At 67.8% G+C, this 227,427-nt stretch carries 211 protein-coding genes, 1 pseudogene and 1 riboswitch (1 of these 213 cut by a window edge); of the genes and pseudogenes, 92 read left to right on the forward strand and 120 right to left on the reverse strand.

Annotated features, from left to right (window positions below; genetic code table 11):
* Positions 1-497 precede the first annotated feature (497 nt).
* The 3 genes from IEW34_RS26260 to IEW34_RS26270 form a co-directional block, all read right to left on the reverse strand.
* Entirely contained in the window at positions 498-698 is a 201-nt protein-coding gene (locus IEW34_RS26260) for a hypothetical protein (RefSeq protein ID WP_188612213.1), read from the reverse strand.
* Between the two features lie 328 nt (positions 699-1,026).
* Positions 1,027-1,296, reverse strand: coding sequence for a hypothetical protein (locus tag IEW34_RS26265; protein WP_188612214.1), 270 nt, complete (start codon positions 1,294-1,296; stop codon positions 1,027-1,029).
* 123 nt (positions 1,297-1,419) lie between these two features.
* Positions 1,420-1,776 (reverse strand): response regulator, encoded by a 357-nt coding sequence (locus tag IEW34_RS26270; RefSeq protein WP_188612215.1) that lies wholly within the window; start codon positions 1,774-1,776, stop codon positions 1,420-1,422.
* Positions 1,777-2,152: 376 nt separating this feature from the next.
* On the opposite strand from IEW34_RS26270, the gene IEW34_RS31070 reads away from it, so the two are divergent.
* Positions 2,153-2,278, forward strand: coding sequence for a PepSY domain-containing protein (locus IEW34_RS31070; protein ID WP_308424401.1), 126 nt, complete (start codon positions 2,153-2,155; stop codon positions 2,276-2,278).
* Between the two features lie 796 nt (positions 2,279-3,074).
* Here the strand turns inward: IEW34_RS31070 and IEW34_RS26280 are convergent.
* Positions 3,075-3,389, reverse strand: a complete 315-nt coding sequence (locus IEW34_RS26280) for a DUF4142 domain-containing protein (protein WP_188612216.1) — start codon at positions 3,387-3,389, stop codon at positions 3,075-3,077.
* A gap of 637 nt (positions 3,390-4,026) precedes the next feature.
* Between IEW34_RS26280 and IEW34_RS26285 the strand changes: the two genes are divergently transcribed.
* On the forward strand, positions 4,027-4,521 hold the full coding sequence (locus IEW34_RS26285; RefSeq protein WP_188612217.1) for a YciE/YciF ferroxidase family protein: 495 nt from the start codon (positions 4,027-4,029) through the stop codon (positions 4,519-4,521).
* 1,062 nt (positions 4,522-5,583) lie between these two features.
* Here the strand turns inward: IEW34_RS26285 and IEW34_RS26290 are convergent.
* The 13 genes from IEW34_RS26290 to IEW34_RS26350 form a co-directional block, all read right to left on the reverse strand.
* The gene (locus IEW34_RS26290; RefSeq protein ID WP_244642236.1) at positions 5,584-7,266 is read right to left on the reverse strand and encodes a flavin-containing monooxygenase; all 1,683 of its coding nucleotides are present in this window, start codon (positions 7,264-7,266) and stop codon (positions 5,584-5,586) included.
* Between the two features lie 528 nt (positions 7,267-7,794).
* Positions 7,795-9,546 carry a methyltransferase domain-containing protein gene (locus tag IEW34_RS26295; protein ID WP_188612219.1) on the reverse strand — a complete coding sequence of 584 codons (1,752 nt, stop codon included), beginning with the start codon at positions 9,544-9,546 and terminating at the stop codon, positions 7,795-7,797.
* Positions 9,543-10,343: a glycosyltransferase family protein gene (locus tag IEW34_RS26300; protein ID WP_210324594.1), complete on the reverse strand. Its 801-nt coding sequence runs from the start codon at positions 10,341-10,343 to the stop codon at positions 9,543-9,545. Before IEW34_RS26300 ends, IEW34_RS26295 begins: the two co-directional genes overlap by 4 nt.
* A gap of 1,415 nt (positions 10,344-11,758) precedes the next feature.
* Positions 11,759-12,151 (reverse strand): hypothetical protein, encoded by a 393-nt coding sequence (locus IEW34_RS26305; protein WP_188612220.1) that lies wholly within the window; start codon positions 12,149-12,151, stop codon positions 11,759-11,761.
* A 216-nt stretch (positions 12,152-12,367) separates the two neighbouring features.
* Positions 12,368-13,159, reverse strand: coding sequence for a sulfur oxidation c-type cytochrome SoxA (gene soxA, locus IEW34_RS26310; RefSeq protein WP_373288327.1), 792 nt, complete (start codon positions 13,157-13,159; stop codon positions 12,368-12,370).
* Positions 13,159-13,479, reverse strand: a complete 321-nt coding sequence (gene soxZ, locus IEW34_RS26315; protein ID WP_188612222.1) for a thiosulfate oxidation carrier complex protein SoxZ — start codon at positions 13,477-13,479, stop codon at positions 13,159-13,161. Before soxZ ends, soxA begins: the two co-directional genes overlap by 1 nt.
* A complete protein-coding gene (locus tag IEW34_RS26320; protein ID WP_188612223.1) occupies positions 13,476-13,961 on the reverse strand; it encodes a SoxY-related AACIE arm protein in 486 nt (161 codons plus the stop codon). Before IEW34_RS26320 ends, soxZ begins: the two co-directional genes overlap by 4 nt.
* Before the next feature lie 3 nt (positions 13,962-13,964).
* Complete coding sequence (locus IEW34_RS26325) at positions 13,965-14,411, reverse strand: cytochrome c family protein (RefSeq protein ID WP_244642237.1); 447 nt, start codon at positions 14,409-14,411, stop codon at positions 13,965-13,967.
* Positions 14,408-15,655: an NAD(P)/FAD-dependent oxidoreductase gene (locus IEW34_RS26330; RefSeq protein WP_373288328.1), complete on the reverse strand. Its 1,248-nt coding sequence runs from the start codon at positions 15,653-15,655 to the stop codon at positions 14,408-14,410. The genes IEW34_RS26325 and IEW34_RS26330 overlap by 4 nt, the downstream gene beginning before the upstream one ends.
* A gap of 4 nt (positions 15,656-15,659) precedes the next feature.
* Positions 15,660-16,010 (reverse strand): c-type cytochrome, encoded by a 351-nt coding sequence (locus IEW34_RS26335; protein WP_244642238.1) that lies wholly within the window; start codon positions 16,008-16,010, stop codon positions 15,660-15,662.
* Positions 16,007-18,175 carry a xanthine dehydrogenase family protein molybdopterin-binding subunit gene (locus IEW34_RS26340; RefSeq protein ID WP_188612225.1) on the reverse strand — a complete coding sequence of 723 codons (2,169 nt, stop codon included), beginning with the start codon at positions 18,173-18,175 and terminating at the stop codon, positions 16,007-16,009. The genes IEW34_RS26335 and IEW34_RS26340 overlap by 4 nt, the downstream gene beginning before the upstream one ends.
* A gap of 11 nt (positions 18,176-18,186) precedes the next feature.
* On the reverse strand, positions 18,187-18,654 hold the full coding sequence (locus IEW34_RS26345) for a (2Fe-2S)-binding protein (protein WP_188612226.1): 468 nt from the start codon (positions 18,652-18,654) through the stop codon (positions 18,187-18,189).
* Between the two features lie 130 nt (positions 18,655-18,784).
* Positions 18,785-19,165, reverse strand: a complete 381-nt coding sequence (locus tag IEW34_RS26350) for a c-type cytochrome (RefSeq protein WP_188612227.1) — start codon at positions 19,163-19,165, stop codon at positions 18,785-18,787.
* Positions 19,166-19,464: 299 nt separating this feature from the next.
* Here IEW34_RS26350 and IEW34_RS26355 point away from each other — a divergent pair, with 299 nt between their 5' ends.
* Together IEW34_RS26355 and IEW34_RS26360 are read left to right on the forward strand one after the other, a co-directional pair.
* The gene (locus IEW34_RS26355; protein WP_188612228.1) at positions 19,465-20,184 is read left to right on the forward strand and encodes a response regulator; all 720 of its coding nucleotides are present in this window, start codon (positions 19,465-19,467) and stop codon (positions 20,182-20,184) included.
* Positions 20,181-21,641, forward strand: coding sequence for an ATP-binding protein (locus IEW34_RS26360; RefSeq protein ID WP_188612229.1), 1,461 nt, complete (start codon positions 20,181-20,183; stop codon positions 21,639-21,641). Before IEW34_RS26355 ends, IEW34_RS26360 begins: the two co-directional genes overlap by 4 nt.
* Positions 21,642-21,653: 12 nt before the next feature.
* On the opposite strand, the gene IEW34_RS26365 is transcribed toward IEW34_RS26360, so the two are convergent.
* The 3 genes from IEW34_RS26365 to IEW34_RS26375 form a co-directional block, all read right to left on the reverse strand.
* Positions 21,654-22,688: a cupin domain-containing protein gene (locus IEW34_RS26365; protein ID WP_188612230.1), complete on the reverse strand. Its 1,035-nt coding sequence runs from the start codon at positions 22,686-22,688 to the stop codon at positions 21,654-21,656.
* A 69-nt stretch (positions 22,689-22,757) separates the two neighbouring features.
* Positions 22,758-23,282: a Dps family protein gene (locus IEW34_RS26370; protein ID WP_188612231.1), complete on the reverse strand. Its 525-nt coding sequence runs from the start codon at positions 23,280-23,282 to the stop codon at positions 22,758-22,760.
* Positions 23,283-23,326: 44 nt separating this feature from the next.
* Entirely contained in the window at positions 23,327-24,148 is an 822-nt protein-coding gene (locus tag IEW34_RS26375) for an alpha/beta fold hydrolase (RefSeq protein WP_188612232.1), read from the reverse strand.
* A gap of 332 nt (positions 24,149-24,480) precedes the next feature.
* On the opposite strand from IEW34_RS26375, the gene IEW34_RS26380 reads away from it, so the two are divergent.
* The 3 genes from IEW34_RS26380 to IEW34_RS26390 all read left to right on the forward strand — a co-directional run bounded on the left by IEW34_RS26380 (position 24,481) and on the right by IEW34_RS26390 (position 27,589).
* Positions 24,481-26,403: a PAS domain-containing sensor histidine kinase gene (locus tag IEW34_RS26380; protein ID WP_188612233.1), complete on the forward strand. Its 1,923-nt coding sequence runs from the start codon at positions 24,481-24,483 to the stop codon at positions 26,401-26,403.
* The gene (locus tag IEW34_RS26385; protein WP_188612234.1) at positions 26,400-27,059 is read left to right on the forward strand and encodes a response regulator transcription factor; all 660 of its coding nucleotides are present in this window, start codon (positions 26,400-26,402) and stop codon (positions 27,057-27,059) included. The genes IEW34_RS26380 and IEW34_RS26385 overlap by 4 nt, the downstream gene beginning before the upstream one ends.
* A gap of 164 nt (positions 27,060-27,223) precedes the next feature.
* Positions 27,224-27,589 (forward strand): response regulator transcription factor, encoded by a 366-nt coding sequence (locus tag IEW34_RS26390; protein WP_244642239.1) that lies wholly within the window; start codon positions 27,224-27,226, stop codon positions 27,587-27,589.
* A 593-nt stretch (positions 27,590-28,182) separates the two neighbouring features.
* On the opposite strand, the gene IEW34_RS26395 is transcribed toward IEW34_RS26390, so the two are convergent.
* On the reverse strand, positions 28,183-28,707 hold the full coding sequence (locus IEW34_RS26395; RefSeq protein ID WP_210324595.1) for an SMI1/KNR4 family protein: 525 nt from the start codon (positions 28,705-28,707) through the stop codon (positions 28,183-28,185).
* Positions 28,708-29,079: 372 nt separating this feature from the next.
* On the opposite strand from IEW34_RS26395, the gene IEW34_RS26400 reads away from it, so the two are divergent.
* Positions 29,080-30,894: a DEAD/DEAH box helicase gene (locus tag IEW34_RS26400; RefSeq protein WP_188612491.1), complete on the forward strand. Its 1,815-nt coding sequence runs from the start codon at positions 29,080-29,082 to the stop codon at positions 30,892-30,894.
* Positions 30,895-30,916: 22 nt separating this feature from the next.
* On the opposite strand, the gene IEW34_RS26405 is transcribed toward IEW34_RS26400, so the two are convergent.
* A complete protein-coding gene (locus IEW34_RS26405; RefSeq protein ID WP_188612236.1) occupies positions 30,917-31,732 on the reverse strand; it encodes an enoyl-CoA hydratase in 816 nt (271 codons plus the stop codon).
* A gap of 110 nt (positions 31,733-31,842) precedes the next feature.
* Positions 31,843-32,763, reverse strand: coding sequence for a LysR family transcriptional regulator (locus IEW34_RS26410; RefSeq protein WP_188612237.1), 921 nt, complete (start codon positions 32,761-32,763; stop codon positions 31,843-31,845).
* A 107-nt stretch (positions 32,764-32,870) separates the two neighbouring features.
* Here IEW34_RS26410 and IEW34_RS26415 point away from each other — a divergent pair, with 107 nt between their 5' ends.
* The 3 genes from IEW34_RS26415 (at position 32,871) to IEW34_RS26425 (ending at position 35,827) form a co-directional block, all read left to right on the forward strand.
* A complete protein-coding gene (locus IEW34_RS26415; RefSeq protein ID WP_188612238.1) occupies positions 32,871-33,719 on the forward strand; it encodes an isocitrate lyase/PEP mutase family protein in 849 nt (282 codons plus the stop codon).
* A 237-nt stretch (positions 33,720-33,956) separates the two neighbouring features.
* Positions 33,957-34,919, forward strand: coding sequence for an SIS domain-containing protein (locus tag IEW34_RS26420; protein WP_210324596.1), 963 nt, complete (start codon positions 33,957-33,959; stop codon positions 34,917-34,919).
* Complete coding sequence (locus IEW34_RS26425) at positions 34,916-35,827, forward strand: ROK family protein (protein ID WP_188612240.1); 912 nt, start codon at positions 34,916-34,918, stop codon at positions 35,825-35,827. Before IEW34_RS26420 ends, IEW34_RS26425 begins: the two co-directional genes overlap by 4 nt.
* Here the strand turns inward: IEW34_RS26425 and IEW34_RS26430 are convergent.
* Positions 35,807-36,943, reverse strand: coding sequence for a helix-turn-helix transcriptional regulator (locus IEW34_RS26430; RefSeq protein WP_188612241.1), 1,137 nt, complete (start codon positions 36,941-36,943; stop codon positions 35,807-35,809). The two genes, IEW34_RS26425 and IEW34_RS26430, sit on opposite strands and share 21 nt — an antisense overlap.
* 314 nt (positions 36,944-37,257) lie before the next feature.
* Between IEW34_RS26430 and IEW34_RS26435 the strand changes: the two genes are divergently transcribed.
* Positions 37,258-37,629 carry a hypothetical protein gene (locus IEW34_RS26435; RefSeq protein WP_188612242.1) on the forward strand — a complete coding sequence of 124 codons (372 nt, stop codon included), beginning with the start codon at positions 37,258-37,260 and terminating at the stop codon, positions 37,627-37,629.
* Between the two features lie 23 nt (positions 37,630-37,652).
* Here the strand turns inward: IEW34_RS26435 and IEW34_RS26440 are convergent, their stop codons facing one another.
* Positions 37,653-38,867 carry an MFS transporter gene (locus IEW34_RS26440; protein ID WP_188612243.1) on the reverse strand — a complete coding sequence of 405 codons (1,215 nt, stop codon included), beginning with the start codon at positions 38,865-38,867 and terminating at the stop codon, positions 37,653-37,655.
* A 161-nt stretch (positions 38,868-39,028) separates the two neighbouring features.
* Between IEW34_RS26440 and IEW34_RS26445 the strand changes: the two genes are divergently transcribed.
* The 5 genes from IEW34_RS26445 to IEW34_RS26465 all read left to right on the forward strand — a co-directional run bounded on the left by IEW34_RS26445 (position 39,029) and on the right by IEW34_RS26465 (position 47,070).
* Complete coding sequence (locus tag IEW34_RS26445; protein WP_188612244.1) at positions 39,029-40,852, forward strand: IucA/IucC family protein; 1,824 nt, start codon at positions 39,029-39,031, stop codon at positions 40,850-40,852.
* Positions 40,849-41,937, forward strand: a complete 1,089-nt coding sequence (locus IEW34_RS26450; RefSeq protein ID WP_244642240.1) for a GNAT family N-acetyltransferase — start codon at positions 40,849-40,851, stop codon at positions 41,935-41,937. The genes IEW34_RS26445 and IEW34_RS26450 overlap by 4 nt, the downstream gene beginning before the upstream one ends.
* Positions 41,934-43,763: an IucA/IucC family protein gene (locus IEW34_RS26455; protein WP_188612245.1), complete on the forward strand. Its 1,830-nt coding sequence runs from the start codon at positions 41,934-41,936 to the stop codon at positions 43,761-43,763. The genes IEW34_RS26450 and IEW34_RS26455 overlap by 4 nt, the downstream gene beginning before the upstream one ends.
* The gene (locus tag IEW34_RS26460; RefSeq protein WP_188612246.1) at positions 43,760-45,070 is read left to right on the forward strand and encodes a lysine N(6)-hydroxylase/L-ornithine N(5)-oxygenase family protein; all 1,311 of its coding nucleotides are present in this window, start codon (positions 43,760-43,762) and stop codon (positions 45,068-45,070) included. The genes IEW34_RS26455 and IEW34_RS26460 overlap by 4 nt, the downstream gene beginning before the upstream one ends.
* A gap of 374 nt (positions 45,071-45,444) precedes the next feature.
* Complete coding sequence (locus tag IEW34_RS26465; protein WP_188612247.1) at positions 45,445-47,070, forward strand: Vgb family protein; 1,626 nt, start codon at positions 45,445-45,447, stop codon at positions 47,068-47,070.
* A gap of 178 nt (positions 47,071-47,248) precedes the next feature.
* Here the strand turns inward: IEW34_RS26465 and IEW34_RS26470 are convergent, their stop codons facing one another.
* Both IEW34_RS26470 and IEW34_RS26475 read right to left on the reverse strand, forming a co-directional pair.
* Positions 47,249-48,094: an SDR family NAD(P)-dependent oxidoreductase gene (locus IEW34_RS26470; protein ID WP_188612248.1), complete on the reverse strand. Its 846-nt coding sequence runs from the start codon at positions 48,092-48,094 to the stop codon at positions 47,249-47,251.
* A gap of 78 nt (positions 48,095-48,172) precedes the next feature.
* Positions 48,173-49,273, reverse strand: a complete 1,101-nt coding sequence (locus IEW34_RS26475) for an LLM class flavin-dependent oxidoreductase (RefSeq protein WP_188612249.1) — start codon at positions 49,271-49,273, stop codon at positions 48,173-48,175.
* Between the two features lie 514 nt (positions 49,274-49,787).
* Between IEW34_RS26475 and IEW34_RS26480 the strand changes: the two genes are divergently transcribed.
* The 7 genes from IEW34_RS26480 (at position 49,788) to IEW34_RS26510 (ending at position 59,461) form a co-directional block, all read left to right on the forward strand.
* Positions 49,788-50,306, forward strand: a complete 519-nt coding sequence (locus IEW34_RS26480; protein ID WP_244642241.1) for an RNA polymerase sigma factor — start codon at positions 49,788-49,790, stop codon at positions 50,304-50,306.
* A gap of 112 nt (positions 50,307-50,418) precedes the next feature.
* The gene (locus IEW34_RS26485; protein ID WP_188612250.1) at positions 50,419-51,372 is read left to right on the forward strand and encodes a FecR family protein; all 954 of its coding nucleotides are present in this window, start codon (positions 50,419-50,421) and stop codon (positions 51,370-51,372) included.
* Between the two features lie 204 nt (positions 51,373-51,576).
* On the forward strand, positions 51,577-53,955 hold the full coding sequence (locus IEW34_RS26490) for a TonB-dependent receptor (protein WP_188612251.1): 2,379 nt from the start codon (positions 51,577-51,579) through the stop codon (positions 53,953-53,955).
* A gap of 11 nt (positions 53,956-53,966) precedes the next feature.
* Entirely contained in the window at positions 53,967-54,884 is a 918-nt protein-coding gene (locus IEW34_RS26495) for an ABC transporter substrate-binding protein (protein WP_188612252.1), read from the forward strand.
* A complete protein-coding gene (fhuB, locus tag IEW34_RS26500) occupies positions 54,877-56,877 on the forward strand; it encodes a Fe(3+)-hydroxamate ABC transporter permease FhuB (RefSeq protein WP_188612253.1) in 2,001 nt (666 codons plus the stop codon). The genes IEW34_RS26495 and fhuB overlap by 8 nt, the downstream gene beginning before the upstream one ends.
* Positions 56,874-58,565: a cyclic peptide export ABC transporter gene (locus IEW34_RS26505; RefSeq protein ID WP_188612254.1), complete on the forward strand. Its 1,692-nt coding sequence runs from the start codon at positions 56,874-56,876 to the stop codon at positions 58,563-58,565. Before fhuB ends, IEW34_RS26505 begins: the two co-directional genes overlap by 4 nt.
* Before the next feature lie 65 nt (positions 58,566-58,630).
* Positions 58,631-59,461 (forward strand): ATP-binding cassette domain-containing protein, encoded by an 831-nt coding sequence (locus IEW34_RS26510; protein ID WP_188612494.1) that lies wholly within the window; start codon positions 58,631-58,633, stop codon positions 59,459-59,461.
* 12 nt (positions 59,462-59,473) lie between these two features.
* On the opposite strand, the gene IEW34_RS26515 is transcribed toward IEW34_RS26510, so the two are convergent.
* The 8 genes from IEW34_RS26515 to IEW34_RS26550 form a co-directional block, all read right to left on the reverse strand.
* Positions 59,474-60,103: a hypothetical protein gene (locus tag IEW34_RS26515; RefSeq protein ID WP_188612255.1), complete on the reverse strand. Its 630-nt coding sequence runs from the start codon at positions 60,101-60,103 to the stop codon at positions 59,474-59,476.
* Between the two features lie 79 nt (positions 60,104-60,182).
* Positions 60,183-61,148, reverse strand: coding sequence for a baeRF11 domain-containing protein (locus IEW34_RS26520; protein ID WP_244642242.1), 966 nt, complete (start codon positions 61,146-61,148; stop codon positions 60,183-60,185).
* A gap of 289 nt (positions 61,149-61,437) precedes the next feature.
* A complete protein-coding gene (locus tag IEW34_RS26525) occupies positions 61,438-61,824 on the reverse strand; it encodes a VOC family protein (protein ID WP_188612256.1) in 387 nt (128 codons plus the stop codon).
* Positions 61,769-62,233 (reverse strand): MerR family transcriptional regulator, encoded by a 465-nt coding sequence (locus IEW34_RS26530; protein ID WP_210324597.1) that lies wholly within the window; start codon positions 62,231-62,233, stop codon positions 61,769-61,771. Before IEW34_RS26530 ends, IEW34_RS26525 begins: the two co-directional genes overlap by 56 nt.
* A 101-nt stretch (positions 62,234-62,334) precedes the next feature.
* Entirely contained in the window at positions 62,335-63,282 is a 948-nt protein-coding gene (locus tag IEW34_RS26535) for a homoserine O-succinyltransferase (RefSeq protein WP_188612258.1), read from the reverse strand.
* Between the two features lie 40 nt (positions 63,283-63,322).
* Positions 63,323-63,433, reverse strand: a riboswitch (SAM-I-IV-variant riboswitch).
* A gap of 78 nt (positions 63,434-63,511) precedes the next feature.
* On the reverse strand, positions 63,512-64,732 hold the full coding sequence (locus tag IEW34_RS26540; protein ID WP_188612259.1) for a multidrug effflux MFS transporter: 1,221 nt from the start codon (positions 64,730-64,732) through the stop codon (positions 63,512-63,514).
* Positions 64,729-65,181 carry a MarR family winged helix-turn-helix transcriptional regulator gene (locus IEW34_RS26545; protein WP_188612495.1) on the reverse strand — a complete coding sequence of 151 codons (453 nt, stop codon included), beginning with the start codon at positions 65,179-65,181 and terminating at the stop codon, positions 64,729-64,731. The genes IEW34_RS26540 and IEW34_RS26545 overlap by 4 nt, the downstream gene beginning before the upstream one ends.
* Positions 65,182-65,364: 183 nt before the next feature.
* Positions 65,365-66,042 (reverse strand): TetR/AcrR family transcriptional regulator, encoded by a 678-nt coding sequence (locus tag IEW34_RS26550; RefSeq protein ID WP_188612260.1) that lies wholly within the window; start codon positions 66,040-66,042, stop codon positions 65,365-65,367.
* A gap of 274 nt (positions 66,043-66,316) precedes the next feature.
* On the opposite strand from IEW34_RS26550, the gene IEW34_RS26555 reads away from it, so the two are divergent.
* The 3 genes from IEW34_RS26555 (at position 66,317) to IEW34_RS26565 (ending at position 70,385) form a co-directional block, all read left to right on the forward strand.
* A complete protein-coding gene (locus IEW34_RS26555) occupies positions 66,317-67,618 on the forward strand; it encodes a cytochrome P450 (protein ID WP_244642243.1) in 1,302 nt (433 codons plus the stop codon).
* Positions 67,619-67,788: 170 nt separating this feature from the next.
* Positions 67,789-69,015: an ABC transporter substrate-binding protein gene (locus IEW34_RS26560; protein ID WP_244642244.1), complete on the forward strand. Its 1,227-nt coding sequence runs from the start codon at positions 67,789-67,791 to the stop codon at positions 69,013-69,015.
* A 146-nt stretch (positions 69,016-69,161) separates the two neighbouring features.
* Complete coding sequence (locus IEW34_RS26565; protein ID WP_188612261.1) at positions 69,162-70,385, forward strand: ABC transporter substrate-binding protein; 1,224 nt, start codon at positions 69,162-69,164, stop codon at positions 70,383-70,385.
* 27 nt (positions 70,386-70,412) lie between these two features.
* Here the strand turns inward: IEW34_RS26565 and IEW34_RS26570 are convergent, their stop codons facing one another.
* Positions 70,413-72,089 carry a SulP family inorganic anion transporter gene (locus tag IEW34_RS26570; protein ID WP_188612262.1) on the reverse strand — a complete coding sequence of 559 codons (1,677 nt, stop codon included), beginning with the start codon at positions 72,087-72,089 and terminating at the stop codon, positions 70,413-70,415.
* Positions 72,090-72,321: 232 nt separating this feature from the next.
* Positions 72,322-73,599: an aspartate aminotransferase type Ic gene (locus IEW34_RS26575; protein ID WP_188612263.1), complete on the reverse strand. Its 1,278-nt coding sequence runs from the start codon at positions 73,597-73,599 to the stop codon at positions 72,322-72,324.
* A gap of 340 nt (positions 73,600-73,939) precedes the next feature.
* Here IEW34_RS26575 and IEW34_RS26580 point away from each other — a divergent pair, with 340 nt between their 5' ends.
* On the forward strand, positions 73,940-75,397 hold the full coding sequence (locus IEW34_RS26580; RefSeq protein ID WP_188612264.1) for a flavin-containing monooxygenase: 1,458 nt from the start codon (positions 73,940-73,942) through the stop codon (positions 75,395-75,397).
* Positions 75,398-75,415: 18 nt separating this feature from the next.
* Here the strand turns inward: IEW34_RS26580 and IEW34_RS26585 are convergent, their stop codons facing one another.
* Entirely contained in the window at positions 75,416-76,111 is a 696-nt protein-coding gene (locus IEW34_RS26585; protein ID WP_188612265.1) for a TetR/AcrR family transcriptional regulator, read from the reverse strand.
* 368 nt (positions 76,112-76,479) lie between these two features.
* Between IEW34_RS26585 and IEW34_RS26590 the strand changes: the two genes are divergently transcribed.
* The 4 genes from IEW34_RS26590 to IEW34_RS26605 all read left to right on the forward strand — a co-directional run bounded on the left by IEW34_RS26590 (position 76,480) and on the right by IEW34_RS26605 (position 81,920).
* The gene (locus tag IEW34_RS26590) at positions 76,480-77,682 is read left to right on the forward strand and encodes an ABC transporter substrate-binding protein (RefSeq protein WP_188612266.1); all 1,203 of its coding nucleotides are present in this window, start codon (positions 76,480-76,482) and stop codon (positions 77,680-77,682) included.
* Positions 77,683-77,730: 48 nt separating this feature from the next.
* Complete coding sequence (locus IEW34_RS26595) at positions 77,731-78,474, forward strand: SDR family NAD(P)-dependent oxidoreductase (protein WP_188612267.1); 744 nt, start codon at positions 77,731-77,733, stop codon at positions 78,472-78,474.
* Positions 78,475-78,643: 169 nt separating this feature from the next.
* Positions 78,644-80,260 (forward strand): AMP-binding protein, encoded by a 1,617-nt coding sequence (locus IEW34_RS26600; RefSeq protein WP_188612268.1) that lies wholly within the window; start codon positions 78,644-78,646, stop codon positions 80,258-80,260.
* A gap of 25 nt (positions 80,261-80,285) precedes the next feature.
* Positions 80,286-81,920: a class I adenylate-forming enzyme family protein gene (locus IEW34_RS26605; protein ID WP_188612269.1), complete on the forward strand. Its 1,635-nt coding sequence runs from the start codon at positions 80,286-80,288 to the stop codon at positions 81,918-81,920.
* 296 nt (positions 81,921-82,216) lie between these two features.
* Here IEW34_RS26605 and IEW34_RS26610 read toward each other — a convergent pair whose 3' ends face one another.
* The 4 genes from IEW34_RS26610 to IEW34_RS26625 all read right to left on the reverse strand — a co-directional run bounded on the left by IEW34_RS26610 (position 82,217) and on the right by IEW34_RS26625 (position 87,690).
* Positions 82,217-82,654, reverse strand: a complete 438-nt coding sequence (locus IEW34_RS26610) for a VOC family protein (RefSeq protein ID WP_188612270.1) — start codon at positions 82,652-82,654, stop codon at positions 82,217-82,219.
* Between the two features lie 207 nt (positions 82,655-82,861).
* Positions 82,862-85,192 (reverse strand): molybdopterin-dependent oxidoreductase, encoded by a 2,331-nt coding sequence (locus IEW34_RS26615; protein ID WP_188612271.1) that lies wholly within the window; start codon positions 85,190-85,192, stop codon positions 82,862-82,864.
* A 154-nt stretch (positions 85,193-85,346) separates the two neighbouring features.
* The gene (locus IEW34_RS26620; protein WP_188612272.1) at positions 85,347-86,468 is read right to left on the reverse strand and encodes an acyl-CoA dehydrogenase family protein; all 1,122 of its coding nucleotides are present in this window, start codon (positions 86,466-86,468) and stop codon (positions 85,347-85,349) included.
* A gap of 10 nt (positions 86,469-86,478) precedes the next feature.
* Positions 86,479-87,690, reverse strand: a complete 1,212-nt coding sequence (locus IEW34_RS26625; protein ID WP_188612273.1) for an acyl-CoA dehydrogenase family protein — start codon at positions 87,688-87,690, stop codon at positions 86,479-86,481.
* Positions 87,691-88,167: 477 nt separating this feature from the next.
* Here IEW34_RS26625 and IEW34_RS26630 point away from each other — a divergent pair, with 477 nt between their 5' ends.
* Genes IEW34_RS26630 through IEW34_RS26665 form a run of 8 tightly spaced genes read left to right on the forward strand, consistent with a single transcriptional unit; the run spans position 88,168 to position 95,653 of the window.
* Positions 88,168-89,358 carry a CaiB/BaiF CoA transferase family protein gene (locus IEW34_RS26630; RefSeq protein ID WP_188612274.1) on the forward strand — a complete coding sequence of 397 codons (1,191 nt, stop codon included), beginning with the start codon at positions 88,168-88,170 and terminating at the stop codon, positions 89,356-89,358.
* Positions 89,358-90,179 carry an enoyl-CoA hydratase gene (locus IEW34_RS26635; protein WP_188612275.1) on the forward strand — a complete coding sequence of 274 codons (822 nt, stop codon included), beginning with the start codon at positions 89,358-89,360 and terminating at the stop codon, positions 90,177-90,179. The genes IEW34_RS26630 and IEW34_RS26635 overlap by 1 nt, the downstream gene beginning before the upstream one ends.
* A 45-nt stretch (positions 90,180-90,224) precedes the next feature.
* Entirely contained in the window at positions 90,225-91,097 is an 873-nt protein-coding gene (locus tag IEW34_RS26640) for an isocitrate lyase/PEP mutase family protein (RefSeq protein WP_188612276.1), read from the forward strand.
* A 54-nt stretch (positions 91,098-91,151) separates the two neighbouring features.
* Complete coding sequence (locus IEW34_RS26645; protein ID WP_244642245.1) at positions 91,152-92,279, forward strand: ABC transporter substrate-binding protein; 1,128 nt, start codon at positions 91,152-91,154, stop codon at positions 92,277-92,279.
* 2 nt (positions 92,280-92,281) lie between these two features.
* On the forward strand, positions 92,282-93,058 hold the full coding sequence (locus IEW34_RS26650; protein WP_244642246.1) for an ABC transporter ATP-binding protein: 777 nt from the start codon (positions 92,282-92,284) through the stop codon (positions 93,056-93,058).
* The gene (locus tag IEW34_RS26655) at positions 93,055-93,792 is read left to right on the forward strand and encodes an ABC transporter ATP-binding protein (protein ID WP_188612278.1); all 738 of its coding nucleotides are present in this window, start codon (positions 93,055-93,057) and stop codon (positions 93,790-93,792) included. Before IEW34_RS26650 ends, IEW34_RS26655 begins: the two co-directional genes overlap by 4 nt.
* Positions 93,789-94,643 (forward strand): branched-chain amino acid ABC transporter permease, encoded by an 855-nt coding sequence (locus IEW34_RS26660; protein ID WP_188612279.1) that lies wholly within the window; start codon positions 93,789-93,791, stop codon positions 94,641-94,643. The genes IEW34_RS26655 and IEW34_RS26660 overlap by 4 nt, the downstream gene beginning before the upstream one ends.
* Positions 94,640-95,653 (forward strand): branched-chain amino acid ABC transporter permease, encoded by a 1,014-nt coding sequence (locus tag IEW34_RS26665; RefSeq protein WP_244642247.1) that lies wholly within the window; start codon positions 94,640-94,642, stop codon positions 95,651-95,653. The genes IEW34_RS26660 and IEW34_RS26665 overlap by 4 nt, the downstream gene beginning before the upstream one ends.
* A 65-nt stretch (positions 95,654-95,718) precedes the next feature.
* On the opposite strand, the gene IEW34_RS26670 is transcribed toward IEW34_RS26665, so the two are convergent.
* The 3 genes from IEW34_RS26670 to IEW34_RS26680 form a co-directional block, all read right to left on the reverse strand.
* Entirely contained in the window at positions 95,719-96,435 is a 717-nt protein-coding gene (locus tag IEW34_RS26670; protein WP_188612280.1) for a GntR family transcriptional regulator, read from the reverse strand.
* A 257-nt stretch (positions 96,436-96,692) separates the two neighbouring features.
* Positions 96,693-97,703 (reverse strand): S1C family serine protease, encoded by a 1,011-nt coding sequence (locus tag IEW34_RS26675; protein ID WP_188612281.1) that lies wholly within the window; start codon positions 97,701-97,703, stop codon positions 96,693-96,695.
* Between the two features lie 160 nt (positions 97,704-97,863).
* Positions 97,864-99,069: an ABC transporter substrate-binding protein gene (locus IEW34_RS26680; protein WP_188612282.1), complete on the reverse strand. Its 1,206-nt coding sequence runs from the start codon at positions 99,067-99,069 to the stop codon at positions 97,864-97,866.
* A gap of 265 nt (positions 99,070-99,334) precedes the next feature.
* Between IEW34_RS26680 and IEW34_RS26685 the strand changes: the two genes are divergently transcribed.
* The 4 genes from IEW34_RS26685 (at position 99,335) to IEW34_RS26700 (ending at position 104,734) form a co-directional block, all read left to right on the forward strand.
* The gene (locus IEW34_RS26685) at positions 99,335-100,534 is read left to right on the forward strand and encodes an ABC transporter substrate-binding protein (protein ID WP_188612283.1); all 1,200 of its coding nucleotides are present in this window, start codon (positions 99,335-99,337) and stop codon (positions 100,532-100,534) included.
* Between the two features lie 249 nt (positions 100,535-100,783).
* Complete coding sequence (locus tag IEW34_RS26690; protein ID WP_188612284.1) at positions 100,784-101,974, forward strand: ABC transporter substrate-binding protein; 1,191 nt, start codon at positions 100,784-100,786, stop codon at positions 101,972-101,974.
* Positions 101,975-102,101: 127 nt separating this feature from the next.
* Entirely contained in the window at positions 102,102-103,763 is a 1,662-nt protein-coding gene (locus IEW34_RS26695) for a mucoidy inhibitor MuiA family protein (RefSeq protein WP_188612285.1), read from the forward strand.
* 194 nt (positions 103,764-103,957) lie between these two features.
* Positions 103,958-104,734, forward strand: coding sequence for an enoyl-CoA hydratase-related protein (locus tag IEW34_RS26700; RefSeq protein ID WP_188612286.1), 777 nt, complete (start codon positions 103,958-103,960; stop codon positions 104,732-104,734).
* Between the two features lie 144 nt (positions 104,735-104,878).
* Here IEW34_RS26700 and IEW34_RS26705 read toward each other — a convergent pair whose 3' ends face one another.
* From IEW34_RS26705 to IEW34_RS26735, 7 genes are all read right to left on the reverse strand, one after another.
* The gene (locus tag IEW34_RS26705) at positions 104,879-106,078 is read right to left on the reverse strand and encodes an amidohydrolase family protein (protein ID WP_188612287.1); all 1,200 of its coding nucleotides are present in this window, start codon (positions 106,076-106,078) and stop codon (positions 104,879-104,881) included.
* A gap of 56 nt (positions 106,079-106,134) precedes the next feature.
* Entirely contained in the window at positions 106,135-107,235 is a 1,101-nt protein-coding gene (locus IEW34_RS26710) for a BMP family ABC transporter substrate-binding protein (protein WP_188612288.1), read from the reverse strand.
* A 35-nt stretch (positions 107,236-107,270) separates the two neighbouring features.
* Complete coding sequence (locus IEW34_RS26715) at positions 107,271-108,176, reverse strand: ABC transporter permease (RefSeq protein WP_188612289.1); 906 nt, start codon at positions 108,174-108,176, stop codon at positions 107,271-107,273.
* On the reverse strand, positions 108,173-109,261 hold the full coding sequence (locus IEW34_RS26720) for an ABC transporter permease (protein ID WP_188612290.1): 1,089 nt from the start codon (positions 109,259-109,261) through the stop codon (positions 108,173-108,175). Before IEW34_RS26720 ends, IEW34_RS26715 begins: the two co-directional genes overlap by 4 nt.
* Entirely contained in the window at positions 109,245-110,789 is a 1,545-nt protein-coding gene (locus IEW34_RS26725) for an ABC transporter ATP-binding protein (protein ID WP_210324598.1), read from the reverse strand. The genes IEW34_RS26720 and IEW34_RS26725 overlap by 17 nt, the downstream gene beginning before the upstream one ends.
* Positions 110,790-111,461: 672 nt before the next feature.
* Positions 111,462-112,157 (reverse strand): TetR/AcrR family transcriptional regulator, encoded by a 696-nt coding sequence (locus tag IEW34_RS26730; RefSeq protein ID WP_188612292.1) that lies wholly within the window; start codon positions 112,155-112,157, stop codon positions 111,462-111,464.
* 101 nt (positions 112,158-112,258) lie between these two features.
* Positions 112,259-113,122, reverse strand: coding sequence for a LysR substrate-binding domain-containing protein (locus IEW34_RS26735; protein ID WP_188612500.1), 864 nt, complete (start codon positions 113,120-113,122; stop codon positions 112,259-112,261).
* Positions 113,123-113,217: 95 nt separating this feature from the next.
* On the opposite strand from IEW34_RS26735, the gene IEW34_RS26740 reads away from it, so the two are divergent.
* Entirely contained in the window at positions 113,218-114,147 is a 930-nt protein-coding gene (locus IEW34_RS26740; protein WP_188612293.1) for a DMT family transporter, read from the forward strand.
* Between the two features lie 134 nt (positions 114,148-114,281).
* Here IEW34_RS26740 and IEW34_RS26745 read toward each other — a convergent pair whose 3' ends face one another.
* Positions 114,282-115,010, reverse strand: a complete 729-nt coding sequence (locus tag IEW34_RS26745) for a TetR/AcrR family transcriptional regulator (protein WP_308424399.1) — start codon at positions 115,008-115,010, stop codon at positions 114,282-114,284.
* 139 nt (positions 115,011-115,149) lie between these two features.
* Between IEW34_RS26745 and IEW34_RS26750 the strand changes: the two genes are divergently transcribed.
* The 14 genes from IEW34_RS26750 to IEW34_RS26815 all read left to right on the forward strand — a co-directional run bounded on the left by IEW34_RS26750 (position 115,150) and on the right by IEW34_RS26815 (position 129,920).
* A complete protein-coding gene (locus IEW34_RS26750) occupies positions 115,150-116,163 on the forward strand; it encodes a branched-chain amino acid ABC transporter permease (RefSeq protein ID WP_188612294.1) in 1,014 nt (337 codons plus the stop codon).
* Positions 116,160-116,894, forward strand: coding sequence for an ABC transporter ATP-binding protein (locus IEW34_RS26755; protein ID WP_188612502.1), 735 nt, complete (start codon positions 116,160-116,162; stop codon positions 116,892-116,894). Before IEW34_RS26750 ends, IEW34_RS26755 begins: the two co-directional genes overlap by 4 nt.
* A complete protein-coding gene (locus IEW34_RS26760; RefSeq protein ID WP_188612295.1) occupies positions 116,888-117,622 on the forward strand; it encodes an ABC transporter ATP-binding protein in 735 nt (244 codons plus the stop codon). The genes IEW34_RS26755 and IEW34_RS26760 overlap by 7 nt, the downstream gene beginning before the upstream one ends.
* 3 nt (positions 117,623-117,625) lie before the next feature.
* Complete coding sequence (locus IEW34_RS26765; RefSeq protein ID WP_188612296.1) at positions 117,626-118,840, forward strand: thiolase C-terminal domain-containing protein; 1,215 nt, start codon at positions 117,626-117,628, stop codon at positions 118,838-118,840.
* Positions 118,841-118,842: 2 nt separating this feature from the next.
* A complete protein-coding gene (locus tag IEW34_RS26770) occupies positions 118,843-119,256 on the forward strand; it encodes a Zn-ribbon domain-containing OB-fold protein (protein WP_188612297.1) in 414 nt (137 codons plus the stop codon).
* 2 nt (positions 119,257-119,258) lie between these two features.
* The gene (locus IEW34_RS26775) at positions 119,259-120,842 is read left to right on the forward strand and encodes a class I adenylate-forming enzyme family protein (protein ID WP_188612298.1); all 1,584 of its coding nucleotides are present in this window, start codon (positions 119,259-119,261) and stop codon (positions 120,840-120,842) included.
* Positions 120,843-120,865: 23 nt separating this feature from the next.
* Positions 120,866-122,098 (forward strand): ABC transporter substrate-binding protein, encoded by a 1,233-nt coding sequence (locus tag IEW34_RS26780; protein ID WP_188612299.1) that lies wholly within the window; start codon positions 120,866-120,868, stop codon positions 122,096-122,098.
* Positions 122,099-122,104: 6 nt separating this feature from the next.
* Positions 122,105-122,977 (forward strand): branched-chain amino acid ABC transporter permease, encoded by an 873-nt coding sequence (locus IEW34_RS26785; RefSeq protein ID WP_188612300.1) that lies wholly within the window; start codon positions 122,105-122,107, stop codon positions 122,975-122,977.
* A gap of 23 nt (positions 122,978-123,000) precedes the next feature.
* Positions 123,001-124,608, forward strand: coding sequence for an AMP-binding protein (locus IEW34_RS26790; protein WP_188612301.1), 1,608 nt, complete (start codon positions 123,001-123,003; stop codon positions 124,606-124,608).
* Positions 124,609-124,611: 3 nt separating this feature from the next.
* Complete coding sequence (locus tag IEW34_RS26795) at positions 124,612-125,061, forward strand: MaoC/PaaZ C-terminal domain-containing protein (protein WP_188612302.1); 450 nt, start codon at positions 124,612-124,614, stop codon at positions 125,059-125,061.
* A 71-nt stretch (positions 125,062-125,132) separates the two neighbouring features.
* Positions 125,133-126,335, forward strand: a complete 1,203-nt coding sequence (locus IEW34_RS26800) for an ABC transporter substrate-binding protein (RefSeq protein WP_188612303.1) — start codon at positions 125,133-125,135, stop codon at positions 126,333-126,335.
* A gap of 268 nt (positions 126,336-126,603) precedes the next feature.
* Positions 126,604-127,575: a GAF domain-containing protein gene (locus IEW34_RS26805; RefSeq protein WP_188612304.1), complete on the forward strand. Its 972-nt coding sequence runs from the start codon at positions 126,604-126,606 to the stop codon at positions 127,573-127,575.
* 145 nt (positions 127,576-127,720) lie between these two features.
* Positions 127,721-129,238, forward strand: coding sequence for an aldehyde dehydrogenase (adh, locus tag IEW34_RS26810; protein ID WP_188612305.1), 1,518 nt, complete (start codon positions 127,721-127,723; stop codon positions 129,236-129,238).
* Positions 129,239-129,527: 289 nt separating this feature from the next.
* Positions 129,528-129,920 (forward strand): DUF779 domain-containing protein, encoded by a 393-nt coding sequence (locus IEW34_RS26815; protein WP_188612306.1) that lies wholly within the window; start codon positions 129,528-129,530, stop codon positions 129,918-129,920.
* A gap of 22 nt (positions 129,921-129,942) precedes the next feature.
* On the opposite strand, the gene IEW34_RS26820 is transcribed toward IEW34_RS26815, so the two are convergent.
* The 18 genes from IEW34_RS26820 to IEW34_RS26905 all read right to left on the reverse strand — a co-directional run bounded on the left by IEW34_RS26820 (position 129,943) and on the right by IEW34_RS26905 (position 148,372).
* Positions 129,943-130,734, reverse strand: coding sequence for an enoyl-CoA hydratase/isomerase family protein (locus IEW34_RS26820; protein WP_188612307.1), 792 nt, complete (start codon positions 130,732-130,734; stop codon positions 129,943-129,945).
* Positions 130,731-132,320 (reverse strand): class I adenylate-forming enzyme family protein, encoded by a 1,590-nt coding sequence (locus IEW34_RS26825; protein WP_188612308.1) that lies wholly within the window; start codon positions 132,318-132,320, stop codon positions 130,731-130,733. Before IEW34_RS26825 ends, IEW34_RS26820 begins: the two co-directional genes overlap by 4 nt.
* 233 nt (positions 132,321-132,553) lie before the next feature.
* Positions 132,554-132,847 carry a hypothetical protein gene (locus IEW34_RS26830; protein WP_188612309.1) on the reverse strand — a complete coding sequence of 98 codons (294 nt, stop codon included), beginning with the start codon at positions 132,845-132,847 and terminating at the stop codon, positions 132,554-132,556.
* A gap of 602 nt (positions 132,848-133,449) precedes the next feature.
* Positions 133,450-133,665: a hypothetical protein gene (locus IEW34_RS26835; protein ID WP_188612310.1), complete on the reverse strand. Its 216-nt coding sequence runs from the start codon at positions 133,663-133,665 to the stop codon at positions 133,450-133,452.
* 8 nt (positions 133,666-133,673) lie between these two features.
* Positions 133,674-134,300 carry an acyl-homoserine-lactone synthase gene (locus IEW34_RS26840; protein ID WP_188612311.1) on the reverse strand — a complete coding sequence of 209 codons (627 nt, stop codon included), beginning with the start codon at positions 134,298-134,300 and terminating at the stop codon, positions 133,674-133,676.
* Between the two features lie 617 nt (positions 134,301-134,917).
* Positions 134,918-135,742, reverse strand: a complete 825-nt coding sequence (locus tag IEW34_RS26845; protein ID WP_188612312.1) for a LuxR family transcriptional regulator — start codon at positions 135,740-135,742, stop codon at positions 134,918-134,920.
* A gap of 475 nt (positions 135,743-136,217) precedes the next feature.
* Complete coding sequence (locus tag IEW34_RS26850; RefSeq protein ID WP_188612313.1) at positions 136,218-136,478, reverse strand: hypothetical protein; 261 nt, start codon at positions 136,476-136,478, stop codon at positions 136,218-136,220.
* 354 nt (positions 136,479-136,832) lie between these two features.
* A complete protein-coding gene (locus IEW34_RS26855; RefSeq protein WP_188612503.1) occupies positions 136,833-137,339 on the reverse strand; it encodes an OsmC family protein in 507 nt (168 codons plus the stop codon).
* On the reverse strand, positions 137,336-138,145 hold the full coding sequence (locus tag IEW34_RS26860) for an ABC transporter ATP-binding protein (RefSeq protein ID WP_188612314.1): 810 nt from the start codon (positions 138,143-138,145) through the stop codon (positions 137,336-137,338). The genes IEW34_RS26855 and IEW34_RS26860 overlap by 4 nt, the downstream gene beginning before the upstream one ends.
* The gene (locus tag IEW34_RS26865; protein ID WP_188612315.1) at positions 138,145-138,999 is read right to left on the reverse strand and encodes an ABC transporter permease; all 855 of its coding nucleotides are present in this window, start codon (positions 138,997-138,999) and stop codon (positions 138,145-138,147) included. Before IEW34_RS26865 ends, IEW34_RS26860 begins: the two co-directional genes overlap by 1 nt.
* A gap of 4 nt (positions 139,000-139,003) precedes the next feature.
* A complete protein-coding gene (locus tag IEW34_RS26870; RefSeq protein ID WP_188612316.1) occupies positions 139,004-139,990 on the reverse strand; it encodes an aliphatic sulfonate ABC transporter substrate-binding protein in 987 nt (328 codons plus the stop codon).
* A 219-nt stretch (positions 139,991-140,209) separates the two neighbouring features.
* The gene (locus tag IEW34_RS26875) at positions 140,210-141,889 is read right to left on the reverse strand and encodes a Na/Pi cotransporter family protein (RefSeq protein WP_188612317.1); all 1,680 of its coding nucleotides are present in this window, start codon (positions 141,887-141,889) and stop codon (positions 140,210-140,212) included.
* Positions 141,890-142,134: 245 nt separating this feature from the next.
* Positions 142,135-142,926: a MetQ/NlpA family ABC transporter substrate-binding protein gene (locus IEW34_RS26880; RefSeq protein WP_244642248.1), complete on the reverse strand. Its 792-nt coding sequence runs from the start codon at positions 142,924-142,926 to the stop codon at positions 142,135-142,137.
* Positions 142,927-143,206: 280 nt separating this feature from the next.
* Positions 143,207-144,595 (reverse strand): LLM class flavin-dependent oxidoreductase, encoded by a 1,389-nt coding sequence (locus IEW34_RS26885; RefSeq protein WP_188612318.1) that lies wholly within the window; start codon positions 144,593-144,595, stop codon positions 143,207-143,209.
* A 46-nt stretch (positions 144,596-144,641) separates the two neighbouring features.
* On the reverse strand, positions 144,642-145,448 hold the full coding sequence (locus IEW34_RS26890) for a MetQ/NlpA family ABC transporter substrate-binding protein (protein WP_244642249.1): 807 nt from the start codon (positions 145,446-145,448) through the stop codon (positions 144,642-144,644).
* Positions 145,449-145,481: 33 nt separating this feature from the next.
* Positions 145,482-146,147 (reverse strand): methionine ABC transporter permease, encoded by a 666-nt coding sequence (locus IEW34_RS26895; RefSeq protein WP_188612319.1) that lies wholly within the window; start codon positions 146,145-146,147, stop codon positions 145,482-145,484.
* Entirely contained in the window at positions 146,137-147,177 is a 1,041-nt protein-coding gene (locus IEW34_RS26900; RefSeq protein ID WP_244642259.1) for a methionine ABC transporter ATP-binding protein, read from the reverse strand. Before IEW34_RS26900 ends, IEW34_RS26895 begins: the two co-directional genes overlap by 11 nt.
* Positions 147,178-147,418: 241 nt before the next feature.
* On the reverse strand, positions 147,419-148,372 hold the full coding sequence (locus IEW34_RS26905) for an aliphatic sulfonate ABC transporter substrate-binding protein (protein ID WP_188612321.1): 954 nt from the start codon (positions 148,370-148,372) through the stop codon (positions 147,419-147,421).
* Between the two features lie 142 nt (positions 148,373-148,514).
* On the opposite strand from IEW34_RS26905, the gene IEW34_RS26910 reads away from it, so the two are divergent.
* From IEW34_RS26910 to IEW34_RS26950, 10 genes are all read left to right on the forward strand, one after another.
* Positions 148,515-149,594 carry an LLM class flavin-dependent oxidoreductase gene (locus tag IEW34_RS26910; RefSeq protein WP_188612506.1) on the forward strand — a complete coding sequence of 360 codons (1,080 nt, stop codon included), beginning with the start codon at positions 148,515-148,517 and terminating at the stop codon, positions 149,592-149,594.
* A 54-nt stretch (positions 149,595-149,648) separates the two neighbouring features.
* Positions 149,649-150,830, forward strand: a complete 1,182-nt coding sequence (gene ssuD, locus IEW34_RS26915) for an FMNH2-dependent alkanesulfonate monooxygenase (protein WP_188612322.1) — start codon at positions 149,649-149,651, stop codon at positions 150,828-150,830.
* A 195-nt stretch (positions 150,831-151,025) separates the two neighbouring features.
* A complete protein-coding gene (locus tag IEW34_RS26920) occupies positions 151,026-151,343 on the forward strand; it encodes a YdhR family protein (protein ID WP_188612323.1) in 318 nt (105 codons plus the stop codon).
* A gap of 196 nt (positions 151,344-151,539) precedes the next feature.
* Positions 151,540-152,634, forward strand: a complete 1,095-nt coding sequence (locus IEW34_RS26925; RefSeq protein WP_188612324.1) for a hypothetical protein — start codon at positions 151,540-151,542, stop codon at positions 152,632-152,634.
* The gene (locus IEW34_RS30975; RefSeq protein ID WP_280516337.1) at positions 152,631-152,765 is read left to right on the forward strand and encodes a hypothetical protein; all 135 of its coding nucleotides are present in this window, start codon (positions 152,631-152,633) and stop codon (positions 152,763-152,765) included. Before IEW34_RS26925 ends, IEW34_RS30975 begins: the two co-directional genes overlap by 4 nt.
* 46 nt (positions 152,766-152,811) lie before the next feature.
* Positions 152,812-154,236: an FAD/NAD(P)-binding protein gene (locus IEW34_RS26930; RefSeq protein ID WP_188612325.1), complete on the forward strand. Its 1,425-nt coding sequence runs from the start codon at positions 152,812-152,814 to the stop codon at positions 154,234-154,236.
* Positions 154,237-154,354: 118 nt separating this feature from the next.
* Positions 154,355-154,666, forward strand: coding sequence for a hypothetical protein (locus IEW34_RS26935; protein ID WP_188612326.1), 312 nt, complete (start codon positions 154,355-154,357; stop codon positions 154,664-154,666).
* 373 nt (positions 154,667-155,039) lie between these two features.
* Positions 155,040-156,011 (forward strand): HpcH/HpaI aldolase/citrate lyase family protein, encoded by a 972-nt coding sequence (locus IEW34_RS26940; protein ID WP_244642250.1) that lies wholly within the window; start codon positions 155,040-155,042, stop codon positions 156,009-156,011.
* On the forward strand, positions 156,008-157,207 hold the full coding sequence (locus IEW34_RS26945; protein WP_188612328.1) for a CaiB/BaiF CoA transferase family protein: 1,200 nt from the start codon (positions 156,008-156,010) through the stop codon (positions 157,205-157,207). Before IEW34_RS26940 ends, IEW34_RS26945 begins: the two co-directional genes overlap by 4 nt.
* A 152-nt stretch (positions 157,208-157,359) precedes the next feature.
* On the forward strand, positions 157,360-158,709 hold the full coding sequence (locus IEW34_RS26950) for an LLM class flavin-dependent oxidoreductase (RefSeq protein ID WP_188612329.1): 1,350 nt from the start codon (positions 157,360-157,362) through the stop codon (positions 158,707-158,709).
* Between the two features lie 206 nt (positions 158,710-158,915).
* On the opposite strand, the gene IEW34_RS26955 is transcribed toward IEW34_RS26950, so the two are convergent.
* From IEW34_RS26955 to IEW34_RS26995, 9 genes are all read right to left on the reverse strand, one after another.
* Entirely contained in the window at positions 158,916-159,737 is an 822-nt protein-coding gene (locus IEW34_RS26955; RefSeq protein WP_210324599.1) for a TIGR03619 family F420-dependent LLM class oxidoreductase, read from the reverse strand.
* 453 nt (positions 159,738-160,190) lie between these two features.
* Complete coding sequence (locus IEW34_RS26960; RefSeq protein ID WP_188612331.1) at positions 160,191-161,090, reverse strand: Hint domain-containing protein; 900 nt, start codon at positions 161,088-161,090, stop codon at positions 160,191-160,193.
* A gap of 211 nt (positions 161,091-161,301) precedes the next feature.
* Positions 161,302-162,741, reverse strand: a complete 1,440-nt coding sequence (locus tag IEW34_RS26965; RefSeq protein WP_188612332.1) for an amidase — start codon at positions 162,739-162,741, stop codon at positions 161,302-161,304.
* 34 nt (positions 162,742-162,775) lie between these two features.
* The gene (locus IEW34_RS26970; RefSeq protein WP_188612333.1) at positions 162,776-163,750 is read right to left on the reverse strand and encodes an ABC transporter ATP-binding protein; all 975 of its coding nucleotides are present in this window, start codon (positions 163,748-163,750) and stop codon (positions 162,776-162,778) included.
* A complete protein-coding gene (locus IEW34_RS26975) occupies positions 163,750-164,736 on the reverse strand; it encodes an ABC transporter ATP-binding protein (RefSeq protein WP_188612334.1) in 987 nt (328 codons plus the stop codon). The genes IEW34_RS26970 and IEW34_RS26975 overlap by 1 nt, the downstream gene beginning before the upstream one ends.
* A gap of 2 nt (positions 164,737-164,738) precedes the next feature.
* On the reverse strand, positions 164,739-165,626 hold the full coding sequence (locus tag IEW34_RS26980; RefSeq protein WP_188612335.1) for an ABC transporter permease: 888 nt from the start codon (positions 165,624-165,626) through the stop codon (positions 164,739-164,741).
* A complete protein-coding gene (locus IEW34_RS26985; protein ID WP_188612336.1) occupies positions 165,619-166,563 on the reverse strand; it encodes an ABC transporter permease in 945 nt (314 codons plus the stop codon). Before IEW34_RS26985 ends, IEW34_RS26980 begins: the two co-directional genes overlap by 8 nt.
* Before the next feature lie 4 nt (positions 166,564-166,567).
* Entirely contained in the window at positions 166,568-168,133 is a 1,566-nt protein-coding gene (locus IEW34_RS26990) for an ABC transporter substrate-binding protein (protein WP_188612337.1), read from the reverse strand.
* A gap of 150 nt (positions 168,134-168,283) precedes the next feature.
* Positions 168,284-169,510: an aspartate aminotransferase family protein gene (locus IEW34_RS26995; RefSeq protein ID WP_188612338.1), complete on the reverse strand. Its 1,227-nt coding sequence runs from the start codon at positions 169,508-169,510 to the stop codon at positions 168,284-168,286.
* A gap of 183 nt (positions 169,511-169,693) precedes the next feature.
* On the opposite strand from IEW34_RS26995, the gene IEW34_RS27000 reads away from it, so the two are divergent.
* Positions 169,694-169,876 (forward strand): hypothetical protein, encoded by a 183-nt coding sequence (locus IEW34_RS27000; protein ID WP_188612339.1) that lies wholly within the window; start codon positions 169,694-169,696, stop codon positions 169,874-169,876.
* A gap of 58 nt (positions 169,877-169,934) precedes the next feature.
* Positions 169,935-170,384 (forward strand): hypothetical protein, encoded by a 450-nt coding sequence (locus IEW34_RS27005; RefSeq protein ID WP_188612340.1) that lies wholly within the window; start codon positions 169,935-169,937, stop codon positions 170,382-170,384.
* A 48-nt stretch (positions 170,385-170,432) separates the two neighbouring features.
* Here the strand turns inward: IEW34_RS27005 and IEW34_RS27010 are convergent, their stop codons facing one another.
* The 5 genes from IEW34_RS27010 to IEW34_RS27030 form a co-directional block, all read right to left on the reverse strand.
* Positions 170,433-171,530 (reverse strand): aromatic ring-hydroxylating oxygenase subunit alpha, encoded by a 1,098-nt coding sequence (locus IEW34_RS27010; RefSeq protein ID WP_188612341.1) that lies wholly within the window; start codon positions 171,528-171,530, stop codon positions 170,433-170,435.
* 304 nt (positions 171,531-171,834) lie between these two features.
* Positions 171,835-172,692, reverse strand: a complete 858-nt coding sequence (locus IEW34_RS27015; RefSeq protein WP_188612342.1) for an enoyl-CoA hydratase — start codon at positions 172,690-172,692, stop codon at positions 171,835-171,837.
* Between the two features lie 390 nt (positions 172,693-173,082).
* Positions 173,083-174,678, reverse strand: a complete 1,596-nt coding sequence (locus tag IEW34_RS27020) for a class I adenylate-forming enzyme family protein (RefSeq protein ID WP_188612343.1) — start codon at positions 174,676-174,678, stop codon at positions 173,083-173,085.
* A gap of 244 nt (positions 174,679-174,922) precedes the next feature.
* The gene (locus IEW34_RS27025; RefSeq protein ID WP_188612344.1) at positions 174,923-175,747 is read right to left on the reverse strand and encodes an SDR family oxidoreductase; all 825 of its coding nucleotides are present in this window, start codon (positions 175,745-175,747) and stop codon (positions 174,923-174,925) included.
* 371 nt (positions 175,748-176,118) lie between these two features.
* Complete coding sequence (locus IEW34_RS27030) at positions 176,119-177,048, reverse strand: LysR family transcriptional regulator (RefSeq protein ID WP_210324600.1); 930 nt, start codon at positions 177,046-177,048, stop codon at positions 176,119-176,121.
* 381 nt (positions 177,049-177,429) lie between these two features.
* Between IEW34_RS27030 and IEW34_RS27035 the strand changes: the two genes are divergently transcribed.
* The 8 genes from IEW34_RS27035 to IEW34_RS27070 all read left to right on the forward strand — a co-directional run bounded on the left by IEW34_RS27035 (position 177,430) and on the right by IEW34_RS27070 (position 185,071).
* Complete coding sequence (locus tag IEW34_RS27035; RefSeq protein ID WP_188612345.1) at positions 177,430-178,095, forward strand: glutathione S-transferase family protein; 666 nt, start codon at positions 177,430-177,432, stop codon at positions 178,093-178,095.
* A gap of 36 nt (positions 178,096-178,131) precedes the next feature.
* Positions 178,132-179,091, forward strand: coding sequence for an NAD(P)H-dependent flavin oxidoreductase (locus IEW34_RS27040; RefSeq protein WP_188612346.1), 960 nt, complete (start codon positions 178,132-178,134; stop codon positions 179,089-179,091).
* Positions 179,092-179,262: 171 nt separating this feature from the next.
* Positions 179,263-180,144: a LysR family transcriptional regulator gene (locus IEW34_RS27045; RefSeq protein WP_244642251.1), complete on the forward strand. Its 882-nt coding sequence runs from the start codon at positions 179,263-179,265 to the stop codon at positions 180,142-180,144.
* A 302-nt stretch (positions 180,145-180,446) separates the two neighbouring features.
* Positions 180,447-181,358: an NADPH-dependent F420 reductase gene (locus IEW34_RS27050; protein ID WP_373288333.1), complete on the forward strand. Its 912-nt coding sequence runs from the start codon at positions 180,447-180,449 to the stop codon at positions 181,356-181,358.
* 185 nt (positions 181,359-181,543) lie between these two features.
* Entirely contained in the window at positions 181,544-182,455 is a 912-nt protein-coding gene (locus IEW34_RS27055) for a LysR family transcriptional regulator (protein ID WP_210324601.1), read from the forward strand.
* 270 nt (positions 182,456-182,725) lie between these two features.
* Complete coding sequence (locus IEW34_RS27060) at positions 182,726-183,424, forward strand: NADPH-dependent F420 reductase (RefSeq protein WP_188612347.1); 699 nt, start codon at positions 182,726-182,728, stop codon at positions 183,422-183,424.
* 64 nt (positions 183,425-183,488) lie between these two features.
* On the forward strand, positions 183,489-184,256 hold the full coding sequence (locus IEW34_RS27065; RefSeq protein WP_188612348.1) for an SDR family NAD(P)-dependent oxidoreductase: 768 nt from the start codon (positions 183,489-183,491) through the stop codon (positions 184,254-184,256).
* A gap of 122 nt (positions 184,257-184,378) precedes the next feature.
* Positions 184,379-185,071: an NADPH-dependent F420 reductase gene (locus IEW34_RS27070; RefSeq protein WP_188612349.1), complete on the forward strand. Its 693-nt coding sequence runs from the start codon at positions 184,379-184,381 to the stop codon at positions 185,069-185,071.
* A 290-nt stretch (positions 185,072-185,361) separates the two neighbouring features.
* Here IEW34_RS27070 and IEW34_RS27075 read toward each other — a convergent pair whose 3' ends face one another.
* Complete coding sequence (locus IEW34_RS27075) at positions 185,362-186,123, reverse strand: GntR family transcriptional regulator (RefSeq protein WP_188612350.1); 762 nt, start codon at positions 186,121-186,123, stop codon at positions 185,362-185,364.
* Complete coding sequence (locus tag IEW34_RS27080) at positions 186,124-188,403, reverse strand: penicillin acylase family protein (protein ID WP_188612351.1); 2,280 nt, start codon at positions 188,401-188,403, stop codon at positions 186,124-186,126.
* Positions 188,404-188,693: 290 nt separating this feature from the next.
* On the opposite strand from IEW34_RS27080, the gene IEW34_RS27085 reads away from it, so the two are divergent.
* Entirely contained in the window at positions 188,694-189,890 is a 1,197-nt protein-coding gene (locus IEW34_RS27085) for an ABC transporter substrate-binding protein (protein WP_188612352.1), read from the forward strand.
* Positions 189,891-190,156: 266 nt separating this feature from the next.
* Here IEW34_RS27085 and IEW34_RS27090 read toward each other — a convergent pair whose 3' ends face one another.
* Both IEW34_RS27090 and IEW34_RS27095 read right to left on the reverse strand, forming a co-directional pair.
* Entirely contained in the window at positions 190,157-191,236 is a 1,080-nt protein-coding gene (locus IEW34_RS27090; protein ID WP_188612353.1) for a hypothetical protein, read from the reverse strand.
* 625 nt (positions 191,237-191,861) lie between these two features.
* Entirely contained in the window at positions 191,862-192,854 is a 993-nt protein-coding gene (locus IEW34_RS27095; RefSeq protein WP_188612354.1) for a glutathione S-transferase family protein, read from the reverse strand.
* Between the two features lie 393 nt (positions 192,855-193,247).
* Between IEW34_RS27095 and IEW34_RS27100 the strand changes: the two genes are divergently transcribed.
* Positions 193,248-193,460 carry a hypothetical protein gene (locus IEW34_RS27100; RefSeq protein WP_188612355.1) on the forward strand — a complete coding sequence of 71 codons (213 nt, stop codon included), beginning with the start codon at positions 193,248-193,250 and terminating at the stop codon, positions 193,458-193,460.
* Between the two features lie 21 nt (positions 193,461-193,481).
* Here IEW34_RS27100 and IEW34_RS27105 read toward each other — a convergent pair whose 3' ends face one another.
* Entirely contained in the window at positions 193,482-193,721 is a 240-nt protein-coding gene (locus IEW34_RS27105; protein WP_188612356.1) for a helix-turn-helix domain-containing protein, read from the reverse strand.
* A gap of 178 nt (positions 193,722-193,899) precedes the next feature.
* Between IEW34_RS27105 and IEW34_RS27110 the strand changes: the two genes are divergently transcribed.
* Positions 193,900-196,209 (forward strand): putative bifunctional diguanylate cyclase/phosphodiesterase, encoded by a 2,310-nt coding sequence (locus tag IEW34_RS27110; protein WP_244642262.1) that lies wholly within the window; start codon positions 193,900-193,902, stop codon positions 196,207-196,209.
* Between the two features lie 13 nt (positions 196,210-196,222).
* Entirely contained in the window at positions 196,223-198,691 is a 2,469-nt protein-coding gene (locus IEW34_RS27115; RefSeq protein ID WP_188612357.1) for a sensor histidine kinase, read from the forward strand.
* Positions 198,692-198,742: 51 nt separating this feature from the next.
* Here the strand turns inward: IEW34_RS27115 and IEW34_RS27120 are convergent, their stop codons facing one another.
* Positions 198,743-199,699 (reverse strand): crotonase/enoyl-CoA hydratase family protein, encoded by a 957-nt coding sequence (locus IEW34_RS27120; RefSeq protein ID WP_188612358.1) that lies wholly within the window; start codon positions 199,697-199,699, stop codon positions 198,743-198,745.
* 252 nt (positions 199,700-199,951) lie between these two features.
* On the opposite strand from IEW34_RS27120, the gene IEW34_RS27125 reads away from it, so the two are divergent.
* Entirely contained in the window at positions 199,952-200,158 is a 207-nt protein-coding gene (locus IEW34_RS27125) for a hypothetical protein (protein WP_188612359.1), read from the forward strand.
* Between the two features lie 69 nt (positions 200,159-200,227).
* Here the strand turns inward: IEW34_RS27125 and IEW34_RS27130 are convergent, their stop codons facing one another.
* Positions 200,228-200,629: a GFA family protein gene (locus tag IEW34_RS27130; protein ID WP_188612360.1), complete on the reverse strand. Its 402-nt coding sequence runs from the start codon at positions 200,627-200,629 to the stop codon at positions 200,228-200,230.
* 353 nt (positions 200,630-200,982) lie between these two features.
* On the opposite strand from IEW34_RS27130, the pseudogene IEW34_RS30805 reads away from it, so the two are divergent.
* The 3 genes and pseudogenes from IEW34_RS30805 to IEW34_RS27140 form a co-directional block, all read left to right on the forward strand.
* Positions 200,983-201,057 (forward strand): annotated as a pseudogene (locus IEW34_RS30805) (DNA-binding response regulator); the annotation flags it as partial.
* 421 nt (positions 201,058-201,478) lie between these two features.
* The gene (gene ligD, locus IEW34_RS27135) at positions 201,479-202,513 is read left to right on the forward strand and encodes a non-homologous end-joining DNA ligase (RefSeq protein WP_210324602.1); all 1,035 of its coding nucleotides are present in this window, start codon (positions 201,479-201,481) and stop codon (positions 202,511-202,513) included.
* A gap of 298 nt (positions 202,514-202,811) precedes the next feature.
* Entirely contained in the window at positions 202,812-203,096 is a 285-nt protein-coding gene (locus tag IEW34_RS27140) for a hypothetical protein (RefSeq protein ID WP_188612362.1), read from the forward strand.
* Here the strand turns inward: IEW34_RS27140 and IEW34_RS27145 are convergent.
* From IEW34_RS27145 to IEW34_RS27160, 4 genes are all read right to left on the reverse strand, one after another.
* Positions 203,093-203,695: a hypothetical protein gene (locus IEW34_RS27145; RefSeq protein WP_188612363.1), complete on the reverse strand. Its 603-nt coding sequence runs from the start codon at positions 203,693-203,695 to the stop codon at positions 203,093-203,095. The two genes, IEW34_RS27140 and IEW34_RS27145, sit on opposite strands and share 4 nt — an antisense overlap.
* Complete coding sequence (locus IEW34_RS27150; protein WP_188612364.1) at positions 203,677-204,744, reverse strand: hypothetical protein; 1,068 nt, start codon at positions 204,742-204,744, stop codon at positions 203,677-203,679. Before IEW34_RS27150 ends, IEW34_RS27145 begins: the two co-directional genes overlap by 19 nt.
* Before the next feature lie 158 nt (positions 204,745-204,902).
* The gene (locus IEW34_RS27155; RefSeq protein WP_188612365.1) at positions 204,903-205,331 is read right to left on the reverse strand and encodes a hypothetical protein; all 429 of its coding nucleotides are present in this window, start codon (positions 205,329-205,331) and stop codon (positions 204,903-204,905) included.
* An 82-nt stretch (positions 205,332-205,413) separates the two neighbouring features.
* Complete coding sequence (locus IEW34_RS27160; RefSeq protein ID WP_188612366.1) at positions 205,414-205,890, reverse strand: Hsp20 family protein; 477 nt, start codon at positions 205,888-205,890, stop codon at positions 205,414-205,416.
* A 259-nt stretch (positions 205,891-206,149) separates the two neighbouring features.
* Between IEW34_RS27160 and IEW34_RS27165 the strand changes: the two genes are divergently transcribed.
* Positions 206,150-206,419, forward strand: coding sequence for a hypothetical protein (locus tag IEW34_RS27165; protein ID WP_188612367.1), 270 nt, complete (start codon positions 206,150-206,152; stop codon positions 206,417-206,419).
* Between the two features lie 13 nt (positions 206,420-206,432).
* Here IEW34_RS27165 and IEW34_RS27170 read toward each other — a convergent pair whose 3' ends face one another.
* Entirely contained in the window at positions 206,433-207,488 is a 1,056-nt protein-coding gene (locus tag IEW34_RS27170) for a PAS domain S-box protein (RefSeq protein WP_188612368.1), read from the reverse strand.
* Positions 207,489-207,830: 342 nt separating this feature from the next.
* Between IEW34_RS27170 and IEW34_RS27175 the strand changes: the two genes are divergently transcribed.
* Positions 207,831-208,085 (forward strand): hypothetical protein, encoded by a 255-nt coding sequence (locus tag IEW34_RS27175; protein WP_188612369.1) that lies wholly within the window; start codon positions 207,831-207,833, stop codon positions 208,083-208,085.
* Positions 208,086-208,099: 14 nt separating this feature from the next.
* On the opposite strand, the gene IEW34_RS27180 is transcribed toward IEW34_RS27175, so the two are convergent.
* From IEW34_RS27180 to IEW34_RS27200, 5 genes are all read right to left on the reverse strand, one after another.
* Entirely contained in the window at positions 208,100-208,537 is a 438-nt protein-coding gene (locus tag IEW34_RS27180) for a hypothetical protein (RefSeq protein ID WP_188609919.1), read from the reverse strand.
* Entirely contained in the window at positions 208,521-208,961 is a 441-nt protein-coding gene (locus tag IEW34_RS27185; RefSeq protein ID WP_188612370.1) for a hypothetical protein, read from the reverse strand. Before IEW34_RS27185 ends, IEW34_RS27180 begins: the two co-directional genes overlap by 17 nt.
* A 2-nt stretch (positions 208,962-208,963) precedes the next feature.
* Complete coding sequence (locus tag IEW34_RS27190; RefSeq protein WP_188612371.1) at positions 208,964-209,245, reverse strand: Pam3-gp28 family putative phage holin; 282 nt, start codon at positions 209,243-209,245, stop codon at positions 208,964-208,966.
* Between the two features lie 2 nt (positions 209,246-209,247).
* Positions 209,248-209,571 (reverse strand): hypothetical protein, encoded by a 324-nt coding sequence (locus IEW34_RS27195; RefSeq protein ID WP_188612372.1) that lies wholly within the window; start codon positions 209,569-209,571, stop codon positions 209,248-209,250.
* A gap of 360 nt (positions 209,572-209,931) precedes the next feature.
* Entirely contained in the window at positions 209,932-210,636 is a 705-nt protein-coding gene (locus tag IEW34_RS27200) for a glycoside hydrolase family protein (protein WP_188612373.1), read from the reverse strand.
* Positions 210,637-211,173: 537 nt separating this feature from the next.
* Here IEW34_RS27200 and IEW34_RS27205 point away from each other — a divergent pair.
* Positions 211,174-211,440, forward strand: a complete 267-nt coding sequence (locus IEW34_RS27205) for a hypothetical protein (RefSeq protein ID WP_188612374.1) — start codon at positions 211,174-211,176, stop codon at positions 211,438-211,440.
* On the opposite strand, the gene IEW34_RS27210 is transcribed toward IEW34_RS27205, so the two are convergent.
* The 10 genes from IEW34_RS27210 to IEW34_RS27255 all read right to left on the reverse strand — a co-directional run bounded on the left by IEW34_RS27210 (position 211,437) and on the right by IEW34_RS27255 (position 220,601).
* The gene (locus IEW34_RS27210; RefSeq protein WP_188612375.1) at positions 211,437-212,174 is read right to left on the reverse strand and encodes a hypothetical protein; all 738 of its coding nucleotides are present in this window, start codon (positions 212,172-212,174) and stop codon (positions 211,437-211,439) included. The two genes, IEW34_RS27205 and IEW34_RS27210, sit on opposite strands and share 4 nt — an antisense overlap.
* Positions 212,175-212,183: 9 nt before the next feature.
* Positions 212,184-214,082 carry an SGNH/GDSL hydrolase family protein gene (locus tag IEW34_RS27215; protein WP_188612376.1) on the reverse strand — a complete coding sequence of 633 codons (1,899 nt, stop codon included), beginning with the start codon at positions 214,080-214,082 and terminating at the stop codon, positions 212,184-212,186.
* A 68-nt stretch (positions 214,083-214,150) separates the two neighbouring features.
* Positions 214,151-215,440 (reverse strand): hypothetical protein, encoded by a 1,290-nt coding sequence (locus IEW34_RS27220; protein ID WP_188612377.1) that lies wholly within the window; start codon positions 215,438-215,440, stop codon positions 214,151-214,153.
* A gap of 16 nt (positions 215,441-215,456) precedes the next feature.
* Positions 215,457-216,134: a YmfQ family protein gene (locus IEW34_RS27225; protein ID WP_188612378.1), complete on the reverse strand. Its 678-nt coding sequence runs from the start codon at positions 216,132-216,134 to the stop codon at positions 215,457-215,459.
* Positions 216,135-216,144: 10 nt separating this feature from the next.
* Positions 216,145-217,233, reverse strand: coding sequence for a baseplate J/gp47 family protein (locus IEW34_RS27230; protein ID WP_188612379.1), 1,089 nt, complete (start codon positions 217,231-217,233; stop codon positions 216,145-216,147).
* Positions 217,234-217,236: 3 nt separating this feature from the next.
* Positions 217,237-217,731, reverse strand: a complete 495-nt coding sequence (locus tag IEW34_RS27235) for a phage GP46 family protein (RefSeq protein WP_188612380.1) — start codon at positions 217,729-217,731, stop codon at positions 217,237-217,239.
* Positions 217,728-218,267 carry a phage baseplate assembly protein domain-containing protein gene (locus tag IEW34_RS27240; RefSeq protein ID WP_188612381.1) on the reverse strand — a complete coding sequence of 180 codons (540 nt, stop codon included), beginning with the start codon at positions 218,265-218,267 and terminating at the stop codon, positions 217,728-217,730. Before IEW34_RS27240 ends, IEW34_RS27235 begins: the two co-directional genes overlap by 4 nt.
* Complete coding sequence (locus tag IEW34_RS27245; RefSeq protein ID WP_188612382.1) at positions 218,267-219,448, reverse strand: hypothetical protein; 1,182 nt, start codon at positions 219,446-219,448, stop codon at positions 218,267-218,269. Before IEW34_RS27245 ends, IEW34_RS27240 begins: the two co-directional genes overlap by 1 nt.
* A gap of 2 nt (positions 219,449-219,450) precedes the next feature.
* Positions 219,451-220,122, reverse strand: a complete 672-nt coding sequence (locus IEW34_RS27250; protein WP_188612383.1) for a hypothetical protein — start codon at positions 220,120-220,122, stop codon at positions 219,451-219,453.
* A complete protein-coding gene (locus tag IEW34_RS27255; RefSeq protein ID WP_188612384.1) occupies positions 220,119-220,601 on the reverse strand; it encodes a DNA circularization N-terminal domain-containing protein in 483 nt (160 codons plus the stop codon). The genes IEW34_RS27250 and IEW34_RS27255 overlap by 4 nt, the downstream gene beginning before the upstream one ends.
* A gap of 54 nt (positions 220,602-220,655) precedes the next feature.
* On the opposite strand from IEW34_RS27255, the gene IEW34_RS27260 reads away from it, so the two are divergent.
* Together IEW34_RS27260 and IEW34_RS27265 are read left to right on the forward strand one after the other, a co-directional pair.
* Positions 220,656-220,958, forward strand: coding sequence for a type II toxin-antitoxin system RelE/ParE family toxin (locus IEW34_RS27260; protein WP_188612385.1), 303 nt, complete (start codon positions 220,656-220,658; stop codon positions 220,956-220,958).
* Positions 220,951-221,247 carry an addiction module antidote protein gene (locus IEW34_RS27265; protein ID WP_188612386.1) on the forward strand — a complete coding sequence of 99 codons (297 nt, stop codon included), beginning with the start codon at positions 220,951-220,953 and terminating at the stop codon, positions 221,245-221,247. Before IEW34_RS27260 ends, IEW34_RS27265 begins: the two co-directional genes overlap by 8 nt.
* A gap of 520 nt (positions 221,248-221,767) precedes the next feature.
* Here IEW34_RS27265 and IEW34_RS27270 read toward each other — a convergent pair.
* The 8 genes in view from IEW34_RS27270 to IEW34_RS27305 are tightly spaced (at most 27 nt apart) and all read right to left on the reverse strand, a layout consistent with a single transcriptional unit that may run on beyond the window.
* Complete coding sequence (locus IEW34_RS27270) at positions 221,768-224,080, reverse strand: coiled-coil domain-containing protein (RefSeq protein ID WP_188612387.1); 2,313 nt, start codon at positions 224,078-224,080, stop codon at positions 221,768-221,770.
* Positions 224,073-224,213, reverse strand: a complete 141-nt coding sequence (locus IEW34_RS27275; RefSeq protein WP_188612388.1) for a hypothetical protein — start codon at positions 224,211-224,213, stop codon at positions 224,073-224,075. Before IEW34_RS27275 ends, IEW34_RS27270 begins: the two co-directional genes overlap by 8 nt.
* A gap of 20 nt (positions 224,214-224,233) precedes the next feature.
* On the reverse strand, positions 224,234-224,530 hold the full coding sequence (locus tag IEW34_RS27280) for a phage tail assembly protein (RefSeq protein WP_188612389.1): 297 nt from the start codon (positions 224,528-224,530) through the stop codon (positions 224,234-224,236).
* On the reverse strand, positions 224,517-224,873 hold the full coding sequence (locus IEW34_RS27285; protein WP_188612390.1) for a phage tail tube protein: 357 nt from the start codon (positions 224,871-224,873) through the stop codon (positions 224,517-224,519). The genes IEW34_RS27280 and IEW34_RS27285 overlap by 14 nt, the downstream gene beginning before the upstream one ends.
* A gap of 27 nt (positions 224,874-224,900) precedes the next feature.
* Positions 224,901-226,424: a phage tail sheath C-terminal domain-containing protein gene (locus IEW34_RS27290; RefSeq protein WP_188612391.1), complete on the reverse strand. Its 1,524-nt coding sequence runs from the start codon at positions 226,422-226,424 to the stop codon at positions 224,901-224,903.
* 5 nt (positions 226,425-226,429) lie between these two features.
* Positions 226,430-226,648: a hypothetical protein gene (locus IEW34_RS27295; protein WP_188612392.1), complete on the reverse strand. Its 219-nt coding sequence runs from the start codon at positions 226,646-226,648 to the stop codon at positions 226,430-226,432.
* 10 nt (positions 226,649-226,658) lie between these two features.
* On the reverse strand, positions 226,659-227,204 hold the full coding sequence (locus IEW34_RS27300; RefSeq protein WP_188612393.1) for a hypothetical protein: 546 nt from the start codon (positions 227,202-227,204) through the stop codon (positions 226,659-226,661).
* Positions 227,194-227,427: the 3' portion of a head-tail joining protein gene (locus IEW34_RS27305; protein ID WP_188612394.1), read on the reverse strand. It continues 147 nt past the right edge of the window; 234 of the gene's 381 nt are visible here — the last part of the coding sequence; its start codon lies off the right edge, out of view; the stop codon is at positions 227,194-227,196. The genes IEW34_RS27300 and IEW34_RS27305 overlap by 11 nt, the downstream gene beginning before the upstream one ends.

Consider the following 227,427-nt stretch of genomic DNA (forward strand, 5'->3'; position numbering starts at 1 on the left):
TCACCAATCAGCATCAGGCAAGCCCCGCAGCCCAAGCCGCGGGGCTTTCGCGCGTTCTCCGGCCGCGCAGCTGCAACTGATGACAGCGGCGCCGCCTCGTCGGATGCACAGAGTAGGCGGGCCAGTTGCCCATGGACCTTGATGTCACCGGCTTGTAGGGCTGTCCCGGACGGATGACGATCCGGTCGACAAGCGCCCTCACCGTCCCGAAGACCTCCTGCCGCGTCCGATCGTCGTCGATCGAACGCAGAGCCGCGCCTAGGTCCGCGATCTGGTGCCGATAGGTCTCAACATTCCCCGGCGTAAATTGAACGACGTTCTGCACCTCAGGAGCTGCGCTTATCGCCTGCTCGAGCGCGTCCCGCTCGATCTCGAGCTCGCGCAGGTCATGGCGCGGGTCGCTAAGCGGTCCTCAAGGGCGGAGACGATCACCGCTCCGATCAAGCCGGCGGTGTGATCTGGGGCGATCTCACCCGCGCCGCCAAGCTGCTCACCGCTTAGCGCGCCATACAAGCATCGAACACCTTCTTCGCATGCGCCCGGCAGGTGTCCGGGTTCATCTGGCAGACGCCCTTTCGCATCGGGATAACCGAGCGTTGCGCCTCCTCGCGACACGCCGCCTGCTTCGACGATTGAGCCCACGCCACGCCCATCGGCGATGCCACGGCCACGGCGACCACAACCATAAGCAGCTTCATCTCGTCCTCCCGAACCCCTGCCGGACATCGCCCCGCTCGGTGACGGGTGACGTCAATGTGCCCGCTGGCCTAGCCCCCCCTCCTCAATTCGGAGGATTCGCCGGGCTGAACAGCCGTTCCTGTGCGCCGCGCCCGATCCGGGAGCTCGGCGCCGGGGCCCTGGCGCTTGGCCGAGAAGAACCGGCGCATAGCAGTTGCGGCCGAGCGCTAGCCGAGGCCCTGGCGGCACACACCGGGCCGCCGCCAATACGCCGCACGAAGCGGTCGCCGAGGCGCACGACGAGATGCGCGAGATCGGCGAGTGGTGGATCGAGAAGCAGGAGGAGCGCTACGTCCGCTCGCTCGAGGGCCGGCTCTCGGCCGCACGCAAGTCCTGATCTAACCATGCGCGTCGGATCACTTCCGCCCGCAGCTTGTCGCGCAGGGCGACCTGCTTGGCCTGTATCGCCTTGAGCTCCTTGACGATGCTCTTCGCGAAGGCTGGATTCTGACCGCGCATTTCCAGATCGGCGATCAGCTCGCGCTGTCGCACCAGTTGAACCTCACCGGCCGCGATGTCGGCCTCGAGCTCGTCGAGCATATGCTGGATGTTTGGCACGGCGTCTGCTCCATGGCCATCAGGCGGGAGCACGCTCGGTCTCGCAGCCGCCGGCGCCCGGGAATCCCCATGCCGACGATAAAAGGTATGTAGGGCGATGGCCGCGGTTGGGAAGGCCAGGGCCTACGAGTTACCGGCCCGGGCACACTCGACGGCGGCAACAATCTCACCGGGATGCCAGGGTTTCGGGAGGAAGCGCACGGACATCGGCAGGGGCTCGCCTCCCTCCACCCAGCCGGATGCGACAATGACGTAGATCCACGGCCAGCGCTCGGCGACCGTGCGGGCAAGATACAGCCCGGTGAAAGCTCCGCCGGGCATATGCACGTCGGTTACGAGGAGGCAGACTTCCTGTGCGCGACCGGGCGATCCGAGCTCAGCCATTGCGAGTTCGGCATTGCTGAAGTCTCTCACCTCAAGACCGAGATCCTCGAGGGTTGCGGCGATCTCCGCTCGGACGATCGGCTCGTCCTCAGCCACCAGCGCGATATTCCTTGCCATAGTGCTGTGATGAACGCCGGTCGAGCAATTGCGTTCGAGCGTAGCCGTGCGGCGACTCGTTTGCGTGGAGGGTCGCCGGTGAGCTGGGAACCAGCGCGCCAAGGGCACGTTGATCCGAGCACGGCTGCCCAACTCCGAATGTTGGGCCCGGCCGCTCCCCGCGGTCGGGGCTATTTGTTTCGCGCCCCTGCGCGTCTGAAACCCCGAGAGGGGCGCACCTGATCGGCGTTTCCTCCCATGACTGGCCCCGTTGGCTCGCGCCGGCGGGGTCTTTTGCGTTCCGGCGCTTGGGATCCAAGGGGATCGCACCTCGCTTTCTTCAATTCCAAAAATCTGGGAGTGAAGTGAAGCCATGATGGCTCGGTACGCGACGGCGATTGCGCTTCTCCTCGGAACGGCAGGCGCGGCTTGGGCTGACGTTCCCGGCGCCGATTGGATGCCGGCTGAGCAGGTCAAGCAGAAGCTCGCCGCGGCGGGGTAAACGGAAATCTGCGAGCTGGGTGCGGATGACGGTCGCTGGGAGGGCGAGGGTCTGAAAGGCGGTCAGCGGCTCGATTTCCATGCCGACCCGCGGACTGGCGCGGTCCTCCCGCAGAAGCCCGACCGCGACTAGGCCAGGCCGAAGACTCGTCATGCCTCGCACGGGTTCTCCGAGGCTTCCTCAGTCTGACCGGCTCCGCGAAGTCGCGGATGCCGGTGCCGAGTGCCGGCTCGTCGACCAGCAGCGCAGCGTCGTCGGCGGGCAGCCAGCTTGACATGCGCTGACCCTTCTCCGGCCACTTGCGGCATTGCTTGCTGACGTGCAGCGGATAGCTGTCCACGCGGACGAGATCGAAGTGGTCGGCTCGCCGCTTCCAGTAATGGTAGGACCCGATGGCGGTCTTTCCCGATATGACCGCGCAAGCCCGCCTCTTCGTGGGCTTCTTTGGCGGCGGCGTCGCGATCGGCGAGCGCTCTCATCGGCCAGCCCTTGGGGATCACAGGACGCCGGGTCTCGCGCGAGGTGAGCAAGAGAACGTACACTTGGCCCCCTGCAACCTTGTACGGTAGCGCCGCCACTTGGTGTTTTTCGGCCATCTTTCCTCCATGTGTCACGCCGAAGGGGGAGGATAACGCGATACCCTGGCAATCGGGTCCAGGCGGCTTACTCGGCAGGATTCATGCCAGTGCGGCCTTGGCCCCGGCACCGCGAGGTGACCTGGGCTTGCGTCATTCAGGAGTGGGCGCGTTCAACGCGGAGCCCTCACCGCACCTGCACTATGACCGAGCGAATATGCTTAGGCCTTGGCCTGCTGCTTTATGGTGTTGAGCAGCTCGATATGTTCCTTGATCTGTCCGCGGGCCAGCTTAGCAATTCCCACGTGTGGCGGGTTCTTACCTGATTTGATGTACTCGTCTTGAATGGCGAGTAGCTTGTTGTGCCCGTCGAGCTGAAGCCTGACATAGGCCGCGTCGGACTCAGCCCCGGCGTATTTGGCCAACTCGCCCAGCTCATCAGGTTGGCCGGCAGGCGGAGCCGACGTCGCCGCAGGGTTGGCCACCCGCAGAACGTCAGCCAGCGACTCCTGCTCCGCAACCTTGCCGATCCCCAATAGCTTCCCGCAAGATCAGGAGAACCAGCAGTTTTCCTACGTTTACCTCGGCCACATGGCCGACGGCTCTATTCCGGAGAGGCGTTGGAGTTCGGGCCAGGCCCCGGATGGACGGGGCAATTCACCAATGCGCGTTCGCAGCCGCTGGGCGAAAAGCCGGCGCTCGCTGGGGCCAGACCCGACGGGGGCGCCCAACGCGAGCAATCTTAAGGCCGGGTGCCCGCGGGTGATTAAAGTTGCGATAGAGCAGTCCTTATGTCGCCGAGCGGGCACACTTGGCCCGGCAGATCCGCAGGGACGAGGGCTTGAACGCTCGCGGAGAGATCAAGAGTTGAGGCCTCGGCGGTCGCCGTAGTGAGGTCGAGGCGAAATCGCTGCCGGGGAGACAGCGGACAAGCTCCCCGGCAGCGATCCTGCCGCTGCGTACGAGAGGCAGGTGGCGTCTCGATCACCCCGGCGCAAATCGCCAAAGCGCTGAAGCACGAACTGAACAGAGGCGTCCAAAGGAGCGTATGGCTAGATCATCCTTGGATCGTGCGACGGACCGCCACCGATAGGACCTATCTGGAGACACCTATGCGCGGAACAAAGAAGCGAGGATACGTCTTTCCATTCGATTAATTCACCGGAGGTGAGTATGGCTGAGTCTCAGAAGTCATTGGACGATCTGTTTCACGAAACCCTCAAAGACATCTACTACGCCGAAAAGCAGATACTTCGGGCGTTGCCTCGAATGGCAAAAGCGGCACAAACTGCGGAGCTAAAGCAAGCCTTCCTTACGCACCGCGATGAGACGGAACAGCAGGTGGCACGTTTGGAAGACGTCTTCGAAACGATTGGGAAGGCGGCACGCGGAAAAACCTGCGACGCGATTGTCGGCATTATCGAGGAATCGAAGGAGGTCATCGAGGACTTCAAGGGCAGCCCCGCCCTTGATGCCGGCCTTCTTGCCGCGGCCCAAGCCGTCGAGCATTATGAGATCTCTCGATATGGTACGCTGCGCACGTGGGCGGAGCAGCTAGGGAACCCGGAGGCTGCCAAGCTTCTGGATGCAACGCTGGCTGAGGAGAAGAAGACCGACGATCTCTTGACAGAGTTGGCGAGAGGCAAGGTCAACACCAAATCCGGTTAGGCGCCCGGGTGTGGCCGGTGCTTTCGCCTACGCTATCGGGCCCTTTCGAGGGATGTGCTTGCAGCGATCCCTCCTACCCTCAGCGGGAACAAACGCGGATCCCCAGTGCCGGAAGTCTTTGGTGTTGCGGGCCCCGCAACCAACTCTTTCCGATCACCAATCAACATCGAGCAAAGCCCCGCAGCCCAAGCCGCGGGGCTTTCGCGCGTTCTCGGGCGGGGCCGGCGCACGCAGAGGGGCAATCGACCGACAGAGCGCGCAACCGAAAGCTGGCGCCCCGGAGATCGACCAGTCCTGGGCCGGGTCGGGAGCGATCATGCTTCATAGCTTGGGGGGCATGCGGGCCTGCTGCCGGACGATGCCAATGCCGGGGGGGCGCGATCACGTGGATGCTGGCTGCGCTCACCACGGCAGAACCGCCGATCGTCGACCACGAAATCGCCAGGCTCCTGAAAGGCGGCGAGACTTGATACGAGCAGCGTCTGTTTGTCGTCGGGGAGCGCATCCGTAGAGCCCTCGTTCGCGGGATATTCGGCCGCGCCGCGGGACGCTCATCTCATCTTGTCTTCGCGCGCAACGATCCCGCGGCCGCGGCCGGCAAAAGCGTGGATCTCATGCAGCATGTCCCGATCGGCTAGACCAATGCGATCGGTCGGGAGCCACCAAGCCCTCCGCGCGGCGCCAGCCTATTCGGTCGCGGGAATCCACTCGATCAGCGAGTGCTCTAGCCCCGCTCCATCGCCATTTCGATGGCCAGCTCGTGCGAAAGGCCGATGACGAGGATGAGTGCAATCGCTGCGACCGCAACCAGTAGCGCCAACAGTTTCATACCGTACCTTCCGTTGCCCTCCCCAGCGGAATTTACGCTACCAACTGAGTCGAGGCCAGCCCACCCTCGTGCAACGCAAGTCTGCGCCGGGTGCGGCGATCCGCAGGACGCGCGCCAGAGCGCACGCGGGTACTGACGCCAGCGCCCGAGACTGGCACCGCGCCGGCTCAATCAGAAGGCCGCTCTCGCGTTGGAGCGGCCGCTGCCGTTAAAGTCGAGCCGGCAGTTGATACTCACACGGCATGTGTCGCCGCCTGGGCGCGCGTGTTGGCGTCCCCCTCGGCGGAACGTCGGGCGGAATCGAAGACGACACCCTCGTAGCCTTTCGCCGCCACATCGCTGATCCTGGACACGTATTTGGGCGAGCCGCCATTGTAGACGAGGTAGCGGACCTTGCCGTGCTCATGGCCCGGGACATTCGAATTGTATCCCGTGAACCAGGACTTGGCCTTCCGCATGAGCATCATCGCGTACATGTTGGTCACATGCGTCGTCCAGCGCTCCTGCGCCTCGAGCGTGGGTTCGGCGCGAACGTAGCCATGCTCCCACATGTGCTCAAGCACCGCCGTGCACCAGTTGACGCCGGTCTCGATGCCACGCGGATAGTTCGTCGACGCCGATCCGCTCTGGGGACCGCCGGGCATGAGCAGGTTCGGGAAGCCGTGCACGAGCATACCGAGAAACGTCGACGGCCCGTCGGCCCATGCATCGCGCAGCTTCACTCCACCGATGCCCTCGATATCGATCCGATCGTAGGCGCCGGTAATGGCGTCGAAGCCGGTGGCATAGACGATGATGTCGAAGTCATAGTCGCGCTCGGTCGTGCGCAACCCGGTTTCGGTGACCCGCTCGATCGGCGTCTCGCTGATATCCACCAGATGCACGTTGTCGCGGTTGTAGGCTTCGAAATAGCCCGTCTCCATCGGCACCCGCTGCACGCCGAAGCCGTGATCGCGGGGAATGAGCTTCTCGGCGACCGCCGGATCCTTCACGCAGCGGCGGATGCGGTCGGCGATGTATTCGGAGAGCTCGGCGTTGGCCGCCTCGTCCGTGAAGATCTCGCGGAAATTGCGCAGCCAGATGGCGAACCCCGGCATGTCGTAGAGCTGGTCCCACAGCGCCAGCCGCTCCTCGCGGGAGACGTCGTAGAAGCCGCGCCGGTCCGGCTCGTGCTCGAAGCCGCCGGGCGTGCGTGCGCAGGTGGCGAAGATGTCGTCGTAGCGGGAGCGGATATCGGCCATCTCCGTCTCGGAGATCGGCCCGTTGTTCAGCGGTGCGGACCAATTGGGCCGGCGCTGGAAGACGGTGAGCTCGGCGACCTTGTCGGCAATCTCCCCGATGACCTGGATGCCCGTGGCCCCGGTGCCGATTACGGCGACGCGCTTGCCGGCCATCTCCACCGGCTCCTGCGGCCAGTGGTAGGTATGGAACGAGAGGCCCTTGAAGCTCTCCATGCCCTCCAGACGCGGCAGCGTCGGGGCCGACAGCAGGCCCAGACCCATGACGACGAAGCGGCTCGTCAGCACCCGCCCGTCGCCGAGGGTCAGCTGCCACAGGTTGTCGGCCTCGCGAAAGCGCATGGCCTCGACGGTGCAGTTGAACTGCATATACTTGCGCAGATCGAACTTGTCGGCGACGTAGTTCAGATAGCGCAGATTTTCCGGCTGGCCCGAGAACCGTTCTTTCCAGTGCCATTCGTCGAGCAGATCTCTGGAGAACGAATACCCATAGGTATAGCTCTCCGAATCGAAGCGGGCACCGGGGTAGCGATTCCAATACCAGGTTCCGCCGAGGTCGCCGCCGGCTTCGAGGACGATCGCATCGATACCGAGGTCGGCCAGACGCTTGATCTGGTAGATGCCGGTCACGCCGGCACCAAGGACGATGACTTCGTGGTCGGGCTTGTTGCGGGCCATCATATACCGTCCAGTTCCTGCTCGTTGGCGAAAGGGAAAAGCCAGCGGCAGCAGCGGTCCGGGCGCGTGCTACCCGGAGCGGTCCGGCGACAGTCGATCATCGCAGCTTCCTCCAGCCCAGATCGCGAGCATCGGAGCCCGTCGTGATCGGATAGGCATCCGGTCCGATGAGGTGCTCCAACTCCCAGAGCGCTTGTGCGAGCGGGAGCTAAAGCTGGAGCATTTCTGCAAGATCGGATGATCCCATCCAATCGGGAAATGCTCCAGCCCCCCGTTCACGAAACGCTCCGGACGCGGCCGCTCCGATCCGTGATCACATTATTCGTCTGACGATGATGCGGGCTCGGACACTTTTGTCAAATGCCAGGTCGAGCGCTTGCGGGCGGGGCGAAAGCAGTCTGTGTGTGAGGCGCAGCCCACTCAAGGCACTGGGCCAAGTCCATCCGCCCAAACGCCGGCGCCGCAGCGCATGTACGAGGCGGACCGGCGGCTGGACGCCAGGCCCGGGCAACGCCCAGGTCCACTCGATCAACGCCGTATGACGCGAAAGCGAATCTGGCGTCGGATCCGGGAGACGAGGCGGCGCGGCAGCGCCATGATGCGCCACGAGGTGCTCTGCTCGATGAGACGCAGCCGGTCGAGCTCGCGCTGGACATCCGGCGGCAGGCCGTCGCCGCCGCCGCGCGATTGGGTCTCGCAGAAATCGACGAGGTAGCGAATGCGCGGCACCGCACCGCGCGGCAGCACGATGTGGGCCTGATCGAGCTTGGTCAGGATTCGCTGGTAGTTGCTGTCCCACTCGCTCTGAGGATGGTCGGTCCGGGAGCTCTCGTCTTTCGTCCACCAGCGGTAGATACCAGTCACCTCCCCGGCGGAGGCAACCCCGACGACGGCCGCCGTCCGCATCAGGAAATCCCAGTCCTCGGTGGTGGTCAGGCTCTCGTCGAAGCGGATGCCGAAGGAGTGGAACGGCCCCCGCGGGAACGCCAGGCCGATGGGCGGCGATTGATTGCCGCGCAGATGCGCCAGGAAATCGAAGCTTGCCGGATAGCGCTCGAAGCCCCCCTCCGCGCGCAGGGACCGCTGCCCGCGGATGTCGACGTTGCGGACGTTCTGACGAACGCAGGCGCAGCGCAGCACCTTCCCCGGCGTCTGCCGGGCCAGCTTCTTGAAGGTCTCAACCCAATGGGCCAGAGGCGCATCGTCGTCGTCGAGAATCGCGATGTACTCGCCCCTTGCCTCCTCGAAGCCGACATTCAGGGGATGCGTCCGGTTGCCCGTGTCCACGGCGATATAGCGGATCTGCTGCCGCAGCCGGTCAGCGGTATCGGCGATGACGCGCTCGACATCGAGTTGTCGCTCGCGATCGAGCTTATGGCCCAGCACGAGAAGTTCGAAGTCGGGATCGGTCTGCGCCGAAAGGCAGGTCAGAGCCTCGATGAAGGTGTGAAGGCGCGTACCCTGCGTCCGCATGATGATGCTCAGGAAGGGGCGCGCCGGCGCACCCTCCCCCTCTCGCGCGGGGTCAATCGTGGCCAGTACGGCCGGGCCCGGCACACACAGCCGGACGAAGCGGCTCACATAGGTGAACGGGTCGGCCCCGAGGCGCAGCTGATGCAGCAGCGCATGCAGCTCTGTCCCCGATGCCAGCGCCGGATGGCTCGCCGGAAAATTCTGTTCGCTCTGCCCCGTCTGCACATCGTGCCGGTCGATCTCGTGCAGCCCCGCTGCCGCCAGCGTGGTGCCGAGGCCGCGGTTGTCGAACAGCCTGACATGGCCGCGGTCAAGAATGCCGCCCTCGGTGTAATCCCACAGGCCGAACGCAAGCTTGCGCCCGACATCGCCGTGGGCGACGTTGGCCGAGCTGACCACGACGTAGCAATTGTGCAGTCTCGCCAGTTGCGAGACGGCTCGGAGAAGAGCATCGGCGTTGGTCAGCCGCTCGATCGTGTCGAGCACCGTGATCGAGCCGACGGCTCGCTCACCGACGATATGGCGGAGGCCCTCGTAGATCTGCCCCTCGTCCGAGAAAGCCAGCCCATGGGTCTCGAAGCCGCGCTCCGTCAGGCTCCGCAGAGCCTGGTTATCGCGGTCGATGCCGACATAGTGCAGCCCGAGCAAAGATGTGAGGGGCTCGGCCATGTGCCCATCGCCGCAGCCGACGTCCAGATGCAGCATCCCCGGCTGCCCCGCGACCTTTCGCGCCAGCAACTCCAGGGCATGGCCCGAGACACTGTTCGCGTCGAGGGCATAGTCGGACTTGGGAGCCACTCGATTCATAGTAGCGCGAACCTGTGGTGAGCATACATGTCGCCGACGAACTGCCCGACCTCGTGGCCCGGGTCCAAAGGAGCGGGAAGCTGATCGGCCTCGCGGCGGCTCATGAAGACGGAATACGCTTTCTGGTGGTCCTCGTGGGGACTGAGGGAGAACTGCTCCAGCAGCCGCTGGAGCACGCCGGCTTTCGACCACTTGTGAGCCATGAACAGAGCGGCCTCCGCCGAATAGTAGCGCTCGGCGGCACTCGGCATCCATTTTGCATCAGCCGACAGCCGCTTGTCATGAAAGACGACGGCCGCCGGGTGGTGGATCACCTTGAACCCAGCCAGCTTGGTGCGCCAGGATAGGTCGACGTCATCGCAGTACATGAAAAATGAATCGGCGTCGAACCCGTTGATCGACTTGAACAAGCGCGCCGGAATCAGCAAACAGGCACCCATGGCCCAGGATGTCTCCCCGGTCTTCGGGTCATAATCCTTGGGATGCTCAACCGGGAGCTGCTTGGCCTCGGCTATTCCCACCCCCGCCGTCTTAAGAGGCTCGATCAGGGTCTCCAGCATGCGCGGCGAGGCGATGACGTCCGGGTTCTGGATGAAGAGGAGATCGGCGGCATTGATCGCCGCAAGGTCGTTCTGGCCACCAGCCGACCCGCGATTGGCGCCGAACGAGCGATAGGTGACCTTCAGCACGCGCCCGAACTCCTCCTGGAGGGAGGCGACCTCCGCGTCCGAGAGGCAGGGCAATGACGAACTGTCGCCCAGATGAAAGGCCACGGAGGTCAACGCGCCGCTCGCCATGCCGAGCTCCGCCGAGCGCGCCAGGCTCGCCGCGGAGCGCCTCACCTCGTCATAGCCCGTGTGGTAGAGCACAGTCTGCGCTCCGACCGAAACCGGGCCGGTGACGAACGGAGCCGTTGGCGACACCTGCGGGTGATGAACCGAACCTTTGCCTTCAGCCATTACACGTCCATCGACTGGTATCGAAACAGAGCGCCCTCACCCTACCGTCCTGACATTTGGGGGCACAGGCCGCACTCGACCGACCCGTCGGCTCGTGCGGGCGGCAATAGCTAGCGCCGGCCGACGACGATCCTGAGACAGCACGTCGCATAGCGTGTGCGTGACTCCCAAATCCACCCCAAGGCGAAGCACGTCGCAGCCGTGCTGCCGCCCAACGGCGAGCCGGCAGAAATGACCCGATCGCCTCGCGCCTGCCGGCGTGCCATACGCCGCCCCCAATGAGGCGCGCCAACTGTTGCCCACCTATTGGTTAACCTCGGGTTATAGCTTAACCCAGGATTGAGGCCGACCGGCATCGCCCACGTCAACGGCCCAAACGCCGGCCCTCGCGTGTTTGCCAAGCGACGACAACGCTGCCTGCACAGCCGGCTGGCCGCATGCCGCCGGCGGCCAGCCTCTAACACAACGGAATTCCGGCGGAAACACCCGAGTCGGCGCCGCCATCGAATCGCGAGCCAGCTTTGCTCGTGGAGAACGCAACCGGTCGACGCTCGTCGCGCGCCGCGTCACCTCGTGCCTGTGGGCTATCTGCAGCCCCTGGCAACAAGAGCCCCACGCTTCAGCGCGTGGTCCCATCGCGCCTCCCGCCTCGCGGGGCGGCATGGCCGGCCCAGCCCGCGCCGCCGTTGCTGGCCCGCACACGCGCCGATGAGCCGCCTCGTCCGCAGGAATCGCGCCAAACGCTCGAGCCGCCTAAAGCTTAAATAGGTCAATCAGAAGCAGACATCTTATTCATCGCCCGGACGATATAGATAATACTAGGCACATTACGCGACATATCGATTGATATGTACGTCTATTCCACCTTTTTATATCGTCTATATTCGATCAGGCGGAGAACGGGTCGCGGAGCGTACACTCCCCCTCACCGAGCCCCCGCCGCGTTCAACTGCCCGGCCCGATCGGTGGCGGCGCTTCAAAGGAATGCCGGCCCGCCGGCGCCGGCGCCGGAGGGCCGGCGCGATCGCGGCTTTTCCGACACGCCGGCGCCTGAGCTTCCCGGCGCAAGGCCGTTCCTTGCCGGCGGCCGCGGCGCCTCGGGCGCCGCAGTCCAGCTCCCGAGCGCGCATCGCTCGCCACCGTGCAAGCCGTTGCGAGCCCAGCGGGTGGCGCGCGCCTCGCGCGCGCCGTACCGACCGGCGTGTCCACCGGCGCCAGCGGCCGAGGCGCTCGTCGCGTCGCATCGGGCGGCGTCAGAGCTGGCCGTAGATCCGCGCCGAAACCTGAGCCACGGCCGTCCGCAGTCGCGCGGCGATGCCGCATTGTCCGTCCTGGGGCTGGGCAATCGTCGTGGCACCACGGGCGTGCAACGGCGGCGCCGGCATCTCCGCCGTCGCCTCGAGTTCCGCGAGCGTGTGGCGCACGCTCGCGCCGCCGATCGGCGATGGGCCTGCGATGGCGCCGATCGCGAAAATGATCAGCACGCTGCCGATCACGGCCGCATCGAAGACGCCCCTCGAGCGAGCCAGGGCCAGGCGCTCGGTGGGCTCGCGCCAAGTGGTAAAGACCGTCTCGTCGCGTCGCAGCGGATCCTCCAGATGCAGCGGCACGTCTCGATCGTCGGGTCGCCGGCTCGCGGGGCTCATGGCAATCTCCATCGCGGTTGAGCATCTCGCCCTGGGCTGGGATCATCCAGCAGCGCAGAAGCGCTCATGATCCTGTCAATCTGAAGCGCTTCTTGTGCTCCCGGGTGGTTCCACCGCATGCACAGCGCCACTATCGCCCGACGCTAGCCCGCCTCCGTCGCAGAACTGTGCCGCCGCCACCCCCAGTTTGTCGAAAAGTGTCGCGGCCGGCGGGCCTCACGGCCGTACGCCCGGCGTCTCCAGGGCCATGCCGCCGGCCCGCCCCATCAGGAAGAGCTCCAGGTCCACCAGTTCGGGAGCGCCGAACGCATAGGGCTCCGCCCGCACGCCGACCATGCAGTTGCGCAGCCGTCGCTGCAGGGAGCCCACCGACTGCCATTCCAGCCGGTAGAGGGGGTAGGCGGTGGGATGGGCCTGAGGGATGACGCTGCCGCCCAGCTGCTGTCCCCAGCGGGCGTCGTGGCAGGCGGCGCAGGACAGGTCGAGCTGGCCGATGCGACGCTCGTACAATGCGCCGCCGTTAGCCCGGAACGGGTCGAGCCGCGGGTCCTGTGGCGGGGCGATGGGCATGCCGCGGGACTGGTAGGCAACGTAGGCCGTCAGGGCCAGCAGCTCGCGGCTCTCCGACGCGAATGGCGGCGCCGGCTGATGCGTCCGGCGGCAAAGGTTGATGCGGCCGGAGAGGTCGACGGGGCGGCCCGTGGCCTCGGCGAAGGCGGGATAGCGGGCCGCCACGCCTCGCATGCTCCGGGTCGCATCGCCGTGGCAGGTGGCGCAGGCGCGCCCGGCCGCGCCCTCGGGCCGGTGCCATGACTGTTCGCCGTCGGCGACCCACAGCATGGCTGGATTGCTCATGTCGTCCGCCTGCATGGCCCGGGTCTCGGGCGCCATGAAGTCGGAGCCGGAGCGCCTGTCCGCCGCTGCCGCCTCCCCGGCGCACGGGAGTGCTAGGACGAGCGCCAAGACGAACGCCATATCGATGGCGGGCCTCGGCCACCGTCGCCTCATCACGTCACCGTGATCTCGGCCGTGGCCTGCTGCACGCTGCCGTCGTCGCCGAACCAGGAAAAGGCGATGACGCCGCTCGTCGTCGCGGTGGTCGTGAACGCCAGGAACGGATTGGCCGCGATCGCCGGAAACAGCACGGCCGAGAAGATCTCATCGCCGTCGTAGGTGCAGACGAAGCGGTGAATGATGTTGCGGGGGATCGTCGTTCCCGTCGCGTCGGTGCGGTGCCCCGTCTCCATGAGATGGGCCGCCATGGCGCGGATCTCGATGACCTCGCCGCGGCGCGCCGTCGTCGGGACGCTGACGAGCGCCCGACTCACGACAGGTCCTCGATGCAGGCGGCGAGCGTCACGATCACGCTGGCGTCGCTCGACCAGAAGCTGCCGTCGCTCATCTCGACGACGGCAGCGACCGCCTGCGACGTGGCCAGGCGAATGCGCGTCGACACCTGCGCCCGCCCCGCCCGCGGCCAGAGCCGGAAGACGGCGACCTCGGCCTGCGGGTTCTTCTCGTTGAACAGCCCGATGCGCGTGACGTGGTCGGCGCCGGTCATCGGGCTGTCCACCGCCACCGTGACGCCCACTGTATTGCCGTTCTCCACCAGCGGCGGAATGGCGAGGCGCACGCGCCCCGCCTGGATGGCGGCCCCGCCGGTGAACGAACGAATGGCGTCCTCGAGCGAGGGACGCGCCAGGGCGGCGCGCGGCAGCGCCACACCGAAGATGCAGAGGGCGCCGGCGAACAGCACCTCCCGGCGCCGCAGCGGGCCGATGGAGGGCTGCGCCCGGACCTCGTGAAGCATGGCTCACTCCTTCAGCGTGACGAGGAGCGCGACGATGTCCTCGATCTCTCCGGCGGTCAGCACCGGCTGGCCGCGGTACGGCGCGGCGACCCGTTCGAGGCCATCGATGCGGTGGTTCGAGGGCATGATGGTGGCCGGATCGAGTCGCTTCATGTCGACGATGCGCAGCCGGATCTGGCCCTGGCTCAGGCGGCTGCCGACACCGCCCAGGCCCGGCGCCAGCGTGCCCTGGGCATGGGGCTCGGCGACCGGTCCCGAATGGCAGAGCAGGCACAGGCTCCGGCGCCGGTCCAGCAGCAACCGCTCGCCGCGGCCCGCATCGCCGGCGGCGCCCGTGAGCGGCCGTGCGATCGCATCGCCGACGACCTCGAACGGCGCCAGCGCGTCGTCGGCCTGGGCCTGGCCCATCCCCACGATCAGCGCCAGGGTCGCAAACGGCCGCTTTCTCATCCGAAGATGCCGTCGGTGATCGTGCGGAACCATGCCATGGCATAGGTCGCCTCGACCGCCCGAAAGGACGGCGGGGCCTTGATAGGGCTCACCCCGCCCGCCCCCTCGACCTCGGCGAGCAGGCCGCCGCGGGGCTGGTAGACCCCGGCGATGGAGATCCCGTAATCCGGCGCCACCAGACTGTAGCACGTGTTGATCAGCTTGGGCTCGTCCGGCTCGCGCCCCCGCACCAGGGCCGCGACCGCGCGGGCGCAGGCCTTCGCCTGGGCGTCGGCCGCGAAGGCGGACTTGGGCATGGCGCCGGCAATGGCGGCATCGCCGATGACATGGATGCCCGGCCGCAGGCGCGACTCGAAGGTGACGGGATCGATGGGGCACCAGCCGGTCCGGTCGGCGACGCCGGCGGCGACGGCGACGGCGGCGGCGCGCTGTGGCGGGATCACGTTGGCGACGGCGGCGCGATGGCTGCCGAATTCGGTGGTCAATGTCCGCGTCGCCGCATCCACAGCGGTGAGGCGCCCGCCGCCCGAGAGCGGCACCCATTCGATCAGGCCGCCATAGAGCTCCGTCCATGCCGCCTCGAACAGCCGCTGCTTGGAGAAGGCGTCCTTGGCGTCCAGGATGATCAGCTTCGAGCGCGGCTTGCGCGCCTTGAGATAATAGGCGATCAGGCTCGCCCGCTCGTAGGGCCCCGGCGGACAGCGGAAGGGGTTGGCGGGTGCAGCGATGACGACGAGGCCGCCGTCCGCCATGGCCTCCAACTGACGGCGCAGCAGCAGCGTCTGCTCGCCGGCCTTCCAGGCGTGGGGCAGCACGGCGGCCGCGGCGGCGTCGTAGCCCGGGATGGCGCCGAGATCGAGGTCGATGCCGGGCGCCAGCACCAGCCTCGCGTAGTCCAGGCTCGCACCGTCCTCCAGGCGCACACGTCGCGTCTCCGCATCGACGGCCACGACGCGCGCCGTCACCACGTCGACTCCCGTCCGGCGCAAGGCCTCGTAGCCGAAATTCTGCCCGTCCATCTCGCGCAAGCCGGCGATCACCGCGTTGCTGAACGGACAGGCCGTGTAGCGCGCGTTCGGTTCGACCAGCGTCACCGCGAGGTTGCCGGCCTCGCGCCCCAGCGCGCGGGCGCAGCTGGCGCCGGCGAAGCCGCCGCCGACGACGACGATGCGGGCACCCGCCTGGGCGCGCACATGCGGTGCGGCCAGCACCCCGGCACCGGCCGCGGCCAGCCCCGACAGCACTGTCCTACGGCTGGGTTGGGCGCTCAGCCTCGCCCGGCGGAGCCGTGACCCATGCGGCAATGGCGCGAATTTCTTCATCCGAATAGCCCTTGGCGATACGGTCCATCACGGTGGCCGGCCGCTCGCCGCTGCGGAAGGCCCGCATGGCCGCGACGACCTCGGCCGGCGGCCGCCCGCGCAAGTCCGGAACCTCGCCGGCCGATGCCGGCGCATGGCATCCGCCACAGGCGGCCGCATCCCCCGGATGCGCCGTGCGGGCCAGCGCCGGCACCGCCGCCCACAGCAGGGCAGCCACGGCCAGGCCGCGCCGGGAGGCGCGGGCCGCCACCCCGGTGCGATGCGTCCGCCCGCTCACGCCAGCTTGTGATTCTTGAGCGGCAGGTCGCGGATGCGCTTGCCGGTGGCGGCGAAGACGGCGTTGAGCACGGCCGGCGCGGCGACCGCGATCGTCGGCTCGCCGACGCCGCCCCAGAAGCCGCCACTCGGCATGATGATGGTCTCGACCGCCGGCATCTCCGCCAGGCGGAGCACGTCGTAGCTGTCGAAATTCTCCTGCTCCATGCGGCCGCCCTTCACCGTGCACTCCCCGTGGAGGGCAGCCGAGAGGCCGTAGACGAACGAGCCTTCCACCTGCCGCTCGACCTGGGCGGGGTTGACCACGTGACCGGCGTCGGTGGCGGCGACGATGCGGTGGATCTTCAGCTTTCCGCCTGTCACTGACACCTCGGCCGCGGCCGCGACATAGCTGCCGAAACCCATGATCTGGGCGAGGCCGCGATGCACGCCCTCTGGCGGCTTGGTCTGCCAGCCGATGCGCTCGGCGACCGCCTCGAGCACCGCCAGGTGCCGGGGGTGCCTGGCCATCAGCTTGCGCCGGAAGGCGAGCGGATCCTGGCCGGCGGCATGGGCGAGCTCGTCCATGAAGCTCTCGACGTAGAAGGTGTTCTGGTTGAGGTTGACGCCGCGCCAGAAGCCCGGCGGAACGGGCGGATTGCGCATCGCATGGTCGATCAGCAGGTCGGGCACCGTGTAGGCGAAGGCGCCCTCGGCGCCGCCCCCGTTGAGGCCCTGGAACACCACCGGGTCCTTACCGCCCTGCATGCCTTCGGGGCGCACCGCGGCCAGGATCGACTGGCCGGAGATGCGCATGTGCAGCGCCGTCAGGTTGCCCTGCGCGTCGAGCGCGCCGGTCATCCTGCACTGGGTCGTCGGGTGGTAGGCCCCGTGCAGCATGTCCTCCTCGCGCGACCAGATCAGCTTGACCGGCGTGCCGGGCAGCTCCTTGGCGATGCTCACCGCCTGGCGCACGTAGTCCTGAAAGTTGCCGCGCCGGCCGAAACCGCCGCCCAGGTGGATCTTGTGGACCTCGCACCGGCCGATCGGCAGGCCGGCGGCCTCCGCCGCGGCGGCGAGGCTGGCCTCGCCGTTCTGGGTCGGCACCCACACCTCGCACCGCCGCGGCGTAAAGAGCGCTGTCGCGTTCATCGGCTCCATGGTGGCGTGGTTCTGGTAGGGGTAGGCGTAGTCCGCCGTGACGATCCTTGCGCCGGCCGCTGCGAGCGCCGTCTTGGCATCCCCGGCCGCGGTGCCGACGAAGGCGTCGTCCGCATCGAAGCCCTTGCGCAGGGTGTCGGCGATGGAGGCGCTGGAGACGTCCGTGTTGGGTCCCTCGTCCCAGACGATCGGCAGGGCGTCGAGGGCGGTCTTGGCCCGCCACCAGGTGTCGGCGACGACCGCCACCGCCGTGTCGTCGACCTTCACCACCTTGCGCACGCCCGGCATCTTGGCCACGGCCGCGGCGTCGAAGCTGGCCAGCCGGCCGCCGAAGACCGGGCAGGCCTTGATCGCCGCATTGAGCAGGCCGGGCATGGTCAGATCGGTGCCGTAGACCTGCTTGCCGGTGAGCTTGTCGGCCGTGTCGAGCCGCGGCAGCGGCTGGCCGGCGATGGTCCAATCCTTGGGATCCCTGAGCGGGACATCCGTGGGCACCGGCTGGCGGGCCGCCGCCTCCGCGACCCGGCCGTAGGTGGTGGAGCGGCCGCTCGCGGCGTGGGTGATCACGCTCTTGGCCGCCGTGCATTCGGCCGCCGGCACGCCCCATTGCTCGGCGGCCGCGGCGACGAGCATCTGGCGGGCCGCCGCGCCCCCTTTGCGCACGTAGTCGTGGGACTCCCGGATGCCGCGGCTGCCGCCGGTCGAGAAGCTGCCCCAGACGCGGTCACGGGCGAGGTTCTCGCCGGGGGTCGGGTATTCCGTGGTGACCTTGGACCAGTCGCACTGGAGCTCCTCGGCGACCAGTTGGGCGAGCCCGGTCAAGGCGCCCTGCCCCATCTCCGAGCGGGCGATGCGGATCACTACGGTGTCGTCGGGCTTGACCACCACCCAGGCGTTGACCTCCGGCTGCCGCGCGGCGGCGGCGGCCTCGGCCGTGAGCGGCAGGCGCAGGCCGAGCGACAGGCCGCCGGCGGCGGCGGACCCGACGATGAAACTGCGCCGGGACAGTGCGGTGTGGACCGTCATGGCTTGCCTCCTCAACCGCGCTGCGCCGCGCCGCCGGCGGCGGCCTGCTTGATGGCGGCCCGCACCCGGTTGTAGGTGCCGCATCGGCAGATGTTGGTGATCTCGGCGTCGATGTCGGCGTCCGTGGGGCTGGGGTTCTGCGCCAGCAGGGACGCCGCCGCCATCAGCATGCCGGCCTGGCAGTAGCCGCATTGCGGCACGTCGAGCGCGAGCCACGCCTGCTGGAGCGGATGCGAGCCGTCGGGCGACAGCCCCTCGATGGTCACGATGGCCTGCTCCGGCCCCAGCGCGCTGATCGGCAGGGCGCAGGCGCGCGTCGCCACGCCGTCGATGTGCACCGTGCAGGCGCCGCAGGCGGCGATGCCGCAACCGTACTTGGTGCCCGTGAGCCCCACCTGCTCGCGCAGGACCCACAGGAGCGGCGTGTCGGGGTCGGCGTCGACCTCGCGCACCGCGGCATTGATGGTCAATCGAGCCATGGCGATGTCCTTTCGTCCGGGGCGGGTCCTCGAACATTCCGGCGTTTCCTCGAATCGCCGGAATGCTCTATCTATTTGATTTGCCGCGTTTTCTTCACGCGAACCGGCGTCCACTTCGCTCAAGAACGCTCTAGTGGGCGCTCGGAAGGCCGCGCAGATAGGCGATGACGGCCTGACGCTGGCCGGCGTCGGCGAGACCGACGGTCATGGTGGTGCCGGGAACCGCCTGGCGCGGGTTGGCGAGATAGCTTTCGAGGGTCTGCTCATCCCACGTCAGTTGCGAGCCGCGCATGGCGGCGGAGTAGCGCGCACCCTCGACGACGGCCGCCTTGCGGCCGAAGACGCCGGCAAGTGGCGGCCCGATGCGGCCCGGGCCGGGCTCGAGCGCGTGGCAGGAGCCACAGCGGGAGCGGAAGAGCTGTTCGCCGTCGGGCGCGGCTTGCGCCACGGATTCGGACGAGGCGCCGGCGAGCGCCATGACCACGAGCAGAGCGACCGTCTGCTGAACCATGCAGGACTCCTCGTGTCGATCAGGTCGGCCGCCGCGCCCCTCCCGGCCGCCGGTGCCCCGCCCGTCGTCGGGCAGGGCCGGTGTGCGAACATGATCATGAGCGGGGGCTGTCGCAGAACTGTGCCGGGCTGTGGGCCGCCTGCCGGAGCCCCTCCCGCCCGGCCGATCCCCTTCCGGGTCAAGGGGTTGCGTCCCGCGCGCCGCAGCCGGCGGCGCCTCGCCGGTGCCACAGTTGGTTACACTTTTTCGAGCGGTCCTAAACTGATCCTGCGTTATGCTCGGATGCTGGAGCGCACTGTATGGAATCCGCACCGCATATCGTCGTCGTCGACGATCACCGCGACATTCGCGACCTCGTCGGCAAATACCTGGCCCAGCATGGCTACCGCATCAGCGTCGCCGACAGCGGCGCGACGCTGCGGCGCATTCTCGAGCGCGGCGCGCCGGACCTGATCGTGCTCGACGTGATGATGCCTGGCGAGGACGGCCTCTCCGTGTGCCGGCAGCTGCGCGGCAACACCAATTTGCCGATCATCTTTCTCACGGCCATGGCCGAGGAGACCGACCGCATCGTCGGGCTCGAGCTCGGTGCCGACGATTATCTCACCAAGCCGTTCAATCCGCGCGAGTTGCTGGCGCGCATCAAGGCCGTGCTCCGCCGCGTCCACAGCCTGCCGCCGCAGCGCGACGGGCTGAAGGCCAAGGTGGTGCGCTTCGACCGCTGGGTGCTCAACGTCGGCCGCCGCGAGATCGCCGGGGAGGACGGGGTCGCCATCCCGCTGAGCACCGCGGAGTACCGGCTGCTCAAGGCGTTCCTGGATCACGCCGGGCTGGTGCTGAGCCGCGACCAGTTGCTGGACCTGACGGTGGGGCGCGCGGCCGAAAGCTTCGACAGGAGCATCGACAACCAGGTGAGCCGCCTGCGCAAGAAGATCGAGCTCGATCCCAAGACACCGGCACTGATCAAGACCCACTGGGGGGGCGGCTACAGCTTCACGGCTGACGTCGAGCAGGCATGAAGCGGCTCTGGCATCGCAGCCTCGCGGCGCAGTTCATCTGCTTCATGCTGATCGCGCTGGCATTGTCGCAGGGCATCGGCCTCCTGATGTCGTGGGACGAGCGCGGCCAGGCGCTACGCGCCGCGGCGAAGAGCGAGTTCTTCAGCCGCACCGCCTCCCTGGCCCGCCTGGTGGAGGCGACGCCGGCCGCCATCCACGACGGCATCCTCGGTGCCAGCGGCACCAACTATACCCGCTTCTGGCTGTCTGCTGAGGAGCCGCGCGAGGCGGATGCCTGGCGCCGGGAAGCCTGGACGCAACTGGCCAAGCCGCTGCCCAACCTGATCAGGCCGCACCGCAAGCCGCCGGCCGACGAGCTCGAGCAGGCGGCGGCGCAGCCGCCGCCTGGGCTCACCGCCTCGGCCGTCGCAGCCCCCCTGTCGTGGGTCACGCTGCCGCCCAGCAAATGGCCGCTGACGCGTCCGGCCAAGTTCCTCAATCTCGACGACGCCTACGGCATGGGCCTCGCCGTCAGCCTGGAGAACGGCACCTGGCTGAACGCCGCCTTCGCCAAGTCGGTGCCCAATTCCATCTGGACGTCGCAATCGGCCGTCTCGCTCGCCATCACCGCGGTCGTGCTGTCGTTGATCGCCCTCATCGTCGCGCGCGGCATCGCGCGGCCCATGCGGCGCCTGGCGGTGGCTGCCGAGGCGCTGGGCCGGGGCGAGAGCGTGGCCCCGCTGCCCGAGTCCGGCCCCGACGACATCCGCCAGACGGCGGAGGCATTCAACCGCATGCAGGCGCGTCTGCAGCGCTTCGTCGCCGACCGCACCCGCATGCTGGCGGCAATCGGCCATGACCTCAGAACCCCGCTGACCTCGCTGCGGCTGCGCACCGAATTCGTCACCGACCTGGAGATCCAGGACAAGATGCTGAAGACCATCAGCGAGATCGAGACCATGACCGAGGCTGCGCTGGCCTTCGCGCGGGAAGAAGCGACGGCGGAGACGACGCGGACGGTGGATCTCGGCGCCCTGATCGAGAGCCTCTGCGACGACCTGGCCGAGCTCGGCCGCGACGTGACCTTCGTGGAGGGCCCGGCGGTCACCTATCGCTGCCGGCCGGACGGGCTGAGGCGAGCGGCGCGCAACCTCATCGAGAACGCGGTGCGCTACGGCGAGCGCGCCCGCGTCAGCCTCAAGGGCGACGCCGACAGCATCGACATCGTGGTGGACGACGACGGGCCGGGTATTCCGGAAGCCGCCATGGGCCGCGTCTTCGCCCCGTTCTACCGCCTGGAGCAATCGCGCAACCGCGAGACCGGCGGCATTGGCCTCGGCCTGTCGATCGCCCGCACCATCGCCCGCCATCACGGAGGCGACGTGTCCCTCGTCAACCAGGCGCGCGGGCTGAGGGCGACGATCAACCTGCCCAAGGTCGGCCAGGCCGCGCTGCAGGCGCACTACAGCGCCTCCTGACCGGCGGCCTTGTCAGCGGGAGACGAAGAACTGCGGGCGATGGGACAGGCGCGCCGCGGTCTCGCGCGACACGCGGAGGTTGGCGGCCAGGATGTCGACCGGGTTGGCGGCGAGCCAGGCGGACAGGTCGTTGGCCTGGTAATGCCCGCTGTTGAAGCCCACGAGGACACGCAGCATGCCACTGCCGGTGTTGCGGATGTAGTGGCCCGCGCCCATCGGGGCGTAGCCCGCGTCGCCGGCTTCGAACTGCTCCGTCACCACCTGTCCTTCCGCCAGGAAGACGGCCATCTCGGCCGAACCTTCGATGTAGTACTGCCACTCGTCGGCATTCGGGTGCCAGTGCAGCTCGCGCATGGCGCCCGGCTCGATCTCCAGCAGTGACCCGGCCATGGTGGTCGAGATGGGGAACTCCGCGACGGTCACAGTGCGCTGGGTGCCGCCACCGGGCACCCGCCGCGGCTGCTGGGCGAGCAACGGATAGCGGTGAGCGGTCACGAGTTCCGGTGTCCGCCGAGGCGCCGCATCGAAGGAGCGGCCGTCCGGCACCGAGCCTTGGGCGAAATAGGCCTCGCTGCGCGGCAGCTGCGCCACCTCGGCGGCACTCAGACCAAGGCTCTGGGCGACGACGGCCGCCGGCGTGCGCGACAGCCAGTCGGTCACGCTGAAGGTGTGGTCTTCGGAGAAATCGCCGTTGTCGAAAATGAGGATGAAATGGCATTCGCCCGGCCCGATGCCCTGGATGGCGTGGCCCCACCCGCGCGGAAAATACCAGACGTCGCCGGGCCCGAAGGTGTCGGTGGCCGACCCGCCGTCCGGATGCAGGATGGTGGTGCGGCAGTAGCCGTCGATGACGTAGGCCCATTCGGCCGCGTTGGCGTGCCAATGCATCTCCCGCATCGCGCCGGGCGAGAGCCGCATGGAGACCCCGGCGATCCCGCGGCTGGCGGGGAACTGCCGCACGGATGCGCCGCGTGTGACGCCGCCGGGGCCGAGGCGCGGCTCCTGCTGCTCCAGGCGGTAGCGAAACGAAAGCTGGGTCGGGCTCATGGACAGCTCCTCAGGGCAGGACAGGGCAGCGGCCCGGCCGCCGCGTCGACACATCGGCCGGGCGAGGCATCAGCGCCTCGTCTCGCGGCGACCGCTTTCGAACAGGAACCAGGCGCGGCGCTCGCCTGCGTCGATCCAGTTCTCGATCAGGCTTGCGGTGGCGACGTCGCCGTAGTCGTCGCACAGGGTATGCGTGGCGCGCAGGAACCCCACGAGCCGGAGGTTGTCGTCGCGCAGTTCGGCCAGCATGTCCTCGGGCGTAACATAGTCGGCGTCGTTGTCATCGAGCCGGCTGAGCCGTGCCGCCTGGCCGAGGGACCTCAAGGTCATGCCGCCGATCTTGCGAGCGCGCTCGGCGACGTCGTCGGTCATGGCGAAGATCTGCTCGCTCTGATCGTCGAGCATCAGGTGGTAGTCGCGGAAGTGCGGCCCCGACATGTGCCAGTGAAAGTTCTTGGTCTTCAGGTAAAGGGTGAAGACGTCGGCAAGCAGCGTCGTCAGCGCCGCCGAGATGTCCCTGATCGCGGCGTCCGGGAGGCCGTTGGGCGTGGTGAGGGGCGCGAGTTGCCGCGCCTTGACGGTATCGAGGTTCATGGAATCCTCCTGTTGGCTTGGGGGGAAGAACGTTGCGGCGCCGCCTAGCTGCGCAGGAACGCGAGCAGATCGGCGTTGAGATCGTCCTGGTGGGTGGTCGGCAGCCCGTGCGGCGCTCCCGGATAGACCTTGAGCCGAGCGTGCGGCGCGATGCGCGCGGATTTCTCGCCGGCTGCGCGGATCGGCACGATCTGGTCGTCGTCGCCGTGGATGACGAGCACGGGCACCGTCATGGCCTTGAGGTCCTCGGTATAATCCACCTCGGAGAACTCTCTGATGCAGTCGTACTGGCCCTTGATGCCGCCCATCATGCCCTGCAGCCAGAACGACTGGCGCACCCCGTCGGAGGCCTTGGCGCCCGGACGGCCGTAGCCGTAGAACGGCGTGGTCAGGTCGAGGTAGAACTGGCCGCGGTTGCCCAGCACGCTCTTTCGGATGCCGTCGAAGGCCTCGATCGGCGTCCCCTCCGGATTGGCCGGCGTCTTGAGCATCAGCGGCGGCACGGACGAGACCAGCACCGCCTTGGCGACACGGCCGGTGCCATAGCGGCCGATATAGCGCGCCACCTCGCCGCCGCCGGTGGAATGGCCGACGAGCATGGCGCCCTTGACGTCGAGATGGTCGAGCAGTTGCGCCAGGTCGGCGGCGTAGGTGTCCATGTCGTTGCCGTCCCAGGTCTGGTCGGAGCGGCCGTGGCTGCGCCGGTCGTGGGCGATGGCGCGGTAGCCGTGCGCGGCCAGGAACTGCATCTGGCTGTCCCAGGCGTCGGCGGACAGGGGCCAGCCGTGCGAGAACACCACGGGCGTCCCCTGCCCCCAGTCCTTGTAGAAGATCCTGGTCCCGTCGCTGACTGTAAGGATGCTCATGGCAGTCTCCGGTTGTCGGATGAACGGCAAGGGTGGGCGCCCCGGGCTTGCGGGCGGCGGCCGCCGAAAGTATTCAGCAGCGATTGCCGGCGGCGACTGCTCTCATCAACACCGGATTCGCCTGACACGCGTAGTATACGCAGGTATGGTCCAGGTCGCGGGCGTATAAACCTAGGTATGATTCAACGCAGCCGCCCACGCGCTACGCCTGGGCGCGCCCATCCGGGCCGCGCGGCTCGCCGACTTCGCGGAAGACGCGGGGCGTGTCCGCGTGTAACGGGGGAGGCGAAGTCGTTTCGACGCCGGCAGCCGGCATGGAGGCATCCTCGCGCATGACTGGTGGTTGGCAGGGGTCGAGGTGGCGCATCGCAGGCGCGATCGCGCTCGCCGCCGTCATCTTCTGGATCGACACGGCGACGGAGGTGCCCGGCGCCGTGTCGGTGCTCTACGCCGGAACCATCCTCCTGGTCGCCGACGTGCTGAGCCCGCGCGGCGTGGCGGCCGCGGGCGCGACGGCGGCGGCGCTGGCGATCGCAGGCTATCTCATCCCCCACGCCGAGCATCCGATCGACGCGAGCCTGCTGCGCCTCGCCGCCGGGCTGGTCGCCATCGCCATCACGACAGTGTTGGCCCTGCGCACCTGGTCGGCCCAGTCCGTGCTGGTGAAGCACGCCGAGCTCCTCGACCTCGCCCACGAGACGGTGGTCATCCGCGACATCTCGGGCCGCATCCGCTACTGGAACAGCGGGGCTGAGCGGCTCTACGGCTACTCCCGGGCCGAAGCGCTCGGCGCCGATTGCCGCAAGCTGCTGAAGACGGCCCTGTCGATACCGGAGGCGGAGGTGATGGCGACCCTGCGTGCCGAGGGGCGCTGGGCCGGGGAGTTGGTGCGCACGCGCCGGGACGGCGCGCAGATCCTGCTCGAGAGCCACTGGTCGCTGCGCGAGGACCGCCCGACCCGGGCCCTCGAGATCGTCGAGATCAGCACCGACATCACCGAGAAACGCCGGGCGGGCGCTGCGGCCGCCAGGGCGGAGCAGCGCTACGGCCATATCTTCGAGGCGGCCGGCGTCGCCATCTGGGCGATGGACTGGTCGGGAGTCTACGCCGCACTGCAGCGCCTTGGCCTGCGCACGGGCGGCGCGGTCGACGAACGCGCGCGGGCCGAGCCGGCTCTCGTCGGCGAATTGGGCGCCCAGACTGCCACCACGGACGTCAACAGCGCCGGCCTCGCCCTGCTCGGCACGACGGACAAGGCCGACCTGCTCGGACCCAAGCTGCTGCGCCTGTTCACGCCGCGGAGCGAAGCCTCGTTCATCCGCGCGGTGGCGGCCCTCGTGGACGGGGCTCCCACGGTGGATCAGGAGACCGAGTTCCAGACCCTGGATGGACGGCGCATCGAGGTCATCCTGCGCGCCACCGTGTCGAGCGAGGCGGCCCCGTGGGACCGCGTGCTCGTCTCGGCCGTCGATGTGACCGCGCGCAATCGCGCCCAGCGGCGCCTGGACGAGACGCTGGCGGAGCTCGCCCATGCCACCCGCGTGATGACCCTGGGCGAGCTCACCGCCTCGATTGCCCACGAGGTCAATCAGCCGCTGGCCGCCATCATCACCTTCGGCCAGTCGGGCAAGCGCTGGCTGGCGCGCGAGGCGACCGAGGCACCCGAGACGGCGGCCTGCCTCGACAACATCGTGAGCAACGGCCGGCGCGCGCTCGAGGTGGTGAAGCGGATCCGGGCACAGACCACGAAGGCCGAGGCCGAAATCGAGCGCCTCGCCCTCCCCGAGCTCGCCGACGCGTCCCTCGCGCTGGTGCGCCGGGAGCTCGCCACCGCCGGGGTCAGCGCGGCGCTCGACGCCGACCGGCACCTCGCGGCAGCGCTGGGCGACCGCGTCCAGATCCAGCAGGTCATCGTCAATCTGCTGCTCAACGCCATCCAGGCCATGGAGCGCACCCAGCCGGACCGGCGCCAGCTCGCCGTCGAGGTCCACGCGGCGCAGGATGGAATGCTCGGCGTGTTCGTCAGCGACAACGGCCCGGGCATTCCCGAGGGCGACCCGCAGGCCATCTTCGCGCCCTTCTTCACCACCAAGGCCAACGGCATGGGTATCGGCCTTTCGATCTGCCGGTCTATCATCGAGGCGCACGGCGGCCGCATCTCGGCCGCCAACCGCGACGGCGGCGGCGCCCGCGTCGGCTTCGTGCTGCCGCCGGCCGGCGGCGACGGCGCCGCATCCGGGGATGCAAAACCATGAGCGAGAGCCAGCACGAGACGTGCGTGTGCGTGATCGACGACGACGAGGGCGTGCGGCAGGCGCTCGACAGCCTGCTGCGCTCGGCCGGCTTCACCGTCCACTGCTTCGAGACGCCGGAGGCCTTCCTGGCCGCCGACGAGAGCGACGGCGCCGGCTGCCTGATCCTCGACATCCGCCTCAGGGGTGCCAATGGCCTCGACTTCCAGCAGGAGCTGCTGGCGAGCGACAATGCCGTGCCAGTGATCCTCATGACCGGCTACGGCGATATCCCCATGACGGTGCGGGGCATGAAGGCCGGCGCCGTGAACTTTCTGGCCAAGCCCTTCGCCGACGACGACATGCTGGCGGCGGTGGCCGAGGCGCTGGCGCGCAGCGCCGAGCGCCGGGCGGCAAGCCGCCGGGGCGACGGCCTGCGCAGCTCCTACGCCTCGCTGACGCCGCGCGAGCGCGAGGTGATGGCGCTTGTGACGGCGGGGCTGATGAACAAGCAGATCGCCGGCCGGCTCGGCCTCAGCGAGATCACCGTCAAGATCCACCGCGGCAACCTGATGCGGAAGATGCAGGCGCAGTCCCTCGCCGATCTCGTGCGCATGGCCGAGGCGCTGGGCGCCCGCGAGACCTCGGCGGCGCGGTATGGCGCCACCACCGGGGGTTAGGGCGGCGCGGCTTGCTCAGGGAGGAGCTTGGCCGGGGCCGCTGAGGCGAGCCCGTTCCGCTCCCGTCTAAAACCATCATATGAGTTGCCGCGCCTGCCACCGTCCGCCAGATTCGCAGGGTATTCGGCGCGCGACCCAACGGCGCTCAGCAGAAGGCACCCCGGTTGTCCTATCCCGCCATCGTGTCGATCGTGGACGACGATCTCGACGTCCGCTCGGCGACCGCGAGCCTCGTGCGCTCGGTCGGCGCGGAGGCGCGGACCTTCGCATCGGCCCAGGAGTTTCTGGACTCTGCCGAGCTGCACTCGACTCGCTGCCTGATCACCGACGTGCAGATGCCCGGCATGACCGGCCTGGAGCTGCTCGAGCGCGTGCGCGCCCTGCACTGCACGTTCCCGGTGATCGTGGTGACCGCTTACGAGACCCAGAGCGCCCAACGCCGGGCCATGAGCGGCGGTGCCAGCGCCTTCATGAGCAAGCCGATCGACGCGGACCAGCTGCTGGACTGCCTGGCGAGCTGCGGCGACTAATCTTCCGTGAAGGTGCCGGCAACCTGGTCGGTGAAGGGCTTGAGCAGATAGCTCATGGCAATGCGCTCGCCGATCTGGATGTGCATCCTCGGCCGGTATCAGCTTCGGGCTGGAGTGCACCCTTCAAGTGAGACACTCGATTTTTAAGTGAAACCTCCAACCGAATTCGAGGCCGACCGCGCAAAGCATCAGCCCACTGAGCCCGCAAACACACGCCCATGTCACTCAAATCGAGTGTCTCACTTGAAGGGTGCACTCCACATCGGTCGGCCCTCCATTTAGTAAACTGTCACCGTCATTCCAGGATGGACGGCGGCGATAGGGTCCCCAGCGATCCAATCCGACCCGGCTCAGCGCGCAGCTTGAGGTCGCCACAAGCCTCGGCACAACGGTCCCCGCCAACGGCGGCGCCGATCGAACGGGATATGCGGGACATCGTCGGCCCGGTCACCTCGCGCCATGCCTCGGCACGAACTCGCCGCTAGATCGCTTCGCGATTGGGTGCAATCACCCAATCGCTGAGAAGCGCTCCAGATTCAAAGACGATGAGCATTTCTCTGCCATTGGATGGCCTGATCCAATGGCAAAATACTCTAGCGAGGCGCGAAGGCGACGGCCGAGTGCGGGAACGAATCCGGGAAGATCGGACAGGGTTCCTGGCCCGTGAGCACACCGGCCAGGAACCCTGTCAGATCGCGCCGATGGGCTGCGTATTCAGGGCTGCGCGAGTCGTTGATGACGACCGTCCATTCGTCGGGCGAACCCACGGTCAGCCATAGGATGACATCGCCATTGTCGGTCATTCCGACCGGAAGGAGCCCCGCCGGCGCCGGAAAAAGCGGGAACGGCTGCGGCGCCCCACCGTCGGCCAACTCGCGCAGTACGTTGATCTGGCGCGGTACCTGCGTGAGCAGGTTAATATTCTCGCGCTTGGTGAAGGGATTGAAGATCCAGATGAAGTCCGCGATCCGCCCCGACCCGTAAGCCTCTATGTAGGCCTTGTAGTCGGAGGGGAGAGCTGTCCCAAGCTCTGTCTCCACGCGAAGCCAGTCCGCCGGCGCGGCCTCGATGGCCGCGGTCGGCGGCGGCATCACCGTCTCGATATCCGCAAATGCCATTCTTCGGGATCCCTTTCTTCGGGCCATGTCCTACCCCGCCAGCCCGCTTCCCAAGCCCCACGCTCAGCGCGCGCCGCGAGCCTCTCACGCACGCCCGCGGCAGTTGCCGCGTCGGCTTGACCCGCGGCAAGGCTGCAGCACATCGCATTTGCCGCAGGCCAGCGCTGATATTCGTCGTTGCGGCCGCTGAGGGGGATGCACGCCCTCGACAAGGGCGGCCATTGGCGCCGGGCCGAGAGGGCGCCATTGGATTTCGCGGCGGCAGCGATGGAATCACGGGGCCTTTTCGACTAAGGGTCCCCCTCCCCTTCCGATGGCTCCCGTTCGACGCCTGACGACATTGCGACCCATACGGAGCCGGCCGTGCCCATCATGACGACGAACCCGGCGCTCGCCCGTGCTTTGGCGGAGCGAGGCTACACCGAGCCGACGGCGGTACAGCTCGCGGTGTCGGCCCCCGAGACATCGGGGCGTGACCTGCTGGTGTCCGCCCAGACCGGCTCGGGCAAGACGGTGGCGTATGGCCTCGCCATGGCGGAGACCCTGCTGGGCAACGACGAGGGCTTCGGACCTGCGGCCGCGCCGCAGGCGCTCGTCGTGGCTCCCACCCGCGAACTGGCGCTCCAGGTACAACGCGAGTTCGAGTGGCTCTATGCGGCGACGGGCGCAAACGTGGTCTCCTGCGTCGGCGGCATGGACCCGCGCGCGGAGCAGCGCCAGCTCAGCCGGGGCGCGCACATCGTCGTCGGCACGCCCGGACGCCTGCGCGACCATCTGGAGCGGGGCCGTCTCGACACCTCCGCCGTGCAGGTGGCCGTGCTCGACGAGGCCGACGAGATGCTCGACCTGGGCTTTCGCGAGGATCTCCAGTTCATTCTCGACGCCACGCCGCCGGAGCGGCGCAGCCTCCTGTTCTCCGCGACGCTGCCGCGCGGCATCACCGCCCTCGCCAAGCGCTACCAGCGCGACGCGCTGCGCATCGAGGTGACGGGTGCCGAAGGCGGACACGCCGATATCGAGTACCGCGCCATCCGCGTCGCGCCGAAGGAAATCGAGCACGCCGTCGTCAACGTGCTGCGCTTCTACGATGCCGCGAGCGCCATCGTCTTCTGCAACACGCGCGAGACGGTCCGGCACATGCTCGCGACGCTTCAGGAGCGGCAGTTTTCAGCGGTCGCGCTCTCCGGTGAGCTCAGCCAGAACGAACGGAACGCCGCGCTTCAATCGCTCCGCGACGGCCGGGCGCGGGTGTGCGTCGCGACCGACGTCGCAGCGCGCGGCATCGACCTGCCGAGCCTCGGCCTCGTCATCCACGCCGACCTGCCGAACGATGCCGAAAGCCTTCAACACCGCAGCGGCCGCACCGGACGGGCGGGCCGCAAGGGCGTCAGCGTGCTGCTGGTGCCGCCATTTCGCCGGCGCCGCACGGAAGACATGCTGGGGAGCCTGGGCGTGACGCCGACGTGGTCGGGGCCGCCGACGGCCGACGACATCCGCAAGCTCGACCACGAGCGCATGCTGCGCGACCCGCTTCTGACCGACGAGGCCAGCGAGGACGATATCGCCGTTGCCCGCACGCTGCTCGAACAGCATCCGGCCGAGCACCTGGTCGCGGCGCTCGTACGCCACTATCGCGCCGCCCTTCCCGCACCGGAGGAGGTTGCCGATCCCGGCGAGGCGCGCAGCCCGCGCGAGCGCGCCACCGGCCGCGGCTTCGGCGGACCGTCGGGGGCTGGGGGCGGCACCTGGTTCCGTCTCAATATCGGCCGTCGCCACCGGGCCGACCCGCGCTGGCTGCTGCCCCTCATCTGCCGGCGTGGGAACCTGACGCGCGACGACATCGGCGCCATCCGCATCTTCGACGACGAGAGCGCGTTCGAGGTCGCCGCCGCCGCGCTGGACCGCTTCAGTGAGGCGCTGCGCACGCCGGACGGCTCCAACGTGGCCATAGAACCGCTCCCCGGCGGTCCACGACCGAGCCGCCCAGAGCGTCCGGGTCGTGGGCGGCCACCGCGAGACGGGCAGAAGGACAGACCCGCCTCCGGCAAATCGTTCCGCGACAAGCCGGCGCAGGGCAAGCCCGCTGATGGGGGCCCGCGCGAGCCGCATTCGCCCGGTCGCCCCCCGCGCGCTCACCCGAACAAGTTCGGGGGCAAGCCTGCGGGGAAGGGGCGCAAACGCCCCTGAATGCCCTGTGGCTCAGGGCCGCTCATTCCCCGGTGAATCGCGGTGCGCGCCGCTCGACGAAGTGGCTGATCCCCTCCCGGAAATCGTCGCTGAGGAAGCTCAGGGCCATCTCCGCCTGCGACACCGCCACCGCCGGCCCGAGACCGCGCATCTGGTCGTCCCAGAGCTGGCGCTTGATGACCTTGAGCGAGCGCGGCGACACCTGGGTGGCGAGCAGTTGGGCGTAGGCCCTGGTCTCGCTCATCAGCTCGGCGCTCGGCACGACGCGGTTGACGAGGCCCATGCGTAGCGCCTCGGCGGCGTCGATGCGCCGGGCCGAGTAGAGCAGGTCGAAGGCGTTGGGCAGGCCGACGAGGCGCGGCAGCAGCCAGCTCATGCCGTGCTCGGCGACGGCGCCGCGCTGGGCGAAGGCGGTGAAGAAATAGGCCTCGCTCGCGGCAAAGCGCAGGTCGCAGTACAGCGGGTAGACCAGCCCGATGCCCGCGGCCACCCCGTTGAGCGCGCAGATGATGGGCTTGCTGATCGACGGGAAGTAGCTGTCGGGCCCGTGGAAGTCGACGGGCCCGCGCGGATCGAAGGCCCCGGCCGGCGGCACCGCGTGGCGATCACGGTCGGCGCCGATGTCGCTCAGCAACCCCATGTCGCCGCCAGCGCAGAAGCCGCGCCCGGCGCCGGTGAAGATGATGACGCGGACCGATGGGTCGTCGTCGGCCTGCCGCATGGCCTCGCGCAGGTCCTCCGACATGCGGCGCGTCCAGGCGTTCAGCTTCTCCGGTCGGTCGAGCGTGACGGTGGCCACATGCTGATCGACCTCGTAGCGAACCTGTTCGAGCGCCATTGTCTATCCTCCCCGTTGGCGGCTGCCGCGCGGGAGGCCCCGTCCCGGCAGTTTGCGCGGCGAGCCTACAACCCCTCGCCGCACCGCGCATCCGGCAGCCGCAGCGAACTTCAGTCCGACGGCGGCCGCGGCGGGTCGCCCGATGTCTCGCGGAGCAACGCGATCAGCGCGGTGGCCGCGGGGCTGAGATAACCCTGGCGCCGGGTGACGACATAAACCGGATTGGCGAGCGTCAGGCCCGCGACATCGATCACGGCCAGGCTCCCGGCCGCACGCTCCTCGTCGATTGCGCCCCCCGGCAGCATCGCCAGACCATATCCCGCCTCGGCCAGGCGCTTTTGCGCAGTGAGGCTGTCGACGGCACTCCACCTGAGATCGGCGACACCATGTGCCAGGAACAGGGCGGAGAGGCTGTCGGCCACGGCCTCGCGGGCCCTGCCCGTCGGGGGAAAGGCAAGCCAGTGCTCGTCGGCGAGGCTGGCCAGCGACGGCACGGTCCGCCCGGCGAGAGGATGGTCGGCGGCGCAGGCGATGAGCAAGCGCTCGCCGGCAAGCTCCAGACAGTCGAGATCACCGGAGCGGTCGCGATGATAGCGCAGCCCGATGGTCGCCTCGCCGCTGCGCACGAGCTCGCTGACCTCGCTGCTGGCGGCCGTGCGCAGCGTCAGGGCGACGCCCGCGTGAGCCTGCGAGAAGCGCCTGAGCGCCGGCGTCAGGCCGGCGCCGGCGAGCGTGCCCACTGCGGCGAGCGCCAGCGGACCGGTCTGGCCGGCTCGCAGGGCGACGACGGCGGCGCGACAGTCCTCGATGGCCGCGAGGGCGCGCTGAGCCAGGGGCAGCAAGACGTGGCCGGCCTGGCTGAGGACGACGCCGCCGGCGGCGCGGTCGAACAGCGGCGCCCCGAGTTCCTCCTCGAGCAAGGCGATGCGGCGGCTGATTGCCGGCTGCGAGCGACCGAGCCGCTCCGCTGCGCTGGAGAAGCCGCCGGTCCGATGGATGGCGAGGAAGGTGCGGAGCGAGTCGGTGTCCATGGCATCATGCAAGAAACGGATCGAGATGATCAGCACTATCAATTCGACTGATGCCCAGGCAATACCTAGCCTGCATCCGGATCATCTCTCTGGAACGGAAACCGCTAATGCCCGCCACATCCCGTCCTGCCGCTTTCGCGGCGCTGCACGCCGCCAACCCCGGCTTCGTCATGCCCAACGCCTGGGACGCCGGGAGCGCGCTCATTCTCGCGGCCGCGGGGTTCGCGGCGATCGGCACGACCAGTGCCGGCATCGCCTTTTCACTGGGCCGGCAGGACTATGCCGTCGACAACGCGAGCCTTGCCGTGTCGCGCGAGGCGATGCTCGTCCGCATGCGCGACATCGCGGCGGCGGTCCCCCTGCCCGTGAACGGCGACCTGGAAGCGGGCTTCGGCGATCGCCCGGAAGACGTCGCAGCGACCGTCCGCATGGCCATCGAGGCCGGGCTCGCCGGCGGCAACATAGAGGACAAGAAGCCGCTCGCGCCCGTCCTCTACGACGAGGCGCTGGCCGTCGAGCGCATCGTCGCCGCACGCGAGAGCATCGATGCGATGGGGTCGGCGTTCGTGCTCACTGCCCGCACCGATGCGATCCAATGGTCGAAAGGCGGCGTCGCCGAAGCCATCGATCGCGCCAACCGGCTTCGCGAGGCTGGCGCCGATTGCCTGTTCGCTCCCGGCGTTTCCGACCTGCCGACGATCGACTTGTTGGCCCGCGAGATCGACGGGCCGTTGAACATGGTCATGGGCCTCGGCAACGCCGCGGGCAACGCCCGCGACTGGATCATGGCCGGGGCGCAGCGCATCAGCCTGGGCGGCAGCATCGCGCGCGCCGCGCTCGGCTTCGTGCGCCGCGCCGCCGATGAACTGCGCGATGAGGGCACGATCTCGTTCGCGGAGGGCCAGTTGCCGCACGCGGAGCTCAACGCGCTGTTCGCGCGGCACCGCGCCGCCTGAGCGGCCGGAGTGCCATCCCCGTTGCCCCGTCGGGGTCAACGTAGAGCGTTCTCGAGCGAATTGGACGCCGGTTCGCGTTAAGAAAACGCGATAAATCAAACAGATAGAGTATTTCGGCGATTCGAAGAAACGCGGAAATACTCTAGCGGTTCGCCCATCCCGCGCTACAACCATCGTCGCAGGACGAGAGGGACGCGCATGGAGATCAGCCGCTTCATAAACGAGCAGCCGTCGGCCGTGATCGAGACCGTCCGGGCGATCGGCCCGCTGCTCGAGGCACACGACTTCACCGGCATCGAGCACGTCACACTCGTCGGCTCGGGTTCGTCGCTCAACGCCGCCACGGCGGCCGCCGCCTTCGTCGGCGCCGCGGACAGCTTAACGGCCGAAGCGATGGGAGCGACACCGTTCCTGGCGCGACGGCGCCTGCCGAATGCCAAGGCAGCGCTCGTGGTGGTGCTGACGCAGACCGGGGCGAGCGCCACCAGCATCGCCGCTGCGCGCGCGGCGGCCGACGCGGGCGCGCGCATCCTCGTGATCACGGCCAACGGCGACAGCGACGCGGCGAGGCTCGCGCTGCCGACCCTCCTCCTGCCGATCGGCGCCGAGACCATCGGGCCGAAGACGAAGGGCTACGCGGCATCCTGCGCGGCGCTCTTCGCGCTCGCCGCCCGGCTCGGCGCGCCGGTGCCCGAGCCGCCGGGGCTCCATACAGCCTTGATGGCCGCCCTCGCCGCCGCGGCTCGCCGCGCCGGGGCGCTGGCCGCCGGGCTCGACGCGGCCGACCACGTCATGGTGGCGGGGGACGGCGCGAGCCACGGCATCGCGCTGGAGGGCTCCCTCAAGATCGCCGAGATCGCCGGCCTGCCGACGTCGGCCTACACCATGGAGGAGATGCTGCACGGCCGCCTGCATGGCCTGACCGAGCATAGCCTGTGCATGCCGATCGCCACCGATGCGCCCGCCCAGGCAGAGGCCCAACGGGTGCGGGAGGTGATGGCGCCGCTCGGCGTGCGCGTCGAGCCAGTCGAGGCAGCACCCGCGCGCGACCTGCCGGCGCCGTGGAGCACCCTCGCGGCCGCCTTCGTGTTCCAGCATCTGGCGGTGGCCCTGTGCCTCCGGCGCGGCCGCGACCCCGATCTCATGCGCTATCCGGGCCTGACCCATCGCTTCGACATCAAGACGGACTTGCAGCCGTGACCCGCGCCGCCATCGGCATCGACATCGGCGGCACGGCGGTCAAGCTCGGGCTCGTCGCCGGTGACGGCACACTCCTTGCCCGGCGGCAGCTCGCCTTCGAGCGCGACCTGCCCTTTGCCGGTTTCGTCGAGCATCTGGGCCGTGCCGCCGACGAGCTGCAGGCCCATCCCGGTGGCAATCTCGCCCCAGTCGGTGTCGCCCTGCCGGGCTACGTGGACCCCGCCACGGGTGTCTCGGTCGACGGCACCTACAATGTGCCCGCTCTGGCAGGCCAGTCCCTGCCGCAAGCGCTCAGCCAGCGCTTGGGCGTCCCCGTGGTGGCGCAGAACGACGGCGTCGCCGCGGCTTGGGGGGAGCTCCTGTTCGGCGCCGGCCAGGGGCTAGCCCGCTTTGTGATGTTGACGATCGGCACCGGCATCGGCGGGGCCGTGGTCATCGACGGCCGGCCCGTCACCGGCAGCCGGGGCGAGCCGCCGGAGCTCGGCGCGATGGTGCTCGATGCTGCGGGGCCAGTGAACTACGCCGGCTTGCCGGGCACGCTCGAGGCCTTCGCCGCCGTGCCCGGGCTCAAGGCCGCCTACGGCCGCGACGACCTCGATGCGGCCGCGATCTTCGCCCGCGCCGCCGCGGGCGAGGCGGCAGCCGCCGAGGCCGTCGACCGGGTCTGCCGGCGCATCGCGCAGGCTTGCGGGGCCCTCGTCAACGCGCTCAACCTGGAGGCCTGCATTCTGGGCGGAGGCGTGTCGCACGCCGGCGAGCCGCTTCGCGCGCGGGTGGCCCACCACCTGCCGTGCTTCACCTGGCCGCTCCTGGCGCGCAACTGCGAGGTGCGGCTCGCCCTGCGCGGCAACGATGCCGGCCTGCTCGGGGCGGCCGCCCGGGCAGCGTCAGCCGTCGATCCGCCCTGACTTATCGCCCGGGGCAGCGGCCAAGCCGGCCTGACCCGCGGCGCCGGCTGCGGCGATCGGCAGGTCGCCTGGCAAGGTGGCGACCCGGTCGGCGCGGGACTTGGCCCGCGCCGCGCGCGGCGCCATGCCGAAGCGCCGGCGAAAGGTGCGGTTGAAGTAGGACAGGTCCCCGAAGCCCACATCAAAGGCGATGCTGCTGATCGACCGGCCGTCCTCCTCGGGGAATTGCAGCAGATGCATCGCCCGCTCCAGCCGCCGCGCCAGTACGAATTCCGAGAAGGTCAGCCCTTCACCCTCGAACAGCTTCTGGAGGTAGCGCAGGCTCACGCCATGGACCTCGGCGATGCGGCCCGCGGTCAGGGTGCGCTCCCCCAGCCGGGCCTCGATCTCGGCCTTGATCGCGTTCAGGCGGCTGGCGGGGCGATCCTCGTCGGTCCGCGTGTCCGCCTCGACGGGCGCCTCGCACATCATCGCGACGAGGTCGCTCATGTATTTCACGGCCATGTCGCGCAGCGCCGGCGTGTTCAGCGGCATGAGGCCGCGCATCAGCGCCGCGCCATAGCTGCCCAGCAGTTGGAGGGCATCGTTCTGCCGGTGATGGACGCGCAGCGCCTCGGCGGCGGCGCGCATCTCGGCGGTCAGCCAGCGGCCGGGCAGCACGAAATAGTCGAGCCGCGCCACGTCGATCAGCCGCAGCCGCGTCGCGGCCGCCTCGGTGAGCAGGATCGCCTCGCGCGCCGTGACGACGACGCGGCGCGCCTCGCGCTCCACCCGCAAGGTGCCGTCGGCCGGCCGCAGCAGCAGCGCGCCGCCAGCCGCCAGCAGGCCGCCCTGCGACAGGTCGACTCGCTCCGGCGGGCCGAAGCAGGACGCCAGACCTATGTCCGGATCGAGGCGCAGCAGCGCCTTCGACGGGAACGGCTCGGACTGCGGCGCGCCGAGCCGCAGGCGACGCGCCGCGCGGCCGGCAACGCGCAGATCGAGCTGCGCCCGCTCGGCCGGGGTAAGCTCGCTGGCGATCAGCCAAACCGGCGTCAGCTTGCGCCCCGCGGCGGCTGCGGCACCGCCGACTTCGGGGATGATCCCCGTTGCTGTTCGCTCGAGTCCGTTTGCCAATGCGCCCCGGTCCAAGAAATCACCGCGCGCCCTAGCCTATGAGCGCAACGAATATTCATAGCACGTGCCGGCCCCAAGGGAAGTATATGCACGGACATCCCACATTATAATAATTATAAACTGGACATGGTCGCCGGCGACCGACCGGTCGAATGCTTGAGCGCGGCTTGATCTGCATTGCGACCGGTGGACGAGGACAGATATCTGGAGCGCCACATGAAGTTCTGCCTAGTCTCGAAGGCGATATCTTCGCCCATCTCCTTGCCGGCTACTCGGCCGTGCGTCGCTAGGGCGACCAGCCGGGGGCGCGCCTGATGGTCCGCCTCGACCGCGCGGGACCTCTGGTGACGCTGCAATTCGTGCCGCCCTACGGCCCGGACGACGAGCGCGCCTATCTCGACGCCTTATGTGAGATCGGGCGCAACGACACGCCGTTCGCCCTGCTGACGATCTTCGGGGGTGGCGGCAAGCTATCGCCGGCAGGCGAGCGGGAGCAGGCGCTGTGGTTCAAGGCGACGCGCGGCCGTTTCGACCGGGTGTGCCGGGCGCTCGCCATGGTGCGCCCAGGCGCGAGCGAGCAGATGGCGCACACCTTCCGCCGGCTATGGTCGATGCCGCTCACGGTGGCCGGGGACGAGGCCACCGCGCGGGCGTTCCTGGCGCCTTACCTCGCCGAGGCGTCGTAATGGCGGGCCGCCCCCTGCATCGGTCAGTCCTGGGGCCCGGTATCACCGGCCGGCTCACGTGCGGCGGGCTGCGGCCGGCGCGACAGGGCGAGGACCAGGCACGCGATGCAGCCGGCGGCGACGCAGACGACGAAGGGCAGCGGCGGCCACAGGGTGAAGCTCGCCCCCCCGGCAAGCGCGCCGATGCCCTGCCCCATTACATGGATGCTGGCGAGCCAGCCGGCCGCGCCCGCCTGCTGGGCGGCGGGAACGCGGGCCGCGAGCGAGGCCGTGTAGGCCGGCGTGGCGAGAGCGATGCCGGCACCGGCCAGGACCGCCCCCACGGTCACCAGCCAGAGCGACGGAGCTGCCGCGAGGATGGCGCTGCCCGCGGCGAAGCTGGCCACCCCGAGCTGCATGTTGCGGGTCGGCCGGTAGGCCAGCCGCGGCACGACGAGAATCTGCACGGCGATCATGGCGACCGCCACCAACGCATAGGTCACCCCGGCCAGGGCGGCGGCCTGGTCGGCGCTCTGGCCGAAGCGCTGCTGCAGGAAGAGGCCGAGCACCATCTGAATCTGGCCGAGGCCGAAGGTCAGCAGAAAGGCGATGGCCAGCAGCGGCAGCACGGCGGCGGCGACGCTGGACAGCCGCTTGCGCCCCTCCTCGGCCGCAGGCCGGACGAGATCCGGCGCCCCCAGCAGCAGCAGCGGGCTGACCGCCATCAGCAGGAACGGCGCGCCGGCCCCCGCTGCCCCTGCCACGGCCGCCAGCGAGCCGAGCACGCGGCCGACGCCGAGCCCGGCGCTCAGGCGGGAGAGGGCTGCCGGCCGCCGATCGAGCGCGGTGCCGTGAACGATCGCCGCCTGCGCATGCGGCATGACGCCGGCGGCGCCGACGCTGTAGGCGACGCGCGAGACCGCCAGCAGCGCGAGTGCCGCCAACGTCGGCAGCGGACCGAGGAACACGGCGGCGACCAGCAGGGCGTGACCGGCAATCATCAGGGCGGCGAGTTGCCGGAACAGGCGGCGCAGGCCGGTGCGGGCGCCCAGATGCCCCCAGAGCGGCGCCGCCACGAGGAAGGCCATGGCGCCCAGGAGGGTCACCGCCCCGATGGCCGACGGCCCGAGCCCGGTCCGCTCGACCACGATCGGCACCAGCGCGAGCAGCGCCGACTGGCCAAAGCCCACGCTCGCCGCGATCAGCGACAGCCGCCCGACGGCGCCCTGCGACGCCGGCCTTGTGTCCGCCGCGCTCATGCCTGCTCCTTCATCAAATCGCGCCTGCATACGGAACGCCTAGCGTTTATGCAAATGAACTTTCTTAGATTAGAATAGTTTTCATCTTCGGTTGCGACGAAAATCGATCTATTTATCTATGTGGTGAAGTGATCTATACCGAGCCATCGGAGAGATTACACATGATCGAATCCAGGATATCCTCTGTCGAGGCGGCGCTTCAGATATCGGCACGCGCATTCCTGAACAGCCTGCTGCGCGAATACGCGGGTTGCCGAATCGAGCCGGTGGAAGCGAGCGCGGTTTCGCCGGGCGAGACCGCGGGCGTCGCTGCGCCTGCGGTCGCCGCGCGGGAGGCCGGTTGGCGAGCGCTGATCGCCTTGCCGGGCCGGGACAGCCACATCGCCGTCGGCGTGGCGCATGCCTCGCGCGTCGGCTATCTCAGCTTCCAGCTGCCGCTGCACGAGCTCACCGAGACCAGCGCGCCCCGGCCCATCGGCTTCATGGAGTTCGCGACCCTGGTCGCCGCCGAGCCGGCCATCGGCAACGGCGATGGCGGCCGAGCGCTGACCTTCCTGCGGCGTGTGCTCGACAGTGTCGCCAACATCGATGACGTGCTCTCCCGCCCGGGGCCGGCGCCGGCAGTGTTCGGCCAGCGGGACCCGAGTTTCATCGAGGGCGAGCGGGCGCTGCGCTTCGGCCACGCGGTGCACCCCACGCCGCGCAGCCGCGACCAGTTCACCCGGGAGGACTCCCGGCGCTTCGCAGCCGAGTACGGCCACGGCTTTGCGCTGCGCTGGTGGGCGGCGGCGCCGGAGTTCGTGACGCAGGGCGCCTCGGGCGCGACGCCGGCGACCGGCCTCTCGGCCGCACTCGCGGCGGGAGACGCGGCGCTCGCGCCGCAGGTCAAGGCGGCCGGCGGCGACGGGCGCGTGCTGCTGCCGATGCACCCCTGGCAGGCCTCCCGGCTCGCCCTCGAGCCGGAGATCGACGCGCTGTTCCGCGCCGGCCTGCTGACCGACCTCGGCGCCTCCGGGGCCCCCTGGTACGCCACCTCCTCGCTGCGCAGCATCTACGCGCCGCATGCCGACTGGATGCTCAAGGTCTCGCTCAGCCTGCGCCTCACCAACTCGGAGCGGATCATCGAGCTTCACGAATGCGAGCGCGGAGTCGAGATCGACAAGCTGCTGGCGGGGGGGCTCGGCGAGAGGCTGGCGTCGCGGCTGCCGACCTTCCAGGTGCTGGGCGAGCCGGCCTATCTGGCGCTCAAAAGCCTGGACGGCCGGACGCTGCCGGCGACCACGGTCGTCTTCCGCGCCAACCCGTTCAAGCACGACGGTCCCCCCGCGGCCATGCTGGCGGGCCTGTGCGAGATCTACGCCGACGGCCGCGGCAGCGCGCTGGGCGACATCCTGCTGCGCCTCGCCGAGCAGGAGGGTGCGACCGCGGCCGCCGTGGCGCAGCGATGGTTCGACCGCTTTCTCCAGGTGGTGGTCGCTCCATTGCTGATCGTGCAGGCCGACTACGGCCTGCTGTTCGGCGCACACCAGCAGAACATCGTCGTCGGTCTGGCGGGCGGCTGGCCGGTGAAGCTCTACTTCCGCGACTGCCAGGGCACCGGCTACGTCAGCGAGTTCCTGCCGCAACTGGCGCACGACGCCCCCGGCGTGCGGCTCGACGCAGGCCACCTCTTTGCCAGCGCCCAGGCCGCGCAGCTCGCCGGCTATTATCTCATGGCCAACAGCGTCTTCGCCGTCATCGGTACGTTGGCCACCGGCGGCTTTGCCGATGAGCCGACGCTCGTCGCCCACCTGCGCGAGCTTCTCGAAGAACTGTCGGCGCGGCCGCTCCGCGACAAGACCTGCATCGACTACCTGCTGCACTCGCCGACTTTGATGAGCAAAGGCAACTTCATGATTTGCTTCCGCAACGTCAACGAGAACACCGACGTGATCGATCCGCTCGCCGGCTACGTCGCGCTCCCCAACCCCATCGCGAGGGCATGACGATGACGGCTCCGACCAAGATCAGCACGGCCGCTGCGGACGGCCGGAGCCTGCACATGCTGGGCCGTGCCGGAGAGACCCTCGCCGTCGTGGGCACGGCGCGGGACGACGGCTCCCTCCAGCTCTGTGTCCTGCGCGGATCGGACGTGATCGCCGAGGCCAGCCTGCGGGCGGGGCCCACGGAGGGCGACGCGCTGCTTGAGCTGACGCGCCCCGACGGCGCGCACCCTGCCGACGCCGAGATCGTAGCGGCGTTGGCGGAGGCAGCCTTCCAGCGCGTCACCCATGCCGAGCGGCTCCTGTTGCCCGGCTGGACCGGCCGGCCGGCGCTCGCCGGGCTGTCCGCCGAGACGTGGATCGAGCCCGGGACCGAACGCCCCCACGCCGTCGTGCTTCGCCACGAGTTTTATCAGCTGCCGCTGCTCTGGCGCCATCAGGCGGCGCATGCCGCCTACCCCCTCGTGCGCTCACGCATTGGGCCTGAGGGGCGCCTGCCGCCGCTGCGGCCGGCGCAGCCCAGCGGCCTCATGTACCAGCGCTGGGTGCCGCATCTGGATGGCACCCTGTCCCTGCGCGCCATCGATCGCCGCCGCGATCTCAAGCTGTTCCACGGCTGGATGAACCAGCCGCGGGTCGCCTTCTTCTGGGAGCTGGCGCAAAGCGAAGCGGAGCTCGACCGCTACTTGGCGGACCAGGAAGCCGATCCGCATCTGTTCGGCGTCATCGGCAGTTTCAACGACGAGCCGGTCGGTTATTTCGAGTTCTACTGGGCGCTCGAGGACCGGCTCGGCCCGCATTACGACGCGGAGGACTTCGACCGCGGCTGGCACGGCCTGATCGGCAACGCCCGGCACCTGGGGCGCCCCAAGACGCTCGCCTGGTTCCGCTCGCTCACGCACTACCTGTTCCTCGACGAGCCGCGCACGCGCCGCATCGTCGGCGAGCCGCGCGCCTCGCACCACAAGATGCTGAGCTATTGCGCCGACGTCGCCTACGACAAGGTGAAGGAGTTCGATTTCCCCCATAAGCGGGCGGCCCTGGTGTGCTGCGAGCGTGAGCGCTTCTTCCGCGAGGTGGTGCTGTGAGCCGCGGCCCCCTGCCCGGCGGCGCGCCGGTGGACGCCGAACTCTGGCACGGCCTCAATCGCGCCGTGATCGCCAAGGCGATCAGCGAGCTCGCCTTCGAGGAGGCGTTTGCGCCGCAGCCGGTCGACGGAGCGGGCCGCGCCTGGAGCCTGCAGCTCGACGACACCGTGAGCTACCGCTTCCGGGCCGAGCGCCGGATCTGGGGCAACTTGTCCATCGACCCATCCAGCCTGATGCGCGAAGAGGCCGACGTGGTGGGGCCTGCCATCGATGCGGCGCGCTTCATGGTCGACGCCCAGGCGGTGCTCGCCATCGAGCCGGATACGCTGTGCATCTACGTCAAGGAGATGCTCAGCACGCTGATGGCCGATGCGCGCATCGCGGCGATCAGCGCCGACATGTCCGCCGACGATCTCGTCGCGCTGCCCGACGCCCGCCTCCAGCAATACCTCGACGGCCATCCCAAGGCGCCGGCCAGCAAGGGACGCATCGGCTGGGGCCTCGGTGACTTCGAGGCCTTCGCGCCGGAGTTCCAGGCCGAGATCCGACTGTTCTGGATCGCCGCCGATCGCGAGAGCTGCCGCCTGGCGCTGGACGACGACATCGGCGAGACGGACCTGTTGGGCGCCGCCATGGACGCCGACGAGCGCCGCCGGCTCGACGCGGCCTGCCGCGAAGCCGGCGTGACGGTGGACCGCTACCTCTTGATGCCGGTCCATCCCTGGCAGTGGCAGAACATGGTCGCGGCGCAGTTCGCCGGCGAGATCGCCGCCGGCCGGCTGGTGCCGCTCGGTGAATTTGGCGACCCTTATCTGGCCCAGCAGTCCCTTCGCACACTCGCCAACGGGCGCTCGCCCCGTGCACTCCACGTCAAGGTCGCCCTGACCATCCTGAACACCTCGGCCTGGCGCGGCGTGCCCGGCAAGTATATCGCCGTCGGCCCTGCCTTTTCGAGCTGGCTCGTGGCCCAGGCGGCCCACGACGCGGAACTCGCCGACGTGGTCGTGCTGCGCGAACGGGCCGGCGCCTTCTATCCGCACCCGCTGTTCGAGCGCATCGAGAACGCGCCCTACCAGTTCCGCGAGATGCTCGGCGTCATCTGGCGCGAGCCGCCGGAGGCACGGCTGACTGAAGGCCGGCGGCCGATGATGCTGGGCGCCCTGATCAAGACCGGCGCCGACGGCCGTCCGCTCGTCAGCACCCTGATCGCCCGCTCGGGGCTGACGCCGGCCGCCTGGCTGGAGCGGCTGTTCGAGGCCGTCGTGGTGCCGCTCTACCACTTCATGTGCTGTTACGGCGTCGGCTTCATCGCCCACGGGCAGAACATCACCGTGATCCTCGACGGGACGGTGCCGTGCGGGGTCGCGCTGAAGGACCTGCAGGGCGACGTCGACCTCGTCGACCAAGACTTCCCCGAGGCCGCCAGCTTGCCGGCCGAGGTGCGGCAGGTGCTGCTGCGCCGCCCGGCCCTGCATCTGCTCCAGCATTTGCAGACCGGGCACTTCGCCAGCGTGCTGCGCTTTCTCTCTGACGCGCTGGTGCGCCGCGACGGCCTCCCCGAGATCGTCTTCTACGGGGCCCTCGCCGCCTCGCTGCGCCGCTATCAGGCGCGCCATCCGGAACTCGCGGAGCGCTTCGCGCTGTTCGAGCTGTTCACGCCGAAGGTGCCGCGCATCTGCATCAACCGGGTTCGCCTGGCCGCGGGCTACGGCGAGTCCGCCCGCCGCCCGGTGCCCAGCCTCGGTACCGACCTCGTCAATCCGCTGCACCTCGCCGAGCAATCGGTCGGCCCGACGGGCAGCCTTGCAGGAGTCCAACCATCATGACCAGCGAGCCGCTCGACCTTGCCGGCGTTGGAATCGGCCCATTCAATCTCAGCCTAGCGGCCCAGCTCGACGCCATCGACGGCGTTGACGCGCGCTTCTTCGACCAGCAGCCCGGGTTCGACTGGCACCCGGGCATGATGCTGCCGGACGTCACCTTGCAGACGTCGTTCCTGAAGGATCTGGTGACGGCCACCAACCCGACCAGCCCCTGGAGCTTCCTCGCCTATCTCGTCGCGCACAAGCGCTTCTACGATTTCCTGAACGCCGAGTTCGCGGCGATCCCGCGCCAGGAGTTCGCGCGGTACCTCGGCTGGGTCGCCGCCCGGCTGCCCAGCCTCCAGTTCGCGACGCCCATCGACGACATCACCTTCGACGGGCGCGAGTTCGTCCTCGCCAGCCAGGGCAGCCGCATCCGCGCCCGCAACGTCGCCCTCGGCGTCGGTCTCCAGCCGGCTCTGCCCGCCTTCGCGGCGAAGCTGACCGGCCACGATCATTTCCATTCCTCGCGCACGGCGTTCGAGATCGACCGCACGGCGGGCAAGCGGGTGGCGGTGATCGGTGGCGGGCAGAGCGGCGCCGAGATCGTGCTGCACCTGCTCGGACGGGGCGCCAGCGCCCCCGCGCACATCGACTGGATCAGCATGCGGCCGAACTACCAGCCGCTGGACGAGACGCCGTTCACCAACGAGCTGTTCACGCCGCAGTACATGCAGAGCTTCCACAATCTGCCGGAGGCGCGCCGCGCCTCCGTCGTCGAGCGCGACAAGCTCGCCGGCGACGGCGTCTCCGCGGCGACGCTCAGTGCCATCTATCGCCGGCTCTACACGTTGCAGCATATCGAGAACGCCGCCGTCACCACGGCGCTGCTGCCGCACCGGGAGGTCCTCGACGTCGACCAGAGCGGCCGCGGCGTCCGCCTGATCATGCGCAACGGGCTCGACGGCCGCATGGAATTCGCCCAGGCCGACATGATCGTGCTGGCAACCGGCTACAGCTTCCGCCTGCCGGAGTGCCTGGCGCCGCTCGCCGGTCGGCTCGCCCTCGACAGCTCCGGGCGCCTGCGCCTCGATGCGGATTTCGCCGTCCACTGGGACGGCCCCAAGTCCAATCGCATCTTCGCCCTCAATGCCGGCCTCATCAGCCACGGCATCGCCGAGCCGCAACTGAGCCTGATGGCCTGGCGCAGCGCCGTGATCGCCAATGCGGTCGCTGGCCGGCCGCACTTCGACGTCGACATGCCGCCCGGCTTCGTCGAATGGAGCGCGGGTGCCGGCGAGCACTCGGCGCCGTCGACGATGTCGACCTGACAGCTGCCGGAGCGCCGGACGTCCGCCACATGGATGCCGAGAGCCTTCGAGCAGATCGTCCGACCTCAGGATACTCCAGGGATCGGCGGCGCTGTCGTGCATTCTGACCGTGCTCGGGCTTGTGATTCTGGCGATCGGCCTGCTGCGGCCCCCTCCATGCGCCTTTGGCGCCTTGCTCGCTCGCCAGTGTGCTGTTCGGCGTGGCCCCTGGAGCGAAGCGGTGAATCTTGCCCCGCGTCCGCCACGTCGCCGCGCAGACGGTCTCCTGCAACTCCAGCGGATACCGCTCTGCACGTGGAACTCATATCGTTATTCCCGGGGTCGTGTGTAAGCTGCGCAGGGCGACGAAGAGCGCCCGCTTGGGAGGATCGACCATGGCAGGAGCAAAAAGGGCCGTTGCGGCCATCGGCATCATCTTGAGTTCGAGCGCGATCGCCGGGGCGGCGAACTACAAGGCCGAGGTGCTCGTCCCCGGCTCGGCCTTTCACGGTGTTCATGGTCTTGCCGTCGATCAGGAGGGCCGGCTGCTGGCGGGCAGCGTGGTCGGGCAGGCCGTCTACGAGGTCGACCGCGGCAACGGCACCGCCAAGGTTGTGGTCGGGCCACCCATGGGCATGGCCGACGACATCGCAGTCGCCCCCGACGGCACCATCGCCTGGACGGGCTTCCTTACGGGCGACCTCTACACGCGCAAGGGCGACGGCCCGATCCTGAAGGTCGCCAGCGGCTTGCCGGGCCTTAACTCGCTCGCCTACAGAAAGGATGGTCGCCTCTACGCCACCCAGGTGTTCCTGGGCGACGCCCTCTACGAGATCGACACGAAGGGCGAGAAGCCGCCGCGCAAGATCATGGAGAACATGGGCGGTCTCAACGGCTTCGAGTTCGGGCCGGACGGCCTGCTCTACGGGCCCCTGTGGTTCAAGGGCCAGGTCGCCAAGGTCGACGTCGACAAGCCCGAGCTCACCGTCGTGGCCGATGGCTTCAAGGTGCCCGCGGCGGCCAATTTCGATTCCAAGGGCAACCTCTACGTCATCGACACCAACGTGGGCGAGCTCGTGCGGGTGGATCCTGGGACGGGGCAGAAGACCGCGGTCGCCAAGCTCAAGACCGCGCTCGACAATCTGGCGATCGACAGCTCCGACAAGATCTACGTCTCCAACATGGCGGACAACGGCATCCAGGAGGTCGATCCGGCGACGGGCGCGGTCAAGCAGGTCATCGCCGGCAAGCTCGCCGTCCCCGGCGGCCTGGCGGTCACGGCGGACGGTGGTCGTGAGACGCTGCACGTCGCCGACGTCTTCGCCTACCGCTCGGTCGATGGCGGCAGCGGGGCTGTCAAGGACGTGGCGCGCGTGCACAGCGATGACACGCCGCTCGAGTATCCGGTGAATATCAGCGTCAACAAGGACCACGCGGTGCTGTCGAGCTGGTCGACCGGCACCGTGCAGGTCTTCGACCGCCAGACGGGCAAGCGGCTGGAGATCATCCACAAGCTCCAGTCGCCGGGCAATGCGGTGGAGTTGCCCGGCGGCGGCCTTCTCGTGGCCGAGATCGGCACGGGCTCGCTGCTGAAGATGTCGGGCGAGCACGGCAGCGACCGCAAGGCCGTCGCGACGGGGCTGGCCGAGCCTGTCGGGCTGGTCGTCACCGAACCCGATACCGCGTACGTCACCGAAGCGAGCGGTGGGCAGCTGACCCGGGTCGACCTGGCGACCGGTGCCAAGACCGTGGTGGCCAAGGGCCTGCAGCGGCCCGAAGGGCTCGCGGCGGCGCCCGACGGCACCTTGATCGTGGCGGAAGCCGGCGCCAGGCGACTGGTCGCCGTGGATCCCAGGTCGGGGCAGACCAAGGAGATCGTTGGCGGGCTGCCGGTCGACCTGCCGGCGCCCGCCGGCATACCGTCCTCCTTCGTGCCGGTGGGCGTGGCCGTGGGCCCGTCAGGCACGATCTACGTGACGTCGAACTCCGAGAACGCGATCTACAAGGTCACCAAGAAATAGGGACGACGAAGTATTTGCGATGTTCCGTCATGGCCGTGCGCGTTTCGACCATCTAAATCGCAAAATACATCGGTTCACCACGGCTTATTACTTGTAGAATTTCTAACAAATGCTCTAGATAGTTTGTTTTGTCGCGTTTTCTTCACGCAAACCGGCGACAACTTCGCTCGAAAACGCTCTAGCGCGGGCTCCGCGCCTCCGCCCTGTCCAGCGCCGCTGCGATCGTCGCGAAGCGCTCGTCGACCTCGTCGCGCATCTCGGGATGCGTGAACACGTAGAGTGTCTCCTCCCGGATCGCCGCCAGCACCTGCGCGGCGATGGCGGCCGGATCGAGCCCGGAGCGGACGCGCGCGGCGATGTCCGCCGCGAAGGTGCCCGCGGCGCTGGCCGGGTCGGGCGCCCGCGCCATGCCGTAGCGCTCGGGCCGGTTGCGCCCGCTCTCGCTGATGCGGGTGCGAACGAACCCGGGGCATAGCACGCTCACGCCGATGCCGTGCGGTGCGAGTTGCTGGGCCAGCCCCTCCGACATGGCGACCACGGCGAACTTGCTGGCGACATAGGGGCTGAAGCCGAGGCCGCATTGCAGCCCGGCGAGGGAGGCGGTGTTGACGATGTGGCCGCCTTCGCCGTGGGCGCGGAGGTGCGGCACGAAGGTGCGGATGCCGTGCAGCACTCCCATCAGATTGACGTCGATCACCCAGCGCCAGTCGTCGAGCGAGATGTCGTCGACGCCGCCTCCCCCGGCGACGCCGGCATTGTTGCAGACCACGTGGACACGGCCGAACGCTTCGTAGGCCGCCTCGGCCGCGCGCTCGATGCTGGTCGGGTCGGCGACGTCGCAGATCACGCCGCGCGCGTCCGCTCCCCGGCCCTTCAACTCCTCGACCGCGACGGTCAGCGCCGCCGCCTCGATGTCGGCAAGCATCACCTTCATGCCCGCCCCCGCCAATGCCGTGCCGAGCGCGAGGCCGATGCCGCTCGCCCCGCCGGTCACGAAAGCCGTCTTGCCTGCAAGCTCGCGCATGTGTCCCCCATGAGACTGCTGGTTCCAGTGCCAGGCGCGCCAGCGGAGCGGCGCATGGCCGCCCCGCCGGCCCTTCGCTTACGCGGCGCGGACCAGGCCGGTGTCGAGATGTGTCAGACGCGGCATCACCTCCTGCGCCAGCAGGCTGAGCGAATGGTGCCAGGCCTCGGGCTCGTGCTTGTAGTCGAAGCCGAACACCAGGAGCGTACCGAAGCCACCGACCTCGTCGTAGATGGCCTCGATCTTCTCGGCCACCGTGGACGGTGAGCCGACGATCCAGTTGTGGCGGGCGCAATACTCGACCGTGACGTCGCTGTCCGGCACGTCCGGCGTCGCCTTGAGGTAGTCCTTGAAGCCGAAATGGCCGAGCAGCGGCAGGAAATACTCACCCATCATCCGGCCCATCATGTCGCCGGTCGACAGCCGCCACGCCTCCTCGTCGGTGTCCGCCACGAACACCTCGCGCACCAGCCGCCAATCTCCGCGGTTGGGCGTGCGCCCGGTCCTGGCCGCGCCGATCTCCACCGATTCCCAGTGGCTGCCGACGTAGGCCGGATTGAGATTGAGGCTCATCGGGATGAAGCCGTGCTCCCCCGCGAGCTTCAGCGTGTCCGAACCCTTGCTCAGCCCCGCCACGCCGATCGGCGGATGGGGCGCCTGCACCGGCTTGATGTGCGGCTTGAGGAAGTCGAACATCGTGTCGGGCTTGGTGACGGACCAGTATTTGCCCTCGTAGGTGAACGGGGCGGGCTCGCTCCACAGGCGCAGGATGATGTCCAGCGCCTCACGGGTCATCTCGCGGTTCTGGCCGGACATGCCGTCGACGTGGAACATGGCCCAATCGCTCGGCAGCCCGCTGGCCGCGACGCCGAAGTTCAGCCGGCCACCCGAGAGATGGTCGAGCATCGCCACGCGGTTGGCGAGCTCGGCCGGATGGTGGTAGGGCAGCAGGAAGCCGCCGGGGCCGAGGCGGATGTTCTTCGTCTGCAGGATGGCCTGGGCGAGCAGCAGGTCGGGCGCCGGATTGGGCTCCCACGGCGCGGTGTGATGCTCGCCGATCCACGCCTCGCGATAACCGAGCTCGTCGAGCCAGCGCAGCACCTGAAGATCCCAGTCCTGGCCTTCCTTGAGGCCGCACTCCGGCGGATGCGACGGCATCGCGAAGTATCCGATGTCCATGGCGTTTCCTTTCCCTGTCGTGATCGATACGGCGCGTCTTGGTGCGCGCACGGCGACGGTGAACGGTGAGCCTGCTCAAGCCGGTTGTCGACATGTGCTTTCGCACGACAGAGCGGTCCGCGGCGAGACAGGCCAAACGCCCAACGCCGGGCGGATCCGGCCCTCGTCGCGACCGACGGTCGTCAGAATGAGCGCCGCAACCTGCGGATCAAAGCGGCGGGCACCCAGGGGCGTCCGCGCCGTCGTCCGGTGCGCTCTCTGTAGCCGAAGCGCAACAGGCACTGGCAAAGCCGACTCGAACCGGAGCAGCGACGTTGTCGGGCATTTCGAGCGGAACGGCCGCCCTGGCCCTTCCTCAGGGTGTTCGGCTCCAGTGGATCCCGGATGAACGACCGGCCATTTTAGAACGGATACAAACTATTGGAATTGCAAGGATAATCCCACCGCGGTAAGCGCTTGGCTGACGGCCTCCGGATCTGCGCAGGTGCCGCTCGCGGCTGGCCGCAGATGGTTGATGATGTCCAACTGGCGCAACAGGCTCGGCTCCCTCTTCCTGACCCACCGCCGTCAGCTGGAATCGGTCGTGCGCCAGCGCGTCGGCAGCAGCGAAGCCGCTGCCGATATTGTCCAGGACGTGTTCACGCGTGCGCTCGTGGCCGGGCCGCGCGCCACGGTCGACGACGAGAGGCGCGTGCTGTTTGCCTCGGCCCGCAACGCCGCCGTCGAGCATCACCGCAGCAGGGGGCGCCGCGAGCACCTCCTGTCGATGTTGCATCCCGAGCAGCGTGCCATCCACGAGCCGTCGCCCGAGCGCGGCCTGGAGGCCAAGCAGGCGCTCGGCGCGCTGGATGAGGCCCTCGCCGCCTTGTCGCCACGCTGCCGCGACATCTTCATCCTGCGTCGCGTTCATGGCCTCTCCAACGAGGAGGTCGCCCGCCAGCACGGCATCTCGATCAACAGCGTCGAGAAGCACATCGCCCGCGCGTTGCGCCATTGCCAGGCCCGCCTGTCGGAGCACCTCCCCGAGCGCTGAGCCCGGTGCGCTCCGTTCCGGACACGGCGTTTCCTCTCCCAACCGTTATATCCTACGGATGAGCTCCGCCGCCGATCCGGCTCGCGCCGATCGCGGACAAGGGTCGTGGAGGATGAGGCTGAGCGAGGAACCGACCGAGGAGCAGCGCGACGAGGCGGCGCTCTGGCTGGCGAAGAAGACGGGAGGCTCGCTCACGCGCACGGACGCCGAGGCGCTCGAAGCCTGGCTGAACGCCGACCTCCGTCACCGGCGGGCGTTCGACGAGGCCCGCACGCTCTACGCCCGGCTCGAGGAGCCGGCCCGGCGCGCCGCGGTCGCGCCGCTGCGGCGCAAGCTGACGGCGCTGCTCCAGCCGCGCCGAAGCTGGCTGACGGCCGCCTCGGTGGTGGCCGCCGCCCTGGTCGCGGCCTGGCTCGTCAATCCGTCGATCGTCGAGAATTGGCAAAGCGATATCGTCACCGGTCGGCAGCTCGTCTCGGTCGTGCGCCTGCCGGACGGATCCACCGCTCGGCTGGGTGCCGACACGGCGGTCGCGCTCGACTTCCGGGCGAGCCGCCGGCGCGTCCGCCTGCTCCGCGGCGAAGCGTATTTCGAAGTCGCCCACGGGCGCGCCGGCACCTTCACGGTGGAGGCGAACGGCGACGAGGTGCGCGACATCGGCACCCGGTTCAACGTCGACGTCGCCCCCGAGCGCACCCGCGTCGTGGTGACCGAGGGAGCCGTCGAGGTCGCCGGGCGCGACGACAGCGCGCCGGTCGTCTTGCACCAGGGCCATCAGGTCGTGGTCGCCGCGGGACGCGCCCAACGGGTCGAGCCGGCGGACCCGGCGCTGGCCTTGGCCTGGATGTCGGGGCGTCTCGTGGTCCAGGGCGCCACCGTGGCGGACGTCGCCGCTGCGTTGCAGCGCCACGTGCCGGGTCGCATCGTCGTGCGCGGCGCGCTCGGTGGTCAGGAGGTCTCGGGCACCTTCCCGCTGACGGACGTCGACGCCTCGCTCGTCACCCTGGCGGAAGCGGTGCAGGGCCGGATTCTGCACGCCACGCCTTGGCTGACGGTGATGTACTGAGGCCTCGCGACATGCGCGCCGGCCCGATCAGCGGCAAAAGAAATTCGCAACGCCGAGGCACGGCAGCTGCTCCGCCACCCGTTTCTACCATGAGAGGCCGCGTCGCGGCACCTCGGCGAGGATCGGAGGAACGGGCGAATGGCGGGGTTGTGGGGGCGCAGATACGGACGTTGGGGCATTGCCTGGCTGTCAAGCACGGCAGCCGTGGCCGCCGCGCTCGGAGCCCCTCCGCTTGCCGCCCAGAGCAGCCAAGCCCAGTCCACCTATGACTTCAATATTCCCGCCAGCCCTCTGGCATCGGCCATTGCCGGCGTCGGCGCCGTCAGCGGCTGGCGCATCGCCTATCCCTTCACGCTTCCGCCCGCCGTACGCAGCAATCCGCTGCACGGATCCATGACCCCGCCGCAGGCGGTCGCCCGCCTGCTGGCCGGCTCCGGCCTGCACTACCGGGTCACCGGCCCGCAATCGATCGTGCTCGTCGATCCCGCGCGCACCGCACCCGGCGTCGGCGTCGTCGCTGCCGACGGCGCCATCGTGCTCGACACCATCGACGTTCAGGGCCAGCAGGCGCTCGGCACGCCGCCTCCCCCTTACGCCGGTGGTCAGGTGGCCACGGGCGGGCGCCTCGGCATCCTCGGCAACCGGGACGTGATGAGCACGCCCTTCAACATCACGAGCTTCACCGCCAAGACGATCGCCGACCAGCAGGCCCGCAACGTCGGCGATGTCGTCAAGAACGACCCGTCCGTGCGCACCACCTGGGCCGACGGCAGCTATTCCAACCAGTTCTTCATCCGCGGCTTCGCCGTCGGCAACCCGGACATCGCCATCAACGGCCTCTACGGGCTGGCCCCATACCAGATGGCCGGCACGTCCTGGGTCGACCGCGTGGAGGTGCTCAAGGGCCCGAGCGCGCTGCTCAACGGCATGGCGCCGGGCGGCAGCATCGGCGGCACCATCAATCTGGTGCCCAAGCGCGCGACCGACGATCCGATCACGCGGCTGACCCTCGGCTACGTGTCGGATGGCCAGCCGGGCGGGCGCGTCGACGTCGGCCGGCGCTTCGGCGAAAACAAGGAGTTCGGCGTCCGTTTCAACGGCTCCTATGCCAACGGCCGCACCGCCGTGGACGGCCAATCCACCGAGTTGGGCGATGCCGCCCTCGGCCTCGACTATCGCGGCGAGCGCCTGCGGGTGTCGGCCGACCTGATCTACCAGAAGAACTATGCAGATAATCCGGTCAGGCCGATCTACTACCGCGCCGGCTTCCAGATTCCGCGGCCGCCGCGGGCGGATGCGGACCTCGGTCAGAACTGGTACTTCGCCCGCGGGGAGGACGCGATCGGCATCGTCCGCGCCGAATACGACCTCACCGACAACGTCACCGCCTACGCGACCTTCGGCGCCCACCGCAATTCGCTGCTCGGCCTATACAACTTCGAGTACATCAAGAACGCCCGGGGCGATTTCGACGCCAACAACTTCTATCAGCCGACCTACTACGAGGCCTGGACCGGCGAGACGGGGGTGCGGGCGCGTTTCGCGACCGGTCCGATCCGCCACGAGCTGACCCTCACCGCCACGCGCCTCTACTCCGAGCTCGGCAACCGCTCGCAGACCATCTCGAGTTATTCGTCGAACCTCTACGATCCCGCCCGCATCGGCCTGCCGGACCTGTCGAAGTGGTACAACTGGACGCCGCGGACGAGCGCGGCGACGCTGAGCAGCCTGGCCGTCGCCGACAGCCTGTACATGCTCGACGACCGCATCCAGGTGATCGTCGGCGGGCGCTTTCAAAACGTGCTGCAGAAGGGCTGGAACGTGACCACCCGCGCCCAGACCGCCTTCTATGACGAGAACGCCATCACCCCCGCGGTCGGCCTGGTGCTCAAGCCGTTGGAGCGCGTCTCTCTCTACGCCAACTACATCGAGGGGCTAAGCCAGGGACCGGTGGCGCCGGTCGGCGCCGTCAACGCCAGCGAGACCTTCGCCCCGATCAAATCCAAGCAGTACGAGGTCGGCGCCAAAATCGACTTCGGCCGCATCACCACAACGCTAAGCGCCTTCCAGATCGAGCAACCAAATGGCGTCCTCGACCCCGCCACCAACCGCTACGGCATGAACGGCGAGGTGCGCAATCGCGGCCTCGAGTTCAACGTCTTCGGCGAAGTCGTGCCGGAGCTGCGTCTGCTCGGCGGTGTCGCGCTCATGGACGGCGTGCAGACCAAGACGGCGAACGGAACCAACAACGGCAAGAAGGCGATCGGCATACCCGATACCCAGCTCAACCTGGGGGCCGAATGGGATACGCCCTTCCTGCGCGGCCTAACGATGACCGGACGGGTCATCTACACCTCCTCCCAATATGCCAGCGTGGACAACACCCAGAGCATCCCCGGCTGGACACGCGTCGATCTGGGCGCCCGCTACACATTCGAGCGGCCGGGCGGCAAGCCGGTCACCATCCGCGCCGCGGTCGAGAACCTCCTCGGCGCCGATTATTGGGCCGCCGCCTCGTCCACATTCGGGCTGGCCCGCGGCGCCCCGCGCACCTTCCTCGTCTCCACCACCTTCGATTTTTGAGCGGCGGGGCGATGAGCGGAGCGGTGCGCGCCGGACCGACGCGGCGGCATTGCATCGCAGGCCTGGCGGGGCTGACCGTCTGCGGCGGCCGCGCCTTTGCCGCCGCGTCCATCGCACCGCGGATCGCGGCGCCGGACTGGGCCGCCGCCGAGAGCCTGCTGGCCGTCGGCGTGCCCCCGCTCGCGGTCGCCGACGTGGACGTCTACCGGGAGTGGCTGCCGGAAATCTCCCTGCCCGCCGGGGTCGTCGACCTCGGCTCCCGGGCCGAGCCCAATCTGGAGCTGCTCGCCGCCCTGCGGCCCGACCGCATCCTGATCTCGAACTGGCAGCGCAGCCTGATCGATCGCTTCGAACGCATCGCACCAACGCAGGTGCTCTCGATCGTGGCCCCGCCCGCCTCGCCCCTGGACAACGCTGGCGCCGCGCTGGCCGACGTCGCGGCGCCGCTCGGCAAGGCGGAGGACGCGCAGCGCTACCGGACGGCGTTTGCGGCGGCCCTCGCGGCCGGGGCGGGCGCCCTCGCCGATCGCAAGGGGATGCCGGTCATCGTCGGCGTCCTCCACGAAAACGGTCGGCAGCTCTACGCCTACGGTCCCGGCAGCTGGGTACACGAGATCCTGCTGCGGCTCGGCCTGCGCAATGGGCTCGCAGTGCCGACCTCCCGCTTCGGCAACGCCCTCATCGCGGTGGCGCAGCTGGCGGCCACGCCCGAGGCGACCCTGCTCTACCTGGATCAGGGCAGCCGGACGCGGCGGGCGGAAAGCGCGCTGCGGGACAACACGCTCTGGCGCGGTCTCCCCCTGGTGCGCGCCGGACGGGTGCGGGCGATCCCCGCCTTCTACGCCCTCGGCGGCCTGCCCTCCGCATGGCGCTGCGCGCGCCTCATCCGGGATGCCCTGGCGGAGGCTCCGCGCTCTGCCGATGGCTGAGCGCGCGCTGCCCTCTCGGAGCGTGGCCCCGCTGGCGCTCCTGGCGGGCGCGCTCGCGTGCCTCGCCCTGGCCCTGACCGCGGCGACGCTCGAGGCGGCGCTGCCGGCGCGGCTCTGGTGGGCGGCGCTGACCAGCCACGGCGCCACCGTGCCGGCCCTCATCTTCGCGGACGTAGCGCTCCCGCGCGTCGTCGTGAGCTGGATCGTCGGTGCCGGCCTGGCGCTGGCCGGCGTGCTGCTGCAGCAGGCGCTGCGCAATCCGCTGGCGGATACGACCACGTTGGGGATCTCGGCCGGCGCCTATCTCGCGCTGGCCGCCGCATCCCTGTTCGCCCCGGCGCTCCTCGCCGCAGGGCAGGAGGCGGTGGCGCTGGCGGCGAGCCTCGCGGTCGCGGCGATCGTCCTGGCCGTGGCGCGCCGCGGCGATCTCTCACCGGTCGCGCTCATCCTCGCCGGACTGACGCTCTCCCTATTGTGCGGCTCGGCGGCAGCGGTGCTGACCGTTCTCAACCACGACTACCTGAGCACGCTCTTCGTCTGGCAGAGCGGCTCGCTCGTGCAGAACGGCTGGGGGCCGACGCGCCGCCTGGCGGTCGCCCTGGCGTTCGCCGGAGCAGCCGCCGCCGCGCTGTCGCGGCCGCTCATGCTGCTCGAACTGGCGGAGAGCCAGGGGCGCGCGCTCGGCCTGCGGGTCGGCGCCGCAAGGGCGGCCGCCGTTGCCGTTGCGGCCGCGATCGGCGCCGCCTGCGTCAGCGCCGTGGGCGTCGTCGGCTTCATCGGCATCGTCGCGCCGCAGATCGCCCAGCGGCTGGGCGCGCGAACGCTCCGCCAAAAGCTCACCTGGGCGCCGGCCTTCGGCGCGCTGCTTCTGTGGATCGCCGACCAGGGGGTCCAGCACCTCGCCTTCCTGCGCACCGAGATCCCTGTGGGCAGCGCGACGGCACTCCTCGGCGCGCCCGTGTTGCTCCTCATCGTGCTGCAGCATAAACCTCGGGGGGTGCGGAATGTCCGGCCGGCCACCGCACCAGTCCGTCCGCGCGCCAGGCATCCACGCCGGGCCGTCGTGGCTCTCTGCGCGCTCTTCGCGTTGTCGGCCCTCGTCGCCATGGGGCTCGGCAGGACGATGACGGGTTGGGGCTGGCTCTCGGCGGACACGGCGGGATTGGTGCTGCCATGGCGCGCGCCGCGCGTGATCGCTGCCGGATCGGCCGGGGCGATGCTCGCCGTCGCCGGCCTGCTGCTGCAGCGGATGACCGGCAATCCCATGGCCAGCCCCGAGGTGCTCGGCGTCTCGTCGGGAGCGGCCCTCGGCATTGTCATCCTTCTGTTCATCGTGGCCGACTTCTCCCAGCCGCTGATGATCGCAGCCGCTGCCGGCGGCGCGCTCGCCGCCCTCCTGCTGATTGTCGGACTGAACGGGCGCGCGGGCCTCGCGGTGGACCGTCTGCTGCTCGTCGGCGTTGCCCTCGCCACCGGCTTCAGCGCCTTCGCCGCGGTGCTGCTGACGAGCGGCGACCCGAGGTCCGCGATTCTGCTCGCCTGGCTGTCGGGCTCGACCTACCGGGCCACGCTCGCCGGGGCCGTCGCCGCGGCGCTGTTTGCGGTCGTCGTCATTGCGGCGGCGGGTGCCACGGCCCGTTGGCTGGCGATCCTCCCGCTCGGCCCCGCCACCGCCGCGGCGATCGGCGTCCCGGCCCGCGCCAGCCGCCTGGTCCTGCTGTCGGCCATCGCGGCCCTGACGGCGGCCGCTACCATGGTGGTCGGTCCGCTGAGCTTCATCGGGCTGCTGGGACCGCACCTGGTGCGTCTCGCCGGGATCGAGCGCCCGCTCGATCAGCTCATGGCTGCGGCCGCGGCCGGCGGCGCCCTCCTCGTCGCCGCCGACTGGCTGGGGCGCAACCTGTTCTTCCCCTGGGAGGTGCCTGCCGGGCTCTGCGCCGCCCTCATCGGCGGCCCGGTCTGCCTGGCCCTGCTGCGGGGGCGGCCGGCATGAGCAGCGCCGAGACCGGGGTCGACCGGCGTCACGGGATCCGGGAGGCGCTACGGCTGCTGAAGCCCTTCTGGCCGCTGTCGGCGCTGGGGACCGGCATCGGCATCCTCAGCGGCCTTGCCACGGCAGGGCTGCTGGCGACCGTCAACCGCGGCCTGCATGATGCCGGCGCGACGCCCTGGCAGCTGCTGGCGGGGCTCGCCGGCCTCGGCATCCTCAGCGTCGGCGGCACGGCGATCGCCGGCGCGCTCAACAGCATCGTCGGCCAGCGGCTGATCGCGGCCCTGCGCAAGGACATTTCGGCGCGGATCCTGAGAACGCCGATCGCGACGCTGGAAGCGCACCGCCCCCACCGGCTCATGGCGGTGCTGACCAGCGACGTCGAGATCGTCAGCATCTTCACCTTCAATTTTTCCGGCTATGCGATCGCGCTCGCCATCTCCATCGGCAGCTTCGCCTATCTCGCCGCCCTGTCACCGCCGCTGTTTGCCATCGCGCTCGTCTGGCTCGTCCTCACCATCGGCATCAACATCGTCGCCAAGCGTGGCTGGATCCGCGACTACAAGGGCGTGCGCGTCGCCCAGGACGACCTGCAGAAGCAGTATCGGGCCATCACCGAGGGCGCCAAGGAGCTCAAGATCAGCCGCCCTCGGCGCGGCCGCGTCCACGGCGTCCTGCTGGCCGACGCCGCCGACCGCATCGCGGCGCTCAAGAGCCGAGCGATGCGCCTCTACTGGCTGGCGGACGCGGCCGGCTCGGGCGTCTTCTTCGCGGTGATCGGGGTGCTGCTCGCCGCCCGTCACCAGCTCGGCATCGATGCCGCCGCGGTCAGCGGCGCCGTCATCGTGCTGCTCTACGTCAAGGGGCCTATCTCCCAGCTCGCCGGCGCGCTGCCGATGCTCGATCAGGCGCAGATCTCGTTCGGGCGCATCGCGGCGCTGTCCGCCGAGCTCGATCAGGGCGAGGCCACCATCGGCATCCCCACCGGCGATAAGACGGGGCCGGCGGCCGGCGGAATACGATCCATCGCGCTGCGCGGCGTCACCTATGCCTTTCCCCGCCATGAGGGCGCGGAGCCGTTCGCGCTCGGCCCGATCGACCTGACGATCCGGGCGGGCGAGCTCGTCTTCATCGTCGGCGACAACGGCTCGGGCAAGACGACGCTGGTCAAGCTGCTGCTCGGCCTCTACGCCCCCCAGGGAGGCGCGATCCTGCGCGACGGGGAGCCCGTCACGGCCGCGACCCGGGACGACTACCGGCAGATCTTCACCACCATCTTCTCGGACTATTATCTGTTCGACGACCTCGCCTACGGCGCCCTTCCGCAAGAGGCCCAGCCGCATCTCGACCGGCTCGGCATGAGCGACAAGGTGCGCGTCGAGGACGGCCGCTTTTCCACCACGGACCTGTCGTCGGGGCAACGCAAGCGCCTCGCCCTCGTGCATGCCTATCTGGAGAAACGGCCGGTCATCGTCACCGACGAATGGGCCGCCGACCAGGACCCCGGCTTTCGCCGCACCTTTTATGAGGAGCTGCTGCCGGCATTGCAGGCCCAGGGCAGGACGCTGATCGTCGTCTCGCACGACGATCGCTACTTCCACATCGCCGATCGCATCGTGCGCCTGGCCGGCGGCCGCATCGTCGAGGATCAGCCGATGCAGCGGCCCATGCTCGTGCGAGGCGCGCCATGATTGCCGTTCACCTGGACAGCCCCGCGGTCGATGCCCATCAAGGTCAGCCCATGAAGCCCTCGTTCATGTCGCCATCGTCGCGCGCGCCCGCCCCGCCTTTCGCCGGCGGGCCGGCTGCCGACGCGGCATCCTTCGAACTCAACGGCGTCACTTTCGCGGTCGGGGAGCGCCTGCTGCTGGAGCCGCTGACGCTCGCCCTGCCGGCCCGCCGCATGGTCGGCCTGATCGGCCACAACGGCTCGGGCAAGTCGACGCTGCTGAAGCTGCTCGCCCGCCAGCAGCCGGCCGCATCCGGCGCAATCCGCTTCGAGGGCCGGGCCCTGAAGGATTGGGGTGACCGGCCCTTTGCCCGCAAGGTTGCTTATCTGCCGCAGCAGACGCCGCCCGCCTCCGGGCTGCTGGTCAAGGAGCTGGTGGCGCTGGGGCGCTATCCCTGGCACGGGGCGCTCGGCCGCTTCGGCGCGGCCGACCGCGCCAAGGTGGACGAGGCAATGGAGCTGACCAACGTCGAGCCCTTCGCCGATCGGCTCGTCGATACGCTGTCGGGCGGCGAGCGCCAGCGTGTCTGGCTCGCCATGCTGGTGGCGCAGGACGCCGAATATCTGCTGCTCGACGAGCCGATCTCGGCCCTCGACGTGGCCCACCAGATCGAGGTGCTGTCGCTCGTGCATCGCCTGACCCAGGAGCGAGGGCTCGGCGTCGTCGTGGTGCTCCACGACGTCAACATGGCGGCGCGTTTCTGCGACGAAATCCTGGCGCTCCACTCTGGCCGGCTGGTCGCCCGCGGCACGCCGGAGACGATCATGACGCCGGAGCAGCTGGAGACGGTATACGGCATCGCCATGGGCGTGATGCCGCATCCGGAAACCCGCCAGCCCATAAGCTACGTGCGCTGACGGCGCCGGCCGTCACATGGGCGGGACGACTCCGTTGGTGCCGACTGTGACGCGGCCCGCACTCAGCCCGCCTTGCGTGTCCTTCTGGGCGATCGCGAACATGGCGGCGCCTGGCTTCAAGTCCCCCTTGTCGGCGGCCGCGAAGGTGACGACCGGTACGCCGTTCGGAACGGTGATCGTCTTGCTCTGGCCGTGATAGGAAAGCGTGAGAGCGTGGCCGTTCACCGATTTGACAGCCTCGGCAACCGAACCGTTCGTCATCGACGAATTCGGCTTCAGGTCCCAGGGATAGTTGCCCTCGCCCGCGCCCTTCATCGCCGCCGGAAACACCAGCACCTCCAATGCATCATCACCGCCGCGTCGCCCGGGCACAGACGCGATGCCGACGTAGTCGCCGGGCTTGATGTCCGACAGGGACACGCGAGCCATGCCGGACACGCCGAAGCCAGGCCTCAGCGCAATTGTCGCCTCCGGCCCCTCACGGGTCTTCACCACGAGCGCCGCCGTTCCGTCGAAGCTCGCGATGGTGCCGCGGACGCGGATGATCTCATCTGCACGCGCCAGGGTCGCATGGGCCGCTGCGAAGGCGGCGGCCAGCGCAAGGGCGCTAGCCAGCCGCCGTGTGTGTGTCGATATCAGCATGATCCCTCCTCGGACCGGGCAAGCGCTCGGTCCCACATGGAGCGCCATGCGGACGACGCGCAAATGGCGAATTCGCCCCCTACGCCGCGTAACGCAAGACCGCGGCGAGAGATCCGCCGCCGGGAATATCGGCCTTGCGCACGCCCAGGACGCGGCCGCCGGACAGGATGACGCGATCGGCAATCTCATCGACGACGCCGTAGTTGTCGGCGCTCGCCGCGTCGGCAAAGGAGACGCTGCCGTCGGCGCCGACGGTGCCCGGCAGCACCTCGTCGATATCGACCAATAGAACCTCGACGGCGCCGTGGGTGGCCGCCCGGGCCGCCTGGGCGATGTCGGTGGTGGCCCGGCCGTTGCCGCTGCGCGCCTCGAACAGCCCGGCGAACGCCTGAATGTCCTGCCGGTACAGGCCGTCGAGCACATCACGGGCGCGCTCGGCCAGTTGTGCGTCGGTCAGCGCCACCGGGCTGCCGGGGACCGACTGGTGCGCCAGATGGGCATAGCTGTTCACGGACGTGAAGATCGACGCGAGCGGCTCGGCCGCGGCCAGGACCAGCGGGATCTCGGAGCCGGCGAGCAGACCCCTCAGCGCGCCGTCGACCTTGCGCGCGAATTGGCGCAGCAGCACCTTCTGGCCTTCGGAGCCCTGGAGGCGGCCGCTCGGTGAACGGTCGTTGACGCTCGCGCGGTGCACGGCAGCGGCGGCGCTCTGGGGCATGCCCTCCACCTTGACCGTCGCCGCCGGCAGATCGGCGGTCACCTCGACGAGACGCGTGGCGCCTTCTGCAAGCGCCAGCACGTAGCACGTGTTGGGGAAAGTCACGGCCCGCAGCAGCGGCTTGAGATGGAAGCGGTCCGCCACCTCGATCATGGGCTTGAGCGCGTTGGCGAGACGGAAGGTGCGGAGGTTGTCGGGCGTCGCCAGGATCGCCAGGCTGTGGGCTTGGTAGTCCCAGAATTCGTCGTCGTCGACGAGGTCGTCCAGGTGCTCCGCCAGGGCCAGGACGCGGCGCTTGTCGGTCCCCTTCGCCTCGAGTTGATGCACCGCCTCTTTGGTCAGATTCTTCAGCGCGATGCGGTCCCGCCGTGGCGCGGCTGACCGGCGTCGTGGGTAGATAGATCGATACACACGCGTCGTCCCGATGCGCGATCAGAGCCTTCAGGTCGGCAGCAGTCGGAATGTCGACGTAGAGCATGACATGTTCCCCCGTGGACCGGCGTTCGCGCCCATTGCGCCGGGTGATGCAGTGCAGACAGCGGCAGCTGTGGTCAAGCCACCCACCCACCGATGGAGACCGAGCAGGCGAGCCACCGCAGGCCGGGCGCGCTCGTCCCTAGAACAAGCGGTCGGCGGGGTTGGGATCACGATGCTGCACGTATTCGACCTGCATGCCGTCGGGATGGCGCACCAGCATATTCCAGCCGGTCGGCACCACCTTGGGCGGCTCGATCACCTCGGCACCGATGGCCTGCAGATGGATGACGAAGCCCTCGATGTCGTCGACCATGAACGTGGCATGCGTCGCCACGAACGGCCGCAGGCTCTCCTCGCTGCCCGCAATGAAGAGGATGGACGCGACCTGCGCCAGCTTGAGATCGTAGGCGGGGTAGTCGAAGCGCAGCCGCGCCGTCTGGCCAATCAACCCTTCGTAGAAGGCGACGGCCTCATCGAAGCCGTCGAGCGGCAGATAGCGCCGCACCAGGACGTTGAGCACCTTCATCGGATGAGATCTCCATTTCGTAGGACATCGCGGCCGGCAACCCCAGGGTCCGATCGCCCTCGACCGTCAGCCGCGCCGCGACGGCTTGCCGCCGGCGACGCAGGGCCTCGGCCAGCCGATCGATCTGGGCGAGCTTGCCGCGCAGGGCGGCGAGGCAGACCTTTCCGTCCGCGCCGGCGTCGAGCGCATCAAGCAACGTGCGCAACTCGCGCGTCGAGAAGCCAGCCGCGATCAGGTCACGGACCCAGGCGGCCATCCGCAGGTCGACCTCCGACAGATTGCGGTAGCCGTTCGCCAACCGTGTCGGGCGAATGAGCCCGGCCGTCTCGTAGTGCCGCAACGTGCGTGCGCTGACGCCCAGATGCCGGGCTGCGTCCTGGATGTGCATCGGCTCCGTCCTTGCGGCCATGGTGCTAGCGCCTTCACGCTAGCGGCAAGGTCAAGGCCGTGTCGCACTTTATTGGGGCGCAGCCGACCGAAGGAAGATGCCGTCGGGCCGAGTGCAGCCGTTCAGGCTGCGGCCTCGACGGAAGGCGTCGCATCCGCGCCGATATGCGCAACCTCGAACGGCGTGGTCTGATAGATCTCGTTGATCCAGTTGCCGAACAGCAGATGGGCGTGGCCGCGCCAGGTATTGGAGGGCTGCCGGGCCGGATCGTCTCCCGGGAAATAGTTGAGAGGAAGTCGTGCGCTTCCCGGCCCCTCGATATCCCGGGAATACTCGTCGGCGAGTGACCTCGTATCGTACTCGAGATGATTGAACATGTAGAGCGACCGACATGACGGGTCGTCGAGCAGGCAAAGACCGGTCTCGTCGCTGTCGGCCAGCACGGTCAGACACCCTTCGCGCGGCAGGTCCTTGCGGCGGACCTCGGTCCAGCGCGAGACCGGAACAGCCACATCGTCGGCGAAGCCCCGCAGATAAGGCGACGACGGCGAACGGTTACGGTGCTGGAAGACGCCGAAGGCCTTCTCGGCGAGATCGTGCTTTGGCACGCCGTGGAAGTGCTGGACCGCCGCCTGCGCCGCCCAGCAGATCATGAAGCTCTTGTGGACGTGGGTCTGCGTCCAGTCGAAGACGCGGCGCAACTCGTCCCAATAGGTGACCTCCTCGAAGGGCAGCCGCTCCACCGGCGCGCCGGTCACGATGAAGCCGTCGAAGCGCTCGGCCCGCACCGCCTCCCAGGGCCGGTAGAAGGCCGCCATGTGGTCGGCGGCCGTATTGCGGGGCACATGGCCGGTCATCCTCACCAGCGTCAGTTCGACCTGGAGCGGGGTGGCGCCGATCAGCCGGGCGAGCTGAGTTTCGGTGCTGATCTTGTTGGGCATGAGATTGAGCAGCCCGATCCGCAGAGGTCGGATATCCTGCCGCCCGGCATCGGTCTCCCGCATGACGATGACGCCCTCGCCCTCGAGCGTGCGCCGGGCGGGAAGGTCATCGGAAATCTTGATCGGCATGGTCGCGTCGGCCCTTCAACTCTCGGGCGGACGCGTGCGGCCTGATCCGTTTTGTTGCCGGGTCGGCCGCATCCTCCCTTGGCAGGGAGCGCCACCTTGCTCGGACAGCAGGTTGGCGTCGGGGCGTCGCCCGCAACTCTTGATGCTGGCTAATGGTAATGCTCCGTCGCCGCCTCCGCAAGGCGCGGGCCCCTGGGCCCGGCCGCCGCCACGGCGGCCGCCGTGTCCCTCAGCCGCCAAGGCCGCTCCGCGTCCGCTGATAGCGGGCGGCGCCCCAGAACGAGAGCTGTGCGACGATGCCGGCGCCCGCCAGCACCACGGCTGCGGACAGCGCCGGGTCCGTGCCGAGGCCGACGAGTGCCGTGCACAGCCCCCCCACGGCCATCTGAATGAAGCCGTAGAGGCCCGACGCAGAGCCTATGATCCGTGGATCGACGCTCACCGCCTCCGTCAGCGCCGCCGGCGAGGCCGTGCCACCGCCGAGCGTGAAGACGAACATCGAGGCGATCGTCAGGCCGACCGACAGGTGCCCTGACACCACGGAGGCGAGCAGCACCAGCGCCGCGATCGCACTCAGGGCATTGGCACCGATCATCAGGCGTCGTGGCGGCACACGGCCCACAAGTCGGGTCGCCAGGATGCTGCCGACCCAGACGCCGAGGACGAGGATGGCGACGTAGACCCCCACCCGCTCGATCGGCTGGTGCAGGTCCTGCGTGAAGACGAAGGGCGCCGCCGCGATGAAGGCGTACATGGAGGTGGTGGCACAGCCGCCGCCGATGGCGAAGCCGAGAAACGCCGGTGAGCGCAGCAGGCGTCCATAGCTCCGCAACAGTCCGGCGCCGGCCGCCGCGGACGGGGCCGTCGTCTCCGGCAGCAGCCGCCAGGTCAGGACCAGGCCCGTGACGCCGAGGGCCGTGAGCCCGACGAAGATCGACCGCCATCCGGCCGAGCCGGCGAGCGCGCCGCCGAGCAGCGGCGCCAGGCCGGGCCCGACCGTCACCATCAGGTTGAGCAGCGCGAGCCGCCGCACGGCCTCGGTCGGCGCCGCCAGATCCCGCACGATCGCCCGGGCCAGCACCAGCCCGGCGCAGCCGCCGAGCGCCTGCAGCAGCCGCATCCCGATGAGCACGCGCACGTCGTCGGCCGCCGCCGCTCCCAGGCTGGCCACGATATAGATCGCCAGGCCCGCCATCAGCGTCGGCCGCCGCCCGAAGCGGTCGGAGACCGGGCCATAGATGAGCTGGCCCACCGCCAGCCCCAGGATGTAAAGGCTGATGGTCAGCTGCATCGACGGCGCACCGACGCCGAGGTCGCGCGCCGCCACCGGCAGCGCCGGGACGAAGACGTGCATGGCGAGCGTGCCGGTGAACGTCACCAGCGCCAGGAGCCACAGCGGCGCGCCTGCGCCGGCAACGGCAGCGGTGGGCGCCTTGCCGGGGTCCCTCACGCGGCGGCCTCCTCGGCGGCAAGGGTGCGGCAGATGTGCTGGAGCACGCGCGATGTGGTCGCCAGATCCTCATCGGACACGCCGACGAGCGCATCGTCCCGCACGCGGTGCGAGCTGTCCTCGACATGCTCGACCATGGCCTGCCCGGCCGGCGTCAGCACGATCGCCTTGGTGCGCCGATCGATGCCCTCCCGGCGCTCGACCAGGCCGGCCTCCTGCAACGCATCCAGCAGCCGCACCACGGCGGAGCTGTCGAGCGACAGGGAGTCCGCCAACTCCTTCTGATGCATGGCGCCAGGCGCCCGGGCCAGGCGGATGAGCGGCAGCCAGGTGGCCTCCGTGAGGCCGAACGGCTCAAGGCCGCGGTCGACGGCGCGCCGCCACAAGCGCGCCGTCAGCGCTAGCAGCGGCCCCAGGCCGCGCCGGACGGTCTCGTCGGAGGATGTCATGGGCACGCAGACACACACATTAGATGATACCTCAATAGATGACATATCATCTAAATCTGCGCAACATCTGCCATCCTTACCTCGCCCCTGCCCGGCCACCTGTTCGCGCCGTTCCGCCGTCGCGGCCGGCGCACGCTGTACCGCTCGTGCCATGCGCGCGACCAGGCGCCATGAGCACGGTCGTCACGGCGTCCTTGGCGCCGGCCGACAGCCCCGCAGAAACAGCCTGATCGAGCGCTCCGCCCGCTCGCGCTTGGCCTCGGTGAAATCGGCGGCCTCCAGGCCGTGGACGGCGAGATAGAAGGCGGGCCCGGTGGCCGCCTGCATCAGCTGCTGCGCGGCAAAGGCGATGTCCTCGATCTCGGCCTCGCCCCTGCCCACCGCATCCTTCAGGACGTCCTCGACGAGACGCACGGAGCGGGCCACGGGTCCCTCGAAGACCGTCCGCGCCAGCTCTGGAAAGCGCTCGACCTCCGACGTGGTGATGCGGTCGAGTGCGATGATCTCGGGCGTGAGAATCCACTCGAGCAGGTGGCAAACGAGCTGGCTCAGGCGCTCCTCCAACAGTCCCTCCAGAGCCGGGGCCCCCTCCAGCGGCCCGAGGTTGCGCTCCACCACCCGGTGGATCACCGCATCGAAGACCTGCGCCTTGGTGGCGAAGCGGCTGTAGACGGTGCGCTTCGCCACCCCCGCCGCGGCCGCGATGGCCTCCATGCTCGTGGCGTCGAAGCCCGAGCGCAGGAACAGGGCGGTGGCCGCGTCGAGCACGCGATGGGTCAGGTCGCCCGCCGCCTTGCGCGACGGCCGGCCGCTCCTTCGGGCCGGAAGACTCAAGCTCTTCGCAAGCGCGTTCGTCGTCACGGCGTACCTCTGCTCGGGCGCGGCGCCGGGGTCGCGGCCGTTCCGGGCACTATCCGCGCGCCCACGGCAGTTTTCCATAAGACTGCCGGCATCCGCCGGGTGAGAAAGCGCTCCCGAATGACACGGCCTCGTGCTATTAATCGCTCTATCGCAGGCTACACCTGACCTGCGGACAAACAAGGGACCGGCGCACAATGCCGGCCCGCATTCGAGCGATCGCAGCGCGACGGCCTTCCCCGCGAGCCGCCACGGCGCGACGCGGGAGGAAGCCATCGTGACGACAAGCGACATTCTGATTCACCAGGATCTGCTAATTCCCCAAGACACGGCCGCAGCTCTCGTCGACCCCACGGCCTATGCCACGCCGCGCCTCCACGAGACCTACGCCTGGCTGCGCGCCAACAATCCGCTCGGCGTCGCGGAGCCCGAGGGCTTCGACCGCTTCTGGGTGGTCACCAAGCACGCCGACATCCTGGAGATCAGCCGCCAGAACGCTCTGTTCCGCAGCGGCGAGCGGCCAACGACGATCACGGACCAGGCGTCCGATGCCCGCGTGCGCGCCATGACCGGCGGCAGCCCGCACCTCGTACGCTCGCTCGTGCAGATGGATGCGCCCGATCACTTGAAATACCGCGCCCTGACCCAGGCGTGGTTCATGCCTGCGAACCTGCGCAAACTCGAGGAGCGCATCCGCGACATCGCCCGCACCGCGGTGGATCGCCTGGCGGCATTCGACGGGCGCTGCGACTTCGTGACCGATCTGGCGCTCGGCTATCCCCTGCACGTGATCATGGAGATCCTCGGCGTGCCGGAAGAGGACGAGCCGCGCATGCTGAAGCTGACCCAGGAACTGTTCGGCGTCCGCGATCCGGACAAGGCGCGCAAGGCAGCCGAGCTCAGCCCCTCGCAACTGGCCGAGCTGATCCAGCTGTCGATCGCCGATTTCGGCGCCTATTTCGGTGCCATGAGCGCCGACCGCCGGGCCCATCCCCGTGACGACCTGGCGAGCATCATCGCCAACGCCAGTATCGACGGCAAGCCGATCTCGGACTTCGAGGCGATGAGCTATTACATCATCGTGGCGACGGCCGGCCACGACACCACGTCGGCGACCACCTCCACCATTCTCTGGGCTCTGGCGCAGAACCCGGCAGAGCTCGCCAAGGTCAAGGCCGATCCCTCGCTCATCCCGAGCCTGGTCGAGGAAGGCATCCGCTGGGCGACGCCCGTGAAGACGTTCATGCGCTCGGCGACGGCGGACTACGAGCTCAGGGGCCGCACCATCGCCAAGGACGACTGGCTGATGCTCTGCTACGCCTCCGGCAACCGCGACGAGGAGGTGTTCGACGATCCCTTCGTCTTCCGGGCCGACCGCAAGCCGAACAAGCAGCTCGCCTTCGGCTACGGCGCCCACCTCTGCCTCGGCCAGCACCTGGCCAAGATGGAGATGCGCATCCTGTTCGAGGAACTGCTGCCGCGCCTCAAGTCGGTCGAGCTCGCGGGCGAGCCGAAGCTGACCGAGGCGGTGTTCGTGTCCGGCCTCAAGTCGCTGCCGATCCGCTTCCAGATGGCGTGATGTCGCCGGGCGGCGCAGGGCGTGGCCTCGGCATTGCCGGCACCACCGCGCGCCTTGATGAAAGGGCGGCCGCACGATTGAATGATCCCACGGCGGCGTCGGGGCTGATGCCCGACGACCGACCGACGGGCGAGCGGACAAGGCCGCCTGAACAAAAGTGGGAGGAATGCGTGAAGAGGCTCTATCGTGCGGCTGGCGCCTGCGCCGCCGCAACCATCGTGCTGTCCGCCGTCGCAAGTCCGGCAAGCGCGGAGAAGGCCGCCGGGCCGGGCGTCAGCGACAGCGAAATCAAGATCGGCAACACCATGCCTTACAGCGGGCCGGCCTCGTCGCTCGGCGCCGTCGGCCGGGTCGCCGGCGCCTATTTCAGGATGATCAACGAGCAGGGCGGCATCAACGGGCGCAAGCTCACCCTGCTCAGCCTCGACGACGGGTTCGCCCCGCCCAAGACCGTCGAGCAGACGCGCAAGCTCGTCGAGAGCGACGGCGTCGCCTTCATGTTCGCCACCATGGGAACGGCGCCGAGCTCGGCCATCGCCAAGTATCTCAACGGTGCCAAGGTGCCGCAGATCTTTCTGATCAGCTCCGCCTCGAAGTGGAACGATCCGAAGAACCAGCCCTGGTCGATCGCCTTCCCCTGGCAGCCGCCCTATGCGAATGAGGCAGCGATCTACCTGAGCTATATCCGCAAGCAGAAGCCCGACGCCCGCATCGCCCTGCTCTACCAGAACGACGACGCCGGCAAGGAGTATCTCAAGGGCACGCGGGACGCGCTCGGCGCCGATGCCGACAAAGTCATCGCCGCCGCCTTGCCGTTCGAGGTGGCCGACCCCACGGTCGATTCGCAGATCCTGGCGCTCGCCGCCACCAAAGCCGACGCACTGATGATCTACGGGGTCACGCCGCGCGCCTGCTCCCAGGCGATCCGAAAGACCGCCGAGATCGGCTGGACGGCGGTGCGCTTCCTCGCCGGCGGCTGCGCCAATCCCGAAACGGTGCTCAAGCCCGCGGGACTGGAGAATGCAGCAGGCCTGATCAGCGTCATCGCCTTCAAGCCGATCACGGCCGGGCCGCAGACGGACCCGGCGATCATCGCCTATCTCGATTTTATGAAGAAGTATTCGCCGGAGCTCGATCCCCTGAACTCCAACGGATCCTACGCCTATACGATTGCCGGCGCCCTGACGAAAGTACTCCAGCAGGCGGGCAGCGACCTGACGCGCGAGAATATCATGCGGCAGGCGGCCAACCTGAAGGACGTCGAGCTGCCGCTGCTGCTGCCCGGCATCCGATTGAACACCAGCCCGGACGATTTCCGTCCCTTGCGCGACGGCTATCTCGCCCAGTTCAAGGGTGGGGAGTGGGTCGCCTTCGGCGATCTGATCAAGGGCCAGTGACGGCGGCCGGCTCGTCGATCCGATGCAATCGGACGATGTCTTCCGGTTGGCAGAGCTCGAGCCGGACCGTTGACGAAGCTCGGCACAGGCTCGATGCTGTCGCAATGAACGACAAGCCGTCCGAAGGCGGCAATGGGAGGAACGGCATGGAACAGCCCCGCACGGCGGCGTTGCGACTATTGGCGCTCGCGGCCACGGCGCTCGCCGCGTCGGCGAGTTCGGCCCTGGCGCAGAAAACCTACGATCCCGGCGCGAGCGACACCGAGATCAAGGTCGGCAACACCACCCCCTACAGCGGTCCCGTCTCCCCCTACAGCCTCATCGCTAAGACGGAGGCTGCCTACTTTCGCATGATCAACGAGAAGGGCGGTGTCAACGGGCGCAAGATCAAGTATATTTCCTATGACGACGCCTACAGTCCGCCCAAGACGGTCGAGCAGACGCGCAAGCTGGTGGAGAGCGACGAAGTCCTGCTGATGTTCAGCGCGCTCGGCACCCCCACCAACACGGCCGTTCAGAAATACCTGAACGGCAAGGGCGTGCCGCAATTGTTCATCTCGACCGGTGGCAGCCAGTGGGGTAATCCAAAACAGTTCCCCTGGACCATGGGCTATACGCCGACCTATCGGGGTGAAGGCCGCATCTACGCCCGCTACATCCTTCAGAACCACCCGGGCGCCAAGGTCGCGATCCTCTATCAGAACGACGACTACGGTAAGGACTACCTGGCCGGCTTCAAGGACGTGGTCGGCGAGAAGTACGGCAAGCTGGTCGTGGCCGAGGCGACCTACGAGGGCAACGACCCCACCATCGACAGCCAGATCCTGCGGCTCCAGGCATCGGGTGCCGACGTCTTCTTCAACGTGACGACGGCGAAGTTCGCCGCCCAGTCGATCAAGAAGATGGCCGAGATCAACTGGAAGCCGGTGCACCTCCTCAACAGCGTATCGAGCTCGGTGGGCTCGGTGCTGAAGCCCGCCGGCTTCGAGAATGCCAAGGGCATCATCTCCGTCGCCTACCTCAAGGATGCCACCGATCCGCAGTGGAAGGACGACCCGGGCTACAAGGAATGGTCCGCCTTCATGGACAAGTACTTTCCCGAGGGCGACCGCGCCAACTCCTTCACCGTGCTCGGCTTTTGCACGGCGCGCACGCTGGTGCGCGTGCTCGAGCAGGCCGGCGACACCCTCACGCGTGCCAACGTGATGAAGCAGGCGGCCGATCTGAAGGACGTGGAGGTCGGCATGCTGCTGCCGGGCGTCACGGTCAACACCAGCCCGACAGACTATTTCCCCGTCGAGAAGGAGCAGTTGCAGCGCTTCAACGGCGAGCGGTGGGAGTTGTTCGGGCCCATCGTCACCGGCGAGTGACGTCGACGCGGGCCGCCGGCGCACGTGCTATGCTGCCGGCCCGCGGCGCTCGAAGGCCAGGACGACATCCTCCAGATCGTCGAACAGCATCGCCGGACCGATCTTGTCGAGGACGCCGGCACGGCGCAGGAGCTGCATCGGCTCGTTGTGGAGCTCGGCGACGCCGAGCGTCAGCCCGCGCCGGGCGAACGCGGCGTGCACCTCTTCCAGCATGGCCGCGGCCGTCGAATCGAGCTGAACGACCGCGCTGGCGTCGAGGACGAACCAGCGGGTATCGGCGGGCTGCGCGTCGGCGAGGCTCTCGAGCCGGGCTCGGACATAGTCGACGTTGAAGAACAGGATGCTGCCCTCGATCAGGCAGACAGCCAGGCCGGGAACCGGACGCGCCGCCTGCGAGCGATGCAGCTTGTAGAAGCCGAACTGCCCCGGGATTCGGCCGAGCAGGGCATCGCGCGGCCGCATCTCCTTGAGCAGCACGTAGCAAAGCGTCGCGGCAACGGCGATGACCACCCCGCTCAGCACCCCGAGGCTGACGGCGCCCCACATGCCGATCAGGGCGAAGACGAACTCCATGCGACTGGCGCGCCAGACTGCCCGCAAGCCATCGATGTCGATGAGGCTCAGGGCCGCTGCCGCGAGGACGGCGCCGAGCGCCGGGACGGGCAGCAGCCGCAGGGCGCCGTTCAGGTAGAGCAGCATGATCGTGAGCGCGAGGGCCGCGACCAGGCCCACCATCTGCGAGCGGCCGCCCGCCGACAAGTTGATGGCGGTGCGCGAGTCCGACACGGTGACGGGAAAGCCGCTGAACAGGCCCGACGCGATGTTGGCCGCCCCCAGTCCGGCGAGCTCCCTATCGGTATCGACGCGGAAATTGCCGCGCGCGCCGAAGCTGCGGGCCGCCACGAGGCCCGAGCTGAAGCTCACCAGCCAGACCGCTCCGGCGCCGAGCAGCAGCTCGCTGAGCGGCAGCTTGATGTCGAGGGGGAAGGACAGCGCCGGGAGCGCCTCCGGCAGGCTTCCCACCACCTTGATGCCTTTGCCTTCGAAGTCGAACAGCGCCGATGCGATGCCGGCCACGATGACGACCACCAACGGTCCGGGAACCGGTGAACGCACGCGCGTCAGCAGCATCAGGAGCGCGAACATGGCGGCCCCGAGCGCGACGGATGGCCAGTGAACCAAGTCGGCCTTGCGGAAGAGCTCGAGGAAGGGCGGAAACAGGCCGTCGGACTCGATCTTCAGGCCCGTGAAACGGCCGATCTGGCCCACGAAAATGGAGATCGATATGCCGCTGATGAAGCCGATCAGGATGGGCCGTGACAGAAAGGCCGCGATCGCGCCAAGGCCGATCTTGCTGGCGGCCAGGCAGAGCGCCCCGACCGCCAGCGCCAGCGCCGCAGCGGCGGCGACCCGATCAGCCGGAGTTGCGGCGCTCATGCCGGCGAGAACCGCCGCCAGCACCGTCATGGTCGCCGCGTCCGGCCCGACCATGAGCTGGCGCGAGGGGCCGAACAGCGCATAGCCGACCAACGGCAGAATGCTGGAATAGATGCCCACCTCGACCGGCAGGCCGGCGATGGCCGGATAGGCGATGGCGCTCGGTATGGCGACGGCCGCGACCGCGAGCCCGGCGGTGATATCCGAGCGCAGCCAGTTCGCCTCGTAGCCCGCAAGCCCTCGGATTATCGAAAGTCGGGTCCACATGACTTCGCCCCACCACCACACGGCGCGACGCGCAAGGGCAACGCCCCGCCGGGCTGCCCGGCCGTTCGACCGGCGCGGCCCTACCGGCCGCGCCGACGCCGTCACGGACAATAGCCGAATGCAGGCTCATATCGTGTTCGCGAATCGAGCGGTCCGAAGATCTTGCCGCCCCTACTTTGGGATGACCTGCGGAGGGGCGACGGCCGCGTCGCGCGCGGACGTGCCTCCTCCCCTACGCCGGGAGGTGCTTCTCGCAAGCGGCGAGCAGCGTGCACAGCGCGATGACCTCGGCCGCCTGCTCGACCTCGGCAAGGCTCGGATAAGTCGGAGCGATGCGCAGGGTCCTGTCGTCCGGGTCGTGGCCATAGGGGTGCGTCGAGCCGGCCGGCGTCAGCGCCAGGCCAGCGGCCTTGGCGAGCGCGACGATGCGCGCCGCCGTCCCCGCCGCCCCGTCGAGCACGATGAAGTAGCCGCCGAGCGGCTTGCTCCAGCGCGCGACGCCGTAGGGACCGAGGCGGCGCCCAAGGACTTCGTCAACCGCCGCGAATTTCGGGGCGATCAGCGCCCGGTGCTTCTCCATATGGGCGCCGATGCCGGCCGTATCGCGCAGGAAGCGGACGTGGCGGAGCTGATTGAGCTTGTCCGGGCCGATGCTGCGCTTGCCGGCGCAACCCAGATACCAGCCGACGTTGGCCGGCGAAGCGGCGAGGAAGGCGAGCCCGGCCCCGGCCAGCGTCACCTTCGAGGTGGAGGCGAAGACCACCGGCCGGTCCCCATGGCCGGCCTCGGCACAGGCGTCCAGGACGTTGCGCAGCTGCGGCCTCGCATCGGTGAGGTGATGCAGCACGTAGGCGTTGTCCCACAGGATGCGGAAGTCACTCGCCCCGGTCCACATCTGTGCCAGGCGGGCCACGACCGCGTCGCTGTAGGTCTCGCCGCTCGGGTTGGCGTATTGCGGCACGCACCAGATGCCCTTGACGGACGGGTCGGCGGCCAGCCGCTCGACCTCGTCCATGTCCGGCCCCTCGCCGGTCAGCGCCACCGGAATCAGCTTGATGCCGAGGGACTGACTGAGCGCGAAATGTCGGTCGTAGCCCGGCACCGGACTGATCAGGCTGATGGCCTCCTCCTTCACCCATGGCCGCTCGCCGCCGGGCACTCCATGGAGCAGTGCGTAGACCAGCACGTCGTGCATCAGGGCCAGGCTCGAGTTGTTGCCGGCGACGATCTGCTGCGGCGGAGCGCCGAGCACCGGCGCGAACAGGGCGCGCACCTCGGGCAGTCCCTGGTTGCCGCCGTAGTTGCGGGCGTCCTCGCCCGCCTCGGTGAAGTGGTCGCCGTTGCCCGGCAGGGCCAGCATGCCGGCTGCCAGATCGAGCTGCTCGGGCGACGGCTTGCCGCGCGTCATGTCGAGCGCAAGGCCACGGCTTTTGAGCGCCTCATGCTCGCGCACGAGGTCCGCGTGGAGGGCGCGCAGCGCGTCTGCGCTCATCTCGGCCAGGGCCGTCATCGGGCATGTCCGTTGTTCAGGGGATTGGACCGCTCCTGAATACTGCCGAGGAGCGCGTTGCGCCATATGCGGCTGCGGGCAGATCACCGGTTCTCGACGGGACACAACGACGCCGTTCGTACCCGAGCGGCGCGGTTCGCGCTCCTCCAGGCTGCCACGCCGCCTGGACGAGCGCCGCGCCGTGTCCGGGACCGCTCACACGCATACCTACCGATTGACATAAAAATCTACCACCTAGTATATGAAGTCTCCTTGACGCCGAGGCTCGCGCCCGGAACTCGCAAGAGAGATCCGGGCGCGGCCATGGGGCGCGACGCACCAACACCGGAGATTTGGCACCGTGAAGCACACAAGGCGTTTGCGCGTCGCCGTCATCGGCGCCGGCGCTTCAGGCGTGATGGCCTACGTCAAGCTGAAGCAGCATGGCCACGACGACGTCCAGCTCTTCGACAAGGGCGACGACTTCGGCGGCACCTGGCGGGACAACACCTATCCCGGCCTCGCTTGCGATGTTCCCTCGCACCTCTATCGCTATTCCTTCGAGCCCTATGCCGAGTGGTCGCGCGTCTGCTCGTCGGGGCCTGAGATCCTGAGCTATTTCAAAGCGGTGGCGGGCAAGCATGAGGTCGGCCGGGCGACCGAGTTCGGGGTCGAGGTGCTCGGGGCGGAGTTCCTGGAGGGCTGCTGGTACCTGGAGACGTCCAAGGGACCGCGCGGCCCTTTCGATGCGGTCGTCTCGGCCATGGGCATCCTGCGGTTCCCGCTCTATCCGGACATCGCGGGCCGCGATGCGTTCGCGGGCGCCAGCTTCCACGCCTCGCGCTGGGACCATTCCGTGGCCCTGGCGGGCAAGAGGGTGGGCGTGATCGGCACCGGCTCGACAGCGATCCAGATCGTATCGGCGACCGTCGATACGGTCGGCGAGCTCAAGATGTTCCAGCGCACCGCGCAATGGATCATGCCGCTGCCCAACAAGGCGATTCCGGAGGAGACGAAGCAACGTTACCGCAGCGATCGCGCCGCTCTCGAGATGGAGTATGCCCGCCTCGCCGACGCTTTCAACGGTCGCTTCGCGGCAGCCGTGGTCGGCGATAATCCCGAAGCCTACGACCGCATCGCCCGCCAGTGCCGGGAGCATCTCGCCACCGTTCGCGATCCCGACCTGCGCGCCAGGCTCACCCCTGACTACGAGGTGGGCTGCAAGCGCCTGATCATGTCGGACAGCTTCTACGAGGCGATCCAAAGGCGCAACGCAACGCTGGTGACCGAGCGCATCGAGCGGATCATGCCCGAAGGCGTGCTGACCAGCGAGGGCCGCCTGCACGCGCTCGACGTGATCGTGTTCGCCACCGGCTACGACGCCCACACATTCGTGGCACCGATGGAGGTGCGCGGGCGAGACGGGCTCTCGCTCGCGGAAGCCTGGGCGGACGCGGCCGAGGCGTATCTCGGCGTCACCGTTCCGGGGTTCCCGAACTGGTTCATGATCGGCGGCCCGAACAGCCCGATCGGCAACTTCTCGTTCATCATGACAGCCGAGCGCCAGTTCGGCTACGCGCTCGCGCTGATCGACCGTCTGGCCGACGATCTCAGGGAGGTTTCGCCGACCCCCGAGGCGACGAAGCGCTTCAACGAGGCCATCAAGGCCAAGATGCCGGACACGATCTGGGTCAGCGGCTGCCGCAGCTGGTACATGGACCGCAACGGCAATATCGCGTCCTGGCCGTGGAACTACGAGCGCTTCGAGGCCGAGATGCGCGAACCGGATCTCGACCACTTCGAAATCGTCCGCCAATAGGCTTGCATTGCTTGGTGCCTATTTGGCCGCCGCCCTCCGGCGGCGCGGCGCGGCCCGGCCTGTCGCGGTGCCACCCTTGCCGGGCGCCGCGGAGGCCACCCCGGACTGGCACTTGGCGCCCGCAAGCTTGAGCGCGAGGTCAGCCATCTCGTCACACAGTTGCTCAGGCGAGAGCCGCCCCGCGGGGGAGTACCACCGGTGCGCCCAGCGCACCATGCCGCTGATCGCCAGGGACGCGACCGCCGTATCCCGGACTTCGAACTCGCCACGCCGCACGCCGTCGCGGAGCAGAGCCGCGAGCTTGTTGTCGAATTCTTTCTGCGTCTTGCGGATGGCCTCGATCTTCTCGGGGCTGAGGTTCTTCTCCTCCTCGAGGAGAATCGCCGTGAAGCTTCGCTGCTCGATGTTCTTGAGCAGGTAGACCTTGGTGAATGCGACGAGGCGCTCGGACGGACTGCCCTCTTCGGCCTCGAGGAGGCCGACGACCCCCTGGTAGAGATCGCTATAGACGACATCGAAAAGCTCTTCGAGAAGCGAGTACTTGCTATTGAAATAGGTATACACGAACGGCTTGGTCACACCGAGAGACGAAGCGATGTCATCCAGCGTCGTTTTCTGAAACCCCTTCTCATAAAAGAGCTTGGCTGCGGCCTCGATGATAAGCTTCTTCTTGTATTCGCGAACAGTCTTCTTCGCGTCCAGCGCAGCTTTCATTACGGCTCCATGCAGGCGCAGTCCAAGTGAGGCCCGGCTCCCATACCACGGAAGGCGCGGGCGAGCCAGGCCGGAACTTAATTATACCGTGTTGACGAAAAACATACCATATAGTAGCCATTCCTCCACGACGGTCGCGCAAAATGGCAGTGCGCCCGTGAAGCGACGACGAAGGCTCCGCAAGCCGATCTTCGGCCGGGGGTGTGCAAGAGGCCTGCAAGCATCAGTCCCGGACCGGGATCGGAGAGGGCGGACCCGGCCGCCCTAAAGGGCCCGGACGGGACCGGTGCCGCGCCCACCGAACCGCAGCAATAGGCGTCAGCAAGGCTGGCGAACGAGACCACTCGACAATAACGACGGGGGAAACGATGAAGAGGCAGCTTGTCGCATCTGTTTTCGTAGCGCTTCTCGGCTGGACGCCGACGCAGGCCGCGGAGGCGCCGGTCAAGATCGGACTTCTGGAAGACATGTCCGGCATCTTCGCCGACATATCCGGCAAGGGCTCGGCGCAAGCCGCCCGCATGGCGATCGAGGACTTCGGCGGCACCGTGCTCGGCCGGCCGATCGAGCTCTTGGTGGCCGACCACCAGAACAAGCCCGACATCGCCTCCGCGACAGCGGCGGAGTGGATCAAGGACAAGCGCATCGACATGATCACCGGCGTCGCGCACTCGGCGGCGTCTCTGGCTGTGCGCGAGCTGACGCGCGGGGCCGGGGTCGTCGACATCATGTCGAGCGGCGGATCGACCGATCTGACCAACAAGGCGTGCTCGCCGACCGGCTTCCACTGGTCGTGGGACAGCTACATGCTGGTCAAGTCAACCGGCGAGGCGGTGGTCAAGGACGGCGGCAAATCCTGGTTCTTCCTGTCGACGGACAGCGCTTTCGGCGTCGCCTCCCAGCGCGAGGCGACGGCCGTCATCGACCAGAATGGCGGCACCGTGAAGGGGTCCGTCAAGGTCCGCCACGGCCTCCCCGACATGACGTCGTTCCTGCTGCAGGCGCAGAACTCGGGCTCACAGGTGGTGGGGCTGGCGATCGCCGGCTCGGACTTCATCAACTCGGTCCGCCAGGCGTCCGAATTCGGCATCACCGCGTCCGGCCAGTCGCTGGCAGCGCTGGTGGCCTTCATCACGGACGTGCACAGCATCGGCCTCCAGAACGCCCAGGGGATGTATATCTCCGAGCCGTTCTATTGGGATCTGACCGACGAGACGCGGGCGTTCTCCGAGCGCTTCTCAAAGGCCGTGGGCGCCATGCCCACGACGATCCAGGCGGGCATCTACAGCGCCGTCTTCCATTACCTCAAATCCGTCAAGGCGGCTGGATCGACTGAAGCAAAGGCCGTGGCCGCCAAGATCCGCGAGCTGCCGGTGAACGATTTCTGGACGGTCGACGCGCGGGTGCGCGAGGACGGCCGCGTGCTGCGGCCCGTCCATCTCTTCCGGGTGAAGACGCCGGCCGAGTCGAAGCGGCCGTGGGACTACTACCGCCTCGTCTCGACGCTCGACGGCGCCGCCGCCGCCCGCCCGTTGGCGGACAGCACCTGCGGCTTCATCAAGCAAGACTGAGCCGCGCCCGCGGCCTTCGAAACCCCCGACTTCGCCAGGACATCACCCATGGACAACGTTTGCATCGTCACCGGCTCGTCCCAGGGCGTCGGACAAGGGATCGCCAAAGTGTTCCTGGACCGCGGCCACGCGGTGCTCGGCACCGACATCAAGGCGGCGGCGGACGAGTTGAGCTGCCACGCGCGCTACGTTCACCACCGGGCCGACCTGCGAACGCCCGAGGGGTGCGAGCAGGTGGTAGCGGCTTGCCTCGCCCGCTTCGGGCGGATCGACGCGCTCGTCAACAACGCGGGTCTCGGCAACGCCCGCCCCTTCGACGAGACCACCGAGGCGGACTATGCCCGCTACTACGACATCAACGTCGGATCGGTACTGACGCTGACCCGGCTCGTCCTGCCGCATCTGAAGACGAGCGGCGGCGCGGTGGTGAACATCGCCTCGGCGTTCGGCCTGGTCGGCGCGGCCGGCAGCGCCGCCTACGTGCCGACGAAGTATGCCGTCGTCGGCATCACCCGGATGCTCGCGACAGAATTCGGCCGCGACGGCATCCGCGTCAACGCGGTGGCACCGGGGCTGGTGTGGAGCCCGGGCACCGACGAGCGCATCCGCACCGACGCGTGGTGGCAGCGCATGATGATCGAGGGCTGTCCGCTCGGCCGGGTGGGACAGCCGGAGGAGATCGGCGAGGCCTGCTTCTTCCTGGCCTCTCCCTCGGCCCGTTTCATCACCGGCGTGGTGCTGCCGGTCGACGGCGGCTGGTCGATCGCCAAGTTCCTGCCCAGGCCGCGCTAGAGCGCCTTCGAGCGAAGCGGACGCCGGTTCGCGTGAAGAAAACGCGACAAGTCAAACAGATAGAGTATTTCGGCGATTCGAAGAAACGCGGAAATGCACTAGAATTGTCCACCGGTCGAGGCCGGCCCATCCACTCCCTATTCGCAGGCGACATGTTCAAGGAGCACCCGTGGCCTCCCACGACCCCCGCGTTCCCGAGCGCCGCCGTGCCGTTCTCCGCTACCTGCTCGAGCAGGCTGCGGCCGACTTCGCCGATCGTCCGTTCATCCGCTTCGGCGACGGCAGCGCCGTCAGCTATGGGGCGTTCAAGCGCCAGGTCGAGCAGGCCGCCGCCGGCCTCGCCGCCCTCGGCGTGAAGCAGGGCGACACCGTCACCGTATGGCTCCCCAACGGCACCGAGTTGATCCGCCTCTGGTTCGCGATCAACTGGCTCGGTGCCACCTACGTGCCGATCAACGTGGCCTACAGGGGCGGCTTGCTCGCCCACGTGATCGCCAACGCGGGCTCGCGGGTGATCGTTGTCAGCGTCGACCTGGTGGGGCGCCTGGCCGATATCGACACCGCCGAGCTTGCGACATGCGTGGTGGTCGGCGGCGGGGCGGCGCCGGTGGCCGGCCTGCGCATGCTCGCAGCCGAGACCGCGCTCGCCGGCGACCCCCTCGCCATCCCCCCGCTCGAGCGACCCATCGAGCCGTGGGACCTGCAGAGCATCGTCTACACATCGGGGACGACCGGACGCTCCAAGGGAGTCGCCAGCTCCTACGCGCACCTTGCCCACATGAGCGGTCCGCAGAGCTTCTACATGCTCGACCGCGGCGACTGCGTGCTGCTCTACCTGCCGCTGTTCCATATCGGCGGCACCCTGCCGGTCTACGCCATGCTCATGCGCGGTGGCACGATCGGCCTTGCCGGCGAGTTCACCACCGAAGGCTTCTGGCCGGCGGTCCGGTCCACGGGGGCCACCTTCGTCATCCTGCTCGGGGTGATGACCGGGTTCATCGCCAAGCGACCGCCCTCCCCGGGCGACCGCGACCATCCCCTGAGGAAGGTGATGATGATCCCGCTCGACGACGGCTGGCGCGACTTCGGCGACCGCTTCGGCGTCGACGTCTGGACGCTCTTCAACATGACGGAGCTCAACGTGCCCATCGTCTCGCGGGCGAACCCGCCCAAGGCCGGCACCTGCGGACGGCTGCGGCCCGGCGTCGACGCACGGATCGTCGACGAGCACGACTGCGAGGTGCCGGACGGCACGGTCGGCGAGCTGATCGTGCGGGCCGACGCTCCCTGGGCCCTCAACTCCGGCTACCACAAGGACCCGGAGGCGACCGCGCGGGCCTGGCGCAACGGCTGGTTCCACACGGGCGACGCCTTCAGCCGGGACGCGGAGGGCGACTATTTCTTCGTAGACCGCATCAAGGACGCCATCCGGCGGCGCGGCGAGAACATCTCGTCCTTCGAGGTCGAGGCGGAGATCCTGGCTCACCCCGCCGTCAGGGAATGTGCCGTGGTCGCCGTTCCGAGCGAAAGCTCGGAGGATGAGGTGCTGGCGGTGGTCTCGCCGGTTCCGGGGCAGCCCATCGATCCGGCCGAGCTGCTCACGTTCCTGAGGCCCCGCCTCGCCCATTTCATGCTGCCCCGCTACATTCGGGTGCTGCCGGATCTGCCGAAGACGCCAACCCAGAAGGTCGAGAAATATGTGCTGCGCCGCGCGGGGCTCGCAGGCGACGCCTGGGATCGCGAGCAGGCCGGCGTGAGAATCGCCCGCGAGAAGATCCGCGGCTGATGCGATGGGAGACAAGGAGAGCTGGATGTCGTCACCTCTGTTCGGCGCGCTTCCCGCGCTGGCGGCCGACCAGTGGCCGGAAAGAGTCGCCCTCACGTTCCGTGGCGCGACCCTCACCTTCGGCGAGTTGGAGGAGCGCGTCGACCTGGCGGCGCGCGGCCTCCTCGCCCTCGGCCTTCGCCCGGGCGACAAGGTGGGGCTGCTGATCACCAACCGGCCAGAGTTCGTCATCGCGATCTTCGCCGCGCTGCGCGTCGGCTGCGTCGCCGTGCCCCTGAACACCCGCTACCGGGAAAACGATCTCGCCTACGTCCTGGCGCGGGCCGACTGCCGGGCGCTGATCACGGTCGACCAGTCTGGGCCGGTCGACTACCTCGCCATCGTCGCGGCCATCCTGCCCGAGCTCTCGTCCCAGCCGCCCCTCCTGTCGGGCGGGTTTCCGCATCTCCAGCAGGTGATCGTCATCGGCGCACGCAGCCTTCCGGGAACGCTCGCCTGGCCGCAGCTGATGGCACTCGGCGATGGTGTCGACAGGGCGACCATGCGCCGGCGCCAGGACGCCGTATCGCCCGGCGACCTCGCTCTGGTCATCTTCACCTCCGGGACCACGGGACATCCCAAAGGCGTCATGCACGACCACAGCAATCTCAGGTGCATCGCCGAACGCAACGCGCTCTGGCGGCTGGCGCCGGGCGAGGTCACGGTCAACTACCTGCCCATGTTCCATCTCTACTCGCTCAGCGAGATCGTCGTCTCGAGCCTGCTGGGAGGGGTCACGCAGATCGTGCTGGAGACCTTCGACGCCGAGGCGGTGCTCGATCTCGTCGAGAGCGAGCGCGTGAACATCGTGCACGGCTTCGACACCCACTATGCCGACCTGCTGCGGGCGCAGGCCCGCCGGCCGCGCGACCTCGCCAGCCTTCGCTTCGGCACCTTTCCGTCCGGCATGGACAGCACGATCCCCGTCTGCCTGGAAACCCAGAGCCGGCTCTGTCCGACCGTGACCGGGATCGGGTCATCGGAAACCTGGAGCTGGATCGCCACTTGCCCGATCGAAGCCCCCGAGGATGAGCGCTGCCGCTTGTCCGGGCGCCCGCTGCCGGGCGTCGAGATCAGGATGGTCGACCCGGCGACCGGCACGGACGTGCCGGAGGGGACGCCGGGGGAGATGCTGTTCCGCGGCTACACCGTCATGAAGGGCTACTTCGCCGACCCCGAGGCGACGGCGGCGGCACTCGACGCCGACGGCTGGTACCACAGCGGCGACCAGGGGATCATGTATGCCAACGGCTGCTTCCGCTTCACCGGCCGCTACAAGGAGATGCTCAAGGTCGGCGGCGAGAACGTTTCGGCCCAAGGTGTCGAGTTCGAGCTGAAGCAGCTCGTGCCGGCCATCGAGCAGGTCGCCGTCGTACCCCTGCGTGATGAGCGGCTGTCCGAGGTGCCCGTCGCCTATGTCGTGATGCCCGAGCCGCGAGCGCTGGGCGAGGACGAGATCATCGCTGCCTGCCGCGGCAAGATCGCGAGCTTCAAGATTCCGCGGCACGTTTTCTTCGTCGACGAGCTGCCGCAGACCCCCTCGGGCAAGGTGCAGCGCTACATCCTCAAGGCCAGGGCCGAAGACGACGTCGGACGCAAGCTCAACCGCGGCACCTGTTAGGCTGCTGACGGCGCCGTTCGCGGGCGACCCGGCCCGGGTCGACGACCTATCGTGCTTAGAGCATTTCCCGATCAGATGGAATCATCTGATCGGTTAGAAATGCTCTAGGTCTTTGAATCTGATGTGCTTCTCTCTGATCGGGTGATTCCACCCGATCAAGAAGCGCTCTAGCGAGAGCGCGGCCGAGGGTGGAGGGATGGTACTCGAACAGGCGGGTCGGCCTCGGACGCGTTCGCTGACATTGGTCACTCTTCCCATTTGTCTTCGTATTGCGCTCAGCTGAGTTCTTGTTGTGCTCAGCTGAGTTCTTGGGCAATTCCGATGAGAAGCCCTTCTGGCCCACGGATGTAGCAGAGCCGATACGCGTCCTTGTACTGGACGACTTCGCCCACGAGCTGCGCGCCACGCATGCGGAGCCTCTCAAGCGTCTCGTCGACGTCGTCCACGGCGAACATGACGCGGAGGTAGCCTAGAGCGTTGACCGGGGCGTTCCGGTGATCGGCGACGGCAGGCGGCGCGAGGAAGCGCGAGAGCTCGAGCCGGCTGTGGCCGTCCGGTGTGCGCAGCATGGCAATCTCGACACGCTGATCGCCCAGTCCAGTGACACGTCCGGCCCATTCTCCTTCGATCGTGGCCCGCCCTTCGAGCTCCAGGCCGAGTTCGCGAAAGAAATCAATCGCCCCTGCAAGGTCTTCGACGACGATTCCTACGTTGTCCATCCGCTTGAGCGCCATTCTTCAATCTCTAAGCTGTCGTTTCGATCTACAAGCTGTCGCCTGGCGTGCCGACGGGCGCTTGAGGTGCCCCCATCACCGGCAGCCATCCGGGCCCGATTGGCTGTCCACATCAGAAGCTTGAATCATGGACCGCCTCAAACCTCCGCCCCGCTTTTCAAACGGTCTTTGAGAACGTCGCCGCCCCGTCGGGCTTGCGCCGGCCCGTCAGTCCACCCCCTCGGGCGCCGCGAACACGCGGATCTCCGGCGCGTTGCCGCGGAAGCGCTCCACCTCGACGAGGGTCGTCATCGCCGTCGGCCCCTGGGCGAGGCGCGAAGTGCCCTTGTCCATGGTCAGCATGTTGGGGTTGCCGTGCACGTCCCGCGGCGCGCCCTCGCTCCCCGCCTGTGGGTCGTACCAGGCACCGGTCGCGAGTTGGACGACGCCGGGCCGCAAAGCCTCGCTCACAACCGCGCCGGCGAGGCATTCGCCCCGCCCGTTGAAGACGCGGACGATGTCGCCGGCCTCGATGCAGCGGGCGGCGGCATCCGCCGGATGCAGCGTGATGGGCTCGCGCCCGGCGATCTTGGCCGCCCGGCTCAGTGAGGCATGATCGTGCTGCGAGTGCAGGCGCACCGCGGGCTGGCTCGAGATCAAGTGGAGCGGATATGACCCTGTCGATGGGCCGCCGAGCCGTTCGGCCGGCTCGATCCAGGCGGGATGATGGGGGCAATCGTCGTAGCCGAAGGCCCCGATGGTCGCGGAGCTGATCTCGATTCGCCCGGAGGGCGTGGGCAGCGGATGGGCTTCCGGTTCACCCCGGAACGCCTCGAACAGCAGCGGGCCGGCCGCCCCCTCGGGCAGCTCGACCACGCCCTGTTCCCAGAAGGCGTCGAACGCGGGCAAGGCGATGCCCATGCGCTGGGCCGCCGCCCGCGACTGTTCGTAGAGGTGGCGGACCCACGCCATCTCGTCACGGCCCTCCGCGAAGGCCTCGAGCACGCCCAGCCGCGCCGCAAGGCCGCGGAAGATGTCGAAATCGTTGCGGGCTTCGCCGACCGGCTGCATCGCCTGCCGCATTGCCACCGCCGCCCCCTCCCCGGCCGCCGCCCCGAAGTCGTTGCGCTCCAGCGGGCTCGTCACCGGCAGCACGATGTCGGCATGGCGCGCGCAGGCGTTCCACCAGACCTCGTTGACGATGATCGTCTGCGGCCGCCGCCAGCCGGCGAGTAGCCGGTTGATGTCCTGCTGGTGATGGAACGGGTTGCCGCCGGCCCAATAGACCAGCTTGACGTCGGGATAGCTGAGGCGCTTGCCGTCGTAGTCGAACGACGCGCCGGGCGTCAGCAGCATGTCGGTGAAGCGGGCGACGGGGACGAAGGCGTCCACCGCATTGCGCCCCTGCGGCAGGGCCGCCCAGGGCACCCGCGCCGCCGGATTGCCGATGTAGTTGCAGCAACCGTGGCCGATGCCGAAGCCGCCGCCGGGGAGGCCGATCTGGCCCAGAACGGCGGCCAGCGCGATGCCGGCCCAGATCGGCTGCTCGCCGTGGTCGCCGCGCTGGATCGACCAGCTCAGCGCAATGAAGGTGCGCGCGCGCGCCATGCGCCGGGCGAGATCGCGGAGGGCCGCGGCGGGAACGTCGGCGATGCCGGCGGCCCACTCCGGAGTCTTGGCAACGCCGTCCGTCTCACCGCCGACATAGCGGCGGAAGACGTCGAAGCCGACCGTGCAGCGAGCCAGGAAATCGTGGTCGCAGAGCCCCTCCTCGATCAGCACAAAGGCCAGCGCCAGCATCACCGCCACATCGGTGTTGGGCCGCAGCGGCAACCATTCCGGCGCCACGAGCGCGGGCATGTCGTCCCGGATCGGGCTGACGTTGACGAAGCGCACGCCCCGTTCGGCGCAGCGCGCCAGGGAGCGGCGCACGATGTGGCTGCCGACGCCGCCCGGGCTGACCTGGGCGTTCTTGGCGTTCATGCCGCCGAAGGCGACGACGAGCTCGGCATGCTCCGCCAGCACCGGCCACGGCATCTGCGTGCCGTGGAAGGGCCGCAACCCGTGCCCGATCACATAGGGGAGGATGACCTCGGCCGCGGCGTGGCTGTAGGCGTTGACCGAGCGCGTATAACCGCCGATCAGGTTGAGGAAGCGGTGCAGCTGGCCCTGCGGATGGTGGAAGCGGCCGGCGCTGCCCCAGCCGTAGGAGCCGCCGAAGATCGCCGCGTTGCCGTGGTCGGCGCGCACCCGCGCCAGCTCGGCCGCCACCAGGTCGAGGGCCACCTCCCAGCTCACCGGCACGAACGGCTCGCGGCCGCGCCCGGCTCCGCCGAACGCCCCCGCGGCGTGCCCATCGAGCCAGCCGGCGCGGACGTGCGGGCGCCCGACGCGGCAAGGCGCGGCGAGGCTCGCCGCCAGGTCGAGGCCGATGGGCGACGGCGAGGGATCGCCGTCGAACGGCTCGAGCCCGATCGCACCGTCGGCGTCCAGCCGGGTGCGGTAGGTGCCCCAGTGGAAGGCGGTGTAGCGTGCGCCCGCGGCGCCCTGTCCGTCCATCGCCCGCCTCCCGATGCGGCTGCTCATGGATGACTGTTGTAGGCCATAGGCCGGGGACGTGGCGAGCCCGGCGGCTTCGGCCGCCTCGCGGCGAACGAGGCTGCCCGTTGGCCACCCAGCCCGGGACGAAGCCTCGCTCCCGCGCCGCTCCGTCTCAGGCCGCCTTGCCGACCAGGCGGAAGTGGTAGTCCGGCGCGCCGAACAGGACCTCGAACGCCAGCAGACGCTTCATGTAATGGCCCACCGAGAGCTCGTCGGTCATGCCGACGCCGCCATGGGTCTGCACGGCCGCCTCGGCGATGGTGCGCCCCAGCTTGCCGACCTGTCCCTTCAGCACCGAGACATCGCGCGCCGTGAGGCGGCCGGCCTCGGCGAGCGCCGTCGAATACATCAGCGAGGCGTAAGCCTTGGCGTGGGCGATCTTCATGTCGGCGAGGCGATGGGCCACGGCCTGGAAGGTGCCGATGGCGACGCCGAACTGCTTGCGGGTGGTGGCGTAGGTGCCGGTGATGCGCAGCAGCGCGCCCATGGCGCCCACGGCTTCGGCCGCGAGGACGAGAATGGCATCCGAGATCAGCTTCGCGATCACGCCGTGCGCATCCCTCATCAGCACGTCCGCGCCTGCGACCGCGACGTCATCGAAACGCACATGAGCGGCGCTGCGCCCGTCCTGGGTGCGAAACGGGGTCAGGGCGACGCCCGGTGCGTGCGGATCGACGAGCAGCAGCACGAGACCCTCGACGTCACCGGCCCTGCCGGCAGCCCGGGCCGCCACGACCAGGAAGCCGGCCTCCGCCGCGCCGAACACCAGCCGCTTCTCGCCGTCCAGAACGAAGCCGCCACCGGAGGGCGCCGCCGTCATGGCGATCTGCGCGGGAGCTGCGAGCCCCCTGCCCTCGTCGTAAGCGAAGGCGCCGGTGCTCGCGCCGCTGGCGAGATCGGCCAGGTGGCGGCGGGCGGCGGCGTTGTCGCCTGCCGCGACCAGCGCGCCGCCGGCGAGCGTCAGCGCAAAGGCCCACGGCTCCACTGTCAGATGCTCGCCGAAGGTCTCGGCGACGGGCACGAGATCGGCAGCCGAACCACCCAGACCGCCGACTTCCTCGGGAAGCGGCAGGGCCAGCACGCCCAGATCCGCGAACTGGCGCCACGCCTCCTTCGACCAGGGCGCACCGGAGCGCAGCAGCGCCTGGCGAGCGTCGAAGTCATAGGCCTTGCCGAGGTAGCGCGCCACGCTGTCGCGCAGCATCACCTGCTCTTCGGTGAATGAGAAATCCATGGTCCAGTCCTCACCGATGGGCGGCCAGCACCGTGCGGGCGATCAGATCGCGCTGCACTTCGTTGGTGCCGGCGTAGATCGTCGTGGCGCGGGTGTTGAGGTAATAGGGCATCGCGGTCAGATCGAAGTCGTCGCCGAGCGGCGCGACATTCGCTCCGACCGTCAGCGCCTCGAGCTGCAGCGGCACCGTCTCGATCCCGGAAACGCGGGTCATCATGATCGACACGCGCTGCGACAGCTCCGAGCTCATCGTCTTGTTCATCGACGGATAGGCCGCGTCGCGCACCATGGGATGGCCGCTGATCGCAAGCTGCTCGAAATGGCGATACGAGAGCACGTCCGCTTCCAGTTCCCCGAGATCGCGCTCGAACACCGGATCATCCGCCAGCACGCCGCCGAAGGGCGACGGCGTCGTCTTCGCCGCCTCGCGGAGCCGGGCAATGCTGTGCAGCATCGCAGGGCTCGCGGCCGAGCCGCCGCGCTCGTGCTTCAACAGGTGCTTGGCGACCGACCAGCCGTCGTTCTCCGCGCCGACACGGCCGGACTTGGGCACCCGTACATTGTCGAAGAACACCTCGCATTGCTCGGGGAAGCCGTCGAGACCGACGATTGGGCGGATGTCCATGCCCGGATAATCGGTCCTCTCCAGCAGGAGGAAGGTGATGCCTTCCTGCTTCTTGCCTGTCTTGGCGGTCCGCACCAGCATGAACATGCGGTTGGAATGGTGCGCCAGGGTCGTCCAGATCTTGGAGCCATTGATGATGTAGTCGTCCCCGTCGGAGACCGCCGCGCACTGCAGCGAGGCGAGGTCGGAGCCGGCGTTGGGCTCGGAGTATCCTTGCGTCCAGTAGGCCTCGCCGGAGAGGATCTGGGGCAGGTGCTTGCGCTTCTGCTCGTCCGTGCCCAGCTCGATCAGCATCGGGCCGACCATCACGAGACCGTTCGGCAGGAGCGGCGGCAATTCGCGCTTGCGGCACTCTTCCGCGAAGATGTAGCGCTGCGCCACCGACCAGCCGGTCCCGCCGTATTCCCTCGGCCACGCCGGGGCAGCCCATCCCTTCGCGTGCAGGATCTTCTGCCAGGCCATCGCCTGCTCGAAGGGGGCGAAGACGCTGGTGGTCTTCCCGCCGGCTTCGCGAATGGCCGGGGTCGGCGCGGTGTCGAGAAACGACCCCACCTCCTGCCGGAAGCTCTCGAGCTCCGGTCCAAACTCAATGTTCATGTGCGATCCTTCTGCACCGGAGCTGAATCACGTCTGGGCGGCGACGGCACTGTGGCACGAAACCCGGACCGACCGGAGTTCACCCTTTCCCTCCGCCGCGCGAATGGCGCGCCTCGCAATCGCTGCGCAGGCAACTTCGCCGAGACAGCCCGCGACGGGCGGATTTGTCACTACTGAGCGGTAGAATTCGGCAGCGTTAAGATCGGCGCCCCCGCAGACCTATACGCGGCCCCGCTTCGGCGGCTGATCGACCGACATGGCGCGCCGCGCCGGCGCTCTCTTTGCGGATCGGCCCATCGGCGCGGCGCCGGGCCGCCCTCTGGCGGGGGCAGCCTCCCAGGTGGGTCTCGACCGCGAACGTTATACCAGATGTACTTGCTGGCATAATGTAGCGGTGCTATAGCTCACGCAAGGCGATAAATCGGGAGGAGATCGAATGGGCGTATCCGTCTCGGGTTCCCGCAAGGGCCTGCGGTCTTGAGCTTCGGCGTCGGGCCACGCCCGGGGCCGCTCGGCCGCTTCACCGTGGTCGACCTGACGCGCGTGAGGGCTGGCCCGACCGCAGTGCGCCAACTGGCCGACTGGGGCGCCGACGTCATTCAGATCGAGACGCCCGAGCCCGGCGACGGCTACGGCGGCCCCCGCCACGGCTCCGACTTTCAGAACCTGCATCGCGGCAAGCGCAGCCTCTGCCTGAACCTCAAGACGTCGCGCGGCATCGAGATCCTGAAGCAGCTCGTGGCCCGGGCGGACGTGCTGGTCGAGAACTACCGCCCCGACGTCAAGCAGCGGCTCGGCATCGGCTATGAAGCGCTCAAGGTCGTCAACCCGCGCCTCGTCTATGCCAGCATCTCCGGCTTCGGCCAGACCGGCCCTTACGCCCTGCGCCCCGGCTTCGACCAGGTGGCACAAGGCATGGGCGGCATCATGTCGGTGACAGGGCTTCCGGGCCAGGGCCCGGTGCGCGCCGGCATTCCGGTTGCCGATCTCAGCGCCGGGCTGTTCTGCGCCTACGGCATTCTGCTCGCGCTCATCGAGCGCGAGACCTCGGGCGAGGGACAGTGGGTGTCCGCCTCCCTGCTCGAGGCGCAGATCGCCATGATGGATTTTCAGGCGGCACGCTGGCTGATCGACGGAGTGGTGCCCGGCCAGGCCGGCAACGACCATCCCTCGATCGCGCCCATGGGCACATTTCGCACCGGCGACGGTCACATCAACATCGCCTCGGCCGGCGACGTCATGTGGCGCAAGCTCTGCGCCGCCGTCGGCCTCGACGCGCTCGCCGACGATCCCGAATTTGCCGATGATGCACAGCGCACGCGCAACCGCGGCCGGTTGAACGCACTGTTGAACGAGGCGCTCTCCGCCCACGCCTCGGCCCACTGGATCGAACGGCTGAACGAGGCCGGCGTGCCGTGCGGACCAATCTATCGCATGGACGAGGTCTTCACCGACCCGCAGGTTGAGCACCAGCAGATGGCGCGCAGCCTGTTCCATCCCATCCTCGGCGACATCCAGGTCGTCGGCCAGCCCGTCAGCCTGAGCCGCACCCCGAGCCGCATCGCCGCCGCAGCGCCCGAGAAAGGCCAGCACTCGACCGACATACTCGAGAGTCTGGGTTACGCCCCCGACCAGATCGATGATCTCAAACGAAGCGGAGTTGTCTGATGGACGTTCAACCGTCCGAGGCCGCAGCGCCACCGGTCGTGGGCCGCATCGAGCACCGTCGCGCAGGCCCGGTCGGCCAGGCGCTGGTCAGCAATCCGAGCAAGCTGAATGCGCTGTCACTCGGCATGTGGGAGGACCTCGAACGGGCGCTGAGCGACTTCGAGGGCGATCGTGAGGTTCGCTGCGTCGTCATCGCCGGCCAGGGCGGCAAAGCCTTCGCCTCAGGCGCCGATATCTCGGAATTCGAGAAGCGCCGATCGAGCGCGGCCGACGTGGCGCGCTACGACGAGATCTCCAAGAGTGCGCTGGTGCGCCTCACGGACTTTTCGAAGCCGACGATCGCCCAGATCGAAGGCTATTGCATCGGCGGCGGCATGGCGCTGGCGCTCAGTTGCGATCTCAGGATCGCGGCCGACGACGCCCGCTTCGCCATCCCGGCGGCCAAGCTCGGGCTTGGCTACGACTATCGCGGCATCCAGCGCCTCGTCGATCTAGTCGGCCCCTCCGCCGCCAAGCACATCTTCTTCACCGCCCGGCAGTTCGGCACGGACGAGGCGCTGCGGCTCGGCATCGTCAACGAGGTCGTGCCCAAGGCCGAATTGGCCGAGCGAACGGCGGATCTCGCCGCCGCGATCGCGCGGAACGCGCCGATGACGATCGCCGCCGCCAAGCTCTGCGTCGCCAACGCGGTGGCGCATCCGGAGAAGCGGGACCTTAAGGCCTGTGCGCAGGCGGTCGGCGCCTGCTTTGCCAGCGAGGACTATGCCGAGGGCCGGCGCGCGTTCGCCGAGAAACGCCGCCCGGTCTTCAAGGGCAGGTGACGACGGCGGGCGTCCGACAGAGCCGCCGATGGGGGAGGATATGCCGTGAGCCGCTTGCGTGAGCTTCTTGGGAGCGACAAGCTCCTCGTCGCACCGTTGGTCTTCAATGCGCTGACCGCGCGGCTGGCGGACGAAGCCGGCTTTCAGGCGCTTTACCTGGGCGGTGGCTCGATGGGCTACGTCAAGGCGGTCACCGAGGCCAATCTCACGTTGACGGAGATGGTGGAGGCCGGGCTCGAGATCCGCAGCGTCTGCCGCGTCCCGCTGATCCTCGACGGCGCCTGCGGCTGGGGCGACGCCATGCACCTGCGCCGCACCATTGCGCTCAGCGAAGCGGCCGGATTTGCCGCCATCGAGATCGAAGATCAGCTCGCGCCCAAGCGCGCCCACCATCACGTCGGCATCGAGCACGCCATCCCGGCCGAGATGATGGTGGCCAAGATCCGGGAAGCCGTTGCCGCCCGCTCGGATCCGGATTTCGTCATCATCGCCCGCACCAACACGGCGCGCGAAACGGGTCTCGACGAGGCGCTGCGGCGGGGCGAGGCCTATCGGCGCGCCGGCGCCGACATGCTCTTCGTTCTTCCCAAACGGTCTGAGGACGCCCGGACCATCGGCGAGCGTCTCGGTGGCCCGCTCATGTACATGACCATGGGCGGCGGCCTCGCCAGCGTCGGCATGAGCGTCGAGGAGTTGCACGGGCTTGGCTACCGGCTGCTCGTCGATCCGGCGACGCCGCTCCTGGCCGCCTATGCCGCCATGCGCGCCTCCTATCGCGCCCTGGCGGCCGGCGACGCCGATCCGACGGCGGCCACGCCGCAGGCGGCGGCCGAGATCCAGAAGCTCATTCATCACACAATCGGGCTCGAAACCCTGCTGGACATCGAGCGACGAACGGTCGAAGCCGGACAATCCTAAGTAGAGCCGGACTAAATCAAAGCAAAATGGGAGGTGGACGTGATCCGAGGAGTGTTGACCGCCTTAGGCGTCGCGATCGTCGGCCTGTCGACGGCGGCCGCGCAGGAGCCGCCGATCCGCGTCGGCACGATCTTTCCCATGAGCGGCCCGGCGGGAACGAGCGGCATCGACGCCGCCGCGGGCGCGCGGGTGCAGGTCGAGTTGATCAACAAGCGCGGCGGTCTCCTCGGCCGCAAGCTGGTAATCTCGCAGAAGGACGACGAAAGCACGCCCGCCGTTGGCATCAGCCGTGCCAACGAATTGATCGGCGAAAAGGCCGATGTCATCTTCGAGGGCCGCAACTCGCCGGTCGCACTCGCCATGCAGCCGGTGATCGCGGCCGCGAACATCCTCGACATCACCTGCTCGGCCAAGGCCGAGGCGGTGCTCTCGGGCAAGGGCAATCCCTACGGCATCCGGATCATCAGCTCCAACGAGATCGATGCCGACGCCATCGCCCGCTACGTCATCGAGACCAAGGGCGCCAAACGCATCGTCTTCATGATCCAGAACGATGCCTACGGGAATGACTTTCGCCAGCTCATCGAAACCAAGATGAAGGCGCTGGGCAAGCCGTTCGAGATCGTCCTCACCGAGAAATTCCCATTCAAGCAGGCGGACTTTCGCGTCTCGCTGACGGCGGTGAAATCGGCCAAGGCCGACATCGTCGTCGTCATCAACGCCGCGACCTCGGGCATGTCGGCTCTGGTTCAGCAGTACCGCCAGGCCGGCATCGAGACGCCGTTCCTGGCCGGCATCGCCCTGCTCACGCCGGAAGTCTTCAACGTCGCCAAAGACCAGCTGAACGGCGTCATCAGCGGCTCTGCCTACCTGCCCGAACTGCCGCCGCTCGACGGCATCGCGCGCGCCCAGGAATTCTATGCGGCCTATCGGCAGGCCGTCGGCCGCCCGCCCGGCGAGGAGGCTGGCGTCGCCGCGCAGGCCGTCAGTGTCTGGGCCAGCGCGGTCGCGCAAACCGGAACGCTCGATCGCGTCAAGGTTGCCGAGGCCATTCGCGGCCATACGGTCAAGGACACCGACTTCGGCGACGTCGCCTTTGCCGCCAACGGCCAGATGCTCACCAAGCCGCGAATGTTCGAGGTGGTGGACGGGGCCACCGGCAAGCTCAAGCTGGTCGAATGAGCGTGGCAGAACATCGATCCGCGGCCCTTGCGGTCGACGGGCTCTCGGTACGCTACGGCGCGCTGAAGGCGCTCGACGACGTGAGCTGGTCTGTCGCGACGGGCGAAATCCTCGGCATCATAGGGCCGAACGGCGCCGGCAAGAGCTCGTGCTTCGCCGCCGTGACGAACAGCGTCGTCCACGGCGGCGAGACCTACCTGCTGGGGCAGCCCGTCGCGGGCGTGCCGACGCAGGAGCTCGCAGTGAAGGGGTTGCGCCGGACCTTCCAGCAGAACAGCTTCTTCGGCGAGCTGACGGTGATGGAGAACGCCGTGAGCGTGCTGGCGCGCGATCATTCGACGGCGTTCTCCGCCAGCCTCCTGCTGCCGTGGCGGGAAGCGGCGACGCGGCGGGCCGCGACCGCGGCCGCCCGCCGCCTCCTCGATCGCTTCGGCATTGCGGCGCTGCACTACGACAAGCGCCCGGGCGAGATCCCCTACGGCATCCAGCGGCTGCTCTCGGTTGCGCTGGCCTACGGCAACGGCCCGCGGGTGCTCCTCCTCGACGAGCCGGCCGCCGGCATCGGCGGCAACGACATGCGCCATCTGGCGCGCATCCTGCTCGACCTCAGGACGGCGGGCTTGGCGCTCGTCGTCATCGAACATCACATGGACCTGATCATGACGGTGGCCGACCGGATCGTCGTCATCGAGCAGGGCCGGCATCTGGCCGAAGGTCCTCCGGCGGCCATCCAGGCCGATCCCACGGTGCTCGAGGCGTATCTGGGGCGTACGCAATGAATGTCCTGGATGCAGCCGACCTCACGGTCCGGTATGGCGGCAGCGTCGCCCTGCGCGATGCGACCCTGGCGGTCGGCGCCGGCCGGCTCGTCGCCGTGGCCGGGGCCAATGGCGCCGGCAAGAGCACGCTGGTCAACGCCTGCGCCGGCTGGTCGCGGGGGCATGCCTCGATCGCCGGCGATGTCCGTCTCGACGGCCGCAGCGTCGCCCGGCTGGCGGCCTACCGGCGCGCGCGTCTCGGCATCCAGTGCGTCCCCGAAGGCAAGAACGTCTTCGGGGAGTTGACGGTGGAGGAGAACTTCGCGCTGGTGCCGGCCGTGCCGCGGGAGGCCGGCCGCCACGTGTTCAGCCGCGAGGACGTGCTTGGCCTGTTTCCGCGCCTGCACGAGCGGCGAACGCACAAGGGCTCGGCACTCAGCGGCGGCGAACGGCAGATGCTCGCCATCGGCCGGGCGCTGCTCGCCGGGCCACGGATCCTGCTTCTCGACGAGCCGTCCGTGGGGCTCGCGCCGCGCCTCATCTTCGACGTGCTCACCGTGGTGCGCCGGCTGGTGGACGACGGCCTGGCGGTGCTGCTGGTCGAGCAGAACGTGAGCGCCGCGCTGGACGTGGCCGACGAGCTCTACCTCATCGAGCGTGGCCGCATCGTCGGGCATGGCGATGCTGCCGCCATGCGCCAGGACGAGCGCATCGCGCAAGCCTATCTCGGCGGCCTGGCGGAGGTGGAGCCATGAACGTCGCCCAGCAGTTGGTCAACGGACTGGTCATCGGCTCCGGCTTCGCCTGCGTGGCGCTCGGCTGGACCATCCTGCTCGGTGCCGCGCGCCTGGTGAACTTCGCGCACGGCCAGATGTACATGCTCGCGGCATTCATCTGCTGGTTCGCGCTGACCCGGTGGGGGCTGGATTTCACGGCGGCTGCGGTCGTCGCCGTGCTGGCGATGGGGGTCCTCGGCATCCTCATGCAGTCCGCGATGAGCCAGCTCGTCGTGTCGCAGAACCTGACGAGCCTGATGATCGTCACCCTCGGCTTCGGCTACATGATCCAGGGAGCGGCCGGCCTCGGCTTCGGCGGCTCGCCGCACGCGCTCGCAAGCCCCGCCGACAAGGTTCAATACCAGATCGGCGGCATCTGGTTCACCGGCCAGGACCTCATCATCGTCACCGTCACCCTGGCGCTCTATGCGGGCGTCTGGCTGCTCCTCAACCGCACCCGGCAGGGGGCGATGGTGCGCGCCATCGCCGAAGACCCCAAGCTGGCGCAGATCTTCGGCATCAATACGTGGCTCGTCTACGTGGCGGTGTTCATGCTCGAGGCGGTGCTCGTGGCGATAGCCGCAGTGCTCGTGGCGCCGAAGACGCCGATCCTCACCAGCATGGGCTTCGAGGAGGTCATCATGACCTTCGTCGTCGTGGTGCTGGGCGGCGTGGGCAACGTGGGCGGCGCCCTGGTCGCCGGCCTCGCCCTCGGCATCTTCACCGCGTTCTTCGGAGCGCTGGTCTCGCCCGCCTACACGACGGCCGCCTCGTTCGCCGTGCTGCTCGCATTTCTGACCTTGCGTCCAGAGGGCTTCTCGTTCCGATGACCGAACATTCCATGGCGCTCGACGCGCCGGCGGCCCGGCGCAGCCCCCGTCATCCGGCCATCAGGGCCCTCGCCGTGGCGGCTGCCGTCGCCCTCGCCTATTGGCTGCCGTCGTGGCTGGGCGGCTCGCCGTTGACCTACGGCTTCTTCGTGACGCTGGCGATCTTCTCGGTCATGGCCGTGGGCGTCGACATCGTGCTCTCCTATCTGGGCGAAGTCAGCCTCGGCCACACGATCTTCTGGGCGATCGGCGGCTATTCGGCCGCGATCCTGTCGACCAGCTGGGACGCCAACGGCTGGATCACCGCGGCGACCGCAGTCGGGCTCGCGGTGCTCGCCGCCGCCTTTCTGGGCTGGGCCACGCTCAAGACGCGCGAGTTCGTGTTTTCCCTCGCCACTTACGCCGCCGCGGTGGTGGCCGGCGAGATCGCCTTCAACACCGACGCTCTCGGCGGATCCGACGGCATCGTCGGCATTCCGGCGCTGCGCCTGCCCCTCGGTTTCGCCGAGTTCTCAGGCCGGTCGAACCAGGAGTTGTGGCCGCTCGCCCTGCTGCTGCTGGTGCTGTCGATCTACTTCGTCGACCGGTTCCGCCGCTCGCGTCTGGGCACCGAGGCGCTGATGGTGCAGATGAATCCGCCGCTCGCCATCGCTTCGGGCCTGGATATCCGCAAGGTCCGCTTCCGGGTGTTCGTCGTGTCGGCGCCGATCACCGCGCTCGCCGGATGGCTCTATGGCTATCAGCGGGCCTATGTGGGCCCGGACATGTTCGACATGTACTTTCTCACGCTGATGCTGACGGCGGTCATCGTCGTCGGACGGCGCGTCCTGCTCGGGCCGCTCATCGGCGTCGCGCTCATTCTGCTGCAGCAGAACTACTTCTCGATCGGCGGCGACGGTAACAAGGTCGTGCTGGGCGCGGTCCTGGCCTTCGTCCTGATCGTCTGGCCGCAAGGCCTGGCGGGCTTGGCGCGCCGGATCTGGCGGGCGCGGGCGCAACCGAGATCGTAGTCGGCGGCTTCGTTCGATGGGAAGGCCGGGTCAAGCCCGGCCATCCATCCGCTTGAAGGAGACGATCACTGATCGTCGGCGGGAAACAACGCCTGCGAGACCGCCATCAGGTAGTCCGCGGTTTCCGGCCGCCCGATCTCCAGATGCCAGCGCATCAGGCGATGAGCCTCCTCCGCGTCGGCGCGAAGAATGACCTCCATGACCGCCTCGTGCTCGGCCGCCGACGCCTTGAGGCGGCCTGGCAGCCGGAACGAGTAGCTCCGGTAGTGAGCCATGCGCCGGCGCAGCTCCATGATCGTGCGTTCGAGGAAGCGATTGCGCGCCCCCATGTAGATGGTCTGATGGAAATCCAGGTTGACCTGGACGTAGGCCTCGATGTCGCCGGCCTCCGCCGCCCGCCGGCCCGCTTCCGCCAGTTGGTGCAGGCGGTCGCGCTGGGGGCCGTCCATGCGCCGCGCTGCGAGCTTGGCGCAGAGCGCCTCGAGGTCCGCCATGAACTCGTACTGCTGCAGGAAATCCTGGAACGACAGCGAAGCGACGAAGCAGCCCTGCTTCGGACGCGCCTCGACGAGGCCGGCGGACACGAGGCGATTGAGCGCCTCGCGCACCGGCGTGCGCGACACGTTCAGGCGGGCGCCGATCTCGCGCTCGTCGAGGCGCTGGCCGGCCTTGTAGAAGCCGCTGGCGATATCGTCCTCGATGGCGCGCTGCACCCGCTCGCGCTGGCCCGGAGGCACGGGCGGCCGGTCCTTCCTGACGTTGCTGGCGGGCACTGCATCCACTTTCGATCCGGCCTCCCGGTTGAACGATCTGGATATGAGCAGACGATAGACTATGCAAGCGTTGCGGCATCGCCCGCCAGCAGTTCGTGTGTCGAGCGACCTATTGGGCGCCAGGCGGCCAATGTAGGCATGACGACCGGCGCGCCACAGCGGAGGCGATTTCTTCCGCCGCCTCGCTCACACCAGCAGATGACCCTATCGCCGAATCCGCGGCCTGTCCCGGCCGCGGTCCGCCGTCGCTGCGCGGAGCGCGCCGCCTACGTCCCGCTCCGCTCCTGCGGGGTGATGTCCAGCACCTGCGCCTTCCCCTGCCGCAGCAGGTCGAAGGGCACGGGGCGGCCGATCCTGTCCTCGGTCAGGACACGGATCAGCTCGTCGGCGCCGGTGACGCGAATGCCGTCGACGGCGACGATGAGATCGCCCGCCCGCAGCCCCGCCGCGGCCGCCGGGCTCGCGCTCTCGACGGTATCGACCATCACGCCGGTCGCCTGATCGAGGCCCGCGATCACCTGGATGCGCCGGGCGATCGGCGCCGGGTGGGCGGCGATGCCGATCGACGCGCGCCGCACGCGCCCATGGCGGATCAGCCCGCCCATGACGAAGCTCGCCGTATTGGAGGCGACGGCGAAGCTGATGCCCTGCGCGCCCATGATCATGGCCGTGTTGATGCCGATGACCTCGCCGCGTGCGGACACGAGCGCGCCGCCGGAGTTGCCGGGGTTGAGGGCCGCGTCGGTCTGGATCACGTCGTCGATGAGCCGGCCGTTCTTGGCGCGCAGGGAGCGGCCGAGGGCGGACACCACGCCGGCCGTCACCGTGGCCTCGAAGCCGAGCGGGTTGCCGATGGCGACGGCGATCTGGCCGCGGCGCAGCAGGCCGCTGTTGCCGAGCCGCGCCGCCGGCAGGCTCACCGCCTGCTCCACGTGCACGAGCGCCAGGTCGGTGTCGGGATCGTCGCCGATCAGACGCGCATCGAAATGCCGGCCGTCCGCCATCTGCACGCCGAGGCGCGCGGCACCCTGGGCCACGTGGCTGTTGGTGAGGATGAGGCCGTCCGGCGACAGGATCACGCCCGAGCCGGAGCCGGCCGGGCGGCCGTTCTGGCGGACGTCGAGCTTGACCACCGCCGGACCAACCTGGTCGACGACGTCAGCGACCGCCGTCGAATAGGCGTCCAGCAGCGGGGCGTCGACAGTCTGGCTTTGAGGCGCCGCTCGGTCGGCAGCGTCGCCGTCGTTGAGGAGAAAGCGGGGAGTGAAGTCGAGCATGGCAGCAACCATTATTCGGTGTCTGCCGGAATATGGCGGCGGAAGCTCGGCGCTTAAAGAGGGCCGGCGATGCGCGCTCGCGAGGCGGCCGCCCTGGAGCATCTGCCGGCACGCCGGGCGGATCGACCGCCCGGCGTGCGTGTGCGTGACGCGTCCCCGCTCAGTCGCTGATCGGCTTGTCGCCGAGCTTCCAGTCCTTGCCGTCGTAGGTGGCAAGATAGAGCGTCGTCAACGGCGCGTAGTCGGTCGGCGAGGTGCTGTAGGCGAGCCCCTTGATCAATGCCGGTGCCGTGACGTTCTTCAGGGTGGTCGCCTGCTTCAGCACGTTGGCGCGGGTCAGTTCGTCGCCGCAGGCCTCGAGGATCTTGCCCATCAGCACTGCCTGGGAGTAGCCGGCGAAGGCGAGGTCGTTGTTGGGGTCCACGTTGGGCAGGTACTTGGCCCGGAAGGCCTCGTAAGCCTTCAGATCCGGATCGTCGGCCCACTGCGGATGGCCCACGTTCTTGCGGTACTTGACCGTGGTCAGGCCGATGGCCTTGTCGGCGCCGGCGGCCGTGATCAGCTCGGACGCCGTCGAGCCGCTCATGATCAGGTGCAGCGGCTTCCAGCCCAGCTCGGCCACCTTGCGGATCGACTGCGACGTCGCCTTGCCGGTGGTGATGTTGTAGAAGACGTTGGCGCCTGAGTTGGCGAGCGCGATGATCTGGCTGTCGACCGTGGGATCGGCCAGCTCATAGCTCTGCTCGGCCACGATCATCTTGTCGGCCTTGTCGCCCAGCGCCTCCTTCAGCGCCTTGACGTATTCCTTACCGAGGTCGTCGTGCTGGGCCAGGATGCCGATCTTGGCGTCCGGCACGCTCGCCAGGATGTGCTTGCCGAGGATGTGGGCCTCGGTGGTGTACATGGGCAGGCCCGGCGTGGTCCACGGAAACTTCTCCGGCTCGTTCCAGCGGCCGGCGCCGGTGTTCAGCAGCAGCTGCGGCACCTTCTTGGCGTTGAGGTACTTCTGCACCGCCGACTGCGTGGCGGTACCGAGCGAGCTGAACAGCGCCAGGACCTCATCCTGCTCGACCAGCCGCCGTGTCGCCTCAACGGTCTTGGGCGGGCTGTAGGCATCGTCCATGGACAGCAGCGTCACCTTGCGTCCGTTGATGCCGCCCTTCTCGTTGAGCATTTCGAAATAGGCGACCTGTGCGCGGCCGAGGACCCCGTAGGGCGAGCCGGGTCCGCTGTGCGGCACGGTCTGGCCCAACTTGATGTCGGTGTCGGAAGCGCCCGGATCGTAGGACTTCTGCGCCAACGCCGGTGCGGCGCATGCAGCGGCGAGCAGGCCTGAGAGCACAATTCGAGCGACGAACGGATACACGTTCCCACCTCCTGGATTATTTTGGAATGCGTTTGCGCATATCACAGGAGCCGCGAAACGCCACCTGTGGCGATCCGGCACGCCGTGCCCTGCCCGGCTGCGGCATGGTCACCGCGTCGCAGGAACGCGCCGACGGCTTCTAACCGCCGCTGGCGACGCTATGGTGGCGGCGCGGCCGATCGTGGCCGCGGCTGATAATATACAGCACCGGGCCCCGGCCGACCCGCGCGGTCGACCGGCCACGGATCCTGCTGGGAGGTAACGCATGAAGCCCGTCCTGACGGCGGTTCTCGCTCTGTCCCTGGTGGCGCCAGGAGCGGCCATCGCCGCCGAGAAGAAGTATGACCATGGAGCCTCCGACACCGAGATCCGCATCGGCCAGACCGTGCCCTACAGCGGTCCCGCCTCCTATGGCGGCGTGATCGGCCGGGTGCAGACGGCCTTCTTCGAGCAGCTCAACGCCAACGGCGGCATCAACGGACGCAAGGTCAACCTGATTTCGCTGGACGACGGCTACAGCCCGCCCAAGACCGTGGAGGCGACGCGCCGCCTGGTCGAGAGCGAAGGCGTGCTCGCCACCTACTACTCGATGGGGACGGGGCCCCAGGCGGCCGTGCAGAAGTACCTCAACAGCAAGAAGGTGCCGCAGCTCATGGTCGCCACCGGCTCGGCGAAGTGGGACGAACCGGAGAAGTTCCCCTGGTCCACGTCGGCCCTGGCGCTCTATTCCACCGAGGCCAAGCTCTTCGCCAAATGGGTGCTGCAGAACAGGCCCGGCGCCAAGATCGCCATCCTCTATCAGAACGACGACCTCGGCCGCGACTACGTCAGGGACTTCAAGGCGGGCCTCGGCGACAAGGCGGCGACGCTGGTGGTGGCGGAATCGACGTACGACATCACCGACCCGACCATCGACAGCCAGATGGTGAAGCTCGCCGCCTCCGGCGCCGACCTGTTCTACAACGTCACCGTCGGCAAGTTCGTCTCCCAGTCGATCCGCAAGGCCGCCGAGCTGGGCTGGAAGCCCTTGCAATATCTGGTCGGCTCGTCGGCCAGCAACATGCTGATCAACGCCGGCGGCCCCGAGAACGCCAAGGGCCTTCGCTCGCTGATCTACGCCAAGCAGCCCGACGCCGCGGAATGGGCCAACGACCCGGACATCAAGGCCTACCAGGAGTTCCGTGCCAAATACACGCCGACCATCGATCCCGCCGACGGCGTCGGCCTGCTCGCCTATTCCGGCGCCAAGGTGCTGGCGGAGCTGCTCAAGCGCTGCGGCGACGATCTCACCCACGCCAACCTGCTGAAGGTGGCCACCAACCTCAAGGACTTCGGCGCCATCCACCTGCTGCCGGGCATCGCCTACAACATGTCGCCGACCGACTACGAGCCGATCCGCGCACTCTATCTCGGCGAATACGACGGCAAGGAGTTCAAGCGGCCGGAGGCGCTGATCAGCCGCTGACGCCTGCGCGCCGGACACAGCGCTTTGCAACTGCGGATGGCCGGGGCTCGCCCCGGCCATTTTCTTTGGTCGCGCCTCCTCGTGTCCGCGTTGACAGGCTCCTGGTCGCCGGATATTTTACTGACCGTTAAGTACAAAAATGACCGGAGGGCCGTGCATCATTCGCTCGGTCGATCCGATAAGCGGGCCGCCCCGTTCGCGGGCGAGCCCGCGACAGGCCGAGACAGGCCCCATTGGGGAGGACACACCATGAAGCTTCGCGTTGGAGCCGCCGTCGTCGTGGCGGTGGCATGCGCAGCCGCCGGCGCGTTCGCGGCGGAGAAGAAATACAGCACCGGCGCCTCGGATACGGAGGTCCGGATCGGCCACACGACGGCCTACAGCGGGCCGGTGTCGGCCTTCGGCGCCGCCGGCCGCACGCTGGTCGGCTATTACAACATGATCAATGCCGCCGGCGGCATCAATGGCCGGCAGATCAAGATCATCTCGCTCGACGACGCCTACAGCCCGCCCAAGGCGGTGGAACAGACGCGCAAGCTGGTCGAGCAGGACGAGGTGCTGGCGATCTACGGCGTATCGGGGTCGCCGACCAACGCCGCCACCCAGAAATACCTGAACGGCAAGGGCGTCCCGCAGCTCTTGATCGCCACCGGCGCAGCCAAGTTCAACAACCCCAAGGCGTTCCCCTGGACGATGCCGTTCTGGCCGACCTATGCGGTCGAGCAGAAGACCTATGTCGACTATATCCGCAAAGCCAAGCCGGGCGCCAAGATCGCCGTGCTCTATGCCAATGACGACTATGGCAAGGATCACCTGGCCGGCGTCGTCGCCGCGCTCCAGGGCGTCAAAGACGCGACGCTGGTCGCCCAGGCCAGCTACGAGAGCTCCGACGCGACCATCGACAGCCAGATCCTGGCGCTCAAGTCCTCCGGTGCCGACGTCTTCATCAGCGCGACGACGCCGAAGTTCGCCGCCCAAGCGATCCGCAAGATCAAGGAACTGGGCTGGAACCCGCTCCAGTTCGTCGCCAACGCGTCGAGCTCGGTCAGCGCCGTGTTGGAACCGGCCGGCCTCGACAACTCCAAGGGCGTCATCACCGGCGCCTTCCTCAAGCTGCCGAGCGACCCGCGCTGGTCCACCGACAAGGAGGTCCAGGACTATCTGGCGTTCATGAAGAAGTGGAACCCGCAGGACAACCCCTTCGACTTCTACGCCACGGTCGCCTACGCAAATGCCGGCATGCTTCACCACGTGCTGAAGACCGCCGGCGACGATCTGACCCGCGAGAACCTCATGCGCGTGGTCGGCAACATCGATGACGTGCACGTACCGCTGCACCTGTCGAGCATCGTCCTCAAGACAACGCCGGAGGACTTCAGCGCTTTTAGGACGCTGCAGCTCCAGCGCTTCGACGGCAAGCATTGGGTCGATATCGACTGACCGACGTGAGCCCCGTGGACGGCGACGGCTGTCCACGGGCCTGTGAAGCGGCCGTGCGCGGCCCGCCCCAAAAAAACCGGCGGTTCAGGCTGAAACGACGCGGCACCGATCGCGTGAGGAGATGCCCGTGAAATCGCTGTTCGCCGCCGCCCTTGCCAGTGTACCGACACTTGCTCTCGTCCCTGCGGCCCTGGCTGCCGATCTGCCGCTGACCACGACGATCGATGCCGTCACCGTGTTCCCGGACGGCGCGCTGGTAACGCGCTCGGGGGACATCGCCCTGCCCGCAGGCTCCCACCAAGTCATCGTCGCCGGATTGCCGCCGGGCCTCGATCCGGCGTCGATCCGCGTCGAGGGCAGCGGCGATCAGCCGATCGTGATCGGCTCGGCCGAGATCAGGAACCTCCCGGCGGCGCTGGACCCGGATACGGAGGCGCAGCGGCGGCTGCGCGACCTGAGGGCCGAACTCGCCGGCCTCAACGGCCGCATCGACGCGGCCGAGATGCAGCGGCGCGCGATCGAGCGTTTCGCCACCGCCACGCCGGAGGCCGCCGCCAAGGAGGGCAAGCCGATCGACGTCGCGCAGTGGCGCACCGCCTGGACGGCCATCGGCGAGGGCGCAGCCGACATCAACGCCCGGCTCGTAGGGCTCCGCGCCCGCGGCAGCGACCTCGACCGCGAGATCAAGGCGCTCGAGGCAACCCTCGAGCGTACGCGCCACGGGCTTGCCCCGCGGCGCGACGTCACCGTCGCAGTCGATGCCGCAGCCGACGCCAAGGCCAGGCTGAAGATCGTCTATCGTGTCGGCAACGCCCGCTGGACACCAATCTACGATGCGCGCCTGAGCACCGGCACCGACGGGGTCCCGCCGAAGATCGACTTCGTGCGCCGCGCCAGCATCAGACAAACCTCGGGCGAGGACTGGCGCGAGGCATCGCTCGTGCTGTCGACGACGCGCGTCGCCGGCGGCGTCGCGGCGCCCGACCTCGGCACGCTGGTCGCCACCATCGACGAGCCGGCGATGCTCCGCCGCTCCAGCCGCGATGCGGCGCCGCCGTCGCCCGCTGCCCGGCCGCGGCTGGCGGAGCCGGCGGCGCCGAAGGAGCTCGCGCAGCCGGCGGAGGAGCAGGAGGCCGCAGCGACGGCCGGCGCCTTCTCGGCCGAATACCACATCCCCGGGCGCGTCTCGGTCGGCAAGGACGGCACGGCCAAGAGCGTGCGCCTGGCCTCGCGCGAGATCGAGCCCGACCTCGCCGTGAAGGCAGCGCCCGCCCTCGACCCTACGGCCTACCTGACGGCGCGCATCACCAACGCCGACGAAGCGGCGCTGCTGCCGGGCGAGGTGCTGCTGTTCCGCGACGGCGCTTTCGTCGGCAAGACCCGCATCGGGCTCACCGCGGCCGGCGATCGGCTCGACCTGGGGTTCGGCGCCGACGACCGCGTCAAGATCGAGCGCGCGCCGGTGCGCCGGCGCGAGAACGATCCGAGCTGGTTCACATCCTCGAAATACCAGATCAGCGACGTCAGGACCGTCGTCACCAACCTGCATCCGCAGCCCATGCGCGTCACCCTCGTCGATCGCATTCCCGTCTCGGAAAACACCGCCATCGTCATCGAGCCGCTGCGCGAGACGACGCCGCCGACCGAGAAGCAGGTCGGCGACAAGCGCGGCGTCATGGCCTGGTCCTGGGAGATGCGGCCGAACGAGAAGAAGGAGGTGCGCGTCGCCTACCGCATGAAGTGGCCGGCCGACCGCGACATCCGCCTCACCATGCAGGACGGGCAATGACGGCAGGCCGGTGGGCGAGCGCGCGCCGCGGCATTAGAGCGTTTTCGAGCGAAGTGGATGCCGGTTCGCGTTAAGAAAACGCGATAAGTCAAACAGTAGAGCACTTCGGCGATTCGAAGAAACGCGGAAATGCTCTAGCGCAAGCGGCGTTCGCCGCATGGCCGGCCGATGAGATCACGCACAAGGAGCAAATGATGTCCATGATCCTCTTGGAGCGGCGGGGGCCGATCCTGATTCTGACGCTGAACAATCCGGAGCGCTACAACGCGCTCGGCGGCACCCTCCTCCCCGATCTCGTCGACGCCCTCGAAGCCGCGGCAGCGGACGGCGAGGTGCGCGCCATCGTCCTGACCGGCGCCGGCAAGGGCTTCTGCGCCGGGGCCCAGTTCGGCGGTGACACCTTCGACAGCGGCGGCGGCATCGGCGAGAAGATGCGCCGGTCGATCAATCCGCTCATCGCCAAGCTGCGCAGCTGCCCCAAGCCGATCGTGGTCGCCATGAACGGCGCCGCGGCCGGAGCCGGGGTCGGCGTTGCGCTCGCCGGCGATATTGTCATCGCTGCGCGCTCGGCGCGCTTCATCCTGAGCTTCGTGCGCCTGGGCGCCGCCCTCGACGCCGGCACCTCGCTGCTGCTTCAGCGCGCCATCGGCGCCCCGCGGGCCCGCGCGCTGTCGCTCCTCGGCGAGCCGCTCGACGCGGAGCGGGCGGCGGACTGGGGCCTCATCTGGAAGTGCGTCGACGACAATGTGTTGCTCGACGAAGCGCTGGCCGCCGCTCAGCGCCTCGCCGACGGGCCGCCCGTCAGCCTCGGCCTCATCAAAGGCCAGCTCGAGGCGGCGTGGAGCGCCGATCTCGGGGCGGCGCTGGATGGCGAAGCGGATGCCCAGGCGCGCGCCTTCGTCACCGACGACCTGCGGGAGGGCGCAGCTGCCTTCGTGGAGAAGCGGGCGCCGCGCTTCGTCGGCCGCTGAGCCGACCCAGCGCGCCAACGCCGGACCTCGAGCGCCCCTCGCCGCTTGCGGAGAGGGGTACGCGCGGCGCGATCCGCGTGAGGTCGGCGCGACGCCATGCTGCGAGAAAGACCGCCGGGCAAGCCCGCGGCGGCCCTTAACGGGCTACGACCGGAGCACCCTCCCCTCCTTGGCGACCAGGTTGCCGTCCTTGTAGACTGAGCGTTTCTTCGGAATCGCGACCACCGCTTCGGGCACATGCGCCGCGTCCAGCGTGACGAAATCGGCCTTGCATCCCACCTGCAATCCGTATCCCTCCAGGCGGAGCGCCCTGGCCCCCGCGGCGGTCACCACGTCGAAGGCCAGCAGGAGCTCCTCGTCGGTGTAGAATCCTGACCGGTAACCGATCGTGGTGGCCCGGCTGAGCATGTCGCCGTCGCCGTAGGGCCACCAGGAGTCCCTGATATTGTCGCTGCCGCTGAATACGGTGACGCCCGCCGCTCGGAGCGTGGCGACCGGCGGAAACGGCCTGCTGCCGGGCGCATTCGTCATGATCGACACGCCCGAGCGAGCCAGGTCATCGGCGGTCTTCTTCAGCGCGTCGGCGGCAATGTCGCCGAGGGCATAGGCATGGCTGACGGCCACATGTCCTTCCATGCCGAGCGCCCGGGTGCGCGCGGCGATCTGCTCGATCTCGAAGACGCCGAGGCTGCCTGCATCGTGCAGATGGATGTCGACGTCGACGCCGCGCCTCTGCGCGACACCGAAGACGACGTCGAGGTGCTTTTCGATGTCGCGATCGAACGACGCCGGATCAAGGCCGCCCACGAGGTCGGCGCCCATGCCAATCGCCTCATCGAGCAGGTGCGCCGTGCCCGGGCTGCTCAGGATGCCGCTTTGCGGAAAGGCGACGAGTTGGATGTCGATCATGCCCTTGTAGGCGTCGCGCACCTGCAAGATGGTTTCCAGCGATCCGAGGCCGACCGTGCCGTCGACCATGACGTGGCTGCGCATCTGCGTCGAGCCATTGGCCAGGCAAAGCTCGAGCTGGTTCCGCGCCCTCTCCTCCATCGGCGCGGCTTCAGCCAAGTTCTGCGCCTGGAAGGCGACCCGCTCGTGCACGTTGAACCCATCGGTGCAAGGTTTGTGCGGACGCCACACCTCGCCATAGAAGCTGGTGTCGAGGTGAATGTGCCCCTCCACGAAGCCCGGGACGACGAGAGCGCCGCCCAGATCGGTGATATCGGAAGTCGCCGCGGCCTCATCCGACGCCTGAATGGCGGCGATGCGACCGCCCGTGACGACGATGCTTCCCTGCGTGCCGTCGCCGAAACGCGCGTTGGTGAATGTCTTGCGGTTGCTCACCGTTGCATCTCCCGTTGTGCATGCGTGGGAAGGTGCGGGACACCCGAGCCAACGGCTCAGGTCCTGGGCAGCGTACCCTGCACACCCTCGACCAGCCACGTCATCGTCCGGATCTCCTGGTCCGGCAGCGCCGCTCCGGCCGCCACCTTCGGCGCCCCGGACTGATCCTTGAGCGGTCCGGCAAAAGGCTTCAACGTGCCAGAGACAATGGCCGCCTCCGCCGCCTTCATCTCCGCGGCGACCGAGGCCGGCAGGTCCGGGCTGCTGGTCGTCATCTTGAGGAAGCCCCCCGCGCCCAGGCCGAGCCACCTGCTCTCAGGCTTCCAGTTGCCCTCGATGACCGCCTTGGCCGCGCCGAGATGCGCCGAACTCCAGTCCAGCTCGAATGATGTGAGCTGCTTCTTCCTGACGTAGGCCGAGAAGTCTCCGGTGCTCCCGATCGACCAGACGCCCTTCTCCTCGGCGGCGAGCCCCTGCACCGGCGTGTTCGGGCTGCCGGAGAGCACGTCCGCCCCTTGCGCGACGAGGGCCGCGACCGCGTCCTTCTCCTTGGCCGGATCGACCCACGCGTTGGCCCAGACGACCTTCAAGGTCGCCGCCGGATTGACGCTGCGCGCGCCGAGCAGGAACGCATTGAGGCTGTAGATGACCTGTGGCACCGGGAAGGCGCCGACCCAACCCAGAATATTGCTCTTGGTCATCCGCCCGGCGGCAATGCCGGTGAGGTAGGTGCCCTCGTATTGCCGCGCCTCGAAGACCCCCAGATTGCGGCCTGCTTCGATGCCGGCGCAGCATTCGAAGTGCGAACCGGTGAGCGTCGGGGCCAGTTTCTTGAGCGAAGCGTATTGCGAGAAGGTGGTGCCGAAGATGAGCTTGTTGCCTTGCGTCGACAGCTGCCTGAAGAGGCGCTCGCAGTCCTGGATCTGGGCAATATTCTCCAGCACCGTCACCTTCACCTTGCCCGGATAGGCAGTCTCGAGCGCGCGCCAGGCCTGGGCCTGATAGTGTTCCCAACCTGTGTCGGAAATCGCGCCCATGTGGATGACCCCGACCTTGAGCACCTCTTCGGCAGCCCACGCCGGCCGGTAGCCGGCCCCCGTCGCCAGCGCGGCCGCCGCGGTCGTCTTGAGAAAGTGTCGTCTCGTCGAGCCGGTCATGGTGCCCCTCCTGTCTGTCGCCGCTGGGCGATACCTCAGATGCTGAACGGCTTGCCGAGCGAGGCCGGCACGTTGAGGCGCATCATCGTCTCGTCGCGCGAAATGAGCGCGAGCACGACGATCGTCGCCAGGTAGGGAAGCGCCGACATGAGTTCCGACGGCAGGCCGACGCCGGCGCTCTGCGCGAACAGCTGCGCCATGGTGGCGCCCCCGAACAGGTAGGCGCCCGCCAGGCAGCGGCCGGGCCGCCATGTGGCAAAGACCACGAGCGCGACGGCGATCCACCCGCGGCCGGCGATCAGCCCCTCGGTCCACAGCGCGGTGTAGACGAGCGAGACATATGCGCCGGCGATGCCCGCCAGGGCGCCGCCAAAGAGTGTCGCGAGGTAGCGGATGCGGATGACCGGATAGCCGATGGCGTGCGCGGACGCAGGGGACTCGCCCACCGCTCGCAGGGCCAGCCCGTATTTCGTCCGGTATAGAAAGAACCATGTTGCCGTGAACAATACCCAGGACAACCAGACGAGCGGGTGAAGCTGTCCGAGGATCGGGATGTCCGCCGCAGCGGCCCCGAGCCCGGAAGGAGGAACGACGAGCGCCATGCCGACGTAAGACTTGCCGAGATACGAGCCAAGACTTGTCCCGAAGATGGTCAATGCAAGACCAACCGCCACCTGGTTGGCGTTGAAGCTGACGGCCAGGACAGCGAACAGGAGCGACAGCAGCATTCCGGCTGCCATCGCGACGAGAACGCCGAGCCCGAGGCTGCCCGTCGCCATCGCGACGGCAAAAGCGGCGACGGCGCCGACGACCATCATGCCCTCGACGCCCATATTGACCACGCCGGCGCGCTCGACGACCAGTTCCCCGAGCGCGGCATAAACGAGCGGCGTGCCGGCCACCAAGGTCGCCACGATGAGCTGCGCGACGAGGCTGCTCACGCGGCGGCCCCCAACGCAGATCGCCCGCGAGGTGCATACCTGATGCGATATTGTACGAGCACATCGGCCGCCAACAGGAAGAACAGCAGCAGGCTTTGCAGTAATCCGGAGATCGCGGACGGCAGGCCGAGCGACATCTGGGCGCTGTCTCCGCCAAGATAGATCAACGCCATCAGGAGGCCGGACAGGAGGACGCCGACCGGGTGCAATCGGCCGAGAAAGGCGACGATGATGGCCGCATACCCGTATCCGGATGACACGGTGGGAAAGATCTGGCCGAGGGGGCCGGCGATCTCGCCGACACCGGCGAGGCCTGCCGCGGCTCCGCCGGCGAACATGCCGATCCAGACCGCGCGGTGCGGGCTGAACCCGGCATAGCGCGCAACCCCGCTCGAGAGGCCCGTCACACGCAGCTGGAAGCCGACGAAGCTCCGGCCGACCAAGATCCATCCAAGGGCAACGGCGACGAGGGCGAAGACGACGCTGATGTTGGCCCGTGTGCCCTCGATGATGACGGGGAGGAGGGCCGCGGGAGCCAGCGGCTCCGACTGGGGGAAGTTGAAGCCTGCCGGATCGCGCCAGGCACCGAACACCAGCCAGGACAGCCAGAGTTGCGCAACGTAGTTGAGCATGAGGCTGACGAGGATCTCACTGGCGTTGAACATGGTGCGCAGCAAAGCCGGGATCGCAGCCCACAACATGCCGCCCGCCACGGCTGCGACGATCATCGACGGCAGCACCCAGATGCCATCGCCCGGTCCGAAGCGCAGCGCCAGGTAACCGGCAAAGATCGCGCCGATGGTGAGCTGTCCTTCCGCCCCGATGTTCCAGACGCCTGCGCGAAAGCCGATGGACAGGCCGACACCGATCAGGATCATAGGTGTGGCCTTGATGAGCAGTTCACCCACGCCATACCAATCCGAGAGCGGCGACAGGACGAAGGTGGCCAACGCCTGAACCGGGTCGAGGCCCGCGGAGGCAAAGACGATCATCGCGGCGGCAGCCGTCAGCGCCAAGGCCGTTGCCGGAGCGAGCCACACCATCTTCGCCGAAGGCTTCGTGCGTGCCTCAAAGTGCAACGGCATCGTCGGCCTCCTTGACGTGCAACGAGGGCGCACCATGGCCGCCGGTCATGGCCAGTCCGACGCGATCACGGCTCGTGCAGGCGCGCTCGACCCCCTCGCTCAGGCGGCCGCCGGCCATGACCGCGATGCGGTCCGCAATGTCGAACAGTTCGTCGAGCTCTTCCGAGATGACGAGGATGGCGGCGCCTCTGTCGCGCAGGTCGAGCAGCGCCTGGCGGATCACCACGGCCGCGCCCACGTCGACACCCCACGTCGGCTGCGACACGATGAGAACGCCCGGCTCCTGCAGGATCTCCCGCCCGATGATATATTTCTGGAGGTTGCCGCCCGACAGGCTGCCGGCATGGGCGGCGGGGCCGCCGCACCGCACGCCGAACGTTTCAATGCACGTCTTGGCGTAGGCCTCGATCCAGCTGAACCGGATCAGTCCGCAGCGAGTTGCCCGGCCACGGTTGACGGTCACGAGGACGTTGTCCGCCAGCGACATCGCGGGAACGGCGCCCTGGTCGAGCCGATCCTCCGGGACGGAGCGAAGGCCGAGCGCGCGCCGCTCGGCGGGTCCGAGATGGCCGATCGCCTCACCGTCGAGCCTGACTGCGCCGTGCTCCACCAGCCGCTGCTCGCCGGATAGCACCGACATCAACTCGGCCTGACCATTGCCGGACACGCCGGCAATGCCGAGGATCTCGCCGCTCCTGATCCCGAGACTGACGTCGGCCAGGGCCGTCCCGAATGGATCGCGCGTCGGCAACGACACATTGGCCAGTTCGAGCCGTGTTCGGCCGGCAGCCGCCTGGGTCGCCTCGCGATAGCGCGGCAGGTCCTCGCCGATCATCATGCGAGCGATCGACGCGGGCGTCTCCTGCCTGGGCACGCATGTGCCTGTCACCCGGCCTCCCCGCAGGACGGTGGCGCTGTCGCAGAGCGACTGGATCTCGTTCAGCTTGTGGCTGATGTAGAGAATGCTGCAGCCGTCCGCCGCGATCCGGCGGAGCGCCTCGAACAGTTTCTCGACGGCTTGCGGCGTCAGAACCGAAGTAGGCTCGTCCAGGATGAGCAGGCCCGGCTTTCGCAGCAGCGCGCGCACGATCTCGACCCGCTGCCGCTCGCCGACCGACAGGGTGTAGATGGGGCGCGCCGGGTCGACCGGCAGGCCATAGCTGGCTGCGACCGACGAGATCTGGTCGGACAGGGCGTTCAGCGACGGTGTCGTCGGCAACGCAAGGGCAATGTTCTCGGCCGCCGTCAACGTGTCGAACAGGGCGAAGTGCTGGAAAACCATCCCGATGCCGAGGCGCTGGGCTTGGGCGGGCGACCTGATGACCACTTCCCGGCCGTTCCACAGCATCTCGCCGCTGTCGGGCTGAACGATGCCGTAGATGATCTTCATCAGGGTGCTCTTGCCGGCCCCGTTCTCACCGACGACGGCGTGGATCTCGCCCGGCGCCACGCGCAAACTCACGTCATCATTGGCGACCACGGCCGGATAGGCCTTGCGGATGCTGCGAAGCTCGAGGCGGTCTGGCACGTTCGGACGCGTCAGCGAGGGGTGCATGATGGACCCTGACCCGTTCCGGCGGCCGGATACTCGACTGCCACGCCGCCGTTCATGGCTGGGGCGGGCGCTGCACCGACGCCATCCCCGGCGTCAGCGCCGGCGCGATGACGGCGCGGCTGAGCGTCTGGCCGGCCTCGTCGATCCGGCTCGGGCCCCTCATCATTGGATGCTCCATCGCCATCAACCTGCATACAGTATCTGATTTTACCGCATACAGGATGGGCGTATTTTGTTCGCCACGATGGAATTGACGGCATCGCCGCGCTCAATTTCTAAGCGCGGTGCGCCGGAGTTCTCTGGCGATCGGATGTCGTCGTCTCGCCGCGACGGCCGGGGCGAGGCTGGTCTCTCCCACCTGGCACGGTATCGGGCTATGGGGCAGCCGAACGCGGCCGCGCCGCACCGTCACAGCCGTGCGACGGGCGACCCGTAGCCACGCGGCGGCCGACGAAAAGGGCGAAGCCCGGGAGGGTGTGCCCGGCAGGCGGCTCGGGGGATAAAAGCGATGATGCCGACGATATAGAGAATGAAACCTCTAATCTCTATTTTCGTCTAGTTACCCATATCGATCGTAGACCAATATTCGGTCATGCATCGTCCGCTCCCGGCGGATTCGCTTCTCCCGCGCAAGCCACAGCCAGGTCAAGGCTTGGCACGCGCCGCCCGGGCCGGCCGACCGCCGCGCCGCGGCGCGGCCTTGGCACCGTTGAGCTGGGCCGCGGGGCTCGCCTGCACGGGTGAGACCCCCTGGAGGAAGATCGCCAGGTACTGCTCGACCACCTCGGCCAGCGCTTGCGCGCCGTCGCTGTCGAACCAGCGGGCCAAACCGTTGAAGCTGTCGAAGAGCGCCATGGACAACGCGCGCTCGTCGCAGGCGCGCAACGACCCGTCCTTGACGCCGTCGCGGATCATCTCGCGAATGGCATGGTTCAACGCCCGCCGGCCCGCGACGGTCTTCGTGCGGGAGTCTGGCGAGAGGTCGCCGGGCTCGGTCAACGCCAGACACCGCCCGAAATCCTCGCAGATCACCTCAGCATACAGCGCGAAGAACCGGCACAGGCGCTGTCGGGCGGTCAAGTTCGGGCCGCCCGACTTGTCGAGCACGACAGCGAGCGCATCGAGCGCCCTCTTGCCGCACGCGAAGATCAACTCGTCCTTGCTCTTGGCATAATAGTAGAGCGCGGGCTTGGTGACACCGAGTTCGGCGGCGACGTCGTCGAGCGTCGCGACGTGAAAGCCGAGCCTGTTGAACGTCCGCGCCGCCGCGCGAAGCACTTCGAGCCGTCGTTGCTCATACCTGGAACTTGCCTCGCCATTGGCCATGCGACGTGCAGCCATCGTGTCTCCGGTGCGGTGTTCAGCCCCTCATAGCGCGCCGCAGCCGGTGGTCAAAGCGAGCGGCCGCACGGGTTCGGCACGGCTCCAGCGGCCACCACCCGCTAGGCCGCCTGCGCCTGCACCGAGCCGCAGAAGGCGGCGAGACTGTCCGCCAGCCGTAGCGTGGCCGGACTGGCGTCCGGGGCGGCGACGAGCGCAAGCTCGGTCTCGTCGATCGGAGCGAAGCCGTCCGCCGCGGACAGCACCCGGTGACCCTGCTGGATGGCCATCTCCGAGAGGATGCTGAGGCCGAGGCCGGCGGCGACGGCCGCTTGGATGCCCGCCAGGCTGGAGCTGGAATAGGCCATGTGCCAGGTCTTGCCCGCCGCCTCGATGGCGTGGATGGCGCGCGTGCGGTAGAGGCAACCGGCGGGAAAGCCGATCAGCGGAATGGACGTGCCGGAGAGGTCCACGGGGTGGACCCTGCTGGTCACCCAATGCACACGCTCCGGCCACACCGCGAGGGCGCCCTTCTCGCCGGCATCGCGCTTGAGCAGGGCCAGATCCAGCTCGCCCCGCTCCAGATCGCGCCTGAGATACTTGCTCTGGTCGGCCCGCACGTCGAGCCGCAGGCCCGGCCGTGACCGCGAAAAGCTCGCCAGCAGCTCGGTCAGACGGTAGGCGGCGAAATCCTCCGGGATGCCGAGGCGCACCGCACCCTCGTGGCCCGGCCGCGTGAGCACGTCCCGCGCCTCCTCGGCCAACGCCAGGATCCGCCGCGCATAGGACAGCAGCACCTCACCGTCCTCAGTCGGCGTGACCTGCTTGCCGGCGCGGTGGAACAAGGGCCGCTGCAGGCTGTCCTCAAGCCGCTTGATCTGCTGGCTGACAGTCGATTGCGACCGGTGCACGCGCTCGCCGGCCCGGGTGAAGCCACCGGCATCGACCACCGACACAAAACTGCGCAACAGGTCGAGATCGAGCATCACCGCACCCATTCGATTCCTCACTGATGACGATTTTATCATTTAATTTCTAAATCGAAAGTGCGCCGCGCATATGAGGGCGAAGGAGATGATCCATGCCCCTGGCGTCCACCCTCCAACTGCCGCGCCTTACCATCAATCTGCTGCCGATCTACATCGCCAGTTTCTGCCTGCTGTGGAGCTTCGCCTTCGTCGCCGGCAAGATCGGCGTCACCGACTGCCCGCCGCTGATCCTGCTCGCGGCGCGCTTCCTGCTGGCTGGTGCGCTGATCCTCGGCTTGTCGCTCGCCCGGCAGGGCGCATGGTCGATGTCGTTGCGCGACATGGGCGTGTACGCGCTGCTCGGCGTCGCCAACAACGCGCTCTACCTGGGGCTCGGCTACGTCGGCCTCCAGACCGTCTCGGCCGGTCTCGGCGGCCTGATCGTCAGCACCAACCCGGTCCTCACCGCCATCCTGGCCGCCCTGTTGCTGGGTGAGCCGCTCACCTGGCGCAAGGTCGCCGGCCTTGCCCTTGGTGTCGGCGGCGTCGCCTACATCGTCGCCCACCGCATGTCGGTGGGCACAGACGCGCTCGGCGGCATCCTGTTCACGTTCGCCTCGCTCGCCGCCATCGTCGCGGGGACCGTCCTGTTCAAGCGCCTGGCTCCGAAGGGCAACCTGTGGGTCGGCAACGGCATCCAGAACCTGTCGGCGGGCCTTGCCGTGGCTCCCTTCGCCCTGGCGCTGTCGAGCGTCGGTGACATCGTCCCCAGCGCACGCCTGCTCGGCGCCTTCACTTTTCTGGTGGTCTGCGGCTCGATCGTGGCGTTCCTGCTGTGGTTTCACCTGCTGACGGTCTGCGGTGCCACGGCGGCGAGCTCCTTCCACTTCCTGATGCCGCCGCTCGGGATGCTGTTCGCCTGGCTCGTCCTCGACGAACAGCTCGTCGTGGAGGATCTGCTGGGCATCGTGCCGGTGGCGCTCGGCATCTATCTGGTGACGCGGCCCGCAGGGGTGCGCGGCCTTCAAGGGAGCAAGGCATGACGAGGGGCTCGCGTGCGGTCGGCATCGGCCTCGACGTGTCAGGCGGCCTACAGCCTCGTCCCGTCGGGGAAGACGACGCAGATGTCGAACAGTTCGCGCCGCTCGGCATCGATCGGCACATGAAACGTGCCGCCTTACGTCGACCGCAGCCGTGTCCTTGCCGCCTTGCGGGCGCGGCTCTTGGGTCGTTGCTTCTCGACCGGACCCGTCTCTGCGCCGACAGCGAACAGCCCGTGCCGCAGCAGCTTCATGTAGGCGCTGTTGACAGCCGCGGGCACGGCCGCCTTGCTGCCGCCCCGTGCATAGCGGAAGGTCAGGTATGAGCGGGCGGCAAGCAGGATGTAGGCGATCGGCTCGATCTCGTCGTCGGTGAAATCGCGAAGATCACCGCGCTCCTTGGCCCGGCGCAGCGTGCGCAGGAATCCGTCGCCGAAATTCTCGACGTGCTGGCGGTAGATTTCGGGAACGAATACTTCGCCCTCGTTGAGGATTCGGTAGAACTCCGGGTGGATCTTGAGGAATTCGAACCAGGCGTTGAGCCGGGCCTCTTCGCGCGCGACCGGATCCGACACGGCAGCGACACTTTCGGTGACATGCTGAAGCAGAATTTCGCCGAGTGCGGGCAATAATTGCTCAAACAGATCCTGCCGCGAGTCGAAATAATTATAGAACGTGCCGTGCGCGACCTTGGCCACGCTTGTAATGCGGCTGATCGATGCATCGGCATAGCCGTATTTGCCGACGACGGCCGCCGCGGCAAGGAAGATCGCCCGCCGGATCCCCTCCGAGGTCTCGGCTCGGGTCTTCTTGATCCGTCTTGCCCGGACCGGCGCCGTCGCTGCCATCCGCCTGAACCCTTCCATCACTCGTGTCCGTGCCGCCCGCGCAGCCGCCTCCAGCGGATAGCACGATCGGCTTGACAGCCAAATCCCTGCATGAATAGTGGTTCCATGACTCGTGGATCATAAATCACCAAGCGCAACGGGTCGATGGGGAAACGCATTGAGGTCAGTCGTTGAGCCGCTGAGCCCTTCCAAGGCTGGGGCCGCGCCGCACAAAAGCATCCTCGCCCGGTATCGGCCGTGGCTCGTCGCCCTGGCGGTGCTGGCGGCGCTGTTCGCCGCCGCGCCGCGGCTGCTGTCGGACTACCAGCTCTACACGCTCAACCTGATCCAGGTGAACATCCTGCTGGCCGTCGGTCTCAACCTGGTGATCGGCGTCACCCGCCAGTTCGCCCTGTTCAGCGGCGCGCTGCTCGGCATCGGCGCCTATGTCGCCGCGTTGCTGCAGATGCGCCTGGGCGTGCCGTTCCTGCTGTCGCTGCCGGTGGCCGTGCTGGCCACCATGGCCGTCTCGGCGGCGGTCAGCCTCGTCGCATGGCGCGCCGGCGGCCTCTACCTGGCCATGATCACCTTCGGCTTCGGCGAGGTGTTCCAGTTCATCCTCGTGCATGCGGACGCGATCACCAACGGCCCCGACGGGCTGGCCGTGCCGCGCCCAGCCTTCGCCGGCGTGTCCTTCGCCGCGCCGGCGCGGCTGTTCGAGCTGTTCCTGCCGCTCACGGCCATCGCCGTCGCCGGCTACCGCTTGATGGAGACGGGCTCGCTCGGCCGGACCATGACGGCGCTGGGCGATTCCGAGATCGCCCTCGCCAGCGTCGGCCGCGACCCGCGCATGGCCAAGACGATCGCCTTCGCCATCCAGGGCGCCTATGCCGGTCTCGCCGGCGCCATGTTCGCGGCCGCCGTGGGCTTCATCGACCCCTATTCCTTCGGGCTCGGCGTCACCCTCCAGCAGCTGACCGCGATCGCCGTCGGCGGCTTCGGCAGCCTCGCCGGTGCCGTTGTCGGCGGCGCCGTCCTCACCTTGATCGAGCGCGGGGTCATGGATCTGCCCGGCGTCCGCGAGATCGTCTATGGCCTGGCGCTGCTCGTCGTTTTCCTGGGCTTTCCGGCCGGGCTCGCCGGTCTCTTCTCGCGCCGACGCGCATCCAGGCCAGCGGACGCCGGCCGATGAGCCCACTCTTGGACATCCGCGGCGTCAGCGTCCGCTTCGGCGGGCTCGCAGCCGTGAGCGACCTGGCTCTGGCTCTGGGCCAGGGCGAGATCCACGCCCTGATCGGACCCAATGGCGCAGGCAAGAGCACCGTGATCAACTGCATCTCAGGCTTTCAGCCGCTGAGCGCGGGCGAGATGCGGCTGGGTGACGAACGGCTCGGGCAGCTGACGCCGGTCACGGCCGCCCGCAAGGGTATCGCGCGCACCTTTCAGACACCGCAGCTGTTCGGCCGGCTCAGCGTTGCCGACAACGTGCGCGTCGCCTCGCGAAGCGGACGCACGGGCCTGTTCGACGGCGGCGAGCTGATCGAGCTCGTCGGACTGGCAGGCCTCCAGGCACGGGCCGCCGAGAGTCTTGCCTATGGTCAGCAGCGCCTGCTCGAAGTGGCCCGAGCGCTGGCCTGCGCCCCCCGCCTGCTGCTCCTCGACGAGCCCGCCGCAGGACTTGCAGCCGACGACATCGCCCGGCTGGCCCGGTTGCTGCGCCGCATCGCCGGCGAGCTCGGCCTCGGCATCTTGCTGGTCGAGCACAACGTCGGCCTGGTAAAGCGGCTGTGCGACCAGGCAACGGTGATGCACCACGGCCTCGTCATCGCCAGCGGCTCTCCCGCTGCGGTGCTGTCCGACCCGGCCGTGGTTACGGCCTATCTGGGCGCGCAGGCATCACCTTCGCAGGCCCGGCCATGCTGAGCGTGTCCGGCCTCACGCTCTCCCATGGCGCAGCCGTCGCCGTCAGGGACGTCTCGTTCGAGGTGCGTGAGCACGAGGTCACGGTGCTGCTCGGCGCCAACGGCGCCGGCAAGACCACGATCATGATGGCGCTGTCGGGCCTGCTACCGGTTCGCGCCGGCGATATCCGTCTCGACGGGCACCGCATCACCGGCGCCGGCAACGATCGACTCGTCGGCCTCGGCATCGTGCAGGTGCCGCAAGGCCGGCAGGTGTTTCCCGGCATGACCGTGCGCGAAAACCTCGAGCTCGGTGCCTTCCTGCGCCGGGACCGCAACGTCGGCACCGATCTCGATCGCATCTTCGCGCATTTCCCCAAGCTCGCCGAGCGAACAGGCCAGACCGCCGGAACGCTCTCGGGCGGCGAGCAGCAGATGCTCGCGATCGGCCGCGCGCTGATGGGCAAGCCGCGCCTGCTGCTGCTCGACGAGCCCTCGCTGGGCCTCGCACCCGTGATCGTCGACGCGGTCTACGACATCGTCGCCGAGTTGGTGCGCGACGGCCTCACCATCCTGCTTGCGGAGCAGAACGTCGCCAAGGCGCTGTCGGTGGCGGCCCGCGGCTTTGTCCTCGAGAACGGAACGGTCATCGCATCGGGATCCGGGGCCGAGCTCGCGGCGACCGATTTCGTCCACAGGGCCTACCTCGGATCGTCCGACGACGACCTCCCTCATGACGCGGAGAGATAATTGATGAGCTTGAGATCGGATTCGGCCGTCGCCATCGCCGGCGTGGGCGAAACAGCGGTCGGGAACCTGCCGGGAACCCATTCGACGGAACTCTACATCGAGGCCGCCCGTCGCGCGATCGAGGACTCAGGTCTTGCCAAGAGCGAGATCGACGGCCTGCTCACGACGGCATCCGTCGTGGACGACAACGTCCGCCACCACATGGTCATCGCCGAGCACCTCGGCCTGTTCTGCAAGACTTTGTGCGATACCCTGCGCACGGGCGGTGCCGCATTCGGCTACGCCGTGCAGCTGGCGCAGTGGGCCGTGCAGTCGGGTCGCTGCCGGGCCGTGCTCGTGGTCTCGGCCGACAACCTCCTGAGCGGGCCGGGTGCCGGCCATGGCGTCACCGCCTACACCGAGCTCGGCGCTCATTCGCTCGAGTTCGAAGTGCCGTTCGGCGGCCATATCCCCTCCTTCTACGCGCTCGTCGCTGCCCGGCACATGCACGAGTACGGCACCACCGAAGAGCAATTGGCGGCCATCGCGGTGGCGTGCCGCAAGCACGCGGCGCTGAATCCGGCAGCCCAGAAGCGGACGCCGATCACCATCGACGACGTGATCAACTCGCGCCGGATTTCCTCGCCGCTGAAGCTGCTCGACTGCAGCCTGATCTCGGATGGCGGCGGCGCCGTCATCGTCACCACGCTGGAGCGGGCCCGGGATTTGAAGCAGCGGCCCATCCGCGTGCTCGGCACGGGGCAGGCGCAGTCCTACTATCACATGGGGCATCTGGCCGGCGGCGTCGGCCTGCCCCGCGAGCGCAAGGGCGAGTTCAATCTCACCTCGACCGTGCAGAAGGTCGCCGGCCGGGACGCCTTCGGCGAAGCAGGCATCACGCCGGCCGACATCGACGTGGCGGAGATCTACGACAGCTTCACGATCACCGCCCTGATGCAGTTCGAAGACCTCGGCTTCTGCAAGAAGGGCGAGGGCGGTGCCTTCGTCGAGGGCGGCCGCATCGAGCTCGGCGGCGCGCTGCCCACCAACACCCACGGCGGCCTGCTGTCCTACGCCCATCCGGGCATGCCGGGCGGCATCTTCCACCTCATCGAAGGCGTGCGCCAGTTGCGGCACCAATGCGGGCCGCGCCAGGTCGAGGGCGCCCAGACCGCGTTGGTGACCGCGGTCAGCGCCGTCGCCTCCAACCACTCCGTCTGCATCCTCGGGAGGGACTGACCATGACCAGCGCGATGCCGACCATACCGCCCGAGCCGACGCCGCTGTCGCGGCCGTTCTGGGACGCCTGCCGGGAGCACCGGCTGATCATGCAGGCCTGCCAGGATTGCGGCGAGCTGACCTTCTACCCTGCCCACATGTGCCCCACCTGCGGCGGCGGCCACCTCAAGTGGCAGGAGCTCAGCGGCCGCGGCCGGATCCATTCGGTGACGACGGTCTATCGCCCGGCAGCCCCGGTCTTCGCCGGGTCTGTGCCCTACGTCATCGCCCTCGTCGAAGTGGCCGAGGGGCCGATCATGATGAGCAACATCGTGGGGCCTGGTGCGCTCGAAGCGAAGATCGGCGATACCGTCGACGTCGTCTTCGAAGACCTCGCCGAGGTGACGCTGCCGCGCTTCAAGCTGCCCGGGGGCTGACGGTGCAGACCTTCGTCGATCTGGCGGCCCGGCTGGAGGCGCGCGGCAGTAGCCCGGCCCTGGTTTGCCAGGGCCGGGCCCATACGGCCGGCGCACTCGCCGACGAGGCGGGGCGGATCGCCCGTGCGCTCATGGCGGCCGGCGTCGGCCGTGGCGAGCGCGTCTGCGTCTGGTTGCCGAACGGGCCCGAGTTCGTCCTCATCGAGCTCGCGACAGCGATGATCGGCGCCGTGTTCGTGCCGATCCATACCCGTTACGGATCGAGCGAACTCGCCAACATCCTGGGTCAGGCGGAGCCGGCGATGCTGGTCTACCAGCGCGCCTTCCTGCAAGCCGATCTGGACGCGACGCTGCTGAAAGCCGCGCCGCAGGTCGCAGCCGGCGCGCCGCAAGCCGCCGCGGTCAGATTCGTCTCCCTGGACGGCAGCCGTCATGCCGGCGTCACCACCTGGTCGGACTTGCTGGCCGGGGCCGATGCGGTCCCCGAGAGCGCCCTCGAAGCCGCACGTGCCGCCGTGCGCCCGGACGACCCGGCCGTCTGCATCTTCACCAGCGGCACGACCGGCGTGCCCAAGGGCGCCATGCTCAGCCATCGGGCGATCCTGACGACCGAGCAGCGCGTCGGCGACGCCATGGGCATCGCCGACGGCGACCGGGTGCTCTACGCCGCACCGCTGCCGTCGGTGTTCGGCTGCTGCAATGCGCTGGTCGCCACGTGGAGCCATGACGCCTGCCTCGTGCTGATGCCCACCTTCGAAGCCGGCGAGGCGCTGGCGACGATCGAGGCCGAGCGGTGCACGATGATCTACGGCGTGCCCACCATGTTCGTGATGCTGCTCGGCCATCCCGCCTTCGCAGCGGAGCGGACGCGCTCGCTGCGCGGCGGCATCGTCGGGGGCGCCCCGTGCGCGCCGGCGCTGGCCGAGGCGATCATGCACGATCTCGGCGTCAAGGATCTCGTCAGCGGCTACGGCATGTCGGAGACCTGCGCGGTGATTTCGATCACCCGCATCGGCGATCCGCCACCCGTGGTCGCCCAAACCGTGGGGCGCCCGCTGCCCGGCGTCGAGATCCGTATCGTCGATCCGGCCGCGGACGTGCTGGTCGCCGCCGAGGAGGGCGAAATCTGCATCCGCGGCATCAACCTGATGCTCGGCTATTTTGGCGGCAGCAGCGGCCTGAAGCGGCCGTTTCCCGATGGCTGGTTCCGCACCGGCGACCTCGGCACCATCGATGCCGACGGCAATCTGCGCATCACCGGCCGCTGCTCCGACATGATCCTGGTGGGCGGCTTCAACGTCTATCCGGTCGAGATCGAAGCGTTGCTCGCGCGCCATCCCGCCGTCAGCCAGGCCCACGTCGTCGGCATCCCCGACGAACGCATGGGCGAGCGGCCGGTCGCCTTCGTCCAGCTCGACGCCCATGTCCGCGTCGGCGCCGAGGAGCTGGCGCAGTACTGCACAGAAAACATCGCCAAATACAAGGTTCCGGCGCGGTTCATCTTCGTCGACGACTTTCCGATGACGCCGCTCGGCAAAATCCAGAAGTTTGAGCTCAAGAAGATGGCGACCCAAGTAGGCGCCTGATCAAGCCCAAGGGAGGTTCAGACATGATTGATCTACCGAGAGGGGTGCTCCTGGGCCTCGCGGCCGTCGCCGTCGGCAGCATCTCCACTCCGGCTCGGGCGCAGAACGCGCCGGGCGTCACCGATACGACGATCCGCATCGCCGTCGCCGATGCCCTGAGCGGCGCCTATTCCCAATACGGCGTGCCCAGCCTCAACGGCGTGAAGTACGTGTTCGACAAGGTCAATCAGGCCGGCGGCCTGTTCGGCCGCAAGCTCGAAGTGGTGTCGGAGGACGATGGCTGCTCGCCCAAGCAGGCCGTAGGCGTCGCCACCAAGCTCGCGTCGGAGAAATCGGTGCTCGCCGTGCTCGGCCTCACCTGCTCGTCGGCGGCCGTGGCCGTGCGAGACACCATCGCGCCGACGACGCCAATTCCGTTCATCTCCTTCTCGAGCGGCGGCCATACCTCTTCGTCTGCGGCCCTGGGCGGCCTGAAGCCTAACTTCTACTTCATCGCGACCTCGGTGCATGCCCAGGGCGGCGCCCTGGTGAATTTCGCCGTGAACCAGCTCAAGCCGACCCGCGTCGCCTTCATCGGCCAGACCGACGTCTATGGTAAAGAGGGCCGCCAGGGCGTCGAGGCCATGCTCGCGTCCTACGGCCTCAAGTTGGTCGCCGACGAGACCATGGAGCCGCGCGGCACCGACGCCAGTGCCCAGGTGCTCAAGCTGAAGGCGGCCAATCCCGACGTGGTGATCGCCTTCCTATACCAGGTGCCAGCCCAGACACTGCTGCGCCAGGCCGACGAACTCGGCTTCCGGGCCAAGATCATCACCTCTGCCTCAGTCACGGACTCGAGCATCTACACCTCGCTACAACCGAGTGCACTGGAGAACTACTACGGTGGCATGCTCGCCAGGGACGTGCTCACCGGCCCGCTGATGAAGCCGTTGATGACCAGCCTTCAGACGCAGTTTCCGGGTGTGACGTTCAACCCCCTGGTGGCGTCCGGCATCGGCGCAGGCGAGGTCATCGTTGCGGCGCTGCGGCGCGTCGGAAAGGACGTAACGGCCGAGAAGCTGGTCGCGGAGCTCGACCGCACCCGTGACATGGCGACGAGCGCGCTGAGCTATCCCGTGACCTTCACGCCCGACAACCACATGGGCGGGCGCGGCCTCCACATCTACGAGATCAGGAACGGCGTGGAGATGTCGGCCATGCCGGGGTATTGGCCCGGAACGGAGAAAGCCGCCGGTCCGGCCATCGTGAAGGACTAACCACTGATGTCGATGCTGCCTCAATTGCTTAGCGCGGGCGTCGTCAGCGGCTGCATCTATGCGCTCGTCGCGCTCGGCCTGGTCGTCGTCTTCAAGGCGACCGGGGTCATCAACTTCGCCCACGGCAGCACCATCCTGATCGGCGCCTATATCGGCGTCACCGCAGTGCGATCGGTCGGCCTGCCCTACCCGGTGGCGTTCGCCGCAGCCGTCGTGGTCGCGGCGGCCATCGGCTGGATCAGCTATGCCGCCGTTTACAAGCGCCTCCTCGGGGCCCCGCACATGATCCAGGTGTTGGCGACCCTCGCGGTCGCCAACATTCTGAGCGGCGCCGCGACGCTCACCTGGGGTTCCGAGAGCTACGGCTTTCCGCCCAGCGCGCGAATGCGGCCGATCATGACCGAGCCTGTCGTCGTCACCGGGCAGCAGGCGCTCATCGTCGTCGGGGCGCTGATCGTGATGATCGCCCTGACCGCCTATTTCCGCTACGGGCGATCGGGCAAGGCCATGCGGGCGCTCGCCGAGAACCAGGTCGGCGCCGGTCTGTGCGGCATCCGCACCGATCGGGTGTTCGCCATCTCCATCACGCTCAGCGGGGCGCTGGGCGCGATCGCGGGCGTGCTCTACGCGCCGCTCACTCTGGTGGATCCCAGCTTCGGCTGGCTGCTGATCAAGGGCTTCGCCGCAGCGGCCGTCGGTGGGCTGACCAGCCTGCCGGGAGCGGTGGTCGGCGGCATCGTGCTGGGCCTATGCGAAAGCCTCTGGGTGGCGGCTCTGCCGGCGCTGTGGGCCCCCAGCCTCAGCTATGTGCTGATCATCATCGTGCTGCTCATCAAGCCCACCGGGCTGTTCGGCACATCGGCCGTGCAGAAGCTGTGACGCGGCCAACGCAAGGAGGACCCATGCGCATCGCCGGCGACGAGGTACCCTGGGGATCCATGCACGCGCTGCTGCAGGCACGGGCGCGCCGGCACGGCGACGCGCCACGCGTCGACGTGGCCGGAACGGTCACCTCCTGGGGCGAGATCGACCGCCTGTCCGATCGCGTCGGGGCCGCGCTGGCCCAGCGCGGCGTCGGTCCCGGCGACCGAGTCTGCACGTTGATGGACGGCCGGATCGAGCAACTGCTGGTGTGGTTCGCGGCGAGCAAGCTCGGCGCCGTCTGGGCTCCGCTCAACTCGGCGCTCGTCGGCGACGACCTGGCCTACACGATCAGGGACGCGGCGCCCGCGGCGCTCGTCGCCGAGGGCGAGACGGCAGGACGGTTCCGCGACTGGCCCGACGATGTCCCGCTGCCCGCGGCGCGGTTCAGCGCCGATGTCGCATCCGACGCGTCCGACGCCGGCTTCGGCCCGTTCGCCGAGCTCCTGTCGGATGGCGGCCAGTTGCCCGCGATCGAGGTGTCGCCGAGCGATCCGGGCGTCATCATCTACACCGGCGGAACGACGGGCCGCCCGAAAGGCGTGGTGCTGCCGCACTTCGCCTTCCTCGCCGCCGGCTACCGCTTTCGCGACGCCTTCGACGTGCGGCCCGACGATCGGCAATACTCGGTCCTGCCTCTGTTCCATGTGGGCGGCACCATGCTCGGCATCATGGGGCCGCTGGTCACCGACATCCCCACGGCGCTCGACCGGCGCTTCAGCGGCACCCGGTTCTGGCAGCGGGCCCGGCAGACCGGCGCCACGCTCATCGACCCGGTCGGCACCATGGTGTCGCTGCTGTGCGAGTTGCCCGCGACGGCGAGCGACCGCGACCACCAGGTCCGGGCCGGCGTTGGCGTGACCGGTCAGGTGCCGGCGCACGTGCCGTCGACGTTCGCGCGCCGCTTCGGCGTGTCGCTCGTCAACCTCTATTCGCTCTCCGAGGCCGGCGGCGTCCTGATCACCTACACCAAGCCTGGCAGCGTGCGTCCGCAGGCGCACGGCGAGCCCGGCCGGTGGGCCGACTTCCGGGTGGTCGACCGCTTCGATCAGGACTGTGCGGCCGACGCCGTCGGCGAGATCGTGCTGCGGCCGCGGGTGCCTTACACCTTCATGCTCCGCTACCACAACGACGCGGAGCGCACGCTCGAATGCTGGTCCAATCTGTGGCTGCACACGGGCGATCTGGGCAAGCTCGACGCGGATGGGTTCCTCCATTTCATTGGCCGCGCCGCACACTGGCTGCGCTGCCGCGGCGAGAACGTCTCGGCCTACGAGGTCGAAGCGACCGTGCTGGGTTGCGCCGGCGTTGCCGAGGCCGCGGTGGTCGGCGTGCCGGCGCCGCTCGGCGAAGACGACGTCAAGGTCTTCGTCGTCCGCCGGCCCGACGCGACGGTGAGCGAGCAGGACATCGTCGATCACTGCGCACGGCGGCTCGCCCGCTTCAAGGTCCCCCGCTACGTCGAATTCGTGGCGTCGTTTCCGCGCTCGGCCGCCAAGCAGGAGATCGAGCGCCATAAGCTGCGCGCGCTGGGTAACGAGCGGGCCTGGGATGCAAAGGCGTCCGGCTTGGAACCGGGAAAGATCTGAGCCATGCACACGCTTTTCTTCGACGACTTCGAGATCGGACAAGAATTCGTCAGTCCGGGCCGGACAGTCACCGACACCGATCTGTCGCTGTTCTGCATGCTGTCGGGCGATTGGCATCCGATCCATTCCGACGAGGAGTTCGCCAGGACGACGCCGTTCGGGCGCCGCATCGTCGGCGGCGTCTTCGGCATCGCGCTCGTCACCGGCATGATGGGGCGCTGGGGCATTTTCGAACGCTCGGTCGAAGCGATGCTGTCGATCGATGATTGGCGCTTCCTGGCGCCGATCTTCGTGGGCGACACGCTGACCGTGCGCATGACCATCATGGGCAAGAAACCCACCAGCGACGGACGGCGCGGCGTCCTCGATCGCGGCTTCACGATCGTCAACCAGGCCGGCTCGCCCGTGCAGGAAGGCCGCTCGGCCGCGCTGATCAAGCGCCGCGACGAATAGGCCACGCTCGGCCGCAGGCATCGCCCGGCGACTTGCCGGAATACGCAATCAAGACAGACGGGGAGGATGGGATGAGAACGAACAGGTTGCTTTGCGCTGCCCTCATGAGCCTGGGGCTGGCCACGGCCGGACGGGCCGAGGACGGCCCCATCAAGCTCGGCGTCCTGAACGACCATTCCGGAGCCTATGCCACGATCGACGGACCAAGCTCGGTCGACGCGGCCCGCATGGCGGTCGAGGATTTCGGCGGCACCGTCCTCGGCCGCAAGGTCGAGATCATCGGCGCCGACCATCAGAACAAGGCCGACGTCGGCGCCGCCATCGCCCGCAAATGGCTGGATGTGGACGGCGTCACCGCCATCGTCGACGTGGCCGTGTCGTCGGTCGCCTTTGCCGTGCAGGAACTGGCGCGCGAGCGCAACAAGATCGTCATCTTCTCCGGCGCCGGCAGCTCCGACCTCACCGGCAAGGCCTGCTCGCCCACCAGCGTGCACTGGACCTACGATACCTACGCGCTGACGGCGGGAACCGCCGGCGCGCTGGCCCGGCAGGGCGGCAATTCGTGGTACTTCATCACCTCGGACAACGCTTTCGGGGCCGCGCTTCAGCGCGATGCCACCGCCGCCCTCAAGGCGGCCGGCGGCAGCGTCGTCGGCACATCGCTGCACCCGGCGCCCACCGCCGACTTCTCCAGCTTCGTGCTGCAGGCGCAGGCTTCGAAGGCCAAGATCATCGCGCTCGCCAACGCCGGCGACGATACTAAGAATGCGGTCAAGGCCGGTCGCGAATTCGGGCTCAGCGGCCAGCAGCAGATGGTCGGCCTGCTCACCCTGCTACCCGACGTGCACGGTCTGGGGCTGGAGGCGGCGCAGGGCCTGCTGCTGACCGAGTCGTTCTACTGGAACGCGAACGATGAGGCGCGCGCCTTCTCGAAACGGTTTTTCGCCCGCAACCACGCCATGCCGCACATGGTGCCGGCGGGGGTCTACGGCGGCGTCCTGCACTATCTGAAAGCGGTGAAGGCCGCGGGAACGACGGATTCGGCCGCGGTGATGAAGGCGATGCGCGATCTGCCGATCAACGACGTCATGACCAAGAACGGGCGGGTGCGCGAGGACGGCCGCGTCATGCGCGACTTCTACCTGTTCCGGGTCAAGAGCCCCACCGCATCTAAGGAACCGTGGGACTATTACGACCTGGTGGCGACGATCCCCGCCGAACAGGCTGCACGCCCGCTGTCGCAGAGCGAGTGCCCGTTCATCCGGCGGAAATAGTGCCGCTCCGTCCAGCGACGGTCCCGGGATCGCGGTAGAGCGCGGAAGAGCCGCATTCTCGAGCTACCTCCCCGAAACAGCCCGCCCCCGGGCCAGCCCGAGGTCCCGCGACAGTGCCGCCGGGCCAGGGGCTGGCCCGAGCTCACGCGCGGGCCGGCAATTGACTCGGCACCGGCCTGAAGCGGAAGATCGTCGCAAGTGCATCGATGCCTGTCCGAACCATGACGGCCTTACGAGAATGCAGAGCGGGGGACATGGGTGAGCCGGCATGGGCGAGACCAAGGTGCATCACGCCGATCGAATCTTTACGGCCCTGAGGGATGGGGCCGCGACGGCACAGTCAGCATTGGCCGCCTCCTGGTCGCGCTCGCTGCGGACTTACGGGCTTGACCCCGACCACTCCCGGCCGCCGCGGCGCCTCAGCGAAAGTGAGTTCGGCACGGCCTTCGAACGTACGGAGAGCCTGACGCGGCTGGCGCAGCCGGTGCTCGACCGCTTGTTCCAGTCCGTGGGCGAGGCCGGCTGCTGCGTGCTGTTGACCGATCGAGACGGCGTGCCGCTCGACCGGCGCGGCGTTGCCGGCGACGATGCCGACTTCCTCAGGCTGGGCCTGTGGACCGGCATGGTGTGGAGCGAGGCGAGCGAGGGCACCAATGGCGTCGGCACCTGCCTTGCCGAAGGCAGGCCGCTCACCATCCAGCGGGATCAGCATTTCCTCACCCGCAACATCGAGCTCAGCTGCACGGTGGCGCCGATTTGGGATGCGCGAGGCAAGCTCGTCGCCGCCCTCGACGTGTCGACGTGCCGGGCCGATCAAACCCCCGCCACGCTGAGGCTGATCGCAGCCGCCACGCGCGAGGCGGCGCAGCGCATCGAGGCGGGCCATTTCCGCCAGACCTTCCACCACGCGCGGATCGTGCTCGGGCAGGATACCGATTGCGGTCCGGGCGGGCTGCTCGCCGTCGACCGGGAGGACCTGGTCGTCGGCGCCAGCCGCGCCGCACGCGTCGCCTACGGGCTCACCGACGCGCAGCTGGCGCGCCCGCTGCCGGCGGCCGACGTCCTCCGCGGCGAGGCGGCGGAGCCGGCCGAGGACCTGGCAGCCGCCGAGCGCGGCGCCCTGCAACGGGCCCTGTCGCGCACCCGGGGTAACGTCGCCGCTGCAGCCCGCCTGCTCGGCGTCAGCCGGGCCACCATGCACCGCAAGCTCGCCCGCCTCGGCCTCGACCGCCGCCGCTGACGGCTCGCCATTTGCGGCCCTGATGTGTCGCAGGATTGAGACACATCAGGCGCGCAAACGGCGCCATGCCTCCTGACAGCCGCGCCCGCTGCACCGATCATCCGGCCATGTCCTGCACAAGCCAGGCGTCTTCCGGAGGAAACCCATGAACAAGCCCGAATTCATTCGCGCCGCGGCAACGCCGTTCAAAGCGCGCTACGGCAACTTCATCGGCGGCCGCTGGAGCGAGCCGGTGAATGGCCGCACCTTCGACAACTACTCCCCCGTCGACGGCCGCGTGCTGTGCCAAGTCGCCCGTTCCGACGCCGCCGACATCGACCTCGCACTCGATGCGGCCCATGCCGCCAAGGAGGCCTGGGGCCGCACCAGCGTGGCCGAGCGGGCCCTGCTGCTGAACCGCATCGCCCAGGTGATGGAGGACAACCTGGCGCTGCTGGCCCAGGCCGAGACCTGGGATAACGGCAAGCCGATCAGAGAGACCACGGCGGCGGATCTGCCCCTCGCCATCGATCACTTTCGCTACTTCGCCGGCGCCGTCCGGGCGCAGGAGGGCGCCATCTCGGAGATCGACCACGATACGGTCGCCTATCATTTCCACGAGCCACTCGGCGTCGTCGGCCAGATCATTCCCTGGAACTTCCCGCTGCTCATGGCGGTTTGGAAGCTCGCTCCGGCCCTCGCCGCCGGCAATTGCGTGGTGCTCAAGCCGGCGGAGCAGACGCCGGCCTCGATCCTGGTCCTCGCCGAGCTGATCGCCGACATCCTGCCCCCCGGCGTGCTCAACATCGTCAACGGCTTCGGCCTTGAGGCAGGCAAGCCGCTGGCGTCGAGCAGCCGCATCGCCAAGATCGCCTTCACCGGCGAGACGACGACCGGCCGGCTGATCATGCAGTATGCCAGCCAGAACCTGATCCCTGTGACGCTCGAGCTCGGCGGCAAGTCGCCCAACATCTTCTTCAAGGATGTCACCGCCGAGGACGATGATTTCTTCGACAAGGCGATCGAAGGCTTCGTCATGTTCGCGCTCAACCAGGGCGAAGTCTGCACCTGCCCCAGCCGTGCGCTGATCCACGAGAGCATCTACGACCGCTTCATCGAGCGGGCACTGGAGCGCGTAAAGGCCATCAAGCAGGGCAATCCGCTCGACCCGGAGACGATGATCGGGGCCCAGGCCTCATCGGAACAGCTTCAGAAGATCCTCAGCTACTTCGACATCGGCAGACAGGAGGGTGCGCAGGTGCTGACGGGCGGCGAGCGCAACGAGCTGCCGGGCGACCTCGCCGGCGGCTTCTACGTCAAGCCGACCGTATTCAAGGGCCACAACAAGATGCGGATCTTCCAGGAGGAGATCTTCGGCCCCGTGGTCTCGGTCACCACCTTCAAGGACGACGAGGAGGCGCTCGTCATCGCCAACGACACGCTCTATGGACTGGGCGCCGGGGTGTGGACTCGCGACGGCAGCCGCGCCTACCGGTTCGGTCGGGCGATCCAGGCCGGCCGCGTGTGGACCAACTGCTACCACGCCTATCCGGCGCACGCCGCGTTCGGCGGCTACAAGCAGTCCGGCATCGGGCGGGAAAACCACCGCATGATGCTCGATCACTATCAGCAGACCAAGAACCTGCTGGTCAGCTACGCACCCAAGAAGCTCGGCTTCTTCTGAATCCGGCAGCCCCGCCCCTCCCCCCGGTCCCACTGGCGGGGGCTGTCGGCCCCTGCCCGGCACGGTTTCGTGCCGGGCATTTTTTTCTGCGCGCAGTATACCGAAGCGATCGCTTAGAGCATTTCCGCGTTTCTTCGAATCGCGACAATACTCTATCTGTTTGTTTTGTCGCGTTTTCTTCACGCGAACCGGCGTCCACTTCGCTCGAAAACGCTCTAATATAAGTTGAGGGAATGAGAGCAGGCAGGCCTTGGCCTCCGCCGGCTCGCACGCCCCCCGGGAGGCCGCCATGGCTGACGACAATCCCCCGCGCGTTTTGGCGACGCCCGCCGCACTCGCCCTGATCGCCACCTTGCGGGCGCAACACGGCCCGATCCTCTTCCACCAGTCGGGCGGCTGCTGCGACGGCTCCTCGCCGATGTGCTACCCGCAGGGCGAGTTCATCATCGGCGATCAGGACGTGCTGCTGGGCGAGATCGGCGGCGCGCCGGTCTATATCGGCGCCGCGCAGTTCGGCGTGTGGCGCCATACGCAGTTGATCATCGACGTCGTGCCGGGCCGGGGCGGCATGTTCTCGCTGGACAACGGCACCGAGCAACGCTTCCTCACCCGCTCGCGCACCTTCTCCGGCGAAGAGCTGTGCCGCCTCGACACGCCCCACGCGAACGCGCCGATCGGGTGATTTCACCCGATCGGAACGCGCTTCAGCGCCCGGTGAAGCGCGGCCTGCGTTTCTCGGAGAAGGCGCGCATACCCTCCAGGAAATCGTCGCTGCGGATATAGGCCTCGAAGGTCGTGATCTCGTTGCGGAGTGCTCCCTCCAGCGGCTGACTGAGGCCATCGGCGGCGAGTTGCTTGACCCAGGCGAGGCCGAGCGGACTCAGACCCGCCATGTGCCGCGCGAGCGCAGACACGGTGGCCTCGAGCTCGGCTGGCGGCACCACCTCGTTGACCAGGCCCCAGCGCAGCAGCGTCTCGGCCGGCACCAGTTCGCCGGTGAGCAGCAACCGCCGGGCGACGTTGACCGGCAGCTTGCGCGGCAGCCGCACGCTGGAACCCGAGCCCGGCAACACGCCGTACTTCAGGTGCCCGTCGCCGATCTGCGCGCCGGCCGCGGCGATGACGATGTCGCAGCACAGGATCAACTCCAGCCCGCCCGCCACGGTGACACCGTTGACCGCGGCGATCACCGGCTTGGGCAACTGCTCCAGGCGCAGGAACAGGTCCATGGAGCGGCGCAGGTCTCCGGCGAACTCGCGGTACTCGGCGCCCTCCAGGCGGCCCAGGAAGCCCTTGAGGTCGCCGCCGGCGCAGAACGCCCGCCCCTGCCCGGTGAGCACGACGACGCGCACCTCCGGGTCGGTCTCGACCGCGGCGATGGCGCGGGCGAGCCCGGCGACCATCTCCTGCGACAACGCGTTGAGCTGATCGGGACGGTTGAGCCTGATCCAGCCGACCTGATCGGCGACCGTGTAGAGAACCGCCTCCGCGCTCATTCCGCTGCCCTTCCGGCCTTTGCCTCATCGCTCTTCAACACATCCTCCAATTCGTGCCGCTTGATCTTGCCTGTGGTGCTGCGCGGCAGCTCGGCGTCGGCGACGAAGCGAACCGCCTTGGGCAGCTTGTAGCCGGCGATCTTGCCGCGGCACAGCGCCACCACCTCCTCGGCGGTCAGCGTCGGGTCGTTGCGCACCACGAAGGCCACCGGCACCTCGCCCCAGCGGGTGTCCGCCCGGCGCACCACCACCGCTTCGGCGACCCGCGCAGAGGCGAGCAGCACGCGCTCGATCTCGGCCGGGTAGATATTCTCCCCGCCGGACTTGATCAGGTATTTGCGGCGGTCGACGAACTCGAGCGTGCGGTCCGGATTGCGCACGAAGACGTCGCCCATGTGAAACCAGCCGTTCTGGAAGTCCTTGGCCTCCGGCACCTTCCAATAGCCGCTGAACAGGGTGGGCCCGCGGAAGGCGAGCTCGCCGGGCTCGCCATCCGGCACGTCATCGTCGTCGGGATCGACCAAGCGGATGTCGCAGAGCGAGTTCTGCTCCTTGGGCAGCCGCTCCTGGACGACGCCGATGGGGATGAGATTCTTGCTGGCGGGCGGGCTGCCCGTTTCGGTGGAGCCGAAGCTGTTGATGTAGGGCGCCTGCAAGATCTCGGTGAGCTCGGCGATCTGCTGGCGCGGCACCAGATCGGCCATGCAGCCGACGCTGCCCAGAGACTTGGGCCGGGCGCCGGAGCGCTTCAGCTCGGCGATCACCTGCTCGACGGTGCCGGGCATGACCTGCAGCCAGCCGACCTCCTCGCCCGCCGCGCCGGCGACGATCGCCTCCACGTCGAAGCCGTCGACGATGATCACCTTGCCGCCGCGCATCAACATGGCCAGCATGTTGTCGGTCGACACCATGTGGAACATGGGCGCCCAGGCGATGAAGGACTTGCCCTGGGCAAAGGTGCCGTCGATCTCGCCGATGAGGCGGCGCGCGATCATCGCCCGCTGGCTGATGACGGCGCCCTTGGGCAGGCCCGTGGTGCCGCTGGTGTACAGAATGACGAGGCCGTCCTCCGGATGCGCGACCTCCGGCGGCTCGCGCTCGGCGGTCCGCGCCAGCGCGCGCTCGTAGGCCTCGCCCAGCACGATCACGGGGCCGCAGTCGCAGCCCAGGCTCGCCAGCATGACGGCGTGGCGCTCGGAGACGAAGGTCATCCGGGGCTCGACCAGGGTCAGGCAGTGCACCAGCTCCTCCGGCGCCAGGCGCCAGTTCTGGCAGGCGACGATGACGCCGAGCTTGGCCGCGGCGAGCTGGAGCTCGGCGTATTCGAGACGGTTCTCCGAGAAGATGGCGACGCGGTCGCCGCGCACCACGCCGTGCGCCGCGATGACGGCGGCGAGCCGGTTGACCCGGGCGTTGAGCTCTCCGTAGGTGAGCCGCTGTCCGCCCTGCTGGAGCGCGATCTCGTCTCGGCTGCGAATGACCTGGGCGCGGAACAGGGCGCCGACCGTCAGCAGCCCTGCCGCCTGGGCGAGCGGGCCGCCGAAGGCGCCATGCGTGGCTGCGGTGACCGGACTTTGCGTTGCCATGGGCACTCCCCGTGTTTCGTCCCGTGTGTTTCTATCCCGGGCGTCCTTATCCCGAGCGTCTTTGTCGTCGGTGCGCCGCGTCTTGCGCGCGGCGCGACTGTAGAGCGGCACCTCGATCGGTGGGAAGCGCTATCCGGCCGCCTGCCCTGTGCCCGGCCGACAGCCCCTGCAATCGGCCGATCGCGACCCGGATGGAGCCGTGGCTCCGATGTCCTGCGGAGTTGTCCCGCCCATCAACGCGCCGGCTTGCTCTGCCCGACCGCGGTTGCAAGGGCGGAAAACGTCTGCGGCTCCCCGTCCTCGCGCGCGTTGGCAAGCTTGAGCAGGCGAATCGGAAAAACCATCGCCTCATGGTTGGCGACGCTGAGATCCGGCGGCCGGCGGTGGTCTTCGACCGCGGCCTGCTCGGCCTGCGCCAGGGCCGAGGCGACCTCCTCGCGCGAGACCAGGCCCTTGCGCTTCAACAGATCGGTGAGCGCGGCGAGCGCCAGCAATACGCCTTCGAGCTGCAGATTTGCTGTGTTCATCGATGCCTCCCAAGCTGCACCGGCCGTCGCCCTGCAGCGGCCAGTCCATTGTCGTCCGGAGCATGGAGCCACGCCGGGGCTGGTTCGGCGGCCCGATCGCACTCGGCGCATGATCTCCGCATATGGGCGCGGAGTCCCCCGGAAAGATCAGGCCCTGGCGCCTTCCCTCGGCGGCTGACGCTCGCGGGCGGTCTCGAAGCTGTCCGGCTGCGCAATCCATCGATACGGCGCTTGGTTCCGCCGGTCGCGCGCACGGCGCCGGCAGCGCCTCGGAACCATCGGCCTACGCGGCGGTTATCGCGCTGGAGGTGCCGCGCGCGGAGGGCGTGCAGTGAGCGAGCTGAAACTTCGCGGGACCGAGTTAGCGGCCGCCGGGTCCGCGTAACGGTCATGCGCGCAGCTCTCGCCATCGCCACGACGGTCGCCCTGCTCCTAGGCACCATTTGGCTGGTGAGGCTCGACCTTGCACCCCTGCCACCGGATCTGCCTGGCCAAATGCGGTTGGGCGAGCCCGGAAACCTCTCCTGAAACCGGCCTGACAAAGAAAAAACCGCCCGGAGCACGGCTCCGGACGGCGCTGATCACGTCTGCGAACGGACGCGTCAGTTGGACGCCAGCGCGCGCGCCGGGCGCCCCTCATCAAGACCGCAGTCGGCCTCTTCCTCGAGATGGTTCTGCAGCTCGGCGAGGCTCTGCCGGGCCTCCTCCGTCGCCATGGCCAGCAAATAGCTGAGCATCGGCAAGCCGAGCAGCTTGGCCTTGCGCACCGACCGGTTGCAAGTCTCCGTCAGCTCGATCAACGAAATAAGGTCGGTCATGATGGTCCTCAGGCAACCAGGAGCGACGGAACGGGCTCAAGCACCGGCTCGTAGATCCCGAGTGCCTCGCGCGTGCTGTGCAGCATGGCTTCATCGACATAAGCAAAGAAGGGCGCGATCTCGTAGTCGTCGTACATCACCGGCGACGCCAGCGGCACGATATCCCAGCCGTATTCCATGAGACGCTGGAGCGACCATAGCCGCCCTTCCATCACCAGCCCGGTGACCCCCATGCGCAGCGATGTCTCCACGACAGCGAGCATGATCCGCCGCGTCCGTGGATCGAAGGCGCGCGTCTCGCTCTTGGACACCGGCACGGCACAGCGGGTCAGCTCCCAGATGGTGGGCCCCTGCGGGGCCGGCGCGCCTTGCAGGATCTCCGGATAGACGTGCGTGAGCAAATGCGGCTTCATCGTCGGCAACAGCCGCGAGTAAGCTTCGACCGAGCCGTCCGCCGCGTGCTCGATGATGTGCACAGCATCTTCTGTATCGAATTGATCGATCTCGCGACCGTCCGGCTTACGCAGCTTGTGCCAGCGCATATACTCAACAAAATACTTATGCCGAAAACGGTATACGTCGTCCATCAACTCGCTTCGTCGGAAGCTGTCCTGGCCGGATACGACGATTGCCATTGCATTCCCCTTTGAGGTTCGGAGAAGCAATGTAGATAATATAGCGAGCGGCGTAGAATGGGGAAAATTCCCTCTTGACTGCGGAATACGCTGGGTGCAGCGCAGCAGCGATCACGACGGAATAGGTCTACGGAGCGCGTTTCGACGCCAGCGACTCACGCGAGCTGCGAAGACCACCTTCCATTCCGCAGCTTGCAGTTCTTCGGACTCGCTCGGAGCAGCCCCCCCTCACGCGACCTCGTGCGGTCGGGACAAGCGACGCTCGGCATGTTTCGGATAGAGGAATGCCACGCCGAGCACAAGTCGTTCGATCGACTGCAGGGACCGGACCGACGCATCCCGCAAGGCCGATCCGTGACCACGCGTCTATTGAACACGTCTCTCCGACCGCCGCGTTTCAACGCATCAGCTATCCCAGGCATGCTCGTAACAAGCATGCCCGCAAGTCACGTCGCCCGTCTTGGCGATGCTCTCGCCCGGGTATCGGCCGGCCGGCAGCCAAGCCAAGCCAAGCGGCTAGAGTATTTCCGCGTTCTTCGAATCGCCAAAATGCTCTATCTATTTTATCTATCGCGTTTTCTACACGCGAACCGGCGTCCACTTCGCTCGAAAACGCTCTAGTTGATATAGCCCCGGCGCAGAGCATTGGCGACGGCCTGCACCTTGTTGACGGCGCCAAGCTTGCGGATGGCGCGATCGAGGTGATGCTCGACGGTCTTGTTGGCGAGCCCCAGAATCACCGACGTGTCCCAGGCGCTCTTGCCGGCGGCGGCCCATTTCAGGCACTCGGTCTCGCGCGCCGTCAGTGAATCGCCCAACGGCTGGTCGGACCGCCGCGTCAGCAGCACGGCCTGCGTGTGGGCAAAGATGCCGACGAGATGCAGGGAGAGCAGGTGCTCGCGCGGCAGATCGAGCGGATGCTGCGCCGAGAACGAAACGGCCGACTGGAAGCCGCTGAGATTGAAGATCGGAATCGAAAGCCCGTCGCGCAAACCGAAATCGGCAGCTTCCGCCATGACGCAAGCGCCCTCGGCGTCGACCGACGCGCCCCGCCACAATAGGAGTTCGGACGTCTGCCTCAGGCAGCGCACCACCGGGTCGCGCCGATAATGCGAAGCCGCCTGATAGCGCGCACTCCACTCAGGCCAGCCGGCGATGAGCACGTGCTCGCGCACGTCGTCGCTGTCCGGCAAGCCACTGATGGTGAAATTATCCAGGCCGTACGCCGCCGTCGCCCGTACGATCTCCTCCGCAAGTCCGGCTTGATTGTCGACTCCTTTGAGCCGTTCAATGGCCTCGCGGGCGAGGTCTCCTTCCATTCGAAAACCCCTTGGAACAAACCGTGGGAGGATACCGACTGACGCACACTCTCCGCGCCGGATGAGCCTTCGCGGACCCGCCGTTGCGCCGGAACGACAGCCTTTCGGGGCCGTGCCCGGCAATTTCGATCAACGCATAAGCGACTGCGGTGACGACCTGGGCGCCAAACGCCCCGCTTACCCTTGAAATTATTGCACCAACAAGGTTTTGAGTGTCAACGCGTCGAATGAGGGATGGCGCTGCCGCCGTCCGGCGGCGGTAGCGACGACCGCCTCCCCGGCCGCGCTGCCCTCGGGCACGAGATGGCCACGGACGGCGATCCGCTGCGCTGCAACGCTTGACCCCGTCTCGATCAGAGGCGGGCGCGGGCTGGGATCGCGTTCATCCAAGTCTTTGAATTTGCGCCGTTTTTGTCCGCTTGGGCGCCATTTGGCCGGCCCGCATGCTGTCGGCGACATCTCGTGCCGACCGCGGGTATCTCCGGGGTCCACGCGATGGGAGCGGTAAGCCTAACCGCCACGGCGACGCTGCGCGCGAAGCCGCGGTCGTTCACATATCGCTCAGGATCGCCGACGATTCGCCAGCGGCCTCACGACGTCAACGGCCGCCGCAGTTCGAACAGATGCTCTTGGTGGTCCGGTCCCCCTCGGCGTTCTTCTGCTCCTGCAGCTTCTGCGCCCGGTCTTCGGCCGTGCCGGTGGGAACGTCGGACGGACGCGGCTGGCGGTGGCCGGTCGGTGCCGTCCCGCCGGCGCCCGCCGTCCCTCCCGGCGCGCCGGCCCCTCCCATCCCGCCGCTCTGGGCGAGCGCGGCGCCAACCTGAGTCACGACGAAAACGACGATGAGAACCCTGCGCATGCCGACCCCTGCTTCAACCCGACCGATATGCAACGGCCATGGCGCCCGGGAGGTTCCACCCTGAGCGCTGCGGCGTTCATCTCGATGGTCAGAAGGGCTTCGCCGTCATGCGTGCGCACCCGCACGGCCAACCCACGACAACGGCTTTACGCCTAGTCCATCAGCCGGGGGAAAAGCCATGATGAAGGTTCAAATTGCCTTGTACGCCATCATCACGATCAGCACCGCGATCGTCGCCATCCCGCTGCTGGCGGCACTCTCGGCGGGCTGAGGCGCCGAGGTCCCGCCGCGCCGCCGCTCTGAGGCTGGACCGCTCCTGCGGGCACGCGCGTCCTCGCCTCGCCCGCCGGAAGCCTAGCGCCGCACTTCGACTGACAGCTCGGGGCGGTGATTGAGGGTCTGGAAGACGACGCAATAGCGTTCCGTCAGCTTGATGAGCAGGTCGATCTTGTCCTGCGGCGCATCCGTGTCGATGTCGAAGCGCAGGCGTATCGCCCGGAAGCCGACCGGCGTCTCCTTGTCGACGCCGAGGGTGCCGCGGAAGTCGAGGTCGCCTTCCGCATGCACGCGGCCCGCCTTGAGCGGCACCTCGAGCGCCGTCGCCACCGACTTGAGCGTCACGCCGGCGCAGGCCACCAGGGCCTCCAGCAGCATGTCGCCCGAGCACAGCTCCGCCCCGGAGCCGCCGGTGGCCGGATGCAGGCCGGCAATGGCAAGCGCGCGGCCGGTCTCCACCTTGCAGGCGATGCCGTCCTGATCGATCGAGCCGTCCGCCTTGAGCGTGATCACGGCCGCGTCCGGCGCCTCCCGGTAGCGCTCCTTGATCGGCGCCTGGAGAGCCCTGAGTTCCTGCGCATTCATCCCCATCGTCGTCTCCCTGTGGCTGGCGTCGCCTTCGCCGCGCTGTCGCCGGCAGTTCCCGGGAAGCGCTCTCGGCCGCCGAGCGAAGCATCGAGAGCCCTTAGCACGCGGTGCTTGGCACTGTCGAAACCGAGATCGAGGGGCCGACGCGGGCGCGGCAGGTCGACGCCGATGGTCTCGAACAGGCGGCCCGGGTTGGGCTGCATGACGACGACGCGGTCGCCGAGCGTGACGGCCTCCTCCACGTCGTGCGTGACGATGACGACGGTGGGCCGGCTCTCATCCCACAGGGCCAGCAGGTGCTCGTGCAGGCTCGCCCGGGTCATGGCATCGAGCGCCGAGAATGGCTCGTCGAGGAGCAGCGCCTTCGGGCCGGGCACCAGCGCGCGGGCGATCGAGACGCGCTGCTGCTGGCCGCCGGACAGCTCCCGCGGCCAGCGATCGGCGTGGGCCGTCAGGCCCACCCGCGCCAGCGCGTCGTCGACCTTGTGGCGACGGACCGCGGTGGCCATGTGCTGGAGCCCGAAGCCGGCATTGTCGCGCACCCTCAGCCACGGCAGCAGCCGCGCCTCCTGGAACGCCAGGCCGACGGCCGGATGCGGCGCGTCGATAACCTCGCCGTCGATGCGCACCGCACCCTGGGTCGCCCGGTCGAGGCCGGCCACGAGCCGCAGCAGAGTGGTCTTGCCGCAGCCCGAGCCGCCGACGATGGCGACGATCTCGCCCGCCTCGACGGCGAGCGACACGTCCTCGAGCGCTCGCGTCCCGTCGGCATAGACTTTGGACAGGGCCTCGATCGACAGCATCAGAGGCGATCCCGCGCCGTGTCCTGCCAGGCGAGCAGCGGCGCCGTGAGCGCCACGATCAGGCTATCGCAGAGCTTGCCGAGCACGGCGAAGGTGATGATGGCGGCAAGGATCTGGTCGGGCTTGCCCAGTTGCTGGCCATCGACGAGCAGGTAGCCGAGACCCTCCGATGCGCCCATGAACTCGGCCGCCACGACGAACATGAAGCCGAGGCCGAGGCCCGAGCGCAGGGCGGTGACCCAGGCAGGCAGCACCGCCGGCAGCAGCACCCGCCGCACCAACGCCAACGGGCTGAGGCGGAACACGCGGCCGACCTCGATGAGCTTGCGGTCGACCGAGGCGATGGCGCTCATCACGCCGAGATAGACCGGGAAGAACACGCCGACGGCGATGAGCGTGACCTTCGAGGCCTCGAAGATGCCGAGCCAGAGGATGAACAGGGGCACCCAGGCGATCGATGGAATGGCGCGTAGCGCCTGGATCGTGGGATCGAGCACCCGGCGCAGCGGACGCGACGCGCCGGTCAGCGCGCCGACGGCGGTCCCCGCCGCGGCACCGACGGCGAAGCCGAGGCCGATGCGCGACAGCGTCGCCAGCACGTGAGTGGCGAGGTCGCCGGAGCGCGCGAGCGTGACCAGGGTGTCGAAGATGCGGCTCGGCGGCGGCAGCAGACGGCCCTGCACCAGGCCAAAGCGGATCGCCGCTTCCCAACCCACGGCAACGACCAGGGGCAGCACGACGCCGACGAGCCAGATCCCCGCGGCCGGGCGGCGCGTGGCCGCCCCGCCCGCATCTGCCGCCGGTGCGGCGTCGGCGGCCGGCGGCCGCCCGGAGATCAAGTCGACGGAGGCCATGCGCTCAGTTCGTCGTCTTGGCGAGGTACTGCGGATCGATGAGCTGATCGACCGCTGCCGTCACGTCGGTGTCGGCGGGGAGCACGCCCGCGTTCTTGAGGGCGTTGCCGGCGGCCAGGATCGACTGGCGCTGAGGATCGCCGATGGCGCTGGAGGTCAGGTCGGTGCGCTCATCGATCTGCCGGTCGATCACGGCGGGCGGCAGCTTCGTCACCTCGGCGAAGGTCGCCTTGAGCGCCGGCTTGTTGGCGAGCGACCACTGGCGTGCCGCTTCGTAGGCGGCCAGCACCTTGCGGACGAGATCGGGATGCTGCTTGGCGAATTCCTCGCGCACGTTGAGGATGCCCCAGGTGTTCGCCTCCGGCTTGCGGAAGAACAGCACGTCGCCGTTCTCGATCTCGGCAGCGGCCATCATGGGGTCGAGGCCGGCCCAGGCGTCTACATCGCCGCGGTCGAGGGCGAGGCGCCCGTCGGCGTGCTGGAGCAGCACGAACTTGACGTCCTTGTCGGTGAGGCCGGCGTCAGCCAGTGCCCGCACCAGGAAGATGTGGGGATCGGTGCCGCGGGTGACGGCCACACGCTTGCCTTTGAGGTCGGTCACGGCCTTGACGCCGCTGTCCTTGCGGGTGACGAGCGCGGTCCATTCCGGACGCGAGTAGACGTAGACCGACTTGATCGGATTGCCGTTGATGCGGGCGACCAGTGCCGCCGAACCGGCGGTGGAGCCGAAATCGATCGAACCGGCGTTCAGGAACTCCAGCGCCTTGTTGGAGCCCTGCGACTGCACCCAACGCACCTTGATGCCGTCCTTGGCCAGCGCCTTCTCCAAGAGCCCCTGCTCCTTCAAGACCAGGCTGACCGGGTTGTAGGTGGCGTAGTCGATGCGGATCTCCGAAACCTCGGCAGCCCGCGCAGGCGCCGCCAGGCTCAGGCCGGCGAGAAGGGCGAGACCGAGCCGCCGGAGGCCGACGAGCGAAGGAAGGGCTTGCATGGGTGGCTCCAGACCGACCGGTGGATGTTGCTGCCGCATGATCTACAGCGCCAAGTCGCGCCGTCAACGATTTTGCATCGCAACATGGGAATTTGTCGATTACACTGAAACTATCCGTATTTTTCCGGTCGCCGCCGGGCCGTGCCCTGCCCGAGAGGTGCGGCTGGGCCGCACATTCTCTGGCTCGATGTCGCGGGCCCGATGGCACGCCGGCGGAGCTCACGCCGGGCCCGGCGCTCCGGGCTGCTGGTTGGCGATCCGGCTCTGAAGCAGTTCGCCGCTGCGCTCCAGCACCGGATAGGCGGCAGCGGCGACGATGTGGCTGTTGATCAGCTTGATGTCGCTGAGCAGGTCGAGGTAGAGCGCGCCCGCCTGGGCCGCCTCGGGACGGCCGGTTCTCATCTGGTCCACATGCAGGACCGTGGCCTGGGACTCGGCCTCCCGGAACGCAATCTTCTCATCGGCCAGCAAACGGGCGGTCGGACCATCGTCGGTCATGAGGACGGACGCGGCGGTCTTCAGGTTAGCGCTCAAGCGGTCGATCATGGCGACGAGTTCGGCTTCCTCCGCCTCCGAGAAGGCCAGGCCACGCTTCAAGCGCTTGGACGCGTGCGGCAGCAGATTGCGGGTAACCACGTCACCGGCCTGCTCGAGGTTCATGGCGAAGTTCAGGATCGCGGCGAGGCGCTTATTCTCGTTGTCGCCGAGTTCGTCCGGGTCGAGCGACGTCAGGTAGGCCTTGATCGCCGTGTTCAGGCGGTCGAGCACGTCGTCGCGCCGCTTCGTCTCGGCGATGACCCGCCGGTCGCCATTGGCCATTGCGCTACGCGCGCCGGCGAGCATCTCCTCCAGCACGTCCACCAGCCGCAGCGCCTCACGCGTCGCGGCACCGAGTGCCACGATCGGCGTCTCCCGCGCTGCGGCGTCGAGGTAGAGGGGCCGGGAGGGGTCCGCCGGGTCGACGCGCTCGGGGAGCCAGCGTTTCAGCAGGGCGGCATAGGGCGTCAGCAGCGGCAGAAAGACCAGGGCGATGATGACGTTGAAGGCCGTATGAAAATTGGCGACGGCGCGGGCGTTGTCCGGCTCCAGGGTAACCAGCAGGCGGCCGATGGGCTCCAGCAGGGCGAGTCCGACGGCCACGCCGACGACACGGGTGAGCAGGTTGCCCACGGGCAGCCGCTTGGCGCCGAGATCGTTGCCGGCCGCCCCCTCGAGCACCGGGTTGATGGCCGTGCCGAGATTGGCGCCGAGCACGAGCGCGAAGGCGGCGTTCGGCGGCAGCGCACCCTTGCTCGCCAGCGACATGATGAGCAGGACGACCGCGACGCTGGAATGCACTGCCCAGGTCACGCCCGCCCCCAGCAGGACGGCGAGCAGCGGCGTGGTCGAGATGGCACCGAGCAGCAGCCGCAGGCTCGGCGTGTCCTCGTAGTCGGTCATCAGATGCAGCAGTTGATGCAGGGCCAGGAGCATCAGCCCGAGGCCGATGAAGACCCGGCCGAGGTCGTGCGTCGGCGTGCTGGAATCGCGGCGGAACATCAGCACGCCGACCAGGATGAGCACCGGCGAGAACGCCGCCACATCGAACGACAGCACCTGCACGATGAGCGTCGTGCCGACGTTGGCGCCGAGCATGACGGCGAGCGCCGGCACGAGATCCACCAGGCCGCCGGCGGCAAAGCCCGCGGTCATCAGGCCGGTCGCCGTGCTGCTCTGCAGGATGGCGGTGACGCCGATGCCGGCCAGCAGCGCCCGCACGCGGTTCCGCAGCGCCGTGCCGAGAAACGCCCGCAGGCCCGGACCGAAGGCGCGCTGAATCCCCGTCTGCACCATGCGCGTGCCCCACAGGAGCAGCGCGATGGCGCCGGCGAGATCGATCAGCGTGACGGGAAATGCCATCGCGGGCGCCTTGCAACGTTGGGCAGAGGACGGAGCTTGTGCCCCACGGCCTCGCCTGGGCCGCCCCATCCGGAACATGGCCCCGGCGGATGCCCTTGCCAGGCCGCCCGCCGTTTAATCCTCGCCTGCCGTTCGGTGCAATGCCGGAATAAGGCCGCCCCCCGCTGGCCGTGCGATCGGGCGGCCTATTCTGGGGGTCGGGCGCTGACGCGCAGCGCCATCGGCCCCGATCGTGGGCGGAGAAGCTACCAGACCGGGATGAAGGCCGGCAGCTTGGCGGCCACGAACTCCTTGTTCGCGGGCGACTTGAAGACCTCGAGGAAGGCCTTGAGCCGGGGGTCGTCCTTCTTCTCGGGCCGCGAGACGAAGCGAAGGACGAAGCGCTCGTCGGGCGTGCGGTCGCTGATCAACGCCGAGTTGGGGTCGCCGCCCGCCGGGATCAGATAGGTCAGGTTGACGAACGCCAGCGTCACGTCGTCGAGCGCACGGTAGAGCTGGGCCGCGTCGAGTTCGATGAGTTGAAGCTTCTTGGGGTTCTCGGTGACATCCTGCTTGGTGACGTTGATGCCCTTGCCGGGCTTTAACGTGATCAGCCCGGCCTTCTCGAGCAGCTGCAGGGCGCGGGCGCCGTTCAGGGGCTCGTTGGGAATGGCCACCTTGTCGCCTTCCTTCACCTCTGCAAGACTCTTGATCTTCTTGGAGAAGAGACCGACCGGAACGATCACGCCCGCGGGATCGACGGGCACCAGGTTGAAGCCCCGCGCCGCGTTCTGCTGGCCCAGAAACGTCACGTGCTGGAAGAAGTTGGCGTCGAGATCGCCGGCGAAGACGGCCGCGTTGGGGGTCACCCAATCGGTGAACTCGATGACCTTCACGTCGAGGCCCTTCTTCTTGGCCGCCTCTGCGGTCAGCTGCAGGAGCTGCGCCAGCGGGCCGGCGCTGACGCCGATCTTCAGCGGCTGGTCGGCGGACGCCACGCTGGCGACCATCGCAACGGCCGCGGCCAGGGCGACGCGGATAGCGGATTTGATGTTCATCGATTCCCCTCAGGATTATCAGGCGCGGCAAGCCGCTTTGGCGGAGCGAACGCCCGCGCTTCGGCCAATAAAGGGACAGTGGCTTGCGGCCTTGCTCTGAATGGACAATCGACGCAAGTCGATCCGCCAAAAACGATAAATCACGAAGAATATCGTAAAGCAACGAGGCGAGATTTATCTTTGCGATACATTCATCGGTAAATAAAACTACCGCAAAGCAACGAGATGTAAAATCCTGCTCCTTCAAGAGGCCGCGCCGGCCTGAACAGGCGCGACTGTCCTACTCCGCCGCGTCCGCCAAGGCGCGGCCCCGCCAGCGGGCCGCCGGATGAGGCGGAGCCAGGCGCGCCCGCCCCGGGCCGAACAGCTTTTCGCGCAGCGGCCCCGGCGCGTAGGCGCGCTTGTAGCGGCCGCGCCGTTCGAGCTCCGGCACCAGGAACTCGACGATGTCCTCGAAGGTCTCCGGGGCCACCGCATAGGCCATGTTGAAGCCGTCGACGTCGGTCGCGTCGACCCACTGGATCAACGCGTCGGCGACCGTTGCGGGCGAGCCGACGAACACCGGCCCGATGCCGCCGATGGCCACGTGCTCGGCCACCTCGCGAACGGTCCAGATCCGGTTCGGGTCGGCGCGCGTGATATTGTCCATGGCGGTGCGGCCGGCGTCGTTCTCCACGTGCCGCACCTCCTGGTCGAGCGCCAGCTGGGAGAAATCGACGCCCGTCCACCCGGACATCAGCGTCAGCGCCCCCTCGTGGCTGACGTAACTGCGGTAGTCGTCGAGCTTGGCCTGGGCCGCCCGGTCGGTCTCGGCGAGCACCACGGTCGCCATGGAGAACACCTTGAGGTCGCTGCCCTGGCGGCCGGCGGCGACCGCCGCCCGGCGCAGATCCGCGACGCGCGGCCCGATCACCTGCGTGGAGGGCCCCGAGACGAAAACACATTCGGCGTGGCGACCGGCGAAGCCGCGGCCCTTGGGCGAGGTGCCGGCCTGGTAGAGCACCGGCGTGCGCTGCAGCGACGGCTCGCTGAGGTGAATGGCGTCGAGCTGGTAGAACGGGCCGTCGTGCCGGATGCGATGCACCTTCTCGGGTCGGGTGAAGATGCCCGCCGCCCGGTCGGCCACGACGGCGTCGTCGTCCCAGCTGCCCTCCCAGAGCTTGTAGACGAGCTCCAGATAGTCCTCCGCCACGTCATAGCGATCGTCATGGCCGCGCTGGCGATCCAGCCCCATGGCCTTGGCGGCGCTGTCGAGATAGCCCGTGACGATGTTCCAGCCGATGCGCCCCTCGGTCAGATGGTCGAGCGTCGTCATCCGCCGGGCAAAGGGATACGGCGGCTCGTAGGACAAATTGACGGTGATGCCGAAACCGAGGTTGCGCGTCACCGCTGCCATGGCCGAGACCAGCAGCAACGGATCGTCCACCGGCACCTGCGAGGCGGTGCGCAGGGCAGCGTCGGGACTGCCTCCGAAGACGTCGTAGATGCCGAGCACGTCAGCGATGAACAGGCCGTCGAAGCGGCCACGCTCCAGCGTCTGGGCGAGGCCTGTCCAATAGGAGAGCGTGCGGTAGTCGGCGGATCGGTCGCGCGGATGGCGCCACAGGCCCGGGGCCTGATGGCCGACCGTGTTCATCTCGAAGGCGTTGAGCCTGATCTCCTTGGCCATGGCCAATCCTTCCTCCCGCGGCGGCACAGCCCCGCACGGCGCCGGCCTACCAGGCCGGAATATAGGCGCCCTTGAAGCGGGTCAGCACGAATTGCTTCACCGGTTCCGATTGATAGACCTCGACGAGCTTGGCAACCCAGGGCTTGTCCTTGTCCGCGGCGCGAACGGCAATGACGTTGACCCAAGGGCCGTTGGCAGCTTCCTTGATCAGGGTGTCCTTCACCGGATCGAGGCCCGCCTGCACCGCATAGTTGTTGTTGATCGACGCGGCATCGACGTCCGGAAGTGAGCGCGGGATCTGCGCCGCATCGAGTTCGACGAACTTGAAGCGCTTGGGATTGTCGACGATGTCGGCAACGCTGGCGGTGACGTTGGTGGGGTCGCGCAGCTTGATGTAGCCGGCCGCCGCCAGGATGTGCAGCGAGCGCGCGCCGTTGGTCGGATCGTTCTGGATCGCCAGCCGCGCGCCGTCCGGCAGATCGGCGAAATTCTTGTAGGTCTTGGAATAGAAGCCCATGGGCGAGGCGATGGTGTCGGCCACCTTGACCAGCTTCCAGCCGGTCTTGGCGATCTGGTTCTTCAGATAGGGCTCGTGCTGGAACGAATTGGCCTCGGTCTCGCCGGCGGCGAGCGCCTGGTTGGGAATGACGTAGTCGGTGAACTCGACCGGCTTGATGTCGACGCCGCGCTCGGCGCCGACCTTGCGCACCACGTCGAGGATCTCCGCATGCGGGCCGGCGGTGACGCCGACGCGGATGGTCTTGGGATCGTCCGCCGCAGCGGCGCCGCCGGCGAGGAGGGTCACGGCGCCCAGCGCGGCAAGGACAAGGGACATGGGTCTGCGGCTCGCCATGGGAAGGCTCCGGGGCGCGGGGACGGTCGAGGGTCAGTTATGGCGCAGGCGCTTGTTCAGCCGCCGCGCGAGCGTGTCGCCGATGGTCTGCACGCCTTGCACCAGCACGATCAGGACGATGACGACCGCCGCCATCACGTCGGGCATGAAGCGCTGGTAGCCATAGCGGATGCCGAGGTCGCCGAGGCCGCCACCCCCGACGGCGCCGACCATCGCGGAGTAGCCGATCATGCTGACCACGGCGAGGGTGAGCGACAGGGCGATGGCGGGCACGGCCTCCGGCAGCAGCACCTTGCGCACGATCTGGAGGGGGCTCGCCCCCATGGCCCGGGCGGCCTCGACCAGCCCCTGATCGACCTCGCGCACCGCCGTCTCCACCAGGCGGGCGATGAAGGGGATGGCGGCGATGGTGAGCGGCACGATGGCCGCCTTGGTGCCGATCGAGGTGCCGGCGATGAGACGCGTGAACGGAATGATCGCCACCACCAGGATGATGAACGGGGTGGAGCGCGTGGCGTTGACGACGAGGCCGACGATGCGGTTGACCGCCGGCAGGGCGAACAGCTCGCCCCGCCCGCTGGTGGCCAGAAAGACGCCGAGCGGCACGCCAAGGAGGGTGGCGATCGCCGTCGCCACCGCCACCATCCACAGGGTATCGAGCGTCGCCTCGGCGATGAGCTGAACGATCTCAGGCGACATAGCCGAGCACCTCCGTGTCGAGGCCGCGCTCGGCGAAATAGGCGAGCGCCGGCGCCAGATGCCGGTCCGACGACGGCAGGCCGATGAGCAGCGTGCCGAAGGGACGTCCGGCCACCTCGTCGATGGCGCCGGACAGGATCTTCACGTCGGCGTGGAGCTCGCGCGACAGGCTGGAGACCACCGCACCGGCCGCCAAAGTCCCGCGAAAGACGACGCGCACCACCGCCTCTGAGCCGGCTGCACGATCCGGGCCGAGCCGCGCCGCAAGCCCGGCCGGCACGGCGCGGCCCGAGGCACCGCCGAGGAACGACTGGGTGGTGGCATGGCCCGGACGGGTGAAGATGTCGTAGACGTCGCCGCGCTCGACGATGCGGCCGCCGTCGATGACCGCGACCTCCTTGGCGATGCGCCGGATCACCGACATCTCGTGGGTGATCAGCAGGATGGTGAGGCCGAGCTCCCGGTTGATGGTACCGAGCAGATCGAGGATCGACTGGGTCGTCTCCGGGTCGAGCGCGGACGTCGCCTCGTCGGACAGCAACACTTTCGGACGGGTGGCGAGCGCGCGGGCGATGCCGACGCGCTGCTTCTGGCCGCCGGAGAGCTCGGCCGGGTAACGGTCGCGCTTGTCGGCGAGGCCGACGAGCTCCAGCAGCGGCTCCACGCGCGCCTTGATCTCCGCCCGCCCGACCCCGGCGATCTCCAGCGGCAGGGCAATGTTGCCATAGGCGGTGCGCGACGACAGCAGGTTGAAATGCTGGAAGATCATGCCGATCGAGCGGCGCACCTGGCGCAGCTCGCGCTCGCCCAGGGCGGCGATATCGGTGCCGTCGACCCAGATGCGGCCGGCGCTCGGCCGCTCGAGGCCGTTGACGAGCCGGATCAAGGTCGACTTCCCGGCACCGCTGCGGCCAATGACACCCAGCACCGAGCCCGGCGCGACGGCCAGGTCGATGTGATCGAGCGCAGTGACCGCGCCGCCACCGCGGCGCGCGGCAAAGGTCTTGCTCACGGCTTCCAGGCGGACCATGGCCCGATCGAGGTCATCAGCCTTTGCGACCGGGACCTCGCGCACGTCGGCCAGATCGGCCCTCAAGGGCATGTTCATGGAATAACGTTCCCGTCATCTCGATGTCGGTACAGGGCGACCAAACAGATCCGTCGATCGCGGCGCGAACTTCGGCGCTTCCCACCTATGCTGGATCTTTACGTTCTGGATCGATGGTCGGCCCGCCAACACCAACCCTTGGCGGTCGTCCGCCGCACGGACGTCACGCGGCCGGTTGCCAGATCGGCACGTCGGTCGCGTCGATGCGCTTGGGGATCAGGCCTGCCGCGAAGAACACGTCGGCGATCTTCTGCTGGTCGCCGAGTTCGTCCTTGCGCACCGGCTGCACGCTGTAGCTGCGGCGGGCATTGACCTGCTTGACGACATCGATCGGAATATCGCCCCACATCGGCGCAAGCCGGGCGGCGGCTTCGTCCGGCTGGCTCTTCACCCAGCGCCCCTGTTCGGCCAGGGCCTCGAAGACGATGGCGACGGCCTGCGGATGGGCCGCGACGAAGTCGTTGTTGACGAGATAGTAGCGGCTGTAGCCCGAGAAGCCCGTGGCATCGGCGATGACCCGGATCGGGTACTGGCTCTGTGCGATCGCCAGGAATGGGTCCCAGATCACCCAGGCGTCGATGCTGCGCCCCTTGAAGGCGGCCGCCCCGTCGGGCGCCTCGAGGTAAGCCGGGTTGATGTCGCTGAAGGCGAGCCCGGCCTTCGCCAGGGCCGCGGCCAGGATGAAGTGGCACCCCGATCCGCGCGAGACTCCGACCTTCTTGCCCTTGAGATCGGCGACGGAGGTGATCGGCGAGTCCCCATGCACGATGATGGCCTCGGCCGCGGGCGACGGCGCCTCGGTGGCGTAGAAGGTCAGCTTGGCGCCGGCCGCCTGGGTGAAGATCGGGATGGCGTCGGCGACGTCCGCGTGGAAATCCACCGCCCCCGCATTCATCGGCGGGATCACGGCGGTGAACAGATTCCAGCTCACCTCGAAGCCCAGCGGCGCCAGCCGTTTCTCCAGCACCCCTTCGCTCCTCAGCAGGGTAAGCAGTGTCGACGAGCGTTGGTAGCTGAAGCGGATCTTACGGCTCTCGGCCGACGCTGAGCGGCCGAGCGAGCCGATGAGCGGCAGGCCGAGCAGGCCGGCGGCGACGTGACGGCGCGTGGGGTGCATGAGTTCGATGTTCCTGGACCGAGGTGACGCCGATCACAGCATGCGCGGATATCGACTTCAACGCTAAAGCCGTGTATTTTAGAATAAATCACACCATGAAATGTGATTTTTCTGTTTCAGCTGTTCCGGGGAGAATTTTGTGCTGTCGCACGCCATTCGGTTTGGCATCTGGGCGCTCGTTCACGGCAACCGCGCCGCGCTTCAGGATCCGGACGAGCCCTACGACGCCTCGTTCGCGCGCAACCGCGCGCTCATCCTCGAAGCGGAATCGCTGGGCTATGATTCCACCCTGGTCGCCCAGCACACGATCAACCCGCACGACGAGCGGCTGGACCAGCTGGAGGCCTGGACCGCATCGGCGGCGCTCGCGGCCCTGACCAGCCGGATCGAGATCATCACGGCGATCAAGCCCTACCTCTACCACCCGGTGGTTTTGGCCAAAATGGCGTTGCAGATCGAGGAGATCAGCGGTGGCCGTTTTGCCATCAACCTGGTCAACGCCTGGAACCGCCCGGAGCTGGAGCGCGCCGGCATCGGTTTCGCCGAGCACGACGAGCGCTATGCCTATGGCGAGGAGTGGCTGTCCGTGGTGCGCCGCCTGCTCGCCGGTGAGCGCGTGACCCACGCAGGACGCCACTTCAACGTACAGGAATACGAGCTGCGGCCGACCAGCCGCTTCCGCGCCCGGCCGCGCATCTACGTCGGCGGCGAGTCGGCGCCGGCGCGGCAGCTGGTTGCCGACCAGGGCGACGTCTGGTTCATCAACGGCCAGCCGCTCGACGACGTGAAGAGCCTGATCGACGATGTCTCCGGCCGCCCCCGCAGCGGGGCACCGCTTCGTTTCGGCCTGTCTGCCTTCGTCGTCGCCCGCGAGACGGACGCGGAGGCGGAGGAGGCACATCGCCACCTGCTGGAGCTCGCCGCCAAGGACGCCCCGCTCAAGGCGATCCAGACCGCCAACACCGACCCCAAGGTGGTCATGATGCAGACCATGGCCAAGAGCCCGCGGGTCGGCACCAATGGCGGCACTGCCGCCGGGCTCGTCGGCAGCTACGACAGGGTGGCCGAGCGCATCCTGGCGTTCCACGCCCTTGGCATCGAGACGTTCATGCTGCAGTTCCAGCCGTTCGAGCGCGAGATGCGCCGCTTCGCCGCCGAGGTGATGCCGCGCGTGCGGGCGCGGCAGGCGACGCCCCGCCGGAAGGCCGGCGGCCACGGCTGAGACCACCCTTTTGACCCGGCAGCCCCATGAGCGGCGCCGGAGAGGAGACCGACGATGAGCAATCCTTCCGCCGATCAGGCCGACGTGCTGTGGTTCCTGCCGACCCACGGTGACGGACGCTACCTCGGCACGTCGCATGGGGCTCGCGACGTCTCGCTGCGGTATCTGGCCCAGATTGCCCAGGCCGCCGATCAACTGGGCTATTTCGGTGTGCTGCTGCCGACCGGACGCTCGTGCGAGGATTCGTGGGTGGTGGCGTCGTCCCTCGTGGCCCTGACCGAACGGCTTCGCTTCCTCGTCGCCGTGCGGCCCGGCCTGCTGTCGCCCTCGGTCGCTGCGCGCATGACGGCCACCCTCGACCGCATCTCGAACGGGCGTCTGCTCATCAATGTCGTGACCGGCGGCGACCCCGTCGAGAATGCCGGTGACGGCCTCTTCCTCGATCACGCGGCGCGCTACGAAGTCACAGACGAATTTCTCCAGATCTACACGCGCCTGCTGCAAGGCGAGACCGTCGACTACGAAGGCCAGCACCTGAAGGTGAGGGAGGGCAAGCTGCTCTATCCGCCGGTCCAGGAGCCGCACCCGCCCCTCTACTTCGGCGGCTCGTCCGGGGCCGGTCAGGACGTGGCGGCCCGCACCGTGCAGAAATACCTGACCTGGGGCGAACCGCCGGCCCAGGTGGCGGAGAAGGTCGCCGACATGCGCCGCCGCGCCGCCGCCGTCGGGCGCCAGATCAGCTTCGGTATCCGTCTGCACGTCATCGTGCGCGAGACCGACAAGGAGGCCTGGGCGGCCGCGGACGAGTTGATCCAGTATGTCGACGACGACACCATCGCGGCGGCGCAGAAGGTGTTCTCGCGCATGGATTCGGTGGGCCAGCAACGCATGCAGGCGCTGCATCGCGGCAGCCGCGACAACCTGGTGGTCAGCCCCAACCTGTGGGCCGGCGTCGGCCTGGTGCGCGGCGGCGCCGGCACCGCCCTCGTCGGCGATCCGGAGACCGTGGCGCAACGCATGAAGGAATACATGTCCGTGGGCATCGACACCTTCATCCTGTCCGGCTATCCGCACCTGGAGGAGGCCTACCGCTTCGCCGAGCTGGTGCTGCCGCTGCTGCCCCTGCGCGACACGACGCGCGGCCCGGCCCCGGCGACGCCGCACCGGGGCCCGTTCGGCGAGATCGTCGGCAATACGGTGGTGCCCTCGCACGTGCGCCAGCGCGCCGCCTCCTGAACGCGCTGAGCTGCGCATCGTCACGGGGATCGCTCGGCCGGAGCGGCCGCCCCGCCGTGACGATGCACGTCGTTTCGTTTTTCACTGTCGGCACAGCAATCAAATCTAAGACCCGATAGTAATACGGTAAACCATCTCATTGATGAGCTTGCCTTGCAGGCCTAGCATTCAGGCTTCAACGAGAGGAGCCACGCTATGCCCGTCATTCTTCAGGTGAACTTCGCGACCGCCGAACGTCCTGCATCCCAGGCGCAGATCGAGTCGGCCAAGGCGATCGCCCAGCAGCCGGGCCTGCGCTGGAAAGTCTGGATCAACGACGAGGCCTCGCAGACCCGCGGCGGCATCTACCTGTTCGACGACCTCAAGAGCGCCAAGGCCTGGGGCGACGACGTCCTGCCGGAGCGGCTCAAGGCGCGCGGCGCCACCCACATCTCCATCCGCTACTTCGACGTCAACGAAGACGCGAGCCTGGTGACCCATGCGCCGCTTCTTCAGCGCGCCGCCGCGGCCTGACGGCGATGGGGCGCGCGGCGCGGGCGCGCAGCGCGCGGTCCCATCTCCTGCCGCCCGGCCGGGACAACCGCCCGCCGCGTTGCAGGCCCACCGCGAAAGCTGTCAATCAAGAATAGCGCGATACGTCAGCAGCGAACACGGTTTCGCTCTGCTGTCCAACTACATCGACCCGCGGGGTCTTTGACCGAGGTCTTTCGTGACCAAGCATTTATATTGCCATGCTGCGGTGCCGGATGGCCCGTTCGTCCCACGGCAGGACGTCGTTTCCCGCAGCGGCCTGCATCGGGCGGCGGCCGGCACGGCACTTGCCGACCGGTCGCCGACCGTCCCCTCGCGGGCGGCCGCGCAGACGCTGAGCGAGCTTGAGCGCACGTTGCTCATCCTGGCGGGAGCCGAACGCGGCGCCTCCCCCGACCTGTTGATCATCGACGATACCGGCGCCTATGCCACGCGCCTGCGCAGCGTCGATCGCGAGACGATCCGGGCCCGCCGCGAGCGCGGCGACCTTCCGGGCCTGGCGGAGCAGATGCGCCCCTCGATTGTCCGCATCGATGAGGCGGACGACGACCCGCCACGCACATGGCCGCATGCTGACCGCCCCCGGTTGGCCGATCTGTCACAGAGCACTCTGTTCATCCCGGTGGGCGATCAGGTGGACAGCCTGCTCGAGCGCCTGTGGACTGCGATCGGCGAAGCGGCGCCCGTATGCGACGACGCCGGCAGGCTCCTCGGCCGGCCGGCGCAACTCATCGCGGCCGGCGCGCTGCGGCCCGACCGCGCGGTGCCGCTGGCGACCATCGAAGCGGACGCGCGCGCCCGCCTCCATGGCGAACTCGCCGCCACCGCCGCCGGCATCCGGCACATGGCCGACGCCATGGGGCTCGACGGGCCGCCGCTCTCCGGCTTCGACCTGGCGAGCCTGCCCGGGGCCGTCGGCTTCCGCATGGAAGACGGCCCGCAGGGCCTGGACGCCATCGGCCTGGACGGCCACTTCGAGCCGCTCGTGCCACCCTACGTGGGGGACATGGAGGAGGCTGCCTGGCGCTTCGCCGAGCGCAGACACGATCATCCACGCAGCCCGTCCGACGCCGGCGGCGCGCGCGAGCATCTCGTCGCCTATCTCGGATCGGTGGCGCAGGACGCCCACGATCGCTTCGGCCGCTTCCCCGCCACGGTGCCCACCCTCGTGCTCGCCGCCGGGGCGGCCGTCCGGCGCCCTGCGCCGCAGCGGCACCACCGCCGGCCGACGGCACGCCTCGCCGGCCCCATGCGCGGGGAGGCGGTGCGATGAGGGCGAGGCACCTACGCGCCAGGTCAGACGAGGATGCCGATCTGCCGCACGAGCCCAGCGCGGCACTGGTGTTGGCCGCGGCTGCCCTCTTGACGCTTCTGGCCGCGGCGACCACCTTGCTCGGCGCCTGAGACGATGCTGGGGTCGCAGATACTCACGAATGACGCCGCCGAGACCATGAGCATCGCCATCGTGGGTGGCGGGGCCGCCGGTGCCATGCTGGCGCTGAACCTGCTGCGGCAGGCGCCTTTGCGTGGCAGCCACATCACCATCATCGAGCCGTCCACGACGCTCGGCGCCGGCGTCGCCTACGCGCCCTCACGCCCGGAGCACCGCCTCAACGTCGCCGCGTCGCGGATGACTGTGCTGGAGGAAGAGCCCGAGGACTTCTCCCACTGGCTTCTGGCGCAGCCGCAACTCGTCACCGACGGCGACCGCGCCGCCGACGGCTCGGTCTTCCCGCCGCGTTCGCTGTTCGGGCAGTATCTGCACGAGCGGCTCGAGCGGGCGGCGCAGTCGACGCCGCGCATGCACGTCGAACATCTGCGTGATCGCGCGGCGACGATCGTTCCGCGGGCAGGCGGCTTCCTCGTCGAGACGCGGCACGGCCGGGCGATCCCCGCCGACGTTCTGGCGCTCTGCACCGGCCATCCGCAGGTCGGCCTTCCCCCTCGCCTCGCGGCTCTCGCCGGCGACCACCGCGTGATCGCCGAGCCCTGGTCGGGCCACGCGCTCACGCAAATCGATCGGCATGCCCGCGTCCTGATCGTCGGCACCGGCCTGACGATGGGCGACGTGGTGGCCTCCCTGCGGGCGCAGGGCCACGCGGGGCCGATCATGGCGGTGTCGCGACGCGGGCTGCTGCCGCGGCGGCGCGACCCTGTCAACGCGTCCGAACTGACGATCGGGATCGAGGGGCTGCCACTCAGCCAGATGCTGCGCGTGCTGCGGGCGCTCATGCGCGCCGAACAGCCCCTGCCCTGGCCCGACGTGCTCGACGCCCTGCGCCGGAGCAACGGGACGATCTGGCAAAGCTGGAGCACGGTGGAGCGCCGCCGCTTCCTGCGCCATCTGCGCCCCTACTGGGATGTCCACCGCTTCCAGGCCGCGCCCCAGATCGATGCCGCGGTCGAGGCCGCCCGTGACGACGGACAGCTCAGCGTGCGCGCCGGAACGCTCGTGGACGCCCGGGCCGGCACCGCGCTGGCGGTGACGTTTCGACCGCGCGGTGAGCGCCGGACCGAGCGCCTCGAGGTCGATGCCGTGGTCAATTGCACCGGCACCGCCTACGGCACCGCCATCGCCGGCAATGGGGCGCTGGCTTCGCTCGCCGCCGCCGGCGCCGTGAGGGCGGACCCCCTCGGCCTTGGCCTGGACGTCGACGAGCTCGGCCGCGCCAGACGGGCGGACGGAACCTGCAATGGAGCGCTGTTCGTGCTCGGCGCGCCGGCGCGCGGTGGCCTGGGTGAGGTGACCGGGGCGTCGGAGATCGCCGTTCACGCGCGCTCCGTGGCACGCCAAATCGCCCTCGCCCGCTCCGCCCTGCCGGAGCGGGTGACGTCGGCCGACCTGCGCCGGCACGTGGCTGGCACGGTCTCCTGACGCGGGGCAAGGACCCCTCGCAAAAAAACCATCGGCCATGTGAACCGGATCGCACGTCGTGGCGACCAACGGATGTGGGGATGCAACGGGCATCCCTCTCCCGAGAAGGACCACGCCGATGAACACGCAATCCATTCGCAAGCTTGCCCTCGCCGCCGCTCTTGCCGTCGCCGCCGGCGGCCTCGCCCTCGCCCCGACCAGCGCCTCCGCCTTCGGCATCCACGGTCACGGGCATGGGCACGGGCATGGCCACGGGCACAAGCACAAGCACTGGGGTCACCACGGCGGCCACTGGGGTGGCTGGGGCCATCGCCCGCACGGCTACTACGGCTGGGGCTATCGTCCGCGCGTCGTCGTCGGGTACGGCTGTGTCGTGAAGCGCTACATCAACGAGTTCGGCGACGTCGTCGTCCGCCGGCGCTGCTACTGAGCGCCCGGCTGGAGTGCCGCGGCGACCACCGCAGAGGGCGGAGCGCCGCGGTCCACCTGGATCGCGGTGCTGCCCTGGGGAGCGGCGCTTTGATGCGGAAGCTCGTCGATCCTGGCGGGCGTCCCGTCGGCAAGCGCATGAGGTCGGCAATCCGGGAACAATGCGCCGCACCGGCGATCTATCTTTAGCTCATGTGCCGCCGACTCCCATTGATCGGACCAATTATACTCACCGAAATAAGAAATATACTTTTATGCGCTACCATATATTCGTTTATGTAACAATGAGATCGATGACTTCTTGCCGAAAGTGGAGCCCTCTGGCACTCTTCGGGCGCGGACCGTTCCGCCCTTGAAGCCATCGGAGAATGCGCTTGATCCCGGGGAGTATCGACGGCGGCTTCAGCCGCATTCAGCGGTCGGAGCTGGCCGTGCCGGCAACCTCGACGCAGTTCTTCGCCAAGGCGGCGCGCGGCCCGGCCGATTCCCTCTTCCTCGATCTCGAGGATGCGGTGGCGCCGTCCCGCCGCATCGAGGCGCGCGCCAATGCCGTCGCCGCCTTGAACGAGGTCGACTGGGGCGCCAAGACGGTCTCGGTGCGCGTCAACGGTCTCACGACCCCCTGGGCGATCTCCGACATCATCGCCGTGGCGCGCTGTCCGCGGCTCGATATGATCCTGCTGCCCAAGGTCGAGACCGCCGGCGACGTCGAGTTCGTCGACCGGCTGCTCACGGGGCTCGAGCTGGAGGCGCCGCGCGAGCGCCGGCTCGGCATCGAGATCCTGGTCGAGACCACGAAGGGCCTCGCCAATGTCGAGCAGATCGCTGCCTCCTCGGCACGGCTCGAGGGCATCATCTTCGGTGTCGGCGACTATTCGATCGAGCTTGAGAATTTCGACACGGTGTTCGGCGCCTCCAACCCCGACTACGCCGTTCTGGCGCGAGCGGACGGCACGAGCGTGCGCCATTGGAACGACCAGTGGCACTTCGCCCTGGCGCGCATCGCCAATGCCTGCCGCGCCTACGGCCGGCGCCCCATCGACGGGCCGTTCACCAACTACGCCGATCCGGAGGGCTTCCGCGCCAGCTGCCTGCGCGCCCGGGCGCTGGGCTTCGAGGGCAAATGGGCGATCCATCCCTCGCAGGTGGAGATCGCCAACGAGGTGTTCTCGCCGACCCGGGCTCAAATCGACTGGGCCAGCGCCATCCGCGCCCGCATGGAGGCCGAGGCGGAGAAGGGTTCTGGCGCCATCGGCCTCGACGGCGTGCTGATCGACCGCGCCCACGTCAAGCTCGCCGACAAGATCCTGCGCCGCGCTGCGCTCGCCGGGACGGCGCGCCCATGAGCGATGCGCCGCTGAAGGATATCCGCGTCCTCGACATCGCGACCTTCATCGCCGCGCCGTTCTGCGGCACGGTGCTGAGCGATTTCGGCGCCGAGGTGATCAAGATCGAACAGCCTGGCGAAGGCGACTCGCTGCGCCGCTTCGGCACCATGACCGAGTGCGGCGACACGCTCGTGTGGCTGAGCGAGGCTCGCAACCGCCAGTCCGTCACGCTCGACCTGCGCACGACCGAGGGCGCCGACCTGTTCCGGCGCCTGGTCGCCGTGTCAGACGTGGTGTTGGAGAACTTTCGGCCGGGCACGCTGGAGAAGTGGGGGCTGGGCTACGACGAACTCGCCCGCATCAACCCCAAGCTGGTGATGCTGCGCGTCAGCGCCTATGGCCAGACCGGGCCGATGCGGGAGAAGCCGGGCTTCGCGCGCATCGCCCACGCCTTCAGCGGCCTCGCCTATCTCTCAGGCGAGCCCGGGCGCACGCCGGTGGTGCCCGGCTCCACCTCGCTCGCCGACTACATGAGCGGTCTTTACGGCGCCGTCGGCGTGCTGATCGCATTGCGCCATGCGGAAAAGACCGGCGAGGGGCAGGTCGTCGACATCGGGCTCTACGAGAGCATCTTCCGCATCCTCGACGAGATCGCACCCGCCTATGCCAAGTTCGGCTACGAGCGGGAGCGCATGGGGCCGGATACGGTCAACGTCGTTCCGCACAGCCACTACGAGACCAGGGACGGCGCCTGGGTGGCGCTCGCCTGCTCCAACGACCGCATGTGGGAGCGGCTGACGACGGCCATGGGCCGGCCCGACCTCGCCCAGGACGAGCGCTATGCGAGGCCCAAAGCGCGCGCCGACCGGCGCGCCGAGGTCAACGGCATCGTCGCCACCTGGGTGGGCAGCCTTCCGCTCACGGAGGTGCTGGCGGCCTGCGAGCGGGCCGAGGCGCCCTGCAGCAAGCTGCTCAGCATCGCCGACATCTTCCGCGATCCCCAATACGCCGCGCGCGGCAACCTGGAGACCGTCGAGGACCCGCGCGTCGGCGCGCTGGTGCTGCCGGCCGCCCTCCCGCGCCTGTCGCGCACGCCGGCGGCGCTCAGGAGCACCGGCCCGGCCCTGGGGAGCGACAGCCGCGCCGTGCTAGGGGATTTGCTGGGCGTCGACGGGGAGACCCTGGACGCACTCGCGGCCAAGAAGGTCATTTGAGCGTTGGCCCAGAGCGCCTTGCGATGGAGCGGAACATCCAATCGCAAGAAAAACGCTCCAGGCTCAAAGAGATTGGAGCGTTTATTTGCAACTGGATGATGCTCACCAACCGATGATGCTCACCAATTGTAAAATGCTCTAGGAGCGCGACCATGACGAACAAGAGAGAGATGGCGCTGGTCGCCTTCATCCAGGCTCAGAACTGCTCGAATCTGCCGTCCTCCTGGCGCCATCCTGAATCCAGCACCGACTTCATGAGCGCGTCTTACTATGCGAATATCGGACGAACGCTGGAGATCGGCAAGTTTCACCTCGCCTTCTTCGACGACCGCCTGGCGATCCCCGATGTCTACTCCGACGATTTCAAGGTGACGGTGAGGGAGGGCATCCGCGCCGTCAAGCTCGATCCGATGCTCTGCGCCACGGCCATGGGGCTGGCCACCACCCATCTCGGCGTCGGCGTCACCTATTCGACCACCTATTACGAGCCCTTCCACGTCGCCCGCATCTTCGCCACGCTCGACCACCTCACCGGCGGCCGGGCCGCCTGGAACGTCGTCACCTCGCTGAACGGCTCGGAGGCGGCGAACTTCGGCAGCGATGTCGTGCTCGAGCACGACCGCCGCTACGACCGCGCCGACGAATTCCTGCAAGTGGTGCGCGGCCATTGGCGCAGCTGGGACGACGACGCGCTCGTGATCGACAAGGCGAGCGGCGTCTTCGCCGACGCCGACCGCGTGCGCCGCCTCGACCATGCAGGACCGTGGTTCAAGTCGCGAGGGCCCTTCACAGTGCCGCGTTCGCGCCAGGGCGAGCCCGTGCTGATCCAGGCCGGTCAGAGCGGCCGCGGCCGCGAGTTCGCCGCCAAGTGGGGCGACCTCGTCTTCGTGATCTATCCCAGCCTGGCCATCGGCCGGCCCGCCTATCAGGCGTTCAAGGACCACCTCGACGCCATCGGCCGCGGCCGTGACACGGTGAAGGTCGCGCCGGCGGTCTACGTCATCACCGGCGAGACGCAAGCCGAGGCCGAGGACCGCCATGCCGCCCTCGACAAGCTCGCCAAGCCCATCGACGGCCTGGTGCTGCTGTCGGAGGTGCTCAACTTCGACTTCGCCGCCAAAGGCTACGACGAGCCGTTCACGAGCGAGGAGATGGACGGCATCTCCGGCCTCCAGGCGTTCCGCGACCGCGTGGTCAAGCTCAGCGGCCGCGCCAACCCGTCGCCGCGCGATTTCGTCCAGTACACCCAGCGCGGCACGCTCGCCGAATTTCCCGTCTTCCTCGGCACGCCCCATCAGGTCGCCGACCAGATGGAGGAATGGTACGGCAGCGCCTGCGACGGCTTCGTCGTCGCGGCCGGGCAGATCCCGGGCAGCTACGACGATTTCGTCAGGCACATCGTGCCCGAGCTGCAGCGCCGCGAGCTGTTCCGTGAGGAGTATACGGGCCGGACGCTGCGCGAAAACCTGGGAATACAGGCGCCGACGGCGTGCTCGCGCTAGAGCTTTTCGCCATTGGACTATGCCCCCAAGCGTAGAGAAATGCTCATAATACCTTGAATGTGGAGGGCTTCTCGCGATCGGGTGAGCTCATCCGATCGCGAAGAGTGCCAGTCTTGCTCGCCGACTGGCCACGCTAGGCATTCGCCGACGTTCCGGCGAGCGATCGCGCAGCGGTGACCCAACCAGAGCAACGGGCCACGCGGCTCTTAGCGGACCAGCTTCGCCGGTGCGTTCTGCTCCAGGAAGCTGAGATAGGCGTCGCGGTCGCGGCCCCGCATGTTGAGGTTCAGCCGGTCGACGCCGATAGCGGCATAGTCGTCCACCATCTGCGGGGTGGCCGCCATCGGAGGCGTGACACTGATCGTAAGGCGCCCCTTCGCGCGCCCCAGACCGTGGCGTTGCTGGGCTTCCGCCAGGCCTGCCAGCGAGACCTTGGTCTGCTCGATGTCGGTCGCGAACCCGAACCATTCGTCAGCGAAACGAACCGTACGCCGATATGCAGCCGGCGAGTGGCCACCGATCACCACCGGCGGGCCCTCGCGCCGTGTGGGCCGGGGATAGGCGTCTACCCCCTCGAAGCTTACGAACTCCCCGTGATAGGCGGGCGCGTCCATGCTCCAGAGCGCCTGCATGGCGGCCAGGTATTCGTCCGTGCGCTTGCCGCGGTGCTCCAGCGGCACGCCGACGGCGCGGAACTCGGGCTCGAGGTAGCCGACGCCGATGCCGAGCAAGAACCGCCCGCCCGTGAGAACGTCGACGCTGGCGACCTCCTTCGCAAGCGCCACAGGATTGCGCTGGGGGAGAAGCAGAACGCCGGTGCCCAGCAAGATTTTGGAGGTGAACGCACCCGCCCATGTCAGAGCGGGCATCGGATCGAGCAGTGGCTCGGTCGGCTCCAACGGCGACGGCCGCACGCGCGGCGCAGGCAGGCACATGTGCTCGCCAGTCCAGACCGAGTCGTAGCCGAGGTCTTCGGCCGCCTTGACGACTTCGGTCAGCAGCGAGGGATTGACGGCGATCGCGCCCATGTTGATGCCAAAGACACCTAGCTTCATCTCGCTCTCTCCCGCGCTTTTTCTCTCCCCACGACCCAACTAGCGCAAATAGGGCCGGCTCGCCAGCTGCGTCTGGGTTTCGGCTGGCGTCGAAGATCCATTCCGAATTCAAAAATCCGACCCGCACGTAACCTGATCGAGGGCCGCGGGACCCGCGGGACGCTGGGATAGGCCAAAGGCCCCCTCGTCCGCTAGGGTGCCGGCGCGACACCGAGGTCGACGATACCCACTGATGGCCGACTAAAATGATGGCGCATCGCGCGGGCGGCTGACTTTCAGCAGCGGCGCCAGCCCGGGCTATGGCGCCGGGCGACGAAAAGCTATTTATCTCAACTTCATGGCCGGACTTGACCCGGCCATCCATCGATCTGTGCGGCGCGGTCGAGTGCGTGGCGAGGAGGGTGAGCTTCACCCACCCGCCCGGGACTACGCGGCGACCGTTGGCCTTTCGGCCGCGGCCTCAATGCGCTGCCGGACCGCCGCCGGCAGTTGCCGGGCGGACTTCACGCGTGGCAGATCGATCTCGCCGGTGGCATTATCGTCGGCGCCGTACAGCGCCACGAACTCGGCGTAGTTATCGAACCGCCGCCGCGCCACGTTATCCACAAAGGTTTCGGCGGCCACGCCGTCGGCTACGACGAGATCGTGTCTGTCGAGCTCGATGTGGTAGACCACAAGGCGTTCGCCGAGTTCGGCCGGCGTCATGCGGCGGATCGTCGTGCCGTTCACCAGTGCGCCAGCCTGGACGAGCACGCCGTCGAGCAGAAGCGCGTGGTCCGAGGTAACCCGCAGGTCACGCACGGGCAGGCCCTCGCCCAGCGCGCCGGCCGAGATGAACACGGGACGACGCTCTTCCGACAGACCGAACGCAGGCATCAGCGTCTGCCGCCCTATCCACTTCACTGGAACCGCGAGGCCGTCACACGTCAGCACGAGATCGCCGATAGCGAGTTCTTCCACGGCGCGTTCGCCTTCCGGCGACATAATCATCGTTGCGGTCAGAAAGCAAAAAACCAATTCATCGAACAAAGGAGATGGTGAAAACAAATCGTATTGCTCGCTTGAAGCAAAATAAAGATCTCCACTCACGCTAAAGAACGGCTCACCCGCATCACTCAGCCCGAGATAGATGCCATCTAAGCGAGTGGAAACCTGATTTCCGCCAGGAAATGTTCTAATATTCATTATCGAAATTGGATCGCCCACGTTCAACCTGGCATCATCATGAATGTCAAACCGCACTACACCTGCGGGAATGGAGCTTATTGCCGCGCCTTCCTGGTTACTGCTGATGCCATAGTAGTGTTCGAAGATGTATGTGGCCATCGTACCCCCCTCGCGTCCAGCTCAGCCCCGATGTGCCGGCCCAAGACAAATGACCGACTTAGTGGCTCAGGCAGTTAATCTACCGGCCATCAACGCATGATGACAGAGGCCGGCGCGCGTTCCATCCGGACAATCGCCGCCCCCGCTGACCCATTCGGCGCCTCCGTGCCTCGGCATGGTCGCGGACGCGCGATCGCACAGCCCGTGCGCTTCAGCTGACGGCAACCGGCGGCCGCCGGTCCGCCCAGGGGCGCGCCTGCTCCAACAGCGCCCCCAGGCGCAGCACGTTGCCGTCGCCGTGGCGGGGACCGACGATCTGGACGCCGGTGGGCAGGCCGTCCCGACCCCAGCCCGACGGCACCGAGAGCGCCGGATGGCCGGTGAGGTTGAAGGGATAGACGAAGCCGGTCCAGTTGGGCTGTACGGGCCCGACCGCCTCGCCGTCGATCTCCACGATGCCTGCGGCGCCGTCGAAATCAGCGGCGAGCGCCGTCCGCGTCAGGGTCGGCGAGACCAGGACGTCGTAGCTCTCGAACAGGGCTTGGACGGCGCGGAACAAGCGCGTACGGGCGTTGATGGCGCGGATGTAGGCGGCAATGTCGTAGCGCTTGCCGGCGGCCACATAGGCCCTGAGCACCGGATCGGTGCGCTCGCCGAAACGCTCGACCACCGAGGCGAGGTTGTTGGCGATCGAGCAGAGGTAGAGCACGCGCTGATCCTCTGCCATCCAGTCGATCTCTGCCGTCACCTCCTCCACCTCGGCGCCGAGGCCGGCCAGCACGTCGAGGGAAGCCCGGGTGTTCGCCGCCACGTCCGCCGCCACCGCCTTGCCGGCGCAGCGGCCGAGATAGCCGATGCGCAGCCCCGCCAGGTCCTGCGAGAGCAGCCGCGGCGAGATGTGGCCGAGGGGTGGCGCGTGGGCCGTCCACGGGTCGAGGGGGTCCGCCCCGGCCATCATCGACTGCATCAGCACGGCGTCGGCGATGGTGCGCGTCAGCGGGCCGGCGGCGATGACGTTGCCGAAGGCATCGCGCGTCTCCTGGTAGGGAACGGCGCCCGTCGTGCCCTTGAGGCCGACCAGGCCGCAGCAGGCGGCAGGAATGCGCGTCGAGCCTGCCCCGTCGCTGCCCAGGCCGAGCGGCCCCAGGCCGGCGGCGACCGCCGCCGCGGCGCCGCCGCTGGAGCCGCCGGGAGTGCGCTCCAGGTCCCAGGGATTGCGGGTGATGCCGAAGAGCGGGGCGCTGGTCTGCCCCTTGATGCCGAATTCCGGCGTCGTCGACTTGCCGATGACGATGGCGCCGGCGGCCTTGAGCCTCGTCACCAACACGTCGTCGCGGTCGGGCACGTTGTCGGCGAAGGCGACCGAACCGAAGGTGGTGCGCACCCCCCGGGTCGGGATCAGGTCCTTGATGCTTACGGGCACCCCGTGCAGGGGCCCGAGCGGCCGGCCCGCGATCACCGCCTGCTCAGCCTCGATCGCAGCCGCGCGCGCCTCCTCCGCCATGACCGTGACGAAGCAGTTCAGGGCGGGCTGCAGCCGCTCGATCGCCGCCAGCACCGCGTCGACATAGTCGACCGGCGACAGCTGCTTGCGCCGGATCAGCGCGGCCATGCGCGTCGCCGGAGTGAACAGGAGCTCGGTGCTTGCCATGGGGATGTGCCTTGTCGACGGGGCAATGGAAGTCTCAGGCGGGCGGCGCGCCGTCGAGGAGGTGGCAGGCGGTCTGCCGGCCCGGCGCCGTTTCGCGCAGCAACGGTACCTCCGACCGGCAGCGCGCCATGACGTGCGGACAGCGCGTATGGAAGCGGCAGCCGGCCGGCGGCGCCAGCAGGCTGGGCACCTCGCCACCGACGACCGGCGGCCGCGCGCGCCCCGGATCGGGTCGTGGAACCGCATCCAGCAACGCCCGCGTGTAGGGATGTTGGGGTTGGGCGTAGAGCGCCTCGCGCCGCGCGCTCTCGACGATGGTGCCGGCGTACATCACCGCCACACGCTGGGCGACGGCGCGCACCACGGCCAGATCGTGGGCGATGAAGAGGTAGCTGAGCCCCATGCGCTGCTGGAGATCCATCAGCAGATTGATGATCTGCGCCTGCATCGACACGTCGAGCGCCGACACCGGCTCGTCGCAGACGACGAAGTCGGGGGCCAGGGCGAGCGCCCGGGCGATGACGATGCGCTGGCGCTGGCCGCCGGAGAATTCGTGCGGGAAGCGGTCGGCGCTGTCGCGCGGCAGCCCCACCAGCTCGAGCAGCTCGCGCACCCGGTCGTTGCGCTCGCGGCGGGAATGGGTGCCGGCGATGTCGATCGGCTCGGCGATCGAATGGCCCACCCGCAGGCGCGGATCGAGGGCGGCGTGCGGATCCTGGAAGACGAACTGCAGGCGCGCGCGCACGGCCGCCAGACTGGCGCGCCGTCCGGGGCCGGTGATGGACCGGCCGAACAGCTTGACTGAGCCGCCGGTAGGCTCCGTGAGCCCGACCAGGATGCGGCCGGTGGTCGACTTGCCCGAGCCCGATTCACCGACCAGCCCCAGGGTTTCGCCGGGGCCGATATCGAACGAAAGCTTGTGCAGGACGTGCAGCAGCACCGGTTGCCCCCGCGCGCTGCCGGCCGGAAATGCCATGTCGAGATCGCGCACCTGGACCAGCGCCTCCATCAGAGCCCCCCGGTCGCGCGGGTGCGCGGTGCGCAGCGCACCCGGTGGCGCCCCTCGATGGCGAGCAGTTCCGGCACGGCCACCCGGCAGATCGCCTCGGCGTGACGGCAGCGCGGGCCGAAGCGGCAGCCGGCGATGGCCTCGTCCGGGTCCGGTATGCGGCCGGGGATGGCGTAGAGCCGCGTGATGCCGCCCTCCAGGGCCGGCATCGAGGCCATCAGCCCTTCCGTGTAGGGGTGGCGGGGCGAGCGGAACAGCGCATCGACGGGCGCGTCCTCGACGACGCGGCCGGCATACATGACGATCACCCGGTCGGCGAACTCGGCGATCACGCCCAGATCGTGGGAGATCAGCATGACGGCCATGCCGAGCTCGGTCCTGAGCTCGCGCAGCAGCTCCAGGATCTGGGCCTGGATGGTCACGTCGAGCGCCGTCGTCGGCTCGTCCGCGATCAAGAGGCGGGGCCGGCAGGCGATGGCGATGGCGATCATCACGCGCTGGCGCATGCCGCCGGACAGGCGGTGCGGATAATCGTCGACACGCCGGGCGGCGTCGGGAATGCGGACGAGGTCGAGCAGCTCGATGGCCCGCCGCCGCGCCGTGGCGCGGTCCAGCCCCTGGTGCAGGCGCAGGGTCTCGGAGATCTGGTCGCAGACGGTGAGGACGGGGTTCAGCGACGACATCGGGTCCTGGAACACCATGGCGATGTCGCGGCCGCGGATGCGGCGCAGGTCGCGCTCCGGCGCCGTGAGCAGGTCCTGGCCGCCGAAGCGGACCTGGCCGCGGGGAAAGCGCGACGTGCCGCGGGCATGCAGGCGCAGCAGCGACAGGGCGGTCACGCTCTTGCCGCTGCCGGATTCCCCGACGACACCGACGCAGTCGCGCTCGGCGATGTCGAAGGAGATGCCGTCGACCGCCGTGGTCCAGCCGCGGTCGGTGCGGAACTGGACGGTGACGTCGTCGAGCGAAACGAGCGGCGCCGCCATGGCTAGCCCGGGCCTTTCAGGCGTGGGTCCAGGACGTCGCGCAGGCCGTCGCCCAGCAGGTTGAGACCGAGTGCCGCAAGGCTGATGGCGAGTCCAGGAAACAGCATCACCCACCACGCTTCGGTGGCGTAGTCGCGCCCCTCCGCGATGATGTTGCCCCAGCTCGCCGTCGGGGGCTGCACGCCGACGCCGAGGAAGCTGAGCGCCGCCTCGGCCAGGATCGAGTAGGCGAAGACGAAGGTCATGTGCACGAGGAGCGGACTGACGCTGTTGGGCAGGATGTGCCGCAGCATGATCCGCAGCGGGCTGGCGCCGGCGATGCGCGCCGCGAGCACATAGTCGAGCTCGCGCACCACCAGCGCCGAGGCGCGCACGAGACGGGCGCCGGCCGGGAGGTAGGCGACGGTGAGCGCGATGATGACGCTCTCCATGCGCGGCCCGAGCGCAGCGGTGATGCCGAGCGCCAGCAGGATGGCCGGGAACGACATCAGCCCGTCCATGATGCGCATCAGCAGCGCATCGAGGCTGCGGAACTGGGCGGCGAGCACACCGATGAGCGCCCCGATCACGCCGGACAGCAGTGCGACGACGAAGCCGATCCACAGGGAGACCCGGGCGCCGTAGAGCACGCGGGTCAGCACGTCGCGGCCGAAGCCGTCGGTGCCGAACGGGAAGGCTTGCGACGGCGGCCTGAAGCGCAGCCTCACCTTCATGCTGGACGGATCGATACCGGTCAGCGGCGCCAGGATCGCGGCGAACGTCAGCAGCACGAGCAGGACGAGGCCGATCTGGAAGGACCGATGGCCGACCAGCCGGCGCATGAGCCGGAAGCGCCGGCGCGGCGCCAGCGCGGCCGGTGCCGCGGGGACGGCGAGCGCCAGCTCAGTCATAGCGCACCCGCGGGTCGGCGAGCGTATAGAGCACATCGACCGCCAGGTTGATGGCGACGAAGGCGAAGCCGTAGATCAGCATCACGCCCTGAACCAGGGGGTAGTCGCGCGCCATGATGCCCTGCACCACCAGGCGGCCGACGCCCGGCAGTGCGAACACCTGCTCGATCACCACCGAGCCACCGAGCGCGGTCGACACCAGGATGCCCATGGCGGTGATGACGAGGACGAGGGCGTTGCGGAAGCCGTGCTTGCCCACCGTGACCCATTCGCTGAGGCCCTTGGAGCGGGCCGTGCGGATGAAGTCCTGGCTCAGCACATCCAGCATGGCCGAGCGCGTCATCCGGGCGAGGAAGCCGATCTGGAAGAGGGACAGCATGCTCGCCGGCAAAACGAGCGAGCGCAGCCACAGCACCGGATCCTGCGCGAACGGCACGTAGCCGCTGGAGGGGAACCAGCCGAGCACGACGCTGAACAGGATCACCGCCAGGATGGCGATCCAGAAGCCGGGGATGGAGACACCGACGAGAGCGACGGTCATGACCAGCGAGTCCACCCAGGTCTGCCGGTAGTAGGCGGCGATGGAGCCGATCAGGATGCCGACCGGCAGGGTGATGGCGAGCGACAGCCCGGCGAGGGAGAGCGTGACCGGCAGCCGCTCGCCCATGGCGGAGAGCACGCTCTGGTTCAGCATCAGGGAGGAGCCGAACTCCCCCTGCGCCAGGCGCAGCAGCCAGATGCCGAGTCTTTCCAGAAATGGTCGGTCGAGCCCGAGGCTATGCCGCACGGCGGCGATCGCCTCGGGCGAAGCCTGGTCGCCGGCGATGACCACGGCCGGATCGCCCGGCAACAGGCTCATCAGCAGGAAGGCCAGAATCGAGACGACGAGGATCACCGGCGCCGCCTGCAACAGCTTTATCGTGATGAGCCGAAGCATCGGATCAGTCCAGATACAGATCCCACAATTGCAGGATCCCGGGATAGTCGGACTGGTTCTTCAACCGCTTCGCATAGCCGGCGAGGCGCCCGGAATCGGCGATCTTGATCATGTAGGCGTTGCCCAGCACCTGCTGTTGGATCTTCAGCCAGGCGGCACGCCGCTGATCCAGGTCCGGGGCGGCGAAGAACTCCTTGTAGGCGCCGTCCAGCGCGTCGTTGCCCTTGATGCTGGGGAACGCATAGATCATCGGCCGCCACTGCTGGGGACCCAGGATGTGATCGGGGCCGAACAGGGTGGTCGACAGGTTCCACTCGCCGGTGCCCTGCTGCATGTGGGCCGCGTTGGTGGTCCAGTCCACCACCTTGAGGTCCACGTTGACGCCGGCAGCCTTGAGTTGCTCGGCGACGACCAGCATGGTGGTGCGCATCCACTGATAGTTGCTGTTGGTCTCGATGATCAGTTTCTCGTTCTTGTAGCCGGCTCGCTTCAGCAGCTCCGCCGCCTTGGCGGGGTCCTTCTGGTCGTACCAGGGGGTCGGCGCCGTCTCGCCCAGGTAATAGGGCGTGTTGGGGAACGACATCCACGGGTTGGCCTTGTTGATGCCGCCGGTGGCATCGGTGATCTCCCCGATGTCGATCGCCGCAGCGAGGGCCTGGCGGATCAGAACGTTGGCCGTCAGCCCGTACTGCGAGTTGACGATGATGTAGGTTCCGCCGACCGGAAACACCTGGCGGACGGCAAGATCGCCGCGCTCTTCCACCCGCCCGCGCAGCTCGGTCGGGATGGTGGACGCGAGTTGCACCTCTCCGGTCTGCAGGGCGGCGATCCGGGTCGTCGCCTCGGGTATGAAGCGGTAGCGCGCCGCATCGAGATAGACGGTCTTGCGCCCGCCATAGCCGTCCCGCCCCGCCGCGCTGGTGTCGGGCGCATAGCCGTCGAAGCGCTTGATGACGAGATGGCTGTCCTTGACCCACTCACTGAGCGCGAACGGGCCGGTGCCGACCACGTCGATTTCGCGGGCCGCCTTGTCCTTCTGCGCCGCCGGCAGGATCATGAACGGAAAGATCGGCGTCTTGAGCACGTCGAGCAGGACGACGTTCGGCTGCTTGAGGCGGATGATGAAGGTATAGGGGTCGGGCGCCTCGTAAGCCTCGACGTCGGCCAGGTTCTTGGCGTTGGGGCTGACACGCTGGTAGCGCTCGAGCGAGGCCTTGACGTCGGCCGCGGTCATCTCCTCGCCGCTATGGAACTTGACCCCGCGCCGGAGCTCGAAGGTGTAGGTCCGGGCATCGTCCGACGCCGTCGCCTTGGCGGCCAGCATCGGCCGGGTGGCGTTCTGGTTGTCGAGGGCGACGAGGCCTTCGAAGAGGTTATGGATGACCTCCAGCTCAACCGCGCTCGACGAGACGTGCGGATCGAGCGTGCCGGGGCCCGACACGGTGGCATAGACCAGGGTGCCGCCGCGCTTGGGCTCCGCCGAGGCGGGCGAGATGCCGAGCGGCAGCGCCGCCAGGGCGCCCAGCGCCAGGCCGTTGCGACAAAAGTCCCGCCGTCCGATCATGGTCATCTCGCGCGCCCTCGCCTGCGCCCGGGGCTCGCGCCATCGATGGCGTGCGCGCCCCGCGCCGATTGCGGTGAGGATGCCCGTCGGCCTAGGGCCGGCAGAGCATCGATATATCATGCATAATCAAGTTGCGTGCCATCTCGCCGGCCCGGCTCACGCCGCCGCCAGCGCGGCGAGCGCCTCCCGGGTGGCATCCAGGGCAAAGTCGATGTCGGCCTCGGTGTGCGCCGCCGACAGGAACATGTTGTGGCGCGGGTGCAGGTAGACCCCGCGCCGCAGCGCCTCCACGGTGAAGCGGTCGCCCTTGGCGCCTTCCGGGTCATCATCGAACAGCAGCGTCGGCATCTGCGGCGGCCCGCTCTGGCGCACCCCGATGCCGGCGGCCACCGCCTGGGCGGCGATGCCGTCGCGCAGGCGCTGGCCCATGGCACGCATATGCGCCGGCCCGTCGACCGCCTCGAGCACGTCGATGGTGGCGAGGGCCGCGGCCATCGATACCGCCCCGCACCAGAAAGAGCCGGTGACGAAGATGCGCGAGGCGGCGTCGCGGAAGCGATCGTTGCCGGTCACCGCTGCCAGTGCGTAGCCGTTGGCGATCGCCTTGCTCCAGGCGCTGAGATCGGGCTGCACGCCGACGAGATCCCAGCTGCCCCGCAGGGTGAGGCGGAAGCCGGCCCGCACGTCGTCGAGGATCAGTGCGGCTCCGGCCGCGTCGCAGAGCTCGCGCGCCCGCCGCGCGAAGACCGGGTCAGGCAGCTCCTGGTCGAACCCGTAGTCGTGCCGGAAGGCCGAGACGACGATGCCGGCCAGATCCTGGCCGGTGGCTTCGACGGCCGCCTCCAGGCTCGCCGCATCGTTATAGGTGAAGGTGATGAGATGGGCGCGATCCTCGGCGGTGACGCCCAGCGGATAGGGCGAGCACCAGGGCACGGCGCCGTGGTAGGCGCCCTTGGCGACGAGGATCTTGCGCCGTCCGGTGGCAGCGCGCGCCAGGGTCACGCAGGTGGTGGTGGCGTCGGTGCCGTTCTTGGCAAAGAGCGCCCAGTCGGCGTGGGGAATGAGCCCCACCAGCCGCTCCGCCAGCTCGACCATGCGCTCCGAAGGGCCGTTCAGGCAATCGCCGGCCGCCATCTGGCGCTGCACGGCCTCGGTCACCACCGGATGCTGGTGACCCACGACGATCGGGCCCCAGCTGCACATGAAGTCGACATAGCGGCGCCCGTCCACGTCCCAGAGGTGACATCCCTCCCCTCGCGCGAAGAACTGCGGATAGCCCGCCGGCAGGCCTTCGCTGCGCATATGGCCGAACATGCCGCCGGGGATCACCCGCCGGGCGCGGGCGCGCAGCTGCTGGTCCGGCGTTTCGACCTGGGCGTTCATGGCTCGTCCCCGATGACCGACTGACGAACGTATAGGATATATTCTTCGAGTCCAGGGTGGTTGTCCTCACCTCATGCACCATTGCCGGGCAGCCTCGACGACACCGTGCCGATGAAAGATGCGACGGGCCGGATACGAAGCCGGCATGGGGTCTGTTCGCGCGGAAAATGAAGCGACAAGCGGGTGCGAGCCTTCGGATCGTCGCTGATCGGCATCTTCGTGATGCACCCCCATCGGCTCGACCATGAAGACAACGGGCTGATGATGCGGGTCAACGTCATCGCCGCCGTCTCCACCTACGCGGTGGCGGTGCCGAATTCGCCCGGCAAGCCGACCGAGGTTCCATCTCTACGACGCCAACAGTGACAAGCTGGTCGCGACCGTCGTTCTCTTCCTGGGCTGCGGTGGCGAGGTCAGCGTCGCCATGGGCGTCGTGGATGGCGACGGCGTGCTCGATCTGGTGGTCGGCTCCGGCAACGAGCATGCCCCCGAGGTCGTCATCTACGCCGGCAAGAGCACGGACGGAAGCGGCGCCTTCGCCCCCTTCGGCGCAGATATGCGCGGTGGCGTCAGCGTCGCCGCGGCGCAGATCGACCGCAGCACGGCGGACAACATCGTGCTCGGCTCCGGCCCCGGCACCGCCGGTGAGGTGCGCGTGTACGGCTTCGGCATTCCGGCCGCCTCCGGCCAGGCACCGCCGCTGTTCGCGTCGTTCAAGCCCAATGGCGATCGCTCCGGCGTCAGCCTGGCGACCGGCTTCGTCGACTACGCCACCGGCCGCACCGACATCGTCACCGCCCCAGGCCCCGGTAGCCCGAGCGAGGTCAAAGTGTTCGCCTCCCGCTGGGGACTGACGCGCAAGCGCGAGGGATAACGCCGACGCGGGTCCGGGCCCGCATCCACCGTCCGGGTCGCAGCGCTTTCAGTCAGCAGCGACGCTCGACGGCCGTAGGTCGCCGACGACGTCGGCATAGTTCTCCTCGAACCAGCCGATGCGCTCTTCCTGCCTGCCGAGGATCGGCGGGCGATCGAGTTGGTGGACGATCGCCTGCATATGTTCGCAGACGGCATTGTCTTCCTTGAAGATCTTTCGAGTCATGAGCTGCGCACTGCGGAGGATGATCGGCAACTTCAGCCGGCGCACCAGCGCTCGCGAACGGCTCTGATCGGCCGCGGGGCGAGGATAGTCCTGGATGATCATGAACAGCCTCGTGCGATCGTGCGCGACCGGCACGTATTGCATGATGCCTGCCAGGCAAGCCGATCCGATGGGCGAGACACTCGCCACAAGATTTGGAAAGAACTGCATGATCCGATAACCGTCGGGCTGGAACGTGCCGTTGCGGCAATCCTCGACCATCTTCTGCAGCGCCTTCTCATCGGCGTTGTAAAAATAGGCGCTATGGCGTCCAAAGCGATAATATTTGACGACCTCTTGAGGCAAGTAGCCGTTCTTGCCGAATGTAGAGGGATGCACAGCAACGATGTGATAGTCATCGAGAGAAATATGGTGGCCCAATCGCCAGTTGGCTTTCAGCTCGGTCGACCAGATGTAGGGCGACCGGCCTTCGCTCCAAAGCGAGCGCAAGATATCGAAGCCTGGTCCGAGATATGTCTCAAGCGGCTCGTGGAAGCGCTCGTTCGGGAAGCGTGCAAAGATCAGGATTCCGCAGTTGGCGACGTCGAGCGTCCGCAATCGCGCATTTAGCTCACGCGGCGAGGCACCGAACATCTCGTTGCACTTCGGAATACCCAGGGCGCGACCGTGCTGATCGTACTGCCAGTGGTGAAAGCCGCAGCGAATCGGGCCATTGCCCTTGTCCTCGGTGCGCAGCGGATGGCCACGATGCACGCACACATTCTCGAAGCCACGAAGCCCGTCTTTGAACCGTTGCACGAAGATCGAGCGGCCGCCGAGCGTCGACCGGAACCACTCCCCCTCCCGCTCAACGCTGGTGGTCAGGCCGACGAGCTGCCAGATCTTGCCGATCTCGGCCTGTTCCCGCCAGAAGTCGTCCATGCTCCTCATGGCCTGGGACCAGACGGCGGGGCGAGGCGCCACGAACATACCCGCGTCCTGCAACGCGACCTCCTCGGCATGGGCGATTGACGGCCCCGACCGGAGGCAGTTCCAACATCGCTATCACGAGGCATGAAACCTGTGACGAGCTTAAGTTTGTCCGGCGCCTCCTCCTTTCGGACGAGGGGATCGCCCGAAGACTATCCCAATGCCTCGTCCAGACGATGCCGATGGCGCCCGGAATGCCCCTTGGCGGCGGATCGGCGGTTGCGCCCGGTCGGCCCGATCCGCCACCGCCGCCGTTTCAGCCCAGCCGGGAGCCGAGCGCTTTCCGAGTGGCCTCGGGCAACCCGGTCGGGTCGATCAGCATGTCGAAGACCTTGAGATTGTGCGTATGCGCAAGCTGGTGAAGATGGAAGGCGTTCCGCAATGCGATCTCGCGCCCCTGCGCGTCCTGAACACCGTTGGCCGCGAGCTTGGTCAGCTTCAAGGCGAAGCGCGACTTCCGGGCGATCTTGCGCGCCATGGTCATGGTGGCCTCCATGAGCTCGGCCCGCGGCACGACCTGGTTGACCATGCCGAGCCGAAGCGCCTCCTCGGCAGCGATCTCGTCGGACGTAAAGAGCATCTCCTTGGCCTTGCGCAGCCCCACCTCCCAGACATGGGTAAAGTACTCGTGGCCGCAGATGCCGAAACTCACCACGGGGTCCGCGAACGCCGCATCATCGGCCGCGATGATGATGTCGCACGGCCACGCCAGCATGAGCCCGCCGGCAATGCACTTGCCCTGCACCGCGGCGATCGTCGGCTTTGGGATGTTCCGCCAACGGTCGGAAAAGCCCAGGTAGATCTCCTCCTCTCGCGCCATCTGCGCCTCGGCGCCGGCGCAGCCGAAGCCGCAGACCGGGGCGACGGTCTTGTGCTCGCGCATGGCGGCATGGCCGTCGCTCTCCTGCAGATCGTGGCCGGCCGAGAAATGCTTTCCGTTGGCGGCCAGAACGATGACACGGACATCGTCGTCGTGAGCGGCATGGTTGAACGCGTCGTTCAGCTCATAGAGGAGCTGCGTGTCCTGGGCATTGGCCGTGTTCGGCCGGTTCAGGGTGATGCGCGCAATTCCTGGTTCCGGCACGTCGTAGAGCAGCGATTGATAGTCTGACATCTCTCTCTCCATTGGTGATGTGAGGGCTGATTTGCTCGAAGCGAAGTGCTGTCGGCCCACTGGTCCGCTCCAGACCTTCCCATCGCTCCAAGGCCGCGATCCATGCCAAGCAAGGAGCCAATCCAACTCTCGCTGTCTTGGCATTGAACCATCCAACGGCCCGCGCCAAGCCGGCTCCAACGCTGGGGCACGGCGCCCGGCTGTCCGGCTCTCGACCTGACGATAGCGCCAAGCCGAGCCTACCTTAAGGCCGGTTCGACGCCGAAGACCGGACCCATGGGCTCCCAACCCTACCCGTTGAAACTCACCATCTGGCCTTGCGTGCTCGCAGCGTAGTTGCTGGGACTGGTATTGATCGTGATGCCGGGAAGGAGCGGTCCAAGCGCAGCGTCAGCGCGAGGTGCGGAAGCGCTCCACCAGCAGGAACTTCTGCACCTTTCCCGTCGGCGTGCGCGGCAGCGGTCCCTCGTCGAAGTAGATGACACGTGGAATCTTGAACCCGGCCAGCTTTTGACGACAGAACTGCTCCACGTCTTCGGCGCTCGGCGTCGCGCCCGACGGTGACGTGCGAACGATCACCGCCGATACCCGCTCGCCCCAGAACTCGTCCGGAAGTGCGAACACGGCGCAATCGGCCACGTCCTCCATGCTGAGGATCGCGTCTTCCACCTCCGCTGCGTGAACGTTTTGACCACCGGTGATGATCATGTCCTTGAGGCGCCCTCTCACATAAAGGAACCCGTCCTCGGTCATGGAACCGATATCGCCCGTATGCACCCAGCCGTCGCGGAACGTCTCGGCTGACTTTTCGGGATTGCGAAAGTACTGGGTGACCGAAGCCGGCGACCGCCCGACGATCTCGCCGGGCTCGTCGGGCGCCGCCAGCGAGCCGTCGCTCCGCTCGATCCGCAGCTCCGCGAAGGGGATCGGAACGCCGACGGAGCTCGGATGCAGTTCGCGGTGCGCCGGGGTGCTTACCGTCAACGCGCCGCTCTCCTGCATGCCATAATACTCGTAGATGTGAGGGCAGAGCTCGCGTGCGATGCGCTCGCGAAGCTGTGTCGGGAATGTGGAGCCCGCGAACACGATGCCGCGCAGGCTGCTCAGATCGCGAGAGGGACGGCTCGGCTCGGCCAGCAGCATGGCGCCCATCGTCGGCACGGCGTTGAACAGGGTGACCCGCTCCGTGTCGATGATGCGGAGCGCCTCGCCCGCATCGAAATCCATCAGAATGTTGCGGGCCCCGAACATCAGCCCGGCCGCGATCCAGGCGTAGCCGACGCGGCCGAACGCCGGAAAGATCGTCAGGAACGTGTCGCGCGACGTTGCGTCGTAAGAGGCAAACATCGGCCCGATGGTTGCGTTGTTGTAGTGCGTGAGCGTGTAGGACTTCGGCAGGCCCGTGGTTCCGGACGTGAGATTGAAGTAGAACGGATCCGCCTCCTCCACATCCACCTGCGGCTCGTCTGCGGAAGCCGAAGACAGCAGCTGTTCATAGGGTTGCGCCCAGGGCGGCGCGTCGTCGCCGATCGCCACGAGGTGCGCGATGTTCGGGACCGTCTCCTTGACCTGCTGTGCCGCCCAGAGGAAACGCGTCGCAAAAATCAAGGCCTTGGCGTCCATCTCCGTGACCAGCGCGATGATCTCCGCCGGTGCCAGGCGATAGTTGAGGGGGATGCCGACGAGGCCGAGCTTGGCGAGCGCGAAGTAGATCTCGGGCAGTTCGGACCGGTTGTTGCAGAGGAAAGCCACGACGTCGGCCTTTCGCAGGCCGGCATCGGTCAGCCCGTTGGCCAGGCGATTGCAGCGCTCGTTCGCTTGGCGGAATGTGACGCGCCGCCCGGTTCCCGCGCACAGGAACGCCTCGCGGTCGCGAAAGTTCAGGGCCGCGGAGGTCAGGATGCTCCCGACGACCATCCGTCCCAGCGCACGCCGCGGCTCGCGCGTCGTTGCTCTCAGCGCGTCCTGCGTGTCGTGTCCGTTCATGGTTTCATCCCCGTTTTCGTTGGTCATGGGCCGTTTTCGACGCGCCTGTGCCGCATGTCGATCGACGTGCGCCGTCGCCGACCGTCCAGCCGCGTCCCTTGCGGTGATGGGCTTGAGGAGCCCCGTTGGTGATGCGGCCGTGCGCGGCGCGACGCGGTGACAGGCGATCCCTCGCAGTCGCGCTGCGCCGACCAGGCCCGAAGCGAAGATCGTCGACCAGGAGGGGCCGACGACGTAGCCGGGACTACTCCGGTGGCAAGGCGCTGAGCAGCGCCTTCGTTCTCGCTTCGATCAGCGGAGCCATGTAGCGGTCTGTCAGGATGTAGAGCTGATCGTCCTGGATCGCGCGGAGGACCATCCGACCGACGGCATCGGGGGACACGCCCCGCTCCAGCCAGCGCGTCATTTTTCCGCTTCGCGTCCGGGCGGACTCATGCTCGTCCTGGGTCATCGTGTGAACGACGCGGGGTTGGAGCTTGCGAGTCCTTGCGATGATGTCGGTGGCCACCGGGCCGGGGCAGAGCACGCTCACCCCGATGCCGTGGGGCTCGAGCTCGAACTTGAGCGCCTCCGACATTCCGACGACCGCAAACTTGGCCGTATGGTAGAGAACGCCCGACTGGCCCGCCACCAGTCCCGCGCCGGAAGCCGTATTGACGATGTGACCGCCTTGGCCTCGTTCGGCCATCCGGCTCAGGAAGGTCTGGATGCCACTGACGACGCCCCCCAGGTTGATCCCCAGCCCCCAGTCCCAGAGCTCGTAGTTCAGCCTGAGCGCCGGAGCCCCTCCCGCCACGCCGGCATTGTTGATCAACAGGGATACGGGCCCCAGTTGGCGCTCGACCCGGTCCGCCACATCAGCGAAGCTCGCCCTGTCGCGCATGTCGAGCGTTTCGGCGACAACCGCAGTTGACGCGGCAAGTTCCGCGCGGGCGCGCTCGAGTGCTTCGGCGTCGATATCGATCAGAGCCACCTTCGCACCCGCGCCGGCCAGCGCACGGGCGATCCCAAGGCCGATCCCGTTCGCGCCTCCGGTAATGAAAGCGGTCCGGCCCGCAACATCCGTCATGCTGCTCCCCCGCTGTGACGAGGCACGACGAGAACGCTTCCTGCGCCAGACATTTCGTGCGCAGTCTGAAGGTAGGCCAAGCTCTTCCTCCCGGGATTCACGGTATTATTGTGTCGCGCAGAGCGGCGGCGTCCTGTGCCGGCGTGGCCGCATCCGTTCGATTCTCGTGATACGGGGCCTTGCGGTCAATTTCCTTAGGGCGCTGACTTATTCCTCAAAGGAATGGCTCGAAGCCTTGATCGGTCGGGCGGCAGATCATCGTCGGCACCATCGTGCTGCACAAGACCTCGTCGGATCGCGCAAAAGCTCCAGGGTCGGCGAGCTCCGGAAAGTGGCGTGGGCGGCTGTTGCGGCCGCCAGAATGCCGCGGCTTACGCCCGCGATTGCCACAGGTCGTCTGCTTCCGGCTGAAGCAGCGACTCGCGACAGGCTTTGATGAAGGCCCGCACCGCGGGGCGGAGCTCCCACCGCGCGCGCACGGCGCAGCAGAGGGGCTCAAGAGGGAGCGACTCCAGGAACGGTACCCGTGCGAAGCGACGCCTGAAGGCGTCCGACCGCGTGAACTGCACCGCGATGACGCCAATCGCATCGGTCGTAGCGACGATGCGACTCGCGATCGGAAAATAGTCGACGACATGAATCTTCTGGTGAGAGCTGTAGCCCTGGCTCTCATACCACTCCCGGATCCGCGAGCCGTAGGGCCGTGAAGCGGACGGCGAGACGAAGTCATAGGCGGCGACATCGGCGATCGTCACGGGATCGCGTGCAAAAATGGGGTGGCCCCGGCGCGCAAACAGCGTTGTCCGCAGTGGCGGGAGCGCTTCGGGCCGCAGGTCCGGTTGCTCGCTGAACGCTGCGTCAAAGCCGAGGGCGACGTCGACGCCGCCCGTCCGAAGCTGCTGAACCACGCGGTCGAAGCTGGATCCGCTGACCTCCAGCCGAATGGTCGGGTGGCGTGCGAGAAGCAGCGTGAGGGGGTCGAGCAGTCGCCATTCGAGCGACGCCGGACACACGCCGATGCGCAGGATATCGGCATAACGGTCCTGGCCCATGGACCCGCCACGCAAAAGGTCGTTGGCGTCGTCGAGCAGGCGTGTGGCGCGTTCCACGAACACGCGCCCTTCATCGGTCAACACGGCCCCGCGCGCGGTGCGATTGAAAATCAGAAAGCTCAAGCTGCGCTCTAGATCGGCAATGCTCTTGGTGATCGCGGACTGAGTGACGCCGACACGTTCGGCGGCCAGCGAGAAGGAGCCCTCGCGAGCGGCGGCGACGACATGGACTAGTCGACGGTCCAGCACGGCGCCTCCGGTCGAGCCAGGGGATGGGCATGTTTGGCAAGACAGGTCATTTTCCGCGTCCCCTCCCGGTGCACGCCAGGGCCGTGAAGGCGGCTCTTCGACCGCCCGCCCGGCTCGATGTGCGCGACCCTTCGCGCTCCTGAGACAATGCCCACCATGTCGGCGCGAGCACATGAACGGTCAACCGACTTCCAAGATATTCTACGACCGCTTGGTAATATACCGCAGCGACGCCGGCTCGCAATGACGACCGCGGCAAGAGCCCGAACCTCCGACCCGCCGATCGAGAGCCAGTTGCTCGCGCCGACGGCGGCGTCGCTTCCACTGGACAACGGCGGGAAGCCGTAACATATCTTATGTTACGAATATGGGAGGCGAGCCTTGCTCTATTTCGATTCAAGGGGCGCACCGAACGCCCGGGTGCCGCGGATGTTTGCCGCGGAGAAAGGCGTAGAGCTGCCGACCCAGATCATCGACGTCCTTGCCGCCGAGAACCACCGCGCCCCCTATAACGTCGAGGTCAATCGGACGGGCCGCGTGCCGGCGTTGCGGCTGGATTGCGGCTTCATCCTGTGTGAAGTGCTGCCGATCTGCGAGTATCTGGACGAGGTGGCCGCGGGACCTTCATTGATCGGATCGACTAGTCGCGAGCGTGCCGAGACACGCATGTGGACGCGCATGATCGACCTTCTCTACGTCGAGCGAATGACGGACGCCATCAAGTTTCGCCCGAGTAAAATTCGAGACATGCACGCAACGTATAACTTCAAGACGATGCTGCCTGCCGAAGATTGGTCATTCTGCAGAGACATTGCCTTGGAGAAACTTTCCTGGATCGATCAGGAACTCAAGGGCCGCGATTTCGTCTGCGGTGACCGTTTCACACTGGCGGATATCCACCTCTTCGTGTTTGTCGACTTCTTTTCCCGGGTCGATCTCGGACACTCGAGCGAGCTGACCTGGATCGAGGACCATCTCCATCGCGTGGGCGACAGGCCGAGTGCTCTGGCATCGCAGCCCACCTATTGGGTTGCGCGGGCCATCTGACGCCGGCGTGAGGCGCTGTACAGGCAGGGAGGAACCATGACTCAGTCGTTTGAAGGCAATCGCGTGACCGAGCATACGGGAACCGAATTCCCGATCTTCCAGGCGCCGATCGGGCTGATCTCGCGCGGCGCGCTCGTGGGGGCCGTTTCCGCTGCCGGAGGGGTGGGCCTGATGGAGACGGCGCACATGCCGATGGAGGAGATGCAAGCGGAATTCGACCTGGTGCGGGCGCGCTCCAATCGGCCGTTCGGCTTGCACCTGATGATCCCGATCCTGGCCGCAAAGCCCGAGCGCGAGGCGGCCGTGCTCGACTGGGTGCTGGACGGCAGGACGCGGTTCGTCACCACCGGCTACGGCGACCCCACCCGCCACATCAAGCGCATCAAGGACGCCGGGGTCACGACCTATCACCTGACGGACTCGCTCGACGAAGCCGTGCGCGCGGAAGATGCGGGCGTCGACGGTGTGGTGCTGGGCGGCGCGGAGAAGGGCGGCGGCCATAGCGCCAACGGCCTGCACACATTCGCCCTCCTCCAGAAGGCGCGGCGACGGCTCAGCATACCGATCGTGGCGACCGGCGGCATTGTCGACGGCTACGGCATGGCTGCGGCCTTTGCCCTGGGCGCGGAGGGCGTGTGGATGGGCACTCGCTTCATCACCTCGGCGGAGTGCCCCTGGCACGACAACTACAAGCAGGCCATCGTCGATGCCGAAGAGGTCATCGACATCGACATGGATTTGCCCATCATCCCCAGAAAGCGCGCCGTCCGCACGCCCTTCGCCGAGGCGGTTGCCCGTGGGGAAGCGGGCCATAGGAAGAACCCCTACGCAGGCGACACCAAGCGCCTCTTCTATGAAGGGGCGACGGATCAGGCGCTGGTCGGTTGTGGTGAAAGCGCGGTGTTGATCGACGAAGTCAAACCCGCCGGCGACATCGTACGGCAGACGGTGAGCGAGTTCTGGGAGGTCGTGACGCAGCTTTCAAACCGGCGCTAGCATCGGTTCGCTCGATCGGCCGCAACGACGCAAGCGCTTCGCGAACGGAGGCTTTTGTGCTGCGGCCTGCGCGCACCGCCGGAGCGCACATCGACAGTTGTGCGCGCATTGATAATCCGGTCAAAAGCTGACAGACCGTTGTTTATGGCGACAACTGTAGATTTCTTGGAGATGCAGGCTTTTATCGCCGTGGTGACGGAAGGGTCTTTCACCGCAGCAGCTGAACGCCTGGAAACTGACAAGGCGCGGGTGAGCCGCGTTGTGCGGCGAATGGAAGAGAAGCTCGGCGCGCGGCTTTTGAACCGGTCGACGCGGCACCTGAGCGTCACGGAAGTCGGGCGCGATTATTTCGAACGCGCCTCGTCGATCGTGGCGGCCGCCGAAGCAGCCGAGGCGGCAGTCGCGCAACGGATACAAGAGCCGAAGGGCCGCCTCAAAGTAACGGCGGGGGCCGAGTTTGGAACGATGCGGGTCGACGACTGGATTGTCGCATTCCTGCGCAAATGGCCAAAAGTAACCGTTGAAGCTGAATACACAAACCGTCTCGTCGACATCATTCATGAAGGCATCGATGTAGCGATTCGCATCGGCCCGCAACAGGATTCGGAGCTTTCGACGCGCAGACTGGGAGAGCTGACCTACGGCCTATATGCTTCTCCCGAATATCTGCGGCATGCCGCGCCTATTCGCGCGATCGATGACCTGAAGCGGCACGACCTCATCATGCATGCGCCGCGCGGTCGTCCGACCTGGACCTTGGTCAATGGCGAGACGACGGAGAAGGTGTCACAGCAGCCACGCTGTGCCCTCAACAACACCATGGCCGCCAGGAACCTGGCACTGTCCGGCCTGGGGATCGTGCAGCTTCCGCGATACATGGCCGAGCCTCACCTGGCCGAAGGGGCCCTGGCCAGCGTTCTGCCGGACTGGGCGCGGACCCCGGTCCCCGTCTATGCCGTCTTCGCATCGACCCGCTATATGGACCCAAAGGTGCGGGGCTTTGTCGACCTCTGCCGCGACGGCTTCAAGGGTGATGTAGAAGGCTCGAGGTGAGGCGGTCCGCTGCGCTGGATGTCGCTGCCATCCGTCACGGCGGCTGTCAGAGCGACGCTCACCTGTGCGGGTAGGGATTTTCCGGTAACCGTACGAGCGACGCAGCCACAGCATACTGGAGCATTTCCGCGCTTCCTCGAATCCGAAATGCTCTGTCTGTTTGATTTGTCGCATTTTATTCAGCGAACCGGCATCCACTTCGCTCGAAAACGCTCTAAAGCTTGATTGTCGGTCGTTGGGGCAACAGTGTGTTGCATGTATCGCGACTGTCAACTCCTCTGTCGGAGCCATACGTCCCCCTCGTGCCACCCGCTGCATGGCTGCGGCCATCCAAGTGTGCGCAAACGGCGAGCGCTGCATCGAACCTGTGGGCGGATGCCAGCCGCTCTCCCAGAAGAGGGATATGGAAGTTGACACAGACGATCGGAATTATCGGCTCTGGCCTCGTCGGCAAAGCAATCGCGCATCTGGCCGTCGCGGCCGGATACCGCGTCGTGCTCAGCAATTCGCGTGGTCCCGAATCGCTCGCCCAGCTGGTCGAGGCGCTCGGCCCCCTGGCACGCGCCGCATCGGTCGAACAGGCGATTGCGGCCGGGGATATCGTCGCGCTCGCAATTCCCCTGGCGACGTTCGAGACCTTACCGGCCGACACGTTCGCCGGGAAGGTGGTCCTCGATCAAACGAACTACTATCCCGGCATGGGAGATTTTCGCCGGGCCGATCTCGACAACGGCGACCTGACGTCGAGCGAGCTGGTCCAGCGACACCTTCGGGGCGCAAAGGTCGTCAAAGGGATCCATAATCTTGGCTGGCACCATATGCAGTACAACGCCCGGCCAAAGGGCGATTCTCAACGGACGACCCTGCCAATCGCCGGTGACGACGCTGCCGCCAAGCAAGCTGTTGCGCATTTTCTCGAGGCCGTCGGCTACGACGTGGTCGACGCCGGCTCCCTCGCCGACAGTTGGCGCATCGAACCCAACACGCCGATCTACTTCTGGCCCTATGCTCCCGCCATTCCGGAGGGGTTGACGGAGGATGAGGCGAAGAAGGCCTACCTGCACCCGGGCAAACCCATCTCCCCGGAAGCGGCACGGACGCTGATCGACAAGACAGAGCGCCCGTCCCCGATCGGCGGAACGCTGGAGGGGCTCCCGCCGATCCATGTCGTCCTGTTCCTTGAGCTTGCCAGTGCCGATACCGTCCAAAGGTAAGCCTCGACACCGGGCGCCCCCATTGCAGGCGCCCGGTGAGCGAATGCTGGACCATGGAACCAACAAATCCACCGAACCGAACTGTTCTTGCGTGGTAGCAGCGCGTCCGCGCAGAACCGACCAATGGGGCGGCACAGGGGCGCGGGCGGATCGGCCGTTGCGGCGGCACGCGACAGAACGCTGCCATGACGGCCAAAGTCGGCTTCTCCGAGATGCAGGTTTTCGTCGCGGTGGTGACGGAAGGATCCTTCACCGCTGCGGCCGAACTGCTTGAGACCGACAAGGCGCGGGTGAGCCGCATCGTGCAGCGGATCGAGGAAAAGCTCGGCGCGCGACTTTTGAACCGATCGACCCGGCGCCTCGGCGTGACGGAAGTCGGAAGGGACTATTTCGAACGTGCCTCCTCGATCCTGGCTGCCGCGGAAGCGGCCGAGACCGCGGTAGCGCAGCAGAGCCGCGAGCCCAAGGGCCGCCTGAAGATCACGGCAACGCCCGAATTCGGGACCACGCGGGTCGACGACTGGATCGCCCCCTACTTGCGCAAGTGGCCGAAGGTCACGGTGGAAGCGGTATACTCCATCCGTTTCGTCGACATCATTCACGAGGGAATCGATGTCGCGATTCGCATAGGTGCGTTGCAGGATTCGAACCTGTCGGCCCGTAAACTGGGAGAGGTAACCAATGGCCTCTATGCTTCCCCTGATTATCTGATGCGCGCCGCGCCACACCGCACGGTCGAAGACCTGAAGCACCACGATCTTATCATGAAGACGTCGAGCGGCCGCTCGAGCTGGACCCTGGTCAATGGCCAAGCAACGGAGAAGGTATCGCAGACACCGCGCTGCGCACTCGACAACATAGTCTCCGCCAAGAACCTGACGCTGTCGGGCTTGGGAATCGCGCAACTCCCACGGTACATGGCCGCGCCGTACGTGGCGGAGGGAGTTCTGGTCAGGGTTTTGCCGGGTTCGGCGAGTATCCCGATGCCCGTCCATGCGGTTTTTGCCTCCACGCGCTACATGGACCCGAAGGTGCGCGGCTTTGTCGATCTATGCCGCGATGCCTTCCAGGACGATAGCGACGCCGGCCAAGGGTGATGCGATCCGACTTACAGCCGCGGCCGCGGACGACGTCGGTGCCGGCTCCGCCCAAATCAGACAGGCGGCCTTGCGCCTCGCTCGCTCACAGCGTCGCGCGCCGGGGAATGGCAGCGCCCGAGCACAGGGTTACGGCTCGCGCGTCATTGTTGCACCTGGGAGCAACACAGTGAAGTACGTGGGGCGTCTAATCTATCTCTGAACGAGGTCTTAGTTTCCCACCTGATCGTTCCCAGAGGAGCGGCAAAGTTGAGGTAAACGAGATATCCAATGAAGATCGGAATCTTAAACGCCGGGAATATCGGCGGTCGTCTGGCAAGAGCCTGGGCCGCCGCGGGCCACGACCTCGTCATCGCGAAAGACGGCGAGGGCCGCAAGATCGCACCATTAGTCTCAGAACTGGGCGACAGGGCCCGGCTCGGCACGATCCGCGCGGCTGCCGAGTTCGGCGAGGTCGCTTTATTCTCCATCTATTGGCCACGGGTGGACGCGATCGTAAGCGAAATTGGCGACGCGCTCGACGGCAAGGTCGTGATCGAGACCATGAACCCGCTCGGCGTTACCGCGGACTTCGCGCATTTCCACGATTTGGAATTCATGCGCGACAACTCGACCTCGGAAGACCTGCAGCAGCGGCTGCCGAGGGCTCGGGTCGTCAAGGCCTTCAATCTGTTGGCAGCTCCGGTGCTCGAAGCGGCGGCGTGGGCGTCCTCGCCAGTCCAGCCAAGCACCTTCTACGTAAGCGACGACGCGGCAGCCGGACAGGCCGCCCGTCGTCTCATAGGCGATGCCGGTTTCAAGCCCGTCAACGCCGGCCCCCTCAAGGTCGCCCGCCAACTCGAACAGGTCGGCGTGCTTTTGCACCAGGTCGCACTGCATGAATACGGCGGCGATGCCGATCTGGCTCGCCTGGCTATCACGATGATCGAGGCGAGCCCCGGTCCGATCGCGCGTGAACGGATCACGTGAAGCGCCGCGCAAGCTCGTCCGCAGGATCACCTAACTCCTACTTCGCCTGACGAAGGAGAATCAATTGTCGCAGTCGCTCACTGGCAAGACAGCTCTTGTAACCGGGGGATCACGAGGCATCGGTCGGGCGATCGCCGAGCGGTTCGCTGCCGATGGCGCGACCGTCGCCATCACCTACAATCAGAGCAGAGCCGGCGCCGAGGAGGCCGTTGCGGCCATCGAGATGGCCGGTGGCGCCGCATTCGCGCTTCAGGCGGACCTCGTCGAGGCCGAGGCTATCCCGACATTGTTCGACCAACTCGACGGCGAACTTGCCAAGCGAACGGAGAGCAAAGCGCTCGACATTCTGGTCAACAATGCCGGCAATTCAGGGTGGGGCGGTCTCGCGGACGCGACACCGGATAGCTGGGACGCGATGTTCGCGGTTCACGCCCGCGCGCCCTTCTTCATTGTTCAGTCCGCGCTCGGACGTCTCTCCGACGGCGGACGCATCATCAACGTCTCATCTGGTGCCGCGACGCGGCCATTACAGGCCGTCCCGATCTATTCCATGGCCAAGGCGAGCATCAACAACCTGACCCACGCGCTCGCGATCGAGCTGGGGCCGCGCCGCATCACGGTCAACGCCGTGGCGCCTGGGTGGATACGAACAGACATGAATGCCGCCGTCCGCGAGAACGCCGGCATGGTGAAGTCGATCGAAGCGGACACGGCGCTGGGACGCTTCGGCGAAACATCGGACATCGCCGCGGTGGTCGCCTTTCTGGCCTCCGACGAAGGCCGTTGGGTGACCGGCCAAGTGATCGAGGCGAGCGGAGGCTACAAGCTCTGATCGTTCAGGGCGAAGCTTTCGGCTGATCGTCGCGGTGCCGGCGCTCGCCGAGCGTCAGCGCCGGCCACGCTTCGCGCCGAACGGGCGCCGCCCGATCCGGGCCATAACTTGGGAGACAGACGATGGAGATTGGGATCATAGGGGCTGGGCTCATCGGCGGCACGCTGACGCGTCGTTTGTCGAAGTTGGGCCACAAGGTCTTCATCGCCAACTCGCGTGGTCCCGCCTCGCTTGCGGAGCTTGCCGCCGAGACCGGCGCCACGGCGGTAACCGTCCGTGAGGCGGCCCGCAGCGGCGAGATGGTCTTCGTCACGATACCGGAGTGGAAGATTCCCGATTTGCCGAAGAACCTCTTCGACGGCGTCGGCGCCGATGTCGTCGTCGTGGACACCGGCAATTACTATCCCCGCGAACGCGACGGCAGGATCGATGCGATCGAAAACGGCATGCCCGAAAGCCGTTGGGTGGAAAGCCAGCTTGGACGACCGGTGCTGAAGGCCTTTAACAACATTCTCTGGAGCAGTCTTCTCAACGACGGCAGATCACCGGGCACGCCCGGCCGCATCGCATTGCCGGTTTGCGGCGACGAAGCGACCCACAAAGCAAAAGTCATCCGGCTCTTCGACGAACTCGGATTCGATGGCATCGACGCTGGCCCGCTCGACGAATCCTGGCGCCAACAGCCTGACGCGCCGGTCTACGGCACCAATCTCGATGCGAACGGCGTCCGCAGGGCGCTTTCGCAAGCAAGTCCGGAGCGCAAGGCGCAATGGCGTGCAGCACCGAACAGCCCGGCGCCCGGCCTTGGGATGTGAGACGTGAGTTCGTGCCGCTTCGCCATGGGCGTCCACCGCCTACCAGCAGCGACGGAGAACCGAGCTGCTTCGGCTCTGCCGGCCTCCGTCGCCGGATGAGCATGACGCAGCCCTCCATGGCAGCGCCACGATTGCGCGGCGATCGATGGCTTCGCTCAGGAGCCAGTTGCGCGGCACGGTCTCGATGAAAAGACGCTCGCCGGGAGGAACAGCGGAGCTCGACTGAACGAGGAAGCAGATCACTCCATCAGCGACTCGAAGCGAGCCTCCCAAGCCTATGCTCTCAGGCGTCAGGTCGGCGGCGCCGGGCCGCGCCGGCGCCGCCGCGGCGCCGGAAAATCCAGTTGAAGACCGCCGTCGGGGGCGTCGACGACGACGGCGCTTCCGGCCTCGATCTTCTCCATCAGCTCCACGAGCCGGGCCCCGCCCTCCACGATGTCGTCCTGGATCGCGTGGCGGGCCGCCGCGGCATCGCGCCGTTTGAGCGCCGCCATCAGCGTGACGTGCTGGTGCGTGCCGGGATAGGCGGGCGCCGCATGGGGATAGAGGAACTTCAGCAGCGGGCCGTTGCGGAGCCAGATGCCTTCCAGGATCGAGACCAGGTCACTCATGTGCGAGGCCCGGTAGACCAGGAAATGGAAGTGGAAGTTGGTGAGGGTCGCGGCCTCGTGGTCGCCGCTGCGCTCCGCCGCCACCAGCTGTCCGTGCAGCTCGGCCAGCTGCGCCAGGTCGTTCGCTGTCAGCAGCGGGGTCGCCTTTTCCGTCGCCAGCCCCTCGAGCAGCAGCCTGACCTCGCGCAGCTCCTTGTAGCGCGACACCGACAGCCGCGTCACCGTGATCGCCTGGCTCGAGCGCATCTCCAGGCCACCTTCGCGCGCCAGCTGCATGATCGCCTCGCGCACCGGCGTCTGGCTCACGCCCATGGCGAGCGCGATCTCGTGGATGCGCAGCCGCTGCCCGGGCCAGAAGCGCCCGGCCATCAGGGCTTCGCGCAGCTGGCTGTGGACACGACTGGTGAGGTTCTCGCGGCTGACTGTCAGTCCGGCCAGCATCTAGGGCTCCGTCGCTTCGACGTCCGACGCGTAAACGATACCGTCCCGGAAGGACAGGCGCCGGTGCGCCAGCGCGCCGGCAGTGATCGTCGCCCAATCGTAGAGCATCGGCACCATCTCGCCGGCGGCCCAGGCCGCGTTCTGGTTGAGATGCCAGGGGCTCTCGGGCTCGCCCGAGGCGCCGTGGAAGACGATCCAGCGTGAATTCTCCCAGGCGCCCACATCGAAGACGTAGCGCGCCAGGGACGCATAGACCGCCCGCGGCCCGATGGTGGCGACGCAGCCGGTGGCGAAGATCGTATCGTTGTCGCCGCCGACCGGTTCCGAGACTCGGTCGAGCGTAGCGGCCTGCTCTGGAAACACCGCCGACAGCGGATGGATGAAGCGCGGCCGATGCAGCACGCCCCAGGCCTGAGGCGGGGCGACGGCGACCTCCTCAAGCGCCTGGCGCAGCAGGTCGTCCCAGGAGGCGCCACCGAGCAGCATCTCGTCCCCGGCACGCAACAGGCCCGGCACCGCCCACCACAGCTGGTTCTCCGCGACCGTGCCAGGCGGCACCTGGGCGTAGGGGCTCGCCGCCACGGCAACGAGCCCACTGCGCCGGGCCACCAGCCGCGTCAGCGCCAGGCGCACGGCGACATAGGCGCTGGCGCCCTGCGAGTCCGGCGCCATGCGCCCGTCCCAATCCAGGATGCGGCGTCGCAGGGCGGCAGCGGCGGGCACCTCCAAAGCCAGCGCCCGCAACCGCTCCCGCAGCTCGCGGCCGGGGATCGTCTCGATGTCGCGATGCATTGCCGCCATGTCGTCGACCGCGGCCGGCCCCAACTCGGCCAGACGCTGCCAGATGCGCCGCGCCCGGTGCGGCGGCATGCAGTCGGTGGAGAGGTAGTCGGCCCCGTCCGCCGCAACCCTGTTGTTGGCGGTGACGACGGCGCCGCCCGGCGGGTCGATCACCGCCGGCATGCGCTCGAACGGCACCATGCCGTCCCACTCGTGCTCGCCCGTCCAGCCAGGCACCGGCAGCCAGCCGTTGGCGCGCGGCCGCTTCGGCACCTTGGCCCTGACGCGATAGCCGATCCGGCCCGCCGTATCGCCGGCGACCAGATTGTGATCGATCAAGCCCCAGTCGCGGGTCGCCTCGTAGAGCGCCTCGACGCTGCCGGCCCGCAGCATCGGGATCATGCAGTCGAAGGAGCGGTCGGTCTCGGCGAACTGCACCGAGCGCAGTGCCAGTGCCGTGCCGGAGGCCGGGTCGCCGGCGACGATCGGGCCGTGCCGCGTCTCCACCACGTCCGCCACCGTGTCCGCCTCCCCGCGCACGCCGATGCGCTCGCGACGGCGGCGCACCGGTTCCCAGCGCTCCCGGAACAGGCAAGCGTGGCCGTCCGCGGAGAAACGCTCGACATAGAGGTCGTGGATGTCGACGAAGGCGTGGGTGACGCACCAGGCGACCGCTGCGTTGTGGCCGAAGTGCGGGAAGCCCGGCACGCCGGGCACGGTCAGGCCGATGACGTCGAAGGCGTCGCAGGCGAGATGGACCTGCGCGTACATATTGGGCATCTCCAGCACGCGGTGCGGATCGCCCGCCACCAGCGGCCGCCCGGTGGCGGTGCGCCCCGGCGCCAGCGCCCAGTTGTTGCTGCCGCCGCTCACGTCGCCCGGCGCCTGCGCCAATAGCGCCTCGAGGCCCGGCGCGAGGTCGGCCATGGCCGCTTGGAACGCCCCGGTCTCAAGGCCCGGTGGCAGGCACAGCACCTCGTTGCCGCCGTCCTCGTAGCGCAGGGCGACGATGCCCTCCGCACCGACGATCGGCAGCGCCGCAGCCCGCCACAGCTTCCACCACACCGAGCCCATGAGGAAGCCGATCTGGCGCATCACCGCGATGGAGTGCCAAGGCTGCCAGTCGACCGGCTCGGCCGCGAGCAGGCGGTACTCGACCGGGCGGTATCCCGTCGCGACGAAGGCGTTGACGCCCTTGGCGTAGGCCGCGAGCATGGCCTGCGCCTCACCGCCGAGCGCCGCGAAATCGCGCTGCGAGGCGCCGGCGGTATCGAGTTGGCGGGCCAGGATATCGGCCTTGACGGCGCCCTTGCCGAGCCATTCGGCGGAACGCCCGATGCCGCGGCGCAGCAGCGCCTCCATCTGCCACAGCCGGTCCTGGGCGTGGGCGAAGCCGAGGGCTGTGAACGCGTCGGCCGTGCTGTGCGTGCGAATATGCGGGATGCCCCAGGCGTCGCGCCAGATATCAGCCTCGGCGGCCGTCGCACCGTGTCCAGCCATGGGATGTCTCCTCGTCCAGCCCTGTCGGAAGATATATCATGCATTCTTGTGCGCGACAGCGCTGCGCCTCGGGCTCGCCTGTGGGACCGCCGTCACACGACTTGTCTACGCCGGCCATGGCGGGAGAGCATTCCTGCCCCGCACGGCCGGTATTCGTTTTTGCGGGTGCAGGCCGAATTGACCGGGCCTGAGCCTCACCGGACTATCGCCGGGCAATTCGGCGCCGGCGCGGAGCAACAGCCCCGTGAACAGAGCGTCGTTCCCGAGGAAACCCGTGAGGATCTGGCTCGATGATAATTCGTATGATGGCCTTCGCCGCCGCGACATTCGCCCTCGTCGGCGCGGCGACCGCGGCCGACAAGCAATACGGCCCCGGCGCCAGCGACACGGAGATCAAGATCGGCAACACCATGCCCTACAGCGGGCCCGCATCAGCCTATAGCGTCATGGGGCGTGTCGAGACGGCCTATTTCAAGAAGCTCAACGACCGCGGCGGGATTAACGGCCGCAAGGTCAACCTGATCTCGCTCGACGATGCCTTCAGCCCGCCCAAGACGGTGGAGCAGACGCGCCGGCTGGTGGAGAGCGAGGGCGTGCTGGCGATGTACGGATCGATCGGCACCGCCACCAGCGCCGCCGTGCAGAAGTACCTCAACGTGAAGAAGGTGCCGCAGATCCTGGTCTCGAGCGGCGGCACGCGCTGGAACGACCTGAAGGACTATCCGTGGTCGATGCCGTTCTACCCCTCCTACGAGATGGAGGCGGCGATCTACGGCAAGTATATCCTCGCCCATAAGCCCGATGCCAAGATTGCGATCCTGTCTCAGAACGACGACGCGGGCCGTGACTACGTGCGGGGCTTCAAGAAGGGCCTCGGCGACAAGGCGGCCAGCATGGTCGTGGCCGAGGTCACCTACGATCTGACCGACGCGACCATCGACTCGCAGATCATCAAGCTCAAGGCCTCCGGCGCCGACACGCTGTTCACCATGGCGACGCCCAAATTCGGCGCCATGGCGATCCGCAAGGTGCACGAGCTGGATTGGAAGCCGCTCAACTTCGTCGTCAGCGTGGCCAGCTCCATCGGCAGCGTGCTTGAGCCGGCCGGCCTCGATGCCTCGCAGGGCCTCATCAGCGCCGTGTCGGACAAGACGCCGGGCGACCCGATGTGGAAGGACGCGCCGGACATGAAGGAGTTTCTCGCCTTCATGAACGAGATCGGGGTCGAAAGCAGCGATACCCTGGCGGTGCGCGGCTACGTCTCCGCCATCATGCTGCACCGGATTCTCGAGCGCGCCGGCGACAATCTCACACGCGAGAACATCATGAGGGTGGCGACGAGCATCGACGAGGAGAGCCTGCCGATGCTGCTGCCGGGGATCAGCGTCAAGACCACGCCGACCGACGTCAGCGGCTTTCACAGCCTCCGCCTGCAGCGCTTCGAAGGCAAAGGCTGGGTGCTGTTCGGCGACGTCATCACCGATTGAGCGCCCCGAGCCGGAGCCCGCCCTGCGCGGCTCCGGCCATCCCTCGCCGCGCCGCATCCCCGGGTGCGCGAGCGCACACCGGCGCAGCGGCGAAGGGCTTATCCCCGCTTCATCAACGCGGGGGCTGAACCATGACTGTCAAGAACGCCTTCTACACCGTCGTCGCCACCATCACGACCGCCCTGATCCTGGTGCCGATGTTGACGCCCGCGATCGTCTGACCGCGCGCCCCGGCTCCCGCGCATTCGGCGAGATCGGCAAGCGCCCTACGGCCGCGCCGACCCTATCCGCCAGGCCCAGCACGGCTCGCCGCGATCGCGGCGCTCCACGACGTCAATGGTGATGAAGCGGTCGTGCGCGAGTGCCGCGCCCATCCATAGCTCGTTCCAGGCGTCGAAGACGGCCGGTGCCAGCGCGACGCGCTCCTCCATCAGCCGCCAGGTGGTCTGCCGCACGACGAGGTACCCGTCCTCCAGGGCGAGGCCAGCATCGTCCCCCTGCCCGCGCGCCAAGCGCACCAGCGCGGCCGCGAAGCCTGCCGGGCCCGGCGCGATGCCGCCCAGCATCTCGGCCATCGCATCGAGGCAATGCATGCCGACCAGCCGCGCCGCGGCGCCCGCGAGATGGCGGCCTTCGTCCGGACCGAGCGCGGCGACCGTCTCGGGCACGATCGACGTGATGTACTCCATGGCATAGTTGCGCAGCACCTTTTGCAGCCGTTCCGGCGGCCAGCTCAGGGCCGGCAGCCGCGGTGCCGTTGCCGCATCGAAGGGCGGGCAGCGCTCGCCGGGCGAAAATTGGAGGCGCTCCTCGGGCGCCAGTTCGTGATCCCATTCCTTGTAGTAACCCTCGAGGCCCGGCTGGCCGTCGACGGTCTGGCCGGTGCAGACGAAGCCGAGGCGCGGATTGTTCAGCACGACCCCGTTGTTGGCATGCCAGCCGCGCAGCATGGCGCGGGAGACATCGGAGGGAATGCCGCAAACGGCGGTGCCCGACCAGATCCAGCGCGGCGGCGGATAGCGCACCCACGCCTTGCGGTCGCTCTCGTAGACGTATTCGACCTTCACGCCGCCGACCTGGTTCGACAGGTAGTGGTACTGGGCGCAGGCGACCGCATGCGGCAGGCCGGCGAGCCCGAGCTTGTGCAGTCCCGGCAGAAAACGAGCGAGCTGCTGGCGGCGGAAAGTGCGGAAGACGACGTCGGCTGCCCGGGCCGCGCCGGCCCGTGAGACCAGCATCAAGATGAGGCCGGTCAGGTAGGAGTGATAGAGAAGTTCCACCGCGGCGAACGCCGGGCCGTCCGCCTCCGGCCGCGCCGCGCCGCCCTGGATCTCATCGGCCGCCATGGCCCTCCTCCCCTCTTGCAACACGGCCACGTGTGCACTCGCACAGCCGCCCGGCGGCAGCGGCCTTATCCCAAGTCATCAACTCGGGGGGCCGAAGCCATGACCGTCAAGTCCGCCTTCTATGCCGTCGTCTCCACCATCACCACCGCGCTGATCCTGGTGCCCGCCCTGACCCCGGCGATCAGCTGAAAGGTCCGCAACGCGCGCCGCAAGGGCGGCGCTCGGGCGGAGCCGACGCGAGAACGGGCTCGTGCGCCGCCGCTCGGCGCCGGCCTCCCTTTCGCCGGACCGGCGCAGAAACCGCTCTGGCGAGACCACGCCTGATGTCGGGCCGGGCGGTGAGCACGGCGCAGGCGTGCGCGCCGGCACATCGACGCGGGCGCGCCGGCTCTATCGGTTGCGTCATGGACTTGGGGGACACACCGATGATCAACGTCAAGACCGCCTTCTATGCCGTTATCACCACCGTCACCACCGCGCTGATCCTGGTCCCGGTGCTGACCCCCGCGATCGGCTAGATCGGATCAGCCGCCAAGCATTCTCCGCCATTGGATGAGCCCATCCATTGGCGGAGAAATGCTCATAGCCTTTTGAATCTGGAGCGCTTCTTAGCGATCGGGTGATTCTATGCGATTGCTAAGCGCCCTAGCGCCGCGCGCAAGGCCGGGTGGATTTGTTCCTTGTCCTGCAGAGCAGCATACTTGCGGCCGAGTTCGGCCAGCGAGCGGGCGTGGTATCTCTGCGGCGTCTGGGCGAACGCGCCGCCCGGCAAATCCACGGTCATCGTGGCGCTGCCCGCCTGGATGGCGTGCGCATTGGCACGGCTCCACGGCAGGAACACCGCCGTCACCTCCTCGTCGAGCAAGGGGCGGAGCGTCGGCTCCAGATCCCGCCAGCGCTCGAAGGGGCCCTTCACCTGGGGATCGAGCATGCGCGCGACCCACGCCGAGACCGCCGGCGCTGCCTCTACCAGCGCGCCGGGGGTCGGGTCGGTCGAGCATTCGTAGAGCTGCGCAAAGAGGCCGAAGTCGCCCAGCGCCGGCCGCTCGCCGAAGAGGTAGGGGCGGCTCTTGAGATGCCGCTCGAGGATGGCGAGCAGGCGCTGGAGGCTGGCCTCGATGATCGGCGCCGTCGCAGCCGACGAGCCGACCAAGGCCAGCCGCCCGACCATCCGGGCCCTGATGGCGTCGGCCGCCCGCTCCGCCTCGGCCGGCGAGAGAGCCGGCATCGAGCCCTGCACGATGCGCGCGGCGGCCGAGCGGGCGTCGGCATCGTAGGACCAGCGGTAGTGGAACATGGGCTTGTTGACCCACTCGTCGGCGTATTCCTCGATCAGGGCGGAGACGAATTTGGCCACGGGCTCGTCCGGGTCAATCGTCGGCTCGGGCCAGTCCCCGTCCAGCGCCTCGATAAGCGGCGTGGAATCCTGCAGGCCGCGCCCGTCCGGGGTCACCAGGAGCGGGATCAGCGGGAGCTTGGCGAAGGCATCGAACTCGGCAGCCGTGTCCGGGCCTCTGGCCAGCCATTGGTGCGCGACGCCCTTGTAGCGCAGGTAAGAGCGGACCTTCACCGAATAGGGCGAGAGCTCCGATCCGAAGAGGCGATAGGGTGCGGCCATGCTCTGTCCTCCCGAACAGTCGTTGTGCGCGTCCTACCGCTCCTTACCGATGGCGCATCGGCTTGGCCATCCGCGTCGAACGGCGCGTCACGGCAGACGAGCGCGCATACATTCCCGGGCGAGGCCGCTTCGCGTGCCACGATGCCGGTCGGGTGGCCTGAATGGCTGGTTGCCAAATCGGACAGGGTTTCCCGAGCGCCTACGGCTTTGCCAGAATCCGGGCAAGCGCTTTCAGCTTTTCCGTCGTTCTGTATTGTAGAGTGGGATGACCTTTGGCTCAATCGCCACCCCGCTCTAAGTCTTTGTTTGATCATGATCTTATGCAAAAATCAGTGTCCACTTTGTGGGATCATGCTCTCATGCGGATGCCAACGGAAATCGAAGGAGGAGACGGTGATCTGGCTAACCCTCACAGATGCCGATGACAACATCGTTTCCATCAACATGGGCACGGTGACGCGCTATCTCAGATCTGACGGCCATGGCGATACCAGGCTCTATCTGCTCGGCAGCGGCGATGCCTCCTCCGAGCCCATCTACGTCAAAGAGACGCCGGACGAAATCTCGCGCAAGCTGAGAATAGCGCGCGCCACCGTTGTCGTGTGATCGCCGGAGAGGACGCATGAGTTAGCGGCCGGGGCGAATGACGTCGCCCGCGGGCGGCAGGTCGCGCAACGACAGTGGCAGGGCGACCGAGGTGGCGCGTTGCACGAGGTCCGCCGGCAGCCGGCAGCCGGTCTTGCCGAAAATGTGAACCACGTGCGTCTTCGGCATGCTCATGGCGATCCCGAGTGCGGGCGCGATGTCAGCCGGTCCCTTGCCCCAGCGTTCCGGCGCAATCGCGCAATCATAGACGGCGCCGATCAAGTCCGAGGCCGGACTACCTGTTTCCGACCGCGCTCCCGGGCGGCGAACGGGGGGCTCCATCCCCTCCTACGCGGCCCCCGTTCCGTGCAACTTGCGGAAACGTGCTATCGTTATTCGACCATGGAATGGAGCCTCGACGGGCAGGATCCTAACTTTCGATTGGCTTCAACGGTTGAGCGTGCCGCGCATCCAGCTGACGTGCACGATGAGAGCGACCTCATGCGCGCTAAAAAAACGATCCCGAACGCTGTCGTTCGATCCGGCTTGTTCTTGGCATGCCCACGAATGGATGCGGTTGCATTTCGAGGCGTTAGAAGTGATGCCTAAAATACTGATCGTTGACGACAGTCCGACGAACCGGCGCATCTACTCGGAACTGGCGCGACAGCTTCAGGTCGACGTTCGCGTCCGCACGTTCGAAACCGGGCTCAAGGCCCTGGATTGGCTGGCGGAGAACACGGCGGACCTCATCATCACCGACTACAAGATGCCGAACATGACCGGCGCGACGCTGATCGGCGCGGTGCGGGCGCTTCCCCAGCATCGCGACCTGCCGATCATCGTCATCACCGCCTACGACGACCGCGGCTACCGGGTTTCCTCGCTCGAGGCCGGCGCAACGGACTTCCTGCTCAGCCCGGTGGACCATGTGGAATTCCTCGCCCGGGCGCGCAATCTCCTCAAGCTGCGGGCCCAGCACCTGCTGATCGCTCAGCGGGCGGACCAGCTGGAGATGAATCTGAATGCCACGGACCTGCTGCTGCGGGAGAGCCGGGATGCCCTCGCCCAGGTGATCGACACCGTCCCCGCCCTCATCAGCGCCGTCGACCTCGAAGGGCGTTGCGTGCTCGTCAATGCGCATCAGGCGGCCTTTGTCGGCAAAGCGCCGGCAGAACTCGTCGGGCATTCCGTCGAGGCGTTGTTCGGGGATGAAAGGGGTGACATCAGCCGCCGGCTCGACCGGCTCGTGCTGAGGACCGGCGCTCCCTCGCCGCCGCGCGAGGAGGATGTGGTGACGCCCGGCGGAGAACACCGTGTCTACCTGACCAGTAAGGCACCGCTCCACGACGGCACCGGCCGCATCACGAGCATCCTGAACACCTCGATCGACATCACCGAACGGCGACAGGCGGAACGGCGCCTGGAATACCTCGCCAACCACGATTCGCTCACCGGCCTGCCGAACAGAATGATGCTGCGCGACCACCTGCGGCGCGAGCTCGTTCGCGGACGCCGGGGGCAGAATTTTGCCCTGCACTTCATGGATCTCGATCGCTTCAAGGCCGTCAACGACGCCGACGGCCACCAGAGCGGAGACAGGCTGCTTCAGGACGTTGCGGAACGCCTGATCCGGCTGATTCCATCCGGCTACACCGTTGCCCGGCTCGGAGGCGACGAATTCGCGGTCCTTCAGCCCGATATCGACGGACCGGAGGATGCCGGGCGGCTGGCCCAGGCGATCCTCGACATGCTCGCCGCGGAGGACGATGAGGGGGAAGCGGTGAAGATCGCCGCCAGCATCGGCGTCACCATCGCCCCGCCGGACGGCGCGGATCCGGATGAGCTGCTGAGGAACTCCGATCAGGCAATGTACCTCGCCAAATCGCTCGGTGGCGGCACGTGGCGTTTCTTCTCGCCCGACATGGCGCGACGCGCGAGCGAGCAGGCGCAGCTCGAGGCCGAGTTGCGCAGTGCCGTCAAGCGCCAGGAATTCGAGCTTCATTACCAGCCGTTCGTCGACCTGCGCGACAATTCCGTCGTGGGCGCGGAAGCGCTGCTGCGCTGGCGCCATCCGCAACGCGGCATGCTGCGACCGGATGCCTTTCTCGGCCTCGCCGAGGAAAGCGGCCTGATCCTGCCGATCAACGAGTGGGTCCTGCGCGAGGCCTGCCGGCAGGGGGCCGTCTGGAATGCGGCGGGACACGGCGCACTGCGGATCGCCGTCAACGTGTCGCCGATCCAGTTCAGGCGGCAGAAGGTGGGAGATCTGGTGCGAGAAGCCCTCGCGGAGAGCGGGCTGCGGCCGGACCTGCTGGAACTGGAGCTGACCGAAGGCATCCTCATCAGCCATGACGACCAGATCCTCGGCGAGATGGCCCTGCTGCGCTCGCTTGGCGTCAGCCTCTCCGTCGACGATTTCAGCACCGGCTATTCGTCGCTGAGCTACATCCGCAATTTTCCGCTGCAGCGCCTCAAGATCGATAGTTCCTTCGTGAAGGAACTGGCCCATGGTCCGCGCGCGCTGGCCATCGTCCGGACCATCATCGATCTCGGCCACATCCTCAACCTGCAGGTGCTTGCCGAAGGCGTCGAGGAGGAAGAACAGCTCGCTGTGCTACGAGCCGAGGGCTGCGATGAGGTGCAGGGTTACTACTTCAGCCGCCCGCTCCCGCCGGCCGCCTTCATCGAATGGCTGTCAGCGCAGGGTATGGAGGGCGCGCACGCACGACCCAGCAAGGCGGAACGCACGCATGCCGGTCGCGTCTAGCGCCCTGCGAGCGGTGGCCGCGTTCGCGCGATGGATGGTCGGTCGACTCAGGGGCCGCCCCGACAGCGAACATGAGATGAGCTTCAATCGGCTCGTCTTCGCCTGCATCATCGTCATCGTGCTGCTGATGAACCGCAGCAGCAGCGATGTCAGTGACGCGCTGCTTGCCATGGGGCTATACATACCGCTGGCCCTGGGGGTGCTCGCGCATATCGTCCTGTCTCCGGGGATCTCGCGCGGGCGCAGGCTGTTCGCGCTTGTGCTCGACTGCGGCTTCCTGTCCTGGCAGCTGCATCTGGGCGGCGCGATCGCCGCCCTGTTCTTTCCGATCTATCTGTGGGTCATCTTCGGCAACGGGTTTCGCTTCGGCCTGTCCCTGCTGGCCATCTCCATCCCGGTCGCCACCCTCTGCTTTGCTGCCGTCGTCTGGACGACTCCCTACTGGTACGAGCAGTGGCCCCTTTCCGTTGGCCTTCTGATCGGCCTCGTCATCCTGCCCGCCTATGCCGGCACGCTGATCCGCAAGCTCTCGCACGCGACCAAGTCAGCAGAGGAGGCAAGCCAGGCAAAGAGCCTGTTCCTGGCGAGCGTGAGCCACGAGCTGCGGACGCCGCTGACCGCCATTGTCGGCATGACGGGGCTGCTGCGCACCACGTCGCTGCTTCCCGAGCAGCGCGAGATGGTGGAGACCGTGGATGTCGCCACACGCTCGCTGCGTTCGCAAATCGACAGCCTGCTGGCTCTGTCGCGCATCGAGGCCGGCCGGATGCCGGTCCCGGACGAGCCGTTCGATCTGCTGACTCTGCTGCTCGATGCGCGGCGCCTCGTGGAGAGCCAGGCCCGCGAGCGAGGGCTGAGCTTCGATATCCATGTGACGCCCCGGACGCCGCCCTATCTGTCCGGCAGCCGGCAACACCTTCACGAGGCGCTCGTCAATCTGGTGGGCAATGCCGTCAAGTTCACCCATGAGGGCGGGGTGACGTTGGCGGTCGATGCCGAGCCGGGGGACGGCGGCGGCCTCTGGCTGACGGTGGAAGTTTCCGACACCGGCATCGGTATCGCGCCCGCCGACCAGCAGCGCATCTTCGAGGATTTCACCCAGGCCAACCCGAGTATCCTCAACCGCTTCGGCGGGTCGGGTCTCGGGCTTGCGACCACCCGCCGGCTCGTCGACCTGATGGGCGGGAGCGTCACGGTGGAGAGTGCGCCGGGCGAGGGCAGTACCTTCCGCCTCCATGTCGCCGTCGCCCCGGTGCCCGACGAGGACCTGAAAGTCGAGGAACCGTGGCGCGGTCAGGGCGTCGTGCTGGTTTGCCGGCCCCCTTCGCCACTTACCGAGCTCCTGGCGGAACTGTCGGCACTTGGGTTCAGGCCGACCATCGCGGATCCCCGTCTCGGCCCGGCGCGGATGTTCCCGCCGCACGCGGCAGGCGCCATCCGTATCCTGTTCGAGCCGGACACCCGTCTTCTGGCGCTGCCCGCTCCCGCTTCGATTGGGCTTCCGCCCAAGCCGCTGTTGATTCGGCCGGGGGCCGAGGCAGGTCTTCCCGACCTGGAAACCCGCCGCTCCTGCGTCAGCCTGCTGGGGGAGAATCCCACGGCGAGCGAGCTCAAGCGGGCGCTGGGAGTGGCCAGCCGGATTGGAGCTCCCGCGACCGGCCAGGTGACGGCGCCGCGACAGCAGCGACCGAGCCAGCCGCGTCATCTGTTGCTGGCCGACGACAACCGGGTCAACCAGAAGGTATTCGGTCGCATTCTCGAGAGCGCGGGCCATTCGGTGCTCATCGTGGAGAGCGGCGACCAGGCGCTCGAGGTCCTGGCCGAAGAGGGAGACAAACTGGATCTGGTGCTGATGGACTTCAACATGCCCGAGATGGACGGGCTGGAAGCCACCAAGCTCTACAGGATGAGCGCCACCGGCGAAGGGCGCCTGCCCATCGTCGGACTGACGGCCGATGCAACCGCGCTGAGCGACCAGCGCTGGCGCATGGCCGGGATGGACGATTGCCTCATCAAGCCGGTCGAGCCCTCCATTCTTCTGGCAGCGGTCGATCGCCTCGCCCGGAGAGGCGGCGCGGCCGCCTTGTCGGCACCACGGCCCGTAAATGCGTCGAGGCCCGCCGCCATGCCGGCTCTAGACGACAAGGCGATCGAGAGCCTTCGCCGGCTCGGGGGGCCCCGCTTCGTCGCGGAGCTGATGGACGATTATCTCCTCGATGCCGAAGCCATTCTCGAGCGGCTGATCGAGGCCGCGGAGCGCGGCGATGTGCTGGCGTTCCGCAATGAGGCCCATGCCCTGCAGAGCAGCTCGGTCAATGTCGGCGCGCTCGCCCTCGGTACCCTTTGTGCCCCATGGCGGGAACTGCGCGGCGACGAACTGCGTGCCGGTGCCGTCGAACTTCAGCGGCAGGCCGATGCGGAACTGCACCGGACCCAAGACGTCATGCGCGCGTACTCGGAACGGATGTTGGGCCTCGGCTGAGGGCACAACCCGGCGGACAGGCCCTCCGCCGGGTTGTGCAGGCGGGCGCAATCACTCGGCCGCCACGAGCAGGGGCATAGGCCGTTCAAGCCCGGCCAGCCGCCGGTTCTGCGCGGCGCACAGGCGATCCATCTTGCGCAGATCGGCTTCGGTCAGGTTGAGCGCGGCCTCAGCCCAGATGTCGACGACATCGATCAGTTCCTCCAGCGTGACCGGATTGACGCGCCGGCGCGCCCGATAGACGGCCTGATGAGCGTTGTGCTTGCGGTTGTGGCGGGCGATATACTCGATGACGGCCTGCTGCCCCTGTCCATCTTCGGCCAGGACGTCGACCACGCCCATGGCGTGCAACTCCTCGGCGGTATAGACGCGACCGGAGAGGATGAGCGCCTCCGCCCGGTTGCGATCCATGCGCCGCGACAGGAAGCTGTAGGCGCCCATACCCGGGAACATATTGAACAGGATCTCCGGCAGGCCGAGCTTGGCGCTCCGTTCGGCAACGATGAGGTCGAACGACAGGGCGTGTTCGAAGCCGCCTCCGAGGGCATCACCCTGCACCAGCGCCATCGTCACCACCGGGCTGTCGAACGCGACGGCATTGCGGTGGATCGCCTTGACGGCGACATGGCCGTAATGCCGCATAGCATCGAGATCGCGGCTGCGGATGCGCGCGGCGAAATGGCCGAGATCGCCGCCCAGATTGTAAATGCCGGGAACGTCGGACGCCATGACGAACCAGGAGAACGGCGCCATCGCCGGGCTGGGCAGGTCGGCGAAACTCTGCGTGATCGCCATTTGCATCCGGCTGATGTCATCCATCAGCTCATGCGTATAGGAAGGCTTGCCGACCGGGTTCATGAAGCACCAGCAGGTGGCATTCAGGGTGTCGATATCCAGCCGGATATTGTCGTAGCCGTTGCCGCGGATCGCGCGGACCGCCTTCTCGATAGCGAAATCGGCCAGATCGGCGGTCTTGGCCGCAGCGTCGGTCTTTTGGATCAGGTGCATGTTGTCGCTCCTAGTCGTGGGTTGGTGGAGGCGACCGCCACACGGAGGAGCCGCACGGCGGGTTCGCTTTACATTAAGCGCGCAACGCAACGCGAGTGCCGAAAATTACGATATCAACAAAGTAGTAGGCCCTCGCGACAATGGCTGAGCGCGACCAGGATACGACGGAAACCGAGAAAGTGCGCCAGACTTCGTGCATCAGCAGACGCCGCACGTTGCACGGCGGCGTTGAGCGTCATCTTGCGCCGGTTGATGAAGCTGACATTCGCCTCGATCCTGATCGAAGGCGCGGAGGCGCTGCCGCTCGTCGCGTCACCGCGCTCAAGCGCGGGCGCTCGCCGCATCGTCGGCCGCCGTTCGAGCAATCGCGAGCGCTTGGCGATTGGGCGGAACTACCCAATCGCAAGTGAAGCGCTACAGTTTTCAATAAGTTACGAGCGTTCCCAGACCATTGGATGACCTCGATTCAATGGCGAAACGCTCTCGTGCGGCACGGCCAAACACGGCCCGATGCACCCGGTCGTCCGCCTACCCGGGCAAGCGATCGAATGCCTTGAGCCCCTCGGCGATCTCGTGGAAGGGCTGCTTGTCGATCGTGTAGATCGCCATGTCGGGCTGGAACACCGAGGGCTCGTCGAGCGTGCCGACCTTGACGACGACCACGGGGAGGAGCGCCGGGCGCGTGACCAAGTGCGTACCACAGTCAGGGCAGAACTCGCGCGTGACCGGCCGCTCGATGTCGGACCGCGTAAACTGCTTCGGCGCCCCCTTGCTGTAGCTGAATTCAGCGACAGGCATCGCGATGAAGACGTTGGGCGAGCCGCCGGTGACATACTGACACTCGCGGCAATGGCATTGCGCCTTCATCATCGGCTCGCCCTCGGCAACGTAGCGCACGCCGCCGCAATAGCACCCACCCTCGAGTCGCATCGTCTCATCCCTTCCTGCCAGCTCGTTGTTTCTGCGCGGCACGCCCCTCCCCCTCCGAGAGGTTTCATGACCCGCGCGGATTCTGAAACGACACTTAGGGGAGTTCCGCTGTCAACGGCAGCGGGCTGGGGCTTCTCCCATGCAAGCAGGCGGACCATGCTCTGGCGCTCCGCATTTCGCTAGCCTGCCATCCCTGACCACGCAGATCCTGCGCGATGAACACCGGAGGATCTATCGGACTCATGAAGCGCCGATCCATCAGTCCGTGGGCGGAGCGCTTGAACCGCTCCATGCGCGCCTTGGCAGCCGGCCGGCGAACTCCTCCAGCGGCGAGGCAGTGAGCGAGGCCGTTTATCGTCGGCCTCGAGCTCGGCGCCAGCGATTACATCGTCAAGCCGTTGAGCTTGCGGGAAACGCTCGCACGCATCGCGCGGCGCTGCGGTGGCATGAAAAGGGCGCGCCGCCGGCCAGGCGTATGCGCGAGACTGATCTGATCACACCACGTGTCATCCGGGCCGAGCGTGGCAGCGGCTGCATCCTCGCGTTGCCGGCCGAGCCCCTTTCGGAGCCCCGCGGAGCGCCCTATCGGGCTCGCTTCGGCGCCTTCGTTCATTTGTTCGTGGTGTAACGGCTGCGATGGTGGGCGCTGTAGGGCTCGAACCTACGACCCGCTGATTAAGAGAAGGCGGCTCAAGGAAGATTCCTGAGCAAAAACAATCACGACAGTTCCCAAACCGGCGTTCGAGATCGGGCAAAATCCGGCTCTAAACGGGGGGATTTGGGAACCGCCGAAAAGGCGACTGGTGCGGTGATTCGCTCCATTAACCGCTCGGTGCCATGCTCCACTCCATGACCGCTCCGCCCCGCAAACCGCCGCAGCAACGAGCCACTCCAGGCGGCATCATCGCCACGAGCCGGGCGGTTGTGCCGCGGCGCGGGCGCGCCGATGTGCCGCAGCTCTTCGACCAGCCACCGCCGGGCTGGATTGATCCGGCGCTGGCCAAGCTCGTCGACAAGATCCCCACCGGCCCGGATTGGGCGCATGAGATCAAATGGGACGGCTACCGTCTCTGCTGCCAGGTCGTCGATGGCAAGGCGACAATCTGGACTCGGCGCGGTCATGATTGGACCGACCGCTTTCCCGGGATCGCGGCCGAGGTGGCTAAGCTGCGGGTGCGCAGTGCCATCGTAGACGGCGAGGCCGTCATTCTCGACGAGCGCGGCATCTCCCATTTCGGGGACCTGCAGAAAGCCCTCGGCCGCGGCAGTGTCGGCAAGGCCGCGGCCGAGGCTGTCCTGGTCGCGTTCGATCTCCTCTTTCTGGACGGCACCGACCTTCGGCCCTGGAAGCACACTGCCCGGCGCGAAGCGTTGGCGTCCGTCATCCCATCTGCCAAGCCAAACCTATGGGTCAGCGAGGATATCGAGGGTGACCCCACGCGCATCTTCGCCATGGCCTGTGAGCACGAGTTGGAAGGGATCATCAGCAAGCGCATCAGCGCGCCATACCGCAGCGGCCGGACAGGCGATTGGGTCAAGACCAAGTGCATCCAGTCCGACACGTTCGTCATAATTGGTTACGAGCCCGCGTCATCTGGCGTGGGCATCGGTGGCCTGCGCCTGGCTGAACGAGACGTCGACGGCAAGCTCGTATCGGTCGGCGGCGTCGGCACCGGCTTTACCCGCGCGACGGCCGCGGCCCTCGGGAGGAAGCTCGACGCGCTACGCCAAGCCAAGCCGGCGGTGCCGGGCCTGCGGTCGAAGACGGTCGTGTGGGTGCGGCCGGTGCTGCTCGCCGAAGTCGAGTACCGCGCCAGGACGAGCGACGGCGACCTGCGGCACGCCAGCTTCAAAGGGCTGCGCGATCCGGCCGACACGGATTGACTCCCGCGCGCCCATGCGAACAAAAATGGAACATGGCGCACGCACCCGGGACCCTCGGCTGGCTCATCGAGAATGATCTTTCGGTCCACGGCTACTGTAGGGCTTGCGGCCATCGGCAGGTCGATCTCGCCGCCCTGGTCGATCGGCTGGGCATCGACTGGCGCTACGTCCGGGCGCGGCTGCCCGTGAAATGCGGCGGCTGCGGCGGTAGGCTCCAGACCTTCATCTCACCCAACGGGACACCGACAGGACACTATCCTCGGCACGGCGAATCCGCCCTTCCTCCCCCGGAGGAGCCATGACGTTCGCCGATCGCCTGCGCCCGCTGATGGCCGAGCGTCTGGGGCTGACCTCCGAGCGGGACTGCATCGCCTGGCTGCGACGCGCCGTCAGCTGGCCCGGCCGCGCTCCGGTCGACGCCCGCGCCTGGTACCGCGGCGTCCGGCCGCCGCCCTATGCCGACATCATCTCGATCGCCGACGGGCTGCACGTCTCGCACGACTGGCTGGCGACGGGGCGGGGCCAACGGGCTGTCGGCGCCGCACGCGATGGGCGAAAGCGCGGGCAGGCAAGCCCGGTCTAGGAACTTTTCCTATTCACGATATCGGTTAGAAAATAAAGAGACCAAAGAACAGTGACGCTTAACACAGAAAGCATTCCACACAGAAGCAACGATCCAGCGGCCATTATGTAGAATCGAATAACTGGATATCCGGCCGTCCACGAAAAGACGGCTTTCTTCATGAGCTCGGCTCCGACGGCAGCGGCAAGCACAACGATTGACACGAACGACAGGTAACCCAGCAAATAGCATACGAACTGGCGCAGCGTTAGGCTTTCACCATCTAGCCAAAGCTCGGCGCCGACGGGCCTCCGATCCATATGATTTCCAGGCGACCCCATTGCGACCGATGCGAGGGCCCCGACCATGAATGGCACACCCATGATGAGAATGTCGCGGGTGAACTTCAGCAGACCGGCGTCGCCGAACAGCGCTATCCGGGGCGTGACGACCATATACAACGCCCATGCGGCCAGCGTCGCTATGACCGGGATGAGAAAATCGTACCTCTCCTTTTCGGGATGGCGAATTTGGAGGTAGCGAAGTGGCGCGAGCAACCGCGAACGCGACGGCGGTCGCCCGTGCCGTACATCGGTCAGCCCTACTTGCGTCGTTCCCATAGCTGGTCCTTGTCCACAAGGTCCTTCATTTTCGAAGCGATCTCGTCGTTGATATCGGGCTGCCACCGCTTCGGGGGAAGAGTGAGCGCGATCAACTCCTTTGGGCACATGAAAATGTCCGCCGCACCCTCGATGGAATGATGTAGGCCACCGGAAAGGGTCCCGCCGCCGGCGTGCCGATAGTAGAGCTTTGCCTTGTAGCCCTTCTGCTCGAAAAATTTGCGGACATCGGCTAGCCAGGACCTGCGCGCGTCGGCATCCTCTGGTCCCTGCTTCGCGGACACCTTGATGTCGACGTCGGCCACCACCTCCTCGTGGCTTAACGTGGTCCCGTGGTGGATCGACTGAACCTCCGATCTCTTCGTAAAGAGCATATGGGACAGAACGGTGCCTTTGCCGCCGACCAGATTCATCCCGCGACCCACATCGGCCCAAAGCTCAAGTTTGGGATGGAATCGATACGGCACCTGTTTTGGCCTACGGTCTCGCTTTCCCTGCACGGTCGCATCGAATGAAAGTTCGACCGAACTAGCGTACCGCCTTAGCTGACGTGAAAGGAACGTCTGCATCAGGCTGCGCGTGATGGGGGAGTGCGGCTCGACTGCGCATCGATAGTTGCCGTCGTCGTACGACTCGACCGGGAAGCGGACAACCATGTGGGCCGCCGTGCTTCCCCACTCTGACGGATCTCCTCCGATCTCCCGCCCCGCATACGTCATTGTATTCACGACAGGAAACGACCGGACGGTGTCGTCAACGTGCTCGAACAAGAGTGTGGCATACGCGTAGTCACCAGCCAACGAGACCCGAATTTGCGAAAGCCGGATGAAGCTGTGCCCTGCGCCGTTCCGCAACCGTACTGCCTCGTCCTCATCGTCGGTCGCCCCTAGAAATTCGATAGCGACATTTGCTTCCCTCCGATGCTGGAGGATCTGGATGAGTTCGCGCCCCGCCAACGTCGGGGGGATCTGGTCCGGAGGGGCCCGGCTGGTGGAAAGACTAACCAACCGATTAAGCAATATCACCCTCGTCAGGCCATTCTCTGCCATACGCCACGCCCCCCATGCAGAGGCTGCACTTTAGGGCACGGGGTGCGACTTGCAATCGCTGCGGGTGACACCCGCTGGGAAGGATGACGGAACGCAAAAAGCCCCGGTCACCTCGCGGTGCCGGGGCAGGCTATCGCAACAGCGACTGACCTTCAGAACTACGCTGCGACAGGGCTTACGGCTTCTGCGTGGGGGGAGCTCGGTGCCGGTCGCGGCATGCGCGCCGGCACCGGCGGCGGGTCGTCATCGTCGTCGTTTCGATGTCGCCGTACCATGCGCCGTTTCCATGCCCCGGCTCTTGACCACCGCCGCACTGGAGCTTGCGGCAGCGCCTTGGTCTCGGGATCCAGGGTGTTGAGGGCCTCCATAATCTCGGCCACTTGCAGCAGCGCACCATTGTCGAGCTGGCGGTAAGTCGGCAGGTTGGGAAGCGCTCGGGCGTCGGAAGCCCATTCGGCTAGGATCGCCCTCTTCTCGGCCGTGCTAAGCGCGGGATCGCGCACAACGTCGAAGGGGGAGAAATAGTTAGGCGAAACGAAGACAATTTTCGGCGCGCCAAGCACGTATTCATCAGCTTCTAACGTCATCTCCAATCTCCGCATTCAGGCCTCCCGGCCGATGCCGGGAGGTGAAGGAACGCAGTTTCGGGGTGGATTGACCGTGCGCCCGCTACGCGGCCTTGGCGGCTTGGTGTGGGGCTTCGTCACGGTTATCCGGAATCACCTGCGCAGCGGCGCCGGAACTGATCTCGATGCGCCGTGGCTTCAGTTGCTCAGGCACCTCGCGCAGGAGGTCAATCGAAAGCAAGCCGTTGACGAGGTCGGCGCTCTCGACACGCACGTGATCAGCCAGACTGAATGTCTGCTTGAAGCCGCGGGCAGCGATGCCCTGATGGAGCCACTGCCGATTGACTTCGTCCTGCGCGCGCTGGCCCACCACAACCAGAGTGTTTCCGTTTTGGGTCAGCTCGATGTCGGCCTGGCCGAAGCCGGCGACCGCCATCGTGATGCGGTAGGCGTCCTCACCCGTCCGCTCGATGTTGTACGGCGGCCAGTCCGCACGGTTGGCCGCGGTGTCCAGCATGTCGAAGAGGCGATCGAAGCCGATCGAAGAACGATAGTAGGGTGTCATATCGAAGGTTCGCATAACCACATCCTCCAACGAGCAACATGGGGTACGACAAGCCGCCGAATGACCCGGCGGCCCTTATGAACCAAGCCTTTTTGGCCTTGGCGAGCATCGATTTATGGAGGCGGAATTGAGGGTCAAGGGGCCGTCTCGATTTTTTTTGCGATCCCCTGCGCCCATCCCTACATGCCGCCCGTGACCGGCAGGATGGGAGCCCGCGCCGGCGGCAGAGTGATGATGTGCTCCCACCTGACGCCATACACGGGAGGGGCGCGCCATGCCGAATGTCCTGGCACAGCTTGAGCAGATTGAATTGGACATCCTCGCCTGCGAGGAACAGATGGCCCGTCAGCACGAGGTCATCGACGAGCTCCGAGCTTCCGGTGATTCATCTGATTTCGCTGCCATGATCCTCCAGGATTTGGAGGATATCCAAGCCAAGCAGATCTCCCTCCGCGACAAGCTGAGGGCAGAGGTAGCCCGGCGCGCATTGGCGGGCCATGGGAAAGCCAGCGGCTTAGACCGTGAGTTCAGTCGGCACAGTTGAGCGCCTCTCGACCTCAGCCCGACGCAGCGCTCAACACGCTGATGGGAATAGACAGCCGGATTACCAGGCCGTCGCGTCGCCATTCCCGCAGGATCGTCGCGCCAAGCGCGCCCTTGATGGAGTGCTCGAGCCGGCTGCCAAAGCCGGTGATCCCGTCCGGTGGCGTAACCAGCGGTCCGCCCTTCTCGGCCCAGGTCAGGTGCAGCGTGTCGTCGACAAGCAGCGTGCTGATGGCGATTCCGCCCTCGGGCACGCTGAGCGCGCCATATTTGGCGGCGTTGGTCACGAATTCGTGGAACAGCAGCGCCAGGTTGACCAGGTTGCGCGCCCCGACCTCCACGTCATGCCCGGCAACGACCGCGCGCGCGTTGTCCGCATCCCGATATGGCGCAACGAGGCCCTCGAGCAGCCTGAACAGCGTGGTGCTCGGCTCGGTCAGCGAATGGCCGTCATGGAGACTCGGCAGAGTCATCTCATGGGCGCGCGCCAGGGCAATGAGCCGCTCCTTCACCGCGCGGGCGAGTGCCGCCGGCGAGTCGGCGGTGCGGGCGGCGAGGGTAACGAGGCCGCCGGCGAGAGCGAACAGGTTCTTGATGCGGTGATGCATCTCGCGCATTAGCAGCGCCTGGCGCTCGGCGGCACGCTTGCGCTCGGTGATGTCACGGGCCACTTTCGAGGCTCCGACGATCCGTCCGTCGGCGCTGCGCACCGGCGAGATGGTGAGGGAGATGTCGAGCAGCGTGCCGTCCTTGCGCCGCCGGATCGTCTCGAAGTGGTCGACCCGCTCGCCAGCATGAATGCGGGCCAGGATGGCCGGTTCTTCACTGAGGCGATCTTCGGGGATAAGGATAGTGATGGACTTGCCGATCACCTCCTCGCCCGTGTAGCCGAAGAGCCGCTGCGCGCCCCCGTTCCAGCTGGTGATGATGCCCCTCAGGTCCTTGCTGAGGATCGCATCCTCCGACGATTCCACGATAGCGGCCAGCAGTGCCGCGGGGTCGTGCGGCTCCGGGCGGCTGCCCGCCGCCTCATACACCGCTTGCGTCAGCGATTGCCGTCCCTCTGCCATTCAATGCATGCTCGTTGCGGCGCGCGCCCGTCGCGCGTTCGCTAGAGCGTATCGGAGGGGTCCTTCTGTGCATAGGACGCCATCAGCAAGATCCCTTGGCCGCCCCGCTCTCGCGGCTTCGGGGCCGGGGCGCGAAACAGACGGCCCCAACCGCGTGAGCGGCCGGGGCCAAAGTTCGGAGTTGGACTCGTGCCCGGATCAACGTGCGCGCGGCACGCCGGTTCCGACTCGACATCCGGGCCGCCCGCCCCCAGATCAGATCATCGTCGGCATGGGATCACCCGGGCGCCGGCGGCTGCGAGACCAAGTGTGCTCCCGCCTGATGGCCATGGGAGGCGCACCATGCCGAATATCGATCAAATTTTAATGGAGCTCGAGGCGGACATCGTCGGCGGCGCGACCCAAGTCGCGCGACAGCGAGAACTCGTCGCAGATCTCAGCCTGCGCGGCCAGAGCGCCGCTTTTGCCGCCGAGATCCTGGCGGAACTCGAGACAATCCAAGCCAGGCACATCTTCCTGCGCGACAAGCTTCGGGCGGAGTTGACGCGGCGCGCTTGGACTGGGCAGGACAACTTGCCCGAGCGCCAGGGGGTGTAGAGCCCGCGCGAACCTCAGGACTTGCGCGCGGCTGACAGCTGCCCCTCGAGCGAGCGGATGTAGCGCTCCTCCTGCTTCTCGATCCACCGCTCGCCCATCTCGCGCATCTCGTCGTGGGCTTTGGCGACCGCCTCTTGCGCGTTGGCGGCGCGTTCGGTGTGCGCAGCCATTGCCTCGAGCGCGACTGCCTGCCGCTCGGCGGCCACAGCCATGCGCTGGTTCTTCTCCGCGAGCGCCAGAACCGCGGCGCCGAGCTCCCGGATCGGCTTGGTGTCGGCGATCGCCGCGCCGGCGAGGACGATATTGTCGGCTTCGATGGGCCTGGGCTTCGGCGGCGCCTCGCTCTTCAGCTTGCCGGCGAGCGCGGCAATGACCGCCGCCACGAACGTGAAAATGGCCGCCGCAACCTGCCCCCACGAGAGGGTATCACCCGGATCAGGTACGCCCGCCATGCTCGCCCCCGTCCCGCATCGACCGATACACATTCCAGATGTCGAGCGCCGCGAGCACGGGATAGATGGCCAGGCCGGTGGCGGGCGCACGAGCGTCGCCCGCCGATAGGCCGAGAGCGATTGCGGTCCATAAGCCGACGCAGAGGAACGCCGTGCCGGCGCGGATGAGCGGCGACCTGCGATAGGTGCCGTTGATGAACAGGGCCATCAGGCGGATCAGCCCGATCGTCAGGGCGGCGAGGCCCCAGGTCGCCTCGTTCGCAAGGGCCGCCATGAAGCTGTAGCTCGCCGACGTGCCAAAGGTGTCGCCCGGCCAGAGCAGAGCGACACCATATCCGGCGGCCATGCCGGCGAGCCCCCATTCGGACGCCCGCACGGCAAAGTGCTTGCCGAGGTCGACGACCATGCGGCGGACGACGATCATGGTCAGGCCCCGGGCGGGCCGGACACCACGTTCGGCTTATCGATCTTCGCCGCCGTGGCGGGGTCCGTGACGATGGGCTTCACCACCTGCGGCAGGTCGGCGGTCGCGGCGATCTTCGCCGTCGGCCGCTGAGCCCAGAAGCCCCAGAGCACGGGCACGATAGCGAGCACGCCACCGATCGCCCATTGCACGGTGGCATCGTCGGTGACCCCGCGCTGCACGAGGATGGCGCCGGCCGCGAGCAGCAGGTAGCGCAGGCCCTGGAGGATGCTGTTGATGTCCATGGTCAAGCCTTCGTGGCGATGGCGCCGGCCGCGAGCAGCGAGGCGTAGGCGTTGAGGATGGCGGCGCCGGCCGATTGCACGTCGACGATCTGGCCGGCCTGGAGCGCCGAGCAGGTGGTGATGACCACGGGCGCGACCTGGGCGGCGGCGCTCTGGATCTTGGCGTTGCCGGTGGTGGCGGCGATCGCCATGCCGGCGAGCACATAGGGGCAGGCGCTCGCGGCCTTGTTGGCCGTGCTCGACACCGAGGCGTCGATCCGGGCGGGGTTACACGCGGCGAGCGCCAGCGCGCACGCGGCAACGGCCACTGCGAGGTGCATTTTCATACGTGTCTCCATTTTCCTTGGGTTGCGACGTCAAGCGCGCTGGGCTGCGGATTACCCTGGGCGCTATTGTGAAACGATTGGCCTTCCCGCAAGCGAATGAGGTCCGCTGTGCCGGTAGATGATCAGACACAAGACGAACTAGGCGTTTGGTTCGTGGCTCGCGGCGATTGCGTTGCGTCAGGCGGCCTGGCTAGTATGCGCCTGGAACTAGTCGTGCCAGGTGAACACGAAAGCCCGTCGGAATTGACCGAACGACGCTCGATTGCTCTCTTCCTGACGGTCGAGACAGCAAGCGAGCTTGGACGTCATCTTCTCGATGCTGCGGCAAATTTGCCAAAGGACCGGAGCAAGCGGCATTGATCAGGCCGCCAGCTTGATCGGCGAGGCGTCCGTCGACCTGCCCTTGGGCAACCGAACGCTGTAGGGCGTGGCGAACTGGTCAGCCTCGGCGGTGCGACGGCTCTTGATCTCCGCCGGCTTCTGCCAGCTGAGGATGGCGGAGCGGATCTGCGCGGCTGAGGCGCCGGCGTTGATGCGCTTCGCGAAGGTGGACGTCGAGAAGCCGCCCTGCCCGATGTTGTAGCAAATCGACGCCAGCGCATCGAACTGGTGGTCGGCCAGCGTGACGTTGATCACGTCGCGCACCGTGTCCTCGTATTTCACGATATCCCGCGCAAAGATCGCATCGCACTCAGCGGCCGTGATCTTCAGGCCGCTGTAGGGCACCGGCGCGCCGGCGGCAGCTGTGTGGCCGATGCCTATCGTCCAGATGCCGACGCTGTCGCGATAGGCGGTCAGCTTGCGCCCTTCCCGGCTGATCAGCGCGGCCAAGCCGATGGCCGACGAGGACTGCCGAGGCGGCGCCGGATCGCTGCCACTCGCCGGCGGCCACGGCACCTCGAGCGCCATTGTCGTCTTGGGCCCGACGATGCCGTCCGGGTAGAGGCCGGCCGAGCGCTGGAAGGCGACCACAGCCGCCTTCGTCTTCGGCCCCCAGAGCCCGTCGAGCGGGCCCGGGTTGAACCCGCGCGCAGCCAGCGCGCGCTGAATCTCCAGCGTGGTCATGTCGGGGAATCTCCAAGCGGAAGCGCCCGCCGGCTGGGCAGGCGCTGGTCAGGATGCAAGGGTGGGGCTTCGGGAATCGGGCGACGAAGAGGGCGTGGCGCGATGCGCGATCGGGGCGACAGGTGGGTGTGGATCGCGATCGTTGCTGTGGCGGTGCTATTCGCCGCCAGCATCTATCTAGCCCTGATCGCGGCGGCCTTTTCGGACGAGCGATATCCGGCGCCAACGATCGACAACAGACCGGAGCCCGCTGGTCAGGTTCGCTTGGCTATTGTGGACGGGGCTGACGAGCTTTGCAGGTCGATATCGACGGGATATTGGAGGCCACGATGTCCGGAAACTCTCTTGTGATACCGGTATTCATGTTGCTCGTTTTCGTTCTAATCTTCGCCTTTGTTAAATTTTACTCGTCAGCGGCGCGTAACAAAGACGATTGAGCACGGTTGCCGCGAGAAGGCCACCTTCGCCAAAAGTTGTCTGGACAGCGGCTAAGCCGGCGAAGTAGTCCCTATGCCTTAAGGGCTTTGGATAACGACAATGAACAACGCGGCGGAAGCGCAGGAGGCCTGCCCGACAGCGGCAGGTGAGTGGCTTGGCTATGGCGCAATGCCGACCGAGCAGCGAGATGGACGAGAGGTTCTCCTCCTCGCGATTACAGTGGGCGAGACGCCCGCCCCGATCGTCGCCGTGTTCAGCAACGACGTCTGGGCAGACACCGTCTTCGGCAACGAGATCGACGCCGATGCCATCATGGCGTGGCTCCCGATCCCGTCCTACGCAAGCTGGATCGAAGACGAGGATTAGATCGCGATCGGTGAGGACAGACCGGCGGCGATAGCCTTGATGCGGCTGTACAGCGCCGCCCACTCGTTGTCGCTGAGCCGGCGGTTATAGAGGGCATAGAAGAACACGTCGCAGTCGCCGGCAAAGCTGGCGTAGCCGGCGCCGACCCGGATGTTCTTGCCGTTGGTGACGCGGGCGTTGAAGCCGCCGGCGTGGTTTCCGCTGGTCTTCGCGCCGGTCGTCATGTTCCGGATCGCCTGCGCGGCATTGTCGAAGTCGAAGCCGAGGAAGTTCCAGTTGCCGGGCGTCGCCGCGACATCGATCGTGTGCCCTTGCGTCGTGCTGCCGTCCGTCGTCGCCGCATTGCCGCGGATCACGGTCGTGCTGGTGACGTAGAGCGTCGATCCTGCCGCCGCGCCGCTGCCATTGAAGGTGCCCATGAAGATGGGCTGGCTCGACTGCGAGGTGTTCGCCGTGGTCGAGCGCGCCGCCACTGCGTAGGAGGCCACCGCCAGGTCGACCTGCGGCAGCTCGAGCGCGCTGTTGGGGCCATCGAAGCTCGCCCAGAAGGGACTGAAGGTGGGCGTGCCCACGATGGCGCCGTCGGCGAGGCCGCCGCGGGCCAGGTTGCGCACGGTCTGGTCGGCGCCGCCGCCCGGAAAGCCAAGGGCGAGCAACCCGTCCTCGACGGGGGCGCGGAAGGCGCGTGCGTTCGGCAGGTAGGACGCTTGGTCGACGGTCAGCACTCCGCCCATGGGATCCTCTCAGACAACGTTGGCGATGAAGGCGGCGACGCGCTGGGCCATCTGGTCCCGGTTCTCGCCGCTGGGATGGGTGGGGTCGGCAACCGTGGCGGTGATGGCGCCGGTATCGCCATTCATGGTGCCGCTGGTGAGGTAGCCGACGTCCTGGGACATGTGCGCCCAGACCGAGACCAGGTGCAGGTTGGCATCGCTCGCCTGCCGCGCCTCGACGATGCGGATGAGCGCCTGGGTCAGCGGCATGTGAAGGTCGCTCCAGCGGGCATCGTCGAGCGTCACCCGCGGCACGCCGGTGAAGCCGACGCCGATCGGCACGGTCGGCAGCGTGGCGCGGATGCTGTCGAGCATCACGGCGAGGCCGTACTCCACCCGCGTCAGCAGCTCGGCCGTCGAGGTGCTCTCGAGGATGTCGTTCATGCCGAGCTGGATATAGATGACGGTCGGGTTCTCGACGTGGATCTTGGGGTCGGCGACCCCGGCAAAGCGGGAGATGAAAAAGCCGAAGTCGAAGACGTATGGGATGCCGCCGATGGTCACGATCCTGGCCGGATCGTCGCCGCCGGTGGCGAGGCGCAGATAGGGGTTGATCTGCCGCTTCTGGTCCTTGGTCATGGCCGCATAGGCCGCCTCCGACCCGGCCGCCAGGATGCTGGCGACGTCCGCATCCATCGACCGGCCGGTGAAGTCGTCGAAGGCCCATCCCTCCCGACATTCGCCGAACGGGCCGGTCTCGGCCAGATTGTCTCCTGAAGCCGTCCCCTTGAACGTGCCGACGAAGGTTGGGTTGAACCCCCAGGCCGTCAGCCGGTCCGCCACGAACTTGCCCAGCGCCCGGTTGCCGATCGAGTCGGCGAGGAGGAGCACCTTGGGCGCCGGCGAACCGCTCACCGGCACCACCTTGCGGCTGACGGCCAGCGGCACCTGGTAGAAGGGGATGGTGTCGAAGCGCCGCACGGTGATCTGCGCCGTGGTCGCCAGCAGCATGTCGGCGTCGATGAGGATCTGCTCGCCCGACGTTCGCCACCAGCCGGCCAGCGGCTGATCCGGCCGGGTCGAGAAGGTGACCAGGGCCGTTGCCGCATCGCGGCGTCCCTTCAGCATGGACCGGACCTGGAGCGGGATGATCTCGCCGGAGACGACGAACAGCTCGTGGCCATAGAGCGGCGTCACGTCCGGCGGCGTCGGCGGCAAGAGCGAGGCCTCTACGACATCGAGCCGCCGCTCCAGCGCCAGGCGGAAGGCGACCTGCACATCGCCGCCCGCGGTGATGTAGAAGGGGCTGAACCCGTTCGGATCGGTGATCCAGATGGTCCCGTCGTCGCCGATGCCGAAGTTCCAGCGCACCGCCTGACCGTCGAAGCCACGCTGGAGCAGGCTCGCCAGCACAAAGCCGAACTTGTTCACGATGTCGAGCAGCGGGCCGCCTTCCGCAACGATGCCACCCGATACGACAGGCACCTTGGCGCCATCGACGACGATCTCCATGGGGGATAGGCGCGCGTCCAGGGCGGTCACGGTGGCGGTGCTGACCTGGATCCATGGTGTCGCGGGGTTGTCCGGAGTGGTGCGGGCATAGGTGCCGTTGTTCGTCCCCACAGGATCGGCGATCACCTGCCCGATGAGGGCCGTGGTGTTCTCTTCCAGCTCGTCGAGCGTGTTGCAGATGACGCCGTTGCCGGCGGCTGCCGAGGTCGCCGTGTCGAATGCGAGCTGGGCCTTCTGGTCGACCGCTTCGATGGCCTCGCCCGACACGACGGCTCCCACTTCCAGCGCAGCGACCTTGGGATCGAGCTGGTTGACCCTGTCGACGACCGCGTTCGTCTTCTGAAACGATTTGCGGATGTCGTCGCCGGACAAGTCATTTGGAAAGAACCCGACGTCGATCTTCGGTAGATCAGCCATGCGCATGCGCGCGCCAATGCGCGCCCTCTGGAGCGTGGTTGGTCATGAGGAGGAGCAGGAGCCTGGGCTCAGTAGTAGAAGCCGGTGGTGGCATCGCCCGCGAGCGAGCCCGGGTAGAAGCTGGCGCCCCCGCCCGACGACGAGACGATGCCGCCCTCGGCCGCCAGGTAGCGCTTGCCCACCACCACACCGCCGTTCACGAAGGTGGCGCCGTTGAGCCGCACGATGCCGGCGAGGAAGGACGAGACGAACGCCACCGACACCGGCAGCGTCGCTGCGGTGATGTTGATGGTTGGCGGGTCGGCCTCGTCCCAGACCACCGACGACACCGAATCCGCCGAGATGGCCGCATTGCGGCTGGCCGTCGAAGTGAACTGGATGCTGCCCGCCAGGGTGACCGTCGAGGACTGCTGCGCCAGGATGTTGGCGAGTGGTGCTGCGCCGAAATCCACGCCTTTGACCCGGGCCAGGGCGTTCCGCGATGCGACGAGGCCATAGGAGCTGGCCGCAGTCGAAGTGATAGCAACGCCCAGCATGTTGACGTCGGTGCCGCGCAAGACCTCGACGCAGCCGCGGCGGCCGGCCGGAAGCGAACTTATCGCAAACGTGGGGTTGCCGGTCCCGACGATGTCGAGGCCGATCTGCAAGCTGTCCGCGACCCAGCCGGGGTAGGTGCCGGCCGCCACGAACACGGCAAGGCGATTGGCGCCGACGAACCGCCGCGCGAATGAGGTGACGCCGTCCATGTTCGCAAAGGCATGGTCCGGCGTGTTGGCCTGGCCGTCGTTGTCGTTGCTGCCGTCCGGTCGAACGTAGACGGTTGCGCCGAGCGGCAGGAACGACGGCGTCTCCGAATAGAGCACCGTCAGCAGCACCCAGGCCAAGCCGTTGAAGCAAACGCACGGCACCGAGCCGAGCGGGAAGTCCCCCGGAAGGGGCACCTGACCGCGGAAGGTCTTGACCGGATAGGCGCCGAGGCTGTTGACGTTGATCTGGTCGAAGGCGACGCCGCCGATGCTGATGTCGACCCGCAGCACCATGCCGATCATGTCGGCGATGGTCGTCGGCGCCGGGTCCAACGAGACCGCCAGGACACCCCCAGAGACGCCCCAGCCAATGCCGCCGGCAAAGGCCGGCACATAGTTCATGCGCTGGCTGCGGACACCGCGCGCGACCTGGAGCAGGTCCGTACCCGACCGCGCGATGCGCGACTTGTCGATGACGCCCACCAGTTCGCGCAGCGGATGCTCGAGCGAGCGGCCGCGCGGGATTGCTCCCTCGACGCCGGTCGCCGGGTTGGCGTCCGGATAGCCGGCGTTGGTGTCGCCTCCGTCGTTGAAGGGCGAGACATAATCCATTCTCAGCTCTCAGCTTTCACGGGGTGACGGCGCCCAGGTCGAGCACGAAGTCGGTGTGCGCCGGCTTGTAGCGGCGGTAGATGCAGTCGATGTCCGTCGCGAGCGCGCCTTCGGGCACCTCGAGCACGCGAACCGTCCAGACGAACCGGATCTCCGGCGGCCCGATCTCCCAGCGCCAATCGCCGTCGGCGTCGCGGGTGTCGCCGCACTGCGAGAGCCCGGCCATAAACGGTGCGTGCTCGGTGATGCGGAGCCGGTAACCGAGTGCCGCGGCGATGCCGGTGAAGAAGCCGCGGTCCTGGCGGCCGACGAAGGTCATCTTGACCACCAGCGCCTGGCGCCGATCGTCCTCGGTCTGGGGCTCGACGACGCAAGGATCGGGAAGCCCGAAGGCCCTCTCCCAATCCGGCAGCATCTCGTCCGCGTAGCGCGGATCGCTCTCGATCTGGAGCAGATCGGCAGCCCGGCCATCGACCAGGCCCCAGGTCTGCGCCAGCCCGGCGACGAGTTGCATCAGCACCGACTCGGGATCACGTGGCCACGCCACGCCCACCGGCAGCAGGTTGGCCAGCGCCTCGGCATAGTCATCGCCGGAGCGGCGCCAGAACTTGGTGCCGTCGTCGCTATCGACGAAGTCGGCCGTCAGCTGGACCGACGAGCTGAACAACTCGCCGGCGGCAGTGATCCAGGGCATGGCGCGCTGCCTACGCCGGCCAGGTGATCGTGCCGGGCACGGCCATGTGTCCCGGCGACGGCATCACGTGATCGGCCATGTCGAGATCGAAGTTGTCGACGCCGGGCGTCGCGTAGATCGCTGCGGAGACCCACTCCGAATAGATCGTCTGGGCGCCCTGGCTGATGCCGTTCAGGCTGAAGGCCGGCCGTGCCCGCTCGCGCAGCATCGCCGCCACGTTGGCCGTGATCGCTGCGCGGATCGCCGAGGTGTCCGGGTTGAGGCTGTCGAGCGTGAAGTCGACCGGCTCCGGCACCGGCGAGAGCACGAAGAAGTCCTTCACGGCGACGGGCCGCACCGCGTCGAGCTGCTCGGCGACGTAGGCGATGTCATCCGCCGTCGGAAAGCCGCCTGTTCCCGCGCGCAGCTCGTCCATCATGAACCGCACGGTCACCGTGCCCATGCCCATCTCGAGGGGCGAGCACCAGGCGCGCGTCACGCCCGGGATCTCCAGCGCCCACTGCACATAGTCGTGCGCCGCGCCGCCCATCGGCGGCATGCGGATACGCGCCAGCACGCGGGCCCGCAGATCGTCGTCGGCCTCCGCATCGGTGCCGCCGGTCATGGCGACGACGAGCGCCTGGCCATCGATCAGCGGCGGCGGCTCGTAGAGGTTCAGCGTGGCGCCGACATCGCGATTGCCTACCGTGCCGGCCGTCAGGGCGCGCACCGGCGCCTGCGTCGGCCCGGGTCCGAGCGTGATCGGGTCGAGCGTCTCATACTCGACGGAGCCGCTGGCGAGCCGCGTCGCCTCCGGCACGATGGTGCCCTCGGTTCCCGTGAAGGAGACGAGGCCGCCGGCGAAGGTCGGCGTCTTGCGGCCGCCCAGCCAGATCCGGCCGTGCCGGTCCAGCCATTCGGATTCGGCGGTGTCGGGCAGCAGCTGGCCCGAAAGCCAGGACAGGTACAGGAACACCAGCGTCGCAAGGCCCGCGTCGGCATCCGACAGCACCCGCAGCACCGAGTTCGGCACCGACGCGTCGGCGCCCGGCAGGAACGCTGCGATGTGGTCGCGGTTCAGCCGGCGCAGGTCCGCCAGCTTCGGCACATCAAAGGGCATGGGTCAGGCCTGGATCCCGTTCCATAGGTCGGCGTATCGCAGCTGGATCGCCGGCAGCGGGCCGCGGTGGAGCGTGGCGACGATGTCGATGCGATCGGTGCCGACGCGCTCGGCGACAACGTCGACCTTGCTGGCGATCCTTCGATCGACGAACGGTCGCAGCGCCTCGCGCGCGTAGGCCTCGGCCTTGGCCAGCGTCGACCCCTGTCGGGCGGCAACGCCACGGATAGCGGTGCGCGCCAGGAGCCAGAGCCGGGAGCCGATCGGCCAGCCGTCGTGGATGGTCTCGGCGTCGACGTCGCCCCACCAGCCGCGGCGGTCGTTGTCGTCGAGGCCCGGCAATTCGTCGTCAGGCGATGCAAGTCGGTCGGTGCCCAAGGCCACGGTGACCGCCGTTGCCAGCTCCTGCGTCGTGTCGAGCTCGCCGGCTGCCGTCAGCAGCAGGTCGAGCGTCACCGCCTCGGGCGTGATGATGGTGACGAGACGCGCGTCGGTCATGCCAGCGGCTCGCCGGTGTTCCCACCGCCCGGCTGCACGCCGTCGTGCCGGTGCGTGGCGTCGATCATGCGGCCGTTGTGCTTGACGTAGCCACCGGTGATGTCGACGCCGTCCTTGCTCACCTTGAAGGAGACGCCTCCGATCTGGACGGTGATGCTCTTGGTGTCGGGTGCGCTGATCACGATGCCATCCCGGCCGATGTGGACGCGCTGGCCCTGATCATCGTGGAGCCCGGTTTCGCCTGGTTGCAGCCCGGTCGGCCGGTGCCGGCGGTCGGCAACGCCGAGCACGACAGGGTGGTCGGCCGAGCCGCCGAGATTGGCGACCAGCACCTCGGCCTCCTTCCCGTCCTTCGGCGCCAGGGGGACAGAATAGGAGCCGTACGGATGCCAGTGCTCGACGTTCGTGATCCGCTCGCCGAAGCGACCGCGGATCTCGAGCTCCTGCATCTTGGTGTTGTCGCTCGCCTTGACCAGCGTGCCACGGAAGACGCCGCTGTAGCTCCGGCCGGCGAGATCGTCGAAGTCCGTTCGCATCAGGTTGTCGTCTCCGGCTGCGCCTGGCTGGCGCCAGGGCTGTAGCTGCTCCCGCCATCCACGGGGGCGAACTGGAGTTTCCATGCGGCGTCGTTGACGAACTCGATGTCGGTCGTCGTACCGCCCTCGTTGCTCTGCTTGTAGGTGACCGACCAGACGCGCAGCTGCATCTCGCCCCCCTCGGTCGGGAACAGGGTCGGCGACTTCACCGCGACGGTGTCGCCGAGCTCCCAAAGCCCGCTGCCGTACGGCTTCAGCCAGCCCTGCAAGGTGATGGTGGCGCGAAAGGCGGCCGCCTGGATGGCCGCCACCTCCATGTTGACGCGGTTCTGCGTCTCCTTCTGGCTCGCCGCGCCCTCGGCCAGCACGATCCGCTTGCCGTCGACGCCGCCGGAGACCTGCGCCCGGGCCGAACGCTCCGACGGCACCTTGCCGAACAGGCTGTCCGATCCGGGCTCCTGCGAGCGGCCGATGACCTCGTTGACGCTCGGCAGTTGGATCGAGCATTGGCCAGCCAGGATGTTGCGCCCCTCTTCGATCAGGGCGCCGGAGCCGGACGCCTGGGGCTCGCCCGCGACGATCGTGCCGTCCGCCTCGGTGCTGAGCCATAGGCCGCGCCGGCGAGCCAAGCGCGAGAGAAAGCCGAAAACGGTCTCGCCGTACTGCGGGAGGACATTGCGGAACGGGTCGTTGGCGCCGTCCGGCACCTTGCCCATGCGGAAGCCGATGCCGTGCTTGCCGAGCACCGAGTTGGCGATCCCCTCATAGGTCGTGTTCCGGTACTGCCGCGGCTCGACCGAGACATCCATGAACGGCGCCGCCTTGCTGTAGCCGTCGACCTGCACCGCGTGACGGCCGGCGTCGAAGGCCACCTGACGGTTGAGGATGTAGCCCTCCTTGATCACCAGCTTGCCGGCGAGGGCGATGTCGACGCGGTCGCCCGGCTTCAGCCGGAGGCTGGCGATGATGTTGCCTTTGCGGTCGCCCGGCTCGGCGATGATCAGCCGGAAATTCCTAAAGACCCCCGTCTCCATGCCGTACTGGACGATTACAACCATCCAGTCGCGGTAGACGCCGGAGGTGGTGCGGACCTCGCACAGCAGCGGCGCGGCCGCGCCGGTAGCAGGCGCAGCAGCGCTCCCGCCGGACTTCGGCGGGTTGGGAACGGGCGCATCTGCCATGGTCAGGCCGACAGCGCCCGCCCACGCATGGGCATGAAGGCCGGATGGATGACCCGGTTCTCGGCAATGAGCTCGTCGGCTCGCGAGCCGTCGCCGTAGAGCCGATTGGCCAGCCAGAGCGCCGGGCGCGTCGCCGGCAGCGAATAGCCGAGCATGCGCGGCAGCGGCCGGGCCCGCGTGGTCAGATCGCGGATCACCGCCGCGTGCAGGCCCACCAGCGCGCGATAGCCCTCATGGTCGCCGTCGTCGGATGCGGCCAACTCGGCCGCTTCAAAGCTGGCGTTAAGCTGATCGCGATAGGTGTCGACCTCGGCGCGGCTCTTGGGCTCGAGCGTGGCGACCAGATAGGACTGCCAGGCAAGCGACAGGCGCACGAACGACGTCAGCACGATGGCCGCCGGCGTCGACGACGGCGAGTTCAGCAGCGCCGACGTCCGCACCCGCCCCCATCCGTCGAAGCCGATGCCGGCGTTGAGCGCGTAGACGAAGCAGTCGCCCATCGCCGAGATGGCCGTCGCGTCGAGGATCCGCGCCGCGGCATTGGTGCTGAGCGCGCCGGTGGCGCGGCGCAGGTCCGCCGCCGCATCGGACGTTGGCAGCGTCGCCGCATCCACCAGCAGCGGCAGCAGCGCACGCAGCAGCGTCGCGGCCTCGTTGACCTCGGATTGCTTCATCCTACGTTCGCCCTCGCCAGCCCGGCATCGCCGTTGCGCTTGATCGTGTCGGCCGCGCTGGTCGCCTGCCCCATCAGCAGTTGCTGCGTCGCTTCGCCGATGCGCGTGCCCATGGCCGATCCTGTTTCGACGAAGGTGCAGTCGAAGGTGGCCATGCCGCCTTCCCCACGGCGCTCGGTCCGATTGGACGCCTCGCAGACGCAGTTGAGCTCGCCCATGGTCGGGTGAACAAGCAGCCCGGGGCCTTCCGCATTGAAGGCGGCCTCGAGCGCGTCGGCCTGGTCGTTGTAGTCGCCGCCGAGCAGGTAGCAGGTCACGCCGAAGCGCTTGGCCCGCCGCCCCATATCCTCGGTCGATGGATCGTCCCGCTTCGGGAATTCGAACAGCACGCTGCGTCGACCTCCTGTGCGGCCCGCCGTCTCGACATGAAACGGCACGCCGCGGAACGACGCCGGCAGGAGATCGTCACGCCAGGTCATGTCGCATCCTCTATCGCCTCTTGACAGTTTGTAGTTTATAAACTACGTTCAATCATGCTTAAGCAGACCGAAACCTTCAGCAAATGGCTCAAGAAGCTGAATGACAGCAAGGCTTCGGCTGCAATCGCCGCCCGCCTGTTGCGGCTTCAGAGCGGCCTCACCGGCGACGCCAAGCCGGTCGGATCCGGCGTCAGCGAGTTGCGCATCCACTATGGCCCTGGATACCGGATCTACTTCCGGCGCCGCGGCGCACAGATCATCATCCTGCTGTGCGGCGGCACAAAGAGCACCCAGCAGGCCGACATCGCCCAGGCCATCAAGCTGGCGAAGGAATGGAAGGACGACGACGATGGCTGAGAAGCTTCTAGATCTAGACCTCGCCGACCTGCTCACCAGCAAGGCCGGCATCAAGGTGTTCCTGGCCGATGCATTCGAGACCGGCGACGCCAAGCACATAGCGACAGCGCTCGGCGTCGTCGCGCGCAGCAAGGGTATGAGCAAGATCGCGACCGCGACCGGCCTCAATCGAGAGCAGCTCTATAAGTCTCTGAGCGGGACAGGAAACCCAACGTTGGAAACAACTTTGGCCGTCATGAAAGCTCTCGATCTCAGCCTGGCGCCGGCCAAACTCAAGAAGGCCGCCTGACAAGTTCCGTTCCAGCGAGCCCTTCAAGGCCCCGCGCGACGAAGCGGCCCTCTTCCTGCTGCGCGAGGCGCTGACCGGGCTCGGGTTGTTGCAATACGACGAGCCGCCCGAGGACCCCGGCGAGTTGCACTGACCCCCTGCCCGTGGTTCCCTCCCCCGGACTTGGGGAGGGCTGGGGGATGCGCCTGCGATACATTGTTCTGGCACTCGCCTGCATCGCGCCGGGAGCGGCGGGGGCGGCGGAGAAGCTGCCCAGTTTCCCCAAAAGAACGCTCTACGACGACGCGAAGAGCAGCCTAATTGCCCTTGGGTTCAAGCCGGCCGACATGACAAGCGTCAAAGGCAGATGCCTGGACGACCAAGACACTAGGTGCGCCCACTATCCTGAGATCGAGATCTGCTATCCGACGGGGAAGGCTCAATGCCAACTTCTTTGGACTACGCCCAGTGGGAAGGTGATCGAAATTGAAACGACCGAGGATCTTAAAGTGATCGGTTCGAAGTGCCGGGCCAACTGTAGCTAGATCTCCTCACCCGGCACATGGGGCTTCACCATCTGCCCCTTTCCGGCTGACACATTGACTTGCCGAAACATCCCTTCAAGTGACGACCGAGCCCGGAAATTGGGCGTAGGCAGCCCGTTGATCGTTAAGTCGATCTTGGCCGAGTGCTCCGTTCTGCCGGTCGGTACTAGACCGCCGAACGCCCTGGCTGACTGCCGCATCATCTCGTCACCGGCTCGGAAGCGATTATCCCACGGAGCAGAGTAGTCCTCAGGTGCCGGCCGCCGAGTTCGGCGATCATCGAACCCCTGCGCCTCGTCATTCCGTCGACGCGGCTCTGGGCTAACATCCTGTGGCTTCACGGTACCGATCCCAGCCCAGTTGGGAATGCCGGTGTTGCGAGCCCCATGCCACGGACCCCAACCGCCCTTTCGCGCTTCGTCTAAGGCAAAATCGATCTGCTCGCGCCAGGATGATGGATCGCTGGCGTGCTTGCCAGTCCTCCTTGTGAAGACGTCGCCCAAGCCCGCGTTCCGGACGCCAGGAATGTTGCTCTTGTAGTGCAGCTGAAACGGCCCGAAGGACGTCCCAAAGTCGCCTCCACGGTCGACCTTCATCTTGTCGGGGTCGTATCCCCGCAATCCCTCGCTGTTAGCGACGGCGATCGCAACATTGGGATCAATACCGCGTTTCAGCGCCGCAGCTCGGATATACGCGACCACGTCAGGGTTGGTCCCGCGGGAGATGTTGCTGCGCCCGACTCCGGCCGGAGCGTTCCGCGGCAGCACCGGCGCGCTCGCGTTGATCTCAGGTATCGCTGACGAACCGGAAGAACCGGGCAACGGATTCGTCCTTGCCGCCCTCCGCGCGGCATCGGGCGCCCGCGCGCCAGGAAGCGCCTCGGTGCGCCCCGAAGCCGGCGCATCTCCATCCTCTTCGCCGCCGCTGGCCGCCGCGGCGCCGCTCGAGCCGAACCGCCTGCGCATCGCCGCTACAGCGCCCATGCGCTCCTGCATCGAGCCCTGCATCCGCAGGTCCGCCATGGGGCCGCCGCCGAAGCCGGCCCCAATCCCACCGAACGCCGCCGTCTGGATCGTAGCCGCGCCGCCGCCGATGCCGGTGCCGCCCCAGCTCTGCTGCTGGATCGTAGCGCCCTGCTGCCTGAGCTTCACCAGCTCCTCGGTCAGCTTCCGGATCTCCTCGCCAAGCCGGTCACGCTGGCCGATTGCGTTCTCGCGCGCGCCGCCGGTAATCTTGCCGGCATCGATCGCGCCGTTCAGCTTGTCGAACTGCTTCGTCAGACCGTCGAGGCGATCGCGGGCCGTCTTCTCCGCCTCGCCGCGTGCGCCGGGCAACGGTTGCATCGGCGGCGCCCACGAGAAGCCGAGGGTGCTCAGCCCCTTGCCGATCTCGCCGTTCGCGAACTCGTTATAGGCCTTGTTTGCATCCCGGATCGCGTCGCGCAGCGTCTTGATCGTATTGACGATTTCGGCGCCGCCCCAGGTAAGAGGCTTCTCCAGGGCACCGATCAGCTGGGCGATGTCCGGCAGCAGGGGGCCGATGGCGTTGACCCGGATGCCCTCCATGGCCTCGCGGATCTTGCTCATGTTCTCGACGAACTCGTTCGCCGCCGCGTCGGTCCCCGCGGGCAGCTTCGAGATGCGGTCCTGGATCTCCCGCAGGACCTTGTCGATGTTCGCGCCGAGAGAGCCGGCGATGGTCGACCAGAACTCGTCGCCGAACAGGAGCTTGGCGATCTCCTGGCGGCGGTGCGGATCGGCAATGCGCGCGAGGCCCTTGAAGGCACGTTCCACGGCGGTGTTGACGTCCTTCGCCGACAGGATGTCGTTGGCGAGGCCGCCAGCGCCGCGCGCTCGCAGCTCCATCTGGATGCCGCTGACGTTGCGCTTGATCTTGTCGAAATTCTCCGAGAAGACCTTCAGCGAGCCCTGCATCTGGCTCGGGTCGATCTCGAAACGTTCACCGAGCGACTGGAGCACGCGCAGCTTCTGCGACGCAATCCCGGTCTCCTGGCTGAACAGCTGAACGTTGCGCGCGCCGAGCGCGAAGTTGCGCACCCCCAGCGCCACCGCCGTGATCGCGGTAGCGACACCAAATGAGGCCGCTCCAGCTCCGACCATAGCCGGCGTCAGGCCGGTCGCCACTTCGCGGCTGACGTCGATGACCTGCGTCCGGACGCCGGCCCAATCCTTGCGCATCTGCTGCAAGCCGGGCCCGCGGGCGACGGACTGCATCTCGTTGCGCAGCTTCGCCAGCGGCGAGCTGAACTCGTTGACGACGCGGACTGGAAGGCGAAGCTCGTCAGCCATCATCATCCTCGGCGGAACGCACCCGGGCCAGCAGGGCGTTCGTGCGCAGCACGATCATCGCCCGCAGGTCAGGGCTGAGCATGTCCGGCGACACCGACAGGGGCCAGCAGCGATAGGCCAGCCCGATCTGCAAGACCTCGTCGAGGCCGTCTTCTATCGGGCCGCGCTGGAGAAAAAACGGGAGAGCACCGCGGACAAGCGCATTCCCTCGACGCCCGGGAGCGCCTGGATCTTGGGCGGCGGCCAGTCCGACAGATCGGCGATAAGGCCGATCATCTGCTCGGCGTTCATGGTGCCGTCGAGAACGCCGTGCTGCAGCAGGTCTTTGACCGTCGGCTCGCGTAGCATGATCGAGGTTTCCCGGTCCTTCAGGACCTCGACCGGTCGGCCGAAGGTGTGGACGTAGGGCCAGGTGATCTCGGCCGCCTTATCACCATCAGAATTCGTCAATGCTCGCCCCCTCCCAGCGGACCTGCACCTGGCCCTCGGACGTGTTCAGCTCACGCGTGCCAGCGGTGAAGGCCTCGCGCAGCACGTAGGTCTTGCCGTTGCGCAGCTCGGCGGTGACCGTCTCATTCGTCATTGCCGCCAGAACCTCGACCGACACGTCGGGCGCCAGGGAGATGTCGCCCTGGATGTAGGGCACCCGCGGCATTTCGCTGAAGCCGTGGAAGCCGTCCTGCCCCGCGATGCCGGTGCGTTCGATCATCGTCGTGCCCACTGTGAAGTTGCCCTTCAGCGGGTATTGGCGACCGCTCACCTTGACGTAGGCGATGCCTGCGATCCCAGCCATGTTCTATCCTCCTGGAGTCGCCGGCCGTCAGGCCGCGGCCGCCTCGTCGAGCGTGGAATACTGGAGCCGGAACTGTGCCAGCACGGCCAGGTGGCGCAGCTGGTTGATCAGGTCCGGGGGATAGAGAACGTTGACCCGGTTCGGGTTGTCGTTCGCCCGTTCAACAATGAGGGCCGCCTTGAAGGCGGCTAGGCTTTCCATCAGGCCGTCATATTCCATGATGCGAGCCACCGCGATCAGCTCGGCCTTGATGATCTTGGGCGTCACGATCGCCTGGCCGGGGCCGAAGCGCGTGCCGTCATTGGCCAGCTTGTGCCGGGGGTAGCGATTGGTTATCGCCTGCTGGAGCCGGCGGAAGATCGCCGCGAGCGTGTGTAGCGTCGTCGCCAGTTCATAGGCGTTGTCGGGCTGGCCGAGGCTGTTGCGCTGATAGAGCGTCTGCTCGCGCATGATCGCCGGCGTGCCATCTGCGTTGGTCGCCTGAATGGCGATGCCGGACTGCGCCAACCCGTTCATCTCGGTCTTGGACCGGCGGGCGCCCTTCGGCGCCGGCATGACGCCGGTGAGCGCAAGAGTCTGGAGCGGCCGGGCCGGATCGGCGGCAAAAGCCGTCGCGGCGCGCGCGGTGTAAGCGGCCGCCCACTCCCAGATCGGCGTCGGGCTGCGAACCTCGACGTCGAGCACCGAGATCACCGGATGGTTCAGCGCCGCGCCCCAGCTGACCTGGTTCGCGTAGGTGTCACGCCGCGCCGAGAACACCGAGCCATAGGTCTGGCGCAACCAGCCCCACCTGCCCGACGCGCTGAAGCCGTACTCCGTCGCCCAGGCGCCGAGGCTGCCGGTGTCGGTGTGCGCCAACGCCACGAAGTCGTAAGCCTCGTCCTGGAGCGCCGCGATGGCCGCCGTCCAGTCCGGCACGCCGGTGCCACCGGCCAGAACGTTGTTGGCCGGGTAGGTGAGTGCCAGCCCGGCCGGCAAAACCTCGCCACCGTTGACGCCGAGCACGCTGTCCTCGACCCGAATGTCGTTGCCGGTGATGCCCTTCCACTTCGCCGTCAGCGTCACGACGTTCGTGGCGGCAGCAGCGGTCACCGGCAGCGTGGTCACGGCGGTAATGGCGGCTGCGATCTTGGTGGCCACCTGGGCGGTGGTGTCGCTGGCCGAAATACCTACCGACACCCGCTGGCCAGCGATGTAGAGGTAGGCCGTCCCGGCCGCGCTCGGCGCACTGGCAAGTGTGATGGTGCCTGTTGCCGCGACGCCGGCGCCCGGCTCGGCCACCGGCAGGCAGACGATCGGCACGCTCTTGTTTATCCGGAACGCGGCTTCGAAGGCGCGCGCCAGCGGCGAGCCGTCTCCGAACATTGCCTTCGCCGCATTCACGTTGCCCGGCGAGACCGGCACGCTCGCCGGCGCGGTGCCGGCGGCGAGCTTGTAGTCGGGGATGAGCATGAACTGCGGGAAGGTCGGCGTGCCCGCCTGGCTCGGATCGACCTCGATCGTGAGCAGCGGCACCTTCCAATTCAACGGCGTGTCGGTGAACGAAACCATGTCGGTCAGCTCCTCTTGAGCGCCGGGCCGGCCGGCTTCGGATCGTCAGCGGGCACCGCGTCCGCTGGCGGGTCGTCGGGTGCCTCGACGATGTCGCGGTCGACGATGCGGGCGAACGTGAACTGGTCGGCCGGCCACAGGCCGCCCTCGTCGGGCAGATCGCCGGCAACAGGGTGTCGCAGGCCCATGCCCTTGCGGGCCGGCCGAACTCGCATTTCGGACATGGGGGATTCCTCAGTCGGGCTGGACCTGGTCCAGCGTCACCCGGATTTCGGGGGTGTTGGCGTCGTGGCCGAACGGGCGGGCAACGAGGTCGGTGCCCAGGTAGTCGTCGGGCACCACCGGCTCCCAGCGCGTCGAGAACTGCACCTGCATCTCGATGGTGCCCTGGGCGAACCAGGTCTCACCGTCGCGCGGGATCGAGACCGAGCTCGAGTAGCTGGTCACGCCCTCGATGTGCGCGAGCCAGGCGGGCGACGTCAGCAGCTTGTTCAGCACCCAGCGCATGCGCTTGTAGAGCGGCGCTGCGGTTGCCTCGCGAGCATTGGCCTTGACCTTGAAGGCAAAGACGAGCGTCAGGTCGTTGACGAAGTGCGGCTCGCCCGAGAAAGCGTCGCCATCGGCCTTGGCCTGCTCGCGCCAGGCCATCACCATCAGCGACGGCAGCTGGTCGTCAGGCTCGACGTCGACCGGGACGATCGAGACGAGCTTGAACAGGCCTCCATTATCCGCCAGCAGCGCGACCGCGGCATCACGGATCTCGATGGCCTCAGGGGTCATCGTCCGTCTCCGGCGGCGTGAGGTCGTCCTCCTTCAGCACCCACAGCTGATGGCCGTAGCCGTCGTCATCGCCCGTGTCCTCGATGGTGAACGTGCGTCCTGCGAGAAAGGGCAGATCGATGTTGCTGATCTGATCGCCTCGGGTGACAGCCGGGTTGCCGAACTCGGAAACGCGGACGCCGAAGGTGTAACCGTCGGCGCGTTGGCTGCCGCCGAAGTCGTC

The organism is Chelatococcus reniformis, assembly GCF_014640075.1.
Taxonomy (GTDB): domain Bacteria; phylum Pseudomonadota; class Alphaproteobacteria; order Rhizobiales; family Beijerinckiaceae; genus Camelimonas; species Camelimonas reniformis.

What these genes read in the sequence shown, in the direction of transcription:
- IEW34_RS26260 (WP_188612213.1), bottom strand. Translation starts at nt 698, where the DNA reads ATGAAGCTGCTTATGGTTGTGGTCGCCGTGGCCGTGGCATCGCCGATG.
- IEW34_RS31070 (WP_308424401.1), top strand. Translation starts at nt 2,153, where the DNA reads ATGGCTCGGTACGCGACGGCGATTGCGCTTCTCCTCGGAACGGCAGGC.
- IEW34_RS26285 (WP_188612217.1), top strand. Translation starts at nt 4,027, where the DNA reads ATGGCTGAGTCTCAGAAGTCATTGGACGATCTGTTTCACGAAACCCTC.
- IEW34_RS26290 (WP_244642236.1), bottom strand. Translation starts at nt 7,266, where the DNA reads ATGGCCCGCAACAAGCCCGACCACGAAGTCATCGTCCTTGGTGCCGGC.
- IEW34_RS26295 (WP_188612219.1), bottom strand. Translation starts at nt 9,546, where the DNA reads ATGAATCGAGTGGCTCCCAAGTCCGACTATGCCCTCGACGCGAACAGT.
- IEW34_RS26300 (WP_210324594.1), bottom strand. Translation starts at nt 10,343, where the DNA reads ATGGCGAGCGGCGCGTTGACCTCCGTGGCCTTTCATCTGGGCGACAGT.
- IEW34_RS26305 (WP_188612220.1), bottom strand. Translation starts at nt 12,151, where the DNA reads ATGAGCCCCGCGAGCCGGCGACCCGACGATCGAGACGTGCCGCTGCAT.
- soxA (WP_373288327.1), bottom strand. Translation starts at nt 13,159, where the DNA reads ATGAGGCGACGGTGGCCGAGGCCCGCCATCGATATGGCGTTCGTCTTG.
- IEW34_RS26320 (WP_188612223.1), bottom strand. Translation starts at nt 13,961, where the DNA reads ATGCTTCACGAGGTCCGGGCGCAGCCCTCCATCGGCCCGCTGCGGCGC.
- IEW34_RS26325 (WP_244642237.1), bottom strand. Translation starts at nt 14,411, where the DNA reads ATGAGAAAGCGGCCGTTTGCGACCCTGGCGCTGATCGTGGGGATGGGC.
- IEW34_RS26340 (WP_188612225.1), bottom strand. Translation starts at nt 18,175, where the DNA reads ATGACGGTCCACACCGCACTGTCCCGGCGCAGTTTCATCGTCGGGTCC.
- IEW34_RS26345 (WP_188612226.1), bottom strand. Translation starts at nt 18,654, where the DNA reads ATGGCTCGATTGACCATCAATGCCGCGGTGCGCGAGGTCGACGCCGAC.
- IEW34_RS26350 (WP_188612227.1), bottom strand. Translation starts at nt 19,165, where the DNA reads ATGGTTCAGCAGACGGTCGCTCTGCTCGTGGTCATGGCGCTCGCCGGC.
- IEW34_RS26355 (WP_188612228.1), top strand. Translation starts at nt 19,465, where the DNA reads ATGGAATCCGCACCGCATATCGTCGTCGTCGACGATCACCGCGACATT.
- IEW34_RS26360 (WP_188612229.1), top strand. Translation starts at nt 20,181, where the DNA reads ATGAAGCGGCTCTGGCATCGCAGCCTCGCGGCGCAGTTCATCTGCTTC.
- IEW34_RS26365 (WP_188612230.1), bottom strand. Translation starts at nt 22,688, where the DNA reads ATGAGCCCGACCCAGCTTTCGTTTCGCTACCGCCTGGAGCAGCAGGAG.
- IEW34_RS26370 (WP_188612231.1), bottom strand. Translation starts at nt 23,282, where the DNA reads ATGAACCTCGATACCGTCAAGGCGCGGCAACTCGCGCCCCTCACCACG.
- IEW34_RS26375 (WP_188612232.1), bottom strand. Translation starts at nt 24,148, where the DNA reads ATGAGCATCCTTACAGTCAGCGACGGGACCAGGATCTTCTACAAGGAC.
- IEW34_RS26380 (WP_188612233.1), top strand. Translation starts at nt 24,481, where the DNA reads ATGACTGGTGGTTGGCAGGGGTCGAGGTGGCGCATCGCAGGCGCGATC.
- IEW34_RS26385 (WP_188612234.1), top strand. Translation starts at nt 26,400, where the DNA reads ATGAGCGAGAGCCAGCACGAGACGTGCGTGTGCGTGATCGACGACGAC.
- IEW34_RS26395 (WP_210324595.1), bottom strand. Translation starts at nt 28,707, where the DNA reads ATGGCATTTGCGGATATCGAGACGGTGATGCCGCCGCCGACCGCGGCC.
- IEW34_RS26400 (WP_188612491.1), top strand. Translation starts at nt 29,080, where the DNA reads ATGACGACGAACCCGGCGCTCGCCCGTGCTTTGGCGGAGCGAGGCTAC.
- IEW34_RS26405 (WP_188612236.1), bottom strand. Translation starts at nt 31,732, where the DNA reads ATGGCGCTCGAACAGGTTCGCTACGAGGTCGATCAGCATGTGGCCACC.
- IEW34_RS26410 (WP_188612237.1), bottom strand. Translation starts at nt 32,763, where the DNA reads ATGGACACCGACTCGCTCCGCACCTTCCTCGCCATCCATCGGACCGGC.
- IEW34_RS26415 (WP_188612238.1), top strand. Translation starts at nt 32,871, where the DNA reads ATGCCCGCCACATCCCGTCCTGCCGCTTTCGCGGCGCTGCACGCCGCC.
- IEW34_RS26435 (WP_188612242.1), top strand. Translation starts at nt 37,258, where the DNA reads ATGGTCCGCCTCGACCGCGCGGGACCTCTGGTGACGCTGCAATTCGTG.
- IEW34_RS26440 (WP_188612243.1), bottom strand. Translation starts at nt 38,867, where the DNA reads ATGAGCGCGGCGGACACAAGGCCGGCGTCGCAGGGCGCCGTCGGGCGG.
- IEW34_RS26445 (WP_188612244.1), top strand. Translation starts at nt 39,029, where the DNA reads ATGATCGAATCCAGGATATCCTCTGTCGAGGCGGCGCTTCAGATATCG.
- IEW34_RS26450 (WP_244642240.1), top strand. Translation starts at nt 40,849, where the DNA reads ATGACGATGACGGCTCCGACCAAGATCAGCACGGCCGCTGCGGACGGC.
- IEW34_RS26460 (WP_188612246.1), top strand. Translation starts at nt 43,760, where the DNA reads ATGACCAGCGAGCCGCTCGACCTTGCCGGCGTTGGAATCGGCCCATTC.
- IEW34_RS26465 (WP_188612247.1), top strand. Translation starts at nt 45,445, where the DNA reads ATGGCAGGAGCAAAAAGGGCCGTTGCGGCCATCGGCATCATCTTGAGT.
- IEW34_RS26470 (WP_188612248.1), bottom strand. Translation starts at nt 48,094, where the DNA reads ATGCGCGAGCTTGCAGGCAAGACGGCTTTCGTGACCGGCGGGGCGAGC.
- IEW34_RS26475 (WP_188612249.1), bottom strand. Translation starts at nt 49,273, where the DNA reads ATGGACATCGGATACTTCGCGATGCCGTCGCATCCGCCGGAGTGCGGC.
- IEW34_RS26480 (WP_244642241.1), top strand. Translation starts at nt 49,788, where the DNA reads ATGATGTCCAACTGGCGCAACAGGCTCGGCTCCCTCTTCCTGACCCAC.
- IEW34_RS26485 (WP_188612250.1), top strand. Translation starts at nt 50,419, where the DNA reads ATGAGGCTGAGCGAGGAACCGACCGAGGAGCAGCGCGACGAGGCGGCG.
- IEW34_RS26495 (WP_188612252.1), top strand. Translation starts at nt 53,967, where the DNA reads ATGAGCGGAGCGGTGCGCGCCGGACCGACGCGGCGGCATTGCATCGCA.
- fhuB (WP_188612253.1), top strand. Translation starts at nt 54,877, where the DNA reads ATGGCTGAGCGCGCGCTGCCCTCTCGGAGCGTGGCCCCGCTGGCGCTC.
- IEW34_RS26505 (WP_188612254.1), top strand. Translation starts at nt 56,874, where the DNA reads ATGAGCAGCGCCGAGACCGGGGTCGACCGGCGTCACGGGATCCGGGAG.
- IEW34_RS26510 (WP_188612494.1), top strand. Translation starts at nt 58,631, where the DNA reads ATGTCGCCATCGTCGCGCGCGCCCGCCCCGCCTTTCGCCGGCGGGCCG.
- IEW34_RS26515 (WP_188612255.1), bottom strand. Translation starts at nt 60,103, where the DNA reads ATGCTGATATCGACACACACACGGCGGCTGGCTAGCGCCCTTGCGCTG.
- IEW34_RS26525 (WP_188612256.1), bottom strand. Translation starts at nt 61,824, where the DNA reads ATGAAGGTGCTCAACGTCCTGGTGCGGCGCTATCTGCCGCTCGACGGC.
- IEW34_RS26530 (WP_210324597.1), bottom strand. Translation starts at nt 62,233, where the DNA reads ATGGCCGCAAGGACGGAGCCGATGCACATCCAGGACGCAGCCCGGCAT.
- IEW34_RS26535 (WP_188612258.1), bottom strand. Translation starts at nt 63,282, where the DNA reads ATGCCGATCAAGATTTCCGATGACCTTCCCGCCCGGCGCACGCTCGAG.
- IEW34_RS26545 (WP_188612495.1), bottom strand. Translation starts at nt 65,181, where the DNA reads ATGACATCCTCCGACGAGACCGTCCGGCGCGGCCTGGGGCCGCTGCTA.
- IEW34_RS26565 (WP_188612261.1), top strand. Translation starts at nt 69,162, where the DNA reads ATGGAACAGCCCCGCACGGCGGCGTTGCGACTATTGGCGCTCGCGGCC.
- IEW34_RS26570 (WP_188612262.1), bottom strand. Translation starts at nt 72,089, where the DNA reads ATGTGGACCCGACTTTCGATAATCCGAGGGCTTGCGGGCTACGAGGCG.
- IEW34_RS26575 (WP_188612263.1), bottom strand. Translation starts at nt 73,599, where the DNA reads ATGACGGCCCTGGCCGAGATGAGCGCAGACGCGCTGCGCGCCCTCCAC.
- IEW34_RS26585 (WP_188612265.1), bottom strand. Translation starts at nt 76,111, where the DNA reads ATGAAAGCTGCGCTGGACGCGAAGAAGACTGTTCGCGAATACAAGAAG.
- IEW34_RS26590 (WP_188612266.1), top strand. Translation starts at nt 76,480, where the DNA reads ATGAAGAGGCAGCTTGTCGCATCTGTTTTCGTAGCGCTTCTCGGCTGG.
- IEW34_RS26595 (WP_188612267.1), top strand. Translation starts at nt 77,731, where the DNA reads ATGGACAACGTTTGCATCGTCACCGGCTCGTCCCAGGGCGTCGGACAA.
- IEW34_RS26605 (WP_188612269.1), top strand. Translation starts at nt 80,286, where the DNA reads ATGTCGTCACCTCTGTTCGGCGCGCTTCCCGCGCTGGCGGCCGACCAG.
- IEW34_RS26610 (WP_188612270.1), bottom strand. Translation starts at nt 82,654, where the DNA reads ATGGCGCTCAAGCGGATGGACAACGTAGGAATCGTCGTCGAAGACCTT.
- IEW34_RS26615 (WP_188612271.1), bottom strand. Translation starts at nt 85,192, where the DNA reads ATGGACGGACAGGGCGCCGCGGGCGCACGCTACACCGCCTTCCACTGG.
- IEW34_RS26620 (WP_188612272.1), bottom strand. Translation starts at nt 86,468, where the DNA reads ATGGATTTCTCATTCACCGAAGAGCAGGTGATGCTGCGCGACAGCGTG.
- IEW34_RS26625 (WP_188612273.1), bottom strand. Translation starts at nt 87,690, where the DNA reads ATGAACATTGAGTTTGGACCGGAGCTCGAGAGCTTCCGGCAGGAGGTG.
- IEW34_RS26635 (WP_188612275.1), top strand. Translation starts at nt 89,358, where the DNA reads ATGGACGTTCAACCGTCCGAGGCCGCAGCGCCACCGGTCGTGGGCCGC.
- IEW34_RS26655 (WP_188612278.1), top strand. Translation starts at nt 93,055, where the DNA reads ATGAATGTCCTGGATGCAGCCGACCTCACGGTCCGGTATGGCGGCAGC.
- IEW34_RS26660 (WP_188612279.1), top strand. Translation starts at nt 93,789, where the DNA reads ATGAACGTCGCCCAGCAGTTGGTCAACGGACTGGTCATCGGCTCCGGC.
- IEW34_RS26665 (WP_244642247.1), top strand. Translation starts at nt 94,640, where the DNA reads ATGACCGAACATTCCATGGCGCTCGACGCGCCGGCGGCCCGGCGCAGC.
- IEW34_RS26675 (WP_188612281.1), bottom strand. Translation starts at nt 97,703, where the DNA reads ATGCTCGACTTCACTCCCCGCTTTCTCCTCAACGACGGCGACGCTGCC.
- IEW34_RS26685 (WP_188612283.1), top strand. Translation starts at nt 99,335, where the DNA reads ATGAAGCCCGTCCTGACGGCGGTTCTCGCTCTGTCCCTGGTGGCGCCA.
- IEW34_RS26690 (WP_188612284.1), top strand. Translation starts at nt 100,784, where the DNA reads ATGAAGCTTCGCGTTGGAGCCGCCGTCGTCGTGGCGGTGGCATGCGCA.
- IEW34_RS26700 (WP_188612286.1), top strand. Translation starts at nt 103,958, where the DNA reads ATGTCCATGATCCTCTTGGAGCGGCGGGGGCCGATCCTGATTCTGACG.
- IEW34_RS26710 (WP_188612288.1), bottom strand. Translation starts at nt 107,235, where the DNA reads ATGACCGGCTCGACGAGACGACACTTTCTCAAGACGACCGCGGCGGCC.
- IEW34_RS26720 (WP_188612290.1), bottom strand. Translation starts at nt 109,261, where the DNA reads ATGCCGTTGCACTTTGAGGCACGCACGAAGCCTTCGGCGAAGATGGTG.
- IEW34_RS26730 (WP_188612292.1), bottom strand. Translation starts at nt 112,157, where the DNA reads ATGGCTGCACGTCGCATGGCCAATGGCGAGGCAAGTTCCAGGTATGAG.
- IEW34_RS26735 (WP_188612500.1), bottom strand. Translation starts at nt 113,122, where the DNA reads ATGCTCGATCTCGACCTGTTGCGCAGTTTTGTGTCGGTGGTCGATGCC.
- IEW34_RS26740 (WP_188612293.1), top strand. Translation starts at nt 113,218, where the DNA reads ATGCCCCTGGCGTCCACCCTCCAACTGCCGCGCCTTACCATCAATCTG.
- IEW34_RS26745 (WP_308424399.1), bottom strand. Translation starts at nt 115,010, where the DNA reads ATGGAAGGGTTCAGGCGGATGGCAGCGACGGCGCCGGTCCGGGCAAGA.
- IEW34_RS26755 (WP_188612502.1), top strand. Translation starts at nt 116,160, where the DNA reads ATGAGCCCACTCTTGGACATCCGCGGCGTCAGCGTCCGCTTCGGCGGG.
- IEW34_RS26760 (WP_188612295.1), top strand. Translation starts at nt 116,888, where the DNA reads ATGCTGAGCGTGTCCGGCCTCACGCTCTCCCATGGCGCAGCCGTCGCC.
- IEW34_RS26765 (WP_188612296.1), top strand. Translation starts at nt 117,626, where the DNA reads ATGAGCTTGAGATCGGATTCGGCCGTCGCCATCGCCGGCGTGGGCGAA.
- IEW34_RS26770 (WP_188612297.1), top strand. Translation starts at nt 118,843, where the DNA reads ATGACCAGCGCGATGCCGACCATACCGCCCGAGCCGACGCCGCTGTCG.
- IEW34_RS26780 (WP_188612299.1), top strand. Translation starts at nt 120,866, where the DNA reads ATGATTGATCTACCGAGAGGGGTGCTCCTGGGCCTCGCGGCCGTCGCC.
- IEW34_RS26785 (WP_188612300.1), top strand. Translation starts at nt 122,105, where the DNA reads ATGTCGATGCTGCCTCAATTGCTTAGCGCGGGCGTCGTCAGCGGCTGC.
- IEW34_RS26790 (WP_188612301.1), top strand. Translation starts at nt 123,001, where the DNA reads ATGCGCATCGCCGGCGACGAGGTACCCTGGGGATCCATGCACGCGCTG.
- IEW34_RS26795 (WP_188612302.1), top strand. Translation starts at nt 124,612, where the DNA reads ATGCACACGCTTTTCTTCGACGACTTCGAGATCGGACAAGAATTCGTC.
- IEW34_RS26800 (WP_188612303.1), top strand. Translation starts at nt 125,133, where the DNA reads ATGAGAACGAACAGGTTGCTTTGCGCTGCCCTCATGAGCCTGGGGCTG.
- IEW34_RS26805 (WP_188612304.1), top strand. Translation starts at nt 126,604, where the DNA reads ATGGGCGAGACCAAGGTGCATCACGCCGATCGAATCTTTACGGCCCTG.
- adh (WP_188612305.1), top strand. Translation starts at nt 127,721, where the DNA reads ATGAACAAGCCCGAATTCATTCGCGCCGCGGCAACGCCGTTCAAAGCG.
- IEW34_RS26815 (WP_188612306.1), top strand. Translation starts at nt 129,528, where the DNA reads ATGGCTGACGACAATCCCCCGCGCGTTTTGGCGACGCCCGCCGCACTC.
- IEW34_RS26820 (WP_188612307.1), bottom strand. Translation starts at nt 130,734, where the DNA reads ATGAGCGCGGAGGCGGTTCTCTACACGGTCGCCGATCAGGTCGGCTGG.
- IEW34_RS26825 (WP_188612308.1), bottom strand. Translation starts at nt 132,320, where the DNA reads ATGGCAACGCAAAGTCCGGTCACCGCAGCCACGCATGGCGCCTTCGGC.
- IEW34_RS26830 (WP_188612309.1), bottom strand. Translation starts at nt 132,847, where the DNA reads ATGAACACAGCAAATCTGCAGCTCGAAGGCGTATTGCTGGCGCTCGCC.
- IEW34_RS26835 (WP_188612310.1), bottom strand. Translation starts at nt 133,665, where the DNA reads ATGACCGACCTTATTTCGTTGATCGAGCTGACGGAGACTTGCAACCGG.
- IEW34_RS26840 (WP_188612311.1), bottom strand. Translation starts at nt 134,300, where the DNA reads ATGGCAATCGTCGTATCCGGCCAGGACAGCTTCCGACGAAGCGAGTTG.
- IEW34_RS26850 (WP_188612313.1), bottom strand. Translation starts at nt 136,478, where the DNA reads ATGCGCAGGGTTCTCATCGTCGTTTTCGTCGTGACTCAGGTTGGCGCC.
- IEW34_RS26855 (WP_188612503.1), bottom strand. Translation starts at nt 137,339, where the DNA reads ATGAATGCGCAGGAACTCAGGGCTCTCCAGGCGCCGATCAAGGAGCGC.
- IEW34_RS26860 (WP_188612314.1), bottom strand. Translation starts at nt 138,145, where the DNA reads ATGCTGTCGATCGAGGCCCTGTCCAAAGTCTATGCCGACGGGACGCGA.
- IEW34_RS26865 (WP_188612315.1), bottom strand. Translation starts at nt 138,999, where the DNA reads ATGGCCTCCGTCGACTTGATCTCCGGGCGGCCGCCGGCCGCCGACGCC.
- IEW34_RS26870 (WP_188612316.1), bottom strand. Translation starts at nt 139,990, where the DNA reads ATGCAAGCCCTTCCTTCGCTCGTCGGCCTCCGGCGGCTCGGTCTCGCC.
- IEW34_RS26875 (WP_188612317.1), bottom strand. Translation starts at nt 141,889, where the DNA reads ATGGCATTTCCCGTCACGCTGATCGATCTCGCCGGCGCCATCGCGCTG.
- IEW34_RS26880 (WP_244642248.1), bottom strand. Translation starts at nt 142,926, where the DNA reads ATGAACATCAAATCCGCTATCCGCGTCGCCCTGGCCGCGGCCGTTGCG.
- IEW34_RS26885 (WP_188612318.1), bottom strand. Translation starts at nt 144,595, where the DNA reads ATGGCCAAGGAGATCAGGCTCAACGCCTTCGAGATGAACACGGTCGGC.
- IEW34_RS26890 (WP_244642249.1), bottom strand. Translation starts at nt 145,448, where the DNA reads ATGGCGAGCCGCAGACCCATGTCCCTTGTCCTTGCCGCGCTGGGCGCC.
- IEW34_RS26895 (WP_188612319.1), bottom strand. Translation starts at nt 146,147, where the DNA reads ATGTCGCCTGAGATCGTTCAGCTCATCGCCGAGGCGACGCTCGATACC.
- IEW34_RS26900 (WP_244642259.1), bottom strand. Translation starts at nt 147,177, where the DNA reads ATGGTCCGCCTGGAAGCCGTGAGCAAGACCTTTGCCGCGCGCCGCGGT.
- IEW34_RS26905 (WP_188612321.1), bottom strand. Translation starts at nt 148,372, where the DNA reads ATGCACCCCACGCGCCGTCACGTCGCCGCCGGCCTGCTCGGCCTGCCG.
- ssuD (WP_188612322.1), top strand. Translation starts at nt 149,649, where the DNA reads ATGAGCAATCCTTCCGCCGATCAGGCCGACGTGCTGTGGTTCCTGCCG.
- IEW34_RS26920 (WP_188612323.1), top strand. Translation starts at nt 151,026, where the DNA reads ATGCCCGTCATTCTTCAGGTGAACTTCGCGACCGCCGAACGTCCTGCA.
- IEW34_RS30975 (WP_280516337.1), top strand. Translation starts at nt 152,631, where the DNA reads ATGAGGGCGAGGCACCTACGCGCCAGGTCAGACGAGGATGCCGATCTG.
- IEW34_RS26930 (WP_188612325.1), top strand. Translation starts at nt 152,812, where the DNA reads ATGAGCATCGCCATCGTGGGTGGCGGGGCCGCCGGTGCCATGCTGGCG.
- IEW34_RS26935 (WP_188612326.1), top strand. Translation starts at nt 154,355, where the DNA reads ATGAACACGCAATCCATTCGCAAGCTTGCCCTCGCCGCCGCTCTTGCC.
- IEW34_RS26945 (WP_188612328.1), top strand. Translation starts at nt 156,008, where the DNA reads ATGAGCGATGCGCCGCTGAAGGATATCCGCGTCCTCGACATCGCGACC.
- IEW34_RS26950 (WP_188612329.1), top strand. Translation starts at nt 157,360, where the DNA reads ATGACGAACAAGAGAGAGATGGCGCTGGTCGCCTTCATCCAGGCTCAG.
- IEW34_RS26955 (WP_210324599.1), bottom strand. Translation starts at nt 159,737, where the DNA reads ATGGGCGCGATCGCCGTCAATCCCTCGCTGCTGACCGAAGTCGTCAAG.
- IEW34_RS26960 (WP_188612331.1), bottom strand. Translation starts at nt 161,090, where the DNA reads ATGGCCACATACATCTTCGAACACTACTATGGCATCAGCAGTAACCAG.
- IEW34_RS26965 (WP_188612332.1), bottom strand. Translation starts at nt 162,741, where the DNA reads ATGGCAAGCACCGAGCTCCTGTTCACTCCGGCGACGCGCATGGCCGCG.
- IEW34_RS26970 (WP_188612333.1), bottom strand. Translation starts at nt 163,750, where the DNA reads ATGGAGGCGCTGGTCCAGGTGCGCGATCTCGACATGGCATTTCCGGCC.
- IEW34_RS26975 (WP_188612334.1), bottom strand. Translation starts at nt 164,736, where the DNA reads ATGGCGGCGCCGCTCGTTTCGCTCGACGACGTCACCGTCCAGTTCCGC.
- IEW34_RS26980 (WP_188612335.1), bottom strand. Translation starts at nt 165,626, where the DNA reads ATGACTGAGCTGGCGCTCGCCGTCCCCGCGGCACCGGCCGCGCTGGCG.
- IEW34_RS26985 (WP_188612336.1), bottom strand. Translation starts at nt 166,563, where the DNA reads ATGCTTCGGCTCATCACGATAAAGCTGTTGCAGGCGGCGCCGGTGATC.
- IEW34_RS26990 (WP_188612337.1), bottom strand. Translation starts at nt 168,133, where the DNA reads ATGACCATGATCGGACGGCGGGACTTTTGTCGCAACGGCCTGGCGCTG.
- IEW34_RS26995 (WP_188612338.1), bottom strand. Translation starts at nt 169,510, where the DNA reads ATGAACGCCCAGGTCGAAACGCCGGACCAGCAGCTGCGCGCCCGCGCC.
- IEW34_RS27005 (WP_188612340.1), top strand. Translation starts at nt 169,935, where the DNA reads ATGGGCGTCGTGGATGGCGACGGCGTGCTCGATCTGGTGGTCGGCTCC.
- IEW34_RS27010 (WP_188612341.1), bottom strand. Translation starts at nt 171,530, where the DNA reads ATGGACGACTTCTGGCGGGAACAGGCCGAGATCGGCAAGATCTGGCAG.
- IEW34_RS27015 (WP_188612342.1), bottom strand. Translation starts at nt 172,692, where the DNA reads ATGTCAGACTATCAATCGCTGCTCTACGACGTGCCGGAACCAGGAATT.
- IEW34_RS27020 (WP_188612343.1), bottom strand. Translation starts at nt 174,678, where the DNA reads ATGAACGGACACGACACGCAGGACGCGCTGAGAGCAACGACGCGCGAG.
- IEW34_RS27025 (WP_188612344.1), bottom strand. Translation starts at nt 175,747, where the DNA reads ATGACGGATGTTGCGGGCCGGACCGCTTTCATTACCGGAGGCGCGAAC.
- IEW34_RS27040 (WP_188612346.1), top strand. Translation starts at nt 178,132, where the DNA reads ATGACTCAGTCGTTTGAAGGCAATCGCGTGACCGAGCATACGGGAACC.
- IEW34_RS27045 (WP_244642251.1), top strand. Translation starts at nt 179,263, where the DNA reads ATGCAGGCTTTTATCGCCGTGGTGACGGAAGGGTCTTTCACCGCAGCA.
- IEW34_RS27055 (WP_210324601.1), top strand. Translation starts at nt 181,544, where the DNA reads ATGACGGCCAAAGTCGGCTTCTCCGAGATGCAGGTTTTCGTCGCGGTG.
- IEW34_RS27060 (WP_188612347.1), top strand. Translation starts at nt 182,726, where the DNA reads ATGAAGATCGGAATCTTAAACGCCGGGAATATCGGCGGTCGTCTGGCA.
- IEW34_RS27070 (WP_188612349.1), top strand. Translation starts at nt 184,379, where the DNA reads ATGGAGATTGGGATCATAGGGGCTGGGCTCATCGGCGGCACGCTGACG.
- IEW34_RS27075 (WP_188612350.1), bottom strand. Translation starts at nt 186,123, where the DNA reads ATGCTGGCCGGACTGACAGTCAGCCGCGAGAACCTCACCAGTCGTGTC.
- IEW34_RS27080 (WP_188612351.1), bottom strand. Translation starts at nt 188,403, where the DNA reads ATGGCTGGACACGGTGCGACGGCCGCCGAGGCTGATATCTGGCGCGAC.
- IEW34_RS27085 (WP_188612352.1), top strand. Translation starts at nt 188,694, where the DNA reads ATGATAATTCGTATGATGGCCTTCGCCGCCGCGACATTCGCCCTCGTC.
- IEW34_RS27090 (WP_188612353.1), bottom strand. Translation starts at nt 191,236, where the DNA reads ATGGCGGCCGATGAGATCCAGGGCGGCGCGGCGCGGCCGGAGGCGGAC.
- IEW34_RS27095 (WP_188612354.1), bottom strand. Translation starts at nt 192,854, where the DNA reads ATGGCCGCACCCTATCGCCTCTTCGGATCGGAGCTCTCGCCCTATTCG.
- IEW34_RS27120 (WP_188612358.1), bottom strand. Translation starts at nt 199,699, where the DNA reads ATGCACCTGATCCAAAAGACCGACGCTGCGGCCAAGACCGCCGATCTG.
- IEW34_RS27125 (WP_188612359.1), top strand. Translation starts at nt 199,952, where the DNA reads ATGAAGCTGACATTCGCCTCGATCCTGATCGAAGGCGCGGAGGCGCTG.
- IEW34_RS27130 (WP_188612360.1), bottom strand. Translation starts at nt 200,629, where the DNA reads ATGCGACTCGAGGGTGGGTGCTATTGCGGCGGCGTGCGCTACGTTGCC.
- ligD (WP_210324602.1), top strand. Translation starts at nt 201,479, where the DNA reads ATGACCGCTCCGCCCCGCAAACCGCCGCAGCAACGAGCCACTCCAGGC.
- IEW34_RS27140 (WP_188612362.1), top strand. Translation starts at nt 202,812, where the DNA reads ATGACGTTCGCCGATCGCCTGCGCCCGCTGATGGCCGAGCGTCTGGGG.
- IEW34_RS27145 (WP_188612363.1), bottom strand. Translation starts at nt 203,695, where the DNA reads ATGGGAACGACGCAAGTAGGGCTGACCGATGTACGGCACGGGCGACCG.
- IEW34_RS27150 (WP_188612364.1), bottom strand. Translation starts at nt 204,744, where the DNA reads ATGGCAGAGAATGGCCTGACGAGGGTGATATTGCTTAATCGGTTGGTT.
- IEW34_RS27155 (WP_188612365.1), bottom strand. Translation starts at nt 205,331, where the DNA reads ATGACGTTAGAAGCTGATGAATACGTGCTTGGCGCGCCGAAAATTGTC.
- IEW34_RS27160 (WP_188612366.1), bottom strand. Translation starts at nt 205,890, where the DNA reads ATGCGAACCTTCGATATGACACCCTACTATCGTTCTTCGATCGGCTTC.
- IEW34_RS27165 (WP_188612367.1), top strand. Translation starts at nt 206,150, where the DNA reads ATGCCGAATGTCCTGGCACAGCTTGAGCAGATTGAATTGGACATCCTC.
- IEW34_RS27170 (WP_188612368.1), bottom strand. Translation starts at nt 207,488, where the DNA reads ATGGCAGAGGGACGGCAATCGCTGACGCAAGCGGTGTATGAGGCGGCG.
- IEW34_RS27175 (WP_188612369.1), top strand. Translation starts at nt 207,831, where the DNA reads ATGCCGAATATCGATCAAATTTTAATGGAGCTCGAGGCGGACATCGTC.
- IEW34_RS27180 (WP_188609919.1), bottom strand. Translation starts at nt 208,537, where the DNA reads ATGGCGGGCGTACCTGATCCGGGTGATACCCTCTCGTGGGGGCAGGTT.
- IEW34_RS27185 (WP_188612370.1), bottom strand. Translation starts at nt 208,961, where the DNA reads ATGATCGTCGTCCGCCGCATGGTCGTCGACCTCGGCAAGCACTTTGCC.
- IEW34_RS27190 (WP_188612371.1), bottom strand. Translation starts at nt 209,245, where the DNA reads ATGGACATCAACAGCATCCTCCAGGGCCTGCGCTACCTGCTGCTCGCG.
- IEW34_RS27195 (WP_188612372.1), bottom strand. Translation starts at nt 209,571, where the DNA reads ATGAAAATGCACCTCGCAGTGGCCGTTGCCGCGTGCGCGCTGGCGCTC.
- IEW34_RS27200 (WP_188612373.1), bottom strand. Translation starts at nt 210,636, where the DNA reads ATGACCACGCTGGAGATTCAGCGCGCGCTGGCTGCGCGCGGGTTCAAC.
- IEW34_RS27205 (WP_188612374.1), top strand. Translation starts at nt 211,174, where the DNA reads ATGAACAACGCGGCGGAAGCGCAGGAGGCCTGCCCGACAGCGGCAGGT.
- IEW34_RS27210 (WP_188612375.1), bottom strand. Translation starts at nt 212,174, where the DNA reads ATGGGCGGAGTGCTGACCGTCGACCAAGCGTCCTACCTGCCGAACGCA.
- IEW34_RS27215 (WP_188612376.1), bottom strand. Translation starts at nt 214,082, where the DNA reads ATGGCTGATCTACCGAAGATCGACGTCGGGTTCTTTCCAAATGACTTG.
- IEW34_RS27220 (WP_188612377.1), bottom strand. Translation starts at nt 215,440, where the DNA reads ATGGATTATGTCTCGCCCTTCAACGACGGAGGCGACACCAACGCCGGC.
- IEW34_RS27225 (WP_188612378.1), bottom strand. Translation starts at nt 216,134, where the DNA reads ATGCCCTGGATCACTGCCGCCGGCGAGTTGTTCAGCTCGTCGGTCCAG.
- IEW34_RS27230 (WP_188612379.1), bottom strand. Translation starts at nt 217,233, where the DNA reads ATGCCCTTTGATGTGCCGAAGCTGGCGGACCTGCGCCGGCTGAACCGC.
- IEW34_RS27235 (WP_188612380.1), bottom strand. Translation starts at nt 217,731, where the DNA reads ATGACCGACGCGCGTCTCGTCACCATCATCACGCCCGAGGCGGTGACG.
- IEW34_RS27240 (WP_188612381.1), bottom strand. Translation starts at nt 218,267, where the DNA reads ATGCGAACGGACTTCGACGATCTCGCCGGCCGGAGCTACAGCGGCGTC.
- IEW34_RS27245 (WP_188612382.1), bottom strand. Translation starts at nt 219,448, where the DNA reads ATGGCAGATGCGCCCGTTCCCAACCCGCCGAAGTCCGGCGGGAGCGCT.
- IEW34_RS27250 (WP_188612383.1), bottom strand. Translation starts at nt 220,122, where the DNA reads ATGAAGCAATCCGAGGTCAACGAGGCCGCGACGCTGCTGCGTGCGCTG.
- IEW34_RS27255 (WP_188612384.1), bottom strand. Translation starts at nt 220,601, where the DNA reads ATGACCTGGCGTGACGATCTCCTGCCGGCGTCGTTCCGCGGCGTGCCG.
- IEW34_RS27260 (WP_188612385.1), top strand. Translation starts at nt 220,656, where the DNA reads ATGCTTAAGCAGACCGAAACCTTCAGCAAATGGCTCAAGAAGCTGAAT.
- IEW34_RS27265 (WP_188612386.1), top strand. Translation starts at nt 220,951, where the DNA reads ATGGCTGAGAAGCTTCTAGATCTAGACCTCGCCGACCTGCTCACCAGC.
- IEW34_RS27270 (WP_188612387.1), bottom strand. Translation starts at nt 224,080, where the DNA reads ATGGCTGACGAGCTTCGCCTTCCAGTCCGCGTCGTCAACGAGTTCAGC.
- IEW34_RS27285 (WP_188612390.1), bottom strand. Translation starts at nt 224,873, where the DNA reads ATGGCTGGGATCGCAGGCATCGCCTACGTCAAGGTGAGCGGTCGCCAA.
- IEW34_RS27290 (WP_188612391.1), bottom strand. Translation starts at nt 226,424, where the DNA reads ATGGTTTCGTTCACCGACACGCCGTTGAATTGGAAGGTGCCGCTGCTC.
- IEW34_RS27295 (WP_188612392.1), bottom strand. Translation starts at nt 226,648, where the DNA reads ATGTCCGAAATGCGAGTTCGGCCGGCCCGCAAGGGCATGGGCCTGCGA.
- IEW34_RS27300 (WP_188612393.1), bottom strand. Translation starts at nt 227,204, where the DNA reads ATGACCCCTGAGGCCATCGAGATCCGTGATGCCGCGGTCGCGCTGCTG.